Below are 229,948 nucleotides of genomic sequence, written 5' to 3' on the forward strand. Positions count from 1 at the left end.
GGCGGCCAGGTCGTGCTCGCCGGCGAGATCATCGTCCGCCAGCGCGGCACCCACTTCCACCCCGGCGTCAACGTCGGCCGCGGCGGCGACGACACCCTGTTCGCCCTCGCCCCCGGCTCGGTCCAGTTCGGAGCCAAGGGCGGCCGCAAGGTCGTCAACATCGTCGCGGCCGAGACGGCCACCGTCTAGTCGACGACGTCACGCAGCATCCGCCTCGGGGCGGTCGGGCACACGCCCGGCCGCCCCGAGGCTTTTCCGTGGCCGGTGTACCCCTCGTTCAGGAGGCACGGCGTGCGTGCGCGTAGACGGGACGGATGAAGGCACTCACCTACCAGTCCGTCACCAACGTCTCGGTCGAGGACGTCCCCGACCCCACGATCGTCGACCCCACCGACGCGGTCATCAAGGTCACCTCGGCGGCGATCTGCGGCAGCGACCTCCACCTCTACGACGCGCTCGGCGCGTTCCTCGACAAGGGCGACGTGCTCGGACACGAGACCATGGGCGTCGTCACCCAGGTCGGTTCCGAGGTCAGCCGCATCAAGGTCGGCGACCGCGTCGTCGTCCCGTTCGTCATCTCCTGCGGCCACTGCTTCATGTGCGACCGGGGGCTCTTCTCGCAGTGCGAGACCACGCAGGTCACCGAGTACGACTCGGGCGCCACCCTCTACGGCTTCAGCAAGCTCTACGGCCAGGTGCCCGGCGGGCAGGCCGAGCAGCTTCGCATCGCCCGCGCCGACGCCAACCTCGTCACGGTCGGCGCCGACCTGCCGGACGAGCGCTACCTCTTCCTCAGCGACATCCTGCCCACGGCGTGGCAGGGCGTCGAGTACGCACAGGTGCCCGAGGGCGGCACCCTCGTCGTGCTGGGACTCGGTCCCGTCGGCCAGTTCGCCTCGCGCATCGGGAAGTACCGCGGCTACCGCGTCATCGGCATCGACCCCGTGCCCGAGCGTCGCGCCATGGCCGAGCGCCACGGCATCGAGACCCTCGACCTCACGAAGGACGTCGCCGACGTCGTCAAGGGCATGACCGACGACCGCGGACCCGACTCGGTCCTGGACGCCGTCGGCATGGAGGCCCACGAGCACGCCGGCATCGGCCTCGTGCAGAAGTTCGCCGCGGCCCTGCCCGACTCGATCGGTCAGGCCGTCATGCAGAAGGCCGGCATCGACAGCCTCGGTGCCATGCACCTCGCCTTCGAGATCGTCCGTCGCGGCGGCACCGTCTCGCTGAGCGGCGTGTACGGCGGCACGGCCGACCCGACGCCGTTCCTGACGCTGTTCGACAAGCAGATCACCCTCAAGATGGGCCAGTGCAACGTCCAGAAGTGGATGGACACCCTCATGCCCCTCGTCGAGGACCCCTCCGACCCGCTCGGCACCGAGGACCTCGTCACCCACCCGGTGCCCCTCTCCGAAGCGGCCGCCATGTACGACGTCTTCAAGAACAAGGAGGACGGCTGCATCAAGGTCGTCCTCAAGCCCTGACGCCTCGACACGTCAGCGGCCTCGACGACGCGACCCCCGCCTCCTGGGGGTCGCGTCGTCCCGTGAGCTGAACTACCTTCGTCCACCGTGGCGGCGGCCGTTCGTCGACCGTTCACCGAAACGCGCACGCACGTTCACCACCTTCATGGCATCCGGGTGATGGACTGGTGACGAATCAACAACGAGGGTCTCGCCCCGAGCCCCCGTCGGCGACATCGAATGAGAGAACCATGGATCTCCGGACGGCCGAACACCCCAGGCCGAACCACTTCATCCTGCACCTCAGCGACACGCACCTCGTCGGCGGCGACCGCGACCTCTACGGCGCGGTCGACAGCGAGGCCCGACTGCGTCAGATCATGGACGAGATCGAGGCGTCCGCCGGTCGGCCCGAGGCCATCGTCTTCACCGGCGACCTGGCCGACAAGGGTGAGCCCGACGCCTATCGCAAGCTGCGCGCGCTCATCGAGCCCGTCGCCGAACGCCTGGGCGCCCAGGTCATCTGGGCCATGGGCAACCACGACGAGCGGGGCGCCTTCCGCTCGGAACTCTTCGGGCAGCTGCCCTCGCAGCGGCCGGTCGACCTCGTCTACGACGTGAACGGCCTGCGGGTCATCACGCTCGACACCAGCGTCCCCGGGCACCACTTCGGCCGCCTGTCGGGCGACCAGCTCGACTGGCTGGCCGAGGAGCTCTCGACCGACGCGCCCGACGGCACCATCATCGCCATGCACCACCCCCCGGTGCCGAGCGTGCAAGACCTGTCGACACTCGTCGAGCTGCGCGACCAGGCCGCGCTGGCCGAGGTGGTCGAGGGCAGCGACGTCCGGTCCATCATCGCCGGGCACCTGCACTACTCGACCAACGCCACCTTCGCGGGCGTGCCCGTCTCGGTCGCCTCGGCCACCTGCTACACGCAGGACCTCAACGTCGCCGGCGGCGGCACCCGCGGCCGGGACGGCGCGCAGGCGTTCAACCTGGTGCACGTCTACGAGGGCACCGTGGTGCACTCGGTGGTGCCCATCGGCACCTACGAGACCGTGGGCGAGCACGTGCCGGCCGACGTCGTGGCCGAACGGCTCGCGGTCGCCGGGGTCCGCATCGCCCCGGCCGCGCCCCGACACCGGGCGACCGACACGGCCCCCGTGCCCGTCGTCCCGCGCGACCTCGCGCTGACCGGGCCGATCGACACGCTCTGACGCGACGGGTCAGCCGCCCCCGGTGGCACGGGCCTCGGCGGCCATCGTCGCCCGCAGCCGCCGGAGGTACGAGTCGCGCAGCACGTGACGGAGGCGCGGGGGCAGGTTCGGAACGATCGTCGCCGTCAGTCGCATGACCCCGTCGTACCGCCGCTGCGTGGCTGCGGTCCAGGTCAGGCCGAAGTCGTCGCGGAGTCGAGGGGGCAGTGACCCCGCCGTGACGAGCCGGGCGAGCGGCATGACGAGCCGCAGCCACCACGGGCCCGTCGTCGGGTGCAGCAGCTCGTGCGCGACCCGACGGGTGACGTCGTCGACCACGAGGCCCTCGACGGCCTCGTCCCAGTAGCGACGGAACGCCGCGAGGTCGGCTGGCCACAGCTCGCGGGGCATCTGCAGCGAGGTGCCGACGAGGGCGTAGTCCTGGTACACCGCCTCGGCGTGTGCCGGGTCGAGCGGCCCGTGCACCCGCTCGAACAGCTGCACGGCGGAGTCGTAGAGCGTCGCCGCCACCCAGAGCTGCAACCCGGGGTCGAAGGCGTCGTACCGCACGGACGAGGTCCCGCCGTCGTGCACCGGCCGGTGCGCCCGGCCCACCACGCGTCGGACCTGCGCGACCTCGGCCGGGGTGCCGAAGACGATGGCGTACAGGTACGTCATCGTGCCGTGCAGGCGCGAGAGCGGTCGTTCGACGAAGTCGCTGTGCTCGGCCACGCCGTGGCCGACCCCGGGGTTCGCGAGCTGCAGCAGGATGGCCCGACCGCCACCCGCGAGCAGCACCGCCTCGCCCGCCATGTCGGAGATGCGACGCACGTCCGAGCCGTGAAGGGTCCAGGGCAGTCGCATCCGGTCAGCCTACGGCCGCCCCTCGGTAGGGTGCTGACATGGCCACCCCGGAGTTCGTCCTCTCACTGCGCGAGAAGATCGGCACGGCGCCCCTGTGGCTGGCCGGCGTGACGGCGGTGGTGGTCCGTGGCGACGAGGTCCTGCTCGTCCGGCGGGCCGACACGGGGGCCTGGACCCCCGTGACCGGCATCGTCGACCCGGGTGAGCACCCGTCCGACGCCGCCGTCCGCGAGACCCTCGAAGAGGCGGACCTGCGGGTCACCGCGGAGCGCCTCGCGTCGATCGGGGTGACCCGCGAGGTCGTCTACGCGAACGGCGACCGGGCGCAGTACCTCGACCACACCTTCGTCATGAGCTACGTCTCGGGCGAGCCCTCCCCCGCCGACGGTGAGAACACCGAGGCCCGGTGGTTCGCCCTCGACGACCTGCCGCCGATGGACGACGACATGCTCGGGCGTCTCGACGCCGCCCTCTCGGACGAACGGGCCGCCCGCTTCGGCACCCCGACCCGCTGACGCGAGGGCTCAGTCCGAGCCCTCGACGCCCCGCGTCGACGGACCGGCCGCCTCGTCCGTGCGTCCGGCCTGGGCGGCCTCGGCTCCGAGGGAACGGCGATCCTGTTCGGCGTTCTCGAGGGCGACGCGCTGCATCTCGTCCTTCTCCCACGGGGCCGCGAACGGGTAGTACCGCTCGAGGAAGTCGGTGACCGTCGCCATGCGTTCGTCGTCGGTCACCTCGGGGAAGCTGCCGTCGTTGAGGCAGAAGAAGTCGAACGACCGTTTCTTGAGCACCTCGGACAGCGAGGCCAGGCCCGAGACCATCGTCGTGTCGACGTAGCTGACCTTCGCGTTCTCCTGCACGATCGCCCGACCGGTCATCAACGCGTAGTAGTGGTACAGCGAGTTGGTGACCGAGATGTTCTCCTTCGCCCGGAAGGGGCTGCCCGCCGTCGCGGCGAACTCGTCGGCGAACTCGTGCTCCATCTCGAACAGCACGCTGCGGCGCAGCGGGGCGGCGGTGTGCTCGAGGTGCCGGGTGGTGACGCGACCGAACCGCTGCTGCAGCAGGCGTCGGTTGACGCGGGCGGCGTTCTCGAAGCCGCTCCGCTCGATGTTGTTGTGCCCGAGCCCGATGCGGGTGTCGGCCTCGATGAACTTCGTCACCGACCCGGGTGAGAAGAACATGCTCGGGGCGACGGGGCGTCCGAAGAACATGTCGTCGTTCGAGTACAGGAAGTGCTCGCTGAGGCCCTCGATGTGGTGCAGTTGCGCCTCGACGGCCTGCGAGTTGTGCGTCGGCAGCATCGAGAGGTCGCTGAAGAACTCCTCGCTGCGCACGACGCGCACGCGCGGGTGGTCTCCCAACCACTCGGGCACGGGCGAGTCGGTGGCGATGTAGATGTTGCGCACCCACGGGGCGAACATGTAGACCGACCGCAGGGCGTACTTGAGCTCGTCGATCTGGCGGAACCGGGCTGCCGAGTCGTCGCCCTCGCCGACGACGTGGCGCTTGGCCTGTGCCGCCCGGGCACGCTGGTACTCGACCGAGTTGCCGTCGACCCACGAGAACACGATGTCGATGTCGAAGGTGATGTCGGTGGCGTGGTCGTCGAACATGTGCTCGAGGGTCGGCCACTCGATGCCGTAGCGCTCGACCGTCTCTTCGACGGCCTCGTCACGGGGCAGGGTCGTCCGCATGAGGGCGTTCTCGGTCGGGGCCAGGATCTCGTCGTCGGTGATGATCCAGAACTCGACCTGGACGGCGGTGCCGGCGCCGTACCGCAGGCGACCGATGGGTTCGACGCGCGGTCGGTAGACGCGGAACACCCGCTCGTTCTCGAGCTCGAGGCCTCCCTCGACGACGAGCGAGGCCTGGCCCTTGCGCGGCTTGGCGTAGAAGGGCTCGGTCGCCGAGGCCGCGACCATGGCCGCGGTGAAGCGCTCACGGTGCACCGCGTCGACGGCGATCACCGGTCGGACGTCGTTGCCCCGGACCAGCAGGAAGGGCACCTGGGCCGCGTCGAGCACGCGCCGGATGTACAGGAGGTCCTCGATCATCGACTGCTGGGGCGTGAGGTGACCGTTGAGCAGGGTGAACTGGCCCTTGCGGACGACGACGTCCTCTCGGTCGAGACCGCCGGCTCGGTGTCGAGGGGTCAGCAGAGGGCTCTCGGACGTGCCGACCATCTCCGACGTACCGGGCATCTCGGGGGCCATGCAGACTCAACCTTCCGTGCGGGCCTCGGGCGGGCAGGCGCACCTTCGGCATTTTACGGGGTCGCGACGACCCCCGCGGGCACGAGCCCCCCGGGGCTCAGCGACGACCGCGAGCGGGCGCCCCCCGTGACGTCGTCGCACCCTCGGTCGGCACCTTGACGAGCACCCCGACGGCGATCATCACCGCGGCCGCGACGAACTGCAGCCCCTGCCAGAGCTCGGCCTGGACGGGCACGACGAACACCGGGTTCCAGAGCACGGCCACGGCGGCGAGCAGCGGCAGCGCCCACCAGGCCCGGCCGCGGTAGGCGAAGACGAGCACGATCAGGGCGAAGATCGACACGACGTACCGGAAGACCGTGAACACGTCGGAGTCGAGCAGTGCGGTGCCCGCCAGCAGGGCGACCGAGGCGAGCAGGCCGGGCGCCAGGGCCGGGCGGGTGAACGCGGGGGCGGTGGGGGTGGGCACCGCCTACTCGATGTCGTACGCGACGTCGAGGACGCTGATCGGCCGGCTCATCGGCGGCTCGTCGCGGAGCCGCTCGAGGGCGGGACGCAACTCGGCGAGCCACGCCTCGTAGCCGGCCTCGGTCAGGTGGACGTGGTCGGCCGCGAACTCGGGCCGGAGCGCGTCGCCCGACTCGTCCGACAGGGCCGGCCACAGGTCGAGCCACTGCGCCCGCACCGTCGACGAGAACTGCCGCAGGTGCCGGTTGGCGTCCTTGAGGCGGGGAGCGAACTCGGCGCCCCGCGGGGCGATCGACTGCAGCAGCAGCCGGGTGCCCGGCAACTCGCGTCGCATGGCGACCATGAGGTTCTCGATGCCGCGGACGACCTGTTCGACCGACCGGCGGGCGGTGAAGTCGTTGGTGCCGATCATCAGCACCACCGAGTCCGGGTTCGCGTCCACGACGTCGTGGAGCCTCTCCGTCAGGCCGGCGACCGTGTCGCCGCCCACGCCCAGGTTGACGACCTGTTCGTCGGGCAGCCAGGCCGCCCAGTCGCCGCTCTCGGTCAAGCTGTCGCCGACGAACGCGACGGTCTCTCGGTGTGTCATCACGACCTCCTGGTGGTCTGCTGAAGTGCGTCCATCGTGCCATCACCCGCTGGGAAGCGGCGAACCGGCGCGCGAGGGCTCACTGCCGGAAGCGCCGCGGGCGCTTGGACCACACGCGGTCCAGGGCCCGTCGGACCCGCGGCAGCAGCACGACGAACGACGACACGACCACGAGCACGCCCAAGAGCACGCCGAGCCAGAGCGGCACCGGCGACATGGCCGCGTCGCCCGCCGGGTAGAGCGGCGACGGCGCCGCCGACAGGACGAGGAGGCGCGGGTCGCTCATGCCGCGGCCGTCGCGTCGGTCGTCGACGCGGCCGCGGCACCGTCCGCGCGTCGGTCGGCGGCCCGAGCGGCCCCGGCCCGGGCGGCCTCGCGCTCGGCCGTCGCCGTGATGCGTCGCAGCATGCCCGAGAAGATGACGCCGTGGAACGGCAGGATGGCGAACCAGTAGAGCCGGCCGCCGAGCCCGTGGGGGAAGAAGACGGCGCGCTGGCGGTAGTGCGAGCCGCCCCCGGGACGCGGGTCGACCGTGAGTTCGAGCCACGCGCCTCCCGGCACCTTCATCTCGGCCCGCAGCCGCAGCAGGTGACCCCGTTCGAGCTTCTCGACGCGCCACCAGTCGAGCGCGTCGCCGACGCGGAGGCTCGTCGCGCTCCGGCGGCCGCGGCGCAGGCCGACTCCCCCGACGAGCCGGTCCATCCAGCCGCGGGCCGACCAGGCCAACGGGAACGAGTACCAGCCGTTCTCCCCGCCGATGCCCTCGAGGACCTTCCAGAGCTCGGTGGGGGGCGCGTCCGTGTCGGTCCGGCGGTCGTCGGTGTAGACGGTATGGCCGGACCAGTCGGGGTCGCTCGGCAGCAGGTCGCTCGGGGCGCCCGAGACCGAGGAGTCCTGCCAGCTCGTCTCGACGTCGCCGTCGTGCTCCTTCTGCAGGGCGAGGCGCACGGCGCGCCGGTACGGCAGCAGACCCTCGGCGGGCGGCGGCACGACGGCGTCGATGTCGTGCTCGTGGACGACGCAGTCGTACTGAAGCGACGCGATGATCGGCACGGCGAGGGCTCGGGGCACCGGCGTGACGAGGTTGACCCACTGCGAGGCCAGCCACGGCGTGAAGACGGGCAGCGAGGCGATCGGGCGCTGCTTGAGGCCGGCCTCGAGGGCGTACCCGTTCATCATCTGGCCGTAGCGCAGCACGTCGGGCCCGCCGATGTCGAAGGTGCGGTTGACGTCGTCGGGCACGTCGGCGGCGCCCAGCAGGTAGTGCAGCACGTCGCGCACCGCGATGGGCTGGATGAAGTTGCGCACCCACTTCGGCGCCGGCATGTAGGGCAGCACGTCGGTGAGGTGCCGGACCATCTCGAACGAGGCGCTGCCCGAGCCGATCACCACGCCGGCCTGCAGCGCCACCGTCGGCACGCCGCTCGCGAGCAGCACGTCGCCGACGTCCTTGCGCGACTGCAGGTGCTTCGACAGCTCTCCCTCGGGGTGCAACCCGCCGAGGTACACGATGCGGCGCACCCCGGCCTCGCGCGCGGCGTCGGCGACGGTGTGGGCCGCGTCGGCCTCGGCGCGCCCGAAGTCGCCCTTGCCGCCCATCGCGTGGGCCAGGTAGTAGACGACGTCGACGCCCGCCATCGCGGGACGCACCGTCGCGGGGTCGGTCAGGTCGCCCTGGACGACCTCGACGTCGCCCGACCACGGCACGTCGCGCAGCTTCTCGGGCGACCGCACCAGCACCCGGACGTCCGCACCGGCGGCGACCAGGCGTGGGGTGAGCCGACCGCCGATGTACCCGGTGGCCCCGGTCACGAGCACACGCCGTGAGGCCACGGCGTGGTCGGTGTCGCTCGTGACGGGCGTGCTCGGCGAGGGGTCGTCGGGAGTGTTCGCTGACATGGGCCCAAGCTACGCTGGACCCCATCATGACTACCCAGCAGCTCCCCACCGTGTCCGCCGTCGCCGGCATGATCGACCACGCGATCCTCAAGCCCGAACTCACGCGGGCCGAGGTCGACGCCGCCCTCGACGACGCCGCCGCCAACCACGTCTTCAGCGTGTGCGTCCGTCCTTCCGACGTCGCGCACTCCGTCGAGCGACTCGAGGGCACCGGCGTCCTCGTCGGCACCGTCATCGGGTTCCCCCACGGCACGACCTCGACCGCCGCGAAGGCCGCCGAGTCGCGTCAGGCGATCGCCGACGGGGCCGCCGAGCTCGACATGGTCGTCAACATCGGTTGGCTGCGCAGCGGCATGACCGACGAGGTCGAGGCCGACGTGCGCGGCGTCGTCGAGGCGGCGGGCGACACGCTCGTCAAGGTCATCCTCGAGACGGCCCACCTCGACGACGAGCAGATCGTGGCCGGCTCGAAGGCCGCCGAACGAGCCGGCGCCGCCTTCGTCAAGACCTCGACCGGCTTCGCCGGCGGCGGGGCCACGCTCCCCCACCTCCGCCTCATGCGCGACGCCGTGTCCGACCGGGTCCAGGTCAAGGCGTCCGGTGGCGTCCGCGGCCTCGACACGGTGCTCGAGATGCTCGACCTCGGCGTCACGCGCTTCGGCACGAGTGCCAGCGGCACGATCCTCGCCGACCTGGCGCACCGCCTCGAGACGGGCCGGGCCTCGGGCGCGGGCGACGACGCGACGTCGTACTGACGACCCCGGGAGGCGCGGCGTGCGTCGGTGACGCGTCGCGCGCCTCCTCGGGGCGGTCCGGTCGAGGCGGTCCGGTCGGGGCGATCGCGTCGGCACCGTCCACTCGACGCGGTCGACCGGGCACCCCCTCGACGCTCAGGCGGTCGGCAGTCCCAAGATCTCGCGCGTACGGACGACGTCGGCCCTGATGTGCTCGATCAGTGCGTCGAGCCCGTCGAAACGGACGTTGCCCCGCACCCAGTCGACGAAGTCGACGGTCACCTCTCGGCCGTAGAGGTCGATCGAGACATCGAGCAGGTGCGCCTCGACCTGCTTGGCCGGCACCCCCTCGAAGGTCGGGTTGTTGCCGACCGACACGGCAGCCGGGTACCGCGTGTCGCCCACCAGCACCCAGGCGGCGTAGACGCCGTCGGCCGGGACGAAGCCCTCGCTGTGCGGAGCCAGGTTCGCCGTCGGGAAGCCCAGCTCGCGGCCGCGCTGCTCGCCGTGCACCACGACGCCGCGCACCGACGGCTCGCGGCCGAGCAGCACCCCGGCCTCGCGGACGTCGCCGGCGTCCATGAGCTCGCGGATCCAGGTCGAGGACGCCCGGCGACCCCCGCTCGGCCGCACGTCGTCGATCGAGACGACCCGGAAGCCCCGCGAGGCCCCGAGCTCGCGCAGGGTGTCGACGGTGCCGCTGCCGCGCACCCCGAACCGGAAGTCGTCGCCGACGAACACGACGCGCGCGTGCAACGCACCGACCAGGATGCGGTCGACGAAGTCGTCGGGGCTCAGGGCTCGCAGCTCGGCGTCGAAGGTGAGCATCAGGGTTGCGGCCACGCCCGCCGCGTCGAGCAGATCGCGTTTCTGCCGGTTGCTCACCAGGGCGGCCGGCACCGAGTCGGGTCGCAGGACCGCGAGCGGGTGTCGGTCGAAGGTGACGACGGTCGAGACGAGCCCCTCGTCGCGGGCCACCCCCTCGAGCATGTCGATGACGGCACGGTGCCCGACGTGCACGCCGTCGAACTTGCCGATGGTGACGGCGCTCGGCCCGAAGTCGGCCGGCACGTCACCGACCCGGTCGTAGAACTGCACGGGCCCTACCTCGTCGTGCCCGCGTCGGTCGCGGACGAGGCGCCACCCGCGGCCACGTCGCCGTCGCCCACCACGTCGCCGCCGGCCGCGCCGCCGCGGCCGGACGCCGTGAGTCGCCCCTGTCGGCGCAGCCACAGGATGCCCAGGACGGGCAGCACGAGCGGGACGAAGCCGTAGCCGCGGCCGAAGAACGACCAGACCGTGTCGTGCGGGAACAGCTCGGGGTCGAGCACGGTCACGAGCCCGATGATGAGGACGCCCGCCAGCTCGAAGCTGATGGTCGCCCAGGCCACCGCGTACCAGCCCTGACCGCGGCCGATCAGCGCGACGGTGGCGACGATGTAGACGACGGCCGACAGCGCGCTCAACGTGTAGGCCAGGGGCGCCTCGCCGAACTGCGTCGAGATCTGGAAGACCGATCGACCGGTGGCGGCGAGGGCGAGGAGGGCGTACACGGCGATGAGGACCCGGCCGAGGCCGACCGCGCGCGTTGACTTCTGAGTGACCATCCCGTCAAGGATAGGACTCCGGCGGGCCCGCTGCCGACCGGGTGGGTCAGAGGCCCTGGACGGTCCAGATCTGGAACATCCGGTAGACCATCACGGCGACGGCGAACGACGACGTCGCCAGCACGAGGTTGCTCCAGCGCGTGCGGTCGACGAGCGCCCAGACGGTGGCGAGCGGCGGCAGCAGGATGGCCGAGACGAGGTAGATGTAGAACTCGACGAGGTTGCCCGTGGGGGCGTTGCCGACGAAGGGTGCCACGACGGCGACGACGAGCTGGGCGAGCAGCAGCACGAGGACGACGGCCCCCGTGCCGACGGTGATGTCGTCGGGCTGACGCTTCATGAAGCAGGCGACCACGCAGACGAGGCCGGCCACGACGGCCACGACGACCTGCACCCAGGTGAACCACTCGATCATGCCTGCACCTCGTCTGTCGGGAAGTTCACGATGGGCTTGGCGGCGCCGCCGCGGACCGAGACGAGCCCGGCGAGCAGCCCCGACGGGGTCACGGCGGCGACGGGCCCCGGGGTGTCGGCCAGGTCGACGGCGACCCGCTTGCCGTGCCCCAGGTCGACGGCCTCGGCGGCGGACATCGTCCACACCGGGAACAGCGACGCGGCCACGTCGACCGGCGGCAGCAGGGCCGGGGCGACGTCGATGCCCTCGAGGACGGAGGCGCGGGTCACGTCGAACGGCCCCACCCGCGTCCGCCGCAGCGCGGTGAGGTGCCCGCCGACGCCGAGGTCGGCGCCGAGGTCTCGGGCGAGCGCACGGACGTAGGTGCCCGACGAGCACGAGACGCGCACGTCGAGGTCGCGGACGGTGACGCCGTCGACGACGGCGTCACGTCGGTCGAGGACGGTGAAGTCGGAGACGGTGACGTCACGGGCCTTCAGTTCGACCTCGACCCCGGCCCGGGCGAGGTCGTAGGCCCGACGGCCGTCGACCTTGATGGCGCTGACCGTGGTCGGCACCTGGCTGATCGGACCGGTGAGCCGCCGGACGCCCGCGTCGACCGCCTCGTCGGCGACCCCGGCCGCCGAGGTGGTCGCGACGACCTCGCCGTCGCTGTCGTCGCTGGTGGTCGACACGCCCAGCCGGATGGTCGCGTCGTAGCCCTTGTCGAGGCCGACGAGGAAGGTCAGGAGGCGCGTCGACGAGTTCAGGCCGAGCACGAGCAGCCCCGTGGCGAGCGGGTCGAGGGTGCCGGCGTGGCCGACCTTGCGCGTGCCGGCGGCCTTGCGCACCCGCGAGACGACGTCGTGGCTGGTGATGCCCTGCGGCTTGTCGACGAGGAGGATGCCGCTGTTCACCCGACGACGTTAGCGCAGCCGGACCGCGACGCCGCCGGGGACGCGCTCAGCACGCATCGTCGAAGCGGCGGCGGGGGTGGTCGGGGTCGGAGTTGTCGACGACGGCCGAGGCCCTGGCCCGGGCGTCGAGACGGGAGTCGTCGGCGGTCACCCAGACGCGGTAGTGCCAGAGCCCGGCGAGGCCGGGACGTGCCAGGTCGGTGCCGTCGACGAGCAGGACGGCGTCGGCCGGGCCGGTGACCCAGGCCGGTTCGACGGCGCGGTCGGCGTCGGCGTCCCAGGCCCGCTCGACCCAGCCCGTGCTGCCGCCGAGCCGGAACGGCTCGACCAGCACGCGGCGGAACAGGCTCTCGTCGAGGACGGGGGCCGAGTCGCGAGGCGCCCCCTCGGCCCGCTTCTCGAAGCCGTCGAGCGAGGCGCGGAAGGCGGCGTGGCCCTGTTCGCCGAAGGCCTCGAGGAGGTCGTCGGCGAGACCGGCCGCACCCGCGCCTCCGTCGCTGTCGATCGCGACGAGCACGCGACCGCGACCGTAGTTGTGGACGATCTCGGTCGCGAGTTCGCGCAACGTGTCTTTCTTGGCGGGGGCCCATCGGGTGGTCATGCCGCCACCGTACGCCCGGCCCCCGACACCGCGCCGAAGACGTCGGGGACGCGCCGTAGGCTCGTACGGTGAGCATCTCCCCTGCCGTGAACGCCTGGTTCCGCGAGAACGGTCGAGACCTGCCGTGGCGACGTCCCGGCTTCACGGCCTGGGGCACCCTCGTCAGCGAGATCATGCTGCAGCAGACGCCGGTGGCCCGCGTCGTCCCGCGCCTCGAACGGTGGCTCGAGCGCTGGCCCACGCCGGGCGACCTCGCGGCGTCTCCGGCGTCGGAGGCGGTGCGGGCCTGGGAACGCCTCGGCTACCCGCGCCGCGCCCTCGCCCTGCACGCCGCGGCCGTGGCCATCACCGAGCGGCACGGCGGCGTCGTCCCCGAGGACGTCCCGTCGCTCCTGGCCCTGCCCGGCATCGGCGACTACACCTCCCGAGCCGTCGCCGTCTTCGCCTACGGCCACCGCCACCCGGTCGTCGACACCAACGTCCGTCGCGTCCTCGCGCGCGCCGTCGAGGGCCTCGCCGAACCGTGGGCGCCCAAGGCGTCCCGCGACCTGCCCCTCATGGAGTCCCAGCTGCCGGACGACGACGAGGAGGCGCGGGTCACCAACGCGGGCGTCATGGAGTTGGGTGCGCTCGTCTGCACGGCGCGGTCGCCTCGGTGCGAGGCCTGCCCGCTGGTCGCGCAGTGTGCGTGGGTGCTGGCCGGCCGTCCCGAGCACACCGGCCCGCGCCTCCGGACCCAGGCCCGGTTCGAGGGCTCGGACCGTCAGGTGCGGGGCCTCGTCCTGGCCGAGCTGCGGGCCAGCGACGTGCCCGTCACGGCGGCCGAGGTCGACCGCGTCTGGCCGGACGACGAGCAACGCACGAGAGCCCTCGCCGGACTGATCCGGGACGGTCTGGTCACCGGGTCACCCGACGAGGGCTATCGACTGCCCGACTGACGCGGGCCGTGCGTCGCTGCGGCGGTGTCCGCTAGCGGGTCGAGCCGTCGGGCTCGGTCGAGTCGCCCGCGGCCGGGGCGCCGAGTTCGTCGTCCAGGGCGAGGTCGTCGTCGAGGTCGTCGTCCTCGTCGTCGAGGTCGTCGTCCGCGTCGAGGTCGCGGGGCTTGACGTACGGGTCGGCGTCGCCCGCGTACTCCGCCGACGAGGCCATGGTCTGGCTCTCGTGGTCGCGCTGACGGGCCTCCTGCAGCAGGCGGTCGATCGACGCGGCGTTCTCGGGGAGCGCGTCGAGGATGAACTCGAGGCTCGGGGTGAGTCGGGCCGTGATGTTCTTGCCGACCTCGCTGCGCAGCATCCCGGTGGCCGACTTGAGGGCCGCCCCGGTGTCGCGACGCTCGTCGTCGGTGCCGTAGACCGTGTAGAAGATCGAGGCGTGCTGCAGGTCGCCGGTCACCTTGACGTCGGTGATCGTCACGAACCCGAGACGGGGGTCCTTGATGCCGCGTTCGAGACGCCGTGCGACGATCTCGTGGATGCGGTCGGCCATCTTGCGGGCGCGTTGCGCGTCAACCATTGTTCACTCCTGTTCGTGCCGCTCGCCGTCGTGACGAGAGGGGTGAGGCCCCGCCCCGACCGTAGTCGGAGCGGGGCCTCGTGTGCTGCGATGACGCCGGGGTCAGCCCCGCGGCTTCTCGACCATCTCGATGGTCTCGATCTCGTCGCCGATCTGGATGTCGTTGAACTTGCCGAGGCCGATGCCGGCCTCGAAGTCCGTCCGCACCTCGGTGACGTCGTCCTTGAAGCGACGCAGCGAGTCGATCGCCAGGTTGTCGCCGACCACGACGCCGTCACGGATGACCCGGGCACGCGCGTTGCGCGTGATCGTGCCGGACCGGACGATGACACCGGCGATGTTGCCGACCTTCGACGAGCGGAAGATCTCGCGGATCTCGGCGACACCGGACTGCTTCTCCTCGAACTCGGGCTTGAGCATGCCCGTGAGCGAGTTCTCGATGTCTTCGAGGGCCGCGTAGATGACCGAGTAGAAGCGGATGTCGACACCCTCACGAGCCGCGCGTTCGCGCGCCTTCGTGTCAGGACGGACGTTGAACCCGATGATGATCGCGTTGTCGACCGTCGCCAGGTTGACGTCGCTCTCGGTGACCGCACCCACGCCGCGGTGGATGATGCGCAGCTGCACGCTGTCGTCCACCTCGATCTTGAGCAACGACTCCTCGAGGGCCTCGACGGCACCCGAGACGTCACCCTTGATGATGAGGTTGAGCGCCTCGACCTTGCCCTCTTCGAGTGCACGGGTGAAGTCCTCGAGCGAGATGCGCTTGCGGGCCTTGGCCAGCGAGGCGTTGCGCTCGACGGCTTCGCGCTTCTCGGCGATCTGTCGTGCCGTGCGGTCCTCCTCGGTGACGAGGAAGGTGTCGCCGGCCCGGGGGACGCTCGACAGGCCCTGCACGAGCACGGGACGGCTCGGGTAGGCCTCGTCGACCGAGTCGCCGTTCTCGTCGACCATCGCCCGCACGCGGCCGTAGGCCGTCCCGGCGACGATGGCGTCACCGACACGCAGCGTTCCCGACTGGATCAGCACCGTGGCGACGGCACCGCGACCCTTGTCGAGGCGGGCCTCGATGGCGACGCCACGAGCGCTCTTGTCGGGGTTCGCCCGGAGGTCGAGCCCGGCGTCGGCCGTGAGCAGCACGGCTTCGAGCAACGCGTCGATGTTCTTGTTGTCACGAGCCGACACGTCGACGAACATGACGTCTCCGCCGTACTCCTCGGCGACGAGGCCGTACTCGGTGAGCTGCTGACGCACCTTGGCCGGGTTCGCACCCTCTTTGTCGATCTTGTTGACCGCGACCACGATCGGCACGTTCGCCGCCTGGGCGTGGTTCAACGCCTCGACCGTCTGCGGCATGATGCCGTCGTCGGCCGCGACGACGAGGATGGCGATGTCGGTCACCTGGGCACCACGGGCACGCATGGCGGTGAACGCCTCGTGACCGGGGGTGTCGATGAACGTGATGGCGCGCTCGACGCCCTCGTGCGGGGCCCACACCTGGTAGGCACCGATGTGCTGCGTGATGCCACCGGCCTCGCCGGCGACCACGTTGGCGTTGCGGATCGCGTCGAGTAGTCGCGTCTTTCCGTGGTCGACGTGGCCCATGACCGTGACGACCGGGGGACGGATCTGCAGGACGGACTCGTCCTCGTCCTCGAGCTCCTGCTCGAGGTCGATGTCGAAGCCCTCGAGCAGCTCTTTGTCCTCGTCCTCGGGCGAGACGACCTGGATCTTGTAGCCGAGCTCCTCACCGAGGACCTCGAAGGTGGCCTCGTCGAGCGACTCGGTCGCCGTGGCCATCTCACCGAGGTGGAAGAGCACGGTCACCAGGTTGCCGGGGCTGGCGTCGATCTTGTCGGCGAAGTCGCTGATGGACGCACCGCGACGCAGGCGGACGACCGTGTTGCCGTCGCCGCGGGGGACGCTGACGCCACCCAGCGACGGGGCCGACCGCATCTCGAACTCGGCCCTCTTCGTCCGCTTCGACTTGCGTGCCTTGCTCTTGCCGCCACCGCGACCGAACGCACCGGCGGTACCACCGCCGGGACCACGGCCACGACCGCCACCACCGGAGGGGCGGGGGCCGCTGAAACCGGGACGGAAGCCGCCGGCCGCGCCGGGAGCACCGCCGCCGGGACGCTGGAAGCCACCACCGGCACCACCGGGACGACCGGCACCGCCACCGGCGGGACGCTGCCCGAAGCCGTTGGGGCGGGGACCGGCACCGACGCCGGGACGCGGCGCGCCCGGACGGGGAGCACCGGGACGAGGGGCCTGCGGACGCGGGCCCGCGGCGCCGCCGGGGCGGGGCATGCTGCTGGCCGCACCCGAACCACCGGGACGGGGCGCGCTCGGGCGACCCATGCCCTGGTTGCTGGCGAACGGGTTGTTGCCGGGGCGCGGGGCACCGGGACGAGGGCCGCCGGGCTTGGGTCCGGCGGCTCCGGGCTTGACGGCGTCGGCGGCCGGAGCCGTCGCGCCCTCCGCCGCGGCTGCGGCCGCGGCGGCGCGCTGCGCCTCGGCCTGGGCCTGGCGCTCGGCGACCGTCAGGGGGGCGACGGGAGCGGGCGTCGCGTCGACGTCGGGTTGGGCGTCGGCCACGGGGGCCGGGACCGGCTCGGCCACGGGGGGCTTGGGGGCGGCGGGACGCGGGCCGCCGGGCTTGGGTGCCGAGGTCGCGGGCTTCGAGGCCGCGCCGGCCGACGGGGCGGCGGCGGTGGGCGTCGAGGGCTTCGCCGCGCCGGCGAAGGCCTGACGCAGCTTGCGGGCGACGGGAGGCTCGACGCTGGACGACGGTCCCTTGACGAACTCGCCCATCTCTTTGAGCTTCTCTAGTGCGGTCTTGCTGTCGATCCCCAGCTCGCTGGCGATCTCGTGTACGCGTGGTTTAGCCACAGTTCTCCTGTCTCGGGCCCTTCCCGAGACGGGAAGAGCCTTCAGTTCTGGACGGGTCTCATTTCGAGCCGCTCATTGGTGGTTGCTCATCAGTTGTCCATGTGCCGTTCAGCCTGTTCTGTCGTGGCGATGGGTCGTGCCGGGGCGATCCGCGTGAGGTAGGCGCGGAGCTCGTCGGCGTCGGGTTCGGAGTCGAGGCGGAGTGCACGGCGGAAAGCCCTGCGCTTCAGTGCCGACTCGAACGCGTCGATCGACGGCGTCAACCACGCGCCCCGCCCGGGAAGGGTCGCGGTCGGGTCGACCACGAGACGTCCGTTCTGGGCGACGATCCGCACGAGTGCGGATCGAGGAGCGCGCGCTCGAGTACCGATGCACGTTCTAACGGGTTCCACCTTACCCCCTCGGGTCGTCGGACGGGAGACGCCGAGCGTGAACGGCGCGGTGCGCCGCCCGCCCCCGTGACCGTGGCGACCCGGCGTGCGGGTCGACGTCCGCCTAGTCGTCTTCGAGGATGCTGTCGGGCTGGATGTCGATGCGGGCGCCCGTGAGCTTCGCGGCGAGGCGGGCGTTCTGGCCCTCCTTGCCGATCGCGAGCGAGAGCTGGTAGTCGGGCACGAGGGCCCGGACGGCCTTGGTCGACGCGTCGATGACGAACGCCGACGAGACCTTAGCCGGCGACAGGGCACTCGCCACGAAGGTCGGCAGGTCGCTCGAGTAGTCGACGATGTCGATCTTCTCGTCGTTCAGCTCGGTGGTGACGGCACGGACGCGCTGACCCATCTCGCCGATGCACGCGCCCTTGGCGTTGACGCCGGGCTCGGTCGCGCGGACGGCCATCTTGGTTCGGTGGCCGGCCTCACGGGCCAGCGAGACGATCTCGACGACGCCGCTGGCGATCTCGGGCACCTCGAGCGCGAACAGCTTGCGCACGAGCGAGGGGTGGGTCCGCGACACGGTGATCTGCGGCCCCTTCGTGCCCTTGCTGACGCCGGTGACGTACACGCGGATGCGCGAACCGTGGGCGTACTTCTCGCCCGGCACCTGCTCTTCGGGGGGCAGGATCGCCTCGACCGTGCCGAGGTCGACGTGGATCATGCGGGGGTTGGGACCCTGCTGGATGACGCCGGCGACGATGTCGCCCTCTCGGCCCTTGAACTGGCCGAGCACCTTGTCGTCGCCGATGTCACGGAGGCGCTGGTTGATGACCTGCTTGGCGGCGAAGGCCGCGATGCGACCGAAGTCGCTCGGGCTGTCGACGGACTCGCCCACGACCTCGCCCTCGTCGTCACGCTCGATGGCGTAGACGGAGACGTGACCGGTCTTGCGGTCGAGTTCGACGCGAGCAGCCGGGATGCGGCTCTCGGGCTGGTTCGTGTGCTTGAGGTAGGCCGTGAGGATGGCCTGCTCGATGATGCGCACGAGTTCGTCGAAGGGGATTTCACGCTCGCGCTCCATGAGACGCAGCACGCTCAGGTCGATGTCCACTGAGGGCCTCCACTATTCAGATCTGCAGGCTGCACGCACGATGGCGCGCGCAGCATCCCTCTACGGTACCCGAGAGCGGGGTGCCCGGCGGACCGTCCGCGGGGTCGGTGCCGCGCCTCCTGCGGTGTCGACGAGGTCGGGCCGAGGAGGCGCGGCACCGGCGGTCAGGACTCCCGCGGAGCCGTGAGGGTCGCGACGGCCTCGGCGACCGGCACGGGCGTACGTTCACCCGTGCGGCGGTCCCAGAGCTCGACGACGCCCTCGCCGGCCGACCGGCCGACGACGACGATCCGCGGCACGCCGAGGAGCTCGGCGTCGCCGAACTTCACGCCCGGCGAGACCTTGGGGCGGTCGTCGTAGAGCACGTCGAGACGGTGGGCCTCGAGGTCGGCCGTCAGCTTCTCGGCGACCTCGTAGACGACGGGGTCCTTGCCGGTGGCGACGACGTGGACGTCGAAGGGGGCGACGTTGGCGGGCCAGACCAGGCCCTTGTCGTCGTTGTTCGCCTCGGCGATGACCGCCAGGATGCGCGTGACCCCGATGCCGTACGAGCCCATCGTCACCGTGACCTGCTTGCCGTTCTCGTCGAGCACCTTGAGGCCGAGGGCCTCGGCGTACTTGCGGCCGAGCTGGAAGACGTGGCCGATCTCCATGCCGCGGGCCGTCTCGATCGGACCGGACCCGTCGGGCGCGGGGTCGCCCTCGCGGACCTGGGCGGCCTCGATCGTGCCGTCGGCGGTGAAGTCCCGACCCATGACGAGGTCGGCCACGTGGACGCCCTGCTCGTTCGCCCCGGTGACCCAGGCCGAGCCCTCGACCACGCGGGGGTCGACGAAGTAGCGGATGCCCGAGTCGGACTCGCCGCCGAGCACCTGCGGGCCGAGGTAGCCGCGCACGAGCACGGGGTTCTTCGCGAAGTCCGCGTCGCCGGCGGCCTCGACCTCGGCCGGGGCGAAGGCGACCTCGAGGCGCTTCATGTCGACCTCACGGTCGCCGGGCAGTCCCACGACCACGAGCTCGCGGGTGCCGTCGAGGTGGGTGAGCGCCACGACGACGTTCTTCAACGTGTCGGCGGCCGTCCACGGAGCGCCTTCTCGGGGCTCGTGCGCCTGGAGCTGCGCGACCAACGAGTCGATGGTCGGGGTGTCGGCGGGCGCGAGGCGGCGCGAGGGGGCGAGGCCCTCGAGCGGGACGGCCTCGGGCACGATCGTCGTGAAGGCCTCGACGTTGGCCGTGTAGCCGCCGGCCGACCGGACGAAGGTGTCCTCGCCGATGGCGGTGGGGTGCAGGAACTCCTCGCTGCGCGAGCCGCCCATGGCCCCGGCGTCGGCCTTGACGATGACGTACTCGAGACCGAGGCGCGTGAAGATGCGCTCGTAGGCGTCGCGCTGCTTCTGGTAGCTCTCGTCGAGGCCGGCGTCGGAGGCGTCGAACGAGTAGGCGTCCTTCATGGTGAACTCGCGACCGCGCAACAGGCCGGCCCGGGGGCGGGCCTCGTCGCGGTACTTGTCCTGGATCTGGAAGAGCGTCAGGGGCAGGTCCTTGTACGACGAGTAGAGGTCCTTCACCAGCAGCGTGAACGCCTCCTCGTGCGTGGGGGCCAGCAGGTAGTCGGCGTCCTTGCGGTCCTTCAGGCGGAACATGCCGTCGCCGTACTCCGTCCAGCGACCGGTGGCCTCGTACGGCTCACGCGGGAGCAACGCGGGGAAGTGCACCTCTTGAGCGCCCGCAGCCTGCATCTCGTCGCGGATGACGGCCTCGATCTTGGCCTTGACGCGCAGGCCGAGCGGCAGCCAGGCGAAGACGCCCGGCGCCTGGCGACGGATGTACCCGGCACGGACGAGCAGCCGGTGGCTGGTCACCTCGGCGTCGGAGGGGTCTTCTCGGAGGGTGCGGACGAAGAGCTGGGAGAGACGTGTGGACACCCGTCCAGCTTAGGGGCGCGCCCGGCTCACCACGGCTTGCCGTCGTAGTCGCCGGGGTTCTGTTCGTAGTACCGGTCGCGATCGGTGTCCTGCTGCTGTTGCCGCTGGCTCTGCTCACCCTGCTGCTGCAGCTGGTCGAGCGGGTCGTCTGACGGGGCCTGCCCCTCGCCCTCGCCGGGCTGGTCTCCCCCGGCACCGGGGTCGCTGCCGTCGCCGCCCGGCTGCTGCTCGTCACCCTGACCGCCCTGGGCCTGCTCCCCCTTCTCGTCGAGCCGCTGCTGGGCGTCGTCGAGCGGTTGGGAGGTGTCGGGCTGCTGGTGGTCCTCCGGGGGCTGGAAGCAACCCTCCGGCGCCTCGTCGACGGTCTTCCGACCGAGGTCGTATAAGGCCTCGGCGTCGGCGTACCGCAGCTCGAGCAGCGCCGCGTCGCCCTGGGCCTCGATCGTGAGCACGAGGTTCACCCTGATGACGCACGAGATCGTCGCGTCGTCGGGGGCCAGGTCGAGGGCCGTGACGAACTCGCCACGAGCGACGTCGAGCACGCCGATCTGCGCGTAGGCCGTGCCGCGGTCGAAGTGGTGCACCCACGGCTCGATGACGTTGGCCACACCCAACGGCTCGGAGAGGGACGCACTGCGCTCGAACTCGCGGTCGCCGTAGGACCACTGCGTCAGGGCGGCGAAGGCGGGCAGGCTGAGCAGCTTCACCGCCACGAGCAGGACGACCACGACGACGGGAGCCGACCCGAGCAGCAGACGACGACGGAGGCGCCTCCGGTACTGCTCGACGTCGGGCCCGGCCTCGGCTTCGTGAGCCCGGCGGACCTCGTCGACGGGCGGGGGGACGAGGGTGTCGGTCACGGACGCACCCCTCTCTCGGGTCGGCGGTCGCCGACGACCGGTGCCGAGGCACGCCGGCGCTCGGGGCGTGGCGGACGGGGCGGCCGGACCTCGCCCAGCGCCCGGGTGACCAGGGCGACGTCCAGCAGCAGCAGCAGGAACGCCGGGATCGCCGCGATCCAGTAGAGGTCGGTCAGGCTGTCCGCCCGGCCCTCGTCGGAGGCGACGGCGCCGTCGCGGGCGTCCGCGACCGCCGCGTCGACGGACGTGCCCGCCGTGCGGTGGACGTACGGCACGCCCAGTTGGTCCGCGATGCGCCGCAGGGCGTCCTCGTCGATGACCGAGATCGCGTCGGGGTCGCCCGGCTGCGTGCGGTCCTGGATGTACTCCTTCGTCGAGTACTCGTCGCCGTAGCCGTCGAACACGCGCATCCTGCCCCCCTGCTCGGTGCCGTAGCCGAAGACCGCCCCACCGTCGACGTCGCCGGCCGATGCCGCGAAGCTCTCGGGCTCGGTGCCGCTGGTCTGCTCACCGTCGCCGAAGTAGTAGACGACGTTCGCCCGCTCGGGCGCACTCTGCCGGGCCTCGGTCAGCCGCTCGGCGAGCAGGTCGTTCGCCTCGCTGATCGAGCTGCCGCTCGAGTAGTAGGTGACCTCTTGGTTCATGGCGTCCGCGGCGGCCACCACGGCCGAGGCGTCGTCGGTCAACGGCGTCCTCAGCACGGCCGTGCTGTCGAACGAGAGCAACGAGAACCGGGCACCGGCCAGCTGCGAGGCGATCTCGGCGATGTCCGACCGGACGCCGTCGAGACGCCGCCGGCCGTCGCCCCAGTCCTCGGCCGCGATGCTCGAGGTGGTGTCGACGACGAAGAAGACGTTGAGCTGCGCGACGGACGCCTGGGCCGAACCGCCGGGCAGGCTCGGCCGGACGGCCACCACCAGCAGCAGGGCCACGATCACCAGGCGCCGCACCCACGTGAGCAGGGCACGTCGGCGTCGTCGTTCGGCGACCACGCGCCATCCGGTGAAGCCCAGCAGCGCGACCGCGGCCACGATCAGCAGCCACCAGGGCAGGACGGGCTGGAACACCACCGCCCGGGCGATCACAGCCGCACCCGCCAGAGCAGGACGAGCCCACCCATCGCCAGGACGAGCGCCGCGATCGCGAGCGCCTGCGGGTGGTCGGTCACCACGAGCCGACGGGCCCCGGTGAACAACCCTGCCTCGCGGGCGTCGATCTCGTCGACGATCTGGGGCACGGTCGTCGAGTCGTCGAGGGCGTAGTAGCCGCCGTCGGTCGACTCGGCCGCCGTCCGGAGCTCGGCGGCGACCTGGTCGGCCACGGCGTCGGTGCCGTGGTCGGCGGGGTTGACGGCGTACACCCTGACGTCGCGCTCGGCCGCGAGGTCGGACGCCTCGGTGAGGGTCAGCAGGGCCTTGCCGTTGACGTAGTTGTCGGTGGCGAGCACGACCGACTTGGGCCGCGTTCCGCCGTCGTCGCCGAAGCCGAGCACGCACGAGGCCAGACCGTCGCCGATCAGGGACGCCCCGTCCCCGCGGTCCGTGCCCGTCCAGTACCGGGTGCCGTTCTCGCCCATCGTGTCGAACGAGTCGCGGTACTGCTCGAGCTGTGCGCGGACGAAGTCGTAGTCGTCGGTGAGCGGGAACGCCTGGACCGCCGAACTGTCGAAGAGGTAGAGGCCGATCCGTTCGCCGTCGAGTCCCTGGGCGAGTGACGAGAACGTGTCGACGATCTGCGAGTCCACCTCGGTCATGGAGCCCGAGACGTCGAGGCAGAGCATGATGTCGCGCTTGTACGACTGCGGCTCGACGACGTCGGTGCTCGACACGCGGGCCGCGAGCAGCACGCTGATGCCCGTCAGGGCCACCATCGCGACGAGCACGACGGCCAGGGCCGCGCGGTAGCGGCGCACGACCCGGCGGTAGGCGGGCAGCGCCGTCAGTCGCTCGCCGTGCGCGACCGGGACGCCGAGCCGACGGAGGCGCGCGCGGTCCCGACGCCTCCACCTCACGTAGAGCCAGGCCGCGAGGGCCACGACCACCAGTGCGACCGGCGGCAGCCACCAGAAGATCAGCCCCATGACGACACCAGGTCTCTCGCGGTGGCGACGGCACGAGCCGGGTCACCGGGCTCCCCGAGCCGGAAGGCCGGCGGGTAGTACTGCTCCACGGCACCCGCGAGCCGGGGCAGGTTCGACTCACGGAGGTCGGCCAGGGTCATCACGTGCGTGTCGACGCCGTTCGTCTCGTGGGCGAAGAACCGCAGCAGCAGGCTCAGCCGGGAGTGCACCCCCCGGTCGTTCAGCCGACCGGAGGCCGCCGCGGTCTCGACCTCGTCGATCAGGGCGAGGTACTTGGCCTTCGTGTCGGCGAGGGGCGCCGGTCGCGACGCCGCCAGGGGCGCGCGCCGGGCGGGTGGCAACCGCCGGGCCGAGAAACGGAACACGAAGACGTACCACGCGGCCATCAGGGCCAGCCCGACGAGGCCCAGGACGAGCCAGAGCACCCAGAGCGGGTACTGGTAGGGCCCGAAGAAGTCGTCAGCGCCCGACACGGCGGTGCTTCTCGATCAGGGCGAACAGGCCCGGCACGACCTCGGCCTGGCTGCCGAGTCGATGACTGCTGATGCCGAGGGCCTGCAGCTCGCGCTCGGTGTCGCCGACGCGGCGGACGGACGAGTCGTCGAACTCGCGTCGGAGTTCGGCGTTCTCGCGGAGGTACGCGGGCAGGCCGGACGTCTCGCGGACGTCGAACACCTCGCCGGCGTGACCGGCTCGCGTCATGAGGTCGGCGTCGCCGATGGTCAGCCAGACGACCTCGTGCTGGGCCCGCAGTCGACGCAGCAAGCGCCTGACGTGCTCGTCGACGGCCACGTCGTCGGTGACGATCAGCAGCATCGACCGCCGACGGACGCCGCGCGTCACCCACTCGAGGACCGACGGCAGGTCGCTCGTCGGGGCGTCGAGGTCGATCCGTCGGTCGACCTGGCGCAACAGGGTCTCGAGGTGGGCCTCGGTCGCACCGGCGGGGTGGGCACGCGTGCCGGACGAGTCGCCCGCCACCAACGACACGACGTCGCCGTGCTTCGCGGCGACGTAGGCCAGCGCCCCGGCCGCCATGAGTGCGATGTCCTTCTTCGACTCGCCGCTCGTGGCCGTCGCCGCCATGTTCCGTCCGGTGTCCATCACGAGCACGAGGTTCTGCCGCCGGCTGGCGATGTAGCGCTTGACCAGGGGCTCGCCGTGGCGAGCCGTGGCCTTCCAGTCGATGTCCTTGACCTCGTCGCCGGGCACGTAGGCCCGGAGGTCGTCGAAGTCGTGACTGCGACCGTGGTGAACCGAGGCGTAGCCGCCCTCGAGCAGGTCGATGGTGCGTCGATGGGCGAAGAGGCCCATCTTCGTCCGCACGCGCAACAGCAGGCTGGCCACCGGCGTCAGGGAGTCTGGACGGCGCCGAAGACGGCGTCGATGATCGTCTCGGGTGCGACCTCGTCGGCGGTCGCCTCGTAGTTGAGGATCAAGCGGTGCCGCAGCACGGAGTGCCGCAGGTGCTTGACGTCTTCGGGGATGACGTAGTCGCGACCGTGCAGCAGGGCGAGGGCACGCGCCGCCTGCATGAAGGCGATGCTGGCCCGGGGGCTGGCGCCGAAGTCGACGTAGTCGGCGAGGGTCGCGGGGATGTACTGCTGCGGGTGCCGCGTGACGTAGATGAGCTGGACGATGTAGTTGACGATCGACGCGTCGACGTAGACGCGCTTGGCCAGGTCTTGAAGGTACACGACGTCGCCCAGGCCGACGCCCGTCGACGGCGCGGCGGCCTCGTCGTAGACGCCGCTCTCGATGCGGCGGATGATCTCGGCCTCTTCGGCCGGCGACGGGTAGTCGAGGATCTCTTTCAGCAGGAAGCGGTCGAGCTGCGCCTCGGGCAGTTGGTAGGTGCCCTCTTGCTCGATCGGGTTCTGCGTCGCGAGCACGAGGAAGGGTGAGGGGAGCTGGTAGACCGTGCCCCCGATCGTGGTCTGCCGCTCTTGCATCGCCTCGAGCATGGCGCTCTGCGTCTTGGCGCTCGACCGGTTGATCTCGTCGAGCAGGACGAAGTTCGAGTGGACCGGACCGAGCTGGGTCACGAAGGTCGACTTCTGGGCGTCGTAGATCTGGGTGCCCGTGATGTCGCTCGGCAACAGGTCGGGAGTGCACTGGATGCGCCGGAAGCTCGCGTCGATCGACTGCGCGATGGTCTGGGCGGCCGTCGTCTTCGCCAACCCGGGGACGCTCTCGAGCAGGACGTGCCCGCCCGTGATCAACGCGACCAGCAGGGTGTCGCGGAGGGCGGTCTGACCCACCACCTTGCGCGCGAAGGCCTGCGAGACCGACCCGACGATCTGCCGGGCCCGCTCGAGCTCGGCGGGCGTCACGGGGGCCGGAGCCGGCGGCGGGGTCTGGCTGGCGGTGGCGGTGTCGGTCACCCGCCCCACTGTAAACCAGTCCCCCGACAGCGCCGGCTCGGGCGCCCCCGACGCCGTCAGCGCCGCAACGCCCGCCGGGCGAGCCAGTTGCCGAGGAACTGCACGAGCTGCACCAGCACGATGATGAGCAGCACGGCCGCCCAGGTCACGACCGGGTCGAACTGCCGGTAACCGTAGAGCAGGGCGAAGTTGCCGAGGCCGCCGCCACCGATGTAGCCGGCCACCGCCGACATGTCGACCAGCGCGACGAAGATGAAGGTGTAGCCGAGCACGAGCGGGCCGAGCGCCTCGGGCAGCAGCACGGTGCCGACGATGCGAGCCGGGCCGGCACCGGCGGCTCGTGCGGCCTCGATGACGCCCGGCTGGACGGTCAGCAGGTTCTGCTCGACGATGCGCGAGATCGCGAACGACGCCGCGAGCGACAGGGTGAAGATGATCGCGGGATTGCCGCTGCCCGAGCCGATCACGAACCTCGCCAGCGGCTGGGCCGCGGCCAGGAAGATGATGAAGGGGATGGGTCGGAACACGTTGACGACGACGTTGAGCACGCCGTAGACGGCCCGGTTCGCGAACAGCGCGCCGCCCCGCGTCAGGTAGAGCGCCAGGCCGAGCACCAGCCCGCCGATGCCGCCGAAGAACAGTGTCAGGGCGACGATGTACACGGTCTCGACGGCCGCCTGCCAGAGCATCGGCTGCAGTTCGATCAGGGATTCCATGTCAGCGTCCCTCCGTCGTGGTCGTGGCGGTCGTCGTGGACCGGGTCGAGGCCGGGCTCGACCGGGGCAACTCGGTCGCGGTGGCGCCGAGCTCGGCGACGGCGGCCCGCACGGCCGCGGCGTCGCCCGTGACGGCGAGGGTCAGGGTGCCGAAGGTGCGCCCCTGGATGTCGTTGACTCCCCCGAAGACGATCTCGAACGACAGGCCGTGACGGGCCAGCAAGGCGAAGACGTCGCGCTGGTCGACGCCGCCCTCGGCGATGCGCACCGACACGAGCGTGCCCTCGTGCCGGGCCCGGAGCGCCTCCAGCTCGTCACCGTGGGGCGTGCCCGCGATGACCGTCGAGACGAACCGCTTCGTCGACGCCTGCTGCGGGTCGGAGAAGACCTCGAAGGTGGGGCCGGTCTCGACGACCCGACCGGTGTCCATGACCGCCACCCGGTCGGCGATCGACTTGATGACGTCCATCTCGTGGGTGATCACGACGATCGTGATGCCGAGCTCGGCGTTGACGCGCTTGAGCAGGGCCAGCACCTCGCTCGTCGTCTCGGGGTCGAGTGCGCTCGTGGCCTCGTCCGCGAGCAGGATGCGCGGGTTCGTGGCGAGGGCACGGGCGATGCCGACGCGCTGCTTCTGGCCGCCCGACAGCTGGTCGGGACGCGCGTGCGCCTTGTCGCCTAGGCCGACGAAGTGCAGCAGGTCGCTGATCCGTCGCTGGTGCTCGGCCTTCGGCACCCCGGCCGCCTTCAACGGGAACTCGACGTTGCCCCAGACGGTCTTCGACGAGAACAGGTTGAACTGCTGGAAGATCATGCCGATGCCGGCCCGCACGCCGCGCAGTTCGCGCTCGCGCAGCCCCGTGATCTCACGGCCGTCGATCTCGATGCGGCCGCTCGTCGTGGGCTCGAGGGCGTTGACGAGACGGACCAGGGTGCTCTTGCCGGCACCCGAGTAGCCGATGATGCCGAAGATCTCGCCCTCGGCGATCTCGAGGCTCACGCCGTCGACCGCGGTCAGCGGGGCGGCGCCCTTCTCTCGGGGCGGGTACGTCTTGACGACGTCGGTCAGGGTGATGGCGGGCACGCGTTCTCCTCGGCACGGGCGGAGGCCCGGACCACGTGCGTCGTCCTGCGCGCGGTCCGGGCCGGGGTGGGCGACCTGGTGGGTCAGCCGTTCTGTTCGACGAGCTTCTCGGTCTCGGTCAACGACTCCTCGAGGTCGCTCACGGGGATCTTCGTGATGATCGCCGTGCCGCCCGAGTTGTCGACGACGCCGTCGGTGACGGCCTTGGTGTCCTGGTAGATCCGGACGAGCTTCGCGTAGGTGGGGTCGTCCTTGTCCTCGGCGCGGGCGGCGAAGACGTTGGCGTAGGGCACCGAGGACGGGTCGTTCGGGTCGTCCTGGGCGATGACGTCGTCGGTGGACAGGCCGGCCTTGGTCGCGAAGTCGTTGTTGATGATGGCGCCGGCGTAGTCGGGCAGCGACGTGGCGGCGAGGTCGGCGCTCACCGTGGCGACCTCGACCTTCGACTTCGACTCGTCGACGTCGTTGACGCCCGAGAAGATCGTGCCGCCGTCCTTCAGCGAGACCAGGCCGTTCGACTGCAGGACGAGCAGGGCGCGGGCCAGGTTGCTCGAGTCGTCGGGGATGGCGATCGTGTCGCCCTGCCGGAAGTCGCTCAGCTTCGTGTACTTCGACGAGTACAGCGGCAGCGGGTAGATGGCCGTCGACCCGATCGGCACGATGTCGTTGCCCGAGGCCACGTCGTACTGCGCGAGGTAGACGATGTGCTGGAACTGGTTCAGGTCGATCTCGCCGTCGGCGAGGGCGGGGTTCGGCTGCTCGTAGTCCGAGTAGTCGACCAGGTCGACGGTGATGCCCTCGTCGGCCGCGGCCTGGACGAAGTCGGCCCAGTACGGGTCGCTCGCTCCGACGACGCCGATGCGGACGGTCTCGTCGTCGCCTCCGCCGCGGGTGACGCCGATGGCGATGCCGACGGCGGCGAGCACGACGACGACCGCGACGATGACGGCGATCAGTCGACCGGGGCCCTTCTTGGGGGCGTCGATCAGGGGAGCACTGCTGGTCATGGGTTCCTCTCGGGGCGCTGCGGGGGCACCGCTCGGTGGTGGGCCGAGGCTGTCGCGGTGCGTCGTCCATGCTGGCCGACGCCCCGGGCCGCGTCACATCGGCGCGTCACACGACGACACACGCCTCGACCGGCCCGGGGCACGGACGGGACCACGCGCAGGAGGCGCGGTGCGAGGGGTCTCGCACCGCGCCTCCTGAAGGGGTCGCGTCGCCGGCGTGGCGAGCCGGGTCAGACGGTGACGACCTCGGGCGAGCCGAGCTCGCCGGGGGGCATCTCGGCCGCGAGGCGGTTGGCCTCGTCGATGAGGGTCTGGACGATCTCGGACTCGGGCACGGTCTTGATGACCTCGCCCTTGACGAAGATCTGACCCTTGCCGTTGCCCGAGGCGACGCCGAGGTCGGCCTCGCGTGCCTCGCCGGGGCCGTTGACGACGCAGCCCATGACGGCGACGCGCAGCGGGACGGTCATGCCCTCGAGGCCGTCGGTGACGTCGTTCGCCAGCTTGTAGACGTCGACCTGGGCGCGTCCGCAGCTGGGGCAGCTGACGATCTCGAGCTTGCGCTCACGCAGGTTGAGCGACTGCAGGATCTGCAGGCCCACCTTGACCTCTTGGGCCGGAGGCGCGCTGAGGCTGACCCGGATCGTGTCGCCGATGCCCTCGCTCAGCAGGATGCCGAACGCCGTCGCCGACTTGATCGTGCCCTGGAACTCGGGACCGGCCTCGGTGACGCCGAGGTGCAGAGGCCAGTCGCCGCGCTCGGCGAGCTGACGGTAGGCCTTCACCATGACGATCGGGTCGTTGTGCTTGACCGAGATCTTGAAGTCGTGGAAGTCGTGCTCCTCGAAGAGCGAGGCCTCCCACACGGCGGACTCGACGAGCGCCTCGGGCGTGGCCTTGCCGTACTTCTGCAGGATGCTCGGCTCGAGCGAACCGGCGTTGACGCCGATGCGGATCGACACGCCCGCCGCCTTCGCCGCCGCGGCGATCTTGCCGACCTGGTCGTCGAACTTGCGGATGTTGCCCGGGTTCACCCGGACCGCCGCGCAGCCGGCGTCGATCGCCTGGTACACGTAGTTCGGCTGGAAGTGGATGTCGGCGATGACCGGGATCTGGCTCTTCTTCGCGATGATCGGAAGGGCCTCGGCGTCGTCACGGCTCGGCACGGCGACGCGCACGATGTCGCAGCCGCTGGCCGTGAGCTCGGCGATCTGCTGGAGGGTCGCGTTGATGTTGGGCGTCGGGGTCGTGGTCATCGACTGGACGCTGACGGGGGCGCCGCCACCCACGAGCACCTTGCCGACCTTGATCTGCCGCGTCTTGCGGCGCGGGGCGAGGACTTCGGGGACCTTCGGCATTCCGAGATTGACTGCTGGCACGGGTGCCATCGTAAACCTCGGCGCTGGACGGCGGGTGACCGACCGTCGACGCGCGGCCGACGGAAGGTGGCCGGCCGCCGACGGGCGGCCGACGGAAGGTGGCCCGCCGTCGACGGGCGGCCGCCGACGGGTGGCGGCGGCGGCTTCAGCCGAAGATGTCGATCGGGTTGACGATGTCCGCGTACGTGAGCAACACGGTCATGCCGCCCAGCAGGATGACGACGGCGAAGGTCACCGGGATGGCCTTGGCGGTGTCGACGGGCCCCGGGTCGGGTCGACGGAACAGCTTCGCGAAGCCGCGGCGGACGGCCTCGATCAACGCGCCGGCCACGTGGCCGCCGTCGAGCGGCATGAGGGGCACGAGGTTGAAGACGAAGAGCGCCACGTTGAGGCTCGCCAGCAGGCCGACGAGCGTGCTGATGCGGTCGACCACGGGGATGGTGTCGAGGCTCGCGATCTCGCCCGCCATGCGGCCGACGCCCACGACGCTGACCGGCCCGTTCGGGTCGCGCTCGGCACCACCGAAGGCCGCCTGCGCCACCCCGACGAGACGTTGCGGCAGGCTGACGATGACCCCGGCCACGTGGGCGACGTTGTCGCCGACGGCCGGCAGCACGGCCGTGACCGGCTGACGCACCTTCTCGTAGGCGAAGCCGATGCCGACGAAGCCGACCTCCTGCGTCTGCGAGCTGCCGTCGGGGTTCGTCGCGACGGCCCCGCTCGAGGTCGTCACGTACCGCTCGGACAGCGCCGGGGTCACCTGCAACGTGCGCTCCGTGCCGTCGCGGTCGACCACCACGTCGAGGGTCTCGCCGGGCGACCGCTGCAGGATGCCCGTGATCTGGTCGCCGTCGGTGACGGTCGTCCCGTCGATCGAGACGATCCGGTCGCCGTTCATCATGCCCGCGGCGTAGGCGGGAGCCTCGGCCGCGTCCGACGGGCAGCTCGTCTCGGTCGACCCGGCGGGCAGCACGCAGGTGCTGACGCTGCCGACGGTCGTGCTCGCCTGCTGCACCCCGAACCCGCAGAGCAGCACGGCGAACAGGGCGATCGCGATGAGCAGGTTCATGAACGGCCCGCCGAGCATGATGATCACCCGCTTGTGGACCGGCAGTCGGTAGAACGTCCGCGACTCGTCGCCCTCGTCCACCGTCTCGGCGCTGGCCGTGCGCGCGTCCTGCACGAGGGTGTTGAAGAAGCCGGTGCTCGACTGGCGCGCGCCTCCCCCGGTCTTGCCCGGAGGGAACATCCCCGACATCGAGATGTAGCCACCGAGCGGCAGCGCCTTGACCCCGTACTCGGTCTCGCCCTTCTTGCGCGAGAAGACGGTCGGCCCGAAGCCGATCATGTACTGGCCGACCTTCACGCCGAACTTCTTCGCCGGCACGAGGTGACCCACCTCGTGCAGGGCGATCGACACGGCCAATCCGACGACCAGGACCAGGACGCCGAGCACGAAGAGGAGGATCGTCTGCACCGGGCAAGGGTAGCCGCCCCTGGCCGGGCGTCCACCGCGCCGACGCCATGACGACGCTGGGAGCCCCGAACTGGGGCGGCGGCTCAGCGGGCCAGCAGCGAGTCCGCCTCGGCCCGTGCCCAGCGTTCGGCGTCGAGCACGCCCTCGAGGCTGCTCTCGCCCGGTGCGTGCCGGTCGACGACGGCGTCGACCACGTCGAGGATGTCGAGGTAGCCCACCCGGCCGGCGTGGAACGCCAGGACGGCCTGCTCGTTCGCCGCGTTGAAGACGGCCGGGTACGTGCCGCCGGCCCGCCCGACCTGCTTCGCGAGCCGGACGGCCGGGAACGCTTCGTCGTCGAGCGGCTCGAAGGTCCACGAGGAGGCGCGGGTCCAGTCGAGCGGGGCCCCCACGCCCTCGACGCGGTCCGGCCAGGCGAGCCCGAGCGAGATCGGCAGCCGCATGTCGGGCGGCGAGGCCTGCGCGATGGTCGAGCCGTCGACGAACTCGACCATCGAGTGGACGATCGACTGCGGGTGGACCGTGACGTCGATGTGGTCGTAGTCGACGTCGAAGAGGAGGTGCGCCTCGATGACCTCGAGCCCCTTGTTGACGAGGGTCGACGAGTTCGTCGTGACCACGAGGCCCATGTCCCAGGTCGGGTGCGCCAGGGCCTCACGCGGTGTGACGTCGGCGAGGGAGTCGCGGGTGCGGCCACGGAACGGACCACCCGACGCGGTCAGGACGAGTCGGCGCACCTCACGCGTGGTGCCCGACCGGAGGGCCTGGGCTATCGCGGAGTGCTCGGAGTCGACGGGCACGATCTGCCCGGGAGCGGCCCGCCGCTTCACGAGGTCGCCGCCCACGATGAGGCTCTCCTTGTTGGCCAGGGCGAGCGAGGCACCCGAGTCGAGGGCGGCGAGCGTCGGGGCCAGCCCGACCGACCCGGTGATGCCGTTCAGCACCACGTCGGCCCGGACGTCTCGCACGAGCTGGACCGACTCGTCCGTGCCGAGGGCGGTGTGCTCGACGCCGAACTCCGCCGCCTGCGCGGCCAGCCCGTCGCGGTCGGAACCGGCCGAGAGGCCGACGACCTCGAACAGGTCGGGGTGTGCCCGGACGACGTCGAGGGCCTGCACCCCGATCGAACCGGTGGAGCCGAGGATGGTGATGCGACGCATGTGGTCAGCCTAGGGCGACGGCGGTCGACCGGGCCGCGGTCAGGCCACGGCGAGGATGTCGATGACGAAGACCAGGGTGTCGCCGCCGCCGATGCCGGCCGACGGCTGGCCGGCGTCGCCGTACCCTTCGCTCGGCGGGATGATCACGACGACCTGCGAGCCCACCGTCTGACCGATCATGGCCTTCGCGAAGCCAGGCACGACCTGGTCCGTCGAGAACGGCGTGGGCGTGCCCTTGCCCCAGCTCTCGTCGAAGACCTCGCCCGTGGTCCAGTTGACGCCCTGGTACTGCACGGTCACGTTTGCCGGGTCGGGCACGACGGCGCCGTCGCCCTTCTTCAACACCTCGATCCGGAGGTCGGACGGCGGGTCGGTGCCGGCCGGGATCGTGACGGTCGGCTGACCGTCGTCGGCGAGCTCGACGGTCGGGAACCCGTCCGTCGGTGGCTGCGCCTCGCCGGTCGCCTTCGTCGGCACGATCGAGACGACGTCGGCCACGATCACGACGGGCGACGGCGCGGCGTCCTGCTCGGTGGCGGTGGCGGTCGTCATGTCGGCGGCCGAGGCGACGGTCACCGTGCGGCTGCCCGAGGCGACACAGGCGATCGCGTCGACGATGCCCGGCACGTAGTAGTCGGTGCTGACCGTCAGCTGCGTCGGCTGCTGCCCCTCGTCGAACCCGGCCGACGTCACCTCGGCCCCGGTCGCGGCGTCGTAGACCGCGATGCGGACGTTCGCGACCGAGCCCTGCTCGGCGACCTCTCCGCTGCCCTCGACGAGCGTGGTCCGCTGCGTCGAGGTGACCTCGAGCGGGGAGTCGAAGCTCACCTCGGGCTTGGAACCGACGTCGCCGGTGACGTCGACCGCATCGGACGACGCACCGGGATCGGGTGCCCGGCAGTCGCCGGACGCTCCGCTCGCCGAGGGCGCCGGCTCGTCGGGACCGCTGGTGGTGCAGCCGCCCAGCACGAGCGCGAGGACCGGCACGGCCACGAGGGCGACCCACCGACCCCGGCGGACGGATGCCGAGGGCACGGGAGGCGCGGTGCGCGTCATCGGGGGACGGTCTCGTCGGTCGACGTCGGCGGCCGGCTCAGGAGACGGCGAGGATGTCGATGACGAAGACGAGCGTGTCGGTGCCCGAGATGCCCGCCTGCGGGGCGCCGGACTCGCCGTAGCCGTCGGCCGGCGGGATGACCACGAGGGTCTGCGACCCGACGGTCTGGCCGACCATGCCGTCGGCGAAGCCCGTGATGACCTGGTCGGTCGAGAACGTCGCGGGCGCCCCGCGCGACCAGCTCTCGTCGAAGATCTCGCCGGTGTTCCAGATGACGCCCTGGTACTGGACGGTGACGGTGTCACCGGCCTGGACCGTCGCGCCGTCACCCTTGATGAGCGTCTCGACGCCCAGCTCGGTCGGTGCGTCGGCGTCGGGCACGGTCACCGTGGGACGGCCGTCGGCGTCGAGTTCGACGGTCGGGAACCCGGCCTGCGGGGCCTGGGGTTCGCCGCTCGCGCGCAGGGGGACGTCGGAGGTCGCCGACGCCGAGCTGCTCGGCGTCGAGGCGTCGGTCGAGCCGCCCGCGTCGCCGGCACAGGCGGCCAGGGACAGGAGGAGGGCGGGGACGGCCAGGAGGGCGAGGGAGCGGCGCATGGTGGTCTCTCGGTCGGGGTGGAGGGGGTCGTGCCGCAGGTGGCGGCGCGGCGGACGTGCCGTGCCATTGTGCCTCACGCCCGGTCGGCTTCTCTGGACGCCGCCACCACGGTGGGCTCGTGCCCGACGGGGAAGGCCACGGACGCCGCGATGAAGCACTTCTTGCTCGCCTCGGCGTGCAGCTCGAGGGCGCGCTCGACCATGCCCTCGTCGGCGACCGTCACGACGGGCCGGAGGGTCACGGACGTGAAGCGCCCGCCGCCGTCGTGCGTCTGGGTCATCCGTCCCACGGCCGCGTCCTCGTAGGCGACGACGACCACGCCGGCCGTGGCCGCGACGTGCAGGTAGCTGAGGAGGTGGCACTGTGCCAGCGCGGCCAGGAGCAGCTCTTCCGGGTTCCACCGGTCGGCGTCCCCGTGGAAGGTGCGGTCGGCCGAGGCCAGGACGTCGTGCCGCTTGCCCGTCGCGACGATGGTGGCGTCGCGTCCGTACGAGCGGTACGAGGTCGTGCCCTCGCCGCGGTCGCCCGTCCAGCGGACGTCGACGGAGTAGTCGTGGTCGAGCATGCTGCCTCCTCCTCGGGCCCGGGTGGGGGCGACGTGGTCGCCGGTCGGGCCTCGGTACACTCCCCATCATGACCGACCCCCGCCCCGCCACGACCACCCGTCACCCCCTCACCGCCTCGGGCAGCGTCGAGCTGGCCGTGCTCGAGCGCTCGGGCTGGGACGAGAGCCGACACCTCGGCGCGGGCGTCGTCGTGGACGCCGACGGTCGCGAGCTGAGGCGGGTCGGTGACGCCGACGCCACGATCTACCCGCGCTCGTGCCTCAAGCCGCTCCAGGCGCTCACGGTGCTGCGTTCGGGTGTCTCCCTCGACGGCCCCCAGGCCGTGCTCGCCACGGCGAGTCACGCCGGCACGCCGGCGCACCTCGAGGTCGTCGAGGCGCTGCTCGCCCGGTCCGGCAGCACCGAGGCCGACCTGCTCTGCCCGCCCGACTGGCCGGGTGACCGGGCCAGCGCGCGCCGGGCGACCGAGAAGCGACGCCTCGCCATGAACTGCTCGGGCAAGCACGCCTCGTTCCTGCTGGCCTGTGCCGAGAACGGGTGGGACCCGTCGAGCTACGTGGCGACCGACCACCCCCTGCAGGCCGCCGTCCGCGACACGGTCGCCGAGCTGACCGGCGAGACCGTGGACCACTCCGGGGTCGACGGGTGCGGTGCCCCGGTCATCGCGACCACGGTGGCCGGTCTCGCTCGGGCGGTGGCGCGGATGACGGGGTCGGTCCACGCGACGGGTTCCGAGCGTGACGACCACGCCGCGCACCTGGTCGAGGCCGTCCTCGGCGACGCCTGGGCGATCGACGGCCCGGGCCGGGCCAACACCGTGACCATCGACGAGCTGGGCGTCCTGGCGAAGCTCGGGGCCGAGGGCGTCATGGTGATGGGCACGACGGACGGCGTGGCCGTGGCGGTCAAGGTGCTCGACGGGAACGTGAGGGCCGGCACCCTGGTCGCCCTGCGCCTCCTGGTCGACGAGGGTGCCGTCGACGCGGCCGCGGCCGACCGCGTCGTCGAGCGCACGCTCGAGAAGGTCACCGGCGGCGACGGCCTCGTCGGTCGCATCCGTCTCGGCGGAGGTCTCGACCGCTAGACGCGACGTGCTCACGCGTCGAGCACCGACACGAACGCGACGCGGAGGCTCTGCCGGCAGGGCCGGCCGCCGGTGGAGGTGACCAGGGCCTCGCCGTCCGCCCCCACCAGCAGGACGGTGTCGGCCGATGCGGGCTCGTCCGTGGCGGGCCCGGCCGAGAGCGTCCGTGGTCCGACCAGGACGCACTCGACGGCCGCGGCGGCATCGGCGGGTGGTGCCCCCGCGGCTCGCAGCTGCCGGCGCAGACCCGACGCGACGGCCTCGGCCACGACGGGCGGACCGACGACCCGGACGGTCGTCGCGAGGGGCACGCACAGCGGTGCCTCGTCGAGGGTGGCGGCCTCGTCACGCAGCCGCTCGAGGCGGGCCACGACCGGATCGTCCGGATCGAGGTGGTCCTCGGGGCGTCCCACGAGCACGAGCCCGCTGGAGGCGCGACCCACCCCGAGCACCAGGGCCCGGGGCGCCCGCCGCGCGACGTCGTCCGACCGGACCCGTTCGGCCGTCGGATACCACGCGGCCAGCTCCCGCGACCGCGCCGCCCGCAGGCGTGCGACGGTCTCGTCGACCTCGTCCAGCGCGGCCTCGAACCGCCTCCGCTCGCGACGGGTCGTCAGCGTCGAACCGACGAGTCGGTCGGCCGCCCATCCCGAGACCACGGCGAGAGCCGTCGCCGCCGTCACGGCCGTCGTGCCCGCGGGCCCCGCCCCGAGGACGAGGCCGCAGACGGCGGCGGCGAGGGCGGCCGCCGTGACGCTGGCGACGGGGGCGGCGGTGGGGCGGGGACGCACCGGCGGGGGCGGCAAGCGGACGGGCGCGGGACCGACCGGCGACCTCGTCGCCTCGGGGGTTCTCGTCGCCGCAGGAGTTGTCATGGCCTCAGTGGACCGCGCCCGCGACGGCCCGTGACACGACACGCACGCCCCCTGGGGACGGCGGCCGTCTCGGACGGGACGGGGACGAGGCGTCGCTCAGACCACGACGAAGAACTGCTCGCCGATCTCGACCCTCGTGCCACGCGTCACCCGGACGCGCACACCGGGATCGGCGCGGCGCGGTGGCAGGTCTCGGGGCCGAACCACCGTGCCGTTGCCGGACCACCGGTCGCTGATCCACAGGGCGCCGGCCTCTTGACCGAACTCGAGGTGGGTCTTCGACACGGACTTCCCCGGATCGACGATGCGGACCAGTTGGTCGAACCGCTCACCCGGCTGAGGCGCCGGAGCGCGACCGACGAGCCCGGTGCCACCGATCGTGATGCTCTCGCCCGTGCTGAACTGCAGCACGAACTCGGACCCCAAGGGGCCGCGACGGACGATGCGCGTCTCGTCGACGTCGTCGTCGGTGGGCAGGTCGACGGGGGGACGACGAGGCCGCCACGACGGAGCGGACGACGACGTCGGAGCCGGCGGGAGGTCGGCGACGGCCGGTCGCGGCGTCACGGCGGGACGCTCGGCCCGGAATCCCGGGACGTGGTCGATCGGCTCGGGGGCGTGGCGAGCCGCGGGACGGTGGTGGGCACCACCCTGGCCGTCCGGAGCGCCCGGGGCCGGGTCACCCGTCGGAGGATCGGCGGAGGTCCGCCGATCGGCGGCCGCATGGTCGTCGTGGCGTTCGTCGGGGGCAGGCGTCGACGAGCGCGAACCCGTTCCGGGTTCGGAGACCGGGTCCGAGCCCGCGTCGTCGGCCGGGGCGGGACGGCGACGCTGGTCGGCGTCCTCGGCCGGACGCCACTCGGGAGGGAGAGGGGCGATCGGGCCGGTGAACGAGAGGGCGACCGACTGGACCACGGCCCCGCACTCGCCGCAGAAGATGTCGTCCTCGCCGATCGAGGCCCCGCACTGCGTGCAGCGTTCCGGCACGAACGCCGAACCCGGCTCGACGAGCGGTGCGGGCTCGACGAGGGGTGTCGGCGAGACGAGGGGGGCGGGTGCAGGACGGACGGCCTCGCCGGGCTCTGCGAGCTCGGCGGCATCGCCGGGCTCTGCACGCCCCACGGGTTCCGTGGGCTCTGCGCGCTCGGGGGCCGGGGCTGCCGGCGAGGTCGAACGGACGCGGGCGTCGAGGGCCGCGACCGGCGCGGTGTCACCGTCCTGCGGCGCGTCGATCGTCTGGTGCACGAGGCGAGGAGGCGCGGCTGCGGGGACGTCGGCCCCTTCGTCGGCGCGGGCGGCATCGTGAGCGACGCCGCCGGCGTCGGACGGGTCGCCCTCGCCGCGCTCGTGAGCCGCGACAGCCGCCGCGTCGGTCGACGTGCCGGTCGGGTCGTCGGACGGGGTCTCGCTCACGTTCTCGTCGTCGACCCGGTCGACGGACGCCCCGGGCTCGGCCTGTCCCGGGGCGGCGTCGCGGTCCTCGGCCGTCTCGCGCACGGGGTGGTCGTCGGACGCGACGGGGGTCAGCGACGCCGTCCAGAGCGGGGCCGAGGCGGGCCGCGGCCCGTTCTCGGAGTGTCGGGACGGTGACCGGAGGGGCGCACCGGCCTCGCTCGCCCGAGGAGCCGGAGGGCTCGACGGACGTGAGGTGGCCGTCGGCTCGACCCGCACCTCCTCGGCGAGGACCGAGGCGTCCGGAGTCGCCGGGGGCGTCCGCGCGACGACGGGATCGCCGACGGGCCACGCCGGGGGGTCGGGCACGGACGCAGGCCGGACGGCGGTGGGTGTGACGGCAGCGACCTCGTCGACCTCGTCGACCTCGACGCCGTCGGCCTCACCGGTGGCAGGCACCGGCGCGGCCGGCATCGGGCCGTCGGGCCGGGAGACCGGGGTGTCGGGTCCTGGGGTCGGGGGCACGGGGGCCGGTTCGGCCTGCCGATCGCGCACCCACCAGGGTGGTTCCGCCCCGTCGCCGCGACGAGGACGGGACGTCGCCCGCGACGGTTGGGGGACGTCGGCCGCGCTCGTCGCGTCGACCTGCTCGGCAGCCGCCTCGGCACGCCGACGGGCGGCGGCGAGGTCCGAGCTCGAGACCGCCCGACCGCACTCACCGCAGAACATCGCCCCGACGGGCAGGGGGCTGGCACAGGTGGGGCAGTACATCAGTTGTTCCTCTGGCGCTCGGGACGTGTGCGCCCATGGTAACCACGCAGCGATCGGAGCGAGACCGCCGCCGCGAACCGCTGGCGCCTGGTGAGCCCCACGCCGAGGGCCCGTCGCATCTCGGCGACGGCGGTCCAGACCCGATCGGCGTCGGCCTCGGCCGGTGCGTTCGGCGAGAACACGGCCCGGTCGGCGACCCTCGCGAGCACGGCCGGACGCGACCCTCCGACCACGGCGGCGACCTCGCTCCGCGTCGCCGAGGGCGGGGTGCGGATGCCGTGGTCGACGACGGCGTCCTGGAACTCGTGCCACCCACCGCTGATGCGGGCCGAGGGGCTCTGAGCGGTCCGGCGTCGCCGGCGCCTTCGGGCCTTGAGGGCGACGACGGTGACGAACGGGGCCGCGAGCAGTCCGGCGACGAGGGCGCTCCACCCGGCGACGCGGGCGATGAGCAGGACCGTCGCCAGCCAGGCCGGAGGGGTCTCGGGGTCGTCCTGCTCGGACTGGGGCGGGGTCTGGTCGTCCCGCACCTGCGGGTCTCGGGGTGGAGGCTGGACGACGGACTCGGGACGCGAGATCTGCGTGGGGTCCTGGACCTGGTCTTCGGGGATCGGCCGTTCGGCCGGGTTCGGGTCGAGGGTCACCCAACCGTACTGGGCGGTGTCGACCTCGATCCAGGCGGTGATGCTCGACCCGGTGACGTAGACGGGCCCACCCTCGACGGTGTCGCCGGCGTCGGCCCCGCCCTCGGCTGCGGTGGGCGCGAAGCCCATGACGACCCGAGCCGGGAAACCCAGCTGGTCGGCCATGAGGGCCGCCGCGGTCGCGTACTGTTCGGCGTCGCCGATCATGACGGGGTCGGTGAAGAGCTGCGCGATGCGGTCCGCCCCGTGCCCCGAACGACTGACGGGCTCGTCGGCCGAGACCCCGTGGCTCACGTAACCGTCCTCACGCAGCGCGGTCAGCGCGGCCTGCAGCCGCTCCCCCGGCTCTTGCAGGCCGGCGACGTCGTCTTCCAGCGACGACGCCAGTTCGTCCGGCACGTCGCGGGGCGTCGGCACCGTGGCCGTGCCCGGGGTGAGGCCGTCGAGCTCGTCGTCCCCCGGCTGGCGGGGCACGACGGCGTCCAAGCGGTACGAGTCGCCCTGCCGCAGTCCGCCGAGGACGACGGCCGAGCCGGTGACGTCGTTGTAGAAGAACCCGTCGCGTCGGGCGTCCGCCGTCGGTCCGTCGAACGTCACGGACTCGAGCTGCCCGACGGTGGGCACCCACAGGTCGTCGTAAGCCCCGACCGTGACCTCGACCGTGCTCCGCTCGCCCTCGACGGCCGACTGGTCGACGGCGGACGGGACGCGGGTGAAGAAGCCCGAGGCGCTGTCGACCTCGCCGCTGCCGACGCTGTAGACGACGCCGTCGTAGGTGTCGAGGGTGGCGAGGCGGAGACGCTCTCCGTCGCGCAGGCCGGTGACCCTGAGCAGCGTCCCGTCGACGGCGGGTTCTTGCTCGTAGGCCCGGAAGCCGCTCAGGGGGCTGACCCGGTCCCGGGGGTCGAACGGTTGCTCGACGACCGTGCGCGCGACCGTGCGAGACGTCGCCGGCGGCGCAGCCGAGACGGCGAGAGTCCCGCCGGCCCCCGCGACGGCCAACGTCGCGAGGGTCCCGACGACCGCCCGGACGACGACGGGGCGGTGGCCGGCCGGCGTGCCGGGGACACGGGCCGTCAGGGCGTCCAGGGCCAGGCGCCGTCGGCGGAGGCGCCACCAGACCACCCACGCGACCACCGTCACGAGCACGGCGAGACCCGTCACGCGGGGCCACCAGGCCTCGGCGGGGCCGAGCACGATCCCCGCGATCCAGACGACCACGGGGACGACGGCCGCGAGTTCACCGCGTCGGCTGCGGAGCGCCACCGACAGCCCGACGACGGTGCCGACCAGCACCAGCACGAGGACCGGTACGAGCAGGGCCTCGTAGCTGCCCACCGGCAACGCGATGGTGACCAGGCGCTTCCAGCCGAGGGCCGTCGCCGAGACGAGCGTGAGCAGTCCCCTGCCCGTGGGAAGCACTCCGGCCAGCGCCTGGGACGGCACGGCGAGGGGGACGCCCAGCACGAGGTACGCCACGAGCGTGGCCACGAGGACCCAGACGCTGGACAGCCTGAGGACGGCCGCGCCGAGGGCGATCGCGGCACCGACGACGAAGGCGACGAGCGTGAGGACGACGAAGGCGACGCTGCCGTAGACCGGCCAGAAGGTGGCGGTCGCGCTGCCGGTCGAGAGGGCGGACAACCCCACGGCGGTGGCCACGAACGGAGCCCGGAGGCGGGTCGGGCGGGTGCGGGCTCGGACGCGCGGAACGGGCGTCGCCGCAGCCGCGGCGGCCGCCGGACCGCGGCCGACGTCGTCGGGGCTCATGCGCCGGCCGTCCGGGCGAGCGACTTCTGGAGGTCCTCGAGGTAGCCGATGGTGAGCACCGTCAGGTCGGCGATGCGCCTCATGCCGGGCACCGTCTCGGGGTCGCACACGATCGCGACGGCCTCGACGCCCATCGGGAACTTCGTGGCCGCAGCGCGCATCTCGGTCACCGTCGTCGTCGACCCGACCACCAGGAAGGCCACCGAGATGCCCCCGATGCGGTCGCCGGCCACGCGGGCCACGTCCGTGATCGCGAGAGCCGACTCGGCCGTCGTCACGACGGCGAGCTCGTCGAGCAGCCTGTTGCGCGTGAGTGTGCTCAGGGTGCGGATCTCGAGGTTCTTGCGCTTGGCGAACTCGGGGGTCGTCTCACCCACGACGACGCTGACCTCGCGGGCGTCACGGATGGCCCGGGCTCCCAACGACCCCGCGACGCTCACCGCCAGCTCGAACTCGTCGTCGTTCGCGAAGTCCCCGCCCGCCAGGCTCAACGCGATGACGAGGTGGCTGCGGCGGCTCTCCTCGAACTGGCGGACCATGTAGGTGCCGGTCTTGGCGGTCGACCTCCAGTGGATGTTCCGACGCTCGTCGCCCGGCTGGTACTCGCGGAGGGCGTGGAAGGAGATGTCGCTCGGCGACAGGTCGCGCGTCGGGTTGCCCTCGAGGTCTCGGATGAGACCGGTGCTGGTGCTGGGAATGCCGATGGTGCGGGGGTGGACGAAGACCTCGGTCACGCCCGTCCATTCGATCTCCCGACGGGCGAGGCCCACCGGGTCGCCCCGGACCGTGCTCACGGGCCCGACGGCGACGACGCCCCGACGCGTCGTCGGCAGGTCGAACGATTCCGAGACCTCGTCACCGGCCCGGAGGCTCGGCAGGTCGATCTCGGCGAGCCCCGGGCCGACCGGCACCTCGACGGCCACGCCGAGGATGCGGCGTCCACCGGCGTTGCGGACCCGCACGCCGCCCGAGGCCGGGACGCCGACGGCCACCCGCTCGTGCGGGATCTCGAGCGTGATGCGGACCGCGTTGCGGCCGATCAGCGCGAGCCCGGCGACGACGAGCAGGACGACCATCGCGTAGCCGACCACCACGAACTCGGTCCAGCCGAGCAGGTAGCCGAGGAGCAGGGCGACGGGTGCGGCGGCCAGTGCCGTCCAGCCGAACGGCGTGACCACCGAGGAGGCGCTGGTGAAGGCACGACGCACGCTGCGGCGGGCACCCCGGGTCGCCCTCACCACGAGGACGAGCACGTCGGCCCCGACACCCGTGCGGTCGCCCACGATGCGGGTCCGCGCGTTCGTCAGGCCCTGCGTGCCGGTCGAGAACGCCGAGTCGAACCGGTGCTCGACGCCACGCGAGCCTCCTCGTGGTCGCGTGCGACCCGTCCTCCCGGCGTCCGTGGTCGCACCCGGCGCGGACCGGGTGGCCGGGCCGGCACCCCGGGGATGCTCGCTCACACGGCTACCCGTTCGGCGGGCGGCGCCGTCTCGATCAACAGCTGACTGACGACGCTGGAAGGGGTGACGCCGTCGAACTCGGCTTCGGGGTCGAGAACGAGACGGTGTGCGAGCACGGGTTCGGCCAGGGACTTCACGTCGTCGGGGATGACGTAGTGTCGCCCGAGCGACGCGGCGTAGGTCTTCGCCGTGCGGACGAGGGCCAGGGCCCCGCGGACGCTCACGCCGAGTCGGACCTCCTGGGCGGTCCTCGTCCCGTCGACGAGTCGGGCGACGTAGTCGCTGATGGTCGGCTCGACGTGCACCGTCCGTGCCAGCTGGGCCATCTCGGTGATGACCCCCGCCTGGACGATCGGGTTGAGGCTGCCCTCGTGGACCCGCGTGGCGGAACCCTCGAGGATGCGCACCGTCGCCGCGTGGTCGGGGTAGCCGATCGACGTCTTCATGATGAAACGGTCGAGCTGAGCCTCGGGCAGACGGTAGGTGCCGGCCTGCTCGACCGGGTTCTGCGTCGCGATGACCATGAACGGCGAACCCACGGGGTGGCTGACGCCGTCGACGGTCACCCTGCCCTCTTCCATGACCTCGAGCAGGGCCGACTGCGTCTTGGGGCTGGCACGGTTGATCTCGTCGGCGAGCACGATGTTGGAGAAGATCGGGCCCCGGTGGAACTCGAACTCGCCGGCTTTCTGGTCGTAGATGCTCACGCCCGTGATGTCACCGGGCAGCAGGTCGGGCGTGAACTGGACCCGGTTGCTCGTGCCCTGGACGCTCTGGGCGATCGCCCGGGCGAGCGAGGTCTTGCCCGTCCCCGGGAAGTCCTCGAGCAGGAGGTGCCCCTCGCTCAGCAGCGCCGTGAACGACAGGCGGACGACGAAGGTCTTGCCCAGCAGCACCTGGTCGACGTTCGCCACCAGGCGTCCGAAGATGTCGGAGAACCAGGTGGCCTGCTCGGGGGTCATGCTCATCGTGTGCTGTCTCTCTCGTGGTGGAGGGTCACGTCGTCAGCCACAGCTTGCCGTGACCCAGTCGGACGCCGTCTGAGGATCGCCGGTCTCGGGGACGACCGTCACCCTGACGCGCGCCCCCGCCGCGTCGGCGGGGACGGCCCTCTGGTCCTCCGGATCGGCGTCGACCCAGTTGGCGATGCCGAGCACCAGGGGCACGTTGTACTGGATCTGGAAGGTCGTCGAGGTGGTCCCACCGCTGTTCCGGGGGTCGCTCGTGGCGAGGCGTCCCCCGGGCTGACACGAGTCGATGGTTCCGACGGTCTGGAGCGGCGTCACCCGCTGACTCGCGTCGGAGGTCAGGTTCGAGCACGACGACGCCCGGCAGGCCCGGAGGACGACGGACGCGTTGCGACCGTAGACCGACGAGTCGGCCAGCGAGGTCACGAACCCGTCGGCCGACGGGGTGACCCAGTCCTTGTCCGCGAACCTCGCTTGGTAGAAGACGCCCTGGGCGTCTCCGTCGACGCCGAGGTCCGTGACCCTCACGTCGAACTGGTCCCGACCGTTGTTCTCGACGCTGATCGTCCCGCGTGCCTTGCCCGGCAGACTGGCGACCGAGGTCGCCGACGCCGAACAGAACACGGTGTTGTCCGCGTGCACGAAGTAGGTGTAGCGCTTGCCGTTCTCCGCCGTCTTGTCGTCCGTCGGGCTCGAGGCCGACGAGGCGATCCTCGTCCGTGAGGTCGAGCAGTCGGTGCCCGTGGCCGTTCCCTCGGTCCGCCAGAGCGAATAGCTCACCGGGGCGGAACCGGCTGCGGACGCCGCGGACCACGAGACCCTGATCGTGCCGTCGGACTGGACGACCGCGCTCGGCGACGTCTGTCCGGGCGGACCGAAGGCCGAGGCCTGGGCGACGTCGCTCCGTGCCCAGTCGGCGTCGCTGCTGACCTGCGCCGAGTTCCGGGCGAACACCCGGAAGGTGTACTGCTGCCCCGGTGTCAGGCCGCCGACGACCGTGGACGCGGACACGGTGTCGCGTCGTGCGGGCGCGTTCTCACCGGTCATCTCGATCGTGTAGCCGATGACGGCGGTGCCGGGGCTCGGCTTCGGCACGGTGTTCCACGAGAGCTGGAGCTCACCCGCGTTGGCGGTCGGCACGGCCTTGACGCCGGTCGGTGCCGCCGGGACGTAGTCCGCGCTGTACGGTTCGCTCGAGGCGCTGGCGGCCGACTCGCCGATGCCGTTGACGGCGGTCACCGAGAAGCGGAAGGTCTGCTCGGGGTCGAGGTCGGTGAGGGTGCAGACCGTCGCCAGGCCGCAGTCCTTCGTGTACGAGCCGCCGGCGGACCCCGTGCCGGTCAGACGGTAACCCGTCAGGGGCGAGTTGTTGGCGGCGGGTGCCGTGTAGCTCAGCGTGAGCTGACCACCGGTGAACGTGCCCGTCCGCACGGGTGCGTTCGGCGCGTTCGGGACGTCCTGCACGCTGATCGTCACCGTGCCCCAGACGTACCGGTCGGGGTCGTTGGTCACGTCGGCGACCTGGTACTGCAGGCTCGTGTCGCCGGGGGCTGCCGAGGCGGCGACCGACACGGCGAGGCTGCGGTTGTCGCCGCTGGGGGTGATCGACACCCCTGACGGCACGGACCCGCCGTTCAGGCCGCGGATGGCCACGACCCGCAACGCCTGCCCGGGGAACGGGTTGGTCGCCTGGTCGTTCTGCAGGACGTCGACCGTGGTCGACGCCCCGCGTCGGACGACGGCCCGATCGGCGGCCGGCTGGGCGAGGGGCCGCGTCGACCCCACCACGGACAGCGTGACGGTGCCACCACGCCCCGGGTTGAGTGCATCGCTGACGGCGACGGGGAGTGTCCTGCTCGTCCCCCTGACCGTGCCCGCGTCGGCCGACACCGTGAGCTGTGAACCCGACAGATCGAAGCCGAAGCCCGCCAGGCCGCCCTGATCGACGGAGTAGCGCAGCTCGTCGACGTCGTCGGGGTACGGATAGGTGGTGAGGCGCGCGAGGTCGAGCGTCCGGGACTGCCCGGGTTCGAGATCGACCGAGACGCCGTTGAAGACCGGTGGCTGGTTCTCGCGCGAGGTGACGGTGATCGGCAGGACGAGCGACGCGGTCCGGCCGTCAGGGTCGTCCGCGGACCGGCCGTCGGTGACCTGGAACGAGATGGAGGCCGTGCCGGAGAACAGGTCGGCCGAGGTGAAGCGGAGGGTCGTGTCGTCGACGACGAGGTCGTCTCCGTTCGAGTTGGTCGCGCGGACCGTCCCGGGGTCGGTGAGGCGCACGCCGTTGGTCCCGGCCGAGATGACGTAGCGGTTCAGGTCGATGGTGACGGCCTTCTCGCTCTCGACCGAGAGGGGGCGGACCGTCCGGTCGATCTGGGGCAGGGCGTCGTCGAATCCGGGCACCACGATGAAGGCGTAGGCCCTGATGCCGGGGTCGTCCTTCCGTGAGACGGAGAACGGGATGATCTGGCTGGAGTCCGTGATGCGGACGGTGACCCTCGAGTTCGGAGTCACCTCCGCGGTCGTCCCGAAGCCCGGCTCGAGGCCGAGATCGAGTCGCGACGTGCTGCCGTCCGAGAAGAAGACGTTGGTGAGGGGGTTCACGGTGACGGTCTGACGGCCGGCGATGTCGCTCAGGCCGAGCACGGTGTCGTCGGCAAGCGGGTAGTTGAGCGGCGCGTCCGGGTCGACCGTGACCGTGACGAAGGTGGAGCTCTGCCCGCCTTGTTGGTTCGACACGGTGTAGACGAGGCCGTAGGTCCCCGGCGACTCGGGGGGCGTCACCGACACCATCGTCCCCGACACCACCTCGGCCACGATGCCCTCGCCGTTGGGCTCGACGGCATCGACCGACAACGCGCCGCCGTCGGGATCGGAGTCGTTGTCGAGCACGCGGACGGTGATGGAACCCCCGGGACGCATGGTCACGGCGTCGGCCACGGCGATCGGGTCGCGCGAACCGTCGGCGCGGGTCGAGATGCCCACCCGGACCGTTCCCGTCGCCCGGGCGCCCAGACCGTCGACCACGGTGTAGGTGAACGAGTCCGTGCCCGCCGAACTGGCGTTCGCCTGGTACTCGACGTAGTCGGTCCCGACCGTCGAGACGCTTCCCTTCTCGGGGTTCGTCCCGACCCCGAGCAGTTGCACCGAGTCGCCGTCGGGATCGACGCCGTCGAGGGGGATGCCGACGCGGACGGTCTCACCGGCGACGACACGTGCCGTCACGGCCTGCGGCGCGGGGGCCGCGTTGCTCCCGGCGTCGACCTCCCTGACCGCGATGGCGACCTGGGCCGACGCCCGCTGCCCGTCCGGACCCTCGACGGTGTACGTCGCGGTCACGTTGCCCGGGCTCGACGGAGCGAGGTAGCGCAGACGGTTGCCCGACGCGAACAGCAGGCCGCTGCCCGCGGGCACGTCGGTCTCGAGCCGAGGCACCAGGGCCAGTTCGTCCCCGTCTGGCTGCTCGTCGTTGGCGAGCACGTCGATGTCGATGGAGTCACCCACCCGGACGGTCACCTGGTCGTCGGTCGCGATCGGAGGTTGCGTGATCGCCCGCCGCGGGATCTCGACGACCGTCACGGTGCCGACCGCCGAGGCGAGGCCGTTGCTGACGGTGTAACCGAACGTGACCGGGCCGTCCTCGAGGGGAGCCGTGAGCGTCACGCGCGCGTAACGCTGGTCGAGCGTCTCGACCTTCACGCCGGACGAGGCGGGGACGACGTCGGTCGCCGTGAGCATGAGCACGTTGTTGGCGGGATCGCGATCCGTCGCGACGACGTCGAGGGTCTGCGTGCCGAGGGTCTCGACGAAGACGGTCTTCGGCGTGGTGATCGGTGGCGTGCCCGCGTCCGGAGGTGACTGCACGTCGACGCGCACCGTGCCCGTCGCGGTCTGGTCACCGTCCGTCACCGTGTACTCGAGGAGGTGGGTGCCGGGTGCGTCGCTCGCGAAGCGGAACGTGCCCTGTTCGTAGTTGGGTGTGATGCTCACGTCGGCTTTGGCCGGCACGCTGTTCAGCTTGATCGTCCCGGTGCCACCACGAGCGTACGTGAGGGGCCGCACGGTGAGCTGTTGGCCCGCGTAGGCCTGCTGGGAGAAGGGAAGGGCCTCGAGGGGCACCTGCCCGGGCCCCATGATGGTGACCGCGAGCGAACCCCGCCCTTCGTCCCGACCGTCGGAGACGGTCAGCGGCACGTCGACGGCCGCCTCGCCCGCGCCGGAGTCCTGGTAGACGACGTCTCCGGACGGCTTGTACGACACGCCCGCCGTTCCGCCCGCCGAGGTGAGGTAGAAGGCGTCACCGTCGGGGTCGACCCAGTCGCCCAGCACCGACGACGTGACGCGTCCGGACGACGACACCGAGGCCGTCGTCTGACGCACCTGCTGGGGTGCCGAGTTCTCTGCGGGCTGACGGACGGTGACGGTCACGGTGGCGGTCGCCTGACCGCCCCGGCCGTCGGAGATCGTGTAGTCGAACGAGAACGTGCCCGAGGCGGTGTCGGGAAGCGTCAGCAGCACCTGCTGACGGTCGTTGACCAGGTCGATCCGGCCCACCGACCCGGCGAGCGTCTCGGCCTGCTCGACGACGAGCGGGTCGCCGTTCGGGTCGTAGTCGTTCAGCAGGACGGGCAGGGTGCTCGCACGTCCCGGCCGGGCTCCGAAGGCGTCGTCGACGGCGATCGGGGCCTTCTGGTCGGGGTCGAGCTCGGGAGGTCGCTCGTCGTCGTTCTCTTGTTGCTCTTCTCGATCGCGGTCTTCTTGGAAGAGGTCGGACCAGTTGTCGATCAACTGGCCGGATCGCTGCACGGCCCAGGACCGGCCGGTCGCCGGGTCGTTCAGCACGACGCGGCGCTCGTTGACGTCGAAGACCAGGTCCGCCCCTCCGGGCACCTCGTCGAGGGCGAGGACTCCCCCGCGCGTCGACGCGCAATCGCTCCAGGCCGAGCCGCCGGCCCAGGCGGCGTAGCGGCAGTCGTCGACGACGACGGGCCGCGTGGGCTTGCCGTCTCGGCCGTCGACCACCTCGGTGACGCGGTCGCCGTCGAAGGAGACGGACAGCAGCCCCGTGGACGTCGCCACCATCACGCCGTCCCCCGTGTCGGACCCGGCCTGCAGGGCGAGTCCGCCCGAGACGCGGTCGGAGAGGTCGACCCGACGGCCGTCGACCACGAGGGCGCCGGTCACGGTGTCGAGGACCGCCCAGTGGTCGCCCACGGAGGCGACCTGCTGACCGGACGACGAGGCGGCCGGCACGTCGTGGGTCTCGGCGACGTCGGGCGACACCGTCCCGTCGAAGACCGACACCTCGCCGGTGTCGGTCGAGTAGGCGGCCACCGTGCCCCGGGGCGTGACGCTGGTGACCAGGCCCTTGCCGAGGCTCAGGTCGGGGTCGACCTCGTTGCTGAAGGACGGCAGTTCGGCGACGGGCTGGCTCCACACCTCGCCCGTCCCCTGCGACACGACCAGTGCCCGGTCGCCGGCGATCGACACCTCGGGCGACTCGGGCGGCAACGGGACGCTCTCGGCGATCTCGGCCGTCGCGGTGTCGACGATGCCGACCGTGGCGTTGCCGCGGTCGACGAGCAGGACGTCCTGGCCCCGCTGGGCGACGGAGATGTCGGCCCCGCTGCTGCGGACCGCCGAGTTCAGCTGGAGCACGTCGGTGTTCGCCCGCCCGATCGCCGCGCGATCGCCGCTGGCCACCCACACGGTGCCGTCGGACAGGTCGAGCCGCTGCGCCTCGTAGCCGGAACTGGCCACGGCGACCGTGGTCACGAGGGTGGCGACCACGATGACGCCGACGCCGGTCGCGACCGCCGACCGCCGACGCGAGGCCCAGTCGAGCAGACGCCCCATCAGCCCTGGCCCGCCGTCGCGCAGTTCTCGTTGCTGGCCGGCCCGGTCGACCCGCCGCGACTGACGGTGACGGTGATGCAGACCTCGTCACCAGGATCGGCCGGCGTGGCGACGAAACGGTCGGCGGACTGCTGGCTCGTCTGCCCACCGGTCGAGATCACGTAGGTGTCGCCCGCTCGGAGGCCGGGGTCGCTCCAGCTGAACACGACGGACGCACCATCGCTCGACGACGCGACGTCGGACACCCGGGGGATCTCGGTCGACGTCGACCGGACCAGCACGAGGGTCGCCGTGGCGGCCAGGCCGATGCCCACGACCGCCGCCGCGACGAGGGACCAGACGACCACGAGCATGGTGCGGTTGCGTGCCGGCCGGGTGCCGGTGCTGCGGGGCACCGCGCGGCTCTGCTGCAGCGAGACGCCCTGCTGCGCCTGGACCTGGGCCTCGGTGGCGCGACGTCGGCGACGTCGGCGCGACGCCTGGACGGGCTTGACCCCCCGGAGGCGCGTCTTGTCCTCGAGGTCGGCGACGGTGGCGAGGGCCCAGTCGTCGACGGCCACCTCGATGGGCGTCTGGGCGACGCCGAGCTCGCTCTCGACCTGCTGGAGTTCGCGCACGAACTCGAGCACGCTGGCCTGACGCTGCTCGGGCCGCCGGGACATGGACCGTGCGAGCAGACGCTCGAGCGTCGGAGGGACGTCGGTCCGGCCCGTCGGCACGAGCTTCGCCTTGTCGATGCGGCCGATGAGGTCGGACGCGCCGTTCTTGTCGCCGCCCAGCACCTCGAAGGGGCTCCGCCCCGCCAGCAACGAGTAGACGGTCGCACCGAGCGACCACACCTCGGACTCGATCGTGCCGTTCGTCTCGTCGAGCAGCACCTCGGGTGCGGACCACGGGATCGACATGCCGACGACCTCTTGCGGTTCGCTCTCGCTGAGGGAGGCGGCGATGCCGAAGTCGGACAGGACCGGATGGCCGTAGGCCGTCATCAGGATGTTGGAGGGCTTGAGGTCGCGGTGCAGCACGCCTTGACGGTGCGCGGTCTCGACCGCGCTGCCGATCTTGACGCCGATGCGCAGCACGTCGGCGACGGGGATGCGGTCGCGGCGGTACCGCTCGCTGAGGGACGACGAGCAGAGCTCCATCACGAGGTACGGGCGCCCGTCGGCCGAGACGCTCGCCTGGAACACCGTGAGGATCGACGGATGCGCGCTCAGCTGGGCCATGAGGTTGGCCTCGGCCTGGAACATCTGTCGGACCTGGTCGTTCACGACCTCGCTCAACATGACCTTGACGGCGACCTGACGGCGGGGCATGTTCTGCTCGTACAGGAAGACGTCGGCGAAACCACCCGACCCGAGGACGCGGACGTGCGAGAAACCCGGCAGCACGGGCGGCGCGGACGGCAGTCGTCGTGCCACGTCGCCTCCTCGGGGATCGGTGCGGGGTCGGCTCGGCAGAGCCGGTCGGCGTCGGTCCGACCGCAGTCATTCTAAGCGGCGGCCGCCGACGCCCGAGAGGCCTGCCCACCCGCCTGTGGACGGGCCCTGTCCCCCCACTTCGGGGGACGAGGCGTCCGGACGGGCCCGAACGGCTACTCGGCGACCGGCGTCGACCTGCCGCGGACGTCGACGACGACGGCCGTCACGTTGTCGCGGCCTCCCGCCTCGACGGCGGCCTCGACGAGGGCCGTCGCGGCCGGTTCGGCCCCCTCGACACTCGCCAGGAGGTCGGCGATCCGAGCTGCCGACAGCTCTTTCGTCAGGCCGTCGGAGCAGACCAGGAGGCGCAGGCCCGGTCGAGCGGGCAGGCGCCAGTAGTCGGGCCGGGGGTCGACGTCGAAGCCGACGGCCCGGGTGATGACGTTGCTGTCGGGGTGCTTCTCGGCGTCGTCCGCGTGCAGGAGCCCGGCGTCGACCATCTCTTGGACGACCGAGTGGTCCACCGTCACCTGCCGCAGTCGACCGTCCTCGAACAGGTAGACCCGCGAGTCGCCCACGTTGAAGACCGTGAACTCGACGCCACCGTCGTCGCCGTCACGCGAGAGGAACGCCCCGGTCGCCGTCGTCCCGACCCCGAGCTCGGTGTCGGCTGCCGCCACGGCGATGTCCTCGGTGGCGACCCTCAGCGCCGCCTCGACGTCGTCGGTGGTGGCGAAGGGTCGTGACCGGATCTCGCTCATGCGGCGGACGACGGCGTCGCTCGCGACGTCGCCCGCGCTGTGCCCGCCCATCCCGTCCGCGACCACGAAGAGGGGCGACTCGGCCAGGTAGCTGTCCTCGTTGTGGGCGCGACGACGACCGACGTCGGTCACCCCCGCCCAGTCGAGGGTCAGCCCGACGTCGTCGAGTCCGAGGGCATGGGCGGTCGTGGGTCGGCCGAGCTCTGTCACAGGAGGGGTTCTTTCGTCGGGATGAGGCGCTGGGGAGGCAGGATCTCGAGAAGGTTCCCGTCACCTACGTCCACTATCGTGCCTGCACGCGCCACGAGCGACTCGCCTTGCCGCAGACTCACGGGAACGCGTCCCGGCTCGGTCACCCGCGTGCCGTTGGTCGAGCGCAGGTCGGTGACGACCACGGTCTCGCCCTGCTGGCGCACCTCGACGTGCGAGCCCGACACCTCGTGGGTCGCCGACGGCACGACCAGCAGACGGGGGGCGACGCCGTCGACCACGCGGGGCGCGGTCGGACTGCGACCCACCACGACGGGCACGTCGAGGAGCACCTCGTGCCCGGCGACGCGCAGTCCGTGGAGGCGCGGTGCCGGTCGGCCGGACCCACGGGGACCCTGCCCCGTCGCCGGCGTCGACCGGCCCCGAGCCCGCAGGACCGTGTCGTCGTCGTCGGCCACGGCGGGCGGCGTTCGGGGGCGGACGACGACCGTGTCCTCGACCCCGTGGAGGTCGTGCCACGGATCGGACGGTCGTTCGGTGGACATGCGGCTCCTCTCACCGGCGTCCGGCGAGGACGCCGACCGACACGACGACCACGCTACCGCCCGTCCCCGGCACGGCGACGACGGGACGAGGCTCGTCCGACGTGTCCTCCCCAGGCACGCGACCCCGCGCCTCCGTCCACATCCTCGGAGCGCACCGGCATCGGGTGCAGCCCCACGCCCTAGCGTGACGCCATGACCGACCTCGTCCTCGTGCCTCCGCTGCCACCCGGCCCGGCGGCCGACGACGAGCCACCGGGGCTCGTCCGGCTCGACTCCCCCGTCGGGCGCATCGAGATCGTCAGCCGTCACTTCGCGGTCGAGGCCCTGGCCGTCGAGCAGCACGGTGAACTGCCCCACGACCACCTGCCCGAGCGACCCGACAGCCTGCTCGACGCCGCCCGACGACAGGTGGACGGCTACTTCGACGGCGTCCGCACCCGTTTCGACCTGCCGTTGCGTCTCGTCGGGTCGACCTTCCAGCGCTCCGTCTGGTCGGCGTTGCTCGAGGTCGAATGGGGCTCGTCCACGACCTACGGGCGGCTGGGGGGCACCTTCGGCAACCCTCGGGCCGGGCGCGCCGTCGGCGGGGCGGTGGCCGCCAACCCGATGCCCCTGCTCGTGCCGTGCCACCGCGTCCTCGGCAGGACGGGCGGGGTCACCGGCTACACCGTCGGCGCAGGTGCCGAGACGAAGAAGTGGCTGCTCCGCCACGAAGGCATCGCCTTCCGTGACGGCCCCGTCCCCCTCGACTGACGGCTGCCCGTCGAGCACGTGTCGGTGACCGGTCCGCCGGGGACGACGTCAGGCGGCGTCGAGGACCGACTCGGCCACGAGCACGGTCTCGAGCCCCGGCTCGATGACGAAACCGCGTCCCCGGGCCCAGTCCGCCAGGTCGTGCACGTCCGCGAGGTCGGGCCGGTCCGTCAAGAGGGCCCGGACGAACAACCCCTTCGACTTCTTGTTGAAGTGGTTCAGGGCGCGACGCCGGTCGCCGGCGTCCGACACGACCCGGACGTACGTCGATCCGTCACCCGCGGGCCCGAGGCCGACGTAGCCCTCGGATCGGAGATCGACGACGGGCTCGTCCAGGCCCGCGAGGACGCCGGACACCGGCGCGCGCCACACCTTCTTCAGGGTCGTCCCGCCGACCTTCGAGTCGTGCGACAGACGGTAGGCGGGGATCTCGTCGGCAGCGCGCACCAACCCGAACAGGGCCGAGTGCACCACGACGTGCCGCTGCGCCCACCGCCACGATGCGGCGTCGAGGCTCGACACGTCGAGCGGGTCGAAGAGCACGCCGGTGTAGCGCGCCAGCGCCGGCATCGTCGGCGACGACGACACGACCCGGTTGCGCTCGATCTCGTGGGCCTGCGTCGGGCCGAGCCTCAACGCCCGGGCCGCAGCCACGTCGTCACGCGTCATCTCGTGGAGAAGGGACAAGGAGGCGCGGCGCGGCGCCTCGAGGGCCCCGAACGACAGTCCCGTCACGTCCAGTCGTGAACCAGCGCTGCCCCCGTCGAGTTTGGTCTCGGACGGGGGCAGCAGGAACAGCATGGATCGAGGTGGAGCGGACGGACCGACGTCAGTTCAGCTGCGCGTTGCGCGCGACGACCGTGACGGTGTCGTTCTCGACGGACAGGAACCCGTCGTCGGCGGTGGCCTCGACGGTGCTGCCGTCGGACAACCGGACCCTGACCTGGCCCGAGGCCAGGATCGCCAGGATCGGCTCGTGGCCGGGGAGGATTCCGATCTCACCCTCGGCGGTGCGAGCGACGATCGACGACGCCTCGCCCGACCACACCTCGTGGTCGGCCGAGACGACGCTGACAGTGAGAGCAGCCACGATCAGCCGTTCTCCTTCTGGATCTGAGCCCACTTCTCTTCGACGTCCGAGATCGAGCCGACGTTGAAGAACGCCTGCGTGGCGACGTGGTCGAACTCACCGTCGGCGATCGCCGTGAACGACTCGATGGTGTCCTTCAGGGGGACGGTCGAGCCCTCGACACCGGTGAACTTCTTCGCCATGTAGGTGTTCTGCGACAGGAACTGCTGGATGCGGCGTGCACGCGACACCGTGATCTTGTCTTCCTCGGACAGCTCGTCGACACCGAGGATGGCGATGATCTCCTGCAGCTCTTTGTTCTTCTGCAGGATCGCCTTGACCCGGATGGCGGTGTCGTAGTGCGCCTGGCCCAGGTAGCGGGGGTCGAGGATGCGGCTCGTCGACGTCAGCGGGTCGATCGCCGGGTACAGACCCTGCGACGCGATCTCACGCGACAGCTCGGTGGTCGCGTCGAGGTGCGCGAACGTCGTGGCCGGCGCCGGGTCGGTGTAGTCGTCGGCCGGAACGTAGATCGCCTGCAGCGAGGTGATCGAGTGACCACGCGTCGACGTGATGCGCTCCTGGAGCACGCCCATCTCGTCGGCGAGGTTGGGCTGGTAGCCCACGGCGGACGGCATGCGGCCGAGCAACGTCGAGACCTCGGAACCGGCCTGCGTGAAGCGGAAGATGTTGTCGATGAAGAGCAACACGTCCTGCTTCTGCACGTCGCGGAAGTACTCGGCCATGGTGAGAGCCGAGAGCGCGACGCGGAGACGGGTTCCCGGCGGCTCGTCCATCTGGCCGAAGACCAAGGCGGTCTTGTCGAAGACGCCCGCCTCGTCCATCTCGGCGATGAGGTCGTTGCCCTCACGGGTGCGCTCACCGACACCGGCGAACACCGAGACACCACCGTGGTCCTGCGCGACACGCTGGATCATCTCTTGGATGAGCACCGTCTTGCCGACGCCGGCACCACCGAACAGGCCGATCTTGCCACCCTGCACGTAGGGCGTGAGCAGGTCGATGGACTTGATGCCGGTCTCGAAGAGCTGCGTCTTCGACTCGAGCTGGTCGAACTGCGGCGGCTTGCGGTGGATCGGCCAGCGCTCGGTGATCTCGACCGTCTCGTCACCCTCGAGGTTGAGGATCTCACCCGTGACGCTGAAGACCTTGCCCTTGGTCACGTCGCCGACGGGCACCGAGATGGGTGCGCCGGTGTCGATGACCTCCTGCCCGCGGACGATGCCGTCGGTGGGCTTGAGGGCGATGGCACGGACGAGGTCGTCACCGAGGTGCTGGGCGACCTCGAGCGTGATCTGCGTGGTGGTGTCACCGATGGTGATCTTGGTGGTCAGCGCGTTGTAGACGCCGGGGATGGCATCGTGCGGGAACTCGATGTCGACGACGGGGCCCGTGACCCGGGCGATGCGCCCGACGCCGGGAGCCGACTCGGTCGCGACCGGTGCGGTTGCGGTGTCAGTCATGGCTTCTCTCTCTTCGGATGATGATGCTGTGGTGCAGAGCTCTACTTGGCCGACCCGAGGGCGTCTGCGCCGCCCACGATCTCGGAGATCTGCTGCGTGATCTCGGCCTGACGCGCGTTGTTCGCGAGGCGGGTGAAGTCGCGGATGAGGGTGTCGGCGTTGTCGCTGGCAGCCTTCATGGCCTTCTGTCGAGCGGCGTGCTCTGAAGCGGCCGACTGCAGCATGGCGTTGAAGATGCGGCTCTCGATGTAGACCGGGAGCAGGGCGTCCAGCACCTCGGTCGGGTCGGGCTCGAAGTCGTACAGCGGGAGGACCTCGTCCTCGCCGGGCTCCTCGATGCCCTCGACGACTTCAAGGGGCAGCAGCCGGACGACCTCGGGAACCTGGCTGACCATGTTCACGAAGCGGTTGTAGACGATGTGGATCTCGTCCACGCCACCCTCGGCCGCCTCGGTGAGGAACTTCGACACCACCGCGTCGCCGATCTCCTTCGCCGTGGCGAACTCGGGCTGGTCGGTGTTGCCCGTCCAGACCTGCTCGGCGTCACGTCGACGGAAGGCGAAGTACCCCTGGGCCTTGCGACCCACCAGGTAGTAGACGACCTCTTTGCCCTGGCTGCGCAGCAGCTGTGCCAGCTGCTCGCTCTCTTTCAGCGTGTTCGAGCTGAACGCACCGTTCAGACCGCGGTCGGACGTGAACACGACGATCGCGGCTCGCTCGACCGTCTCGGGCTCGGTGGTCAGCACGTGGTCGACGTCCGAGAACGTCGCCACGGCCGACACCGCCCGGGTGATGGCCCGCGAGTACGGCCCGGAAGCCTTCATCCGGGCCTGCGCCTTCTGGATGCGCGAGGCCGAGATGAGCTCCATCGCGCGAGTGACCTTCTTGGTCGTCTGCGCAGAGCGGATCCTCTGCCGGTAGACCCGGAGTTGGGCTCCCATTACTCTCCTGTTGTCTCGTCAGTCGTGAACGTCGGACGGGCGCGTCAGCGCTTCGTCTTGACGATCTTCTCCTGGTTGACGTCGTCGGCGTCGGTGGCCTGGAACTCTTCGCGTCCGACCGAGGCGAGCGGCTTGCCCTCACCGGTCTGGAACTCCTGCTTGAACGAGTCGATGCCGCTCTCGAGGGCCGCGACGATCTCGTCGGTCAGGACGTTCTTCTCCCGCAGGTCGGACAGCACCGAGGTGTTGCGACCCATGTAGTCGAGCAGCTCGCGCTCGAAGCGCAGGATGTCGGGAACGGGGACCTCGTCGAGCTTGCCGTTCGTGCCGGCCCAGATCGAGACGACCTGGTCCTCGACGGGGTACGGCGAGTACTGCGGCTGCTTGAGCAGCTCGGTGAGGCGGGCACCACGGGCGAGCTGACGGCGGCTCGCCGCGTCGAGGTCGGACGCGAACATCGCGAAGGCCTCGAGCGAGCGGTACTGGGCGAGCTCGAGCTTGAGCGTGCCGGAGACCTTCTTGATCGACTTCACCTGGGCGTCGCCACCGACTCGCGACACCGAGATGCCGACGTCGACCGCGGGACGCTGGTTGGCGTTGAACAGGTCGGACTGCAGGAAGATCTGGCCGTCGGTGATCGAAATGACGTTGGTCGGGATGTACGCCGAGACGTCGTTGGCCTTGGTCTCGATGATGGGCAGACCCGTCATCGAGCCGGCACCGAGCTCGTCGGACAGCTTCGCGCAACGCTCCAGCAGACGCGAGTGCAGGTAGAAGACGTCACCCGGGTACGCCTCGCGTCCCGGCGGGCGGCGGAGCAGCAGCGACACGGCACGGTAGGCCTCGGCCTGCTTCGACAGGTCGTCGAAGATGATCAGGACGTGCTTGCCGCTGTACATCCAGTGCTGGCCGATGGCCGAACCGGTGTAGGGAGCGAGGTACTTGAAGCCGGCGGGGTCGGATGCCGGAGCCGCGACGATCGTCGTGTACTCCATGGCGCCGGCCTCTTCGAGGGCACCCTTCACCGAGGCGATGGTCGAACCCTTCTGACCGATGGCGACGTAGATGCAGCGGACCTGCTTGTTCTCGTCGCCGGACTCCCAGTTGGCCTTCTGGTTGATGATCGTGTCGATCGCGATCGCCGTCTTGCCGGTCTGGCGGTCGCCGATGATGAGCTGACGCTGGCCACGGCCGACGGGGATCATGGCGTCGATGGCCTTGATGCCGGTCTGCATCGGCTCGTGGACCGACTTGCGCTGCATGACGCCGGGAGCCTGGAGCTCGAGGGCGCGACGCCCCTCGGTGGCGATGTCGCCGAGGCCGTCGATGGGAGCGCCCAGCGGGTCGACGACGCGACCCAGGTAGCCGTCTCCGACCGGGACGGACAGGACCTCACCCGTGCGGGTGACCTCCATGCCCTCTTCGATCCCGGAGAACTCGCCGAGCACGATGGCGCCGATCTCGTCCTCGTCGAGGTTCTGGGCCAGGCCCTGCGTGCCGTCCGCGAAGCGGATGAGCTCGTTCGCCATGACGCCGGGGAGTCCCTCGACGTGGGCGATGCCGTCGGCTGCGTCCGTGACGTGGCCGACCTCGGTGGTCGAGGCCTTCGAGGGCTCGTACGACGAGACGAAGTCCTTCAGCGCGTCGCGAATCTCATCCGGGCTGATCTTGATGTCTGCCATTGTGATTCCTATTCGTAGCGAGGCTTCGGGAGGCCTCGAGTCTGTGTGTGAGAGCGTGACTAGCCGGCGAGCTGCAGGCGGAGCAGGCTGAGCTTGGTCGCGACGGTGCCGTCGATGACCTCGTCGCCCACCTGGACGCGGAGACCGCCCACGACGGCGGGGTCGACGACCTGGTTGATGCGCAGGCTACGCCCGAACTGCTTGGCCAAGCCCTGTTGCAAGCGCGTGACGTGGGCGTCGTCGAGGACGACGGCGCTCGTGACGGTGGCGACGAGCTGGTCCGACTGGTCGGCGACGACGTCGGCCGCGTGACGCAGCAGTTCTCCGATGCGACGACCGCGGGGTTGGCGGACCAGGTGCATGACGATCACCACGGTCTGCCGACTGGCCTTGCCTCCGAGCAGCCGCTCGACGAGCGCCGCCTTGGCGGCGGGGTCGCCGAGCTTGGAACCGATGGCCAGTTCGAGCTGCGCGTCGGTGCGGACGGCGGCGTCGAAGGCGAAGAGCTCGTTCTCGATGCTGCTGTCGGCCGGGACCGTCGAGGCGATCGCACGGAAGGCGACCTCTTCGATGCCGGCGAGCAGGTCGTCGGACGACGACCAGCGGCTGCCGACGACGGACACGAGCAGAGCACGCGTCGAATCGGAGAACGACCCGAAGAGCCGGTCGAGCAACTGCTTCTTCGTGACGACGTCGACGGCGGGGTCGGCGAGGTACGACTGCAGCTGGACGGAACCCCCGACGACCCGACCGGCGTCGAGCAGCTGCTCGCCCGTCGTCAAGTCGACCGACCCGCCGAGGTCGGACAGGACCGCCCGCGCCGAGCCGAGTGCTTCTCGGGACATGGAACCCATCGTCAGTTGCCCGCCTTAGCGTTCTCGTCCGCCTCGAGGTCGGCCAGGAACCGGTCGACCACGGCCGACGCCTTGGCGTCGTCGCTGAGCGACTCGCCGATGACGCCGGAGGCGAGGTCGATGGCCAGCGAACCGACCTCGGACCGCAGGGACGCGACGGCGGCCTGACGCTCGGCCTCGATCTGGGCGTGGGCGGAGGCGGTGATGCGGTCGGCATCGGCCTGCGCCTGCTGCTTCAGCTCGGCGATGATCTCGTTGCCCTCGGCTCGCGCAGCCTCACGGATGCGAGCGGCCTCGGCACGGGCGTCGGCCAGCTGCTTCTTGTATTCGTCGAGGGCCTTGGCCGCTTCGGCCTGGGCGGCCTCGGCGTGCTTGATGCCGCCTTCGATGCGCTCGGCACGCTCGTCGAGGATCTTGCGGAACCTGGGGATCGCGAAGAGCCCGAAGAACGCAGCGATGACCACGAAGACGACCAAGGACCAGAGGATGTCGTAACCAGCGGGGAAGAAGATGGCGGCGCCTTCGGGCGCACCACCCTCGGCCGCGAGGATCGTCTCGATCATCGGTGTGTCGTCCTAACTGATCAGGAGAAGATGAAGCCGGCGGCGAGGCCGATGAAGCCCAGCAGCTCGGTGAACGCGATGCCGAGGAACATCGTGACCTGCAGGCGGCCGGCCAGCTCGGGCTGACGTGCCATGGCCTCGACGGTCTTGCCCGCGACGATGCCGATACCGATGCCGGGGCCGATCGCAGCGAGGCCGTAGCCGACGGTCGCGATGTTGCCGTTGATCTCAGCGAGGATCGTGGTGGTGTCCACTTGTGTTTCCTTCCGGTTGGGCGATGCTCGTCGGATGACGTGCGTCGTCTGTATTTAGTGTTCTTTCGCCGCGGCCTGTTGGATGTAGACCGAGGCGAGGAGCGTGAAGACGTAGGCCTGCAGCACGGCGACGGCCATCTCGACGATGGTCATCACGAAGCCGCCGATGAGGGTGAGGGCGCCGAAGGCCACGAAGCCCCCGCTCATGCTGAAGAAGAAGAAGTGCGTCGCCGCGAAGCAGAGCACCAGCAGGAGGTGGCCGACCATCATGTTCAACAGCAGTCGGAGCGCCAACGAGATCGGGCGGACGATGAAGATGTTGATGAACTCGATGGGCGTCAGCAGGATGTACATGACCCACGGCACACCGGGCGGGAAGAGCGCGTTGCGCAGGAAGGTCGCCCCGCCGGCTTCACGGAAGCCCGCGTAGATGAACATGACGTACGCGACGACCGCCAACAGCAGCGGCATGGCGATGACCGAGGTGCCGGCGATGTTGAGGCCGGGGATGATGCCCGTGATGTTCATGGCGAAGATGCCGAAGAACATGGCGGCCAGCAGGGGCAGGTACTTCCGACCGAGCTTCTCGCCGAGGATCTCCTCGACGATCTGGATGCGGACGAAGTCGAGGCCCAGTTCGGCGATGCTCTGCCCGCGGGACGGGATGAGCCGCCCCTTGCGCAGGGCCAGCCAGAACAGCAGCAACATGACGGCGATCGCGAAGAGGCGGACCAGCATGATGCGGTTCAGCTCGAAGGGCGTGCCCTCGAAGAAGATGGCGGGAGGGAAGAACTCGTCAAGAGTCGGGGCGTGGAATCCCCCGTCCCCGTGGCCGGCTTCGGCAGCGGAGAGCAGGTTCACAGCGTTCGCTATCAGCGCTATCTCCTGTGTCGGGGCGAGCACCCTGAAGTGTCGCGACGATTGGTGGGGTTTGTCATCCGTGCACGCTGGAGACGCGGCCGGGGAACGTCGTCAACCCTATCAAGGTAATGCTTGCTTCCACGAATCGGTCGAGCTATTTTCACCGTCTGCACGCATCGTCGGTCACTCGCTGGGGGCGGGGGGCAACGACGCGTCGCTCACGTACGACAGGCGGCCTCGGACGACCACGAGCGCGTCGACCGCGAGGGTGCCGACGATCGACACCACGAGGGCGAGGAAGAGCACGACGTCGTCGACGAAGGGCTGGTCGCGCAGCACCACGAGCAGCGCGATGAAGATCACCAGCTTGAGCAGCCAGGCGCCCATCACGATGCCGAAGAAGGCCCCGAGCGTGAACCGGATGGCGACGAGCATGCTCGCGGCCGTGATGGCGGCGAAGAGGATCGCCAGCCCCACGCCCACGAGGGCGCTCCAGAGGCCGTCGGTGCCGGCGAACAGGTAGCCGAGCCCGCCGCCGACCACGGCGATGACGAGGGCGAGCAGGCCCGTGTACTTGAGGATCTGCGTGAAGATCGAGCTGGCGTTCATGGGTGGTCCTTCGGGTTCGTCAGTTCGGGCACCACGGCCTGGGCGGCGGTGTCGGTGTCGTGTGGGTCGAGTGCGTCGGCGGCGGCGTCGAGCGGATCGAAGCGGTCGGACGCGGTCGTCGACAGTTCTCCGGTGCGGGTGGTCTGGACGGCGATCTCGACCTTCTTGCGGCGACTCAGGGGGGAGAGGGTCGCCGCGGTGCAGGCGACGAGGCCGACGCCGAGGAACACGGCCACGAGGTAGGTCGGCTTGACGAAGAGGAACATCAGGCCGCCCACGGCGGCGACGAGCGTCCAGGCGTAGAAGATCAGGACGGCCTGGAAGTGCGAGTGGCCCATGTCGAGCAACCGGTGGTGGAGGTGCTTGCGATCGGCCGTGAAGGGCGACTTGCCGGCGCTGACGCGCCGCAGGACGGCCAGGCCGAAGTCGAGCAGCGGGACGATCAGGATCGCGAAGGGCAGCACGATCGGGATGAAGGCCGGGAGGAGCGCCGTCCGCGAGATGCCCGCCGGGTCGATCTGACCGGTCACCGAGATCGCGCTCGTGGCCATGACGAGGCCGGTCAGGAGGGCGCCGGCGTCGCCCATGAAGAGTTTGGCGGGGTGCCAGTTCAGGGGCAGGAAGCCCAGGCACGCCCCGATCAGCACGGCCGACAACAGCGCCGCGAGGTTGAAGTACTCGGTCTGGCCGATGGTGATCGAGATGACGAAGCTGTAGACGAAGAACACGCCGTTGGCGATGATGGCGACCCCGGCCACGAGACCGTCGAGACCGTCGATGAAGTTGACCGCGTTCATCACGAGGACGATGGTGAGGACCGTCAGCACGAGCGACATGTAGGGCGATCCGATGGCGAGGCTGCCGCCGATCGGCAGGGAGACCAGCTGCACGCCCTGCCAGGCCAGCACCCCGGCCGCGATGATCTGCCCGGCCAGCTTGGTCATCCAGTCGAGGTCGAAGAGGTCGTCGACGACGCCGATCACCACGATGATGGTCGCCGCGCCGATGATGGCGAGGGGCGGCCCGGCGTCGGCGAACACCAGGCGGAAGTAGTCGACGCCCGAGATCAGCGGGAAGACGAACCACGCCGCGAGCAAGGCGACGACGATGCCCGCCCACATCGCGATGCCGCCGAGACGGGGCGTGGGGGTCTGGTGGACGTCACGCTCGCGGATCTTCGGGTAGAGGCGGTACTTGAGCCCCACCCGCCAGACGACCACGGAGAGCACGAAGCTGACCGCTGCCGAGATCGCCAGCGCGAGGAGGTAGTACCTCACGCGAGGGCGTCGGCCCCGACGACGCGGATGATGTCGGCGTCGGCGAGGACGCCGTGCCGCACGATGCGGAGCACGCCGTCCGCGCCCGCCGTCGCGTCGACGATGGTCGAGCCCGTGTTGGCCCCGGCCATGTGCTCGTACGACGTGCCCGCGGGGCCGTCGTCGAGGTAGACCGACACCGAGTCGCCGAGCATGCGTCGGGCGTCGCCCGCCGACTCGGCGGCCGGCTTGCCGGTGAGGTTGGCGCTCGACACCGCGAGGGGGCCCGTCTCTTCGAGCAACTCGAGTGCGATGCGGTGGCTCGGCACGCGGAGGGCGACGGTGCCCCGGGTCTCACCGAGATCCCAGCTGAGCGACGCCTGGGCCCGGAAGATCACCGTGAGCGGCCCGGGCCAGAACTCGTCGAGCAGCGGACGGACCACCTCGGGCACGCGGTCGGTGAGCGCGGCGAGGGTCTCTTGACCCTTGATCAGCACCGGGGGCGGCGACTGGCGCCCGCGGCCCTTGGCGTCGAGCAGGCGCTGGACGGCGGTCGGGTCGAAAGCGTCCGCGGCCACGCCGTAGACGGTGTCGGTGGGCAGCACCACGAGCTCACCCCGCCCGATGGCACCGCGCGCCATGCGCATGCCGGCGAGCAGTTCGGAGTCGACGGAGCAGTCGTGAAAAGTGGCCATGACCTGACGATGATAGTGCGACGGACCGGGAGAACCCGCTCAGCGCACCGCCGTGGTCGCCCGGTCGCGACCGGCCAGGTCGGGATGCGTGGCCGGGGACCGCCAGCCGTCGGCCGTCAGGAGGTCGCGGATCGCGCCTCCTTGTCGCTCGCCGTGCTCGATGACGAGGGCTCCCCCGGGCCGCAGCAGGCGCTTCGCCGTCAGCGACAACGCGCGCACCAGGTCGAGGCCGTCCTCACCGCCGTACAGGGCCAGGGCCGGGTCGTGCAGGCGCACCTCGGGGTCGCGCGGGACCATGCCCGTGGGCACGTAGGGCGGGTTCGAGACGACCACCGACACGAGGCCGTCGAGCTCGGGCAGCGCGTCGGCGAGGTCGCCCTCGACCAGCCGCACGTTGTCGACCCCCACGGCCGCGATGTTCCGGCGGGTCCAGACGGCCGCCTCGGGAGACAGCTCGACCGCGACGACGGACGCCGTCGGCACCTCGGAGGCCAGGGACAGCGCGAGGGCACCGCTGCCCGTGCCGAGGTCGACCGCCACCGGCGACGCCTCGGGCACCGCCCGCAGGGCGTCGACGGCCAGCTGGGCGACGCCCTCGGTCTCGGGTCGGGGAACGAAGACCCCCGGCCCGACGAACAACTCGAGACGGCGGAAGGACGCCCGCCCCGTGATGTGCTGCAGCGGTTCTCGGGAGGCGCGGCGCGCGACCGCCGCGACCAGCGCCTCCTGCTCGTCGGCCGTCAGTGCCGCCGAGGTGACGGCCCGCGCCCGGACCACGCCCCGGTCGAGGCCGGTGACGTGGCCGACGAGCAGTTCGGCGTCGACCTCGGGCGAGGGCACGCCGGCGTCGGCGAGGACGGTCGACGCGACCCGGAGGGCGGCGTCGACCGTCGTCACGCCCCCGAGGGCCGCGGCGATGGCGTCGCTCACGACGAGGTGTCGCCGATCTCGGCCAGACGCGCCTCTTCGTCGGCCTGGATGCACGAGTCGACCACCGGGTCGAGCGCGCCGTCCATCACGGCGTCGAGGTTGTAGGCCTTGTAGCCGGTGCGGTGGTCGGCGATGCGGTTCTCGGGGAAGTTGTAGGTGCGGATGCGTTCCGACCGGTCCATGCCCCGGATCTGGCTCTTGCGGGCGTCCGACGCGATGGCCGCCTGCTCTTCCTGCTGGCGGGCCAGGATGCGCGCGCGCAGGACCCGCATGCCGGCCTCGCGGTTCTGCAGCTGGCTCTTCTCGTTCTGCATGGCCACCACGATGCCGGTGGGCAGGTGGGTGATGCGGACGGCGGAGTCGGTCGTGTTGACCGACTGACCGCCGGGGCCGCTCGACCGGTACACGTCGATCTTGAGGTCGTTCTGGTTGATGTCGACCTCTTCGGGCTCGTCGACCTCGGGGAACACGAGCACGCCCGTGGTCGAGGTGTGGATGCGTCCCTGCGACTCGGTCGCCGGCACCCGCTGGACCCGGTGCACGCCGCCCTCGTACTTGAGGTGCGCCCAGACGCCCTGCGAGGGGTCGGAGGCGTTCGACTTGATGGCGACCTGCACGTTCTTGTACCCGCCGAGGTCGGAGTCGTCGCTCGCGATCATCTCGGACTTCCAGCCCTTCGACTCGGCGTAGTGCAGGTACATGCGCAGCAGGTCCGCCGCGAACAGGGCGCTCTCGGCTCCCCCCTCGCCGCCCTTGATCTCCATGATGACGTCGCGCCCGTCGTCGGGGTCGCGAGGGATCAGGAGGCGCCTCAGGCGTTCCTGGGACTCGTCGAGCGCCTGCTCGAGGGCGGGCACCTCGTCGGCGAACGCCTCGTCCTCCTTCGCGAGCTCGCGGGCGGCCTCGAGGTCCTCACCCGCCTGCTGCCACGCCGAGTGCGCAGCCACGATGCGGCTGAGCTCGGCGTAGCGGCGGTTGATCTTCTTGGCGCGCGCGGCGTCGGCGTGGACGGCGGGGTCGCTGAGCTGCGTCTGCAGGTCGTCGTGCTCCGACAGCAGCACGGCCACCGACTCGAACACGCTCAGTGCTCCTTGTGGCCCGAGTCGTGTCCGTTCGAGGCGGGGACCGACTTCTGGACCTGGACCAGGAACTCGACGTTCGACTGCGTCTCGCGCAGGTTGCGCAGGACGATCTCGAGCGCCTGCTGCTGGTCGAGCCCGGCCAGGGCCCGACGCAGGCGCCAGGTGATCTTGACCTCGTCGGGGCTGAGCAGCATCTCTTCGCGACGGGTGCCCGAGGCGTTGACGTCGACGGCGGGGAAGATGCGCTTGTCGGCCAGGTGGCGCGACAGGCGGAGCTCCATGTTGCCGGTGCCCTTGAACTCCTCGAAGATGACCTCGTCCATCTTGGAACCGGTCTCGACCAGGGCGGTGGCGAGGATGGTCAGCGAGCCGCCGTTCTCGATGTTGCGCGCGGCCCCGAAGAAGCGCTTGGGCGGGTACAGGGCCGACGAGTCGACGCCGCCCGAGAGGACGCGTCCCGACGCGGGGGCGGCCAGGTTGTACGCACGGCCGAGGCGCGTGATCGAGTCGAGCAGCACGACGACGTCGTGACCCAGCTCGACCAGGCGCTTCGCCCGCTCGATGGCGAGCTCGGCGACCGTCGTGTGGTCCTCGGCGGGGCGGTCGAAGGTCGAGGCGATGACCTCGCCCTTGACGGTGCGCTGCATGTCGGTGACCTCTTCGGGTCGCTCGTCGACGAGCACGACCATGAGGTGCACCTCGGGGTTGTTCACCGCGATGGCGTTCGCGATCGACTGCAGCACGAGGGTCTTGCCGGCCTTCGGCGGCGAGACGATGAGGCCGCGCTGGCCCTTGCCGATCGGCGACACGAGGTCGATGATGCGGGTCGAGAGCTTCTGGGGCTCGGTCTCGAGTCGGAGGCGCTCCTGCGGGTAGAGCGGGGTCAGCTTGCTGAACTCGACGCGCTTGGCGGCCTCGTCGACGGGCTGGCCGTTGATCGAGTCGATCTTGACGATGGCGTTGTACTTCTGACGCCCCTGGCCCTGGTCGCCCTCGCGCGGCTGGCGGATGGCGCCGACGACGGCGTCGCCCTTGCGCAGGTGGTACTTCTTGACCTGGCCGAGCGAGACGTAGACGTCGCTCGCCCCGGGCAGGTAGCCCGTGGTGCGGACGAACGCGTAGTTCTCGAGCACGTCGAGGATGCCGGCGACGGGGATGAGCACGTCGTCCTCGCCGATCTCGGGCTCGAGGTCGTCGTTCTGGGCGCCGCGGCCACGCTTGCGGTCGCGCTGACGGCCACGACCCTGACGGCCGCCCTCGTCGGCCTGGCCGCCGGACTGCGGCCCCGTGCCGGGCTGCTCGCCGCGGGCGGCGTCGTTCTTCTCGCCGGCGGCACGCTGGGCCTGCTGTTCGGCCTTCTGGTCGGCACGCTGCTGGCCGTTCTGCTGGCCACCGTTCTGCTGCGCGGCGTTCTGCGACGCGTCGGCCTTCTGGCCGCCGTTCTGCTGGCCGCCGTTCTGCTGGCCGCCGTTCTGCTCGGACTGGCCCTGCTGCGATCCGCCCTTGCCGCGGTTGCGGTTGCGGCTGCGACGACCGCCACCCTGCTGACCGCCGTTCTGCTGGTCGGCGGCCTGCTGGTCGCCCTGACCCTGGTCGCCGCGACCCTGCTGGTCGGCGCTGCCCTCGTCGTCGGACGTCGAGCCGCCGGCCTCGGTCGTGGCGCCCTCGGTCGAAGCACCCTCGGGTTCGGCGGCGGCGGTCGCGTCGGCGGCCTGACCCTCGACGGACGCACCGGGGCGGGTCGCGTCGGCGGCGACGGACGCGTCGGAGGCGCGGCGTGAGCCCCGACGGCGCGACGGACGCTCGACAGGGGCGTCCTGCTCGGCGGCGGGCACCTCGGCGGCCGCCTCGGACGCGGCGGGAGCGTCGACGACGGCGGCCTCGGTGGCGGGCACCTCGACGAGGGGGGCGACGCCGGTCTCGCCGGCGTTGACGTGGTCGCCGGCGCCGCGGGACTCGGGGGCCCCGGCGGCGGACGTGGCGCGACGCGAGCCGCGACGGGCGCGGGTCGGTGCCTCGGCGGGCTCGGTCGCCTCGACGGCGGGGGCCTCGGTGCCCTCGGCGACGGCGGTCTCGACGGAGGCCGGGACGCCGGCGTCGACGACACCGTCGAGCGTCGGCTGGGGGGCGACCTCGACGGCGGCCCCCTCGCCCTGCTTCGCCGCGATGGCGGCCACGAGGTCGCCCTTGCGCAGCTTCGAGATGCCGCTGATGCCGAGCGACGAGGCCAGGGCCTGCAGCTGGGGCAGGCGCATGGCGGTGAGTTCGGGCGTGGACGGCGCAGCGGCGCCGTTCTGGACGTCAGTCACGAGTGATGGGTTCCTTTCGCTCCCCCGCGTTGATCGGCGGGGCAGAGCTGGTCACACCTCGCGGCCTCGGGCCTGCACGGGGCGGGTTCGCCCCTAGGGGCTGCCCTGTGCGGGCTCTGCACGGGATGAGCAGGAGGCCGGGGAGGTGCGGTGCGCGCCGACCAGATCGGCAGACGAACACTGCTAGATGTGCACTACGGGATGTGCGACCCGGGGACTCGAAGACTTGTGACCCCACGCGGTTGCCCCCACGAGTGACGGTGGAGACGTTGCTAGATGCCCAGGAAATCTGAGTTTTCTACCGGGTGCGGCACCACTGTAGCACCTTTGAGATCGACGGCCAGCATCAACGGGCGCCACGCCGAGACGGCGTGTTCACGGACCAGGTCGGCGGCGAAGAGACGCTGCGCGGGGTCGCTGCCGAGCACCAGCAGCGAGGGCCCGGCACCCGAGACGACCGCGGCGAGACCGGCGTCGCGGAGCATGCGGATCAGCGCGTCGGTCTCGGGCATGGCGCTCGCCCGGTAGCTCTGGTGCAGGCGGTCCTCGGTGGCGGCGAGCAGCAGTTCGGGGCTCTGCACGAGCGCCGCGACGAGCAGGGCCGAACGGGAGACGTTGAAGGTGGCGTCCTCGTGCGGCACCGACGCCGGTTGCAGGCTGCGGGCCAGCTTCGTCGACAACGTCGACTCGGGCACGAACACGACGGGCGAGACCCCGCGGTGGACGAGCAGGCGCTTGTGCGACGGACCGTGCGAGTTCATCCAGGCGATCGTGAGGCCGCCGAACAGCGCGGGTGCGACGTTGTCGGGGTGCCCCTCCATCTCGGTCGCCAGCGCCAGCAACGCCGTCGAGTCGAGTTCGACGGTGCCCTCGAGCAGCCCCTTGGCGGCCATGATCCCCGAGACGATCGCCGCGGCGCTCGACCCGAGGCCCCGGCCGTGCGGGATGGCGTTCCGGGCGCGGAGGTGCAACCCCGGCAGCGGGACGTCGACCGACGCGAAGGCGGTCGCGATCGCGCGGACGACGAGGTTCGAGGCGTCGGTCGGCACCTGGCCGGCCCCGACGCCCGACACGTCGATGCGGACGCCCGGCTCACGCGTCGCGGTGACCTCGAGCTCGTCGTACAGCGACAGCGCGAGGCCGAGCGTGTCGAAGCCGGGGCCCAGGTTCGCCGAGGTCGCGGGGACCTTGACCAGCACCGACCGTCCGACGACCTCGGAGGTCATGCAGAGGCCGGGACGAGACCGAGCACCTCGGCCACCCGGGTGGTGTCGCTGGCGACGACGGTCGGCTGGACGTCGCTGCCGTCGGATCGACGGAGGGCCCACTGCGGGTCTTTCAGGCCGTGGCCCGTGACGGTCAGCACGACCGTGGCGCCGGCGGGGACCACGCCGGCGTCGGCGCGCTCGAGCAGCCCGGCGACGCTGATGGCCGACGCGGGCTCGACGAAGACGCCGACCTCGGCCGAGAGGATCTTCTGGGCCGCGAGGATGGCCTCGTCGGTGATCGCCCCGAACCAGCCGTCCGTCAGGTCTCGTGCCTCGAGGGCGAGCTGCCACGAGGCCGGGTTGCCGATGCGGATTGCACTGGCGATGGTCTCGGGGGCCTTGACGACCTCGCCGGCGACGATGGGGGCCGAACCGGCGGCCTGGAACCCGAACATGCGCGGCAGCTTGGTGGCCCGACCGATCTCGAGGTCTTCGCGGTAGCCCCGCGTGTAGGCCGTGTAGTTGCCGGCGTTGCCGACGGGGATGAAGTGGAAGTCGGGGGCGTCGCCGAGCACGTCGACGACCTCGAACGCTCCGGTCTTCTGGCCCTCGATGCGGTCGTTGTTGACCGAGTTGACGAGGTGCACCGGGTAGTTCGCGGCGAGGTCACGCGCGATGTCGAGGCAGTCGTCGAAGTTGCCCTGGATCTGCAGCAGCTGCCCGTCGTGGGCCACGGCCTGGCTGAGCTTGCCCATGGCGATCTTGCCCTCGGGCACGAGCACGGCGGCCGTGATGCCCGCGTGCGCCGCGTAGGCGGCGGCCGACGCCGACGTGTTGCCCGTCGAGGCACAGATGACGGCCTTGGCGCCGTGCTCGACGGCCTTCGAGATGGCCATCGTCATGCCGCGGTCCTTGAACGACCCGGTCGGGTTCATGCCCTCGTACTTGACGTACACCTTCGCGCCCGTGCGGTTCGACAGCGCCGGAGCCGGGATGAGCGGCGTGCCGCCCTCGCCGAGCGTGACGATCGGGGTGGCGTCGGTGACGTCGAGACGGTCGGCGTATTCGCGCAGGACACCCTGCCACTGGTGGGCCATCAGGCTCCTTCGACTCTCAGCACGCTCGTGACGGAGTTCACGACCGTGGCGTTCTTCAGGGCGGCCACCGTGGCCGCGAGGTCGGACTCGCGCGCCCGGTGGGTGCCGATGATCAGCGTAGCGGTGGCCACGCCGTCGCCCTCGACCGTGACGCCCGGCGTCGCACCGGAGGTCTGCTCGACGTTGTGGACGCTGACGCCGTGCTCGCTGAGCACGCCGGCGACCTCGGCGAGGACGCCCGGCTGGTCGGCGACGTCGAGGGTGATCTGGTAGCGGGTCGAGACGCGTCCGATCGGGAACACCGGCAGGTTGGCGTGGGTGGACTCGGCCACGCCGGGGCCGCCGATGACGTGCCGGCGGGCGGCCGAGACGAGGTCGCCCAGCACGGCCGACGCGGTCTCGACTCCCCCGGCACCGGCGCCGTAGAACATGAGGTCGCCTGCCGACTCGGCCTCGACGAAGACCGCGTTCTTCGCCCCGTGCACGGCCGCCAGCGGGTGGCTGAGCGGCACGAGTGCGGGGTAGACGCGGGCGCTGACCCCCTCGACGCCCTCGTCGTCGACGAGTCGCTCGCAGATCGCGAGGATCTTGACGACGTAACCCGCCTTGCGGGCGGCGACGACCTGGTCGTGCGTGACGGAGGTGATGCCCTCGCGGTGGACCGCGGCCAGGGGCACGGCCGTGTGGAACGCGAGGCTGGCCAGGATCGCGGCCTTCTGCGCGGCGTCGTAGCCCTCGATGTCGGCGGTGGGGTCGGCTTCGGCGTACCCGAGCGCGGTGGCCGTCGCCAGGGCGTCCTCGAGGGTCGAGCCGTCGGTGTCCATGCGGTCGAGGATGAAGTTGGTCGTGCCGTTGACGATGCCCATGATGCGCTGGACGCGGTCGCCGGCGAGGCTGTCGCGCAGCGGACGGATGATCGGGATCGCCCCGGCGACGGCGGCCTCGTAGTAGACCTGCGCGCCCACCTGCTCGGCGGCGTCGAAGAGCTCGATGCCGTGGCTCGCGAGCAGGGCCTTGTTGCCCGTGATGACGTCGGCCCCCGAGTTGAGCGCCTGCAGGACGTAGCTGCGGGCCGGTTCGAGCCCCCCGATCAGCTCGACGACGATGTCGGCGCCGACGATGAGCGATTCGACGTCGGTCGTGAAGAGCTCGCGGGGCAGGTCGACGTCCCGCGGCGCGTCGACGTCACGGACGCCGATGCCGACGAGCTCGAGCCCGGCGCCCGCGCGACCGGCGAAGTCGTCGCCCTGCTCGAGCAGCAACCGCGCCACCTGGGACCCCACCGAGCCGGCGCCCAGCAGGGCGACCCTCACGTTGCGGTATTCGATCATGTCAGTCCGTTCTCGGGTGCGTCGTCGTCGGGGTGCGGGGTCGTCGGGGTGCCGGGCCGCGCGAGGTCAGGAGGCGCCGGGCGCCTGGTCGAGGCCGGCGTCGCGGGCCAGCAGGTCGGCCTCGCTCTCGCCCCGCACGATCACGCGGGCCCGGCCGTCGCGCACCGCGACGACGGGCGGACGCCCGACGTGGTTGTAGTTGCTGGCCAGGCTGTGGCAGTAGGCGCCCGTGGCGGGCACCGCGAGCAGGTCGCCGGGGGCGACGTCCCCGGGCAGGTAGTCGGCGAGCACGACGAGGTCGCCGCTCTCGCAGTGCTTGCCGGCCACCCGGACGAGCGCGGGCGACGCCGAGGAGGCACGGTTCGCGATGCGCACGGAGTAGTCCGCCGAGTAGAGGGCCGTCCGGGCGTTGTCGCTCATGCCGCCGTCGACGCTGACGTAGCGCCGCACGGCGCTGCCCTCGTCGGACGAGACCGTCACGTCCTTGATCGTGCCGACCTCGTAGAGGGTCGTCCCGGCGGGGCCGACGACGACGCGCCCGGGCTCGACCGCGAGCAGGGGGACGTCGACCTCGAGGCGGGCGCACTCGGCCTGGACGATGTCGGCCAGGGCCACGGCGAGCTCGTCGAGCGGGCGGGCGTCGTCGGCGCTCGTGTAGGCGATGCCGAACCCGCCGCCGAGGTTGAGCTCGGGGACCGGACCGGTGGCGAGCAGTTCGGCGTGCACGGCGAGCAGGCGACGGGCGGCCTCGGCGAAGCCGTCGGAGCCGAAGATCTGCGAACCGATGTGCGAGTGCAGGCCGACGAACTCCAACGAGGCGTGCTCGCGGATCGACCGGACGATGTCGGGCGTCTCGGTCAGCGGGACGCCGAACTTCTGGTCCTCGCGGGCGGTCGCGAGGTACTCGTGGGTCGAGGCGTGCACGCCCGAGTTCACCCGGAGGCGGACCCGCTGGACGCGTCCGTGCCGTTCGGCGGCGGCGGCCACGCGGCCGGCCTCGGCGGCGTTGTCGAGCACGATCGTGCCGATGCCGGCCTCGACGGTGCGGTCGATCTCGGCGAGCGACTTGTTGTTGCCGTGGAACCCCATGCGGGCGGGGTCGACGCCCGCGGCCCGGGCCACGGCGAACTCGCCCCCGGTGCAGATGTCGACGGCCATCCCGGCCTCGGCCACCCACCGCGCCACCTCGGCCGACAGGAACGCCTTGGCCGCGTAGTACACCGTCGCCGTCGTGCCGATGCGGGCCGCCTCGCGCTCGAACGAGCGGACGGCCTCGACGGCGCGCGTGCGGGCGTCGTCCTCGTCGACGACGTAGAGCGGGGTGCCGAACGTGGCGACGAGCTCGGACGCCGGGACGCCGCCCAGCACGAGCTCGCCCTCGGGCGAGCGCCGGGCCGTGGCCGACCACACGACCGGATCGAGGGCGTTGGCGTCGGTCGGCTCGACGAGCCAGGCGGGTGCCAGGGGGTTCGGGGACACGCGGACCTCGGGTGATCGGGGGACGGGGAACGACATCAGAGCCTACCGACCGTCGACGACCGTGACGGCCACGGCCCGGGGTCGCGGGCGCCGGGCACCGTCAGGAGCAGGAGCCCTTGCTGCCGATGCCGCTCGACGAGATCGGCAGGCCCGGCGAGGTCACCTCGAGGGTCGCCGCCGACGGGGTGACGGCGACGCCCGTGAGGGTCGTGCCCTGCGGGAGGTACTGCGCGGCGCAGACGTCGAACGCGTAGCCGCCGACGAAGGGTGCGAGGTCGAGCGAGAGGGAGGTGTCGCGCAGGGAGGCGGAGACCGGCGTCAGGGAGATGACCCGCCCCTCCTGGGTGATCGCCGGCGTCGCGACGACGTCCACCGGGACGACGGTGCCGATGACCGGGATGGTGAAGTCGCGGGCGTACGTGACCTGACCGTCGCCGAACGAGATCGCGCCGCCGGTCTCCTGCACGGCCGCGAGCCCGTTGACGGTCGCGGCGTCGGCGGTCACCGTGCCCGTGATCGCCCCGGTGCTGCCCGACAGGTCGGTCGGCACGTCCCGCACGTCGAAGTCGTACGAGAGGCCGTCGGACGAACCGGCCGACGAGATCGTGGCCTGGTCGATGCTGCCCTGGACGAGTTGCCAGAGCATCGAGAAGCCGCCGATCTGCACGTCGACGGGGCCCGCCGCGTCGCCGAGCTGCTGCGAGATCTGCTTCTCGGCCTGGTCCTCGGCGACCGTCCGGACCACGAGGTCGGCGACGACGGCGAGCACGCCCAGGACCACCACGATGCCGAGCAGCACGAAGACGAAGATGCCGAAGCCACGACCCCGGCGTCGGGCGACGGGCTTGGCCTCGAAGAAGTCGGAGTCGATGTCGCTCATCGCGCCATCTTGTCAGCCGGCGCCCGACGACCGCGCGCGCCGCGCCTCCTGCGGTCGAGACCGGGGAGGCGCGGGGCCGGGGGTCACATGCGGCCGGGTGCCGAGACGCCCAGCAGACCGAGCCCGTTGCGGATGACCTGACCGGCTGCGTCGTTCAGCCACAGGCGCGTGCGGTGCAGGTCGGTGACCTCGTCGTCGCCGAGGGGCGTCACGCGGCAGCTGTCGTACCAGCGGTGGTAGGTGCCGGCCAGCTCTTCGACGTACCGGGCGACGCGGTGCGGCTCGCGCAGCTCGGCGGCCTGGACGACGACGCGCGGCAGCTCGGACAGCGCCCCCAGCAGCGCGCTCTCGGTCTCGTGGGTCAGGAGCGACGCGTCGAAGGCGTCTCGGGTGACCCCCGCGGCCTCGGCGTTGCGGGCCACGGCGCGGGTGCGGGCGTGGGCGTACTGCACGTAGAAGACGGGGTTGTCGTTGCTGCGCTTGGTGAGCAGGTCGAGGTCGATGTCGATCGAGCTGTTGACCGGGCTGCGGACGAGCGAGTACCGACCGGCGTCGACGCCGACCGCGTCGACGAGGTCCTCCATCGTGACGACGGTGCCCGCGCGCTTGGACATGCGCATCGGTTCGCCGTCGCGCAGCAGGTTGACCATCTGGCCGATGAGGATCTCGAGGTTGACGCCGGGCTCGTCGCCGAACGCCGCGCACATCGCCATCATGCGGCCGACGTAGCCGTGGTGGTCGGCGCCGAGCATGATCAGGTTGCGCTCGAAGCCCCGCTCGCGCTTGTCGAGGTAGTACGCCAGGTCGCCGGCGATGTAGGCCGCCTCGCCGTCGCTCTTGACGATGACCCGGTCGCGGTCGTCGCCGAACTCGGTCGTGCGCAGCCAGGTCGCGCCCTCGGCCTCGTAGACGTGCCCGAGCTCGCGCAGGCGCGCCACGGCACGCTCGACGGCCTTCGACTCGTGCAACGAGTTCTCGTGGAAGTACACGTCGAAGTCGACGCCGAAGTCGTGCAGCGACGCCTTGATGTCGGTGAACATGAAGTCGACGCCGACCGACCGGAACGTCTCTTGCGCCTCGTCACGGGGCAGCTCGCGCACGTCGCCGTCGACGGTGGCCACGACGCGGGCGGCGATCTCGGCGATGTACTGACCGCCGTAGCCGTCCTCGGGGGTGGGTTCACCCAGCGCGCTGGCGAGCAGGCTGCGGGCGAAGCGGTCGATCTGCCCACCGTGGTCGTTGAAGTAGTACTCGCGGGTCACGAGGGCGCCCTGGGCCTGGAACACGCGGGCCAGGCTGTCGCCGACGGCCGCCCAGCGGACGCCGCCGAGGTGGATCGGGCCGGTCGGGTTGGCCGAGACGAACTCGAGGTCGATGGTGACGCCGCGGTAGTAGTCGCCGCGACCGTAGGCCTCGCCCTGCTCGACGATCGACCGGGCCAGCAGGCCGGCCGCGGCCGCGTCGACGCGGATGTTGATGAAGCCGGGACCCGCCACGTCGACGTCCGCGACGCCGTCGACCTCGGCCAGCTCGGCCGCGATCTCGGTGGCGAGCTCGCGGGGGTTCGTCCCCACGCGCTTGGCGAACTTCATGGCCACGTTCGAGGCCCAGTCGCCGTGGTCGCGGTTCTTCGGCCGCTCGAGGGCCACGTCGCCCTCGGTCACCGCCACGTCGACGGTGCCTCGGCGCTCGAGGACGCCCTGGACGACGGCGAGCAAGGACGTGGAGAGTTCGGCGGGAGTCACGAGGGACGATCCTACCGGCAGCGGCGAGGCCCCCGACGAGCGAGGCGTCGACGATGATGGAGGCATGCGTCACGCCCCGAGCCGCCCCTCCGCCGCCCTGCGCACCCTCGTCCTGACGGGCACCCTCGCCCTGTCCCTGAGCGCGTGCACGGGCCCGTCGCCGACCGGGCCGGACGCGTCGCCGACCCCACGCGCGGCGTCGTCGGCCACCCCCGAGGCGACGGCGACCGCGGCACCCGCCCCCGACCTCGTGAGCAGGCCCCTCACCGTCGACTGCGGCGACCTGATCGGCGCCGACGGCCTCTCGTCGTACTACCCGTCGCTCGCCCTCGTCCCGGCGGACGACGCCGCCGGCGACGAGAGCCGCGACGGCGAGGCCCTCGAGATCGTGGCCGAGGCCGACGGCACGATCTGCACCTGGCAGGACGCGGACGGTGCGACGATCACGGTCGGGGTCGCCCGCTTCGACGGCGAGAGCCTCGACGAACTGGCCAACGAGCTCGTCGCGACGAGCAACTCGGTGCCGACCTACGGCGTCGAGGGTTACTTCGACACGCCCGGAGGGGTGGGCACGGCCGAGGCGTTCTCGTCCCCGGCGTTCGTCGTGGCCCGCTCGACGACGTTCCTCGAACCGGGTGACGCCGAGCCGGTCGTCTCGGCCGTGGTGAACGTGCTGCAGACGATCGACTGACGTGCCCGGCCGAGGCCGGCCGGTGCCCGGGTGCGATCGACCGGACGAACCCGCCCGAGGCCACGGCGAGCGGCCGGGCGGCCTCGCCCGGTCGTGTCCTCGGGCGGGAGGCGCGCTCGGGTGAGGGGCGTGGCCTAGGCGACCAGCGCCTCCCGGTCCGTCCGCGAGGCCCCGGCCCCGGCGAGGCGACCGGCCAGGACGGACGCGGCCAACGACGCCAGCAGCGCCTCGAGCTGCCCGGCCGGCGCACCCTTGTCTTCGGGGTGCCACTGCACGCCGACGATCGGTGCGGAGACGTGCTCGACGGCCTCGACGGTGCCGTCGACGGCCCGACCGACGACGCGGAGCCCGTCACCGAGGCGCCCGACCGCCTGGTGGTGCGCGCTCTGCCCGACGGGCTCGGCACCCAGGGCGCGGGCGAGGCGGCTGCCGGACTCGAGCGAGACGGCGTGCGGGTGCATGAGGCGGTCGACGGGGGCCTCGGGCGTCCGGTGCAGGCCCTCGTGGTCGTCGAGGTGCTGCACGAGGTCGCCGCCGAGGGCGACGTTGATCACCTGGTGGCCACGGCAGACGCCGAGCACCGGGGTGCGGCGGGCGACGGCCCTCCGCACGAGCGCCAGCTGCGCCTCGTCGGCCACCGGGTCGTGACGACCCTCACCCGGGTAGCCGGTGGAGCCGCCGTAGACCCGGGGTGAGAGGTCTTCGCCGCCGAGCACGACGATCGCGTCGGCGTCGTCGGTCGCCCGCAGCAGCTCGACGGTGCCGAGGTCGCCCGCCGCGAGACGGCTGGCCCGCCAGCCCGCGGCCTCGGCGGTCGCCTGCACCCGCGCGTTCATGTCGTCGACGTACGCGTGGTACTCGGCGGCGTGCGGCCGGTGCCGGGTGACCTCGACCACGGCGAGGCGCATCGAGGCGACGGCGGGGTCGCTCGGGCGGTTCGTCGGGGCGGCGTGCGAGGTCATGCCCCCATGCTGCCGACGCGGCCCGCGGAGGGCCAGGCGTGTGTCGCCGCGTTACGCCCACCGCGCGAGCCGCCGCGTCGGCACCGGGCGGTCGTCAGGGCCACAAGGAGGCGCGGGTCCAGCCGTCGCCGTCGCGGTCGTACCGCAGGCGCACCTGGTCGCGCCCCGTGGTGGCCTGCCAGAACTCGACCGACGTGGGGTCGACCCGCCAGGCCGTCCAGTCGTCCGGGACGAGGGTGTCGTCGGCCTCGATCGCGGCCTTCGCCTCGGCCAGTCGCGACCGGGTGGCGGCCTCGTCGGTGATCGGGCTGCTCTGCGGCTGGGTCATGGCGACGGCCCGCGAGTCGGGGTGGCGAGCGGTGAAGTCCTTCTCGCTGACCTCGCGCGGGCCGGCGGACGCCCGGCCGAGCACGCGGACCTGGCGACCCTGCTCGCGCCAGTACAGGGTGAGCGCGACCCGCGGGTTCTCGGTGATCTGCCGACCCTTCGGGCTGATCGACGACGTCGCGAACCAGAGGGCCCCGTCGTCGACGTCCTTGAGCAACAGCGTCCGGGCGGTGACGTCACCGTCGGACGACGAGGTCGAGAGCACCATCGCGTGCGGTTGGGCGACGTCCTGCTCGACGGCCTCGACGAGCCAGGCGACGAACTGGTCGACGGCGTCGTCGGCCACGTCGTCGACGTCGAAGGTGGGCAGCTCGGGGTGGAAGACCTTGGCCGAGCGGAGGCGCTCGCGCAGCGTCGGGCCCGCGGGGTCGGTGCGGTCGGAACGGGTGCCGGTGTCGGCCTGGTCGGTGCGGTTGTCGTCGGTCACCCGTCCACGATGCACCCCACGAGGCCCGGGCGTCCCGCACGGTGCCGATTCGCTGCTAGCCTTGACGACGTTCCCGGGCCCCCATAGCTCAGGGGATAGAGCACTGCCCTCCGGAGGCAGGGGCGAAGGTTCGAATCCTTCTGGGGGCACCACAGTCATCGTCGGCACCGTGGGCCTTCCTCGCGAGCGCGGCTTCCTCCGAATCGCGGGTCTCTCCCTGGACCACGGCTCGGCCTTCGGTGCCCGATCGCACGACCGGCGAGGTCACGCCGTCGACGTGGCGGCCTCGTCCGCGGCGGCGAGCACCCGGTCGTCACGCCGGGTCTCGTAGAGCGTGACGGCCGCCAGGAAGACGACGAGGAACATCGGCGCCCCGACGGCGAGCAGCGGGGTACCGGCGGCCGTACCGAGGGTGGCGATCATCAGGAACAACCCGGCGACGGGGAGCAACGCCGCTCGGTTCGCACGTCGTTTGAGCGTGATCAAGGCCCGGACGAGGTCGGCCCTCTCGGGTTCGATCGGGTCGCGGCCCATGATCTGTCGGTTCAGCGAGCGCCGCTCGGCCGGGCCGAGGGCCGCCGTCGGGGTGCCCGTGGTCCTCCAGACGAAGAACGGGGAGAGCGCTCGCGACGAGCGGGCACGGAGCCACCCGACGAGTACCACGACCACCGAGGTGACGCCGAGGCCGATCGTGAGGACCACGGACCCTCCCTCGTCGGTGCTCGCGACCCAGATGGCGAGGGCCGAGGCCGAGACGGCGACTGCGACCCCTGCCGCCTGCATCGACGGGCCCCGGAAACGCTGCCCGTGCTCGGTGACGTCGCGCACGCGACGGGTGACGTCGGCCCAGTCGGGTCGTCCGGGGGCCGGTGCTCGGTCGCCGTGCGACGGTTCGTGGGTCATGGTGCCGACGGTAGCGACCCGGCTCGACTCGTGCCCGGGGTCAGTCGGCCTGCTGGCGGCGGGCGCGGTCGGCGTCGTCGCGCTCGAGCTCGCGCCGCAGGACGCGTTCGGGCACCGCGACGTGCTCGGCGGCCTCGCGCAGGCTCGCTCCCCCGGCGCGCAACTGACGGGCCGCGTCGAGGCGACGTCTCGAGACCGGGGGCTTCGGGGTCTGCGCCACCCGCGCCTCCTGGCGTCTGCGGGTCTCGGCGCGGTGCGGCTCGCCGCCGACCTGCTCGTCGAACCGGGCCAGGGCCGCCGTCACCCGGAAGAAGAAGCGCCCGTAGGCGTTGAGCTCGTCGATCTGCTCGTCGATCGATCGGAAGGCCACGCCCAGGGCGTCGAGGGTGGCCATCACCCCGACCAGCTCGGCGACAGAACGACCGATGCGGTCGACGGCCGTCACGACGAACACGTCCCCCTCGCGCAGGCTGCCGATGGCCTTCGCGAACTCGGGCCGCGACTGTCTCGTGCCGGTGGCGTGGTCGACGAACACCCGGTCGCACCCCCGGGCGCGCAGGCGCTCCGCCTGCCCCTCGGACGACGGGTCGTCACGCGAGACGCGGGCGTACCCGACGACGGTCACGATGGGCCTCCTGGCGAGGGCGGACAGAGAGATGAGGCCCCGCCGACGGCGAGGCCTCGTGTTGACGCCCTAGGGCACCCGTCGACGAACGGTCGTCGTCAACTGTAGGTCAGCGCGATCACCGCGACGTCGAGCGTGCGGTACGACCCCTCGCGACGGACGGCCGTGCGCACGCGACCCCGCAGGACCTCGAACGACCCGTCGCTCTCGTGCACGAACCCGATCACCCCGGCGGTCGGCGTCGACACGCGGTGGAACCCGTCGCCCAGCGGGACGACCTCGGCTCGGGACGTACGCTCCAAGACAGCACCCATGATGTCTCCTCACTCCTTGCATCGTTCTCCGGCCCATCACTTCGGCCGTGGGTGCAGCGTACCCCGCAGGTGGGGTACAAGCCCTGGACCGGTCATCAGGCTCGGGCACTCGTTCGCCCTGCGGACAGACGGCGGGGCGACGACGGCCGTCAGGCGGCCGGCGCCTCGGGCAGGGGGCCCCGACGACGACGACGACCGGCCGCGACCGTGACGCCGACGCTCGCGGCCGTGACGCAGGCGAGCGCCACGACCTCACGCGGACCGAGGGCCTCGCCGAGCACGACCAGGCCGGCGAGCGCCGCCACGGCCGGCCCGAGGCTCGAGAGCACCCCGAACACCCGGGTCGGCAGGCGCCGCAACGCCACCGACTCGAGCGCGTACGGGATCGCCGAGGTCAGGGCCGCCACCACCAGGAAGACCACGAGGAGGCGCGGGTCGGCCCGGACGGCGACCGTCGCGTCGTGCGCCCCGAACGGCACGACGACGAGGGCCGCGACGAGCATGGCCGTCGCGAGGCCACCCATCGGGTCGCGTCCCCGCCCGAGCGCGGCGTTGGCGAGGATGTAGCAGGCCCAGAACGCACCCGCGCCGAGGGCGAGCAGCACCCCGACGAACGGGATCGCCCCCGTCGAGTCGGAGCCGAGCAGGACGACCCCGGCGAGGGCGAGCAGGGCCCACGCCGCGTCCCACCACCGCCGGGTCTGCACGAGGGCGACGACGAGCGGGCCGAGGAACTCGAGGGTGACCGCGACCCCCAGGGGCACGACGTCGATCGCGAGGTAGATGAGGGAGTTCATGCCCGCGAGGGCGAGGCCGAGCACGACGACGCCGAGCCACGTGCGGCGCGGCCAGCGCCACGGGCGGGGGCGGAAGACCACGAGCAGCAGGGCGGCGCCGAACGCCAGGCGCAACGCGGCCGCGCCGGTCGGCCCCAGGGCCTCGAAGTGCGTCTTGGCGAGGGCGGCCCCGAACTGCACCGAGACGATCGCCGCGACGGCGAGCAGGGGGGCCGGCACACGGCCGAGGGGGCTGGGGTTCACGGGGCTCCGGGTTCGTCACGGGGTGCACGGCGGCACAGTACGATCGTGGCATGAGCGACGCCTTCTCCGTCATCGCGCCGGTGGTGGAGCTCTTCGGCTGGTTCGGTTTCGTGGTCGGCAGCCCCTTCCTCGTGGCCGGCTGGGTGCTGCGTCACCGTGCCACCCGCCTCGAGAGCACCGTCGGCGTGGTCATCCCCCCGCCCGAGTGGGCCCGGGCGGCCACGGCCCGCTGGATGGACGTCGACGGGCAGCTGCACGAGACGCAGTTCGGCGACGTCCCGCTCACCACCCCGCTCGAGACCGAGCTCACCGTGCACTACGACCCGGACCGCCCGCACCGGGCCCGCGTCCACCCGCCCCACGACGACGGCCGGGCTCCCCGCACGGTGGGGGCCGTGCTCTACGCCGTCGGGGCCGTCTGTGCCGTGGCGTCGGTGGCACTCCTCTTCCTGTCATGACCCGCGCGCCCTCGACGAGGTCCGCGGCCCCGCGACCCGGGCGTCCTGACGGGGGCCGTCGATAGACTCCCCCGCAACGAGCGAGGGGAGCGTCGTGAGCACGAGCGCAACGACCGGCCGACGATCGACCAGCCGTGCCGTGGTCGCCGTCACCACGGCGGTCCTGACCTGGCTCTGCGCCCTCTCCTTCGGAGCGGCCCCGGCCCAGGCCGTCGAACCGGTGCAGCTCTCAGGTGCCTACGTGGTCGACCAGGCGGACGTGCTCTCGAGCGCGGACGAGCGCCGGGTGACCGAGGCGCTCGACTCGCTCTCGACCGACACGGGGGTCAACCTCTTCGTCGTCTACGTCGACTCGTTCACGTCGCCGTCCGACCGCACGGCCTGGGGTGAGGCGACCGCCTCGCTGAACCAGTTCGGCCCGAACGACGTACTGCTGTCGGTGGCGGTCGACGACCGGCTCTACGACCTCTCGACCGACACCTCGGTCGTCTCGGAGTCCGACCGGCAGGCGCTGCAGACCGACGTGGTCGTCCCCCAGCTGCGTGACGGCGACTGGGCCGGTGCCGCCGTCGCCCTGGCGGACGGCATCCGCAGCGACGAGGCCGGGCCCGACCTCGGGTGGGTGCCCTGGGCCCTGCTGGTGCTGGTCCTCGTCGCGGCGGCGGTCGCCGTCGCGTTCGTGGTCCGTCGTGCCCGACGCCGCCGGCGCGAGCTCGACGCCCGAGAGGCCGACCAGCACGAACTCGACCAGCGTGCCGCCCGCGTGCTGGTCGCCCTGGACGACGAGCTGACCGCCGGCGCCCACGAGGTGGGCTTCGCCGCCGCGCAGTTCGGGGACGAGGCCGCCCGGCCCTTCGCCGAAGCGCTCGACGCGGCCCGGGTGCACGCCCGTGAGGCGTTCGAGCTGCAGCAGAGGTTGGACGACTCCGTGCCCGACTCCCCCGAGCAGCGCCGCGAGTGGACCACGCGAATAATCGAGCTGTGCGAGGCGGCCGACGCCTCGCTCGCCGAGCAGTCCGCCGCGTTCGACGAGCTCCGCGAGGCCGAGACCCGGGCGCCGCACGACGTCGAGGCCCTGCCGGGCGAGATCGCGACGCGACGAGGGCGCCTCGCGACGGCCCGCACCGTCATCGACGAGCTCACCTCGATCTACTCGGCACGGGCCGTGGCGTCGATCGACCAGAACGACGACCAGGCCGACCGTCTGCTCGAGTTCGCCGACGAACGCCGGACCACGGCCGCGACGGCCCTCACGACGTCGTCGCCCTCCGAAGCCGTCGTGGCGATCCGCGAGGCACGTCAGGCGTTGGCCCAGGTCGACCAGCTGCTCACGGCGATCGACGGGGCGGGCGAGTCGCTGCGGACGGCGAGCAGCACGATCTCGGCCATGACCCTCGACCTGCGGCGCGACATCGCCACGGCCGAGGGGTTGCCCGACGGCTCCGCTCCGCAGGGCGTCGACGTCGCGGGCTCCGTGTCCGCCGCGCGCGCCTCCGTGGCCCTGGCCGAGACGACCACCGACGACCCGCTCGCCGTCGTCGCGTCGCTCGGCGCCGCCAACGAGCGCATCGACCGGGTCCTGGCCGAGGTGCTCGAAGAGGCCGAGAAGCGACGGCGGGCGCAGGCCGCCCTCGACCAGGCCCTGCTGACCGCCCGCAGCCAGATCAGCGCCACCCGCGACTTCATCGAGACGCGTCGGGGCGGCATCGGTCCGCAGCCCCGGACGCGGCTGTCCGAGGCGGAACGCCACCTGGCCACGGCCGTGTCGCTGGCCACCTCCGACCGTGACGTCGCCCTGTTCGAGGCCCACCAGGCCGTCCAGCTCTCGCAGGCGGCCGCGGCCGGTGCCGAGGCCGAGGTCTCGTCGTACCAGCAGGCCGGTCCCTTCGGCGGGGCGACCCGGGGCTCGGCCGGCGCCGACCTGGGGGGCGTGGTCACCGGCATGCTGCTCGGCGGGCTCTTCAGCGGCGGCGGGGGCGGCTTCGGCGGCGGAGGCGGCTTCGGCGGCGGAGGCGGCTTCGGAGGGGGAGGCGGCTTCGGCGGAGGCGGGGGTGGCGGTTTCGGCGGAGGCGGCGGCGGGGGCGGCGGCGGTCGCAGTTCCGGCGGCGGCCGCTTCTGATCCCGCACGGCCCGCCCGCCACGACCCTCGGTCTCGAACCGGCACACCTCTCGACCCGCAGCACGACCGGCACCACCCTCCGGCACCACCTCTCGAAAGGACGCACCATGGCAAAGCAGTCGATCTTCGGACGCATCGCCCAGCTCACCCGCGCGAACATCAACAGCCTGCTCGACCAGGCCGAGGACCCGAGCAAGATGCTCGACCAGATGGTCCGCGACTACACCAACAGCATCGCCGAGGCGGAAGAAGCCGTCGCCACGACGATCGGCAACCTGCGCCTGCTCGAGCAGGACCACGCCGAGGACGTCGCCGCCGCCGCGGACTGGGAGCGCAAGGCCCTCGCGGCGAGCAACAAGGCCGACGAGCTCCGGTCGTCGGGCAACACCGTCGATGCCGACAAGTTCGACGCCCTCGCCCGGGTGGCCCTGGGCAAGCAGCTGACGAGCGAGAAGGAGGCCAAGACGGCCGAACCGCAGATCGCCTCGCAGACCGAGGTCGTCGAGAAGCTGAAGACCGGGCTGAGCGGCATGCGGTCCAAGCTCGACCAGCTCGCCGCGAAGCGAGACGAACTGAACGCCCGCTCGAAGACCGTCGAGGCCCAGACCAAGGTCGCCGACGCCGTCCAGAGCATCGACATCATGGACCCCACCAGCGAGATCAGCCGGTTCGAGGACAAGGTCCGCCGCGAGGAGGCCAAGATGCTCGGCCGCCAAGAGTTGGCCGCCTCGAGCCTCGACGCGCAGTTCGAGAGCCTCGACGACCTCGGCGAGCAGACCGAGGTCGACGCCCGCCTCGCCGCGCTCAAGCTGGGTGCGCTCGACAAGTGAGCCAGCCGCCGCCCCGCACGCCTGTCCCGGTGGCGACGCCGCCGGTGCAGGCGCGCCGGGCGGCGCCCCGCCTGGTGGGCGTGGACGTCGCTCGCGGCCTCGCCGTGATCGGCATGTTCGCCGCCCACCTGTGGCCTCGGCTCGAGCTCGACGAGAGGGTCTTCGACGGGCGCTCGGCGATCCTGTTCGCCACCCTCGCCGGGGTCTCGCTGGGGCTGATGTCGGGCGGCACCCGACCCACGCCTCCGGGTCGACGTGGCCGGGTGGTCGGCGGGATCGCCATCCGGGCCGGCCTGCTCGTCGTGCTGGGCCTCGCCCTGCAGGCCTGGAACCCCTACCTGCTCGTGATCCTGCCGTACTACGGCGTGATGTTCGTCCTGGCCCTGTCGGTGCTCTTCGCGTCCCGTGCGGTGCTGCTCGGCGTGGCGGCGCTGCTGACCGTCCTGGCCCCGTGGCTGGCCTCGACCGTCCCCGTCGACGCGTACGGCGACACGGAGCTGTCCGGCGTCGGGGGGCTCGCGACCCAGGCCCTGCTCGTCGGCGCCTACCCCGCCCTCGTCTGGACGCCCTTCCTGCTCGTCGGCCTCGCCGCCGCGCGGTCGGACCTGACCCGCACGCGCACCCAGGTCACGTTGCTCGTCGCCGGCACGCTGGCCGCGGTCGTGGGGTACTCGGCCCGCTTCGTGCCCGGCGCCTCCTCGATCCCCTGGTTCGACCCCGCCGACCACGAGGGCATGCCGGCCGAGATCGTCGGCTCGGGTGGCGTCGCCGCCGCCGTCCTCGGCCTGCTGCTGCTCGCGACGTCGACCCGCCGGGCCGGGCCGACGGACGGCGAGCGGACCGGAGGCGCGGCAGCCGTCGTCCGCGTCGTCCTGCGGCCGCTCGCCGCCACCGGCGCGCAACCGCTCACGGTCTACACGGCGCACGTGCTGCTCACCGCTCCGCTCTTCACGGTCTACCGGCTGTCCGACCCGGGCGCGGGCTACGGACTGCCCCTCGGCAACCTGGTCGCCGCCGTCGTCGTCACGCTCGCCTACGCCACCCTCTGGCAACGCTTCGTCGGCCGTGGCCCCCTCGAGCGCGCGGTCGGTGCGCTGAGTCGCCCCTGGGCCTGGAGCGCGGGCACCCGCCCGTGACAGACTGACGCCCGTGAGGTTCGTCGTGGTTCCACAGTGGCAGGGTTCACCGTCGTCGAGGGCCATGCGGCTCGCCGAGGGGGCGTACGCGATCCTCGGCGACCTGCCGTCGACCGCGACGACCGTCGTCGAGGTGCCGGTCGGGGCGGGCGACTCGCTCGGCACCCGGGTGCACCGGCTCTCGTCGGTCCTGACCATCGCCGAGTCCGTCGCACGGGAGCTGCGCACCGACGACTCCCCCGCGATCGTCGTCGGCGGCGACTGCGGCGTCGAGTTCGCGGCCGTCCGCCACGCGGTCACCCCCCGTACCGCCGTCGTCTGGTTCGACGCGCACCCCGACCTCAACAGCCCGCGCAGCAGCGAGAGCGGTGCGTTCAGCGGCATGGTGCTGCGGGCCCTGATCGGTGACGCCACCGAAGACCTGCCCACCATCGGGCCCGGGCCGACTCCCGAGCCGCTCGACCCGGCCCGCGTGGTGCTCGCGGGTGCCCGCAGCTACGACGACGCGGAGGACCGGTACATCGAGAGCCGGCACGTCCGCGCGGTCTCGTCCCTCGACTTCGACCCCGCCGAGGTCGTCGCCGCCGTCGAGGACTCGGGTGCGACCGAGGTCTACCTGCACGTCGACCTCGACGTGCTCGACCCCGGAGCGATCGAGGGCCTGCTCGACCCCCAGCCGTTCGGCCTCGAGCCCGGCGTGCTGATCGAGACGATCACGGCACTCAAGGAGCGCTTCACGCTCGTGGGCGCCGGCCTGTGCTCGTTCGCCCCGGTCGACGCGGCCGCCGCGTCGGACGACATGGGCACCATCCTCCGCGTCCTCGGGGCGCTCTCGCGAGCGACGCCCGCGCGATGAACGCCCTGGCCCCGGGTGACGACCGCCCTCGCGTCACCGTCGAGCGTGACGGTCACGTGCTGCTGATCGGCCTCGACCGCCCCGAGAAGCGCAACGCCGCCGACCTGCGCATGCTGCGCGAACTGGCCGCGGCGTACGGCGAACTCGACCGCGATCCGCAGCTGCGGGTCGGCCTGCTCTTCGCGCACGGTGACCACTTCACGGCCGGCCTCGACCTCGGCGACGTCGTGCCCGCCGTGACCGACGAGGGTCTCGACGTCGTGCCCGAGGGCGGACTCGACCCGTGGCAGGTGCACGGTCGTCAGCTGACCAAGCCCGTGGTGATGGCGGTGCAGGGCACCTGTCTGACCCTGGGCGTCGAGCTCGCGCTGGCGAGCGACGTCGTCGTGGCGAGCCGTGACGCCCGCTTCGGCCAGATCGAGGTCAGCCGGGCCATCCTGCCCTTCGGCGGGGCGACCATCCGCCTGCCCCGGCGGGTCGGGTGGGGCGACGCGATGCGCTACCTGTTGACCGGCGACCTCCTCGACGCCGAGGAGGCACGGCGCATCGGGCTCGTGCAGGACCTGGTGGACGACGGGGCGGCCTACGGGCACGCCCTCGGGCTCGCACGCAAGATCGCCGCCCAGGCTCCCCTTGCCGTCCAGGCGACCCTGGCCGCCGCCCGCCTCGCCGTCCGCGAGGGCGATGCCGCGGCCGAGGCCCGGCTCCAACCCGAACTCGTGCGCCTCCTGGCCTCGGACGACGCCCGGATCGGCTTCGAGGCCTTCGTGTCGCGGACCGCCGCCGAGTTCACGGGACGCTGACCGCGCCTCCCGGCCGGGACCACGAAAGGGCCCGCCCACCCCGAGGGGTGGACGGGCCCGAGAACGAGGCGGATCGGCCTACTTGAAGACGTCCTTGACGTCTTCGCCGACCTTCTTGGCGGAGGCACCGGCCTGGTCCTTCTGACCTTCGGCCTTCAGCTCGTCGTCGCCCTTGCGGTCGCCGAGAGCCTCTTTCGCCTTGCCGGCGATGTCCTGAGCGGCGTTCTTGATCTTGTCGTCGAGTCCCATGTGTGCCTCCTCGTAGGTTGACGCGCTCCGCCGCAAGGATCGCGGTGGTGCGCTGATGTGGGGGACGTTACCCGCGCCTCCTCGTTCGTGCCCATGGCGTCCAGAGAACTCCCAGCGTCGGCTCATCGAACGGCTCTGTCCCCCGCGGCGACCCGCCTGGGAACCCGGCACCCCGGGCGACTAACGTCGGGCCCATGACGACTTATGACCTCATCGTGATCGGAGCCGGCGCGGTCGGCGAGAACGTGGCGGACTACGCCACCCGCAACGGCCTCAAGGTGGGCCTCGTCGAAGCCGAGCTCGTCGGTGGCGAGTGCTCGTACTGGGCGTGCATGCCCTCCAAGGCGCTGCTGCGCTCGAGTGCCGTCGTGCGGGCGGCCAAGTCGCTCGACGGGGCCAAGCAGGCCGTGACCGGTGACGTCGACGTCGCCGCCGTCCTCCGTCGCCGCGACTCGTTCACCAGCAACTGGGACGACTCGGGTCAGGCCGACTGGGTCGAGGGCGCCGGCATCGACCTCATCCGCGGGCACGCGACCATCACGGGCGTGAAAGAGGTGACGGTGAACGGCGAGGTGCACCAGGCGAAGTACGCCGTCGCGGCGGTGACGGGGTCTTCGGCGCTGCTGCCCGACATCCCCGGCCTCGCCGAGTCCAGGCCCTGGACCAGCCGTGAGGCCACGAGCGTGAAGGTGATGCCGCAGAGCGTCGTCATCGTCGGCGGCGGCGTCGTCGCGGCCGAGATGGCCACGGCCTACCAGCAGCTCGGCTCGGCCGTCACCCTGATCGCCCGCAGCGGTCTGCTCGGCGGACAGGAGCCCTTCGCCGGCGAGCTCGTCGCCGACTCGCTGCGCGGACTCGGCGTCGACGTCCGCCTCGGCGTCTCGCCCTCGAACGTGCTGCGCACCGAGCACGACACGGTCGAGGCCACCCTCGACGACGACTCGACGGTGATCGCCGACGAGATCATCGTCGCGACCGGCCGCGTGCCCCGCACGACCGACCTCGGGCTCGAGAACGTCGGACTCACGCCGGGCGAGTGGCTCGACGTCGACGACACCATGCTCGTCAAGGGCACCGACTGGCTCTACGGAGTCGGGGACGTCAACCACCGCGCCCTGCTGACCCACCAGGGCAAGTACCAGGCCCGTGCCGCCGGCGAGGTCATCGCCGCGCGTGCATTCGGCAAGCCCGTCCAGGCCGAGCCCTGGGGCGCGCACGTCGCCACGGCCGACGACGCCGCCGTGCCGCAGGTCACCTTCACCGACCCCGAGGTGGCGAGCGTCGGCCTCACCGCCGACGCCGCAGGCAAGCGCGGCATCGACGTGAAGGTCGTCGACTACGACCTCGCGGCCGTCGCCGGCTCGGCGATCCACTCGGACGAGTACCGAGGTCAGGCCCGCCTGGTCGTCGACGAGTCCCGCAAGGTGATCGTCGGCGCCACCTTCGTGGGCCCCGACGTGAGCGACCTGTTGCACGCCGCGACGATCGCGGTCGTCGGCGAGGTGCCGATCGACCGCCTCTGGCACGCCGTCCCCTCGTACCCGACGGTCAGCGAGGTCTGGCTGCGGCTGCTGGACGCGTACGGCCGTCCGTGATCAACCCGCTGGTCGACTCCCCGATCTCGAGGCTCGGCTGCGCCTGGGCGACGGCCGTGGGCCTCGCGGTCGGGGTGCCGCTCAGCGTCGGCCGGGTCCGCGTGGTCGGCGACCTGATCGTCTGCCGGGGCCTGCCCCGGTGGGCGTTCAAGCGCGGCGGCACCTGCGTCGGCCGGGTGTACCTCACCCGCGACAACGACGGACCACGCGTCCTCGAACACGAGGCCGTGCACGTCCGCCAGTGGCAGAAGTACGGCATGCTGATGCCCGTACTGTACTTCTTGGCCGGCAGCGACCCGCTGTCGAACAGGTTCGAGATCGAGGCCGGCCTCGAGAAGGGCGGATATCGATGACCCGCACCGTGATCATCACCGGGGCGAGCAGCGGCATCGGCCGCGAGGCAGCCCGCGAGCTCGCGAAGGGCGGCGCCGACGTCGCCGTCGTGGGGCGGAACCCCGACCGCACGCGGGCCGTGGCGGACGAGGTGGGCGGGACGGCCTTCCTGGTCGACTACGACCGCCTCGACGACGTCCGGTCGCTCGCCGACCGGTTGCTCGACCGCTACCCGACGATCGACGCCCTCGCGAACAACGCCGGAGGCCTCGTCAGCGAACGCGGCGTGACGGCCGACGGTTTCGAACGCACCCTGCAGTCGAACCACCTCGCGCCGTTCCTGCTGACCCGGTTGCTCCTGCCGCGCCTGCTCGAGAGCGGCGGCCGCGTCGTCTCGACGGCGAGCACGGCGAACCTGATGGGCCACGTGCGACTCGACGACCTCAACTGGTCGAAGCGCCGGTGGGCGGGCGGCTGGCGTCAGTACGGCACGACCAAGATCGAGACCGTGCTGTTCGTCCGCGAACTGGCGAAACGCACCGGGCTCGAGGCGTTCTCGTTCCACCCGGGCATCGTCGTCACCGGCTTCGGCTCGGACTCACGCACAATGCGCGTCGCCAACGTCCTGACCAACGGCAACTACGGCATCTCGGCCTCGGCCGGCGCCGTGCCGCTGATCCAGCTCGCGGGGCCGACGACGATCGCGGTCGAGAGCGGCACGTACTTCGACCAGCTGAAGCCCCACGGCCGACTGCACCGCCAGGCCACCGATCCGCTGCTCGCCGAGGCACTCTGGGAGCGCACCTCCGAACTCGTGGGACTGCCCGCCGAGGTCTAGTCCGAGCCGCGGGCGCGACCCGACGGGACGGGCAGGGCCCGACGACCAGGGCAGGAGGCGCGACCGACGAGGCCGCGCCTCCTGCGTCGTCGAGGCCCGTGGGTCAGGACTCGGACCTGCCGACGCGCCAGTACCCCATGAAGGCGACCTGGCGGCGGTCGATGCCGACCTCGCTCACCAGGAAGCGCCTCAGGGTCTTGATCGCCCCCGCCTCGCCCGCGAACCAGGCGTAGAGGTCGGCGCTGACGGCCGCACCGTGCGGGTCGTCGCCGTGGGGGACGTCCCAGAGGACGTCGTGGTCGACGTCGACCTCGCTCACCTCGACGCCGTGGTGCCAGGCGGTGACGTAGCGTGCCGTCCAGCGGCGGACCGCGACGACGAGGGCCTCGCCGTGGCCCGAGGTCGCCTCGCGACGCGGCAGCCAGTGCACGTCGACCCCGGGAGGCGCGACCAGGTCGAGCTCGTCGGCCGCGGTCGGGATCTCGATGAAGACGCACCCCCGCGCGTCGGAGGGCAGCGCCTCGACGATGGAGCAGATGGCCGGCGCCGCGGTCTCGTCGCCCGCCAGGAGGAGGGTGCGCGCGTCGCCCGGCGACCACTCGACCCCGCTGCCCGTGACGCCGCTCGTGGCGTCGGGGCCGACGAGCATCAGTTCGTCGCCGACCCGTGCCCGCCCGGCCCAGGCCGACGCGGGCCCGGTGTCGCCGTGGCAGACGAAGTCGACGTCGACCTCACGCTGCGCCGGGCGCGCGGCCCGGGCCGTGTAGGTGCGGAAGACGTTCTGCCGCTCGGCCGGCAGGGCACGCCACGACGAGTACCAGTCGTCGGTCGGGAAGTCGTCGTACCCGGTCGTCTCGAGGGGCAGGACGACCTTGATGCGCTGGTCGAGCCCGTCGACGCCGAAGTCGCCGAGGTCGTCGCCCGTGAAGGTGATCCGGACGAACGACGGCGCCAGGCGACGGACGGCCGCCACGCGGACGCGGTAGGGGCGGTGGGCCGGCTTCGCCGGGCGCTCGACGGTGGCGGTGGACGCGGTCGTCATGGACGTCGCCGCTCAGGCCGCGGCGGGGGTGCCGACGTGGAAGAGCTGGCGCAGGTCGTGCCGGAGGTCGTAGGCGAAGGCCGGAGGGCCGCCGAGCCAGACGACGTGCTCGCCGGTCGCGACGGTCTCGGGCTCGACGTACATCTCACCGAGCCAGGCACGGACGGCCCGCTCGAGGGCCTGGCCCGGAGCGCAGGACGTGCCCGTGCCGGGGACGCCGGAACGACGGTCGCGGGCGAGCCAGGTGACGGTGACGCGACCCGGCGAGGCGAGCGGCACGACGTCGTCGGCGCTGTCGACCTCGATGAACACCTGACCCCGGGCACAGATCGGCAGGACGGAGAGCATCTCTCGCAGCACGGGGATCGACGAGGCGTCCGCGGCGAAGAGGACGCGCAGGGCGTCGTGCGGCAGGGGCGGGTTCTGGTCTACGAGGAGCATGTCCCCTTCAATATAGGTAAGGCTTGCCTCATCCGCCACACGGGTCTCTCGACGGACAGCGACTTCCCCGGCGTGGTGGTAGGTTCTGTCGGGTCCGGCGTCCGTCAGCGACGCCCGGAACGAGGGGCCGTGCCGTGTCCGACAGCAACACGGTGGCGGATCGCGTGGACCGGTTCAGCAGCGACCGGGACTCCCCCGCCGAACGACCGAGGGGCCCTCCCGCGCCTCCGGTCCCCCGTCGCCGTGGACGAACCGCCACGGCCGTCCCCGGAAGGCCCCACCAGGTGCGCACCCTCCCCCTCTCCGCCGCCGTCGCCGCGCTGTTGCTCCTCGCGACGGGCTGCTCGTCCGCCTCGTCCCCCGACGGGTCGGGCACACCCGACGCCGACGCCACCGTCACGGTCGGACTCGTGCTCGAGCCGAGCGACCTCGACATCCGCAGCACGGCGGGCATCGCGCTCGACCAGGTGCTGATCGACAACGTCTACCAGGGTCTCGTCGGCCGCACGCAGGACAACGAGATCCGCGACGTGCTCGCCGAGAGCCACACGATCAGCGACGACGGCCTCACCTACACGTTCACGCTGCACGACGGCGTGACCTTCCACGACGGAGCCGCCCTGACGGCTGACGACGTCGTGTGGTCGCTGTCGCAGGTGAAAGACGACGCCTCCCTCGCGAACCACGCCGACCTCGCCGCCGTCTCGACGATCACGGCCCCCTCGGCCGACACGGTCGTGCTGACGCTCTCGCGGCCCGACTCGTCTCTGCTGTTCGACCTCACGGGGAGGGCCGGTCTCGTGCTGCAGCAGTCGGCGACGAACGACCTGTCGACCACGGCGAACGGCACGGGTCCGTTCGAGCTGACGAGCTGGCGCCAGGGCGACAACCTGCAGCTCGGGCGTTTCGCCGACTACTGGGGCACCCCGGCGAAGGTCGCCGGAGTCACCTTCCGGTACGTGACCGACCCGTCCGCGGCGATCAACGCCTCGATCTCGGGCGACGTCGACGTGCAGACCGCGGTCGACGCGACCCTCGCCGGCCAGCTCGACGGCGTCGACGGCATCACCGTCGAGAAGGGCAAGACGACCGACAAGTACACGCTCGCCTTCAACAACGCCGTCGCACCGTTCACCGACGCGAAGGTGCGCAAGGCCCTGCGGCTCGCGATCGACAACGACGCGCTGATCGCCGCCGTCGGCGGTTCGGCCGTCGACCAGGGCGGTCCGATCCCCGAGCTCGACCCCGGCTACCAGGACCTCACGAACGTCGACGCGTACGACCCCGACGAGGCGAAGGCCCTGCTCGCCGAGGCCGGCCACGACGGTGACCTGTCGCTGACCCTCGAGTACCCCAACGTCTACCCGACCGCGATCGGTGACGTGCTGACGACGCAGCTCAAGGCCGTCGGCGTCACGTTGTCGGTGCAGCAGGTCGACTTCAGCACCTGGCTCGACGACGTGTACTCGAACGGGGACTTCGAGCTCAGCATGGTGAACCACGCCGAGACCCACGACTTCTCGAACTGGGCGAACCCGGACTACTACTGGAACTACGACAGTGCTCCCGTGCAGCAGCTCTACGCCGAGTCGATCGCCGCGACCGACCCCACGGTGGCCGACGAGAAGCTCGCCGAAGCCGCGAAGATCGTGTCGGAGGACGCTCCTGCCGAGTGGCTCTACACGGCGACGACGTTGACGGCTATCCACGACGGCGTCACCGGGTTCCCGACGAGTTCGACCACGACGCGCCTCGACCTGGCCGACCTGGCCAAGGCGGAGTGACCCGCTTCGTCGCCGGCCGCCTGCTCCTCTTCGTCGGGGGGCTGGCCGTCGCGAGCGTGCTCATCTTCGCGACGCTGCGGTTGCTGCCGGGCGACGTCGCCCAGGCGATCGCCGGCACGACCGGGTCGCCCGGGCAGGTCGCGGCCCTGCGTCAGCAGCTCGGCCTCGACCGGCCCGTCGTCGTGCAGTACCTCGACTGGGCGGGGGGCCTCCTGCGCCTCGACCTCGGCGAGTCGCTCGTGACCGGCACCCCCGTCGTCGACGAGGTGCTCGACAAGCTCGCCGTCACCCTGCCGCTCGCCGGGCTCTCGCTGGTCTTCGGGTTGCTGATCGGCATCCCGCTCGGGGTGACCAGCGCACTCCGCCGGGGCCGCGCCTCCGGGGTGGTCCTCGGCACCGGGGCCCAGCTGCTCGCGGCCGTGCCGGTCGTCTGGGCGGGCATGCTGTTGATCGGCGTCTTCGCGGTGACGCTGCGGCTGCTGCCCACGCAGGGGTTCCCGGCCGACGGCTGGAGCGACCCCGGCCGGGCCCTGCGCTCGCTCGTCCTGCCGGCGCTCACGATCGGCATCGTCGAGGGTGCCGTCCTGCTGCGGTTCACCCGGTCGGCGGCCCTCGGCGCCCTCGACCAGGACTACGTGCGGACGGCCGCGGCGAACGGCATGACGCGGTCCCGCGCCCTCGTGCGACACGGACTGCCGAACGTCCTGCTCAGCGTGGTGTCGATCCTCGGCCTGCAGGTGGCGGGCCTCGTGGTCTCGGCCGTCATCGTCGAACAGCTGTTCACGCTGCCGGGCCTCGGTCGCATGCTGGTCACCGACGTCGGCCGCCGCGACCTGACGAAGGTGCAGGGTGAGCTGATGACGCTCACCACGCTCGTGCTGGCCATCGGCCTGGTGATCGACGTGGTGCACCGCCGGCTCGACCCGCGCCTCCGGGAGGACGACCGATGAGGCGCGGCGCGTTCGTCCGCGACCTGCTGGGTCGACCGCAGGGTGCCTTCGGCGTCGGCTGGCTCGCCGTGGTGGTCGCGTGCGCGGTCGTCAGCCGGTTCTGGACGCCCCTCGACCCCTTCGACACCGACCCTTACTCGGCCTGGCTGACGCCGTCACCCGCGCACCCGTTCGGCACCGACTCGGTGGGACGCGACATCTTCAGCTACGTGTTCGCCGCCACCGGCACGACGGTCGTCGTCGCCGTCGCCTCGGGGGTCGTCGCGACCGTCGTCGGCGTCGGCCTCGCGGCCCTCGGCTCGTTGACGGCCCGCTGGGTGCGCGAGTCCGTCGCCGTCCTGATCGACGTGCTCGTGGCGTTCCCGACCCTGTTGATCGCCATGGCCCTCGCCGCCGCGTTCGGCGGGTCGCTGACGGTCGTCGTCGTCGCGGTCGGCATCGGCTACGGGGTCTCGATCGCCCGGGTCAGCCGGTCGGAGATCCGTCGGGTGGCACGGACCGACTACGTGCTGGCGGCCCGGGCGAACGGCCTCGGCACCGGGGCCGTGCTGCGGCGGCACCTGCTGCCGAACGTCGCCCCCGTGTTCGTCGTCCAGCTTTCGTTGTCGATGGCGACGAGCGTGCTCGCCGAGGCGGGACTGTCGTTCCTCGGCTACGGCGCCCCCGCCGACACCGCGTCGTGGGGCCGGCTGCTCAGCGACCTGCAGAAGTTCATCGGCATCCACCCGGGCTCGGTGGTGTGGCCCGGTCTCGCCATCACCCTCACGGTGCTGGCGCTCAACCTGCTGGGCGACGCCGTGCGCGACGCGTCCGACCCCCGTCTCCGGTCGGGCCGTGCGGGGCGTGGCGCCGCGGCCGGCCCGACCGGGCGGCCCACCGGTCCGACCGGTCCGGTGACGCCCGCAGCGCCCTCGCGACCCGTCGCCCCGGAGGTGGTCTCGTGAGCCTCGTGATCGACGACCTCACCGTCACCATCGGCGACCGTCGCGTCGTCGACGGCGTCTCGCTCCACGTGCCCGACGGTGCCCGGGTGGGGATGATCGGCGAATCGGGTTCGGGCAAGTCGCTCACGACCCTGGCCGTGCTCGGCCTGCTTCCCGACGGTGCCCGGGCCACGGGCAGCATCCGGCTCGACGGGCGCGAACTGCTCGGCGCCTCCGAGCGAGAGCTCGCGGGCCTGCGGGGCCGCGTCGTCGGCACGGTCTTCCAGGACCCCGGCACGACCCTCGACCCGGTCGTCACCGTCGGCCGGCAGATCGCCGAACCCCTGCGGCTGCACACCCGGATCGGTCGGCGCGACGCCCGCGCCCGGGCGGTGGCCGCGGCCGCCGAGGTCGGCCTGCCCGAGCCCGAGAGCGTCGTCGACCTCTACCCGCACCAGCTCTCGGGCGGTCAACGCCAACGCGTCGGCATCGCCATGGCCCTGATCAACCGGCCTGGACTCGTGCTCGCCGACGAACCGACGACGGCCCTCGACGTCACGACGCAGGCCGAGGTGCTCGCGCTCTTCCAGCGCCTGGTCGACGAACGGCGGACGTCGCTGCTCTTCGTCACGCACGACCTCGCCGTCCTCTCACGGATCACCGACCACGCCGCCGTCCTGTCTCACGGCCGCGTCGTCGAGAGCGGCCCCGTCGAGCAGCTGCTGCACCGCCCCGAGCACGAGGTCACCCGCGGACTCGTCGAGGCGACGCGGGCGACGACCTGGAGGGCCTCGTGAGCGACCGGACGACCGACACCGCGCCTCCTCTGCTCGTGGCGCGCGGACTCACCCGCACCTTCACCCTGCCGCGACGGTCGCCGTTCCAGCCGGGTCCGGTCCGGCACGCCCTGGTCGACGCCGACCTCGAGGTCGCGGCCGGTGAGAGCGTCGCGTTGATCGGCGAGTCGGGGTCGGGCAAGTCGACCCTCGTGCGCCTGCTGCTCGCCCTCGACCGGGCCACGTCCGGCACGGTCGCGTTCGACGGCCGCACGGTCGCACCCGACCGCGCCTCGCGACTGCGCTGGCTGCGACGTCAGACGGGCATCGTGCTGCAGGACCCCTACAGCTCGCTCGACCCGCGCATGCGCGTCGGCGACACGATCGCCGAGCCCCTGCGCGCCCTCGGCGTCGAGGGCGACCACGACCGCCTCGTGGCCGAGATGCTCGAACGGGTCGGCCTCGACGCCGGAGACGCCGAGGCGTGGCCGCACGAGTTCAGCGGCGGGCAACGGCAACGCATCGCCCTCGCGCGGGCACTCGTGCACCGCCCGCGACTGCTGATCGGCGACGAGCCGATGAGCGCCCTCGACGTCACCGTGCGCGCGCAGGTCCTCGACCTGTTGCGAGAGCTCCGCGACGAACGGGGGCTCGCCCTGCTGCTCGTGTCGCACGACATCGGGCTCGTGCAGCACCTCGCCGACCGGGTCGCCGTGCTGCGCGACGGCCGCATCGTCGAGCAGGGCGCGACCGACGACGTCCTGCGACGGCCGCGGCACGACTACACGCGCACGCTCGTGGACTCGGTGCCGACGCTGGACTAGGCCCCTCGGCTCACCACGTCGGCGGGTGGCGGCGCTGCCACCGCAGGCGCCGCTCGAGCTGCGCGCCGATCGCGAGCAGCACGTCCTCGCGGCCCGGCCTCCCGATCAGCTGCACGCCCGCGGGCACGCCGTCGACCTCGGCCACCGGCAGGCTGATCGCGGGCAGCCCGGCCACGTTGACGAACGACGTGAACGGCGAGTACAGGCACTGCTGCTCGAAGTTCCGCTCGGCGTCCTCGGCGTCGTACCAGCCGATCGGGCGCGGCAGCATCGCCAGCGTCGGCGTCAGCACCGCGTCGAACGGGGCGAAGCGCTCGATCACGCTGCGCTCGAAGGCGGCGAGACCGACGAGCGCCGCCGACAGCTCGCGAGCCGTCACGCGCCGCCCCTGCTCGACGAGCCACCGGGTGATCGGTTCGAGCATCGCGAGCTCGGCCTCGGTCTCGGCCGGGATGCCCGCCGCGCCCGCCTGCCAGATCGTGCGGAACAGCGCCGGGTAGTCCGACGGCGGCAGGCTCGTCTCGTCGACGCCGTGGCCCATCGAGGCGAGCAGGTCGGCGGTCTCGCCGAGGACACCGAGGAGGCGCGGGTCGACCCGGACGTCGAACGCGTCGTCCCACGGGCTGGTCGTCATCACCGCGACCTGGTACCGCCCCTCGCCCCGGACGGCGGTGCCGAGGTAGGCCCCGTCGGGCGACGGCGGGGCCCAGAGGGCCTGGTGGTGGCGCGGTGGGTGCCCGTCGGGCGACACCATCGCGTCGAGCAGCAGGGCGGCGTCGGCGACCGACCGGGCCAGGGCCCCGCCGACCGGAAGCCCGGCGAGGCTCGTGAGCCCCGACTGCGCCGGCACCCGACCCCGGGAGGGCTTCAGGCCGACGAGGCCGGTGGCGGCGGCCGGGATGCGGATGCTGCCCCCGCCGTCCGATCCGGGGGCGAACGGCAGCAGACCCGCGGCGACGGCCGCCGCGGCCCCGCCGCTCGAGCCGCCGGAACCGGTCCCGGGCGCCCAGGGGTTCCGCGTGGGCGGACCGACGAGCGTCTCGGTGTAGGCGGTCAGCCCGAACTCGGGGGTCGCCGTCTTGCCCAGGCTGACGGCCCCGGCCTGGTCGAGGGCCTCGGTGACCTCGGACGACGTCGTGGGCACCCGACCCCTGCTCAGGCGCGACCCCGACCAGGTCGGCACGCCCGCGCGGTCGCTGAGGTCCTTGTCGGCCAGGGGCAGCCCCCACAGCGCGGCGACCGACGGACCGGCCGCGGCGAGGTCGTCGGCCCGCTCGAGTGCGGCGTCGGCGGTCACGGTGACGAAGGCCCCGAGGTCGCCGTCGAGCCGCGCGATGCGCTCGAGGTAGTGGGCGGTCAGTTCGCGGGGCGAGACCTCGCCGCGACGCAGCCAGTCCCACTGCTCGTGGGCGCTCAGGTGGTGGAGTTCGAACACCCGTCGAGCCTAGGCCGCGGACCGGCACGCCCGGCACGTTTTCTGGTACATTTGTCCCATTCGTGCTCCCCCGGCCGCAGGTCGCCGCCGGGACCGTCGCGCGTCTCGACAGGACTCCGTCATGGGTTACCTCTTCCTCGCGCTCGCCATCGTCGGCGAGGTCTTCGCCACGAGCTTCCTCAAGGTCACCAGCGGCCCCGACGCCAAGTGGTGGCAGTACGCCGCGGTCGTCGTCGGCTACGTCTTCGCGTTCGCCATGCTCTCGCAGTCGCTCGGCAAGGGCGTCCCGCTCGGCATCGCCTACGCGATCTGGGCAGGCATCGGCGTCGTGCTCGTCGCCCTCATCAGCTGGATCTTCTTCAAGGAGCCCCTGACGCTCGTCCAGCTCGGCGGCATCGTGCTCGTCATCGGGGGCGTCACCATGCTCGAGCTCGGCGGCCGCCACGAGGCCGCGGCCTGACCCGGTGGGCGACCCGACCTCGGGCGACGGCCAGCCCCCCGACGACACGGCCGCCGACGGCCCGACCCTCACCCCCAAGGGCGAGGCGAGGAGGCGCGCGCTGCTCGACGGCGTCCTGACCGTCCTCGAGGCGGGCGGCCCCTCGGCCGTGACGCACCGGGCGGTCGCCCGGGCGGCCGGCGTCCCGGTCTCGGCGGCCACGTACTACTTCGCCGGCCGGGACGACCTGCTGCGCGCGGCGCTACGGCACGCGACCACCGACTGGGCCCGGTCGTTCGACCGCCTCGAGCGCGCCTCCCTGCGTGACCTGGCCGAGACCCTCGTCCGGTACGCCGTCACCGAACGGGGGGCGGCGCGGGCGCAGTACGAACTGCTCTTCACCGCGATGCGTGACGAGTCGCTGCGCGAGGACGCCGAGCTCTGGTACTCGTCACTCGAGCACGTGCTGTCGCGGGCGGGCGTGCCGCCGGACCGGGTCGACGTCGCGGCCCTGGCTGTCGACGGGTTGATCGTCCGCATGCTGTGGCGGGGCGAACCGGGCACCGCCGCCGCGACCGAACGGGTGCTGCGACAGGTCGTCGGACCGCTGTCCTGAGCCGTCGGCCTCCGACGCGCGGCCGGTTCAGCCCCTGCGACGCTTCTTGAGCGACTTCTGCATCGTGATCGTGCCGAGCGAGCGGCCGAACTTGAAGCCGACCCGCCCCATGCGCCCGACCTCGGTGAAGCCGAGACGGGCGTGCAGGCCGATGGACGCCTCGGCGTTCTTGTCGGCGATGACGGCGATCATCTCGCGGATGCCGGCGTCGCGGCACGCCTCGACGAGGGCCTCGAGCAGGGCCCGGCCGAGTCCCTTGCCGGTCGACGCGGCTCGCAGGTAGATCGAGCTCTCGACGGTGTAGCGGTAGGCGGCCTTGCCACCCCAGGGCGTCGCGACCGCGTAGCCGAGGGCCTCGCCGGACGGGTTGACCGCGACGAGGAACGGCATGCCGAGCTTCGTCACGAAGGCGAACTTGCGTCGCCATTCGGCGAGGGTCATCGCGTCCTCGTCGAAGGTCACCGACGAGTTGGCCACGTAGTGGTTGTAGATCTCTCGCACGTAGGGCAGGTCGGCCGGCGTGGCCGGGCGGATCACGAACGAGAAGCCCGGTTCGACCGGAGCCGGGGGCCGCAGGGCTCGGGGAAGCCGCCGTCGGGGCTGGTATTCCTCTTCGAGCACGGGCCCACTCTGCCACGCCGGGGGCGGCCCGGCTCAGGACGCGGGCGGCAGGGTCCAGTCGACGGGCTCGCCGCCCTGCGCGACGAGCAGCTCGTTCGCCCGGCTGAACGGCCGCGAGCCGAAGAAGCCCCGTGACGCCGACAGCGGGCTCGGGTGCGGCGACTCGATCGCCGGGACGTCGCCGAGCAGCGGCTTGAGCGCCGACGCGTCACGCCCCCAGAGGATCGCCACGAGCGGCCCGCCCCGCGCGGCGAGCACCTCGATCGCCCGTTGCGTGACGGGCTCCCAGCCCTTGCCACGGTGCGACGCCGTCTCGCCCGGACGCACGGTGAGGACGCGGTTCAGCAACAGCACGCCGTGGCGCGACCACGAGGTCAGGTCGCCGTGCTCGACCACGGGCACGCCCAGGTCGTCGTGCAACTCGCGGTAGATGTTCGCCAGGCTGCGTGGCACGGGACGGACGTGCGGGTCGACCGCGAAGGACAGCCCGATCGGGTGACCCGGCGTGGGGTAGGGGTCTTGACCGACGATCAGGACGCGCACCTCGTCGAGCGGCTGGCGGAAGGCCCGCAGCACGTTCTCGCCCGCGGGCAGGTAGCCGCGCCCGGCGCGCACCTCGCCCCGCAGGTACTCCCCCATGTCGGCGATGCGGTCGGCCACGGGCTCGAGGGCGGTCGCCCACGACGGGTCGATCTGCTCGGAGAGCGGCCGACGGTGGACGTGCGTCTCGTCGCGAACCGGCTCACGACCGTGCTCGTCGCCCCGGCCGGCACCGCCCGCGTCGGTCACTCGACCCCGAGCGTGCCGACGGAGACGCCGACGATCTCGCCGTCGTCGTCGAGCTGCGGTTCGACCCGCCAGACGCTGCCCGTGCCGAGCACCGCGAGGGCGCCCTCGCCGACCACGAGGGCGGTGTTCTCGTCGATCGCGACGCCGCCGCGGACGAGCCCCGCCTCGGTGGCGGCGATCAGGCGGGTCAGGGTGCCCCACTGGGCGGCGTGCACGTCGATCGCGAGGTCGACGAGCCCGAGGCCGTCGGCGAGGGTGACCTCGTCGAGGTCCTCGGCGGCGTCCTCCGGGCAGACCGGCACGTCGCCGATCAGCCACCCGCCCAGCAGCGCACGGTCGGCGGCGATCATCGCCCCCGCCGAGAACCCGAGGTAGGGCAGCCCGTCGGCGACCAGCAGGCGCACCTGGTCGATCAAGGGGGCGACGGCGTCGAGGTAGGCGGGCGTGAGCCCGCCCGCGACGAGCAGGCCGTCGACGTCGCTGAGCACGCGGGTGTCGAACTCGTCGCCCGCGGTGACGATCGTGGTGAGCGCCTCACAGCGTCCGCCGGCTGCCAGCATGGCGGGGTACCCCTCACGGAACTCGGCGGACGGCGAGTCGTCGGCGACGACGATCAGCACGGCGATGCGGGGCACGCTGCGACCGACGGCGGCGCCCCGGACGGCGGCCTCGGCCACGAAGAGGTCGTACAGCTCGGTGTCGTCGGGCGACCAGCCGCCGCCCACGAGGTGGATGCTCACGCGCCCGCCCCCGAGCCGACCTCACGCGTCACGGGCGGCAGGGCGCTCCACGGGAAGGTGATCCACTGGTCGGTGCGCTTCCAGACGAAGTCGGGCTCGAGCACGGTGCGGGGCTTGCTGTACAGGCACACGGTGCGCACCTCGACGGCGACCTCGGCGAGCAGGTCGCGCACGAGCACGAGCGTGCGCCCCGAGTCGGAGACGTCGTCGACGACGAGCACCTTCTTGCCCTCGAGCGACGGGGCGTCGAGGGTGGGCGGCAGCAGCACGGGCTCGGGCAACCGCTCGTCGACCCCGGTGTAGAACTCGACGTTGATCGAACCGCACATCTTGGTGTCGAGCGCGTAGGCGACCGCACCCGCGAGCACGAGCCCACCCCGGGCGACGGCCACGATGACGTCGGGTGCGAAGCCCGCCTGGACGACGTCGGAGGCCAGGTGGCGGGCGGCCTCGCCGAACTCGAGCCACCCCAGAACCTCTCGCTCGGGAGCCTCGACCTCGGGTCGTGCGGGGGCGGCCTGGCTGTCGTCGGGTGGGGTGACCATGCCGACAACCGTAACGCGCGCAGGCCCCCGCGCGTCACGCGGGGACCCAGGCACCCCCGGGCGGCGCGAAGACGGTGTCGACGCCGTCGGACCACAGCAGCGAGTCGGGTTCGCGGTCGGTGACGCCCGGCAGGCCGCTGTCGGCCACCAGCTCGTCGTCGAGGTCGACCAGTTCGGCGCGGCGCAGCGACCACGTCTCGTGCCGGTTCGGCCAGTACCGCGTGCGTCCGCCGCGGGCGACGTGCATGCCCCAGCGGGCGGTGAGGAACTCGGCGAGCGGGTCGCCGGACACCACCTCGTCGGTGGGCCGGACGGCCAGTCGCGACGACGGGTTCACCCCGGGCCCGAGCCGGGTGCTGCGATACGTGACGACGCCGTCCGCCCGCGTGCGCTCCATCGACGCCCACCGGTACGGCAGGCCGAGGCCGGCGTTGGCCGCGAGCACCGAGACGAGCCGCTGGGCCTCGAGGGTGCGGAAGACGACGCCGCGCCTCCCGAGGGCGTCGACCGAGTACAGCCGCACGTTGGTCTCGAGGAAGTCGCCGGCCCAGGGCACGGCAGGCAGCGGACCGAAGGCACTGCCGGTCAGTTCGAACGGGATCAACCCCACCCAGGTCGAGCCGTCGAACACGTCGGGTCGGGTGCCGGGCGGCAGCAGCGGCGCGACGCGCTCGGGTTCGACCCGCCAGTGCGCGAAGGCGAGGCCGCCCCAGTGCTGCCGGATGAACGCGGGGCGGAGCAACGGAGGCGCGGTGGCGGTGACCGGTTCGGGCTCGGCCCCCTGCGTGGTCGGGTGCATGACGGCCACGCTACGGACGCCGCCCGTGAGCGGGCCGGGTCTGTCGGCGGGGTCGGTCGGCGGGGTCGCCCTCCGTCGGTCGCCGACGACCTACCGGTCGCGCGGGCCTCGTTCGTCGGGGCGGGCCTGGTCGAGGACGGTCTGGTCGAGCAGGGCCGCCAGCCGATCGAGGTCTCGTCGCACGGCGTCCGCGTCGGCCCGGTAGTCCGCCTCCGACGTGCCGTCGCGGCGGAAGAGGGTGAAGACGACCTCACTGCCCCGGTCGTTCGGGACGACGCGGAGGGGGTTGTGGACCACCGTCCCGTCGGGCAGCGTCACGTCGTGATCGAGCACGCCCTGCTCGACCGGTCCGGTGAAGGCGACCTCGACGACGCCCAGGGGCGACTCCGTGAACCAGCGGTCGCCCTCCGAGCGGATGCCGGCACCGAGGCCGGCCGCCCACAGCGGGAGGTTCCGCGGGTCCCCCGCGACGCGCGACACGACCGCGACGTCGTGGTCGAGCGGACGGGAGAGATGGACGACGGGCCAGGTCATGGCGGCAAGCTAGCAGGCGAGCTCCCGCGCCGGGCGACGCGGACGGAGGGCGGTCGTCGTAGGGTCGGGGTCGTGCCCGCCACCCTCCCGCCGTCAGCCACCGCCCTCACCGACGAGGACCACGCGCTCGTCGAGGCCGCCCGGTCGACCATCGACGCCGTCACCGACGCCGGCCCGGACGAGGACGGCGTGCACACCATGGGCGCGGCCGTCCGCGCGGCCGACGGCCGGATCTTCACCGGGGTCAACGTCTTCCACTTCACGGGCGGGCCCTGCGCCGAGCTCGTGGCCCTCGGCGCCGCACGGGCAGGCGGCGCCACCGACCTGACGCACGTGGTCGCCGTGGGCAACCACGGCCGGGGCGTCACGAGCCCGTGCGGGCGTGACCGTCAGGTGCTCGCCGACCTCCACCCCCACGTCCGCGTGATCCTGCGCGGCCCTGACGATCTCGTCAGCGTGACGGCGGACGAACTGCTCCCGTTCGCCTACGACCACGGCGCCGAGCAGGTCTGATCGTCGTGTCCGTCGGAGGAAGGGGTCGGACGAGACCGGTGCACGTCGTGCTCGCCGGCGCGTGCGTGGCCGGGCTGCTCACCGGATGCGGCCCGAGCGCCGGAGGCACCACCTCGGCCTCCTGCGCGATCAAGGAGGTCGACCTCGACGGTTCCGACCTCCGGCCGGGTGGCGAGGTCCGACTGAGCGTCGACTGGATGACCTCGAGGTGCGAGGACACCGGCGGCATCGCGCGACCGGCCAGAAACGTCGACGTGACCGTCACCACGGCGGGCGACCGCGAGCCACGCCTGCTCGGGACGGTCGACGAGGCCGCCGGCCCACGCTTCACCGTCGCCGGCTCGTTCCCCCTGCCCGACGACCTGCCGATCGGTGAGGCCACGCTGGCCGTCACGTCGACGTCGGGCGAGGGGACGGTCGCCGAGACGCCGATCGTGCTGACCGCGGGCTAGGCCCGCGCGACCCGCCGGCGACGGGCCGCCCGGCGCCGGCCATCAGTGACGGACCGTCGCCGATCGAAGCGGCTCGAGGTGGTCGACCGGCACGCCGATGCGGGCTCCGCGCAGCAGGCCCGACACGCGACCGGCGACCAGGCCCACGGCGGCGACGGCGAGCAGCGAGGCCCCCGGACGTCGACCGAGCAGCGAACGCCACGCGGCCGCGGTCAGCCGACCGGGCGTGACGCGGCGGGCCGTGCCCGTGTCGGCGTCCCGACCGACCGAGCGTCGGAGGGCGGACTGGGCGACGCCGCGGTCGGACGCCGCGCCGGCGACCGACCGCCACCGCGTCTCGCCCGCGGCGACCGTGCGCGAGACCCGGGCCGACGAGGTCGAGACGACCCGCGCCTCCGGCTCGTCGGCGGCGAGGCGCAGGCAGAGCTCGGCGAACTCGGCGCCGCGGGGAGTCGTCCGGCGTGCGTCGGCGCCGCTGGCCAGGCCGCCGACCTGCAACAGGTCCCACCGTCGGAACGCCACGCTCGGACCCGAGACGTCCTCGAGGCCGACGGGGCCGTCGGGACGCGCACGCGGCGTGCAATCCACCGCCCAGAGGAGGGCGTCCGGCAGGCCCGACGCGGCCGTGCCGGGCCAGGTGGGCTCGGTCCGCCCGACGACGGCGATGACGTCGACCTCGTCGAACGGGGCGGCCATGGCCTGCGCCCAGCCCGCGTGGGCCGAGGAGTCCGCACCGAGGAACGCGACGACGTCGCCGCGCGCGGACTCGATGCCGGTGTCGCGACTGCCGGCGAGACCGGGCGTGCGGGTGTTGTCGACGACGACGAGGTCGTCGTAGCGGTGGCGCAGGTCGTCGCGCAGCCTCGGCGCGCGGTCGACCACGACGAGGACCTCGTGCACGTCCCCGTCGCGGAGGACGGAGTCGAGGGCGGCCAGCAGGCCGTCGAACGGGGTGGTCTCGTCGGCGCAGACGACGACGCTGATGCGGGGGGCGGGGCGGTTCACGCGGTGCCTCCCCGGGGGGTGCGGCGGGCGGACGGGAGGACGGCGGGCTCGGGTAAGCGGACGCAGAGGGTCACGGGGTTCCTCGGGGTTCGTCGACGGTCGCCGGTCGCACCGTGGACGGTGCGTTCGGGTGGCGACCCTCGTCGGAGGGTGCGTTCGGGTGACGGGGCCGGGAGGGTGGTCCGGCGACGTCTGCCGGTGGCCGATTCGGGCGACCACGGCCGAGGCACGCCCCGGATTCGGGTTCGGGACGTCCTGACGGGGACAACGCTACGCGGGGCGTCCTGAGAACACGAGGCGAACGGGGGTCCCCCGTTCGAGGGGGACCCGTCCGGGTGACGCACGGGTGGCGTCGCCCGGCCGGGCACACCCCCCGGGGTGAGGCCCGCCGTCCGGTGCGGTTCGGCGCCCCGACGGCCCCCGGAGGGCAGGAGGCGCGGGTGCCGTCGACCGCGTCCGTCCGGCCTCCGGCCCGCTCGCCCCGGCCCCGAACCACCCGTCGGTGACCCGGGGGCCGTGTCGCGCGGCCGTCGCGCACCCGGCCCCCCACCCGGTCGGGACCCCGCCCCACGCCGGTAGTCTCGGGGCCTCACCCCGAGCACGAGAGGACGTCGACGAGTGCCCCACGGCCCAGGATCACGGCGCCGAGCCGAACGCACGGCACTCGAGCGTGCGGTGGACGAGGGCGTGCTCATCGTGCGCGCCGCCCTGGTCGTCTCCGTCACCAACCAGATCATCCGGCGTGCGCTGCAGGAGCACCTGCCCTTCGACGAGGGCGTCGCCACCCGGGTCACCCGTGACGAGATCGACCGCCTGGCGGCCGAGCAGACGGCCGCCGCCGTCCGCGTCCGCAAGCTCCGTCGGATGACCGGCCGCTCGTACGGCCAGTCCCGCCACCAGTTCGACTACCGGCAGGAGGACGCCGGCGCGCTCAAGCTGCGCGAGGCCGCCTCGAAGGGCGTGGCCCGAGAACTCGCCGCGCGGCGGGACGACGACGCGTTCGTCGGCGGGGTCGTGGCGGACGCCCGGTCCCGCGCGTGGGACGACGTCGGGCAGACCGTCGTCGACCGGCTCGGCTGGGCCGCCCGGCCCGCCGACGACTACGACGACGGCCGAGCCGACCGGCTGCGCGACCTCGTGGAAGGCGACCTGGCCGCCCTCCGCGACGCGCACCCGCGCCCCGGACGCTCCTGACGCCCGGCCCGGTCAGTCCTTCCGGACGCGCAGCCCGCCCTTGGCGACCTTGTACGTCGCGGCCTGCGCCACCGGCTTGATGGTCACCAGGTCGAGGTTGACGTGGGCCGGCAGTTCGACCGAGTGCACGATCGACTCGGCGACGTCGCCGGCCGTCAGGGGCGCCTCGACGTCCCGGTAGACGGCGTCGGCGCGGTCCTGGTCGCCGCCGAAGCGCACGAGCGAGAACTCCTCGGTGTGCACCATGCCCGGTGCGATCTCGATCACCCGGATCGGTTCGCCGGCGAGCTCGAGCCGCAGCACGGCCACGAGGGCGTGCTCGGCGAACTTCGAGGCGTTGTAGCCGCCGCCGTTCTCGTACGCGACGTGACCGGCGATCGAGGTGACCGTGACCACGTCGGCGCCCCGCGCCTCCTCGGCTCCCCGGCGCAGCGACGGCAGCAGCGCGGTGATCGCGCGCTTCGTGCCGAGGACGTTGATGTCGAACATGCGCTGCCAGTCGTCGATCGAGCCGTGCTCGACGCTGTCGAGGCCGAACGCGCCGCCGGCGTTGTTGACGAGCGCGTGCAGCGGACCGGTGCCCTCGACGTGGGCCCGCAGGGCGGCCACGTCGTCGTCGCTCGTGAGGTCGGCCCGGAACCAGGTCGCCCCCGTCTCGTCGGCGAGCGCACGGAGGCGCTCCTCGCGTCGGGCCACCGCCAGCACGTCCCAGCCGCGCGAGCGGAACAACCGCACCGTCGACGCTCCGATGCCCGAGCTGGCCCCCGTCACCACGACCCTTCCCACCATGTGCGCCTCCCGGTGCCTCGTCCGTCGGCGCCCGCCGTGGACGCACCGGTCCCACGCTAGCCGTCCGGTTACGTCGCGTGTCCGGCATCGTGGACGGTCGGGGGCGGGGTCCGTACCGTGGCTGTCATCGCAGGCCCCGACGACCCCGTCGGCCCACACGACACGACCCGACCGCAGGAGCAGACCATGACCGACGCCCAGCCCGCCTGGAAGTTCGAGACCCGGCAGATCCATGCCGGCGCCCAGCCCGACCCCACGACCCACGCCAGGGCCACGCCGATCTACAAGACGACCTCGTACGTCTTCCGCGACGCCCAGCACGCGCAGGACCTCTTCGCCCTCGCCGAGAACGGCAACATCTACTCGCGCATCATGAACCCCACCCACGACGTCGTGGAGAAGCGCATCGCCGCGCTCGAGGGCGGGACGGGTGCCCTGCTGGTGTCGTCGGGGCAGGCCGCGTCCACCTTCGCCGTGCTCAACATCGCCGAGGCCGGCGACCACATCGTGTCGTCGTCGTCCATCTACGGCGGCACGTACAACCTGTTCAAGTACACGCTGGCGAAGCTCGGCATCGAGACGACCTTCGTCGAGAACCAGGACGACGCCGACGAATGGCGCCGTGCCGTCCGCCCGAACACCAAGCTGTTCTTCGCCGAGACGATCGGCAACCCCAAGATCAACATCCTCGACATCGAGAAGGTGTCGGGCGTCGGGCACGACGAGGGCGTGCCCCTGATCGTCGACAACACGATCGCGACGCCCTACCTGATCCGGCCGCTCGAGCACGGGGCGGACGTCGTCGTGCACTCGGCGACGAAGTTCCTCGGCGGGCACGGCACGGTCATCGGCGGGTTCATCGTCGACGGCGGCACGTTCCCGTGGTCGGCCGACGCGGACCGCTTCCCCGGGTTGACCCGACCCGACCCGTCGTACCACGGGGCGGTCTACACGCAGGCGGTCGGCGACGAGCTCGCCTACGTCGTCAAGGCGCGCGTCCAGCTGCTGCGCGACCTCGGGGCGTCGAACAGCCCCGACACGGCCTTCTCGCTGATCCAGGGCATCGAGACGCTCAGCCTGCGCATCGAGCGACACGTCCAGAACGCCCAGGAGGTCGCGGAGTGGCTGGACGCCCGCGACGACGTCGCCGCCGTGTACTACGCAGGCCTGCCGACCAGCCCGTGGTACGCCGCGGCGAACAAGTACGCGCCCCGCGGCGTCGGGGCCGTCCTCTCGTTCGAGCTGAAGGGCGGGGTCGACGCCGGTCGGGCCCTCGTCGACGCCCTGCGGCTGTTCAGCCACCTGGCCAACATCGGCGACGTTCGCAGCCTGGTGATCCACCCCGCCTCGACGACGCACTCGCAGCTCACCCCCGAGCAGCAGCTGACGACCGGCGTCACGCCGGGCCTCGTGCGGCTCTCGGTCGGCCTCGAGAACGTCGACGACCTCAAGGCCGACCTCGACGCCGGGTTCGCCGCGGCTCGGGCGGTCACCCGCGAGTCGTTGCGCAGCAGCTAGGCCGTCGCCCCGAGGCGACCACCCGAGGAGGCGCGGTGCGCGTAACAAACGCGCCGCGCCTCCTCGCGTCCCCCAGGATGGACAGCACATGGACTGGCAGAGCACACCCGAGGACACCGTCCCGTCGAGCGTCATCAGCGAACGCACGCGCCTGGCCGTGCTGGGCCGCCCTCCGGTCACCGGAGCCTGGCGCGACGGCGACGACCCGGGCGGACGCCGGTTCGAGACGCTCGACGACCTGGTGCTCGAGAGCGGCGTCACGCTGCCCCGGCCCCGGCTCGCGTTCGAGACCTGGGGCGAGCTCGCCGCAGACGGCGGCAACGCCGTCCTCGTGTCGCACGCCCTCACCGGCGACAGCCACGTCGTCGGCGAGGCCGGCCCCGGGCACCCGACGGCCGGCTGGTGGAACGGCGTCGTCGGCCCCGGGCTCGCCGTCGACACCGACCGGTGGTTCGTCGTGGCGCCGAACGTGCTCGGCGGCTGCCAGGGCAGCACCGGGCCCTCGTCGTTCGCCCCGGACGCCGTCGAGTGGGGGTCGAGGTTCCCGCACCTGACGATCCGCGACCAGGTCGCCGCCCAGGCCGCCCTCGCCGACCGGCTCGGCATCGACCGCTGGGCGGCGGTCGTCGGCGGGTCGATGGGGGGCATGCACGCCCTCGAGTGGGCCGTCACGCACCCGTCGCGCGTCGAGCGCCTCGCCGTGCTGGCCGCACCGCCCGTCGTGAGCGCCGACCAGATCGCGCTGAACACGGTCCAGCACGAGGCCATCCGCATGGACTCCGCGTACGACGGCGGCGACTACTACGACGCGGTCGACGGGCCCTACCGGGGCCTGGCCCTCGCCCGACGCATGGCCCTGCTGAACTACCGTTCGCCCGACGAGCTCAACGCCCGCTTCGGACGCAGCTGGCAGAGCGAGATCTCACCGCTCGGCGGGCCCGGGCGGTTCCAGGTCGAGAGCTACCTCGACTTCCACGGCAACAAGTTCACGCGGCGCTTCGACGCCGGCAGCTACGCGACCCTGCTGGGCGCCATGAACTCGCACGACGTCGGACGCGACCGGGGCGGGGTCGCCGCCGCCCTGAACCGGGTCACGGCGCGTTCGCTCGTGCTCGGCGTCGACAGCGACCGGCTCTTCCCGGTGTCCGACCAGCGGGTCGTCGCGCGGCACCTCGCGAACGCCCTCGACGGCGACGACGTGGCGGTCGTGGGGAGTCCCTACGGGCACGACGGATTCCTCATCGAGACCGCCGCCGTGGGCGCTCAGCTCCGCCGACTGCTCGACTGACCTCCCTTCGGCGGACACCCCGGGGTACAGTTCGCGACCGGGACCGGATCGTTACCGGACCAATCCGCCCGTCGGGCCCTGCACGACCCCCTGAGAGGGTTCTGGGTGTGAAAACATGAGGGGTCGCCAGCCACCCGGCAGCCGCGACGCCCCCGTCGGAAGCCACTCACGAATCATGGACATCTTCGCCCAAGAGCGCGATCGTCTGCTCAGCAGCACGACCCGCACCCTGGGGCTCGCCTGCGCGGCGGTCTCGATCGTGGCGCTCGTGATCCCGGGGGTCACCGACCCGCTCCACCTGGCGGCCATCGCTCCGCTCGCCGCCCTGCTCATCGTGGCGCTGCTGTTCGTCACCGGGCCGCGCGCCCGCGTCTGGGTCCCCGTCGGCCTGGCGGCCGGCATCGCCGCCACCGTGGTCGCCCTGCTGCCGGCCGGCAGTCCCGACGACGGGCCGCTCGCCACGGCGATCATCCCGTTGGCCGGCGGGGCGACCGCCGCCTTCAGCCTCATGCTCTCGTCGAGCCGTCCGCGACTCACGACGGCCGTCGTCGCGTTCGTCGTCGAGATCACGCTCGTCGCGCTCGCGACGGGGTCGCTCTTCACCTTCCCGGTGGCGGCGGTGCTGCTCGGCTGGGTGTCGTGCTTCGTGACGGGCCTCTGGCTCGGCCGCGCGGTGCCCCTCGCCGCCCGGCGCATCTACAGCATCGGCAACGCCCACCGGGCCGAGCGCCAGGCCAGCGAGACCGAGGCGCAACGCCGTCAGGGCGCCCGGCTGCTGCACGACACCGTGCTGGCGACCCTGACGCTGCTCGCCCACTCGGGGTTCGGCGTCACGGCGCAGGCACTCCAGGACCAGGCGGCCGAGGACGCCCGCCTGCTGCGGCACCTCCGCCTCGGCGGCACGCCCCAGCCCCAGGCGTCGGGTGACTACAGCCTCGAGACGGTCGAGGAGTCGCCCCTCGGGCAGACCCTCGAGTCCGTCAAGCAACGCTTCGGTCGCATGGGCCTCGAGGTCAGCTGGCACGGCACCGGGCAGGTCCTGCTGCCGACCCACGTCCTCGACGCGTTCCTGCTCGCCCTGGCCGAGTGCCTCGAGAACGTCCGGCGTCACGCGGGCGTCACCGAGGCGCACGTGACGATCATCCACGACGACTCGATGGTGCGGGCCATGGTCACCGACGCCGGGGTGGGCTTCGACCTGGCCGGCATCAGCGAAGAGCGCCTGGGCTTCAAAGAATCGGTCGTCGGCCGCCTGCACGAGGTGGGCGGCAGCGCCCGGCTCTTCTCCTCGCCCGGCTCGGGCACGACCGTCGTCCTGGAGGCACCCCGATGAGCGTCGACGAGAACACCTTCGGCATCGTCCGCGGCCGCCGTGCGGCACGAGGCCTGCCGATCAGCTCGACCGGTGCGCGGTCGCTGCGCCAGGCGCGGGCCGCCGGCGCCACCCTCGGCACGGGCTACCTCGGCGTCGGGGCGGCCGTGGTCGCGGCCCTCCAGGCCGTCTACGGCCTCACGTTCTTCCTCAGCCACCTGTCCGCCTATCCCGACGTCACGCCCGCGCTCGTCTCGTGGCTGCTGTACGTCGCCACGTTCATCGGCACGGCCGCCCTCGTGACCGTCCGGGGCGAGCGGCTGACGACGGGCGTCTTCGCCGTCATCGGCGTCGTGCTGGCCGTCGTCGTCGCCCTCGACTTCGTCGCCGTCTGGCCCCTGCACGACGTCGGCGCCTACGCCACGTCGAGCGTCGCCGTGGGCTTCGGCCTGCTGCCGATCGTCACCCTGAGGCCCGTGCGCGAGGTCGTCGTCGCCACCGCCCTGCTGTTCGTGGCCTTCGTCGTCATGGTCGCGGCGTCGACGCCCGTCACGAGCGACTCGGGGCCCCAGCAGATCGCCGTCGTGGCCCTCACGGTCCTGCCGAGCGCCATCGCCACCTTCGCGGTGCACCGGTTCCGGCGCATGGTGCAGGTCGAGCTCGACCGGGTCCTCGTCCAGAGCAACGTGTCGCAGCCCCGCTTCGCCGTCGGCATGCTCGCGAGCGACGAACTGGCCCGGCTCGACCTGGCCGCCGAGAAGCTGCTCGACGGGGTCGCCAACGGCGACGTCCCGTTGCCGCTCTCCCCCAAGGTCGCCTCGCAGGCGGCCTCGCTCGCCACCGAGCTGCGGCTGCACCTCATCGAGGGCCGACGCGAGACCTGGCTGCACCACGCGGTCACCGAGTCCGAGTACCTCGGGCGCTCGGTCACGCTGGTGGACCCCTCGTCGCTGGCCGGCCTGTTGGCACCGCCGCAGCGCGACGGCCTGCTGCAGGGCGTCTGGCTGCTGCTCGGCGACTCGAAGAGCCGGGCACCGGGCACGACCATCCAGCTGACCCTCGGGCCGGTGACGGCCGCCTCGCAGTCGTTCGCCGGTCGGAGCGTCTGCGTGCCGGTCGTCGTCTCGACGACGGGCATCCGGCGCAACCGCGTCACGCCGGCCACCTGGAACGCCCTCGAACGCGCCGGCGAGTACACCGTGTCGACGCACGAGTCGAGCGTCAAGATCTCGGTCGCCTGCATCGTCGACAACCCCGCCGAGACCTGAGCCGACCAGCCCCCGCGTGGTCTCCCCCGATCACCGCCCCCGCCCGTAGCATGTTCACCACACCGTCCTGAAAGAAGGTCCCGACGTGTCAGACCACGACGACCGCATCCGCCTCGCCCTCGTAGACGACCACAAGATGCTGCTGGGCGCCCTCAGCGAGTGGATCCGCGGTGCCGCGAGCGACATCTCGATGGTGGCCGCCGTCGCGTCCTGGCCCGAGCTGCTCACGCACCCCGAGTTCCCGGTCGACGTCGTCCTGCTCGACCTCGACCTGAAGGACAGCATCCCGATCTCGCTCAAGATCAACACGCTCAAGACCACCGGCGTCAAGACGGTCCTCATGAGCACCTACTCCGAGCCCAACGTCGTCCGCGAGGCCCTCGCGGCCGGTGCCCTCGGCTACCTCGTCAAGAGCGAGGACGCCGAGATGATCGTCGAGGCGATCCGCTCGGCCGCCAAGGGCGAGTCGTACATCTCGGCCGAGCTCGACCTGGCGCTCAACGCGGCCGAGGTCGGCGGGGTGCCGAAGCTCAGTGCGCAGGAGCGCCGCGTGATGGCGCTCTACGGCGGTGGCGAGCCGGTCAAGGCCGTCGCGTACCAGCTCGGCATCAGCGAAGAGACCGCGAAGAGCTACCTCAAGCGCATCCGCGAGAAGTACCGGGTCGCCGGCTACGACGTGGGCACCAAGGTCGCCCTGCGGAAGCGCGCCATCCAGGACGGCATCCTGCTGCAGACCGACACGCCGGCCCAGACCAGCTTCTGACCCGCGGCGCGAACCACGCGCGACGGCCCGACTCCCCCGGGAGCCGGGCCGTCCGTCGTCCGCCCCGCCCGCGCACGCGGCCGGCCGGCGCCTGCACCTGCGCCCACGCCGCCATGCCGCCACGCACCCGGGAGGCGCGAGGGGCGCCCCGAGGACGTCCTACGCCGACACCGACTCGCGCTCGGCAGCCGTGGCCCGAGCCGTGCCGCGCTTGTCGTCGACGCGCTGCATGCCGAAGCTGATCATCGTCAGGACGACGCCGGCGAGGGCGAGCACGACGCCGACCCAGCCCGGGGCGGAGAAGCCGAGGCCGGCCGCGATGACGGCACCGCCGAGGTACGCGCCGAAGCTGTTGCCGAGGTTCATCGCCGAGTGGTTGAGCGCGGCGCCGATGACCTGGCTCTCGCCCGCGACCTCCATGAGGCGGGACTGCACCGACGGGCCGACGCTCGACCCGACGAGGCCGACGAAGAACGTGCTGACGAAGATGCCCACGATCGAGCTCGAGGTGAGCGCGTACGCCGAGAGCGCGGCGATCAGCCCGACGAAGCCGAGGTACATGGCGAGCTTGAGCGAGCGGTCGGCCAGCCAGCCGCCGAGCAGGTTGCCGATCGTCATGCCGACGCCGACCGTGACGAGCACCCAGGGCACGACGCCCTCGGCCACGCCCGCACCCTCGGTGACGGCGTTGGCGATGTAGCTGTAGACCGCGAAGAACCCGCCGAAGCCGATGGCGCCGATGCCCATGACGAGCCAGACCTGTGGCTGCTTGAAGGCCCGCAGCTCGCGCTTCATCGAGGCGCTCGCGTCGCCGTCCTGGTGCGGGACGGCGAGGGCGACGGCGGCGAAGGTGAGCGCGAAGATCAGGGCGACGGCGAGGTAGGCGACGCGCCAGCCGGCCTGCTGGCCGAGCCAGGTGATCGAGGGCACGCCGACGACGTTCGCGATCGTCAGCCCGCTGAGCACGAGCGCGACGCCCTTGCCCCGGTTGCCGGGCCCCATGATCGACGCGGCGACGATCGACGCGATGCCGAAGTAGGCGCCGTGCGGCAGGCCCGCGGCGAAGCGGGCGGCCAGCACCCAGCCGAACGACGGCAGCAGGGCCGAGGCGACGGTGCCGACGGTGAAGGCCGCGAGCAGGGCCAGCAGCAGTTTCTTCTTCGGGAAGTGCGACGACATCGCGGCGATCGTGGGTGCCCCGACGACGACGCCGAGGGCGTAGGCGCTGATCAGCCAGCCGGCCTGGGCGATGCCCGCGTCGGCCGAGCGGGCGTAGAGGCCGGGCAGCAGGTCGCCGGCCATGTTCGGCAGCAGGCCCATGGCGACGAACTCGGTCGAGCCGATGCCGAACCCGCCGAGGGCGAGGGCGATCAGGGCGGCCGTGCGACGACGGCGGGAGAGGTGGGTCACGTGGGAGCCTTGCGTTGGGGTCGATCGAGGGGGATGTTCGACCTGGACTCGCCGTTGAGAGGTTCGTGACAGTGGGTGCTGCCGATCACATCGTATCGATTCGACCGCCCGCCCCGCAACGACCGGGCGGCAGCCGCGCCCTCGTCAGCCCTTGACGGAAGTCGCCGTCCGCGCCCCGACGTTGCCCGACGAGTCGACCGACCAGGCGATCAGCGTGTACTGCCGACCCGAGGTGAGGGCGGGCAGGGTCGCCGACGTCGCCCCCGTCGAGGTCACCGGCAGTCCGCTCGTCGGGAGGGCGCCGACGCCGGCTCCCGGCACGAGTCGGACGACGGTGCCGACGGCGTCCGCCGAGGTCGAGGCCCGCCAGGTGGCCGTGCGGGTGCTCGACGCCGTGGCGATCGCCAGCGACGTGACCGCGGCCGGTGCCGTCTTGTCCGACCGGTCGCGCCAGCTGAGCGAACCGGTCATGGTGCCCGGGGTGAAGGTGCAACGCAGGGTCCACGACAGGCGGGCCGAGGTCACGGCGCCCGTGGAGTCCACCGCGAAGGACGAGACCGTCAGACGCCCCGTGTACGACCCGCAGCCGCGACCGGAGCCGGAGACCGAGAGGCCGTACTTCGCGGTCGACCCCTCGGCCGGACCGGTTGCCTCACTCGTGTCGAAGGTGCCGACCTGCAGGGGCCCGCCACCGTAGCGGACCACCTCGACGCGGGTCGTGTCGGCGCCCGAGTCGAGCCCGTAGGGGCGCGTCGGGACGAAGGCGTAACCGTCGGACGAGCTGCGGCCCACGACGGTGGCGAACGAGCCGTCCGGGAACGCGTGGGTCGTGCCGCCCGAGACGTAGTCGTCACCCCGGTACGTGATGCCGGTCGTGCCGAGCGGAGCGGAACCCGCGAGCGAGATCCGCCGGGTGACCCCACCCGTGGCGATCGACACCACCCCGGCGCGCGGACCCGCCTTGGTGGGCGTGAAACCGATGGTGAACGTGCACTTCGCGCCCGCGGCCAGGGTCGTCCGGCTGCACGTGTCGGCCGTGATCGGGAAGTCCCCCGACGTCCCCGACGTCACGGCGGCGGCACCCATCGTGACGGGCGCCGAACCCGTGTTGACGATGGTCTCCGTCGTGGTCACGGGCACCGATCCGACCGGGGTGTCCGGGTACTGGATCGTCGTGGCGGTGGGCACCGCTCCCGTGTCGCCCGGCTGACCGAAGCGCAGCTGACCGAAGAAGGCGTACGAGGGCGTCGCCGTCCCGTTCCGGAAGACGACGTCAAAGCGCGTCAGCGCGCCTGCAGCGTCCGCGGCGAGGTCCAGGACCTCGACGTCCCCGATGAACGACTGGCTGACGCTTCCGACCACGAGTTCGGCACGGGCGAGGGAGGGGTCCTGTGAACGGGAGTCGACACCGTACCGTCCGACCGTGAGGGACTTGCCCTGAGGGGGCTCGACGGTGATCCGGATGCCGTCACCCGCGCCCGACTTGCTCTCGGGGCCGACCACGGTGATGCCGCGGCTCAGCGTCGCGACGCCGATCGTCACGGACCGTCCGACGGCCGCGTGCTGACGACCGGCGGGGTAGCCGGGATCGTTGGTGCTCGAGACGCTGAGCACCGCCGTGCTCGTCGCGGCCGACGCCGGCGTCGACGCCGACGCGAGAGGGGTGACGGTCGCCGCGAGGACGGCCAGGGCCGTCACCCCGAGCAGGGTGAGAGAGGGACGTTTCACGGGGGCTCCTTCGCCGGGAGGCGCGATCGAGAGGCGCCCTGCAGTCATCGTGCCCGCGCGGTCGCCCCCCGGACGGGTGGATCCCCCGTCACCCGCGGGCGGGAGCGACGACGGTCCGCAGCCCGGCCTCGCGGCCGGCCACGCACGCCGGTCGCCGGCCTCAGGCGTCGTCGAGAGCGGCCTCGAGCCGCTCGACCTTGCCGGTCAGCTCGCCGGTGCGCCCCGGCCGGATGTCGGCCTTGAGCACGAGCGACACGCGCGACCCGTAGGCGCCGACCGCCTCGGTGGCCGCCTTCACGACGGCCATCACCTCGTCCCACTCGCCCTCGATCTCGGTGAACATCGACGAGGTGTGGTTCGGCAGCCCGGAGGCCCGGACGACGGCGACCGCGGCGGCGACCGCCGAGTGGACCGAGTCGGGCTCGGAACCGGCGGACGGTCCGCCCTCGGGGGCGGCACCACCGGGCGAGACGGAGAACGCGACGATCATGCGTCCATCCTCGCGCCGTCCGGCCGGACACGCCAGAGCGTGACCGCGGCCCAGGCCAGCAGGCCCAGCTCGAGCACGGCCCGGACGGTGACCACGGTGACGAGATCGGGTCGGGCGGCGAGCAGGGCGTCGTACTCGAGCGGGTAGACGATCTGCGTCAGTCCGGCCACGACCACGGCCAGCACCGCGGGCACGACGAACCTCGGCCCGCCCGAACGCGCGAGCACCAGCCCGACGACGACGGGCACGGCGAGCCAGGCGACGAACTGCGGCGACCCGACCTTGTTGGTCACGATGAGCGCCACCACGACGGCCGTCGACAAGGGGCCGAGGAGGCGCGTGGCCGTCACCCCGCGGCGCACCGCCCGCAGGCCCAGCAGGACGACGCCGAGCACCACAGCGGCCATGACGACGCTCATCGCCTTCGCGGCGAACCCGACCCCGTCGCCGGCGATCTGGTAGGTGAGGATCTGCCGGTCGTAGTAGACGAAGGTGCCGGGGACGCCCGCGGCGGCACGCCAGAGCCAGAGCACCGCCGCGGGCGACTCGACCTGCAGTCCGCGACCGGCCTGCTGCCCGACGAAGCCGACCACGTTCCACCCGCTGCCGAGCACGAGCGAGATGGACGCCACGACCGCGGTCGTCACCGCGGCGGCCACGACGACCTCGACCCGACGACGCACGGCGAGGACGGCGACCACCACGAGGGCGGCGGGCCAGACCTTGACCCAGGCCGCGATCGTGAGCAGGGCGGAAGCCAGCGAGGGCCGGGTCGAGACGAGGAGCAGTCCCACCAGCGCGATGGGGACCGTGACGGCGTCGATGCGGCCGAGGGCGATCGGCCCGAGGGCGACGAGGAACGCCAGCCACCACCAGGCCGCGACCGCCGACCCGGGCCGCCGCCGGGCGACCAGCACGGCGAAGGCACCGGCGTTCAGCAGCGACACCAGCACGAGCCAGACGGCCCCGTAGCCCGCGTCGCCGCCGAGCCGGGCGACCAGCATCGGCACGGCGGCGAGCAGCGGGTAGACCCAGGGACGGTCGACTCCCACCCAGTCGCCACCCCCGACGCCCTGTTGCATCCAGGTGCGGTAGACGACGTCGACGTCACCCAGGGTGCGGTTGCCGCCGACGAGGTTCAGCCGGACGAGCCACGCGTGGACGAGCACGAAGGCGATGCCGATCACGACGGGTGACGCCGCGAGCGACCTCACCCGGTCGACGACCGCGGTCCGACCGTCGGCCACGGGCCGGGAACTCGACCGGCGGACGTCGGGGTCGGCCGACACCCCGACGCCGGCCGGCGGACGGGGCGCGGAGGTCGGCATGCCCACAGGCTAGCCGTCGGCCCCGACACCGGGCGTCATGCGTCGGACGACGTCGGCCGTCGCCGCTACGATCCCTCTCATGCGCAGACCCGCCTCCCTCCGACTCGTCGCGACCGCCGCCGCCCTCGTGCTGGCCGGTTCGCTCGCCGCCTGCTCGTCCGACGGGGGCTCGGGCACCACGGGGTCGTCCGTCGGCCCGGTCTCCGAGGGCAAGCTCACCGTCGCCACCGGTGAGCCCGCGTACAGCCCCTGGGTCGAAGACGACGACCCGTCGTCCGGCAAGGGCTACGAGGCCGCCGTCGCCTACGCGGTCGCCGACGAGCTCGGCTACGACGCCTCCGACGTGGTGTGGGTGCGCACGACCTTCGACGAGGCCATCGCGCCGGGCCCCAAGACGTTCGACCTGAACCTCCAGCAGTTCTCCATCACCGACCAGCGGAAGAAGGCCGTCGACTTCTCGCCCGCCTACTACGAGACGCGCCAGGCGGTCGTGACCCTGCCCGGCACCGCGGCGGCCGATGCGACGTCGATCGCCGACCTCGAGGGTCTCGACATCGGCGCCCAGAGCGGCACGACGAGCTTCACCGCCGCCGAGACCGCGATCGACCCGGACGGCGGCGTGCAGGCCTACAACTCGAACGACGACGCGAAGGCCGCCCTCGAGGCCGGCCAGGTCGACGCCATCGTGCTCGACGTCCCCACCGCCACCTACTTCGTCGAGGGCGGCGTCGTGCTCGGTCAGCTGCCCGCGGCCGACGGGGCGAGCGACCAGCTCGGCATCGTCCTGCCGCTCGGCAGCTCGTTGACCGCCGACGTCACGACGGCCGTCGACGACCTCACGGCCGACGGCACGCTCGCCGAGCTGCAGAAGCAGTGGCTGGCCGACTACGACGTGAAAGAGCTGTCGTAACCCCTCGCACGGTCGCGGCCGCCCCCGGGGCGGTCAGCGACCTCGAACTGGGCCGGCGGGCGTTCCGGCGTCGGCAGTCGACGCGGTCGGTCGTGGTCGCCGCCGTCAGCACGATCGCGTTCGCCGCGCTCGCGTGGTGGGCGATCACGAGCACACCCGGCTGGTCCCGGGTGCAGTTCAGCTTCCTCGACGGCGCCACGTTCGCCTCGGCGTGGCCCAGGGTGGTCGAGGGCCTCTGGCTCAACGTCCGCGTGCTGGTCGTCGCCGCGATCGGCGTGGCCGTCGTCAGCACCGTCCTGTCGGCGGCGCGCACCCTGCGCGGGCCCGTGTTCTTCCCGGTGCGGGCCCTCGTCCGCGGCTACACCGACCTGTTCCGGGGCATGCCGTTGATCATCGTCCTGTACCTGGTCGGGTTCGGCGTGCCGGGGCTCGGCCTGGGCATCCCCCGGCTGCCCGCCGAGTTCTGGGGCACGATCGCGTTGATCCTCACCTACTCGGCCTACGTCTCCGAGGTCATCCGCGCCGGCATCGAGGCGGTCCACCCCTCACAACGCCTGGCCGCGCGCTCCCTCGGCCTGAGCCACGCCAAGACCCTGCGTCTCGTGGTGTTCCCCCAGGCGCTCCGCAAGGTCACGCCCGCCCTGATGAACGACTTCGTCTCGATGCAGAAGGACGTCGGTCTCATCTCGGTGCTCGGCGCCGTCGACGCGGTCCGCGCCGCGCAGATCGAGACGGCCACGGCGGCGAACTTCACGCCCTACGTCCTCGCCGGGCTGCTCTTCGTGCTGTTGGCCCTGCCGACCATCTGGCTGACCGACTGGCTGTCGGCGCGCCTCCGTCGTCGCGAACAGGCGGGCAGCGTCGTATGAACGTCTCCGACCCCACCGCAGGAGGCGCGGTGCCCGTCGCCCCCGACGCCGGCCTCCCCGAGACGGTGCTGCGCCTCGAGGGCGTCCGCAAGTCGTTCGGCGACGCCGTGGTGCTCGACGGCATCGACCTCGACGTCGCCCGGGACGAGGTCGTCGCCCTGATCGGTGCCAGCGGCTCGGGCAAGTCGACGCTGCTGCGCACCGTGAACCTACTCGAGCAGATCGACGACGGCCGCATCGTGCTCGCCGGGGACGACATCAGCGACCCCCGGGTGCTCGTCGACGCGGTCCGGGCCCGCATCGGCGTGGTGTTCCAGCACTTCAACCTCTTCCCCCACCTGACGGTGCTCGACAACGTCGCCCTGGCCAGCCGCCACGTGCTGCGCCAGCCGAGGGCCGCGGCGAACGAGCGCGCCCTCGAGGTGCTCACCCGGGTGGGACTCGGCGACAAGGCCGACGCCTACCCCGACCGCCTGTCAGGCGGGCAGCAGCAGCGCGTCGCGATCGCCCGCGCCCTCGCGCCCCGTCCGGCCGTGCTGCTGCTCGACGAGATCACGAGCGCCCTCGACCCCGAGCTGGTCGGCGAGGTGCTCGACCTCGTGCGCACCCTGAAGGACGTGGGCACGACGATCCTCATGGCGACCCACGAGATGGCGTTCGCCCGCGACGTCGCCGACCGCGTCGTGTTCCTCGACCGGGGTCGGATCGCCGAGCAGGGCCCGCCCGCCCAGCTCTTCACGGCGCCCCGCGAGGCCCGCACCCGCGAGTTCCTCACCCGCTTCACCGCTCCCTGAGGCGCGGACGCGGCACAGCGCAGCGATGCGGCGTCGCAGCGACGCGGCGAGGCGGCGAGGCGGCATCTCGTCGACCCGGGGACGCAACGACGCTCACCGTCCTCACCCGCGCCTCCCAGGCCTTTGCGAGGGTGACACGTCACCATCGAGGCAGCCCCGTGGACTCGCCGCGCGTCACGCCGACCCCTCCGAAGGACGACCATCATGAAGAAGAAGACCACCATCGGGCTCGGCGTCGCCGCCGCCGTCGTCGTGCTGGGCGTCACCGCCGCCTTCGCCGGGCCGGTCCTCTACCGAGACCTCGTCGTGGGCGAGCCCGAGGCCGCGCCCACGGCCGCCCTCACCCCCGGGTCGAGCACCCTCGACGCGAGCCAGCTCACCGGCGACTGGAGCATCGGCGACGGCAGCACGGCCGGCTACCGCGTCGACGAGGTGCTGAACGGGACCGACGTGACCGTGGTCGGCAGCACCGACCAGGTCTCGGGCACCATCACCGTCGACGGCACGAGCATCTCGGCCGCGACCATCGACGTCGACGTGGCCTCGATCGCGACCGACAGCGGCAACCGCGACGACTACTTCCGCGGCACGGCCATGCAGGTGAACCGGTTCCCCACCGCCACCTTCACGCTGACCCAGCCGATCGAGGCGGCCGTGCCGTCCGACGGCGAGGTGGCGAGCGTCGACGCCACGGGCGAGCTCACGATGCACGGCGTCACGCAGACCGTCACCGTCCCCCTCCAGGCGGCGCTCTCGGGCGACGGCGTGCAGGTGAGCGGCTCGATCCCGGTCACGTTCTCGGACTACGGCGTCGAGGCGCCCGACCTCGGCTTCGTCAGCGTCGAGGACCAGGGCACGGTCGAGTTCCTCGTGGCGGCGACCCCCGCCTCCTGACCCGCTCCGAGCCCGTCCGACGAGGCGTCAGCCCCGGCGCAGCAGGTCGGCGATCGTGGCGGGCAGCGCGTCGACCAGGCCGAGCACGGTGAACGGTCCGCCGGCGCCCGCCCGTGACGCCGCGAGGCCGTGGACGACCGAGGCCGTCGCAGCCAGGCGGGCCAGCGCCTCCTCGTCCGCGGCGATCTCGTCGTGGTGGGTGGCGACCAGCGCACCCAGCACCCCGCCGAGCGCGTCGCCGGCACCGGCCGTCGCGAGCCACGACGGGGCGCTGGCGGCGACCAGGCGGGTGCCGCCGGGGGACGCGACGTACGTGCGGTGCCCCTTGACGAGCACCGTGCACCCCCACTCCCCCGCGGCACGTTCGGCGGCGTCGGCCGGGTCGGCCGCGACGTCCTCGACCTCGCGTCCCGAGGCCTTCGCGAGTTCGCGGAAGTGCGGCGTCAGCACGACGGGCCCGGTCGCCCGCTCGCGCAGCGACAAGGCGCCCGCGTCGAGCACGAGCGGCAACCCCGAGGAGGCGCCGGTCGCGAAGCCGTCCCGCGTCTCGTCGTCGAGGTGGTCGGGGTCCACCCCCGAGCCGAGCAGCCACGCCTGCACGCGACCGGGACTCGTGACGGCCTCGGGCCGACGGTGCAGGACGAAGTCGGAGGCGCGCGAGGGCCCCAGGTAGCGCAGCATCCCGACGCCGGTGTGCAACGCGGCCTCGACGCCGAGCACGGCGGCGCCCGGGTACGAGCTCGAGCCGGTGACGACGCCGAGCACGCCCCGGCTGTACTTGTCGTCGTCGACGGCGGGCACGGCGATGCCCCCGGCGGCGTCGGACGGGGTCCATTCGGTGAAGAGTGCGTCGGAGGTCACGCCCCGACCGTAGTCGCACCCACCGGAAGACGACGGTCCCGGTCGGCCGGGAACACGATCGACCCCGAGCCGGTTGGCTCGGACGCATCATTCCCCATCGAAAGGCGATCCCCTCCTCGTGACGAACGCAGCACAGACGACGCCCGCCCCCACGACCACCTCCGCCGACTCCGGGGCCTCCGTCGGGCTCTTCGACCCGATCACCCTGCGCGGCACGAGCTTCCGCAACCGGCTCTGGGTCGCACCCATGTGCCAGTACTCGGCCGAGCTCGAGGACGGCGTCCCCACCGACTGGCACCTCGTCCACCTGGGCTCGCTCGCCCGAGGAGGCGCCGGTGCCGTCATCGCCGAGGCCACGTCGGTCACGCCAGAGGGCCGCATCTCGCCGCAGGACCTGGGCCTCTGGAACGACGCGCAGGTCGAGGCGTTCCGCCCGATCACCGCCTTCGTCCGCTCGCAGGGCGCGGTGCCCGGAGTCCAGCTGGCGCACGCGGGGCGCAAGGCGTCGACCTTCCGCCCGTGGAGCGAGACGCAGGGCACCGTGCCGGACGACCAGGGCGGCTGGACCACCGTCGCCCCCTCGGCCGTCGCGTTCGAGGGCTACGACGAGCCGGTGGCCCTGACCACCGAGGCGGTCGGCGGCCTGGTCGAGGCGTTCCGCGTCGCGGCACGTCGCTCGGTCGACGCCGGCTTCGAGCTGATCGAGCTGCACGCGGCCCACGGCTACCTGCTGCACCAGTTCCTCTCGCCGCTCAGCAACCTGCGCGACGACCGGTACGGCGGGTCGCTCGAGAACCGTGCGCGGTTCCTGCTCGAGGTCGTGGCGGCCGTCCGTGCCGAGGTCGGCGACGAGTACCCGCTGCTCGTCCGCTTCTCGGCGACCGACTGGGCCGACGGCGGCTGGGACGAGGACGACACCGCGACGGTCGCTGCCTGGGCGCGCGACGCCGGAGCCGACCTGTTCGACATCTCGACCGGCGGCCTCGTCGCCGGCGTGAGCATCCCGGTGGGCCTCGGCTACCAGGTGCGCTTCGCCGAGCACGTCCGCAACCGGGGCCGCGTCGAGACCGGCGCCGTCGGGCTCATCGTCGGGGCCGAGCAGGCGAACGAGGTCGTGGCCAGCGGCCGCGCCGACGTCGTCCTCATGGCGCGCGAGTTCCTCCGCGACCCGCACTTCCCGCTGCGCGCCGCGGCCGAGCTCGGCGTCGAGCTCGACTACACGCCGTCGCAGTACCTGCGGGCGCCGTTCCGCGTGCGCTGAGCCGCCCCGGGCCGTACCGGTCCCTCACGACGCGACCCGCGCCTCCTCACCCTCTCGGGGTCGGGAGGCGCGGGTCGCGTCGTCCGTCGGGTCTCGCTCAGCGACGCCGGGTCGCGTCCTGCACCTCGCCGATGAGCTCTTCGAGGATGTCCTCGAGGAAGAGCACGCCGCGCGTGGCCCCGGACTCGTCGAACGAGCGCGCCACGTGCACGCCGCTGCGACGCATGGTCGCCAGGGCGTCCTCGAGTTCGGTGCCCTGGAAGATCGAGATCAGCTGGCGGATGCGCTTCGGCGGGACCGGGTCGGCGAACTCGTCCTCGTCGAGGTCGATGACGTCCTTGAGGTGCAGGTAGCCCGTGGGGTCGCCGTCGTCGTCGACCAGCACGTACCGCGAGAAGCCGCGCTGCGCGACGGCCCGCTCGACGTCGTGCGGGGTGGTGTCCTCGGGCAGCGTGACGAGTTCGGCCATGGGGACGGCCGTCTGCGCGACGGTCTTCTCGGTGAACTCGAACGCCGCGCGCACCGTCCCCGTCGCGTCGGTCAGCATGCCCTCGCGCTGGGACTGCGCCACGATCGTCGCGACCTCGTCGACCGTGTAGGCGCTCGTCGCCTCGTCCTTGGGCTCGACCCGGAAGGCCCGCAGCACGGCGTTGGCCGAGTGGTTGAGGGCCAGGACGACCACGTGCAGCACCCGGGCGATCGCGACGAGCGGCGGCGCCAGCAGCAGGGCCGCCCGGTCCGGCAACGAGAACGAGATGTTCTTCGGCACCATCTCGCCGAAGACGACGTGCAGGAACGACACCAGCACGAGGGTGATGACGAAGCCGACCACGCCGACCAGTTCGGGGCTGAGCCCGGTCCAGCCGAGGGGGCCCTCGAGCAGGTGGTGGATCGACGGCTCGGACACGTTGAGGATCAGCAGCGAGCAGATCGTGATGCCGAGCTGCGTCGTCGCGAGCATCATCGTCGCGTGCTCCATGGCCCACAGCGTGGTCTTCGCCGCGCGGCTGCCGGCCTCGGCCTTCGGTTCGATCTGAGAGCGGCGGGCCGAGATGACGGCGAACTCGGCGGCGACGAAGAACGCGTTGCCCGCCAGCAGCACGACCAGCCAGACGATGCCCCACCAGTCGCTGCTCATCGGGTCACCTCCTTCGTGCGGACGGCACGCCGGTCGTCCTCGACGCCGGTGCGCACCGTCGAGGGCAGGACCTTCGGGTCACGGCGGCCGGACCGGTCGCGCTCGTCGCGTCCGTCTCGACGCCCGGGCTCGACCGTGGGGGCCTCGGCCACCTCGTCGGGCGTGGGCGTGAAGCGGATGCGGTCGATGCGGCGCCCGTCGAGCCGCTCGACGCGGAAGGCGCCGTCGTCGGTCTCGACCACGTCGCCGACCTTCGGCAGACGCCCGAGCTCGCTCATCAGCCATCCGCCGACGGTCTCGTAGGGGCCGTCCTCCGGCACCTTGACCGAGGCCCGCTCGAGCAGCTCGTCGGGGCGCAGCAAGCCGGGGAAGGTCAGCCAGTTGCGCGACCGCACGACGTCGACCCGACTGCGGTCGTGCTCGTCGCTGACCTCGCCGACCAGCTCTTCGATGAGGTCCTCGAGCGTGACGACGCCGGCCGTGCCGCCGTACTCGTCGACCACGACGGCCATCTGGTAACCCCGGCCCCGGACCTCGCCGAGCAGGTTGTCGAGCGTCATGGTCTCCGGAACGCGCACAGCGTCGGTCAGCAACGCGGAGACGGGCACGTCGGCCCGCTTCTCGCGGGGCACCGAGACCGCCTGCTTGACGTGGACGAGGCCCACGACGTCGTCGATCCCGTCGTCCGTCACCGGGAACCGCGAGTACCCGGTGCGGCGGGCCAGCTCGAGGACCGTCTCGGCCGAGTCGCCGCGCGACACGGTCGACAGTCGGGGCCTGGGCGTCATGACGTCGGACGCCGTGTGGTCGCTGAAGACGAGCGTCCGGGCGAGCAGGGTGGCCGTGTCGCGGTCGAGGCTGCCCTCGGTCGCCGACCGGCGCACGAGCGACGAGAGCTCTTCGGCCGTGCGGGCGCCCGACAGCTCCTCCTTCGGCTCGATGCCCATGGCCCGGAGCACCGCGTTGGCGGTGTTGTTGAGCAGGGCGACCGCGGGCTTGAAGACCGTGGTGAAGAGCACCTGGAACGGGATCACCAGCTTGGCGGTCTTCAGCGGCAGCGCCAGCGCGAAGTTCTTGGGCACGAGCTCGCCGACGATCATCGACAGCAGGGTGGCCACGACGATCGACACGATCGGTGCCCCGACGCCGACGACGCCCTCGGGCACGCCGACCGCCGTCAGCGGCGGTGAGATGAGCCGCGAGATCGCGGGCTCCATCGTGTAGCCCGTCAACAGGGTGGTCAACGTGATGCCGAGCTGGGCGCTCGACAGGTGCGTCGACGTGATGCGGAGCGCACCGATGGTGGGCGCGAGCCCCTTCTCACCCCGCGACTGCCGGGCCTCGAGGTCGGACCGGTCGAGGTTGACCAGCGAGAACTCGCTGGCTACGAAGAGCCCGGTGCCGACGGTGAGCAGCAGGCCGAACGCGAGCAGCAGCCACTCGTTCACGAGCTGCACCCGCCCCGGTCGACGGTCGTGGTGCCCGTGGTGAGGAGGCGCGGCGAGCGATGGTGCGAGGGCGCGGTCGTCTGAGACGGAGGGTCATCCATAGACGGGTGATCTTACGGCACGTGCACCGTTCTCGTCGGGCGGCTTCGCCCGACGGCGGCGTGCGGCCCGGATCGTCCGGCCCGGAGGGCCGTCACCAGCTGACCGGCAGCGCCTTGCCCTCTTCGTAGCCCGCCGCCGACTGCACGCCGACCAGGGCCCGCTCGGCGAACTCGGCGACGGTCGTCGCCCCGGCGTAGGTGAACGAGCTGCGGACGCCCGACGTGATCATGTCGAGCAGGTCCTCCACGCCCGGCCGCAGCGGGTCGAGGTAGATCTTCGACGACGAGATGCCCTCGGCGAAGAGGGTCTTGCGGGCGAGCTCGTACGGGTCGAGACGTTCGAAGCGACCGCGGACGGCTTTCGTCGAGGCCATGCCCCAGCTCTCCTTGTAGAGGCCGCGCTCGTCGCTCGCGAGCTCGCCGGGGGCCTCGATGGTGCCGGCGAACCACGAGCCGATCATCACCGACGACGCCCCGGCCGCGAGCGCGAGGGCCACGTCGCGGGGGTAGCGCACGCCGCCGTCGGCCCAGACGTGGGCGCCGAGGGCTCGCGCCGTGGCGGCCGTCTCGAGCACCGCCGAGAACTGGGGGCGACCCACGGCGGTCATCATGCGGGTGGTGCACATCGCACCCGGCCCGACGCCGACCTTGACGATGGAGGCCCCGGCGGCGACGAGGTGCCGGACGGCCTCTTCGGTGACGACGTTGCCCGCGACGATCGGCAGGCCGAGGTCGAGGCTCGAGACCGTCTGCACGGCGCGGATCATGCCGTCCTGGTCTCCGTGCGCGGTGTCGATGACGAGCACGTCGACGCCGGCCGCGGCGAGGGCCTTCGCCTTGCCGGCCACGTCGCCGTTGATGCCGACGGCCGCCGCGATGCGCAACCGGCCGTCCCCGTCGACGGCGGGCCGGTAGATCGTCGACCGCAGGGCGCTCTTGCGGCTGACCGTGCCGACGACCCGGCCGTGACGCAGCACGGGGGCGAAGTGGATGTCGGCGGCCACCATGCGGTCGAACGCGTCGCGCGGATCGTCGACGTCGTCGGCGTCGAGCGAGGTGAGGGCCCCGTGCAGCAGGTCGCCCAGCACGGCGTCGCGCGGGGCGGTGGCGAGGCGCGAGGTGGCGATGCAGCCGAGGTAGGCCCCGGTGCCGTCGTGCAGGACGATGCCGTGGCCCTCGACGGCGGGGACCACCGAGAGCGCCTGCTCCACGGTCTGCCCCGCGTCGAGCGAGTACGGCGTGTCGTAGTCCACGGGCTGGGCCTTGACCCAGCGGATCGCGGCGTCGAGGTCTTGCAGGTGCATGTCCTGCGGCAGGACGCCGAGGCCGCCCCGCCGGGCCAGGGTGGCCGCGAGGCGGGGCCCCGTGACCGAGTTCATGTTGGCCGAGACGATCGGGATCGTGGCCCCGGTGCCGTCACCCGGCGCGAGGGACACGTCGAGCCGGCTGGTGATCGACGACCGGCTCGGGACGAGGAACACGTCGGAGTAGGTCAGATCGTGCGTGGGGGTCGTCTCGTAGAACCGCATGGGTCCACGGTAATCCCTGTGAGTCGTCCCGCCGCCGTCCGGCCGTTTGCGCTTAAGCTGGGCCAGGTGGGCGTCGCCGCCCACGCACTGATCAACAATCAACGGAGAGTGGGCGATCGGCTGTGTCAAGCCACGTGACCGGTACAACTGACGACGGCGCTGCGGCGGAGTTCGGGGCCAACGAATGGCTCGTCGACGAGCTCTACGAGCAGTGGGTGGTCGACAAGCACTCGGTCGACGAGTCGTGGTGGCCGATCCTCGAGGCCTACACGCCGGCCGAGGGCGGGGCCGCTCCGACGTCGCCGGCCGCACCGTCCGTCGAGACCGCACCCGCGCCTCCTGCGCCCGCCGACGCTCCCGCCGCCCCGGCGGCGGCGTCCGCACCCAGCGGCCAGAAGTCCGCCGCCCGCACGACCTCGGTCGAGCCGTCGGCCAAGCCGATCCCGGCCCAGGTGCCCGACAAGGCGAAGGCCAAGCCCGCGACGCCCGGCGAGCAGCCCACGCCCGAGGCCGAGGCCGTCGTCGCACCGCTGCGGGGCATGGCCAAGTCGCTCGCGACGAACATGGACGCCAGCCTGAGCGTGCCCACCGCCACGAGCGTGCGCACGATCCCGGCGAAGCTCATGATCGACAACCGCATCGTCATCAACAACCACCTCAAGCGCGCCCGCGGCGGCAAGGTCTCGTTCACCCACCTCATCGGGTGGGCGTTGGTCCAGGCCCTGAAGGAGTTCCCCAGCCAGAACGTCTTCTACGACGAGGTCGACGGCAAGCCGTCGATCGTCACGCCCGCGCACGTCAACCTCGGCCTGGCCATCGACATCCCCAAGCCCGACGGCACCCGGGCCCTGCTCGTGCCCGGCATCAAGAAGGCCGAGGAGATGCACTTCGGCGAGTTCCTGACGGCCTACGAGGACATCGTCAAGCGGGCCCGCGACAACAAGCTCGCCGCCGCCGACTTCCAGGGCAACACGATCTCGCTGACCAACCCGGGCGGCATCGGCACCGTGCACAGCGTGCCGCGACTCATGAAGGGTGCAGGTGCGATCATCGGCGCCGGCGCGCTCGACTACCCGGCGGAGTTCCAGGGGTCGGCGTCGAAGACGCTCGTCGAGCTCGGCATCGGCAAGACCATCACCCTCACCAGCACCTACGACCACCGGGTCATCCAGGGCGCCGGCTCGGGCGAGTTCCTCAAGAAGGTGCACGAGCTGCTGATCGGGCAGCGCGGCTTCTACGAGGACATCTTCGCCGCGTTGCGCATCCCGTACGAGCCGATCCACTGGAACGCCGACATCAACGTCAACCTGGCCGAGCGCGTCAGCAAGACGGCCCGCGTCCAAGAGCTGATCAACAGCTACCGCGTGCGCGGCCACCTGATGGCCGACATCGACCCGCTCGAGTACCGCCAGCGCACGCACCCCGACCTGGCGATCGAGAGCCACGGCCTCACCTTCTGGGACCTCGACCGCGAGTTCGTCACCGGCGGCCTCGGCGGCCGGACGCACGCCCTGCTGCGCGACATCCTCGGCATCCTGCGCGACTCGTACTGCCGCACCATCGGCGTCGAGTACATGCACATCCAGGACCCCGCCCAGCGCACCTGGATCCAGGACCACCTCGAGGTGCCGTACACGAAGCCGTCGCACGACGAGCAGATGCGCATCCTCGCGAAGCTCAACGAGGCCGAGGCCTTCGAGACCTTCCTGCAGACCAAGTACGTCGGGCAGAAGCGCTTCAGCCTCGAGGGGGGCGAGTCGACGATCTCGCTGCTCGACACCGTCATGCAGCACGCCGCCCGCGAGGGCCTCGACGAGGTCGCGATCGGCATGGCCCACCGCGGCCGCCTGAACGTGCTGACGAACATCGCCGGCAAGACGTACGGCCAGATCTTCCGCGAGTTCGAAGGCACCCAGGACCCCAAGACCGTGCAGGGCTCGGGCGACGTCAAGTACCACCTCGGCACCGAGGGCGAGTTCACGAGCGCCGTGGGCGAGACGATCCCCGTCTACCTCGCCGCGAACCCCTCGCACCTCGAGGCCGGCGACGGCGTGCTCGAGGGCATCGTGCGCGCCAAGCAGGACCGAGGTGCCGCGGGCGTGTTCGGCACGCTGCCGATCCTGATCCACGGCGACGCGGCCATGGCCGGTCAGGGCGTGGTCGTCGAGACCCTGCAGATGTCGCAGCTGCGCGGCTACCGCGTCGGCGGCACGATCCACATCGTCATCAACAACCAGGTCGGGTTCACGACGCCGCCGTCCGAGTCGCGCACCTCGGTCTACTCGACCGACGTGGCCAAGACGATCCAGGCACCGATCTTCCACGTGAACGGCGACGACCCCGAGGCCGTGGCCCGCGTCGCCGAGCTCGCCTTCGCCTACCGTCAGCAGTTCAAGCGCGACATCGTCATCGACCTCGTCTGCTACCGCCGTCGCGGTCACAACGAGGGCGACGACCCGTCGATGACCCAGCCGCTGATGTACAACCTCATCGAGCAGAAGCGCTCGGTGCGCACGCTCTACACCGAGGCCCTCGTCGGTCGCGGCGACATCACGCAAGACGAGTACGACGGTGCCCACCGCGACTTCCAGGACCGCCTCGAGCGTGCCTTCGCCGAGACGCACGCGGCCCAGACGGGGTCGATCCCCGTCGTCACGAGCGACGACGGGGACGTCGCCGACCTCGAGCGACCCGTCGCCCAGCAGGACGACGCGCGCGGCGAGCCCGAGAGCACCGGCGTCCCGCTCGAACTCGTGCACGACATCGGCGACGCCCACGACAACCCGCCGGCCGAGTTCTCGGTGCACCCGAAGCTGCAGCAGCTGCTCAAGAAGCGCGTCGACATGAGTCGCAACGGGGGCATCGACTGGGCCTTCGCCGAGCTGCTCGCGTTCGGATCGCTGCTCACCGAGGGCACGCCCGTCCGGCTCGCGGGGCAGGACAGCCGGCGTGGCACCTTCGTCCAGCGGCACTCGGTGCTCCACGACCGTGAGAACGGCCAGGAGTGGCTGCCCCTGCAGAACATCGCCGACAACCAGGCGAAGCTCTGGATCTACGACTCGCTGCTCAGCGAGTACGCCGCCATGGCCTTCGAGTACGGCTACTCGGTCGAGCGGGCCGACGCGCTCGTGCTGTGGGAGGCCCAGTTCGGCGACTTCAGCAACGGCGCCCAGACGGTCATCGACGAGTTCATCTCGTCGGCCGAGCAGAAATGGGGCCAGCGGTCGAGCGTCGTGCTGCTGCTGCCCCACGGCTACGAGGGCCAGGGCCCCGACCACTCGTCCGCACGCATGGAACGCTTCCTGCAGCTCTGCGCGGAAGACAACATGACGATCGCCCGACCGTCCACGCCGGCGTCGTACTTCCACCTGCTGCGGCGCCAGGCCTACGCCCGGCCCCGCCGTCCGCTCGTGGTCTTCACCCCGAAGGCCATGCTGCGGCTGCGCGGTGCGACCAGCGGCGTCGACGCGTTCACGTCGGGTCGCTTCGAGCCGGTGCTCGACTGCACCCGGGTCACCGAGCCCGGGTCGACGAAGCGCGTCGTGCTGCACAGCGGCAAGATCCACTACGACCTGGCCACCGAGCTCGACAAGCGGGGCGTGCAGAACGACGTCGCGCTGGTCCGCCTCGAGCAGCTCTACCCGCTGCCGCTCGAGCGCATCACGGAGGTGCTCGACCGCTACCCCTCGGCCGAGCTCGTCTGGGCCCAGGAAGAACCAGAGAACCAGGGCGCCTGGCCGTTCGTGGTGCTCGAGCTGCAGAAGCACCTCGACCGGCAGATCCGCGTCGCGTCGCGTCCCGCGTCGGCGTCGCCGGCCGCCGGGTCGAACAAGGCCAGCGCCGTCCAGCAGGCGGCCCTGATCGCCGAGGCGCTCGACTTCTAGACGCTCGCCTCCGCTCGCGACCGTGGCCGCGCCTCCTCCAGGAGGCGCGGCCACGGTCGTCTGCCCCGCCTCGCGTCCCTGCTCCCCGCGCCCCGCGCCCACCCGGACCCGACTCGGGTTCCGGCAACTCCGGAGTTCTGCAGCCTCAGTTGCGCCTACGCTCCGCGAGTGAGCCGATCTCCTGAGTTGCCCAGCTCGACCGAGCACGTCAGCTCGCATCCGCACTCCCCCTGAGTCGGCTTCCCCGGGCCCGCCCTCGCCCCGAGCCCCTCGCCCCGGCCCCGGGCCCTTCGCCCCGAGCCCCTCGCCCCGGCCCCGACCAAGGTCGGCAACTCAGGAGTCCTGCCGCATCTCGGGCACCTGCGCGCCGCGAGCGCGCCGATCTCCTGAGTCGCCGACCACGACCGCCCGCGTCGGGCAACCCGACCTGACGTCCGCGAACGGCCCGGCGGGCTCGCGCGTCAGAGGCACACGGCGGTCGCGACGACGTCGGCGAGTCAGGAGAACGACCGACTCGAATCGTCGCGGGGAGCCTCAGGCGGGCGGATGTCCTGAGTCGCCGACGAGCGAGCGGGGCACCGCGGCCTTCGTCGCGAGCCGGCACAGGCCCCGCCCGAGGCCCTTGAGGGGGCGGATGTCCTGAGTTGCCGACCAGTTAGGTGGGCAGCGCGACCGCGCGGGCTCACCGCGCAGGCACAGCGCGCAGGCTCACCGCGCAGCCTCACCAAGCGGGCTAACCGCGCAGCCTCATTAAGCGGGCTAACTGCGCAGGCTCACCGCGCGGGCTCACTGGCGCGGGCCAGGCCGAACCGATGCCGAGCAGGTGTCACGCCGTTCGACGAACCGACCGACGCGCACACGATGCGGCAGGAGCCGCCTCGCGGGGGCGGTCAGATCAGCTTCGAATAGCGGACGCCGGCCTCGTGGTAGCCGCGCTTGCGGTAGAAGCGGTTCGCCGAGTCGGTCGCAGCGGCCGAGACGGCGTTGAGGACGCGCGCACGGTGGCCGCGCGCCCAGGCCTCGACGTGACCCAGGAGGTGCGACCCGACTCCGTCACGACGGGCACGGTCCGAGACCACCAGCAGCAAGAGCTCGGCCGTGGGCGCGTCGTCGTTGTAGGCCCAGCGCAGGTGCGCCCCGGCCACGGCGGTGATGCGCTCGTCGGCGTCGCGGACGACCCAGGTCTCGTAGCCGGACTCCGACGTCAGACGGTCGAGTCGGGCCGAGAGGACGTCGGAGTCGAGCGAGTAGCCGAGCAGGCCGATCAACGACACCAGGTCGTCGAGGTCGCTGGCGGTCGGGATGCCGAGGGGCTGCACCGGAGCGGTCATGCCCCGACGCTAGCGCAGCAGCAGCCCGAGGGGCGCACCGACCCGACCAGGTCGGCTTGTCACGGAGATGAGTGTCACGACCGGCGTCGCCGACGGTCGGTGGCACCACGCCGTCGGCAGTTTCCGTCCGGGGGCCCTCGACCTGTACCTCGACGGAGAGAAGCAGGCCGGCCGGAGCGACGCCACGACCCTGCAGTCCTACGTGGGGTCGTGGCGGGTCAGCCGCGAGTCGCTCGACGGCTGGCCGTTCCAGCCCGCGTCGTTCCGCTTCGTGGGCGACCTCGACACGGCCCGCGTCTACGCCACGGCCCTCGATGCAGCAAAGGTGCGCGAGCACTTCGCCGCCGGACGCTGACGTGACGACGCCCGCCGCGCCTCCTCGATCGAGGGGTCGCGGCGGGCGTCGTGCGTCACCCAGGGTCTCATCGAGGAGGCGCGGCGCCGGTCACCGACGCCACGACCGTCTCAGCGGTGTGCGGACTGCAGCTCGCGCAACCGGGCGAGCACGGTGGCGCGCAGGTCTTCGGGCGCGGTCTCACGGCAGGCGCGCTGGACGGCCTCGGTCAGCACGACGCCGACCTTGTGCTCGCCCTCGCAGTCGACGCAGTTCGCCATGTGCTCGCGGATGTCGGCCGCGTCCTCGCGACACAGTTCGTCGTGCAGGTACTCTTCGAGCTCTGCCTTGGCCTTGGTGCAACCACAGTCGGTCATTTCTTTCCGCCCTTCGACGAGCCGACGGGCACGGCGATGCCGCGATCGCGTGCGTAGTCGGCGAGGAGTTCACGGAGCAGGCGACGGCCACGGTGGAGGCGGCTCATCACGGTGCCCACGGGGGTCTTCATGATGTCGGCGATCTCTTGGTACGAGAAGCCTTCGACGTCCGCGAAGTAGACGGCCATGCGGAAGTCCTCGGGGACCTTCTGCAGGGCGTCCTTCACGGCGCTGTCGGGCAGGTGGTCGATCGCCTCGGCCTCGGCCGAGCGCGTCGAGCCGGAGGCGCGGGTCGCCGACTCGGCGCCGCCCATCTGCCAGTCCTCGAGCTCGTCGATCGTGCCCTGGTAAGGGTCGCGCTGCTTCTTGCGGTACGTGTTGATGAACGTGTTGGTCTGGATGCGGTAGAGCCAGGCCTTGAGGTTGGTGCCCTGCTGGAACTGCGCGAAAGCCGCGTACGCCTTGACGAAGGTCTCTTGCACGAGGTCGGACGCGTCGGCCGGGTTGCGCGTCATGCGCATGGCCGCGGCGTAGAGCTGGTCCATGAACGGCAGGGCCTGCTCTTCGAACATCGCGCGCTTCTCGACGTCGGCGTCGACGGCCTCGAGGGCTGCGTCGACGTCGGCCTCGGTCGGTTCGACGTCGGTCGTGGTCGGTGTGGGCTCGTGGCCCTCGGGGGTGCTCATCAGGGCCGATTCTAGTTCGGCGACGGTGATTTCCCTCGGTGCAAGTGCGACAGGCACAGGTCCTCCAGGTTCTCGCTGCATTACTGTGGTGAACCGATGCAGGTGTACAGGTATTCCGGGCCCGAGTTCTCTCCCTACGGCGACGGCAAGGTTCCCGAGGTCGACGAGGGGCGCTGGGTCGCGCCCACCGCCTCCGGCCCCCTGTGCGCCTCCACGGCCCTGCCGGGCTCGAAGTCGCTGACGAACCGCGAGCTGGTGCTCTCGGCGCTGGCCTCGTCGCCGTCGACGCTGCGCCTCCCGCTGCACTCGCGCGACACGGCTCTCATGGTCGAGGCGCTGCGGGCGCTCGGCACGACCGTCACCGAGACGCCGGCCGACTCCCCCTTCGGCCCCGACCTCGTCGTCACCCCCGGCGAGCTGCAGGGCGGCGCGACCGTCGACTGCGGGCTCGCCGGTACCGTCATGCGTTTCCTGCCCCCGGTCGCGGCCCTGGCGCTCGGCCCGGTCACGTTCGACGGCGACGCCAGCGCCCGCAAGCGTCCGATGCGTACGACGATCGAGGCCCTCCGGGCGTTGGGCGTCGAGGTGAACGACGACGGACGGGACTCCCTGCCCTTCAGCCTCTACGGCACGGGCGAGGTCGACGGCGGCGACGTCGAGATCGACGCGTCGGCCTCGAGCCAGTTCGTCTCGGGCCTGCTGCTCTCGGCCCCGCGGTTCGAGCGCGGGCTGACGCTCACCCACAGCGGCGACCGCCTGCCGAGCCTGCCCCACATCGAGATGACGATCGACGCCCTCGCCCGGCGCGGTGTCGAGGTCGAGTCGCCGTCGACCGGCGTCTGGGTCGTGCCGCCGACGCCGATCCAGGGCCGCGAGGTCGTCATCGAGCCCGACCTGTCGAACGCGGCGCCGTTCCTCGTGGCGGCCCTCGTCGCCGGCGGCACGGTGTCGATCGCGCACTGGCCCGCCGAGACGACCCAGGTCGGGGCCGACCTGATCGACCTGCTGCCCCTCTGGGGTGCGACCGTCACGCTCGACGGCGACACCCTGACCGTCGACGGCGGGGTCGGCCTGATCGGCGGGGGCTCGCTGCCCGGCGTCGACGTCGACCTGTCGCGTGGGGGCGAGCTCGCACCCGCCCTCGTCGCGCTGGCCGCCCTCGCCTCGGGCCCCAGCACGATCACCGGCATCGGCCACCTCCGCGGGCACGAGACCGACCGGCTCGCGGCCCTCGCCGCCGAGATCAACGCCCTGGGAGGCGCGGTGACCGAACTCGAGGACGGCCTGCGCCTCGAGCCGTCCCCGCTGCACGCCGGCCAGTGGCGCACCTACGAGGACCACCGGATGGCCACGGCCGCCGCGATCATCGGGCTCGCGGTCGAGGGCGTCGAGCTCGACGACGTGCGCGTCGTCGCGAAGACGCTGCCGCAGTTCGTCGAGCTGTGGGACGAGATGCTCGGCCGGGCCGTGCACGAGAGCCCCGCCGACATCGACCTGCTCGGGTTCCTCTAGGCATCCGGGCCCATGACGACGAGCGGGTGCGGGGCACGATGAGCTGGTGGACCGACGGCGACGAGGCCGACGACGAGGGCGACTACGCCCAGTACGACGAGAGCTCGGTGCGGGTGCGCCCGAACCCGAAGGGCAACAAGCCGCGCACGAAGCAACGGCCGGCCTACGCGAACGCGGAAGAGGGCGTCGTCTGGACGGTCGACCGTGGCCGGTACGGCGTGCTGATGGACGCCGGCACCCCTGACGAGCGCGAGATCACGACGGCCCGGGCCCGCGAGTTGGGCAAGAAGAGCGTCGTCACGGGCGACCGCGTGGGCGTCGTCGGCGACACGAGCGGCTCCGAGGGTTCGCTCGCCCGCATCGTCAAGGTGCACGAGCGCTCGACCCTGCTGCGCCGCAGCGCCGACGACAGCGACGCGGTCGAGCGGGTCATCGTCGCCAACGCCGACCAGATGCTGATCGTCGTGGCGGCCGCCGACCCCGAGCCCCGACCGCGCCTGGTCGACCGCTACATGGTGGCGGCGTTCGACGCCGGGGTCGAGCCGATCCTCTGCATCACGAAGACCGACCTCGCCGACCCGGCGCCGTTCGCGGCGCACTTCTCGTGCTTCGACCTGCGCATCGTCACCACGACGTCGACCTCGTTCGACGAGGTCGCGCCGGGCGGGCGGGTCTCGCCCGCGCTCGACGAGCTGCGCGGGGTCCTCGACGGCCACGTGACCGTCACCGTCGGGCACTCGGGCGTCGGCAAGTCGACGCTCGTCAACGCCCTGACCGGGTCGCGGCGCGAGGTGGGCGTGGTCAACGCCGTGACCGGACGCGGGCGGCACACCTCGTCGTCGACCGTCTCGTTCAAGGTGCCCACCGGCGGCTGGATCGTCGACACCCCGGGCGTCCGTTCGTTCGGCCTCGGGCACGTCGACCCCGAGAACATCCTCAAGTCGTTCGCGGCACACGCGATCCCCGCCGAGGGCGAGCCGGCCGACGGCATCCCGCTCGCCGAGGCCCACGACTGGGAGATCGTCGACCGCATCGAGGCCGGCGAGCTCGGCGACGTCGGCCGCGAGCGGCTCGAGTCGTTGCAGTCGTTGCTCGCGTCCAAGGGCGGCGTGAGCGGACGCGACCTGGCGGCCGCCGCCGACGACGCGCGCAGCGACGAGCGCGGCTAGCGCGCTGCTGCGTCGCGCCGCCCCCGGCCGCTCCGTGCCGTGGCCGGCCGTGCGGCATCGCGCCGTGTTTCGTGCAGCACACCGGGACTAGTCGCGGCGCCGTGCACGAAACGCGGTGCGATGACGTTCGGTGGGCCCGCCCCTGCCGGGAGATGCGGGTCCGTGCCGTGCGCGGCTCCGCGGCGCCGAATGCGTCGCACCGCAGTTCGTGCGGCACACCGGGACTAGTCGCGGTGCCGTGCACGAAACGCGGCGCGGTGGGTCAGGAGGCGCGGGCCGGGCTCGCGGGCGGGCCGCGGACGGGCAGAGCGGGCGGGCAGGGCGGACGGGCAGGGCAGACGGGGCAGGGCGGACGGGCAGGGCGGGCGGGCAGGGCGGGCTGGGCAGGGCGGGCTGGGTACGCTGACGGGGTGACCGATGCTGCCGAGCCGACCCGCGCCTCCTCGTCCGAATCCGAATCCGAATCCGACCCGACGACGACGGGCGTCCGCACCCCGGCGGCCGACCCGACGACGACGGGCGCCCGCACCGCGGCGGCCGACCCGGCGGGGGCGGCGGCCTTGGCCGACGACCTGGCGCTCGCGCTCGAGCTGGCCGACCTGGCCGACGCGATCAGCACCGAGCGCTACCGCTCGGCCGACCTGCACGTGTCGCTAAAGCCCGATCGCTCGCACGTGACCGACGCCGACCAGGCCGTCGAGCGGGCGATCCGTGAGCGGGTCGCCGCCGCCCGTCCCGACGACACCTTCTACGGCGAGGAGTACGGCCACGACGCCCCGTCGCACCGCCAGTGGGTCGTCGACCCGATCGACGGCACCGCGAACTTCCTGCGCGGGGTGCCGGTCTGGGCGGCGCTGATCTCGCTCGTCGTCGACGGGGTGCCCGTGGTCGGCGTGGTGAGCGCCCCGGCGCTGGGGCGACGCTGGTGGGCGACCCAGGGCGGCGGGGCGTTCTCGACCGAGCACGAGGGGCCGCTGCGCGTCTCGGGCGTGCGCGACCTGGCCGACGCCTCGCTGAGCTTCAACGGGCTGGACTACTGGATCGACGCCGGGCGCCTGCCGCAGCTGCTCGACCTGACGAGCAAGGTGTGGCGGACCCGCGCCTACGGCGACTTCTGGTCGTACATGCTCGTCGCCGAGGGCGCGGTCGACGTCGCGGGCGAGTTCGACCTGCAGCCGTACGACATGGCGGCCGTGGCGGTCGTCGTCGAGGAGGCCGGCGGTCGCTTCACGAGCGCCGACGGCCGGCCGGGCCCGTGGCACGGCACGGCGATGGCGACGAACGGTCTGCTGCACGAGACCGTCCTCGGGATCGTGGCCGCGCCTCCTGCCTGAACCGACGTCGAGCTCACGCCGCCACGACGTACACGAGCCGCCACCCAAAAACGTGGCGGCTCGTGTACTTCGTGGCGGGATGACGGCGGTCGAGGTTCATCCCTGCGACGGAGGGCAGCTCAGCCCTGCGCTCATGTTCACGCAACGTCCGGACGGCTTGACTGGTCGCACGACGTCACCGGCCCCGCCAGGGGCACCGAGCAGCTCGGGCAGGGACGTCAGGGGCTCCGCCGCCCGTGTCCCTGTCACGGGCGGCGGGCCTCGGCAACAGCCCCCACCGACCGCCCCACCCGCCGACCGAGAGGCCCTCCATGTTCGTCACGCCCGCCGCCACCGTCTCCGCCACGACCAGCACGGCCACCGGGTCGGTCGACCCCGCCTCGATCACGCTGCCCGGCACCCGCCAGGTCGACGTCACGAGCTACGTCGTCGAGGCGTTCGCCCGCCTCTGACGCACCGGTCGCCGCACACCCGGGAGGCGCGGCCCACCTGCGCGGGCCCCTCGCCTACGACGCCTCGGCCGCCTGGCCCACGCGCCCCTTCTTGCGGGCACGCAGGTCCATCAGCCCGAGCACGAGCGCCACGGCCACGAGGGCGATCGTGACGAAGAAGCCGTTGCGGTAGGCCTCGTGGTAGACGCCGAGGTCCGACCCGGCGGCTCCCCCGGCTCCGGCGATGACCGAGTAGAACGTCGAGACCGCCGCCGCCGTGCCGATGGCCGTGCCGGCGCGCTGCCCGACCTGCCCCATCGAGCCGGCGACGCCGCCCATCTCGACGGGTACCTCGGCGAGGGTCAGCGTCTGGTTCGGCGAGATGACGAAGCCACCTCCGGTGCCGGCGATCAGCATGCCGACGCCCATGGCGTACGGCGTGATCTCGCGGGGCGTGAGCACGGCGGCGAGCAGCAGGGCGACGAAGCCCACCGCGACCAGGACGAGACCGAGCACGACCAGGCTACGGCCGAGGCGGTCGACGAGGCGTCCGCCGTAGAACGCGGCGACGGCGCTGGTCAGCGCGAAGGGGATGGTCACCATGCCGGCGTAGACGGGTTCGAGGCCGAGCCCCTGCTGCAGGTAGAGCGTCGTCAGCAGGAACGTCGCGGGCAGGGCACAGAAGTACACCGTGGCGATCAGCGTGCCGTTGCGGTACGAGGCCAGCGAGAACAGGCTGAAGTGCACGACCGGCGACTTGCCCTTCGCCTTGTAGCGCTGCTCCCACCACACGAACGCGGCGCCGAACCCGACGAAGCCGATCAAGAACAGCCATCGCAGAGGGTCGTCGCCCTGCCCGGTGGTGAGCACGAACGGCAGCATGAGCGTGAAGATCGTCAGCCCGAGCAGCACGATGCCGAACAGGTCGAGCTCGTTGTGGCCGTTCGAGGCCGTCCGGGTCTTCGGCAGCAGCTTGAGCGCGAAGAAGATGGCGATCAGGCCGAGCGGGATGTTCATCCAGAACAGCAGGCGCCAACCGTCCTCCGGGCCGCCGATCGCGATCAGCAGACCGCCGAGGGTCGGGCCGAAGGCGGTGCTGACGCCGATGATGGCGCCGAAGAAGCCGAACGCCCGACCGCGTTCCTTGCCCTGGAAGAGCTGCTGGATCAGCCCGAGCACCTGCGGCATCTGGATGCCGGCGGCGACGCCCTGCAGGATGCGCGCCGCGACGAGCAGCTCGATGGTCGGGGCGAGGGCGCAGAGCAGGCTGGCGACCGTGAACGAGGTCAGGCCGATGACGAACATCATGCGGCGCGACTTGAGGTCGCCGAGTCGCCCGGACGGCACGAGCGACAGGCCGAACGCGAGAGCGTAGCCGGCGACGATCAGCTGCAGGGCGGTGGGCCCGGCGCCGAGCGAGGCCTCGATGCTGGGCAGCCCGACGTTCACCTTCGACAGGTCGAGGATCGTCAGGGCGGCGACGCCGACGCAGACGGCGAAGGCGCGCCACTTCTGGCGGTCCTCCTCCGAGCGGGCGGCGGACGTGGGGCGCGGCGAGTCGGCGCCTCCCGGGGCAGGGGTGTCGGATGTCTTCGTCATGGGATCGTTCCGTCATACACCGTGCACGGCCTGCAACGACGCGAGTGGCTGCGTAACGGGGGCGGCCCGGGCGGGCCGACCCGCGCCTCCAGGGCCCTTCGGTCGAGGAGACCGGGAGCCGAGGAGGCGCGGGTGGCGACGACCGTCAGGCCGCCTTGATGAGGCCGTTCGGGTTGAGGACGTACTTCGTGGCGGCGCCCTTGTCGAACTCGGCGTAGCCGCGCGGGGCGTCCTCGAGGCCGATCGCCTGGGCGTGGACGTTCTTCGCGATGCTCGTGCGGTCGTGGAGGATGGCCATCATGAGCTGCCGGTTGTACTTCATCACCGGGCACTGACCGGTGGTGAACGACAGCGACTTGGCCCAGCCGGTGCCGAGGCTGAGCGACAGCGAGCCCTTCTGGGCGGCCTCGTCGACTCCGCCCGGGTCACCCGTGACGTAGAGCCCCGGGATGCCGAGGGCACCACCGGCCGCGGTGACGTCCATCAGCGAGTTCAGGACGGTGGCGGGGGCCTCCTCGCCCGATCCGCCGCCGTGGCCCTTCGCCTCGAAGCCGACGGCGTCGATGCCGCAGTCGACGAGCGGTTCGCCGAGGATCTGGTCGATCTGCTCGGCGGGGCCGCCCTTGGTCAGGTCGACGGTCTCGCAGCCGAAGCTGCGGGCCTGGGCGAGGCGGTCGGCGTTCATGTCGCCGACGATGACGACGCTCGCGCCGAGCAGCAGGGCACCCGTGGCGGCGGCGAGGCCGACCGGCCCGGCCCCGGCGACGTAGACGGTCGAGCCGACCTCGACGCCGGCGGTGACGGCGCCGTGGAAGCCCGTCGGGAAGATGTCGGAGAGCATCGCCAGGTCGAGGATCTTCTCCATCGCCTGGTCGCGGTCGGGGAACTTCAGCAGGTTCCAGTCGGCGTAGGGCACGAGCACGTACTCGGCCTGGCCGCCGACCCAGCCGCCCATGTCGACGTAGCCGTAGGCGCTGCCGGGGCGGTCGGGGTTGACGTTGAGGCAAATGCCGGTCTTGCGCTCCTTGCAGTTGCGGCAGCGGCCACAGGCGATGTTGAACGGCACCGAGACGATGTCGCCGACCTTGATGAACTCGACGTCGGGGCCGACCTCGACGACCTCGCCGGTGATCTCGTGGCCGAGCACGAGGTCGGTCGGGGCGGTGGTGCGACCACGGACCATGTGCTGGTCCGACCCGCAGATGTTCGTGGCGACCGTGCGCAGGATGGCGCCGTGGTTGACCTTGCGGCCGACGTTCGCCGGGTTGACGCCCGGGCCGTCCTTCAACTCGAAGGTCGGGTACTCGGTGTCGATGACCTCGACCTGGCCGGGGCCCTTGTAGGCGACCGCGTGATTCGTTGCCATGGTGATCCTCCTTGATCACGTGCGAGCACGGGACGTGCCCGATCTCTCGCAGGCTATTGCGGGCCTCGATGCCGACGCATCGAATCTCAGGCAGCACTCAGGGTCGAGGAGAGGCGACACTTGTCGCTGAACGGCTGCATCCACCCCCCTTCGGGGGTCACTTCGCCGTGGGGCACGAGATGTGTACCCCGCCTGGGCATCCGGTGTGTGAGTATGGTCCCGGCGCAGAGCCGTGAGGAACCATCAGGGTGCCGAGAGGCAGGGTCCGCACGGTGACCGCCCGAGCTCCTGCCACGGTGCTCGAGCCGATCAGGACAGGACCTCAGCCACGTGGAACTCCGTGACTACATCCGCATTCTCCGCAAGGGGTGGATCTTCATCGCCGCCCTCACGCTCGCCGGCGTCGCCGCCGGGGCGCTCGCCTCGATCCTGGCCACGCCGACCTACGTGTCGTCGACCCGGCTCTTCGTCTCGGTGCAGGCGCAGGACTCGTCGACCACGGGTGACGCGGTGCAGGGCAGCAGTGCGGCGCAGCAGAAGGTGCGGTCGTACGTCGACGTCGTGACGAGCGACGCCGTGCTCGACCCGGTCATCGACCAGCTCGGCCTCGACACGACGGCCGCCGAACTCGCGACCGAGATCACGGCCGAGTCGCCGCTCAACACCGTGCTGATCAACATCACCGTGACCGACACCGACGCGCAGCGGGCGGCCGACGTCGCCAACGCGGTGGGCGCCTCCTTGACGGACGTGGTCGTCAACGACCTCGAGACGCCGACCGGTGGAGGCGCGAGCCTGGTCAAGATCGCCACGATCGTCCCCGGGTCGGTCGCCTCGGCACCCGCCACCCCGCGCACCGCGCTGAACCTCGGCCTCGGCCTGCTGATCGGCCTGGCACTCGGCGTCGGCGCAGCCGTGCTGCGGAGCACCCTCGACACGCGCATCCACGGGTCGCACGACGTCGAGCTCGTCACCGACGCGCCCATCGTCGGCGGCATCAGCTTCGACCCCGGCGCGAAGAAGCACCCGCTGATCGTCCACGTCGACCCGCGCAACCCGCGCTCGGAGTCGTTCCGCACCCTGCGCACCAACCTGCAGTTCGTCAACGTCGAGTCGCAGAGCCGCTGCTTCGTCGTCACGTCGTCGCTGCCCGGCGAGGGCAAGACCACGACGACGGCCAACCTCGCGGTGGCCCTCGCCGAGACGGGAGCCACGGTGGCCGTCGTCGACGGCGACCTGCGCCTGCCCCGGCTCGCCGACACGCTCGGCCTCGAGGGCGTCGTCGGCCTGACCGACGTGCTGATCGGTCGCGCCGACCTGCAGGACGTCCTGCAGCCGTGGGGCCGCGGCACCATGTACGTGCTGCCGGCCGGCCGCGTCCCCCCGAACCCGAGCGAGCTGCTGGGGTCGAAGGCGATGACGGCGCTGATCGAGTCGCTGACGACGTCGTTCGACTACGTGCTGATCGACGCGCCCCCGTTGCTGCCGGTCACCGACGCGGCCATCCTCAGCAAGCTGACCGGCGGGGCGATCGTGGTGTCGGCCGCGGGTCGCACGACGCGGAACGAGCTGCAGTCGGCGTTGCGCAACCTCGAGCACATCGGCAGCAAGGTGCACGGCATCGTGCTGACGATGCTGCCGACCAAGGGCCCGGACGCCTACGGCTACGGCAACTACAGCGCCTACTACGGCATGGAGCAGGACGCCCCCGAGGCGGGCGTCGGCGACCTGCCCGTGGCGCCGAAGACGAGCTCGCGTTCCGGGAAGTAGGCCGGCGATGTCCTTCGCGATGCCCCGCCCCACGTCGACCAGCTTCTCGCTGCTGACCGTCTGCACGGGCAACATCTGCCGGTCGCCGCTGACCGAGCTCTACCTGCGGCGCGGCCTCACGTCGCTCGAGGACGTGTCGGTGTCGAGCGCGGGCACCATGGCGGTCGACGACGACGTGATGCCCGACCAGGCCAGGGCCCTCGCGCGGTCGCTCGACCTCGACCCCGACGGGCACCGCGCGCGGTTCCTGTTCGAGCGCGACGTGCGTGACGCCGACCTCGTCGTCGCCCTCGCCCGCGAGCACCGTCGCGCCGTCGTCTCGATGCACCCGCGGGCCAGCCGCTACACGTTCACGTTGCGCGAGGCCGCTCGCCTGGCCCGGGACGTGACCGACGGACAGCTGGCGGACGCCCTGCCCCCGGATGCGTCGACCGTCGCCGACCGGTTGCGGGCCACCGTCGCCCTGCTGGCCTCGCGCCGGGGCTCGGTCGAGGCCCCGGACGACCCGACGGACGACGACGTCGTCGACCCGTACCGTCGCTCGGACGAGACGTTCGCCGAGTCCGGGCGCCAGCTGGTGCCGGCGGTCGACGTGCTCGTCGACCTGCTGACCCGGGCCGCCGCCCTCGACGGGGGTGGCCGCTGATGCCCGACGCCCGCCGCAAGCGCGGATTCCGGGCCTCGGCCCGTCGCCGGTTGGCCGTCGTGGGCATCGGGGCCTTCGTGCTCGTCGACCTCGGGTTGGTCGCGCTCGCGCTGACCCGCGAACCGTCCGGCCTGGCTGCCGACGCCGAACCCGCCGTCACGTCGACGCCCCTGCCCGTCGAGACCACGGCCGCGCCGGAACCGACCGAGATGCCGACGCCCGTGGCCGAGGCCGTCACCCCGACGCGACTGCTGTCGGCGGTCGATGCCGTCACCGCATGGCGTGCCGAGTCCGGCACGTGCACACCCGGCACGGCAGGCCCAACCCCCACGCTCGAACTGACGACGTCGGCCGGGGCCACCTGGTCGCCGCTGTCGGTGTCCACGAGCGGCGAACCGGCAGCGATCGACCGGGTGCAGGCCACGGACGCGGCCTCGGCCTTCGTCGTCGGCCCGGCCGGCATGACCTGCGCCACGGCGTTCGCGCAGACCTTCTCGGGCGGGGCCGAGTTCCGGGACTACCCCGAGCGACTGGCCGCCTCGTGGTTCGTCGCGCGGTCCACTCCGGGCACCGTGCACTCCCCCGCGGGTGACCGCCCTGCTCCGTGCACGGCGGTCGTCGACCTCGCGGTCGTCAGCGACACCGAAGCCGGCGTGCTGTGCAGCGACCGCCGGTTCTTCCGCACGCTCGACGGCGCCGGCACCTGGGACGCGGGCACCCCTGTCGTTGGAGCCGTCGCGATCACGGCAGACGACGGTGAGTACCTCGTCGCCGCGCTCGGGGCGGCCGACTGCGAGGGGACAGCTCTCGCAGCGCCGTCCGCCACGCCGGGCACCGTCGCGACCCGCGTGGGCTGCGCTCCCGTGTCATCCGAGACGCCGGGTTCGGTCGCCCTCTCCGGTGGCGGCGGCTCGGTCTGGTTGTGGGCCGGAGACGACGTGCTCGTGTCGTCCGACGGCGGGGTGACCTGGTGATCGACCGGCTCATGGCCTCACCGGCCCGGCGCACCGGCCTGCAGGTCGTGCTCGACGCCCTGGTCTGGATCGTCGCGATCGTCTTCGCCGTGTCGCTGCGCTACGACTTCTCGTACGAGGCGGTCGCGTGGAGCGCGGTCGTCGGCGTGGCCGCCGTGACTGTCGTGCTCGGCGCAGCCCTGGGTTACGCGACCGGTCTCTACCGACGCCGGTTCGTGCCGGGCAGCTTCGCCGAGGTGCGCACCATCATGCGGGTCGTGGTCGTGACCGGGATCGCCGTGGGCGTCCCGGTGCTGGTGGTCGGCACCGAGATCATGCTGGCACGCAGCACGATGTTGATCGCCCTGCCGGTCGCCTTCGTCTTCATGGGAGCGCTGCGGTACGTTGCGAGGCTCTACGTCGAAGGTCGCCGTCGGCCGGGCGAGGGAGCCCAGCCGACGCTCATCTTTGGCGCGGGTCGTCTCGCGAACCACCTCATCCGCCGCATGCTGACGGACCCCGACTCGCCGTACCTCCCCGTGGGCCTGATCGACGACGACCCTTCGCGGGCGGGGTTGCGCATCGAGGGGGTCCGCGTCCTGGGCACGCGTCACGACCTCGTCGCCGCGGCCGAACGCAGTGGGGCGAAGGCCATCATCGTCGGCATCGCCAAGGCCGATGCCCCGCTGTTGCAGGACGTCACCGACCGAGCGGCGGAAGCAGGCCTGCGGGTCATGGTGCTGCCGCTGCTCGACGAGATCCTCGAGGGCAAGTCACGACTCGGAGACGTTCGCGACATCGCGATCGAGGACATCATCGGCCGGCACCCCGTCGACACGCAGGTCGAATCGATCGCGGGCTACTTGGCGGGCAAGCGCGTGCTCGTCACCGGCGCCGGCGGCTCGATCGGCAGCGAGCTGTGCCGTCAGATCGCCAAGTTCGGCCCGTCCGAGTTGATCATGCTCGACCGTGACGAGACCGGCCTGCAGCAGTCGCAGCTGTCGATCTCGGGCAACGGCCTGCTCGACACGAAAGAGGTCGTGCTGGCCGACATCAGGGACCCGGAGGCGCTGCGAGCAATCTTCGCGGAGCGTCGTCCCGAGGTGGTCTTCCATGCGGCGGCGCTGAAGCACCTGCCGATGCTCGAGCAGTACCCGGACGAGGCGTGGAAGACGAACGTGCTGGGCACTCAGAACGTGCTGGACGCGAGCAAGGCCGTCGGGGTGACGACGTTCGTCAACATCTCGACCGACAAGGCCGCGAACCCGACGAGCGTGCTGGGGCACTCCAAGAGGCTCGCCGAGCGGTTGACCGCGTGGGCCGCGGACGAGACCGGCGCCCGCTACCTGTCGGTGCGGTTCGGCAACGTGCTCGGCAGCCGTGGGTCGATGCTGCCCGTGTTCACGTCGCTGATCGAGGCCGGCGGCCCGCTGACCATCACGCACCCCGACGTGACCCGGTTCTTCATGACGATCCCCGAGGCGTGCCACCTCGTGGTGCAGGCGGGCGGCATCGGTTCGCCCAGCGAGGTGCTCATCCTCGACATGGGCGAGCCCGTGCGCATCCTCGACATCGCCGAACGCATGATCGCCATGTCGGGCCGGGACATCGGCATCGTCTACACGGGCCTGCGCGAGGGCGAGAAGATGCACGAGGAGCTCGTCGGAGACGGCGAGAGCGACAACCGGCCCGTGCATCCGAAGATCTCGCACACCACCGTGCCTGCGCTGCACCCGTCGCAACTCGACGGCGTGCACGCCGATTCGGGCCCGTGGACCGCGGAGCTCGCCCTCGACCCGAAACAGGAAGTCCCCGAGTGACCGAACGGATCTACATGAGCTCGCCCGACGTGGGCGAGCTGGAGGAGCAGGCCGTCCTCAACGCCATGCGTGGCGGGTGGATCGCCCCGCTCGGTCCCGACGTCGACGGCTTCGAGCGCGACGTCGCCGCGCGCGTGGGAGTCGACCATGGTGTCGCACTCAGCTCGGGTACCGCAGCGCTGCACGTCGCCCTGGTCGCCTGGGGTGTCGGGCCGGGCGACGTGGTGCCGACGTCCACGATGACCTTCGCGGCGACGGCGAACGCCATCGCCTACACGGGTGCGACGCCCTACTTCGTCGACTGCGACCCGGAGACCGGCAACATGGACCCCGGCCTCCTCGGTGAGGTCCTCGCCGAACTGCAGGCCGAGGGCGCTCGTGTCCCCGTCGTCGTGCCCGTCGACCTCCTGGGTAAAGCCGTGGACTACACGAGCATCCTCGAGCTCGCGGACGAGCACGGATCACGTGTCCTGTCCGACGCGGCAGAATCCCTCGGTGCGACCCACGTCGGACGTGCGGCGGGGTCGTTCGGTGACGCATCGGTGGTGTCGTTCAACGGCAACAAGATCATGACGACCTCCGGCGGGGGAATGTTGCTCACCGACGACGGGGACCTCGCGACACGAGTGCGCTACCTGTCGACCCAGGCTCGGCAGCCCGTCACCCACTACGAGCACACCGAGATCGGGTACAACTACCGTCTCAGCAACCTGCTCGCGGCACTGGGCCGAGCCCAGCTCTCCCGGCTGGACGACATGATCGCTCGCCGACGTGACGTTCGCGACCGCTACCGCGCGTTCTTCGCCGACGTCGACGGCATCGAGCTGTTCGGCGCCACCGGTGACGAGGGTGACAACTGCTGGTTGACATCGATCCTCGTCGACGAGACCACGACCGGTTACAGCACGACCGAGATATCGCGGGTCCTCGCCGAAGATCAGATCGAATCACGGCCACTGTGGAAGCCCATGCACCTCCAACCCGTCTTCGAGGGTGCCCGACAGCGGACCACGGGCGCGTCCGAGAACTTGTTCCGGAGGGGGCTCACCCTTCCGAGCGGTTCGGCGCTCACCGAGGCCGAGATCGATCGAGTCCTCGCTGCGCTCTCGATCGTCACAGGAGAGGCCAGCGGGCGTGCCTGAGTCCGCGTCCTTCGAAGTCCTCGACCGGCGCGAACCCGACCAACTCGCGGCTTGGATGAGAGTCTGGGCCGCGAGTGACGACGCGGACCCGTTCGCCCACCCCACGCACGTCGATCTCTTCACCGGCGAGGGCGATGCGGCACACTCCGCCGTGCTCACCTGGGACGGCGGTTCCATCCTGCTGCCCTTCGTCCTCCGTACCATCGACGGCACCAGGCATCACGACGTGACGTCGGCCTATGGCTACGGCGGCCCGTTCTCGAGTGGTGACGTCACGCTGGACCGCTGGCGCGAACTCTGGGCCGGATTCGCAGCCTGGTGCACCGGTCAGGGCGTCGTGTCCGAGTTCCTCCGGTTCAGCACGTCCCCGGACCCGCACGACATCGCCTACCCCGGGCAGTTGCACCATCGGTCGACCGTGATCGTCCGCTCGCTCGACCTCGAGCCCGAGGCCCTCTGGATGGACGTCGAGCACAAGGTGCGGAAGAGCGTCAACAAGGCCCGTCGATCGGGAGTCACGATCAGCGTCGACACCGAGGGAGGACGCCTCGAGGAGTTCCTCGCCGTCTACGAGGCCACGATGGAGCGTCGCGGTGCGCACGAGCGCTACCTCTTCGGACGACGCTTCTTCGAACGCATCCGCGACGAGATGCGCGGTTCGTTCGCGTTCTTCCATGCCGACGTCGACGGCGTCATGGTCTCGACCGAACTCGTGCTGGCGGGCCGACGCACGTTGTACTCATACCTCGGGGGCACGGACGACTCCGCATTCGCCCTCCGTCCGAACGACCTGTTGAAGCACGGCGTCATGACGTGGGGCGCTGAGACCGACAGAACCGCCTTCGTGCTCGGGGGCGGCGCCTCCCCCGGTGACGGCATCGAACGCTACAAGCTGTCGTTCGCTCCCGCGGGTGCTCGCCCGTTCTCCACGGGCGAGAGCATCGTCGACGCCGGGACGTACGCCGCGCTGTCCGGCGACGTCGACCCCGAGGAGCCGTATTTCCCCGCCTACCGGAGGCCACGGCCGTGAAGATCCTCATCATCTCCCAGTGGTACGACCCCGAACCGACCTTCAAGGGCCAGCTCTTCGCGGAGGAACTCGTTCGGCGTGGTCATGACGTCCAGGTGCTGACGGGATTCCCGAACTACCCGACCGGCACGCTCTACCCCGGCTGGACGATGCGCGTCCACCAGCGTGAGGTCGTGCGCGGCGTGCGCATCCTGCGGGTGCCGCTCTTCCCGAGCCACGACTCGTCGGCCCGCAACCGCGTGCTGAACTACGCGTCGTTCGCGCTCAGCGCCGCCGTGGGTGCGTTGTTCCTACCCCGGCCCGACGTGGCCTACGTCTACCACCCACCGGCCACGGCGGCACTGCCTGCTCTCGTGCTCGCCCTCGTGAAGGACGTCCCCTTCGTCTACGACGTGCAGGACCTCTGGCCCGACTCCCTCGAGGCGACCGGCATGGTGTCCGACCATCGCGTGCTCCGAGCAGTCGCCTGGGGCATGCGCCGCCTGTACGCCGCGGCGACACGCGTCGTCGTCCTCTCCCCCGGCATGCGCACCCTGCTCGGCAGGCGTGGCACCCCCGAGGGCAAGACCGACGTGATCTACAACTGGGCGTACGAGAGCGACCTCGGGACCGACCGGGACTCGACCGGTGTGGCCGTCTCGGCCCGACCGGCGGAACTGCCCCATGCCTTCAACGTCACGTTCGCCGGCAACCTCGGCAGCGCGCAGGGGCTGGATGTCGTGCTCGACGCCGCCGAGATCCTCCGCGACGACCCCGGCGTCGCCTTCGTCATCGTCGGCACGGGCCTGGAGGAGGCGCGGCTGAAGCAGTCCGCCGTCGATCGCGGCCTCGAGGGCGTCACCTTCCTCCCGCGTCGACCGGTCACCGAGATCGGACCGATCCTCGACGCCTCCGATGCCCTCCTCGTGCACCTCGTCGACGAGCCGCTCTTCCAGGTGACCATCCCGTCAAAGACCCAGGCCTATCTCTTGACAGGGCGTCCGGTGCTGATGGGCGTCGCTGGTGACGCCTCCGAGCTCGTCGAGAAGGCGGGCGCGGGCCTGACGTTCCCGCCCGGCGACGCAGGAGCCTTGGCCGACCGCGTGCGTCGGCTTCGCACGATGTCCCCGGAGGCGAGGGCGGAGTTCGGCACCCGGGGCCGCCTCTTCTACGACGAGACGTTGTCGCTCCGCTCGGGCGCTGCGGCGTTCGAGCGCACCTTCGAGCGTGCCCGTCCCTTGCGCCCTTGGCGCCTCGCCGTGAAGCGTGGGGCCGACGCAGCCGGCAGCGCCGCGGCCCTGGCCGTACTCGCGCTTCCCATCGCCGGTCTGGCCGTCGCAGCCTCCCGGGCGCTGGGTACACCCGTGCTGTTCCGCCAGGAGCGCCCCGGGCGTCACGGTGAACCCTTCGAGATGGTCAAGTTCCGGACGATGAACGACGCACGGGGCCCAGACGGCGACCTGTTGCCCGACGGCGAGCGCCTCACCCGGTTCGGCAGCTTCCTGCGCTCGACGAGCCTCGACGAGCTGCCCAGCCTCGTCAACGTATTGCGTGGTGACATGTCGTTCGTCGGGCCGCGCCCGCTGCTGATGCGTTACACGCGCTGGTTCACCGCCGCAGAGAGACATCGCCTCGACGTCCGTCCCGGAGTCACCGGCCTGGCGCAGGTCAGCGGCCGTAACACGACCCCATGGGACGACCGCCTCGCCCTCGACGTGGACTACGTCCGCGGGCTGTCCCTGCGACGCGACCTGCGCCTCCTCGTCGCCACGCTCGCCCGGGTGACGCGGCGTTCCGGCGTGGTCGTCGACGCTGAATCGATCATGCAGAACCTGGACGACGAACGCCGCGATCGTGAGGCTCGCTCGTGAGTGTCGAGGTCCGGCCTGCCGTGCTCGCCGACGTTCCCCTGCTCGCCGACCTGACCGCACGGTCGTTCGATGAGTCGCTGCACCCCTACCTCACGGTCGCGCAGGCGGGGGCGGCTCGATTCCTGGCGTTGGTCGTCACGCATCCGCACCTCCACCCCGGGCGCGAGTTGCTCGTCGCCGTCTCCGAGGAGGCGGTGGTCGGCTACGCAGACCTCCGCACCTCCCCCGAGGGCGACGCGTTCCTCAGCTACCTCTGCGTCGTCGAGGAGGCCCGCGGGCGCGGCGTCGCGACGGCCTTGCTCGACGTCTTCAGGGCCGAGCGTGCTCCCCGCAGCCTGGCCCTCGACGTCTTCACCTCGAACGGGCCCGCGAATGCTCTCTACGACCGGCTGGGTTTCGGCCACGGGCCGTTGAGCACCTGGGTCACCCGTCCTCTGCCCGCCGCAGCGAGCGTCCCCGCACCCGTCGAGGCATTCGCCAGCCAGCACGCGACCCAGGAGGCCTACGGCTTCTCGCAGTTCCGGACGGGCGACCTGCCCGTCGCGGGTCGGATGCGGGCTCCGTCGACCTTCGGGCGGATCGGCGAGACCGTGCTGAAGTGCTTCGCTCCCTCCGATTTCGACGACGACGACGTCCTCGCCGCTCTCCGGGCGTCGTTCCCCACCACGACGGAGGCGTTCGTCATCGTCGCCGACGACAGTCGCCCGGCATCTCCCCACGGCGTCGTCGTCACGAGTGAACGACGCACCCTCGACACCCGGCAGGACGCCACAGGAACCAGGAGGCACGGCCGTGCAGCGTGACATCACCAAGAAGGCCCTCGAGCGCAGCACCTACGAGCGGCCGGCGTTCTTCTACTCGTCGGCCCGCGAGGGGATGCTCGACCTGCTGAGGAACGTCCTGCAACCGGGCCGTGCCGTGGCCCTCCCGGCCTTCATCGGCTGGTCGCCGAACGAAGGCAGCGGCGTCTTCGACCCCGTCGAGGAGTCCGGTGTCGGGCGCCGCTTCTACGACCTGAACAGCGATCTCACCGTCGACCTCGCCTCGCTCGAGCAGACCTTGGCCGCGGGCGACGTCGGCGTGCTCGTGGTCATCCACTACTTCGGCCGTACCGACCCCGCGTGGCAAGAGATCCGCCGCCTCGCCACGGAACACGATGTGTTCCTCGTCGAGGATCTGGCGCACGGTTGGTTCTCCGCCCTCGGGAGAGGGGCCTCGGGCACTTACGGTGAGGCGCAGCTCTACTCACTGCACAAGATGTTGCCGTTGGCGGACGGTGGCATGGTCACCTACCGCTCACCCGGGCTGGTGCGCGACCAGACCTCCACCGACCATGCCCTGCCGGGCCGCTTGCTCAGCTACGACACCGAGGCCATCTCAGCCCATCGCCGCGACCTCTTCGAGCGCACCGGTGCCGCCCTGGCCGAGCTCGCCCGGGTCGACGACCGCTTCGCGTTGATGTGGCCGGACATGGGCGACGACGTCCCGCAGACCCTGCCGGTGCGCATCACCGGCGCCGACCGGAACCACGTCTACCGCTACATGAACGAGCACGGCGTCGGCATGGTCAGCCTGTACCACACGCTGATCCCCCAACTCCCGGCGGGCTTCGACGAGGTCCGGGCGATCTCGCGTCAGATCATCAACTTCCCCGTCCACCAGGACGTCGACCCCGACCGTGTGGACGGGATCGTCGCCCTCTTCCGCGAGGCGCTGGACGCCGCCGCGACCGTCGATTCCTCCCCTTCGTCCGACGCCACCGCAGAGAGGCACGCATGAGCACCACCGACACGAACGACTACGAGGGTCGCACCGTCCTCATCACGGGCGGCACCGGCTCGTTCGGGCGGACGGTCGCGCAGAAGCTGCTGGCCTCGGGTGTCGCGCAGGTCCGCATCCTCAGCCGTGACGAGGCCAAGCAGGACCAGATGCGGCACGACCTGGGTGACGGACGCGCCCGCTTCTACGTCGGCGACGTGCGCGACTACCTCAGCGTCGAGCGGGCGGCGCGAGACGTCGACTACGTCTTCCACGCGGCGGCCCTCAAGCAGGTACCCTCGTGCGAGTTCTTCCCGATCGAGGCCGTCAAGACGAACGTCCTCGGCAGTGAGAACGTCGTTCGCGCGAGCGAGGAGGCGGGCGTGTCATCCCTCGTCTGTCTCAGCACCGACAAGGCCGTCTACCCGGTCAACGCCATGGGCATGAGCAAGGCGATGATGGAGAAGGTGGCGCAGTCCCACGGGCTGAACAATCCGAACGCCGTCACCACCGTGTCGTGCGTGCGCTACGGCAACGTCATGTACTCACGGGGTTCGGTCATCCCTCTCTTCATCTCGCAACTGAAGGCCGGCAAGGACCTCACCGTGACCGACCCCGCCATGACCAGGTTCATGATGTCGCTGCCGTCGTCGGTCGACCTCGTCGAGCACGCATTCCGCAACGCCCGTCAGGGCGACCTGTTCATCAGGAAGGCCGCGGCCTGCACGATGGGCGACCTCGCCCAGGCGGTGATCAACGTGTTCCGCAGCGACCGACGGGTCACCGTGATCGGCACCCGCCACGCCGAGAAGGTGTCCGAGGCACTGGCGAACCGCGAAGAGCTCTCCCGGGCCGAGGACATGGGCGATTACTTCCGCATCTCCGCCGACAAACGTGATCTCAACTACAGCGCCTTCTTCGAGGAGGGCGACCCGCAGCAGGTCGAGTTCACCGATTACGACTCCCACACCGTCGACCGGATGACCGTGGCCGAGGTCGAGCAGATGCTCTTGTCGCTACCCGAGGTGCGTTCGGAGCTCGCCTTGGCCGGCATCGGGGCGCCGGAACGGTCCGCATGAAGATCGCGATGACCGGGGCCGGAGGCTTCGTGGGCTGGCACACCCGGGCGTATCTCCACTCGATCGGCGGGCACGACGTGCACCCGTTCGCGGTCGGCTCGGCCTTCGACGCCAGCGCGGCCGACGTGGCCGTGTCGGGATCGGACCGGCTGCTGCTGATCGCCGGAGTGAACCGGGGTAGCGACCACGAAGTCCGGGACGGGAACCTGCTCTTCGCCGAGCAGGCCGCAGTGGCCCTCCGAGCCGCCGAGGCCCCACCCCGCCTCGTCGTGTTCGCGAGCTCGACCCAGGTCGGCAACGGCTCGGTGTACGGGCAGGCCAAGCACGAGGCGTCGGAGGTCGTACGGGTTGCTTCCGAAGCCGTCGGAGCACGCTTCGTCGACCTGCGGCTGCCCAACCTGTTCGGTGAGCACGGGCGCCCCTTCTACAACTCGGTCACGGCGACGTTCTGCCACCTGCTGAGTCGGGGTGAGACGCCGTCGGTCGAGATCGACAACACGCTGAGCCTGCTGCACGTTCAGCACGCGGTAGAGGCTCTGGTGGAGGGCAGCCCGAGCAGCGTCCTCGAGCCGCACGTCACGGTGTCGTCCGTCTCGTCGCTCCTCTCGACCCTCTCGACCTTTGCCGAGGCCTATGGGCGGGGCGACGTACCCGCCTTGAGGAGCGACTTCGAGCGGGACCTGTTCAACACCTACCGGTCGTTCGCCTTCGAGGTGTCGACGCACCTCGACCTGCGGCAGAACGCCGACGATCGGGGCAGCTTCACCGAGGTGATCAGGTCGCACGGCGGCTCGGGCCAGACGTCCTTCTCGACGACGGTGCCGGGTGTCACACGAGGTCAGCACTACCATCGGCGCAAGATGGAGCGCTTCACGGTGCTCGCCGGCTCGGCCGACATCCGCCTTCGCCGCCTGTTCTCGGACGACGTCGTGACGGTCTCGGTCGACGGTGATCGACCGTGTTCCGTCGACATGCCGACCTTCTGGGCACACTCGATCACCAACACCGGCGACGACGTGCTCTACACGATGTTCTGGTCGAACGAGATCTTCGACCCCGCAGCCCCCGACACCATCCCGGAGACCGTATGACCACCCCCGCCCCTCGTCTCAAGGTCGTGACCGTCGTCGGGACGCGCCCCGAGATCATCCGCCTCTCGGCCGTGATCAAGCGCCTGGACGAACACGTCGACCACGTGCTGGTGCACACCGGCCAGAACTACGACTACGAGCTCAACGAGGTGTTCTTCGAAGACCTCGGGCTGCGTCGGCCCGATCACTTCCTCGAAGCCGACACGTCCTCGCTCGGAGCCGTGCTGGGCAGCATCCTCGTGTCGATCGAGAAGGTGCTCGTCGACGAGCGACCCGACGCCTTCCTGGTGCTCGGTGACACGAACAGCAGCATCTCTGCGGTCATCGCCAAGCGCTTGAAGATCCCGGTCTTCCACATGGAGGCCGGCAACCGTTCATTCGACGAGAACGTGCCCGAAGAGACCAACCGACGGCTGGTAGACCACGTGGCCGACTACAACCTCGTCTACACCGAGCACGCCCGCCGTAACCTGCTGGCCGAGGGGCTGCACCCGTCGCGCATCCGCCTCACCGGTTCGCCGATGAAGGAGGTGCTGGCCCAGAACGCGGACGGTGTCGCCGCGAGCACCGTCCTCACGGACGAGGAGCTGGAGTCGGGCGGCTACTTCTTGGTCAGCCTGCACCGCGAGGAGAACGTCGACCACGCCGGCCGTCTCGAGTCGATCCTGCGCGGTCTGAACGACGTCGGACAGCAGTACGACCTGCCGGTGCTGGTGTCCACGCATCCGCGGACGCGCAACCGGCTGGAGGCGCTCGACCGCTCGTTCGATCGACTGCGGTTTCACAAGCCTTTCGGCTTCCACGACTACCTGGCCCTGCAGAAATCGGCTCGGCTCGTCCTGTCGGACAGCGGCACGATCGCCGAGGAGTCGTCGCTCCTCGGCTTCCCGGCCGTCACCCTTCGCGATGCCATCGAGCGCCCCGAGGCCGAGGACACCGGCAGCATCGTGCTGACCGGGACGTCTTCCGCGGGTATGTCTCGCGCGGTGAGCTACGTCCTTGACACCCCGTCTGTCGCCCCCGTGCCTGTCGACTACGAGATAGCCAACACATCGCATCGAACGGTTTCGGCGATCCTGTCGCTAGCACTCAGCTTTAACGAGCGCACGGGCATCCGCAGGTAGTGGACGTCGACCTCTCAGTCAAAGCCAAACCCCGCCGACATGACTACTCGTGCGACGCTAGCTTCGGATAAGCGGCGCTGCCAGCACCAAGTCGAAGACATGGGGCTTAGCCTGTTGCGCTTTCCACCGGTCGTATGCGTCGGCGGCCAGACCGCGCCTACGTCTACGCTCTTCAGGGTCAGCCATGACGTATTCGTCCAAGGCCCGCCGCCAGGATTCGGTGGTCCGCTCTGGGACAACGACGCCACCGCCTTCGGCGAGGGTCCTAGACCACGGCGTGGTGTCGGAACAGATGATTGGGCAGCCCACGGACAGGGCCTCCGCGATCACGTGGCCGAAATTTTCGCCGGCCGTTGGCATGACCAGTGCATCAAAGCCAGACATCGTGCTGCGAACGTCTTCGTGAGGTAGCGAGTCGTGGAATCGTACGGAGACTTGCTTGGGTAGTTTCCCGACCATCCTCAGGCACCGTTCAAGGTAGGCGCTGTCCTCCGCTGGCCCGAACACGTCAAGATCCACTGCGCCCGGCGCCTCTGACAACGCATCCATCACGAGGTGAAGCCCCTTGTGCTCGACGATCCGGCCGACGCTTATCAGCGACAGCGGGCCGGGTGAGAGCTCGTCGTTATCGTGTAGACCTGCACGGTCGCTTACCACCGGAAGCAGCGTGTCGTTCTCGCGGACGAGAACCTGCGCTGCCGAACCCCACACGCGCTCGATGTCTGCCTTCTCCGCCGGCGAGGACGCGTGCCACAAGACACCGCGGTGCAGCCCGAGGCGCCGGTAGAGGGTCAAAAAAAGTTGCTTTTTACGCGATTTCGAAGCAATTGCGGCAATGCCGAATTCACCCCGCGGCGCGACGAGAAGGCGTTTAGACCGGAGATAACCGATCTTGCGCAAGAGTTGCGGGACGATCGACAAGTGGAAGTCGAAAAAGGAATTCACGTAGACCAACTCGGGACGATGAGCACGGGCCGACGCCATCGCAGACATCAGACTCCTTAGCTTTTCGACTGAGGCGTAGCGCACGCTGATCCCGTCTCGCTGGCTCCAAGTGTCCACGTCGACCGCTAATTGCGCATGGTCACCCTGATCGGTGTCCCTCGTCACGACCCTGACGTCATAGCCGGGCGGTGAGGTCAGAACCAGGGCCTCCAGGGTCCGGATGGGACCTCCCCCGCGGAACGCCGGGGGGTAGCGGGTGGCGAAGACGACCACGGTTGCTGCCTGCTGGGGGGAGGCTGGATCTGAGGTCATGAACTATTCGTCTCCTGTTCGTGCCGAGTAAAGCCTTGGGTCGTCGGGGGTAAGTGCGCCTTCCCGGGTGTCATCCAAGGACACCCAGGTCGCGAAGTGCGAGAAAGCTCATGTGAAGAGGTCACGCGTCGACCACCACTGACAAGCGACGATCTGATCGCTGCATTCTGCCGAGAGAGATCAAGAGGATGGCGAGGGTTACCGACTCGCCTATGCCGAGAGCGACCGCCGCGCCGAGTAGCCCGACGGACGACACAGCGGGCAGCATGAGGGCCGCACCAAGGACGAGTCCCGTGATCTGTGCTACCGCGGCGGCGCCAGGTAGCCCCCTTGCCCGAATGAGAGCCCCCGCGACCTGCGAGACCGAACGCGCCACCATCACCGCGGCCAGCGCCCAGACGACAGGTACAGAGGCCGTGAAAGCTGAGCCGAAGAAGAAGGGGACTGCGAGGGGGGCCGACGCACATAAGGCCGCGGAGACGAGGAGACTGACGGCGCACACGTGCACGATGGTCTTGGTCTCGACGGTGCGTCTCTCTCGCCAACCAAGTTCGCGTTTCGAGGCACGCGGGAATACGACGTTGGCAATGGCGGCGGAGAAAGGGGCGACGAGCAGCGCAACCGTCGAACCAACTGCATAGAACCCGACTTCGGGAGAGCTGACGAGTCGAGACAACGCGATCTTGTCGTATTGCGCCGCCAGTACCGTGGGCACGGCCGCCGCGGAGTACCGCATGCCGTACACACCCTGTGACACATGATCAGGACTGTCACCGGCGGACTGCCTGGCTAAATTGACGTCAACTTCGACTGAACGTGCTGGGCTCAGTCCGTCAGTCTCAGTCGATAGTTTCAGGCTAAGCAAACCGAGAACGATGAACTGCAAGGATGTGCTCGCTACGAGCGCAATAGCGACTCCCCGGACGGAGACGTCGCCGAGCACAAGCATCATCGCAACGCCAACGGCATAGAAGAGGGGCTGCGCAACGCGCACCACGTTCCACCGGCGGATGTCCCGGGCTTGCATGGCGAACAATCTGGCCGCGAAGAGACTGTTGATGATGATGCCGAGCGAGGCGAGTCGATAGGCGTCCTCGACCTCGCGGACGCCGCCTGCAAGCTGAGGCGCCGCGATGATGCCCGCCGCAGCTACCAGAAGACCCCCAACCAGCATGAATCGCCTAGCCCGACGGACTACCTCACGTCGCCGATGCGGATCACGAGCCACGAAGAACGTCACTGCTCCGCTTTGCCCGATTTCGGCGACGACTAGAGCGACGGTGAAAAAGGCCATGACGACGGCCCAAGCCCCGCGTCCCTCAGGGCCCAACCCGCGAGCAGTGAGAACACCTGACACCGTACCGAGCCCGACGGACGCCAAGTTGGCGATCGTCACCTGAAGGACCGGGTTGCGCAGGGCACCGAAAACGTTCTTCCCTGAAAACATGCGTCAACTTTCTCGGTACCGGTGTCCCCACCGGGCACGTACGATCAGAGCACCTCCGCCGATGGGACAGCCCGAGTGTTGCGGGTGTCAAGCACGAGGGATTCACTGGCGTTCAGCGGTGAGAGGTCGACGTCGGGATGGGCCGTCACGACGATCACGAGGTCGACGTCTTCGAGGGAAGTAGCGTCGAGCGTCACACGCTTGACTCCTTTCGGCCAGCGATGCTGCTCGACGTGGTCGTCCACAGCCACCAGGTGGGCGCCGAGTCCGAGTAGAAGCTCGATCATCGCCATCGACGGTGCCTCACGGACATCTCCTGTGCCGGGCTTGTAGGCCAACCCGACGAGCATGATGCTCGTGCCACGGACCGGCTTGCTCACTCCGTTGAGCATCGCCATCGCTCGCTCCACAACGTAATTGGGCATGTGGTCGTTCACGTCATTGGCCAGCTCGACGAATCGGAACGGGCGACCAAGCTGTTTGCGTACCTGCCAGGACAGGTAGCTCGGATCGACGGGCAGACAATGTCCGCCGACACCGGGACCGGGTGTGAACTTCATGAACCCGAAAGGCTTTGTTGCTGCGGCTTCGATCGACTCCCAGACGTCGACCCCTAGCTGATTGGCGAACATCGCCAACTCGTTCACAAGAGCGATGTTGACATGCCGGAACGTGTTCTCAAGCAACTTCGTGAGCTCCGCCTCTTTCGTCCCAGAGACAGGCACAGTCGTTCGCACGAGCTGGTCGTAGAAGCCCTGCACAGCCACAAGAGACGCGGGGTCTATTCCCGCCACGACCTTTGGCGTTTCGACGAACCCCCACGTCGCATTTCCAGGGTCGATGCGTTCGGGACTGTAGCCGACCAAAAAATCGGCTCCCGCTCTAAGGCCAGAGCCTGCCTCGAGTATCGGCACAAGAAGCTCTTCTGTTGTGCCTGGGTAGGTCGTCGATTCGAGGATGACCGTTGCTCCCGGTCGTATATGAGGCGCCAGGGACGCAGCTGACTGCTCGATGAAAGTCAGGTCAGGCAGCGACTCCCGGAGCGGCGTCGGGACGGTAATGACGGCAACATCAAAATTTGCCACATCGTCGTAGCTCATCGTGGCGAGATACCGGCCGCTCTCAAGGGCCGCGCGCAGAGTCTCGTCCGTGATGTCGTCGACATAGGACGACCCGTTTCGCAGCAGACTCGTCCGATTCTCATCGAGATCGATGCCAACCACGTCATGGCCGACATCGACTGCACGCATAGCCACAGGGAGGCCAACGTACCCTTGGCCTACGACGATGGTTTTCATGAGGATTCCCGTCTCATTGTTGAAGCATGGCGTCGACAAGTTGCCGAACATCCCGAGGTCTTTCGTTCTGAATCAGGAGGAGATCCTGCCGGTGGCGTTGGCAAAGTTGAGCTATGGCTCATACTCGGCCGTGATCGGTCCGGTGCCGAGAGCGAGGGTCACGCCCCTCAATCCCTGCCCTCCCGCTCCCGGCCCCAGGCAGCGTCACCGCCTCGTTGGAACGATTCCATCCGAGGGCCAAGAAAGCGACAAGTAGGCATATGAGCCGGGGGCCTGTACGCGAAACGTATGTGAAGGCCCCACCCCAGATCAGGTCAGTCAGCGATGCGGCCAAGATGAGCAAGGCTGCGATCTTTAGCAAGTCCAAGCGGGACATTCCAGGGATGGTTCCGGCGCGCTGCGCGATGTTGTCGAGCCATCGAACGAGTAAACCCAAGATGCCTACCATCAGCACGAGACCCGGGAATCCAAAGGCAAAAATCCACTCTCCATGAAAGAGTGCAGCCTCGGAATGCCCACGCCCGATTAGATCGGGTCGAAAGAAGTCGGCCAATTCCGCGCCGAAGCCTACTGGCTTGGTCGGCCAAATCTGCCGGGGAACGAGCGCAACCGCGGCAGCGAAGAACGTATGGAGCCCCGTATGGGTTATCTGATCAGCGGCTTCCAGGTGCATCAATTCGGCGAAGCGCACAAACGGGCCAATGGCGGATTCAAGCCCAGTTACGTTGGCACTTTGATTTGGGTTTAATGAGCCGGAGAACTTGACGCGAGCGGCGGCCAAGTACAGAAGTACCGGCGGAAACGAGATGAGTAGAGCGAGTTTTACTGAGCGCCCCCTCCAACGGTGCGCCGCAGTTGCTGCTATTACTATACCCAAAGCGCCAATCTGGAGCCGGCCGAAGCCTGCAAAAACAAACTCCATATAAATGATAAATGACACTGCTATTAGACCGTATGCGGCAAGCTTGACTCGACGGGGCCTGCGGAGCGACGCAACAGACAACAGAGTTATACCTGCGAAGGCAGCTCCATCGTCGAATCCGTACTGACTTAGAGGAGTCCGGACGAGGATGACACCGGCAATGACAAGGCCCAGCCCCGCCCATATGCCCCAGGTGGTGATCCCTGTTCGCTCAATCGGGACGACTGCGTCGTTGCGGAGGGGGCGAGGCTGCCAGAACAGGAAGTACAACAAAAGTTGTGACCAGTAAGCAACATTCACTGCTGCGATATAGTTAACAGGACCGTGAATGATCGGGTCGTCGAAGTAGAGGTAGATCGCCGGGAAAAAGATGAACAAGCCGCTGGCGATCATGTAGATTCCGGGAGCTGAGATGCGTTGCCCGCCGTCTCGCCAATATGAACTGACCCCATGCGCAAGGCCGGCGACGCCGACGAAAAGCTGTGCCGGTTTACTTTCCAAACCCTCTAGGGGGAGGTTTGCAAGCGCACCCACGACGATCCACGCCACGAATGAACGCGAAATACGGTAGGACACAGGCCGCCGGAGATTCATTGTCGTCATGGGAGGGCAGACGAGGTATCCGTCGCTGAGAGTCCGCGTATATTTTTCTCTCCAAGGACGGAAAGCCGAAGTCTCATCAGCTTCACTGTGTGGCCGGTACGTTGTTGAGGGAATCGTTGACTAAGCCCGCCCTGACGGCGTCGAGGCCGGGTTGGTCGACGTTGACGATCGACTGGCCGCCGACCGAGCCGGTGCCGGCCGTCGGCACGGTGAAGAAGTGCATCGCCGATGCGTCGATCGATCGCAGGCTGACGCCGAGGGAGGCAATCGTTCCGATGTCGAATTCTTTGTCGACGGTGAGGTAAGGCGACATGGCCGTGACGAATGCCGACACCTTGCCCGGGTCGGTCAAGGTCGACCTACTCAGGATTGTGTTGGCCAGGCCCTTGACGAACGCCTGCTGGTTCTTCACCCGCGTGAAGTCGGCATCGGCAAACGCATAGCGCTCTCGAACGAAGGCCAGTGCCGCATCGCCCTCAAGCTTGTTGAGGCCAGCAACGTACGAGAACCCGGCCTTGGTCGAGAACGCCTGCGGCGAGAACACGTCCACCCCGCCCAGCGCCGTCGTCATGCCCTTGAAGCCCTCGAAGTCGATAATGGCAACGTGGTCGATGCGGACGCCGAGCAGCTGCTCGACGGTCTGGACGGTCAGGGGCGAGCCGCCGTAGGCGAAGGCCGCGTTGATCTTGTTCGAGCCGTGGTCGGGGATCGGCACGTAGAGGTCGCGCATGATCGACATGACGTAGACGTTCTCGCGGTCGGCGTCGACGTGCACCAGCATCATCGAATCGGTCCGCTGGTCCGAGGCCGAGGCGTCGTCGATCGTCGTCGCGTCGGCCCGCGAGTCCGAACCCATCAGCAAGATGTTCATCGCCCCGTCGGACGCCGGCGCCGGACGCGTCGACTCCTCAGGGAAGGCCTGGTCGATCTTGGTCGCGTTGTCGTCGAACGAACTCGCGAGCCGCGCGGCGTAGACACCCCCGACGACACCGACCACCACCAGCACACCGACCAGCACCGACGCCAACGTGATCAACACCACGACCGGCTTCGACAGACGACGCCCACGCTTCTTGCCGGGGGTCGGCTCGCCACGCTGCCCGTCGTCGTCCGAGGTCAGAGTGAAGATGTCGCTCATGCGGCTCGCTCCCCTAGCACTTGGTCACGGATCTCGGCCAAAGCTCACCCGACTATAACAACGGGCCGTAGATTCCTCGGCTCCCACACCCGCCCCGAACGGGGGCCACGTCCGGCATCACCAGCTCGCTCGCCGTCGGCAGCGTTCGGCCCCCGACGAGCTCGTGGCCCACCCCCCGAACGGGTCGATAGCAGATCTACGGCCGGACGCCACCCGTGAAAGGGTGACAGGGGGGTGTCTCGGCAATCACCCGACGTTTTGTGGACCGAACGGTGTTGATCTCTCAGGTTCTGGATAGGTTCAGAGGGTGCTGCCCTCCGGGCCCGCACGGCATGTCTCACCCGGCGCTGGGCCGTGGGCGGACAAGCGATGACGCTTGCACCACCGAACAAGAAAGCACTCACCACGTGATCACCAAGTTTTCCTGGCGCCGTGCGGTGGCCGTTCCGGCCGTCCTCACGCTCGCCCTCGGAGGGGCCCTCCTCTCCAGCACCGCGGCGCAGGCCGCCCCGGGCAACCTCGTCATCACGAGCCCGACGGACGGCGGCCCGACCACCTCGCGCACCGTCGTCGTCACCGGCTCCGTGACGCCCGGTGCCATCGTCACCTTCTCGACCTCTGATGGCGGTACGGAACTGACGCGCACCACGTCAGACCGCAACACGGGCGCCTTCACCGCGACCCTGCCGACCTACCCGGACGACGCCGTTCGCGAACAGAGCGTCTTCGTCGACGGCCTCGTCAGCTTCAGCGGTTTCGACGAGCCCAAGACGCTGTCGTTCGTGCTGCCGATCGCCAAGTACCTCACGCTCGCGAGCCCCGTCCAGGGCTCGACGACCGACTCGCGTACCGTGACCTTCACGGGCACGGCCACCGAGGGCTCGACCGTCACGGTCTCCAACGCCTCGGGTGAGCTCGGTCGTCAGAACCTCGGCAACGCGTCGACGTACTCCATCACGGTTCCTTACGACGACGCGGCGACCCAGGCTCAGACCGTCACCGTCGGTGGCATCCTCGGCGGCAGCGGCTTCGTACCGATCACGCGCGACTTCACGATCCCGGCCCTCCCGGCCGCGACCAAGACCGTCACGGTGGAATCGCCCCTCCAGGGCTCCACGACCGACTCGCGCTCGGTCACCTTCACTGGTACCGCTCCCGTGGGCTCGACGGTCACCATCACCGGTGCCGACGGCGAGCTCGGCCGCGCCAACCTCGGCAACGCCAGCACCTACTCGATCACCGTCGAGTACGCGGCCGACGCTCCCGTCGACCAGACCGTGACCGTCGGCGGCTTCGTCGGTGGCAGCGGCTTCGACAACACCGTCGTGCGTTCGTTCGTCCTGCCCGCCGCCGTGGTCGTCCCCCCGACCACGCCCGACGCCACGCTGGACGCCCCCGTCATCACCTCGCCCACCGAGGGCCAGGTCGTCGTCGGTGACCAGGTCACCTTCACCGGTACCGGAACCCCCGGTTCGAACATCCTGCTCGCCGTCGTGCCGACGGACCAGGTCGCCGAGCTCGAGGCCGCCGAGGGCACCGACACGATGGCCGCCGCGGCCGCCGAGCCGGCCGACCCGACCGACCCGACCGACCCGATCGTCGTGGACGCCGACGGCAACTGGACCGTCACCCTCGCCCTGACGCCGGACGACTACACGGCCGCCGCCGTCGCGTTCCTGCTCGACGAGAACGGCGCCCCCGTGCTCGACGCCGCCGGCCAGCCGGTCATCTCGGACCCCTCGGCCGACGTCGCCTTCAGCCTCGTCGCCGCGGTCGTCCCGGCCGGCACCCCCGCCACCCCGATCGCCACCGGCACCACCGGCCTGGCGTACACGGGTAGCGAAGGCACCGAGGCCGCCATCGGCATCGGCGCCGCCGTCCTGCTGCTCGGCGCGACCCTGATGGTCCTGGCTCGCCGCCGTGCGAAGCTCGCGACCACCGACGTGGCCGCCGAGTAACACCCGCACCACGACGACGGCCCCCGTCGCTGCCTCGGCAGCCACGGGGGCCGTCCCGCGTCCGACGCGACCCGCCCCGCACGCACGAGAGCCCCCACCTGATCAGGCGGGGGCTCTCGGTGTTCGCGAGTCGTGTGACGACGGCCGGTGGTGGAGATGGGGGGAATTGAACCCCCGTCCATCGCTGAGATTGCACGCATTCTACGGGCGTAGCCAGATGAGGCGTTCTGCTCGGCTCCGACCTTTGCTACTGGCTTCTAGGTCGACGAGCCCAGCCCGAGTGCAAGTCCCGTGTGACCCCCAGGCGCAGTCACACAGCGAGCCCTCTAGATGACGTCAGGATCTGGTTAGAAGGCGGTCACCAGACTGACGGACTCCATGTGGCTCTACTGCTTACGCAGCGAGAGCGAAGTCAGTGCGCTTGTTATTGGCACTTATTGTTTTCCAGAGATCGTTTACGAGATAACCCTGGATCCTCGGCCCGCTTCTCGTTCGCACACAGGCGATGTCGAAACCGATCATCCCCATGAGGGGGCCGTCGTCACACGCTCTTGAATTACCAACGCACAGTTTCGTGCGGCCCATCAGTCTACGTCGTCCGACGCGTCCGCGCCACCACGGCTCGACCCGGCACCGGGCCGACCCGACGGCGTGTCACTCGCCGAGGTGCTTGCGGGCCGACATCGCGGCCTGGGCTTCGCGGGTCGCCGTGCGCTCGCGCAGCGTCTGTCGCTTGTCGTACTCGCGCTTGCCCTTGGCGAGGGCGATCTCGACCTTGGCGCGACCGTCGCTGAAGTAGATCTTCAGCGGGACGACCGTGAAGCCGCCCTCTTTCGTCTTCTGCCCGATCTTGTCGATCTCGTGGCGGTGCAGCAGCAGCTTGCGCTTGCGTCGGGGCGCGTGGTTGTTCCAGGTGCCCTCGGTGTACTCGGGGATGTGCACCGCGTCGAGCCAGGCCTCGCCGGCGTCGACGAAGGCGTACCCGTCGACCAACGACGCCCGCCCCTGTCGCAGCGACTTGACCTCGGTGCCGCTCAACACGATGCCCGCCTCGTAGGTGGTGTCGATCGTGTAGTCGTGGCGCGCGCGGCGGTTCGTGGCCACGACCTTCTCACCGCGTTCCTTCGCCACGCTGGGCCTCCTGGTCGTTCGGGTGGGGTGCTGCCGACAGGCAGCCGTTCAGTATACAGGCAGAGCCGAGGAGGCGCGCTGCCCGTCGGACGGACACCGCGCCTCCTCGGCTCTGCCGCGGCCCTAGACCTTGAGGTAGCGCCTGATGGCGACGTTGGCGCTGAGGGCCGCGAGCAGGATGCCCACGACGATGACGATCGGCACGACGAGCGCCGCGTCACGCAGTCCGATGAACGGCGTGCCCTGGAAGTTCACCGCCAGGTAGCCCTTGACGAAGAAGTTCACGATGGCCACGATCGCCGCACCGGCCAGCAGCGAGCCCACGAGGGCCGCGATCACCCCCTCGAGGATGAACGGCGTCTGGATGAAGCGGTTCGACGCACCGACCAGGCGCATGATGCCGAGCTCGCGCCGTCGACTGAAGGCACTGAGGCGGATGGTCGTCGCGATCAGCAGCACGGCCGCGATCAGCATCAGCGAGGCGATGCCGATGGCCGTGTAGCTCGCCGCGTTCAGCACCGCGAAGATCGGGTCGAGGTAGCCGCGTTGGTCGACCACGCTCTGGACGCCGGCGAGGCTCGACAGGCTCTCGGTGAGGACGTCGGACTGCGTCGGGTCCTTCAGGTTCACCCAGAAGGTCTCGTTGAGGTACGCGGGCTGCACGAACTCGGTGGCCGGGCTGTCGGCGAACTGCTGCTTGAAGCGGTCGTAGGCCTGGGTCTGGTCCTCGAAGTAGAACTTGTCGACGTACGGCGTGAGCACGTCGCTCTCGAGTTGCGCCTCGACGCCGTCCTTCTGGTCCTGCGTCGCCATCGCCCCGGTGCAGTTGCCGGTCGTGTCGGTGTCGGTGCAGAGGTAGACGGCGACCTGGGCCTTGTCGTACCAGTAGCCCTTCATCTGCGTGATCTGCATCTGCAGCAGGGCCGCCGTGCCGACGAAGGTCAACGAGATGAACGTGACCAGCACGACCGAGACGACCATCGAGGCGTTGCGGCGCAGGCCGCTGCCGACCTCGCTCATGACGAGTCCGAGCCTCATGCGTCGGCCCCCCTCGTGCTCAGGTCTTCGACCCCGATGGCCTGGATGGGCACCGCCTGGGTCTGGTAGCCGCCGTGTCGCTCGTCGCGGAGGATGTTGCCGGCGCTGAGCTCGATGACGCGACGCTGCATCTGGTCGACGATGCCCGCGTCGTGCGTGGCCATGATGACCGTCGTGCCACCGGCGTTGATGCGCTCGAGCAGGGTCATGATGCCCGCGCTCGTCGAGGGGTCGAGGTTTCCGGTCGGCTCGTCGGCGAGCAGGATGGCGGGCTTGTTGACGATGGCCCGCGCGATCGCGACGCGCTGCTGCTCACCACCCGACAGCTCGTGCGGCAGGCGGTGCTGCTTGCCGACCAGGCCGACCATCTTGAGGACGTCGGGCACGGCCTCCTGGATGAACCCCTTGCTCTTGCCGATCACCTGCAGGCTGAACGCGACGTTGTCGAAGACGTTCTTCTGCGGCAGGAGGCGGAAGTCCTGGAACACCACGCCGAGGTTGCGCCGGAAGTACGGCACCTTGCGGCTCGAGAGCGTGCCGAGGCGCTGCCCGAGCACGTGGATCTGCCCCTGCGACGGCTTCTCTTCCTTCAGCACGAGCCGCAGGAAGCTCGACTTGCCGGAGCCGCTGGCCCCGACGAGGAACACGAACTCGCCCTTGAGGATCTCGAGGGTGACGGCGTTCAGCGCGGGCCGGGGATTGCCGACGTAGACCTTGGTGACTTCATCAAACCGAATCATGACGGGGATCACCCTAAGCGCGGGTCACGACGATCGGCGCAACGACTCGCTGCGGTGCTAGTCCTGGTCGTCGCGCTTGCGCCAGCGGATGCCGGCCGAGATGAAACCGTCGAGATCGCCGTCGAAGACGTTCGAGGGGTTGTTCACCTCGTGCTCGCTGCGGAGGTCTTTCACCATCTGGTACGGCGCCAGCACGTAGCTGCGGATCTGGTCGCCCCAGCTGGCCGTGATGTTGCCCGCGAGCTCTTTCTTCTTCGCGTTCTCGGCCTCTTTCTGCAGCAGCAGCAGGCGCGACTGCAGCACCCGCATGGCGGCGGCGCGGTTCTGGATCTGGCTCTTCTCGTTCTGCATCGACACGACGGTGCCGGTCGGGATGTGCGTGAGGCGGACGGCCGAGTCGGTCGTGTTGACGCTCTGACCGCCGGGGCCCGACGAGCGGAACACGTCGACCCGGATGTCGTTTTCGGGGATGTCGATCGACTCGGTCTCTTCCATCAGCGGGATGACCTCGACCGCCGCGAAGCTGGTCTGACGCTTGCCGGCGGCTCCGAACGGGCTCATGCGCACCAGGCGGTGCGTGCCGGCCTCGACGCTCAGGGTGCCGAACGCGTAGGGCGCGTCGATCTCGAAGGTGGCGCTCTTGATGCCCGCCTCCTCGGCGTAGCTGGTGTCCATCACCGTCGCGGACATGCCGTGCTTCTCGGCGTAGCGCAGGTACATGCGCAGCAGCATCTCGGCGAAGTCGGCGGCGTCGACCCCACCGGCCCCGGCGCGGATCGTGATGACGGCGGGACGCGGGTCGTACTCGCCGTCGAGCAGCGTCTGCACCTCGAGGGTGTCCATCATCTTCTGCAGCGCCTTCAGCTCGGCCTGGGCCTCGTCGGCGCTCTCTTGGTCGTCGCCGTCGTTGGCCATCTCGACGAGCACCTCGAGGTCGTCGAGCCGCTGCTCGGTCGTCTCGAGCTTCTCGAGCTCGGACTGCCGGTGGCTCAGGGCGCTGGTGACCTTCTGCGCGTTCTCGGTGTCGTCCCACAGGTCGGGTGCCGAGGCCTGCTCGCTCAGCTCGGCGATCTCGGCCACGAGCCGCTCTTGCCCGATCACCGCACGGATGTCTTCGAACGTGGCCCGGAGGGCGGCAATCTGCTCAGAGAAATCCAGTGCGATCATGGTGCCCGAGCTTACCCGGCGCGGGTGGGGGCGACGTGCGGGGCGGGTCGGGCGCGGGCGCCCCGCCCGGTGCCGGTCGGCCGACGCTCACCGACGGGCGACGCCCGCTTCGCGCAGGGCCACGTCGGCGAGGCGCCGCACGACGTCGGGCTCACCCGTGCGCCACGCCGCGACGGGGTCGGGCGACACGGCGAGCGCCGCCTTCGGGTCGCGGCCGGTGAGGGCCCGCAACGCGAGCAGGTCGTCGCCGCCCGGCAGGGCGAGCAGCGACCGCGTCGAGGAGGCGCGACGCACGAACGCGATCCGCCCGCGCAGCCAGACCCACAGCACCACGAGGCTCGGCACACCGGCCACGACGAGGCCGGCGACCAGCGCGGCACGGGCCACTCCCTCTTGCTGCTGGCGTCCGGCGTCGGCCAGGGACTGCCCGGCACCGCTCGCTCCGTCGAAGGGCGCGCGGGCGGCGTCGCCGAGCAGGGGCACCCCGGCCAGGGCGCGCGACGCGTCCTGCATCGTCCCTTGGAAGCCGGCCCCCGCCTCCTCGAGTCGCCGGCCGAGCTCGGCGAACGTGCCGATGAAGCCCGCGATGCCCACCCCGAGCACGACGAAGGCGACGACGAGGGCGATCGCCACCACGTCGCCGGTCACCTGGCGGGCACGGACGGCGGGCGACGACGAGTAGAGCTGCATGGTCACAGTGTGCCCGCCCGTCGCGGGTGGGCATCGAGCGCTGGTGGGAGAGCCGGGCGTCAGCGAGCGCCGAGCGCGGGTGCGCGGTCGGCGTAGCCGGCCCGGCCGGCTCGGGCGACGGCGTCGGGCAGCGCGGCCAGCAAGGCGTCGACGTCGGCCTCGGTCGAGGTGTGTCCGACGGTCATGCGCAGCGCGCCGCGGGCCGCCTCGGGCGACAGCCCCATGCCGAGCAGCACGTGCGACGGTTCGGGGATGCCCGCCTGGCACGCCGACCCCGTCGACACGCTGACCCCGGCGGCGTCGAGCAAGAACAGCAAGGAGTCCCCCTCGCAGCCCTCGAAGGTGAAGTGGGCGTTGCCCGGCAGCCGGTCGACGGGGTCGCCCCGCAGCACCGCCCCGGGCACCGACCCCAGCACGCCGGCGACCAGCCGGTCGCGCAGCGGCTCGTAGCGAGGGTGCGGTTGCTCGGCCGCGACGGCGAAGGCCACGGCGGCCGGGGCGTCCTGCGTGCCCGAGCGCACCTGCCGCTGCTGCCCGCCGCCGTGGATGAGCGGCACGACCGTCGCCGACCGCGACAGCACGAGGGCTCCGATGCCGATGGGCCCGCCGATCTTGTGCGCGCTGACGCTGAGCGCCGCGAGCCCGGACGACGCGAAGTCGATCGGCACCTGGCCGTACGCCGCCACGGCGTCGGAGTGCACGGGCACGCCGTGGGCCGCGGCGAGCGCGACGACCTCGTCGACCGGCTGCAGGGTGCCGACCTCGTTGTTGGCCCAGAGCAGGCTGACGAGGGCGACGTCGTCGTGCTCGTCGAGGGCCGCGGCGAGCGCGTCGACGCGCAGGCGGCCCCGCTCGTCGAGCGGCAGCCAGGTGACGACGGCGCCCTCGTACCGTTCGAGCCACTCGACGGTGTCGACGGTCGCGTGGTGCTCGCCGGCCGGGACGAGGAGGCGCGGGCGCGGGCGGTCGGATTGCCTCGCCCACCAGAGTCCCTTGATCGCGAGGTTGACCGCCTCGGTGCCGCCCGAGGTGAAGACGACCTCGATGGGGTCGCAGCCGAGGGTCGCGGCGACGCGTTCGCGTGCCTCTTCGAGGACCCGCTTGGCGTTCTGCCCGGCCGAGTGGATCGACGACGGGTTGCCGACGGTGCCGAGCGCCTCGGCGTAGGCGGCGATGGCCGCCGGGTGCATCGGGGTGGTGGCCGCGTGGTCGAGGTAGACGCTCATGGAAGGGTCCTCAGGCTGGGGTGGGGCGGGTGCGCCGGTGACGTCAGGTGATTTCGGGGCCGACACGCGCCTCCTCTACTGTAAGTGCCGTGACCGACCTCGACCCCCTGCGCGACCTCGGCGTCCGCACCGGCCCCGACGGGCCGACGCTGCGGGTCTGGTCGTCGGCCGTGACGAGGGTCGACCTGGTGATCGACGACGCACCCCACGACCGCGTCGTGCCGATGGTGCACGACGAGCACGACGTCTGGAGCGCCACCGACGGGGCGCTCACCCCCGGCCGCCGGTACTGGCTCCGGGCCGACGGCCCGTCGGGCCCGGGCACCGCGTTCGACCCGTCGCTCGAGCTGCTCGACCCGTACTCGCGGGGGCTCGGCCGCACCGGTCGCGGCACCTGGCGCTCGGCGGTCGTCGACGAGGCGTTCGACTGGGGCGGGGTCGAGAAGCCGCGCACCCCGCTCGACCGGGTCGTGGTCTACGAGGCCCACGTCAGGGGCCTCACCCGGCTGGCACCGTTCGTCCCCGAAGAGCTGCGGGGCAGCTACGCGGGCCTCGCCGCCGAGTCGACCATCGCCTACCTCAAGGGGCTCGGCGTCACGGCCGTCCAGCTGCTGCCGGTGCACCAGCACGTCGACGAGCAGCGCCTCGTCGCGCAGGGCATCGAGAACTACTGGGGCTACAACACCCTCAATTACTTCGCACCGCACGCCGCCTACGCGAGCCGTGACGCCCAGCTCGCCGGGGCGTCGGCGATCGTGCGCGAGTTCAAGGGCATGGTCCGCCTGCTGCACGAGGCCGGCATCGAGGTCTACCTCGACGTCGTCTACAACCACACCGCCGAAGAGGGCGAGGTCGGCGGCCCGGTGACGAGCCTCCGCGGTCTCGACGGGGCGGCCTACTACCGCCACGACGCCGAGGGCCGGCCCGTCGACGTGACCGGGTGCGGCAACTCGCTCGACACCAGCACGCCCGCCGCGTCGCGGCTCGTCCTCGACTCGCTGCGCTACTGGGCGAACGAGGTGCAGATCGACGGGTTCCGGTTCGACCTGGCGGCCACCCTCGGGCGCGGTGCCGACCACGTCTTCGACCCCGAGCACCCGCTGCTCTCGGCGATCGTCACCGACCCGGCCCTCGAGGGCGTGAAGATGATCGCCGAACCGTGGGACGTCGGTCTCGGCGGCTGGCAGACCGGCGCCTTCCCCGAGGGCTGGATCGAGTGGAACGACCGGTTCCGCAACCGGGCCCGCGACTTCTGGCTCACCGACATCGCCGCCGCGCGGTCGCAGGGCACTCCCCCGTCGGGGCTCGGCAGCTTCGCGTCGAAGCTCAGCGGGTCGAGCAACGTCTACGCGCACGAGCGCGGACCGCTGTCGGGCGTCAACTTCGTGACCGCGCACGACGGGTTCACGCTGCTCGATCTCGTCTCGTACGACGGCAAGCACAACCTCAGCAACGGCGAGGGCAACCGCGACGGCACCGACGACAACCGCTCGTTCAACCACGGCGTCGAGGGCGACAGCGTCAACCCGTGGATCTCGGACGCCCGACGCCGCTCGATGCGCAACCTCCTCGCCACCCTGTTCGTCTCGGCCGGCATCCCGATGCTGACGGCCGGCGACGAACGCGGGCGCACCCAGCACGGCAACAACAACGCGTACTGCACCGACAGCGAGCTCACCTGGGTCGACTGGACCGACGAACCCTGGCACCGCGACCTGCACGACGACGTCGCGACGCTCGCCCGGCTGCGCGCCGAGAACCCCGCGCTGCGCCCGTCGCGCTTCGGCATCGACGGTGCCTGCACGCTGAGCGCCAACGAGATGACGTGGCACTCGGCCTCGGGCCGCGAGATGCGGCCCGACGAGTGGAACGACCCCGGCGTCCGCACCCTGCAGTACCTGGCCGTCTCGACGCCCGAGCACGAGGCGCCGAACACGGTGCTCGTCGTGGTGCACGGTGCCGAGACGACCGTCACGGTGACGCTCCCCCGGCACGAGGGCGTCACGACGTACGACGCCCTGTGGTCGAGCGACGACCGCAGCCTGCCCCACGAGACGGCCCCCGGCGACGAGCTGCTCGTCTCGGGGCCCACCGTCGTGCTGTTCCGTGCCGTGACCCTCGACGCCGACACGACCGACGAGGCCGCGGCGACCGGCGGGGCGGACGAGGCCGGCGCGTGACGAAACCCACCGCAGGAGGCGGGCGCGGCCCGTCGACGCCGGCCAGCGTCGCGCTCACCGCGGCCGGCATCCCCTTCACCCCGCACACCTACGAGCACCACGACACGGCGACGAACTTCGGAGAGGAGGCGGCCGCCGAGCTCGGCCTGTCGGAAGAACGCGTGTTCAAGACCCTCGTGGCCGACGCCGACGGCGCCCTCGTCGTGGGCGTCGTCCCCGTCTCGGGTCGACTCGACCTCAAGGCCCTGGCCGCGGCCGTCGGGGCGAAGAAGGCCTCGCTCGCCGACCCCGCCCTGGTCGAACGCCGCACGGGCTACGTCGTCGGCGGCATCAGCCCGCTCGGCCAGAAAACCGCCGCGACGACCGTGGTCGACGCGAGCGCCGCCTCCTTCCCGTCGATCTTCGTCAGCGGCGGGAGGCGGGGGTTCGACATCGAGATCGCCCCCGACGACCTCGTGCGCGCCACCGGCGGCAGCTACGGGGCGATCCGCCGCGACTGACGGGCACCGCGCCTCCCGACGTCAGTCGTCGGAGCCCGTGCCGCCACGACGTGAACACCGCGCCACGTCTCTGCGTGGTGCGGTGTCCACATCGTGGCGGCAGGGGAAACGGACGAGAGCGGGCTAGGGTCGGGCGCATGTCCGGCAGTCCGGCCCGGATCGAGGGCACGCTCACCTCGTGGGACGACGACCGCGGGTTCGGGTTCCTCACACCGGCCTCGGGGCGCGGCCGCGCGTTCGTGCACATCACGGCGTTCAGCCGCGGATCGGCCCGGCCGCGCGTGGGCGACGCGTATTCGTACGAGGTCGACCGGCACGGCGACCGAGGCCAGGCGGCGGTCCGCGTCGCGCCGGTCGGGGGCCGGTGGTCGGCACCGCGGGCCCGGGCACCGCGCCCGACCCGGAGCGGTCGGGTCGCCCTCGTCGTGGGGCTCGTGCTCGTCGTGGCGGTCGCGGTCGCCGTGGGCGCGTCCGCCGCTACCGGTGCCCGGGCGACGGTCGTCGGCGACGCCCTGCCCTGGCTGATCGGCGGGGCCCTCGCGCTCAGCGCCGCGACGGCCCTGGTCTACGCCGTCGACAAGTCCGCCGCCCGTCACGGACGACGTCGCGTGCCGGAACGCGTCCTGCTGTTGCTCGGGCTGGTCGGCGGCTGGCCCGGTGCCCTCGTCGCGCAGCACCTGCTGCGCCACAAGACGAGCAAGCGGCCGTTCCAGGTCGCCTTCTGGGCCACGGTGGCCGTCGACGTGCTGGTCGTCGCCGCCGCCCTCGCCCTCGTCCGTTGACCTCGGAGTCCCGGCGCCGCGAGACCCCGGGTTCTCGCCGAGACCCTCGTGCGCGCGGGAGGGTCTCGGCGAGTCCCGGGGGTTCCGGCCGCCGGCCGCTCAGACCAGCTGCTTCTCGCGGGCGAAGTGGCAGGCGGCCGTGTGGTCGGCGCCGTCGCGGCCGTGCGGCAGCATGGTCGGCACCTCGTCCTCGCACCGGGAGCGCTGGGCCTCGGGCAGCATCGCGTACAACGGGCACCGGCTGCGGAACCGGCAGCCCGTCTGCTTCACGGTCGGCGTCGGCGGGTCGCCCGGCAGCACGATGTGCTCGCGGGCGCGCTCCTTGGCCGGGTCGGGCACCGGCACCGCCGAGAGCAGCGCCTGCGTGTAGGGGTGCAGCGGGTGCTCGAACACCTCGTCGACCGGGCCCGTCTCGACCGTGCGGCCGAGGTACATCACCGTGACCCGGTCGGCCACGTGTCGGATGACCGAGAGGTCGTGCGACACGAACAGGTACGACAGGTCGAGCTCCGCCTTGAGCTCGGCGAGCAGGTTGAGCACGCCCGCCTGGATCGACACGTCGAGCGCCGACACCGGTTCGTCGAGCACGATCAGCTTCGGGTCGGCGGCCAGCGCCCGAGCGATCGAGATGCGCTGCCGCTGCCCGCCCGAGAACTCGTGCGGGTACCGGGTCGCCGCGGCCGCCTCGAGGCCGACGAGCCGCATCAGCTCGGGCACGCGGCGCGACACCTCGTCGCGGGGTCGCCCGATCGCCAGCAACGGTTCGGCGATGATGTCGCTGACCGGCTGCCGGGGGTCGAGGCTCGCCATGGGGTCCTGGAAGACCATCGAGACGGCGCCGCGCAACCGCTTGACCGTCGACCCGTCGAGCTTGCGGTCGAGCGCCGTGCCGAGCAGTTCGATCGTGCCGGCCTCGGGCACCCGCAGGTCCATGATCTCGTGCAGGGTCGTGCTCTTGCCCGATCCCGACTCGCCCACGAGCCCGAGCGTCTCGCCCTCGCGCACGTCGAGGTCGACGCCGTCGACGGCCCAGACGCTGCCGACCCGGCGCTTGAACACCGAGCCCTTGGTCAGGGGGAAGGTCTTGACCAGTCCGTCGACGTGCAGCACGCGGTCCCGAGAGGCTCGGGGCACCGCCGCCAGGGCCGAGGTCGGGGCGGGCGGCAGGTCGTAGACGTCCTCCGGGTCGGTGCCCTCGCCGACGAGCCGGTCGGCGTGCAGGCACGCGGCGCGGTGGCCCGCCTCGACCGCGGGGGCCTGGACGAGGGCCGGCTCGTCGACCCGGCACTCGGCGGTCACCAGCGGGCAACGCGCCGCGAACGGGCAGCCGGGAGCGAGCGACAGCAGCGACGGCGGCGTGCCCGGGATCGGCACGAGCGGCTGGTCCGAGCGCTGGTCGAGCCGGGGCAACGCCCCGATCAGGCCGACCGTGTAGGGCATGCGGGGGTGGGCGAACAGGTCGTCCGCGGTGGCGGTCTCGACGACGCGCCCCGCGTACATCACGGCGATGCGGTCGGCGAAGCCGGCGATGACGCCGAGGTCGTGACTGACGAAGACCAGGGCGGCCCCGGTCTCGCGCTGGGCCGTCCGCAGCACCGAGATGACCTGGGCCTGGATCGTGACGTCGAGGGCCGTGGTCGGCTCGTCCGCCAGGATGACGTCGGGGTCGTTGGCGATCGCCATGGCGATCATCGCCCGCTGCCGCATGCCGCCCGAGAACTCGTGCGGGAACGAGTCGACCCGGCGCTCGGGCTCGGGGATGCCGACGAGGCCCAGCAGCTCGATCGCCCGGTCGCGGGCCTGCGCCTTCGAGCCACCCCGGTGGATGAGCACCGTCTCGGCGATCTGCTGGCCCACCGTGTACACCGGCGTGAAGGCCGACAGGGGGTCCTGGAAGACCATCGCGATGCGCCTGCCCCGGATGGCCGACATCGCCTTGTCACCGCGACCGAGCAGCTCGTCGCCGTCGAGCCTGATCGACCCCGTGACCTTGGCGGTGGAGGGCAGCAGACCGAGCACGGCCAGGCTCGTGACCGACTTGCCCGAGCCCGACTCGCCCACGATGCCGAGCACCTCGCCGCGACGCAGGGTCAGGTCGACGCCGCGCACGGCGCGCACGTCGCCGTCGGGGGTCGGGAAGGTCACGGTCAGGTCGCGCACCTCGAGCACCGGATCCGAGGAGGCGCGGGTGCGGTCGACCGGTTCGGTGAGCGTCATGCGCGCTCCCCCTTCTCGTCGTTCGTGCGGGGCGGGGCGGACGTCGGGCGGGCGTCGGACGCCGGGGAGGTGCGGGTCGGCGCCGGTGAGCCGACGTCGGCCCCGGGGGCGGGGCTCGCGGCCTCGGAGACGCCGCCGGTCCGACCGAGGGGCGCCGCGCCTCCCGAGCTCTCGGCCGTCCGGCCGCGCGTGCGGCGGCGCCGGCCGGTGCGACCGGCCGTCGAGGTCGGGTCGAGCGCGTCGCGGAGACCGTCGCCGAGGAGGTTGCTCGCGAGGGCGAAGACGATGAGGGCGCCGGCCGCGAAGAAGAACAACCAGGGCTTGGTCGTGGCCGCGCTCTGGTTCTGGGCGATGAGCGTGCCGAGCGACACGTCGGGCGGTTGCACGCCGAACCCGAAGTACGACAGCCCCGACTCGGTCAGCACGGCGGCGCCGATCGCGATCGTGGCGTCGATGACGAGGAACGAGGCGACGTTCGGCAGGATGTGCCGCACGATGATCGTGAAGTGGCCGATGCCCATGTAGCGCGCCGCCCGGATGAACTCCCGCTCCTTGATGCTGAGGGTCAACGAGCGCACGACGCGGGCCGTGATCATCCAGCCGAACAGCGCGAGCAGGGCGACGAGGATGAGCCAGCCGTACTGCTTCAGGCGCGGCGAGAGGATCGCGATGATCAAGAACGACGGCAGCACGAGCAGCAGGTCGACGAAGACCATGACGGCCCGGTCGACCCAGCCGCCGAAGTAGCCGGCCATCGCGCCGAGCATGCCGGCGATGACGGTCGAGAACAGGGCGACGAGCAGGCCGATCAGCAACGACTTCTGCAGGCCCCTGGCGGTCTGGGCGAAGACGTCCTGGCCGATGTTGTTCGTGCCGAACCAGTGGGCACCGCTCGGCGGGGACGACAGGGCCGTGTAGTCGATGTAGTTGTAGGCGTACGGGGACACGAGCGGACCGACGAAGGCGAACACGAACAGCAGCACGATCACCACGAGGCCGACGGTGGCGCCGCGGTTGGCGAACAGGCGGCGGAAGGTCAGCACGAGGCGGTTCGGCGTCGTCGCCACCGCCTCCTCGCGCGACTCGGGCGCGACGGCGTCGGACGGCCCCTCGAGCAGGTCGGGTGTGAACCGGGTCATGGGGCGGCCCTACTTCTGCGCTCGGACGCGCGGGTCGAGCACCGCGTTCAGCACGTCCGACACGAAGCCGGCGAGCAGCACGACGATGGCGCTGTAGAGGGTGTACGCGACGACGATGTTGATGTCGTTGGTCTGGACGGCGTCGATGAACCAGGCGCCGAGGCCGTTCCAGGCGAAGATCTTCTCGGTGAACGTGGCGCCGGTCAGCACCCCGAGGAACGCGAAGGCGAACAGCGTCGTCATCGGGATGAGGGCGGTCCGCAACCCGTGCTTGAAGATGGCCGGCCTGCGGCGCAGCCCCTTGGCCCGGGCGGTGCGGATGTAGTCGGCCTGCAGCACGTCGAGCATCGTGGCCCTCTGGTAGCGGCTGTAGACCGCGATGAGCCCGATGCCGATCGAGATGGTCGGCAGCAGCAGGTGGGCGATGCGGTCCCAGGCGATCGTGCCGAAGCCGCCCGTCAGGTTGGGCGTCGCCTCGCCGGTGAAGGTGATCACCTGGTAGCCGAGCACGTCGTTGAGCTTCGTCGCTCCGATCTTCAGCAGCACCGCCGTGAGGAACACCGGCGTCGAGATCAGGACGAACGCGAGCACCGACGAGACCCGGTCCGAGAACGCGTACTGCCGGATCGCGTTCCACGTCCCGACGACGACGGCCAGCACGATGCCGAGCACCGACCCGACCAGCAGGAGGCGCAGGCTGACCCCCAGCCGCGGCCCGAACTCCTGCGTGACCGGCTTGTCCTGGATCGTCTGGCCGAGGTCGCCCGTGACGGCACCGCCGAGCCAGTGGACGTACCGCTCGCCGAGCGGGTCCTTGTCGTTGACCCCGATCGAGCTGAGCTTCGCGTCGACGACCTCGGACGACGGACGCGGGTTGCGGTCGGCGTAGACGGAGCGCGGGTTGAGGGTCGCCGAGGCGAGGAAGTAGGTGAGCGACGTCGCGATGAAGACCAGGGCGACGTAGTACACCAGCCGGCGGGCGAGGAAACGAGCCATGGCAGTTCACACTAGACGTACCCCGAGCCCCGACCAGCTGGCCAGGTTTCGAGCATGTAACGAATTCACATGAAAGTTTGCGTGGATTCAGGGCGTCCGTACATTTGTGCACACGCTGTCAGATGTCGCGACGCGTCGCGCCTCGTGCCATCACGAGCCGCGACACGATGTCCTGCGATTCTGATCAGCATTTTTCACCACGATTCGGTTCGGAGTGCCATGAAGATCACGAAGAAGGCCGGCCTCGCGGCCGGCCTCGTCAGCATCGCCCTCGTCGTCACGGCGTGCAGCGGTGGCGGGGGGAACGACGGCGACGGTGCCGCGAAGAACGGCCAGCTGTCCCCCGACGGCGACATCAACGCCACCGCGGCGGCCGACGTCCAGCAGGGCGGCACGCTGACGCTGCCGCTCAGCCAGCTGCCCTCGCAGTGGAACTACGCACAGCTCGACGGCGCCCTCGGCGACGCGTCCCTCGTCGAGAGCGCCGTGCTGCCGCAGCCCTTCCGCATCGACGAGAAGGGCGTGCCCCAGATCGACGAGGACCTCGTCACGAGCGCCGAGGCGACGAGCGACGACCCGCTCGTCGTGACCTACGACATCAACCCCGACGCGGTGTGGAACGACGGCACCCCGATCACGGTCGCCGACTTCCAGGCCTGGAAGACCGCCCTCGACGGCTCGAACCCGGCCTACCAGGTCGGCAGCACGCTCGGCCCCGACCGCATGGCCTCGGTCGAGGCGGGCTCGAGCGACAAGCAGGTCGTCGTGACCTACTCCGAGCCGTTCTCGGACTGGAAGAGCATGTTCGCCCCGCTCTACCCGGCGAGCCTCTACAACGACCCGAACGCGTTCAACACGGCCTACGTCGACGCGCTGCCCGCGTCCGCCGGGCCGTACAAGGTCGACAAGATCGACACGACGGCCCAGACGGTCACCATCGTCCCGAACGAGATGTGGTGGGGCGACGCCCCCAAGCTCGACTCGATCGTCTTCCGCGCCCTCGACAGCGACGCCGACGTCGACGCCTACCTGAACGGCGAGATCGACTACGTCACCGGCAACTCGTCCGAGCGGTACGACCGCCTGAAGGACGCCAAGGACACCGACATCCGGGCGGCACCGTCCGCCCGGTACACCCACGTCGACTTCAGCACCAAGGGCATCCTGGCCGACGAGAAGATCCGCCAGGCGATCCAGCACGCGGTCGACCGCGAGGCCCTCGGGAAGGTCATCACGGGCACGCTGCCCTACGAGCTGACCACGCTGAACAACCACCTCTTCCTCAGCACCGACGGCGCCTACCAGGACAACGCGAAGGAGACCGGCGACTACGACGTCGACGAGGCCAAGAAGATCCTCGCCGACGACGGGTGGGAGCTGAACGGCGACGTGCTCGAGAAGGACGGCCAGAAGCTCGAGATCGCCGTGACGATCCCCTCGGGCACGCCGATCTCGCAGCAGCTGTCCGAGGTCATGCAGAGCCAGCTCGCCGCCGTCGGCATCACGCTGACGATCAACGCGGTGGCCGTCGACGCCTTCTTCGAGGACAACGTCACGCCCGGCAACTACGACATGACGATCTTCGTCTGGCAGGGCACCGGCTACCAGGCGTCCAGCGTCAGCATCTACAACTCCGACGAGCAGGGCCAGAACTACGGTCGCGTCTCGAGCCCCGAGATCGACGAGCTGTTGAGCGAGGCCGTGGGCGAGGGCGACCCCGAGAAGGCCGCCGACCTCTACAACCAGGCCGACGAGAAGATCTGGGAGATCGGGCACTCGATGCCGATCATCCAGGCACCGTTCATCTCGTTCCAGAGCCCGAAGCTCGCGAACTACGGCGCCCGCGCCGGAGCGAGCGACGTCGACTGGACGATCGTCGGCTTCACGAAGTAGACCGCGCCACCCCGGGGCCCGTCCGGCCTCCCGCTCAGCGGGGGGCCGGGCGGGCCCTCCGCGTCCGACGGCGGTGCGCCTCGAGCATCCCGGTCGCCAGGGCGTAGCCCGCGTAGCCGAGCAACGCCACCGCCAGCAGCGGCACGATCCACGACCGGGCGTCGCCGTTCACGACCTGGTTGACGAAACCGAGCCAGGGCACGGAGTACCACAGGGTGCCCCGCACCTGCTCGGGCAGCACGAGGGCGGCGTCGGGTTCGGAGTTCGCGTCGCCCTTCGTGACCAACGCCGTCCCGCCGTCCGAGGACGACACGATCTCGGTCACCCGGTGGCTGACCACCTCGGGCCGTCCGCTCTCGATCTGGTAGGTCACGACGTCTCCGATGCGGATCTCGTCGACCGGCGTCGGCTTCACGACGATCAGGGTGCCCGGGGGCAGCCGCGGCTCCATCGAACCGGTCAGCACGGTGAGCGGCGTGGCCCCGGCGACCTTCGGCACGACGATCAGCACCACCGCGAGCCCGAGCACGACGGCGAGCAGACCCGCGCTGAGACCGAGGCCGAGGGCGTGCCGCAGGCCCCGCGGCCGCACGGCGGCCCGTCGGCCGGTCACGGCTGCTCCCCCGCGTCGTGGTCGACGCCCGCCCGACGTCGCCCGACCGCCACGAAGGCGCCCGACAGCACGGCGATCGCCGCGATCAGCAGCGGCAGCCCGCTGCCCCGCAGGGGTCGGGGCACGAAGTCGTCCGGCACCCCGAGGGCGTGCACGGGCAGGTCCGTGCCGTCGCGAGGGCCGGCGTCAGCGTCGGCGGGCTCGCCCGACCCGACCGCGCCGCCCGATCGGCGCGCGCCGTCGACGGAGGTCGCCGCCCCGTCGGCCTCGTCAGCCGAGGAGGCGCGGCCCGCCACCGCCTCGACGGTCGCGCTCGAGACGCGGTCGCCCCCCGCGCCTCCTGCGCTCGCGTCGTCGCCGGGGTCCGCGGTCCCGGCCGCCGAGCAGCCCGCGGGCCGGGCGCCCCCGGCGAGACCGGTGAGGGTGACGAGGACGCCGAAGTCGAGCGTCTGACCGCCCGTGCCGGCCCCCGCCGACTCGTCGAGTGCGACCGACACGGTGACCGGTGCCTCCTGCCCGGCGGCGAGCCGGAGCGGGGCCAGGACGAGGGTGCACCCGTCGTCGGCCAGCGTGACGGGTGGCAGGTCGCCGAGGTCGAGGTCGGAGTGCGAGCTGACCGCCACCCGCTCGGCGAACGCGGCCGACGAGGTGGTGACGTCGACGAGCCGGGCGGCGAGCGTCGCCGGCCCGGTCGAGACGTTCTTCACCCAGAAGGTGCCGGTCGTGTCGGCTCCCGGCACGAGCAGCAGGTCGTCGCCGAACAGGGCGGAGTCGAGCCGACCCTGCCAGTGCCGACCGTCGTCGCTCACCATCAGGCGGGGTGCGTCCGGAGCGACCGCCGTGACCCCGGACGCCGAGGACGCCAGGGCACCGCCGACCGCCGTGACGAGGGCCACGCCGGCGACCGTGGCGACGGCCGCCCGACCACGCGTCACGGACACTGGATGTTCCTCGTGCCGTACTGGTCGTAGACCACGGCGAGCCTGCCGACGGCCATCAGGTCGGTCGGCTGGCCGTCGACCACGACGCGGATGTCGACGCTGATCGTGCCGTCGCCGAAGGGGTCCTTCGGCAGGTTGTCGCGGGTGAAGGCGAAGTGCGGGTAGTCGCCCGTCTGCTCGGTGTTCGAGACGCGGGTGCTGCCGACGTAGGTCGCGTAGCGGGTCGCGGTCTCGCGCGACGACGGGTCGAAGTCGAGCCAGGCGTAGGCCTCGCCGTCCGGTCGGCAGACCGCGGTCTGGACCGGGGCGATCGTGTTGTTCTGCACGATGCGGCGGTCCAACGGACTCGCCGTCCACGACCCGGCGGCGAGCGAGACCGTGAGCGTCGGGTTGATCCGTCCGGTCGGCGAGGACGTCGCGATGGAGGTCCGCAGGCACCAGACGACGGACGCCTTGCTCGCGAGCGTCCCGGTGAGGTTCGGCACGGCGGCCCAGGTGCCCTCGACGCGGTCGGGTCCCACGGAGGCCGAGGCGGTGCAGGCCGAGGCGGCGGTCACGGGCCAGGCCACGAGCGCGATCGACCGGGCGAGCTCGGTCGAGCTGCCCGAGCTGAGGACGCCGCTGGTCGAGTAGGTGGCCGCGACCGTGCCCGAGTTCGTGAAGGTCCACGGTGCGGTCAGCGACCTCGTCGAGCCGGCGTAGTCGGCCTGCAGGCCGTCCACCGTCCCGGCCGAGAGGGAGACGGCGCCGGTCCTGACCTGCTCGGTGAGGGTCGCGGACGCCGTCCAGAGCGCCGCCGCCGCGCCTCCGGAGGCCAGGACGACGCCCACGACCACGCCGACGACGACGGCGGCCGTCAGCCGACGGGCCGAGGCGCGCACCCGACGGCCCGTCACGGCGCCACCTGCGTGCCCGACAGGACGAGCCCGATCGACGAGGTCTGGTTCTGCAGGGCCGCGGGGGCGTCCGAGTCGAGGGTGACGACCACGCACCCCGTGACGGTGATCCCCGCCGGCAACGTGAAGTAGCCGCTGCCGGTGTCGAAGGCCGAGGGGCGGGCCGAGTAGCCGCCCACGCCGGTGGTGCAGTCCGCCGCCTTCGCCACGGCCGCGAGCCGCACCGTCAGTTCGCCGACGAGCGACGACGTCGAGGCGGTGGTGGTGCCGGCGGCGACCCGCATCGCGAGGGCCACCGACCCCGTGTTGGTCGCGGTGAACGTGCCGGCGGTCGACCCGCCGGGGCCGAGCACGGTCGTGTCGAGGGCCTTGACGTCGCCGACGGACAGACCGGCCGTGCCCGAGGCGATCGTGACGGACGTGGGAGCCACCGAACCGTTCCAGAGCGCGTAGGTGCCCCCGGTCGCCACGAGGGCGACGGCGACGGCCCCGGCCACGACCGCCGTCCAGGCCCACAGCGACCGCAGCGGACGGCGAGGCGAGGAGGCGCGCTCGGCCGAGCGGTGACGCGCGCGTCCCCTGGGTGACGGTCTCGACATCGGCTCACCCCCTGATGGTCGGTCGTGCTGGCGGTCGGTCGTGCGGTGGTCCTGCCCGGCGGCCGACCGGCCCGGACGAGGAGGTGGCGACCGGACCGCGTCGGGTGCGGTCCGGTCGCCGATCGGTGCAGCGGGGTGCGGGGCCGACGGGCGGCCCGCAGCCGCTAGGCGATGGCGCGCTGCTTCAGCGTGAAGGTCAGCTTGCTCAGGTCGAGGGTGCCGCCCTGGCTGGCGGCGTCGGTGACGGTCGAGGGCAGCTCGACGACGAACGTGACGACGGCCGAGGTGCTGCCGGCCGCGACGGGTGCGACGACGTAGCTGCCGGGGGTGCTGCCCGCGGTGACGCCAGAGGGGAGCGTCGAGCTGCCGGCGGCGGTCGAGACGGTGAGCGCGTTCGTCACGTACGGCTTGAGGCTGCCGGTGACCGACGTCGCGTCGTAGGTGAGGTCGGCGCGCAGGTCGGTGCCCGACGCGGCGATGGTGATCGGCTGCGTGAACTGCAGCTTGCTGCCGGGGACCACCTTGTAGGCCGCCACCTGGGCGGTCGTGAGGGCGGCGTTGCGGCCGTTCGTGACGTCCGTCCAGCTGCCGGCCGACGACGGGGTGAGCGAGAGGGTGCCCGAGGCCACGCTCGCGGCGTTCACCTCGGTGCTGGCGTTCCAGAGGGCGAAGGTGCCGGCACCGCCGAGGAGGAGGGCGATGCCGGCGGCACCGGCGACGGCACCCGTGACGAGCTTGTTCATGGTCGGTCCTGTTCCGCGCGCCGGGGCGCGCTCGAGCACCGCCGTGCACCGTCGGTCGGGTCGACGTCGGGTGTGCACGGCGCTGCGGGGCTGTCGGCTCCGGGTCGGGCAGCCGATCGGTGTCGTCGGGCGCCGGGCTCTCGCCGGGTTCGGGTCCGACGGGCGGGCAGGCCGCGACGACACGATCGACACTACGCGGTCCCCCGAAGTGCGGACAGAATTTTGATGCATCCGCATGCACCCAGTTGGGGGGACAAAACGGACGAGGGTGTCTGTCGGTGACAGGGGGGACGCCGCCCCGTACCCCGATCCGGCCGTCGGGCAGCCCGTTCGGTCGCCGACCGCCCGGGGACGACCCGGCCCGGCACCGGCCGGGCCAGACCGGGTACGGTCGACAGCGTGGCGACAGCATACGAACCCAGAGTCGGGCGGATCCCCATTACGGGACTCACCCCGACGACCCCCGACCGCGCGTTCCCGACGAAGGCCTTCTCCGGCGAGGTGGTCACCTTCGGGGCGACCGTCTTCCGCGAGGGTCACGACCTGATCGGAGCGGACCTCGTCACGACCGATCCCGAGGGGGTCGAGTCCCGGCACCGCATGGTCGCGGGCATCCCCGGCACCGACCGGTGGACCGCCCAGGTCCAACTCGAGGCCGAGGGCGACTGGACCTGGCAGGTCGAGGCCTACACCGACGACTGGGCCACGTGGTTGCACGCCGCCGAGATCAAGGTGCCCGCCGGCCTCGACGTCGAGGTCACGTTCGCGATCGGCAGCCGCCTGCTGACCGACGCCGTGCCCGACCACCCCGACACGACCCTCATCCGCGACGCGGCCAAGGCACTCGCGAACGTCGCCCTCTCCCCCGCCGCGCGCCTCCGGGTCGCCACCGACCCACGCCTCGCCGCGGTCCTGCAGGTGACTCCCCTCGCCAGCCTGGTCACGCGCAGCGCCCCCGAAGCCCTGCGCGTCGAGCGCAGCCGCGCCGGCCTCGGCAGCTGGTACGAGTTCTTCCCGCGCAGCGAGGGTGCCCGCAAGCAGCCCGACGGCTCGTGGAAGAGCGGCACGTTCCGCACCGCCGCCCGCCGCCTGCCCTCGATCGCCCGCATGGGCTTCGACGTGGTGTACATCCCGCCGGTGCACCCCATCGGCACGACGTTCCGCAAGGGGCCGAACAACACGTTGACCGCCGGGCCAGAAGACCCCGGGTCGCCGTACGCCATCGGCTCGCCCGACGGCGGGCACGACGCCGTCCACCCCGACCTCGGCACGGTCGCCGACTTCCGGTGGTTCGTCGACGCCGCCAAGAACGCCGGCCTCGAGCTCGCCCTCGACCTGGCCCTGCAGTGCTCGCCCGACCACCCCTGGGTCACCGAGCACCCCGAGTGGTTCACGACGCTGCCCGACGGCACCATCGCCTACGCCGAGAACCCCCCGAAGAAGTACCAGGACATCTACCCCCTGAACTTCGACAACGACTACGAGGGCGTCAGCCGCGAGGTGCTGCGCATCGTGCGGCACTGGATCGAGCTCGGCGTGACGATCTTCCGCGTGGACAACCCCCACACGAAGCCCGTGCGCTTCTGGGAGTGGCTGCTGCACGAGATCCGCCGGACGAACCCCGAGGTGGTCTTCCTCTCGGAGGCGTTCACCAAGCCGGCCATGATGCAGGCGCTCGCCCAGGTCGGGTTCCACCAGTCGTACACGTACTTCACCTGGCGCAACGAGAAGTGGGAGCTCGAGGAGTACCTCCACGAGCTGTCGAAGGAGACGAGCGCCTGGCTGCGCCCGAACCTCTTCGTCAACACCCACGACATCCTCACGCCCTACCTCCAGTTCGGCGGTCCGGCGGCCTACAAGATCCGCGCCGCCATCGCCGCGACGGCCTCGCCGACCTGGGGCGTCTACTCGGGGTACGAGCTCTTCGAGGACGTCGCCCGGCCCGGCAGCGAAGAGAACATCGACAACGAGAAGTACGAGTACAAGCCCCGCGACTGGGCCGCCGCCGAAGAGGCCGGGGCGTCGCTGGCGCCGTACCTGACGCAGCTCAACCGCATCCGCGCCTCCCACCCGGCCCTGCGCCAGCTGCGCAACCTCGAGATCCACTCGAGCGACGACGAGTCCATCCTCGTCTTCTCGAAGTACCTGTCGAGGGCCCACACCCGCAGCGGACGCGCCGACGGCATCATCGTCGTCGCCAACGTCGACCCGCACTCGGCGCGCGAGACCACCGTCCACCTCGACGTCACGAAGTTCGGCCTGCAGCCCGGTGGCACCTACACCGTGCGCGACCTCGTCACCGGTCAGTCGTGGACCTGGGGCGACGACAACTACGTCCGCCTGGACGCGTTCGTCGAACCGGTGCACATCCTCTCCGTCGACCTCAACCGAGCCCCGTAGGAGCGACCCGATGACCACCACTCCCCCGACCGAGCCCGACACGACCCCGGCGGTCGAGCCCGACACGACCTCGACCGTCGAGCCCGACACGACCCCGACGGTCGAGTCCGCGGCCCCGACCGGACCCGACACGACCTTCGCCCTGGGCGACGACGAGGTCCTCGCCGCCGCGATCGGCACGCACGGCCACCCGCACGCCGTCCTCGGCGCGCACCGCCGTGGCGGTCGGACCGCCGTCCGCGTCGTCCGACCGTTGGCCGACACGGTCACGGTGACCGGCGCCTCCGGGGCGTCGTTCGCCCTCGAGCACGTGGCGCACGGCCTCTGGCAGGGCGTCACGAGCGAGCCCCTCGACGCGTACACGGTCGAGGCGACCTACCAGGGAGGCGCGGCGTGGGTCTCCGACGACCCCTACCGCTTCGCGCCCACCGTCACCGAGTTCGACCTCTACCTCTTCGGCGAGGGCCGCCACGAGCAGCTCTGGAAGATGCTCGGCAGCCACGTGCGCGAGCACGAGGGCGTCACCGGCACGTCGTTCGCCGTCTGGGCGCCGCACGCCCGGGCCGTCCGCGTGAAGGGCGACCTCAACGGCTGGAACGGCGAACGGCACGCCCTGCGCCGCCTCGACGGCAACGGCGTGTGGGAGATCTTCGTGCCCGGCGTCACCGACGGCATCTACAAGTACGAGATCCTCACCTCCGACGACGTCTGGGTCGAGCGGGCCGACCCGATGGCCCGCACCTCCGAGGTGCCGCCGCTCACCGGCTCGGTCGTCACGAAGGCCGCCCACGCCTGGTCCGACGAGGCCTGGATGACCTCCCGCGCCGAGAACGACGTCCACGCCGGACCGATGAGCGTCTACGAGCTGCACGTCGGCTCGTGGCGCCCCGGGCTCGGCTACCGCGAGCTCGCCGACCAGCTGATCGAGTACGTCGGCGAGCTGGGGTTCACGCACGTCGAGTTCATGCCGCTCGCCGAGCACCCGTTCGGTGGCTCGTGGGGTTACCAGGTCACCGGCTACTACGCCGTCACCAGCCGTTTCGGCAGCCCCGACGACCTGAGGTACCTGATCGACCGGCTGCACCAGGCCGGCATCGGCGTCATCATGGACTGGGTGCCCGGGCACTTCCCGAAGGACGAGTGGGCCCTCGCGAAGTTCGACGGGCACGCCGTCTACGAGCACTCCGACCCGCGTCGCGGCGAACAGCCCGACTGGGGCACGCTGGTGTTCAACTTCGGCGACTCGCAGGTGCGCAACTTCCTGGTGGCTAACGCCCTGTACTGGCTCGAGGAGTTCCACATCGACGGGCTGCGCGTCGACGCCGTCGCCTCGATGCTGTACCTCGACTACAGCCGCAACGAGGGCGAGTGGCTGCCCAACGAACACGGCGGACGCGAGAACCTCGAGGCGATCAGCTTCTTGCAGGAGGCCAACGCGACGGCCTACAAGCGCCACCCGGGCATCGTCATGATCGCCGAGGAGAGCACCAGCTGGCCGGGCGTCACCCGCCCGACCAGCGAGGGCGGCCTCGGCTTCGGCCTGAAGTGGAACATGGGCTGGATGCACGACACCCTCGACTACGTCGAGAAGGACCCGCTCTACCGCGCGTACCACCACGGCGAGATCACGTTCTCGTTCGTCTACGCGTTCAGCGAGAACTTCATGCTGCCGATCAGCCACGACGAGGTCGTGCACGGCAAGGGATCGCTGCTGAACAAGATGCCGGGCGACCAGTGGCAGAAGCTCGCGAACCTGCGGGCCTACCTCGCCTACATGTGGGGACACCCCGGCAAACAGCTGCTGTTCATGGGCAGCGAGTTCGGTCAGCCCGGCGAGTGGAGCGAAGAGCGCGGGCTCGACTGGTGGATCCTCGACCAGCCCGTGCACCAGGGGCTGCACGGCCTCGTCGCACGCCTCAACGAGGTCTACCGTGACGAACCGGCGCTCTGGGCCCACGACTTCGACACGGAGGGGTTCGAGTGGATCGAGGGCGGCGCCGCCGAGCACAGCGTCGTGGCGTTCCTCCGCAAGTCGGGTTCGGGTGACTCGGTCGCCGTCCTGGCGAACTTCTCGGGCCAGCCCGTGCGCATGCGCTTCGGCCTGCCCGAGGCGGGTCGGTGGGACGAGATCCTCAACACCGACGCCGAGGTCTACGGCGGTTCGGGCGTGGGCAACTTCGGCAGCGTGACCGCCACCGACGAGCCGTGGGCGGGTCGCCCCGCGGCGGCCGACGTGCAGCTGCCCCCGCTCGGCGTCGTCTGGCTCAAGCTGAGCCGCTGAGCCGACCCGGCGGCACACGACGACGGAACCCCCGCCACCCTCTCGGGCTGCGGGGGTTCCGTCGTCGTCAGGAGGCGCGGGTCAGTACAGCAGCATCGCCAACCGCCGCCGGGCGGTCGCCACCCGAGGGTCGTCCACCCCGACGATCTCGAAGTACTCGAGGAGGCGGGCCCTGGCCGTGTCGCGCCCCTGCGGGTCGAGCGACGGGAAGACGGTCAGCACCCGGTCGAACGCGTCGTCGATGTGTCCGCCGCTGAGGTCGAGGTCGGCGACGTCGAGCTGGGCGTCGAGGTCGGTCGGCGCCGAGGCGGCCGCCGCCCGCACGTCGGCGAGGGAGGCACCCTGCAGGCGCTCGAGCAACGACACCTGCGCGAGGCCGGCGACCGCCAGCTGGTCGCGCGGGTCTTGGGCGATCGCCGTCTTGTAGGCGGTGATCGCCGCGGCGTAGTCGCCCCGGTCGATCGCGTCGTAGGCGTCCTGGTGGTGCGGCGGCAACGGCTCGGGCTTGGGCTCGACGTCGTCGGCCTCGCCGACCGGGGCGCCGTCGACGACGGCGGTGCCCGTGACGCCGTTCTGGGCCGCGAGCTCGAGCACCTGCTCGAAGACGTCGCGGACCTGGGCCTCGGGCAACGCGCCGACGAAGAGCTGCACGGGACGGCCCCCGATCACGGCGGCGACCGCCGGGATCGACTGCGCCTGGAAGGCCTGGGTCAGCTGCGGGTTGGCGTCGACGTCGACCTTGACGAGCAGCAGGCGACCGGCGTACTCGCCCACCAGCTTGTCGAGCACCGGCGAGAGCTGCTTGCACGGGCCGCACCACTCGGCCCAGAGGTCGACGATCACCGGGACGGTGTTGCTGATCTCGAGCACCTGCGTGAAGGTGGCGTCGGTCGCGTCGAGCACGAGACCCGGCACCGCGACCTGACCGGCGGCCGGGGCCGGGACGCCACCCGCGCCTCCTGCGGTCGAGGCCTCGGCTGGGGCGCCGGAGGGCGCGGCCGGTGCCGGCGGGCGGTTGACGAGCGACGACAGGTCGACGGCGCCTCGGAGGCCGGCGGGGACGGGTGGGAGGTTGGTCATGGCAGCTCCTTGGCAGAGATGAGGGCCTGGCTGAAGCCGAGCAGGACGATCGGGTCGTCGCTGCCCACGGGCGGGACGGAGAACAGCAGCTCGACGCCGTAGGTGGCCTCGATGCCCTTCGAGGACTCGTCGAGGCCGAGCAGGGTCTTGACCGTGCCCTCGGGGTTGACCTTGGCACCGGTGGCCGTCGGCTTGACGGTCTCGATCTCGTTCAGGGCCACCGAGACGATCGCGCCGGCGTCGTTCGTGGCGAACGCGACCGGCGTCTCGTCGTCGGGCTGAGAGGTGTAGTCGATCGACGCGGTGGTGGGCAGGGCCGCCCGCTTGGCGTCCTTGTAGGCCTTGCCGATCTTCTCGCGCAGGGTGTCGCCGTCGCCCTGGAACTGCGCGGCGTACTGGCTCTCGTCACCGTTGCGCAGGATGTCGCCGTACGCCTCGGCGAGCTGGTCGGGCTGCAGCGCGAGCAGCTTGACGTCGGGCGACAGCCGCGCGGCGCCGATCGAGGCGGGCGCCACGGTGAGCGGGGTCTGCGTCTGCAGGCTGACGGCGTACTCGACCTTGTACGGGTCGCGGGCCGTGGCCTGCTCGAGGGTCAACGCGACGGGTGCGACGCTCGCGTCGGCGTCCTGGACGACGACGAAGGCCGACCGGGGCCACGAGTCGGCCTGTTGCGGCAGCGTCAGCGTGACGGTGCCGGACGGGATGGCCAGCGGCGCGGCGGCTGCCGCGTCCTTCGAGCGGATCACGTAGTTGGCCTGACGCTGCTCGAGGGCGGGGCCCGTGAAGCGGGTGGCGGCGAGGTCGCCGTTCAGCGAGGCGTCGGCCTCGGTGGCCGTCGCCGAGATGCGCTCGACGATGCGCTTCGCCTGGGCCACGCTGATGACCGGCGGTTGCAGGGCCGTGCCCTGGTCGCCGCTGCCCGTGCCGTCCGACGACGTGGGCGTCGGGGTCGGGGTGGACGAGTCGGAGCCCGCGGCGGGCGCCTGCTGCGGCCAGTAGTCCGCCGTGCACGCCGACAGGGCCAGGGACGACACGAGCACGATCGGTGCGACGACGACGAGGCGTCGGATGCTGCGGGCGCGGCCCCGCACGGGTGCGATCGTCTCGGAACCCTGCGCGTCGAGGGCCTTGACGGCCTTGCGACCCGCCCGACGCGACAGCCGGGGCCGCTTGCCGTCGCCCGACCGACGACGCGGACCGCGGGTGCGACGGTGGTGGAGGATCGCCCAGACGTAGAGTCCGATGCCGATCAGCAGCACGACGAGCCCGCCGACGATCAGCGGGCCCGCGAGGGGCGTCGCGGTCGAGAGCGGCCAGGTGACGCGGATGTCGGAGGGCGCGGGCTGCGTGCCGTCCGAGACGACGACGAGGGAGACGTCGTCGGGGGCGTCGAGCGAGAACGTGAGGTCGGAGCCCGAGAACTGGTCGAACCAGAGGTCGGAGTCGGTCGGGTCGGGGACGTCGGTGCTGTCACCCGTGACCGTCCGGCTGACGAGGCCGCCCGTGGCCTGGTCGTACCCGACCTCGTTGTACGTGGCGTCGCCGACCCAGCCCAGCACGTCGGACGTGCGGCCGTAGGCCGCGAAGGCCGTGTCGCCGCCCGAGACCGACACCGTCTGGCGCCCGTCGTGGCCGTGCAGCGCCGAGGCCGGGACGACCGTGACGGTCGCGTCGGAGTCGGAGGTGTCGACCTGGGACGACACGCTCGGCGGGGGTGCGAAGACGGTGCGCTGGGCGAAGCCCAACGCGACCATCACCGCCGCCAGGACGACGACGACGACTGCCACGATGAAACGCACGTTTCTCTCCCTCCGAGCCACCATCCCGGTCGGGGCGCCAGGAACCGTCGTGGTCGACGACGGGCCTCGCACGAGCCTGGCCAGGGGGCCGGGCGCGGCAGCAGAATTTAAGACGGCTCAGCGTATCCGACGAGGCTGAGAAGCGCCTGCCCCGCGGGCCGACGTCCGTCGAGGGGCTCGCACTAGCATCGTCACTCGGACCGAGCACCGGTCCGACCCCTGCATCGAAGGAGACACCGTGGCCGCTGACGAAGCCGATTTCGGCATCGAACTCCGGGGCTACCGCAAGGACGAGGTCGACCGCGTCCTCGGCGACCTGCGTCGCGAGCTCATCAAGGCCAACGCCGACCGGGCCGACCGGGCGAGCGAGGTCGCGTTCCTGCAGCAACGCGTCGACGAGATCCGGGCCGAGCTCGAGGAGGCCGGCACGCCCACCTACTCGGGCCTCGGCAGCAAGCTCGAGCAGACCCTGCGCCTGGCCGAACAGCAGTCCACGCTGCTGATCAGCCAGGCCGACATCGACGCCGAGGCCCTCCGCTCGTCGTCCACGGCCGAGGCGAAGCGCGTGGTCGACGACGCGACCGAGCGGGCGACGGCCCTGCTGGACGACGCGAGGGGTCGTGCCGCGGCACAGGTCGCCGAGTCGACCGCCGACGCTGACCGTCTCGTCGCCCGCGCCAAGGCCGAGGCCCGCGACCTGCTGCAGGAGGCCCAGCGCGACGCCATCTCGATCCGGGGGTCCGCCGCCACCGAGGCGGCGCAGAACGTGTCGACCGCCCGACGCGAGGCGGCCGCCCTCCGGGCCGAGGTCGAGCACGAGGTCGCCGAGCAGCGGGCCGCCGTCGCGAGGGACCTCGCCGGAGCCCGCGACGAGGCCGAGACCCTCGCCGCCGACACGCGTGAGGCCCGGGCGGTGTTCGAGGGCGACTCCGAACGACAGCGGCTCGACCTCGATCGCGAGGGCGTCACCGTCCGGGCCGAGCTCGCCCGCCTCGACGAGACGACCCGCGCCGACCTCGACGCCGAGGTGGTCGCACGTCGCGACGACCTCGACCGCGAGATCGCCGCCGCCCGGGCCGACCTCGCCGACGACGTCGCCACGCAACGGGCCGAGCTCGAACGCGACGTCGCCGCCGCTCGCGCCGAGCTGGCGCACGAGGTGTCCGAGACCCGGGCCCTGCTCGCGCGGGACGTCGACGCCACCCGTGCCGACCTCACCGACGAGGTCGAGTCGACCCGCGTCGAGCTCGAGCGGGAGATCACCACCGGTCGGGACCGTCTCGCCGCCGAGGTCGCCCGGGTCCGGGCCGAGCTAGAGAAAGAGGTGGGCGACGCCCGGACCGAGCTCGACCGCGAGACCCGGCGTCGCCGTGACGACCTCGACCTGGCCGAGACGACGTCGCGCGAACGCATCGAACGCGTCACGATCGAGACCGACGAGCGCCTCACGCGCGAGAGCGACGCCCAGGCCGATCGCCTGGCCCGCGAGGACGCCGACCGTCGGGCCGAGCTCGCGGCCGAGCTCGACCGGGTCCGAGCCGAGGTGGCGGCCGAGACCGCCGAGGTCCGGGCGACGCTGGCGGACGAGACCGAGGCCCAGCGCGCACGCCTGGTCGCCGACGACGTCCGGGTGCGGGCCGGGCTCGAGGCCGATCGCGAGCGCGCGACGGCCGACCTGCGCCGCGACCTCGAACGGGCTCGCGCCGATCTCGAGGTCGAGTTGCTCTCGCGCCGCGACGAGGCCGAGGCCGAGCTGACCCGACGCCACCGCGAGGCCGTCGCCGAGACCCAGGACCTGCTCGACGCGGCCGCCGGGCAGCTGGCCGACGCGACCCGCCGAGCCGCGGAGGTCCGGCGCGAGGCCGACGAGCTCGAACGCGGTGCGAGCGAGCACGCCCGCACGACGCGGTCGGAGGCCGACGCGACGGCCCACGAGGTGCTGACGAACGCCGACGAGCGGGCGCGATCGCTCGTCGCCGACGCCCAGCAGCGGGCCGACGACCTCCTCGGCGACGCCGAAGAACGCCTCGCCGACATCACCCGCGAGCGGGACGCGGTCGCCGACTACTTCGAGAACCTGCGTGGCATGATCGGACAAGTCGGCGGCGGTACGACAGAGTAGGACGACAGGCCGTGCCGGGCGACCGGTGCGGCTGCGGCCACGATCGGCCCGTGCCGTCGACAGGAGCCCGCCCGTGAAGATCCACAACCCGTTCCGCATCGGGCTGCTCGCCGGTCTCGGCGTGCTCGTCGCGCTCGTGATCGGTGGGGCCGTCGGGCAGCTGTCGACGATCCTGACCTACGTCGGTGCGGCGCTCTTCATCTCGCTGGGCCTCGATCCGATCGTCTCGTGGCTCGAGAAGCGACGCGTGCCCCGTGGCATCGCCATCGTCATCGTCCTCGTGGCGGTCGTCGGCGCCTTCGTCGGGGTCGTCTTCGCCATCGTCCCCGTCATCGTGCAGCAGACGACGAGCCTGATCCAGGCGCTGACCTCGTACCTGCAGAGCGTCACCACGCAGCAGTTCGTCGACAACCTGCAAGAACTCGTGCCGCAGAACGTCTTCGACGTGCAGAACGCCCTCGACTCGATCGTCGACTTCCTCACCAACCCCGACAACGTCGTCACCATCGGCGGCGGCGTGCTCGCGGTCGGCGTGGCCATCGGCAACGGCCTGTTCGGCACCGTCGTCGTGGTGATCCTGACGATCTACTTCACCTCGTCGATCAACAGCGTCAAGCGCGCGCTCTACCAGCTCGTACCCGCGTCGAAGAGGGCGACCTTCGTCGACATCTCCGAGCAGATCAGCCAGTCGGTCGGTCGGTACGTCATCGGCCAGTTCACCCTCGCCGCCACCAACGGCATCCTCAGCTTCGTGTTCCTCACCATCATCGGCGCCCAGCAGCCGGCGGTGTTCGCGTTCATCGCCTTCCTCGGCTCGATCATCCCGCTGGTCGGCACGATCAGCGGTTCGGCGATCATCGTCCTGGCGCAGATCGCCCTGCTGCCGCAGTCACCCGCCACCTGGGTCACGGCAGCCGTGTACTACCTCGTCTACATGCAGGTCGAGGCCTACCTGCTGAGCCCGCGCATCATGCGTCGCGCGGTGCGCGTCCCCGGGGTCATCGTCGTCATCGCCGCCCTGGTCGGGGGCACCCTGCTGGGCGTCCTCGGGGCCCTGATCGCCATCCCCGTCGCCGCGTCGGTGTTGCTGATCATCCGCGAGGTCTACGTGCCCCGGCAGAACCAGCTCTGAGGGCCGAGACCGCCACCGACGCCGGTGCGGAGCCGCTCGGAAGCGGGACGGACACGCGTCGCCGCGGCGCCTCGGCGCCGACGCCCGCGTCAGCGACTCAGGAGGCGCGGGGCGGCCAGGTGGACGGCAGGGGCAGCGCCGCGGGGGCGACGTGACGGACGACCTCGGTCAGCACGCGGCTCGTCTGCTTCTCGCCGACCCACAGGTGCTTCCCGCCCTCGACGGCGACGACCTCGGCCTCGGGCACGAGGGCGAAACGGCGACGCGCCTCGTCGGGACGCAGGTAGTCGTCGAACTCGGGCACGACGGCGACGACGGGTCGGCCCGCACCGTGCCAGGCCTCGAGTTCGGCGTCCGTGGTGCGGTGCAGCGGCGGGGACAGCAGGACCACACCCGCCACGTCGACCTCGAGACCGTGTTTCAGGGCGACCTCGGTGCCGAACGACCACCCCACGAGCCAGGGCGTGGGCAGGCCGCGGTCACGCACGAAGGCGACGGCGGCCGCGAGGTCCGCCGCCTCCGCCACGCCCTCGCCGAACTCGCCCTCCGAGCGTCCGCGAGGCGACGACACCCCCCGGAAGTTGAACCGCAGCACGGCGAGGTCGGCCAGCGCGGGCAGGCGTGCGGCGGCCTTGCGGATGACGTGCGAGTCCATGAAGCCGCCCGCCGTCGGCAGCGGATGGAGGGCGACGATCGTGCCGACCGGTTCGCGGTCGGCGGGCAGGCTGAGCTCGCCCACCAGCGTGAGACCGTCTCCGGTGCGGAGCTCGACGTCTTCGCGCCGCGCGGGGAGCAGGACTCCCCCGCGGATGTCGACGACGGGGGTGTCGGGGCTCGTCACGAGATCCTCCAGCAGTGGGTGTGCCAATGGCGGCGGGCCGCCAGGTCGTCTTCCGCCCCGAAGAGCCCGTCGGCCCGCCAGGCCACCACGTGCGGGGTGGCCGGAGCGATGCCCAGCGAGCACCCGGGGCAGACGTAGTCCTTGACCGCCGACGTCGCCGAGACCGACTGGACGTTGAACGAGCGACCGTGCTTCGTCTCGACCGTCAGGCCACCGAAGGACGCGCGGGTGACGTCGTACGCCTCGTCGGCCTCACGCCGGTCGCGCGAGCGACGGGAGCGGTTGCTGCGGGGCATGACGACCAGCGTAGCAACGGCCTCGGGGTCGAGGACGTCAACAGCAGCGGGCCCGGTGGATCAGTACCAGTTGTTCGCGACCGAGTGGCCCCAGGCGCCGCACGGCGTGCCGTACCGACCACCGATGTAGTTGAGGCCCCAGGTGATCTGCGTCGCGGGGTTGGTCTGCCAGTCGGCTCCGACCGACGCCATCTTGCTGCCGGGCAGGGCCTGCGGGATGCCGTACGCGCCGCTGGACCGGTTCGACGCGTAGACGTTCCAGCTGGACTCCTTCTGCCACAGCGACACGAGGCAGTCGTACTGGTCGGAACCCCACCCACGCGAGGCGACGATCTCGGCCGCGATCGCCTTGGCGCTGCCCGGGTCGGGCGTGCCGGCGACGGGCGCTGCGGACGACTTCTTGGCCGTGCCGGAGGACGAGCCGGACGTCGTCGCGGGGGCCGCGGTCTCTTCGACCACGACGGGGGGCGGCGGCGGGACGTACTCGGTGACTCCGTAGGCGTCACGGTCGGCGACCGTGACAGCGGCGTCCGCCACCGTGAGGGTCTGGCCGGGTGCGGTCAGCACCGCTGCGGCACCCGGGGCGCTCGTGGCGGCCTCGGCCCCGGCCAGCGGGTTGACGAGAGAGGCCGAGACGAAGGCGAAGGAGGCGCAGAAGCCGATGAGGGGCAGGACGAGACGGCGAGGTGCGCCGGCACGACGAGGTGCTGCGGTGGACCCTCGACCGGGACCCGTGAACGCGACGGCACCGGGAACCGGTCGGCGGACCACGCTCTGCGACGCCGGGATGCGGACCCGACGTCGGGTCGAGGGTCGTTCGACGGCCGCGGGGTGCTCTCGTCGAGAGGGACCGGGTGTCGGATTCGCTGCGTGCCTGCCCATGAGTCCGATAAGCGTAACCGAAAGGAGGCGTCGGGACCAGGGTCGACAGGTCCGCGTGTCGGCGGCGGCGGGGCGGCCCCACGGGGGTCGATCGCCCTCCGGGTCAGCGGACGGCGAGCATGACGTCGACGACCGTGTCGAGCAGCAGGTCGACCTGGCTCTCGCGGTACCCCCCGCGTCGGGGCCGGAAGACCGACGAGCGCACGTCGTCGATGCTGAGCGGGCGCCCGTCGGTGAAGTAGCCGTGCAGGCGGCGGGCCAGCCGGTCCACGTCGCGGGGGTGGTAGCCGGTCGTCAGGATGCCGACGCGGTCGAAGCGGTGCCCCTCGGGACGCTCGAGGCGCGCGACGACGTCCGCCGCCCCCGAGCGAGCGTCCGAGAACCACGTCGATTCGCGTCCGGACGACACCGCGCGTTCGCGCTCCCGACTCGCGAAGGCGTCCTCGAGCCGTTCGAGGGCGGCGTCGACGTGGGCCGTCGAGTAGCCGCCCTTCGTCAGCCCGAAGGCGGTGCGACGGATGCGGGCCGAGTCGATGCCGGCGTTCGCGTCGCCGGCGTAGGCCTTGCGCGCCTCGGCCAGGAACGAGTCGACCTCGTCGACGACGTAGCCCCGCTTGCCCTTGGGAACGATGGGGAATGTGCTGCTCACGGCCACCATCATGCCGCATGGCCCGATGTCGACCAGCGGGACGCGCGGCCCTGCCGACTTCGACCGGTCGCGGCTAGGCGAAGAGCAGGTAGAGCCCGTACGCTGCCGCGGCGGACGGCAGCGTGCTGTCGAGCCGGTCGAGGAACCCCCCGTGGCCCGGAAGCCAGGTGCTGATGTCCTTGATGCCCAGGTCGCGCTTGATCAGCGACTCGGACAGGTCTCCGATGGTCGCGGTGACGATGATGACGCCGCCGAAGACGAACCCGAACCACCACGGCTCGTCGAGGAGGAAGACCGAGAGCAGCACGGCCGCGACGAGGCTGGCGGCCACCGAGCCGGCGAACCCCTCCCAGGTCTTCTTCGGGCTGATGCGAGGAGCCATCGGGTGCTTGCCGAAGTTGAGGCCGGTCGCGTAGGCGCCCGTGTCGACGGCGATCACGACGATCAGGGCCGACAGCGTCCACCACTGCCCGTCGGGGCGAGCCGCCATGAGCACCATGAAGCTTCCGAGGAAGGCGCAGTAGATCTGGACGAAGGCCCCCGCCCCGAGATCGCGGCCGAGCGAGGAGGCGCTGCTGCGGTGGGACGGACGCGCCAACTCGACGAGGCGCCACGCCGACACGACGACGATGCCGCCGAGCAGCGCCAGCCAGTGGCCGGCCGCGCCGCCGTAGAAGGCGGCGGGGACGACCGCCACGCCCGCGAGCACGCTCGGCAGACGCGGGACGTCACGACCGGCGAACCGCAGGGCACTGGCGAGTTCGAAGCACAAGGACCCGATCAGGGCCGCGGCGACGATCATGAAGAACGCCTTGACGAAGATCAGGCTGAGCAGCACGGCGGCCCCGAGCAGCACGCCCACCGCGATGGCCGCCGGCAGGTTGCGCCCGGTGCGTGCCGTGAGCTTCTCGTTGCGGGAGTCGAGACGGGCCTTGCCGGCCCTCAGCTGGGACTCGATGTCGTGCCGCGCGGCCTGCGCACGGGCGTCGAAGTCGGCCCGGCGACTGCCGAGGGTGCTCTTCTGAGCCGGTGACGATTCGTCGGAGCCGGCGCCGTCGGGTCGATCTCTCATCAGACCTCGAGCAGCTCCGCTTCTTTCTTCTTGAGGGCGTCGTCGATCGAGTCGATGTAACCCTTGGTGATCGACTCGAGCTCTTTCTCGGCCCGGGCGACCTCGTCGTCGCCGACCTCGGTCTTCTGGGCGTCGAGCGCCTCTTTCGACTTGCGGCGGACGTTGCGCACCTGCACCTTGGCGTCCTCGCCCTTGCTGCGCACGATCTTCACGAACTCCTTGCGGCGCTCCTGCGTCAGCTCGGGGATCGTGACGCGGACGATGGTGCCGTCGTTCGTCGGGTTGGCCCCCAGGTTCGGGAAGGTCGCGATGGCCTTCTCGATCTCTTTCAGGGCCGTCTTGTCGTACGGGGTGACGATCATGGTGCGGGCCTCGGGCACCTGCAGGGAGGCCAGCTGTGCCAGGGGCGTCGGTGTGCCGTAGTAGTCGACCGGGATCTTCTGGAAGAGAGCCGGGTTGATCCGGCCGGTGCGCACCGTGCCGAAATCGTTCTTCGCGGCGTCGAGCGCCTTGTCCATCTTCTCGCGCGTCTCGGTGAGTACGTCGTTGATCGCCACTGGTGCTCCTTGTTCGGTTCGCGGTCGAGCTTAGTCGTCTAGTTGCTGACGATCGTGCCGATGCGTTCGCCACGGATGGCGCGGGCGATGTTGCCCTCGCCTTCCATGCCGAACACGTGCATGGGCATGCCGTTGTCCATGCAGAGGCTGAAGGCGGTCGAGTCGACGACCTTGAGCCCCTGCATCAGGGCCTCTTGGTAGGTGAGGCGGTCGAGCTTGACGGCCGAGGGGTCGTGGCGGGGGTCCGCCGAGTAGACGCCGTCGACGCCGTTCTTGGCCACCAGCACCTCGGTCGCCCCGATCTCGAGGGCACGCTGGGCCGAGACGGTGTCGGTCGAGAAGTAGGGCAGGCCGGCTCCGGCACCGAAGATGACGACGCGCCCCTTCTCGAGGTGTCGCTCCGCCCGCCGGGGGATGTACGGCTCGGCGACCTGGGTCATGGCGATGGCGGACTGGACGCGCGTGGCGGCACCAGCCTGCTCGAGGAAGTCCTGCAGGGCGAGGGCGTTCATGACGGTGCCCAGCATGCCCATGTAGTCGGCACGACCACGGTCCATGCCGCGTTGGCTGAGCTCGGCGCCTCGGAAGAAGTTGCCGCCGCCCACCACGATGGCGATCTCGACGTCGCTCGCCGCGTCGGCGATCTCGCGGGCGATCGCGCCGACCACGTCGGGGTTCACGCCGAGCTGGCCGCCGCCGAAGGCCTCGCCCGAGAGCTTCAGCAGGACGCGTCGGCGTCCGGTGGTTTCCGATGTCATGCGAGTCTCCGTCTCGTCGTGGCCGTAGCCAGGTTAGCGAGTTCGGGCTGGTCGCCGTCCGTCGCCGGTGGTGCGCCCGACGTCGACACGTCGGCCGGGCATGGCAACGGGGTCCGAGACACGTTCGTCTCGGACCCCGTCACGGTGCGTGCTAGGCGCCGACCTTGATGCGGGCGAAGCCCGTGATCGACAGCCCGGCCTCGTCGACGACCTTGGCGACCGACAACTTGTTGTCCTTCGCATAGGCCTGGTCGAGCAGGGCGATCTCCTTGAAGAAGCCGGTGAGGCGACCCTCGATGATCTTGGGCAGGGCCGCTTCCGGCTTGCCCTCGTTCTTCGCGGTCTCTTCGACGATGGCGCGCTCCTTGTCGACCTGCTCGGCGGGCACGTCGTCGCGCGACAGGTACGTCGGTGCGGCGAAGGCGATGTGCTGGGCGATCGAGCGGGCGGTCTCGGCGTCGTCACCGGTGTACCCCACGACCACGCCGACCTGCGGGGGCAGGTCCTTCGAGGTCTTGTGCAGGTAGATGGCGAACTGCTCGCCCTCGATGCGCGAGACGGTGCGCAGTTCGACCTTCTCGCCCATGAGCGCGGCCTCGTCGTTGACGAAGGCCTCGACGGTCTGGCCGCCGATCGCGGCGGCGTTGCCCTCGGTGGCGCTGGAGGCGCCGGCCGCGTGCACGGCCTCGAGGACCTGGTCGGCCAGGGCGACGAACTTCTCGTTCTTCGCCACGAAATCGGTCTCGCTGGCGAGCTCGATCAGGGTGGCGTAGCCCGAGCCGGGCTTGGCGGCGACGAGACCGGCGGTGGTCTGACGGCCCTCGCGCTTGGCGACGCCCTTCAGTCCCTTGACCCGCAGGATCTCGACGGCCTTCTCGATGTCGCCGTCGGCTTCTTCGAGGGCGTTCTTGCTGTCGACCATGCCCGCGCCGAGGCGGTCACGGAGGATCTTGACGTCAGCGATGGTGTAGTTGGCCATGTGTCTGACTTCCTTTCGTGGAGTCGGAAGGTGAAGAGGGGGCTACTTCGAGTCGGCGTCGGCCGGCTCGGCGGCGGTCGCCTCGGTGGCCTCGGCGACCGGCTCGCCCAGGGGCTTCGCGGCGACCTGTGCGTCGGCGTCGTTCTCTTCGACGGGGACCTCGGCGGCGGGCGCCTCGGCAGCGGCGTCGGCGGCCTTGGCCTCGCCCTGCGCGAGCAGCTCGGCCTCCCATTCGGCCATGGGCTCGACGGGCTGGTCGGCGTCCTCGGGCTTCTGGTGACGCTGCACCAGGCCCTCGGCGGCGGCGTCGGCCACGATGCGGGTCAGCAGGCCGACCGAGCGGATCGCGTCGTCGTTGCCCGGGATCGGGAAGTTGATCTCGTCGGGGTCGCAGTTCGTGTCGAGGATGCCGATGACCGGGATGCCGAGCTTCTTGGCCTCGTCGATGGCGAGGTGCTCTTTCTTGGTGTCGACGACCCAGAGGGCGGACGGCGTCTTGGTCAGGTTGCGGATGCCGCCGAGCGTCTTGTGCAGCTTGTCGAGCTCGCGCTTCTTGATCAGCAGTTCTTTCTTGGTGAAGCCCTGCGTGGTGTCGTCGAAGTCGATGTCCTCGAGCTCCTTCATGCGGGCGAGGCGCTTCGAGACCGTCTGGAAGTTGGTCAGGAGGCCACCGAGCCAGCGCTGGTTCACGAAGGGCTGGCCCACGCGGTTGGCCTGCTCGGCGATGGAGCCCTGGGCCTGCTTCTTGGTGCCGACGAAGAGGATGGTGCCGCCGTGGGCGACGGTCTCCTTGACGAAGTCGTACGCCTTGTCGATGTACCCGAGCGACTGCTGCAGGTCGATGATGTGGATGCCCGAGCGCTCGGCGAGGATGAAGCGCTTCACCTTCGGGTTCCAGCGGCGGGTCTGGTGTCCGAAGTGGACGCCGCTGTCGAGCAGCTGGCGGATGGTGACGACGGCCATGGTCGTTCTCCTTGTTTCCGGGCACACCCGCGGGTGTGCCTGCTTGTCGGTTGTCGGGCGACCGGTCGGTCGCCGCTGCCTGGTGCCCGGGCACACGTCCGCCGACCGCACCGTGGGGCACGTTCGGACCGAATGGACGCGGAGGCCGGGAGCGGCGCGAGACGACGGGGTCGTCTCGACGTCGGTGCGTCCGAGGACGCACAGGGCACGCGAAGTCAGCCTGCTGAGCAGACTGCAACGCTCATGTTAGCACCACCGACACGCCCGAGGAGGCGGTGGTCGCCACCCGAGGACGGCGACCACCCGGCACCCGCACCTCGGCTAGGGGCGGCGTCGACCGAGGCCGAGCAGCCCGCGCTTCGGGGCCCGCGCCTCCTCGAGTCCGTAGTGGTCGCCGAAGTCGTCACGCAGCTGCGTGCGCTGGGCGCGCAGGAAGCGTCGGTGTTCGGAGTCGAAGGCCCGGAAGGTCGCCACGCAGATGCCGATCATGACGACGCTGAACGGCAACGCCGTGATGATGGCCGCCGTCTTCAGGGCGTCGAGCCCGCCCGTGACGAGCAACGCGATGGCCACGAGGGCCGTGACGACCGCCCAGAAGATGCGGACCCACGGCCTCGGTTCGGTGTCGCCGCCGGTCGAGATCATGCCGAGCACGAGGGAGCCCGAGTCGGACGACGTGATGAAGAAGAGCCCGATCAGCAGGATGGCGCCGAACACGGCGATCGAGCCGCCGGGCAGCCCCTGCAGCATCTCGAACAGCGCACCCTCGGTGTCGACCGAGCCGTCGGCCGCCACCAGTCCCCCGGAGCCGAAGACCTCGCGGTAGAGCGCGGCACCGCCCATGACGCTGAACCAGAGGAAGGTCAGCAGGGTGGGGACGACCAGGACGCCGACGACGAACTCGCGGACCGTCCGACCCTTCGAGATGCGGGCGATGAAGATGCCGACGAACGGGGCCCACGACATCCACCACCCCCAGTAGAAGGTCGTCCAGGCGCCCTGCCAGGCCTCGCCCTCGGCGCCGGAGAAGGCGCTGACGGTGAAGGTGAGCCCGACGACGTTCTGCAGGTAGTTGCCGAGCGACTGGACGAAGTCGCGCAGCAGGAACAGCGACGGTCCGCTGACCAGCACGAAGACGAGCAGCAGGGCGGCCAGCACGATGTTGGTGTTCGAGAGCCACTTCATGCCCTTGGTGACGCCGCTGACCAGGGAGAAGATGGTGACGCCGGTGATGCCGGCGATCAGGACCACCTGGACGAGCAGGGTGGGTTCGGCGATGCCCGCGGCCGAGAGGCCGGCCGAGATCTGCAGGACGCCCAGTCCGAGCGACGTCGCGACGCCGAACAGCGTGCCGACGACCGAGACGACGTCGATGACGTTGCCCCAGAGGCCGTGGACGTGCTTGCCGAGCAGCGGCTCGAGCGCGTACCGGATCGAGACCGGACGCCCGCGCCGGTGGATCGCGTACGCCATGCCGAGCCCGACGACGATGTAGATGGCCCAGGCGTGCACGCCCCAGTGCAGGTACGTCTGGCTGAGGGCCTGGCCGGCGAGCTGGTTGGCGTCGCCGGTGACCCCGGGCCGCGGGCTCGCGTAGTGGCTGAGCGGCTCGGCCACCCCGTAGAAGACAAGGCCGATGCCCATGCCGGCGGCGAAGAGCATGGACAGCCACGACAGCCGGGAGAACTCGGGTTCGTCGTCGTCCTTGCCGAGCTTGATGTCGCCGTAGCGGCTGACGCCCATCCAGAGCGCGAAGACCACGAAGACGGCGGCGAGCAGGACGTAGTACCAACCGAAGGCCCCGACGATGCCGCTCTGGATCGACCCGAAGAGGCTCTCGGCCACGGCCGGGAAGGCCATGGCGAACGCGACGAACCCCAGGATGACGGCCGCCGCGGGCCAGAAGACCCACGGGGCGAAGGCCCTCCTGCGGGGCGTGACCGGCGCCTCCCGGGTCTGGTCGGGGGCGGCGCTCGTGGCGTCGCCGGGTGTCTCGTCGGCGTGCGCGACCGGTGTCGCGTCGTCGGCGTGGCTCATCGGAAGTCCTCTCGGAAAGCGAACGCCCCGCCCAGGATCTGGACGGGGCGTTCAACGATCATGCCAGGCTCAGGCCTTCGCGGCCCGACCCGAGCCGGCCTCGACGGCCGAGACGCCCATCTCTTCGAGCGACCGCCCCTTGGTCTCTGGGATCTTCGCCAGGACGAAGAAGAACGAGACGAGGGCGAAGAACGCGAAGATGCCGTACGACAACGACAGGCTCAGGGCGGCGAGGCTCGGGAACGACACCGTGACGACGAAGTTCGCGATCCAGTTCGCCATGCTGCCCACGCCGAGGGCGGTGGCGCGGATGCTGTTCGGGAACATCTCGCCGAGCAGCACCCACATGAGCGGTCCCCACGTCGCACCGAACGAGACGACGAACAGGTTGGCCGCGACGAGCGCGACCGGGCCCCAGGCACCGGGCAGCGACGGGTCGCCGCTCGCCGTGGTGGTCGCCTGGCTGAAGGCGAGGGCGGTCACGGCGAGGCTGACGAACATGCCGACCGAACCGGCCAGCAGCATGGGCCGACGTCCGACCTTGTCGACCAGGCCGATCGCGACGAAGGTCACGGCGACGTTGACCACCGCGGTGATCGTCGAGATGAGGAAGGAGTCCTCTTCCTGGAAGCCGACGGCCTGCCAGAGGGTGGTCGAGTAGTAGAAGATCACGTTGATGCCGACGAACTGCTGCAGCACGGCGAGGATGATGCCGACCCAGACGATGGGCTGCAGGCCGAAGCGGCTGCCCCGGATGGACGACTTCTTCTCGAGTTCGGCCTCGGTGCGGATCGAGTCGGTGATCTCTTTCAGGCTCGTGTCGACGGTCTCGGCGGGGACGATCGACTGCAGGACCTTCTTGGCCTCGTCCTCGCGGCCGTCACCGGCCAGGTAGCGGGGTGACTCGGGCAGGCGCCAGGCGAGGACCCCGTAGACGACAGAGGGCACGATGCCGACCAGGAACATCCAGCGCCACGCCGCGAGACCGAAGAGCGACGGCTCGGACGCGCCACCCGCCGTGGTCGCGAAGAGCTGGTCGGACAGCAGGGCGGCGAAGATGCCGAGCGTGATGGCGAGCTGCTGGAACGACGCCAGGCGACCACGGATCGCCTTCGGCGACACCTCGCTGATGTAGGCAGGGGCGATGACCGACGCGATGCCGATGCCCAGGCCGCCGACGACGCGCCAGAGCACGAGGTCCCAGACGGCGAAGGCCGCGGCCGCCCCGATCGAACTGATCAGGAACAGACCGGCACCGATGATCATCACCTTGATGCGGCCCATCTTGTCGGCCAGTCGGCCGGCCACGTAGGCGCCGATCGCGCAACCGATCAGGGCCGAGGCGACCGCGAAGCCCGACGCGAACTCGGTCAGGCCGAACTCGTCGGTGATCGACTGGACGGCCCCGTTGATGACCGACGAGTCGAAGCCGAACAAGAACCCGCCGATGGCCGCCGCCACGGCCAGCGCGGTCACCCGCCTGTTCAAGCTCTTCGTCGTTGCAGTGGTGTTCGACACCTGTACTCCTTCACGGCTCGAGGAGCAGGGCTCGTGGCCACGACTCCCCCACAAACGGCGTGCACGGGGTGTTCTTGCACGGATGAACCTTACGCCTCGCCGAGAAAGCTTGCGCATCCGGCATCGTGCCGGTATGCGTGCTCAGCTTCGGACGTCGCCCCGCTCGTCGGCCCTCGCCGGCGTCGTGACCGTCGTCGCCTGCCTCCTCGTGGCGCTGCCCTCGTCGTCGGCGACGGCGGCGGCAGCCGGCTCGGGGGCGTCCGCCGCGCGAGGCGCGGTGTGGTCGTGGCCCGTCGCCGCGCCACACCCGGTGGTCAGACCCTTCGTCGGCCCGCCGCACCCGTGGTCGCCCGGCCACCGCGGCATCGACGTCGAGGCGACACCGGGCGCGGTCGTCCTGGCGCCCGACGACGGTGTGGTGCACTTCGCCGGTGTCGTCGTCGACCGCCCCGTCCTGTCGATCGAGCACGCCGACGGGGTGCTCAGCAGCGTCGAGCCCGTCACCGCCGTCGTCGTGACGGGCGACGTCGTCACCCGGGGGCAGACCGTGGGGGTGCTCGACCCGGGGCACTGCGCCGACCAGGGCTGCCTGCACCTCGGAGCCCGCGTCGACGGCGAGTACGTCTCACCGCTGTTGTTCTTGGGAGGCGTCGAGCCGTCGGTGCTGCTGCCGACCCGGCCCGGGTGATCTCGGCGGGGCGTCAGGCGCGCGGGTGCGCCGAGCGGTAGCTGTCGCGGAGGCGGTCGGTCGACACGTGCGTGTAGATCTGGGTCGTCCCGAGGCTCGCATGCCCGAGCAGCTCTTGGACGGCCCGGAGGTCGGCTCCCCCGTCGAGCAGGTGGGTGGCCGCCGTGTGCCTGAGGGCGTGCGGCCCGGCCGGTCCGCCACCGGGCAGGTCGGCCAGCAGTCCGGCCACGAGGCGGTAGACCGCCCGGGTGCCGAGACGACCGCCGGTCGCACCGACGAAGAACGCGGCACCGGTCTCGGCCGTGACCAGGGTCGGACGGGCCAGGTCGAGGTACCGGCCCAGGGCGTCCGCCGCGGGCACCCCGAACGGCACGACCCGCTGCTTGGCCCCCTTGCCGGTCACCCGGACGGTCAGCCGCTCGAGGTCGACGTCGGCCAGGTCGGTGCCGACGACCTCGGACACGCGCAGGCCCGCCCCGTAGAGCAGCTCGACGACGGCGAGGTCTCGACGCGCGCCCGGGTCGTCGGTGTCGGCGCGCAGGGCGAGCGAGGCCAGCAGGCCGTCGACCTGTGCGCGGGTGAGCACCCGGGGCAGGCGGCTCTCGGCTTTCGGCGCACGCAGCCGGGCCCCCACGTCGACCGGCGTCCGGTCGGTCTCGTCGAGCCACCGGGTGAACGCCCGGACGCTCGCCGACCGCCGGGCGAGGGTAGCCCGGGCGAGGCCGGCCTGCGTGCCCTGCCAGAGCCAGTCGCGCAGCAGGTCGAGGTCGAGGTCGGCCACCTCACCGGGCCGACCGAGGCGGTTCTCCGCGAAGACGACGAGCGAGTCGAGGTCGGCGCCGTACGACCGCACCGTGTGGTCGCTGAGCCCGCGGCCGTCGTGCAGGTGGTCCGCGAACCGCTCGACCTCGCCCAGGAGGCGCGTCACGGCAGCGCCCGCCCCTCGCGTCTCGACCCCGGCTCGTGCATGCGGCCAGGCTAGCCATCTCGCCGCCCCCTCACCCGTCGCCACCCCGACCCGTGCCGCCGGGCCGCGCCGGAGAGGTCGAGCTCGGCGAGCACGTCGCGGACGGTCTCGAGCGACAGTCCGCTCGCGACGGCCAGCTCGTCGGTCTCGCGGGTCGCCGTCGTGCTGAGCGCGTCGAGCACCCGCATCGTCTCGGGATCGAGCCGACGCCCCTGGTACGACGCGGCGACCAGGTCGGTCGACGCCCCGGCGAGTTCGAGCACGTCGTCGACGCTCGTCACGCAATCGGCCAGGCCGGAGCGGATGAGGGCGTGGCAGCCCACGGACGACGGCGAGGTCACCGGGCCGGGCACGGCTCCGACCGGGCGACCGAGCGACTGGGCGTGGGCGGCCGTGTTCAGCGACCCCGAACGCCCGCCGGCCTCGACGACGACCGTCGCAGCCGTCATGGCCGCGATCAGCCTGTTGCGTTGCAGGAACCGCCAGCGTGACGGCTTGCCGCCGCAGGGGGCCTCGGAGATCATGAGGCCCGTCTCGATGATGCGTCTCAGCAGGCCGTCGTGACCGGCCGGGTAGAGGTGGTCGACTCCCCCGGCCATGACCGCCACCGTCGTCGCCGACGCGGCCAGAGCCGCCCTGTGGGCGGCCCCGTCCACGCCGTAGGCGGCACCCGAGACGACCGCGAGGCCGCGGTCGGCCACGCCGTCGGCGAGCTCGGCCGACACTTGCTCGCCGTAGCTCGTCGCCGCCCGCGAGCCGACGATCGCGATGCTCGACGCCGGTGCCGGGACGGACGCCGGGCCTCGTGCCCAGAGGGCCACGGGCGCGTGATCGCCGAGCTCGTCGAGGGCCGTGGGCCAGAGAGCGACACCCGGCACGAGGAGCCTCGACCCGAGGGCCGTCGCCGTCCGGAACGACCGCAGGATCACCGGCGTCTCGAGCCGAGGCCGCCACCTCTCGAGGGCCCGGGCGAGATCGAGGCGCCCGACGTCGTCACGGGTGGCGCCCGCGTCGAGCAACCGGCCCGCGAGGAGTCCCGGCCGGGGGTCGTCGTGCCCGACGGCCGCCTCGAGCACGGCCCGGAGCCCGACCGCGGGGCCCAGCACGGACCGGACGACGCCGCCCACCGCGTCGCCCGGCTCGACGACTCCCGTCCACGCACCGAGGGCGAAGGCGCGCACGACCTCACCGTCGGTGAGGTCACCCGCGTCGGGCAGCACCGGCAGGACGAGGTCGGCCAGTTCGCCGGGGGTCGCCCGGAGCAGGGCGCTCACAGCGACTGCCGCATGCTCAGTGCCCTGACCACGTGTCGCCGGACGGGCACGGGGTCGTCGTCGAGGTCGGCGAGGGTCCACGCGACCCGCAGCACGCGGTCGTAGCCGCGCATGGTCAGGGCACCGGTCTCGAGGGCCCGGTCTATCGGCTGGGAGTCGGCCGGGGGCAGGCGGTTCGCAGGGTCGCGGAGCCACGTGCCCGGCATCTCGGAGGACGAGCGCCACGGCGTCGCGGCGAGCCGCTGCGAGGCACGTCGCCGCGCCCGTTCGACCCGCACCCGCGCCTGCTCGGTCGCCGTCGGGACGACGTCCGCCGAGGCCCGGAACTGTGACGAGCTGATCCGCGCGACCCTCAACTGGAGGTCGATCCGGTCGACGAGCGGCCCGGAGAGCTTGCCGAGGTATCGACGGCGCTGGTGCGGAGAACAGCTGCAGTCGGAGTCGCGCGAGCCGTACTGCCCGCAGGGGCACGGGTTGGCCGCCGCCACGAGTTGGAACCTCGCCGGGAAACGGGCCACCGACCGAGACCGGTGGACCACGGTCTCGCCCGATTCGAGAGGCTGGCGGAGGCAGTCGAGGACCGTCTGCTGGAACTCGGGCGCCTCGTCGAGGAAGAGCACGCCCCGGGTGGCCCTCGATGCGGCACCGGGCCGGATGACCCCGCTGCCACCGCCGACCAGGGCCGCCGCGCTGCACGTGTGGTGGGGCGCCTCGAACGGCGGCCGCAGGTCGAGGTCGCCCGTGACGGCGACCCCGGCCAACGAGCGGATCGACGCCACCTCGAGGGCCGAGTCGGCGTCGAGGTCGGGCAGCAGACCCGGCAGGCGGGCCGCGAGCATGCTCTTGCCCGCTCCGGGCGGGCCCACCATGAGGAGGTGGTGGCCGCCGGCCGCGGCGACGACGAGCGCCTCGACGGCGTCGACGTTGCCGATGACGTCGGCGAGGTCGCGTTCGGCGGGCACCGGCGGTTCGGACCGCGATCTCGTGATGACCTCGACCGGTTCGGACTCGAGACCCGCGCCGTGCCAGATCGCGGCCTCACGGAGGCTCGGCACGGCCACCACGCGGATGCCGGGGACGAGCGACGCCTCGTCGGCGTTGTCGGTCGGCACCATGACCGTGCTCGCCCCGGCCCGACGCGCACCCAGCACGGCGGGCAGGACGCCGTCGACCGGCCGGAGCCGGCCGTCGAGACCGAGCTCGCCGAGGTGGACGACCCGCTCGACGGATGCCGCGGGCACGAGTTCGGCCGCCGCCAGTGCGGCGATGGCGATGCCCAGGTCGAACGACGACCCCTGCTTCGGCAACGAGGCCGGCGACAGGTTGACCGTCAGCTTGCGGGCCGGCAACGCGCACCCCGAGTTGGTCGCGGCCGACCGGACCCGGTCGCGCGCCTCGCCGAGGGAGGTGTCGGGCAAGCCGATGATGACGAAGGCCGGCAGCCCGGCCCCCATGTCGGCCTCGATCTCGACGAGGGCACCGTCGACGCCGAGCAGGGCGACGGCCCGCGTCCGCGCGACGCTCACGCGCCGACCCCGCGGACGTGGTCGATGCGCTCGTGCCCGGCGCACTGCTCGACCGTGATGCCGACGACGTCGATGCGGAGACCGCGCGGGACGGCCGACGGATGCGCCTGGCACCAGGCCACGGCCAGTCGCCGCAGTCGGGCCAGCTTGGTCGGCGTCACCGCCTCGAGGGCGTGGCCGAAGCCGGTGCCCGTCCGCGTCTTCACCTCGACGACGACCAACTCGTCGCCGTCCAGGGCGACCACGTCGATCTCGCCTTCGCGACAGCGCCAGTTGCGCTCCACGACGCGCATGCCCTGCGCCTCGACGTACTCGGCCGCGACGTCTTCGCCGCGCCGACCCAATTCGTCCTTCTTCGCCATGTGGACCTCCTGTCAGGAGGCTGGCGGACACCCACCGGACACGGGGCGGCCCGACCGACCACTGGGGAGCGAGGGCCTGGAGCGACGACTGGGGACGAGGCGTCGCGCCGACGCGCCCGGCCGCCGACGCGACGTCAGGGCGTCACTCGTCGAGCGCGAGTTCTTTCGGCAGTTCGAGGTCGCGGCTGGTCAGCTCTTCGACGTTCACGTCCTTGAAGGTGAGCACGCGGACGGACTTCACGAAACGGTCGGAGCGGTAGACGTCCCAGACCCAGACGTCGGTCATCGACAGTTCGAAGTAGAAGTCGTGCTCGGTGTCGCGCCGCACCAGGTCGACCTCGTTGGCCAGGTAGAAGCGCCGCTCGGTCTCGACCACGTAGCGGAACTGCGACACCACGTCGCGGTACTCGCGGTACAGCGCGAGCTCGACCTCGCGGTCGTAGTCTTCGAAATCGTCCTCGTCCATCGGGGGTTCATCTTACGCGGCCCCGGGCGAGCGGGACGCCGGGTGGTCGTCTGCCCCGGGGTGGCTCAGTGCAACCAGGTGAGCCGGTGCAGCGGCGACGGGCCGAGTTCGGACAGGGCCCCGTAGTGCGCCGACGAGCCGTAGCCCTTGTTGCCGGACCAGCCGTAGCCGGGGTGCACGCCGTCGGCCTCGATCATCAGCCGGTCACGCTCGACCTTGGCGATGACCGACGCCGCCGCGACCGAGGCGCAGTCGCGGTCGGCCTTCACCCGGGTCGTGATGCGGGGCGGGGTGCTCAACTGCGGCGACAGGTAGTCGTGGTTGCCGTCGAGGACGACGACGGACTGCATGATGCCGACGCCGGCGTGGTGCAGGGCGGTCAGGGCACGCTTGCCGGCCAGCCCCAGGGCGACCACGATGCCGAGCCGGTCGACCTCGTGCGCCTCGGCGAAGCCCACCGCGTGGTGGGACACCCACGACGTCGCGAGCGGGTAGAGCGCCTCACGGCGTTTCTCGGACAGCAGCTTCGAGTCGCGCAGCCCCGGGGGGACGTCCAGGCACTCGACGTGCACCGCCCCGAGCCCCACCGCCACGGGGCCGGCGATGGCACCCCGACCGACCTCGTCGCAGCCGATCACCCAGGTGGCCCCGGACGCGTGCAGCTCGCGCTCGAACTCGAGCGTCGGGTCGACGACGGGCGTCATCCGCCCTCTCGCTCGGTCCCGCGGAAGACCTCGGGGTAGTCGCCGAGCCACGTCCAGCGGTCGCTGGGCCAGCTGATGACGAAGGCGCGCCCGACGACGTCGCTCATGGGCACGAACCCCTTGCTCGGGGTCGAACCGTTGTAGCGGCTGTCCTTCGAGTTGTAGCGGTTGTCGCCCATGACCCACAGCGAGTCGGGCGGCACGGTCACCGAGAAGTCGATCGCCGAGGCACGGGTCTCGCCCGGGGGGTAGTTGACGTACGGCTCGTCGAGCGGCACGCCGTTCACCGACATCTGCCCGAAGTCGTTGCAGCACTCGACGGTGTCACCCGGCAGGCCGATGACCCGCTTGATCAGGTGGTCGTTGCTGTCTTGCGCGCCGAGCCCCACCTGCGTGAGGAACCACGAGACGCCGTCGGACACCGGGTTGCCCGTGGTGGTGCTGATGGGCGCCGTGCCGTCGAGCCAACCACCGGGATCGGTGAAGACGACGACGTCGCCCCGCTTGACGTCGACCACGTCGGGCACGAGCTCGTTGACGATGATGCGGTCGTTGATCTGCAGGGTCTGTTCCATCGAACCCGAGGGGATGTAGAACGACCGGATCAAGAACGTCTTGATCAAGAACGAGATCAGGAGCGCCGCCAAGAAGATGACGAGGACGTCGCGCACGAACGTGCCGATGCCCCGCTTCCTGCCGTCGTCGCGTCGAGGACGCAGGGCGCGCCTCACTGTGTCATTCGTCATTTAACCACCCGAGCTCCCAGCCATCTTAGACGGCGGGGAGCTCGGAGGATGTCGCGGGAGGGCGTGACTAGTTGTCGCGCTTCTCCTTGATCTTGGCCTTCTTGCCACGCAGTTCGCGCAGGTAGTAGAGCTTGGCGCGACGCACGGCGCCACGGCTGACGACCTCGATGTGGTCGATGACCGGGGAGTGCACGGGGAAGGTGCGCTCGACGCCGACCTGGAAGCTCACCTTGCGGACCGTGAAGGTCTCGCGGATGCCCTCGTTCTGCTTGCCGATGACGACACCCTGGAAGACCTGGACGCGCGAGCGCGTGCCTTCGATGATGTTGACGTGCACCTTGACGGTGTCGCCGGCGCGGAAGTCGGGGACGTCCGTGCGGAGGTTGGCGGAGTCAACCGCGTCGAGGATGTGCATTGTCGTTCGCTCTCTGCAACCGCCACAGGTCGACTGCGTGTCTGGGGCGCGTCACGCGCCCGTCATGATGAAGAAGGTGTGCTCTGGATCGGCAGACTCCCCTGTGGCAGAGTCGTGCGCAGGCACAAGCGTCAATTGTGCCACAGCGCGGGCACCCCTGTCAGCCCCGCGGCGTGATGGTGATGACGGGGGCGTCGTGATCGTGGCGGGGCACACGCCCGGCGGCGGCCCCGGTGCCCGACGCGGCCCTCTCGAGGTCGGCGAGCGACGAGGCCATGCGGGCCCGCGCCTCCCGGGCGAACTGCCACAGGGCGCAGGCGAACAGACCGACGCCCGCCGCGATCGTCACGACGGCGCACAGCGCGAACAGTGCGGTCGACAGGTCGAGCGACGAGGCCCCGCCGGCGACCTGCGTGAACGCCGAGGCGGAGGTGGAGCCAGCAGAACCGTCGACGATGAAGAACCCGAGGCCGAGCTGCCCGAGCCACGAGAGCGTGAGCAACCCGGCGTCGGGCCACGACACCGCCCGTGACCGGCGCACGCTGCGACGCCCGACGACGACACCCGTCGCGATCGCCTGCCCGACGAAGAGCAGGGGCACGAGCAGCAGTTGCCCGACGAACTGCAATCCCAGCGGCACGCCGAAGAAGGCCCGGCCGAGCAGGACCCAGAGAGGCAACGCGAACACGGCGACCCAGAGAAGGCGGTAGAAGACCCTGCGCATCGTCATGCGTCCGAGGCTACGAGACGATCGTGGGGAACGGCTGCACGATCGGATCGCGGTGGTCGAGCCGGACGGATGGGTCGTTCAGTCGAGCAGGTCGGGACGCACGCGACGCGTGCGCTCGAGCTGCTGCTCGCGACGCCAGGCCGCGATGGCCCCGTGGTTGCCGCTGAGCAGCACCGGAGGCACGTCGAGGCCCCGCCAGGAGGCCGGCTTGGTGTAGCTCGGGTACTCGAGGAGCCCGTCTTCGTGGCTCTCTTCGGTGAGGCTCTCAGGATTGCCCACGACGCCGGGGACGAGCCGCCCGATCGCCTCGATCATCGCCGTGACCGCGACCTCGCCACCGTTCAGGACGTAGTCGCCGAGACTGATCTCGCGGACCGTGGCCCGGGTCGCGGCGTGCTCGACCACGCGCTGGTCGATGCCCTCGTAGCGACCGCAGGTGAAGACCAGGTGCGGTGCGAACGCGAGCTCGCGGGCCGTGGCCTGCGTGAAGGGCGTGCCGGCCGGCGACGGGACGATCATGACCGTGTCGTCGGGTGTCGAGGTGTCACCGAAGACGTGGTCGAGCGCCTCGCCCCAGGGCTCGGGACGCATGACCATGCCGGCACCGCCCCCGTAGGGCGTGTCGTCCACGGTGCGGTGCCGGTCGTGCGTGAAGTCGCGCAAGTCGTGGACCTCGACCTCGAGCAGCTTCTGCTGCCGGGCCTTGCCGAGCAACGAGATGTCGAGCACCCCGAAGAACTCGGGGAAGATCGACACGATGTCGATGCGCACGCGTCAGCGCTCGTCGTCGGGCGAGGAGCCGGCCTCGGGGGCGGATGCGCCGTCGGCTGCGCGCCCGTCGGGCCCCGACTCGTCGGAATCGTCGGCGAGCTCTTCGAACAGGCCCTGCGGCGGGGTCACGACGACCACGCCGGCCTCGACGTCGACCTTCGGCACGATGGCCGAGACGAACGGGACGAGCACCTCGCCCGTCTCGGTGTCGACGGCCAGCAGGTCTTGCGCCGGCAGGTGGTCGACGCGAGCGACCGTGCCGACGACGACACCGTCACGCTCGACGCGGAGACCCACCAACTGGTGGTCGTACCAGGCGTCGTCCTCGTGTGGCAGCTCGTCGGTGTCCTGGTCGACCCAGAGGATCGCCTTGACGAGCGACTCGGCGGCCGTCCGGTCGTCGACGCCCTCGAAGAAGCCCACCGGGTGGCTGTTGTACCAGCGCAACTCGGTGAGCGTGAGGGTCTTGTCGTGCCAGGCGCTCTCGGCGGGCACCTGCAACCGGAACACCGCGCCCGGCACGAACCGCTGCTCGGGGGTGTCGGTGAAGAGCTCGAGCTTGAGGGCGCCCTTGAGGCCGTGGGCCTTGGTGAGTCGCCCCACCCGGAGTTCGGTCTTGCGGTCGGACGGCACGGCTCTAGAGGTCGCCGTCGACGACGTCGACCCGGACGCGCTTGCCGTCGGCCAGCGCGGTGACCAGGGTGCGGAGGGCCTTGGCCGTACGACCGGCACGGCCGATCACGCGACCGAGGTCGTCAGCGTGGACGTGCACCTCGAGGACGTCGCCACGAGGAGAGTTCTTCTCCACGACCTGCACCTCGTCCGGGTGATCGACGATCCCCCGGACGAGGTGTTCGAGTGCAGGTGCGAGCACCGACTACGCCTCGGTGGTCTCGGCGTCGTCGCTGGACTCGGCAGGAGCCTCGGCCTTGGCCGCGGGCTTCTCGGTCTTGGGGACGAGGACCGGCTTCTTCTTCTCGTCGGCGACGAAGGCCTCTTTCGGGGCCTTGGTCTTGACGGTGCTGACGGCGTCGGCGTCGCCCTTGAACTTGCCCCAGTCGCCCGTGAGCTTCAGCAGCGCGGCGACCTGCTCGGTCGGCTGGGCGCCGACGCCGAGCCAGTACTGCGCACGCTCGGACTCGACCTCGATGAGCGAGGGCTCTTCGGTCGGGTGGTACTTGCCGATCTCTTCGATGACGCGACCGTCGCGCTTGGTGCGCGAGTCGGCGACGACGATGCGGTAGTAGGGGGCGCGGATCTTGCCCATGCGCTTGAGACGGATCTTGACAGCCACAATTCTCCTGTGTGATGTGATGTGGGCGAGTTGCCAGCCGTGAGCGTGGGGGCACACTCGGCTCGAAAGCTCTGATGGGAGTCGAACGTCGTCTGATTAGAGGGTCGGACGACAGAAGACTCGACCTCCCATTGTTGCAGACGATCGGCCATCTGAACGAATTGCGTGCCCTCGTGTCCGACAGCGCACCTGTCGACGGTCACCTCGTGCCGCCCCGGTCGCCGACCGGCGGCGCGGACGGCCCGGGCCGGCACCCGGCTGGCAGGATGGACCAGCCCTGACGCCCACGGGAAGGCCACGCGGATGCGCATCGATTTCACGACCTCAGAGCGGTCGACCCTCGGCGTCGAGTGGGAGCTCGCCCTCGTCGACCACGAGACGGGCGACCTCGCACCTCATGCCCCGGCGATCCTCGCCGACCTGGCCCACCTCAACGAGGGCGGACCCGAGCGGTTGACCACCGAACTGCTCACCAACACCGTCGAGGTCGTCACGGGCGTGCACCACCGCGTGTCCGACGCCGTCGACGACCTGAGGGGCACCATCGACCAGGTGCGCGGCCCGGCCTCGGTGCTCGGCGCCGACCTGATCTGCGCCGGGACGCACCCCTACAGCCGCTACGCCGACCAGGAGGTCACGCCGGGCAAGGAGCGCTACGCGACGCTGATCGACCGCACCCGCTGGTGGGGGCGGCAGATGATGATCTGGGGCGTGCACGTCCACGTCGGGATCGACGACCGCGCGAAGGTGCTGCCCGTGCTGAACGGCATGCTGACCTACCTGCCGCACTTCCAGGCGCTGACGGCGTCGAGCCCGTTCTGGGTGGGCGAGGAGACCGGGTACGCCTCGAACCGGGCCCTCATGTTCCAGCAGTTGCCGACGGCGGGCCTGCCTCCGCAGTTCGACACGTGGGCCGAGTACGAGGCCCTGGTCGCCGACCTCACCCACACCGGCGTCATCGACGACCACAGCGAGCTGCGCTGGGACCTCCGTCCGTCACCGAAATGGGGGACCCTCGAGACGCGCGTCTTCGACGGCATCGCCACCACCGAGGAGCTCGCGTCCGTGACGGCCCTCGTCCAGTGCCTGGTCGACGACATGTCCGAGCGGCTCGACCGCGGCGAGACGCTGCCGAGCATGCAGCCGTGGTTCGTCCGCGAGAACAAGTGGCGGGCCGCACGGTACGGCATGGACGCCATCGTCATCCAGAACGCGGCGGGCGACGAGCGGCTCGTGACGGACGACCTGCGCGAGCTCGTCACGACGCTCGAGCCGGCCGCGGAGCGCCTCGGCTGCCTCGACGAGCTGCACTCGCTCGCCACCATCACCGACCGTGGCGCGAGCTACCAGCGTCAACTCGCCGTGGCCGCGACACACGGGGGCGAGCTGCGCCCGGTGGTCGCGTCGTTGGTCCGCGAGTTCGACGAGGGGCTGTCGGCCGCCGAGTGAACCGGGCCGCCCCGCCACGGGGCGTCCGGGCGGGGCGGCACACGACGACGCCCGCCCCGCATCGTGCGGGGCGGGCGTCGTCGACGTCAGGAGGCGCGGGTCGGCTCAGCCGCGTCCGAGCATCTTCTGCAGCGACGCGAGGTCTTCGGGCGAGGGCGCCCCACCGCCGGCGGCACCCGCGCCGCCGCCCAGGCCGAACCCGGAACCGCCCGGGGCCGACGACGTCGGCTTGGCTCCCGTGGCGAGGGCCGCGTTCTGTGCCGCGCGCTTGGCCGGGTTGCCGGCCTTCGAGCCCTTCTTCTTGGGCTGTGCCTTCTTGCCTGCGTAGGAGGCGCCGGGGATCGGGCCCATGCCGGGCACCTGGGGCACGCCACCCTTGGCGACGGTCTTCATCATCTTCGACGCCTGCTCGAAGCGCTGGACGAGCTGGTTCACGTCGGTGACGGTCATGCCCGAACCGCGGGCGATGCGCAGGCGACGTGAACCGTTGAGCAGCTTGGGCATCGCCCGCTCCTGCCTGGTCATCGACTGGATGATCGCCTCGGTGCGGACGATCTCGCGTTCGTCGAAGTTGTCGAGCTGCTCGCGCATGCCCTTGGCGCCCGGCAGCATGCCGAGCATGCCCTTGATCGAGCCCATCTTGCGCAACTGCTGCATCTGCGTGAGGAAGTCGTCGAGGGTGAACGAGTCGGTCGCGATCTTCTGCGCGACCGCCATCGCCTCTTCTTCGTCGAAGGCCTGCTGGGCCTGCTCGATGAGGGAGAGGATGTCACCGAGGTCGAGGATGCGACTCGCCATGCGGTCGGGGTGGAACGGCTCGAAGTCGTCGAGCGACTCGCCCGTCGAGGCGAACATGATGGGGCGGCCGGTGACCGACGCGACGCTGAGCGCCGCACCACCGCGGGCGTCGCCGTCGAGCTTCGAGAGCACGACGCCGGTGAAGTCCACGCCGTCCTGGAACGCCTTCGCGGTCGCGACGGCGTCCTGACCGATCATGGCGTCGATGACGAAGAGCACCTCGTCGGGGTCGACCGCCTTGCGGATGTTCGCCGCCTGCTTCATGAGCTCGGCGTCGACGCCGAGACGACCGGCCGTGTCGACGATGACCGTGTCGTACTGCTTGTCACGGGCGTACTTGATCGCCTGCTTGGCGACCTTGACCGGGTCGCCGACGCCGTTGCCCGGCTCAGGCGCGAAGACGTGCGCCCCGGCCTGCTCGCCGACGACCTGCAGCTGCGTGACGGCGTTGGGCCGCTGGAGGTCGGCCGCGACCAGCATCGGCGTGTGCCCGTCCTTCGCGAGCCACTTGGCCAGCTTGCCCGCGAGGGTCGTCTTGCCGGCACCCTGGAGGCCGGCGAGCATGATGACGGTCGGGGGGTTCTTGGCGAACTCGAGCCGACGCTGCCGACCGCCGAGGATCTGCACCAGTTCTTCGTTGACGATCTGGACGACCTGCTGCGCCGGGTTGAGCGCCTTGCTGACCTCGTCGCCCAGGGCGCGGTCGCGCACCGTGTTCGTGAACGCCTTGACGACGTCGAACGCGACGTCCGCGTCGAGCAGGGCGCGACGGATCTCGCGCACGGTGCCGTCGACGTCGGCGGGGCTCAGCTTGCCCTTGTTGCGGAGGTTCTTGAACGTTTCCGCGAGGCGGTCGGAGAGGGTTCCAAAAGTGGCCATGGTGCGCCCATCTTAACCGACCCCCGGCCTCCTGCGCTGCCGAGCCGCGCCTCCTCGCCGTGGCTTTGTTGTACCGAGTGCATCAATGAGGTTACCCTCGGGGCATGACCACGACCCGACGCCTGGGCGTCACGGGCCCACCGCTCGAGTACGGCGAAGGCTGGCGCCTGCAACGCGAGCTCCACGCCGAGGTCGTGGCCGGTCGACTCGACTCGGCCCTCGTCCTCTGTCAGCACCCGTCGGTCTACACGGCCGGCACGCGCACGCGACCGGAGGACCTGCCCCGCGACGGCTCCCCCGTCGTCCCGGTCGACCGCGGCGGACGCATCACCTGGCACGGCCCCGGCCAGTTGGTGGCGTACCCGATCGTGCGCCTGCCCGAGCCGCTCGACGTCGTCGCGCACGTCCGGGCGCTCGAGTCCTGCCTGATCGACGTGTGCGCGGGCGTGGGCGTGCCGGCGGTCCGCGTCGCCGGGCGCAGCGGCGCCTGGGTGCGGGGCCCGCTCGCGGACGAGAAGGTCGGCGCGGTCGGCGTGCGGGTCGCCGAGGGGGTCACGATGCACGGCGTCGCCCTCACCTGCGACGCCGACCTCGCGGCCTTCGACCAGATCGTGCCCTGCGGCATCACCGACGCCGGCGTGACGAGCCTCAGCCGCGCCTCCGGGAGGCACGTGGCCGTCACCGACGTCGCGGACGCCCTCGAGACCGCCCTGACCGCCTACCTGACCAGCATCGAGACCGCCGGTCGCACGCCGGCCCGACCCGACCCCGTGGGAGCCCACCGATGACGACGACCGCACCCGAGGGCCGACGCCTGCTGCGCGTCGAGGCCCGCAACGCCGAGACCCCGATCGAGAAGAAGCCGACCTGGATCAAGACGACCGCACGGCAGGGCCCCGAGTACCGCGCCCTGACCGACCTCGTCGTCGACAAGAAGCTGCACACCGTGTGCCAGGAGGCCGGCTGCCCGAACATCTTCGAGTGCTGGGAGGACCGCGAGGCCACCTTCTTGATCGGCGGCTCGCAGTGCACCCGCCGGTGCGACTTCTGCCAGATCGACACCGGCCGGCCGAGCCCGGTCGACCGTCGCGAGCCGCTCTCGGTCGCCGAGTCGGTGCGTGAGATGGGGCTTCGCTACGCCACTGTCACGGGCGTCGCACGCGACGACCTCGACGACGGAGGCGCGTGGCTGTACGCCGAGACCATCCGCCGCATCCACGAGCTCAACCCGGGCACCGGCGTCGAGATCCTCGTGCCCGACTTCAACGGCGACCCCGAGAGACTGGGGCAGGTGTTCGCCGCCCGCCCCGAGGTGTTCGCCCACAACGTCGAGACCGTGCCGCGCATCTTCAAGCGCATCCGCCCCGCGTTCACCTTCGAGCGGTCGCTCGACGTCATCACGCAGGGGCACGACGCCGGCCTCGTGACGAAGTCGAACCTCATCCTCGGCATGGGCGAGGAGCGCGACGAGGTGATCGACGCCCTCGAACGCCTCCGGGAGGCGCACACCGACATCGTCACGCTGACCCAGTACCTGCGCCCCAGCCCCCGGCACCTGCCGGTCGCACGGTGGGTGCACCCCGACGAGTTCGTCGACTTCCGCGAGATCGCCGAGGACATGGGCTTCAGCGGCGTGCTCGCCGGGCCGCTCGTCCGATCGTCGTACCGGGCGGGCCGGCTGTGGGCACGGGCGACCGAGGCGCGCGGCGGCGTCGTGCCCGAGGCGTTGCGACACCTGCTCGAGGCGGGAGCCGGGCGCCAGGCCGTGTGACACGACCCCGGTCGAGATCGCAGGAGGCGCGAGTCACCCGACCCGCGCCTCCTACGACCTCGACCGGGCTCGCTACGCGATCAGGTTCTGGACGAACACGTGCGGCGTGAAACCGGTGAGGTCGCCGATGCCCTCGCCTTGCCCGACGAGCTTGATCGGGATGCCGGTCTGCTCTTGCACGGCGAGGACGAACCCGCCACGGGCCGATCCGTCGAGCTTCGTGAGGACGAGGCCGGTGACCCCCGCGTGCTCGATGAAGGCCTGGGCCTGGGCCAGGCCGTTCTGGCCGGTGGTCGCGTCGAGCACGAGCAGCACCTCGGCGATCTCGGTCTGCTTCTCGATGACGCGCTTGATCTTGCCGAGCTCGTCCATCAGGCCCGACTTGGTCTGCAGGCGCCCGGCCGTGTCGATCAGGACGATCTCGATGCCCTCGCGCATGGCGAGCTCGACCGTCTGGAACGCCACCGACGCGGGGTCCTGCCCCTGCTGCTGCGGGCGGACGATGCGCGCCCCGGCACGGTCGGCCCAGGTCGCGACCTGCTCGACGGCCGCCGCGCGGAAGGTGTCGGCCGCCCCCACGACCACCGAGCGGTCGTAGTTGCGCAGGAACTTCGCGAACTTGCCGATCGTCGTCGTCTTGCCGACGCCGTTGACGCCGACCATCAGGACCACGGCGGGACGGGCGCTGAGCTTGAGCGTCGAGTCGAGCTTCGACAGGCGCTCCTCGAGGGTCTCGCGCAGCATGCGCTTGAGGTCGGCCGGGTCGGTGGTCGAGTAGCGCTGCACCTTCGCCTGCAGGTCGTCGATGATCTGCTCGGTGACGTCGGGGCCGAAGTCGGCGCCGATCAGGGCCGCCTCGAGGTCGTCCCACGTCGTCTCGTCGATCGTCTTCTTGGCGAACATGCCACGGAGGGCACCGGAGAGGGACCAGGGGGAAGCCATGCGCGCCAGCTTATTCGGCCCCGCGCGAGACCGCGGACGTGCAGAGGCTGTAAGCTCGCCGGGTTGAAGGGGAGTACTCCCGCGCGGTGGCGTCGTCAATACGGAAGAGACCGATCTCGACCCGGTGCACCGGTTCGCAGCCGTCCTGATCAGGACGCGACGCGAGTGGAGGAGACCTTCGGTACCCGCTGCGTACTGGAGGTACACACATGGACGTCCATTTCCTGACCTGGGCGATAACCATCGCCGGCATCATCGGCCTGCTGTTCTTCGACTTCTTCAGCCACGTGCGCACGCCCCACGAGCCGACGATCCGCGAGTCGGCGATCTGGTCGTGCGTCTACATCGGCATCGCCATCCTGTTCGGCGTCGGCGTCGGCGTCTTCTCGAACTGGACCTTCGGCGGTGAGTACTTCGCCGGCTACATCACCGAGAAGGCCCTCTCGGTCGACAACCTGTTCGTCTTCCTGATCATCATGACCAGCTTCGCGGTGCCCCGCATCTACCAGCAGAAGGTGTTGCTGGTCGGCATCGCCATCGCCCTGCTGTCGCGTGGTCTCTTCATCGCCGCGGGCGTCGTCATCATCGAGAACTTCTCATGGGTCTTCTACCTGTTCGGCATCCTGCTGTTCTGGCTCGCCTACAGCCAGGTCAAGGGCGGCCACGGCGACGACGAGAAGGACGAGGCCGACAGCAAGCTCATCCGCGCCCTGCGCCGCGTCATCCCGACCTCGACGGACTACGACGGCCAGAAGCTGACGACGAAGGTCGACGGCAAGCGCCTCTTCACCCCGCTCTTCCTCGTCATGGTCGCCATCGGCCTGACCGACGTCCTCTTCGCCCTCGACTCGATCCCGGCGATCTTCGGCCTCACGCAAGAGGCGTACATCGTGTTCACGGCCAACGCGTTCTCGCTGCTCGGCCTGCGCCAGCTCTACTTCTTGATCTCGGGCCTGCTCGAGCGCCTCGTCTACCTGGCCCAGGGCCTCGCGGTCATCCTCGCCTTCATCGGCGTCAAGCTGCTGTTCCACGCCCTGCACGTCAACGAGGTGCCGTTCATCAACGGCGGTGAGCCGATCACCTGGATCCCCGAGATCCCGATCTGGTTCTCGCTCGGCTTCATCGTGCTGGTGATCGCCGTCGCGACCGTCGCCAGCCTCGCCAAGACGCGCCGCGACGCGCGGGCGAAGGCCGGCGTCACGGAGACCACCGACCGCGACCACTGACCACCCCACGGGCGGCCCCGCCCCGGGCCGCCCGTCGTCATCCCGCCCTCCACTCCCCCGCGGCACGCCCGCGACCGCACCACTGAACGGAACACCTCGATGCGCCTCGAACTCATCCGCCACGGCCAGACCGACTGGAACCGCGCCGACAAGCTGCAGGGCTCGTCCGACATTCCCCTCAACGACACGGGGCGCGGTCAGGCCCTCGAGGCGGCACGCCTGCTGGCCGGCGTCGAGTGGAGCGCCATCGTCTCGTCACCGCTCGGCCGGGCCCGCGAGACCGCAGAGATCATCGCGGGTGAGCTCGGCATCGAGCTGGGTGACGCCTACGACGAACTGATCGAGCGCGACTACGCCTCGCACGAGGGTCGCACCCCCGAGTCACCCATCCCCGACGAGCCCAACGCCGACTACCCCGACATCGAGCCCCGCGAGTCGGTCGCCGCCCGCGGCATCGGCGCGCTCGAGATGATCCGCGACACCCGACTGCCCCTCGACGGGGACGACGCCCACATCGTCGTCGTCTGCCACGGCACGATCATCCGCTTCACCCTCTCCGAGATCCTCGGCCGCGAGGTTCCGCACATCGAGAACGCCGCCGCGAACACCGTCGAATGGGACGGCAGCTCCTGGCGCGTGCTGAGCATCAACGGCGGGGTCGTCGACACGCCGATCGACTGACCCCACGGTGCCCCACGGGGCCCGGCGACGACGGAGGAGGCGCGGCCACGCAGGTCGCGCCTCCTTCGTCCGTACCGGGTCGGGCGGGCGGCCGGCGGGCCGGGCGGGGCCGGTCGGGCCGAGGCAGGGCCGGTCAGGCCGGGGCCGGGGCGGCGGTGCCGCGCTCGGCGACGACGCGCTGGCCGACGACGGCGCTGACGCCGTCCTGCCGCATCGAGACGCCGTAGAGGGCGTCGGCGATCTCCATCGTGCGTTTCTGGTGCGTGATGACGATGAGCTGGCTGGACTCGCGGAGGTCCTGGAAGATCGTCAGCAGGCGGCCGAGGTTCGCGTCGTCGAGCGCCGCCTCGACCTCGTCCATGATGTAGAACGGGCTCGGCCGGGCCTTGAAGATCGCGATGAGCAACGCGACGGCGGCCAGCGACCGCTCGCCGCCCGAGAGCAGCGAGAGCCGTTCGATCTTCTTGCCGGCCGGCCTCACGGTCACCTCGATGCCGGTCGCGAGCAGGTCGTCGGGGTCGGTCAGGTGCAACGAGCCGCTGCCGCCCGGGAAGAGGATCGGGAACACCCGGTCGAAGGCGGCCTGCGTGTCCGCGAAGGCACTGGCGAAGACGGTCTGCATCTTGTCGTCGATCTCGTCGATGATCGTCAGGAGGTCCCTCCGGGTGCTCGTCAGGTCGGTCAGCTGCTCGGTGAGGAAGAGGTGTCGCTGTTCGAGCGCCGCGAACTCTTCCAGGGCGAGCGGGTTGACCCGGCCGAGCTGCGCGAGCTTCTTCTCGGCCACGGCCAGGCGACGCTGCTGAGCCGTCCGGTCGAAGGGCACGCCCCGGGGAGGCGCGGCATCCGCCCCCGGGACGCGTGCGTCGTCGGGGTCGTCCCCCGCCTCGCCCGCACGGTCGGCGGGCTCCCCCGCCCCGTCCGCGTCGCCGGCCGCGTCGACGTCGACCAGGTCGACCTCGTCGTCGACGAACGGCCGGGCCACGACGTCGTCGTCGCTCGGCACGGGGACGTGCGGACCGTACTCGGCCACGAGGACGTCCTCGTCGAGACCGAGCTCGGAGCCTGCCCGCTCGAGCAGCCCGGACAGGTGCAACCTCGTCTCGTAGATCTCCATCTCGAGGCCGTGCACGCTCTCGGTCACGGTGCCGAGCCGGTCGCGCAGCTCGCGCTCGTCCCGACGCAGCGCCTGCAGCTCGGCGTTCTGCTCGGCCCGGGCGGCCTCGGCCTCGGCGAGCACCGCCCGGGCCTCGGCCACCGACCGCGCCACCGCGTCGAGGACGGGCGGCAGCGCCTCGAGCACCGACGACGTGGCGGCCATCTGCCGCTGCCGTTCGACCACCTGCCGGGCCTGGCGTTCGGCGGCCGCCCGTTGGTCGTCGAGCTGACGCTGGAGGGCCTCGGCACGGGCGATCTCGGCCCGGACCCGTTCGCGCACGGTCTCGAGGGCGATGCGGCGCTCGGTCTCGACCGCCCGCGCGGCCTCGACCTCGGCCAGCAGGCCGTCCCGCGCCGACGCGTCGAGCAGCGGGCGAGGACGGGCGGCGTGCTCGTCGTGGGCCGCCTCAGCCGCGTCGACGCCTCGGACCGCCGCGTCGACGGCTTCGGACGACGCATCGAGCGCGGTCGAGAGACGGTCGACCTCGGCCTCGGCCGCCTCGACCCGGGCACGGAGGCGACCGAGCTGCTGCCCGTGGGCGGTGACCCGCGCCTCCTCGTCGCGGGCGGCGGCCGCCGCCTCCTTCGCGCGGGCACGCGTCGCGGCGAGTCGACCGCGGACGTCGGCGAGTTCGGGGGCGAGCCGCTCGATCTCAGTGGCGACCCCGGTCAGGCGCTCGGCGGCCGCGTCGCGCTCGGCGACGAGCTCGAGACGCGATCGTCCGGCACCGGACCCGCCCCGCAGCACGTAGTCGGTCAGCACCTCGCCGACGCGCGTGATGACGGTGACCGGCACGGGGTGGCCGGCGAGGGCGCGCCAGGCCGAGCGGGCGACCGCGAGGTCGTCGGCCACGACGGTGGCGGCCAACAGGCCGAGCACCCCGGGAGGCGCGGTGACGACGGTCGTGGCGGCGACGGCTCCAGTCGGGAGCTCGACGTCGAGCGTCGCCAGGGGGCGCTCGGGCTCGGCCACGACGACCTCGACCCGCCCGAGCCGGGCCTCGGTGGCGTGCGCGACGGCGCCGGCCGCGGCCTCGACGTCGTCGGCCAGCACCGAGTCGACGATGCTGCCGAGCGCCGCGGCGATCGCGGCCTCGTAGCCGGGCCGCACCTGGACGTGCTCGGCGACCAGGCCACGGATGCCCGGACGGCCCGCGGACGCGAGCGCGGCCGTGGCGTCGTCCTGGTCGAGGGCCAGCGACAGCGCGCTGCGTCGGGCCGCGAGGGCGTCGCGCTCGCGCTCGGCGACGTGCAACCGGTCGCGCAGCTCGTCGACGCTGGCTGAGAGGGCCGTCACCTCGGCCTCTGCCTCGGCCTGGACGGCCGCGTGGTCGACCCCGTCGCCCTCGACGCGCGGCGACCGCCGCTCGAGCTCGGCGTACTCGACGCGTCCGGCGTCGCGACGCGCCTCGGCGGCCTCGAGCGCGGCACGCTGCCGCAGCTGCTCACCGCGCACGGCCGCGAGCCCCGAGCGCGCGGTGTCGAGCGCCCCCCGCAGCCTCGTCGCGTCGAGGTCGTGCTGCGAGACGAGGACGGCTTGCGCCTGGATCTCGACGTCGAGGGCGTCGAGCGAGGCACGGGCCGTCGCCAGCTCGGCGCCCGCCGCACCGACCGCGGACTCGGCCTGGGAGACGTCCCCGCGCAGACGCTCGGCCTCGTCGCGCGCGTCGGCGACCATGCCCGAGCTCACGGTCGTCGCCACCGCGGGCTGCTCCGCCTGCTGGGCGAGCAGCTGCAGTCGCTGCTGGGCCAGGCTCGACAGGCTGCGGAGGCGTTCGTGCACCGACTCGAGCCCGAAGGCCACCCGGCGGGCCTCGTCGACGGCGTCGCCGACCATGGCCTGCTCGAGTCGCTGCTCGCGCTGCTTGGCCTGGTCGAGCCGTTCGTGCAGGACGTCGCGTTCGCTCTTGCGCTCGGACTCGGTGCTCGTCCGAGCGGTCAGCGAGGTACGCAGGGCGACGACCTCGTCGGCCAGCAGGCGGGCCCGGGCGTCGCGGACGACCGCGGCGATGGTCTGCGCCTCGCGGGCGATCTCGGCCTGACGACCGAGGGGCTTGAGCTGGCGACGGATCTCGCCCGCGAGGTCGCTCAGGCGCGTGAGGTTGGTCTGCATCGCGTCGAGCTTGCGGAGGGTCTTCTCCTTGCGACGCCGGTGCTTGAGGATGCCCGCGGCCTCTTCGACGAAACCCCGGCGGTCCTCCGGGGTGGCGTGCAGCACCGCGTCGAGCTGCCCCTGGCCCACGATCACGTGCATCTCGCGGCCGAGACCGGAGTCGCTGAGCAGCTCTTGCACGTCGAGCAGACGACAGCCCTCGCCGTTGATGGCGTACTCGCTGCCCCCGTTGCGGAAGAGCGTGCGGCTGATCGTCACCTCGGCGTAGTCGATCGGCAGGGCCCCGTCGGAGTTGTCGATCGTGAGGACGACCTGCGCGCGGCCGAGCGGGCCGCGCGTCGAGGTGCCGGCGAAGATGACGTCCTCCATCTTGCCGCCGCGCAGGTTCTTCGCCCCCTGCTCGCCCATCACCCACGCCAGGGCGTCGACCACGTTGCTCTTGCCCGAGCCGTTGGGGCCCACCACGCAGGTGACGCCCGGCTCGAAGGCGAACGTGGTCGCCGAGGCGAACGACTTGAAGCCCTTGAGCGTGAGGCTCTTCAGGTGCATGCGCCGCGCCTCCTCGGGACTCGTGACGGGTGGTGACCCGCGCTCAAGGATACGGGCGGGTGGCCCGTCGACCGGGGAGGCGGGCGGCACCGACGGCACCGCGGGTCAGCTCGTGCGGACCCTCTGACAGCGGGGGCAGAAGTGGCTGGACCGGTTCATGAAGGCCTCGCGCACGATCGGGGTGCCGCATCGCGGGCACGGGCGCCCCTGCTGCCCGTAGGCGGCGAGGCTGTGGCTGAAGTAGCCCGACTGGCCGTTCACGTTGACGTACTGGGCGTCGAAGCTCGTGCCCCCTTCGCCGAGCGCCTTGAGCAGCACGACCCGGATCTCGGCCAGCAACACCCGCGCCCGGGCCGTCGAGAACGTCTCGGTCGGCTGCTCGGGGTGGACGCGTGCGGCCCAGAGGCTCTCGTCGGCGTAGATGTTGCCCACGCCGCTGAGCAGGCCCTGGTCGAGCAGTGCCCGCTTGACGCCGGTGCGACGGGCCAGCAGCCGCGTGAGCACCCGGGGCTCGTCGAAGGCCGGGTCGAGGGGGTCGCGTGCGATGTGCGACACCTGCTGCGGGACGCGGCGCACCCAGGCGGCCGGGTCGTCGTCGGTCCCGGCGACGTCGGGTTCGGGCGTCGCGCGCCCTGGGGCCCGACTGTCGGACACGGCCTCGGCGTCGGCCTCGGAGCCCAGGAGGCGCGCGCCGGCGAACCCCGCAGCCCGCCCGTCGAGGGTGGGCACCGTCTCGTCGAGGGCCATCGAGCCGAAGATGCGCTGGTCGACGAAGGCGAGGCGCACGGCCCCGTGGGACGGGCTCTCGACGTCGAGGCGGATGCGCATCAGGCGGTCGGGGTCGGCGTCGCGACTGCGGAGCAGCACCTGCCCGCTCATGCCGAGGTGCGCCACGAGCGCCAGAGGATGCTCGTGCGGCTCGGCCGGCTCGAACGGGAACCAGAGGAACTTGCCCCGTCGGACGGCGGAGTCGATCGTGCCGCCGACGAGCCGGTCGACGAAGTCGTCGCTCGGGCCCCGATGCCGTTTGAGCGACCGCTGGTCGAGCACGTCGACGGCTGACACCACGGCGCCGGCCACGACCGGGTGGAGCCCGGCACGGACGACCTCGACCTCGGGGAGTTCGGGCACGGTCAGTCGGAGGTCGCGGCGGCCCGGCGGGCGGCGGCCACCCCGGCGGCCGAGGCGTTCAGCGTCGTCCAGGCCTCGAGGGCCGCGGCCATCTCGGCCTGCTTCTTGCTGCTGCCCGACCCCTCGGCGACGCCCTGCTCGTCACCCAGGGCGACGACGGCGTGGAACCGCTTGTCGTGGTCGGGCCCGCTGTCGGTCACCGAGTACGACGGCATGCCGCGCCCGAGGGCGGCGGCGAGCTCTTGCAGGCTGGTCTTGGGGTCCATCGCGGCGCCGAAGCGGTCGGGGTCGACGAGCAGCGGCGCGACGAGCCGCAGCACCAACGCGGTCGCGGCCTCGCCCCCGGCCTCGAGGTACGTCGCACCGATGATCGCCTCGACGGTGTCGGCGAGGATCGAGTGCTTGTCGCGTCCGCCCGTCAGCTCTTCGCCGCGGCCGAGCCGGAGGTGCGGGCCGAGCCCCACGATGCGGGCCACCTCGGCCAGGGCCACGGTGCTCACCAGGCTCGCCCGACGCTTGGCGAGGTCACCCTCGTCGAGGTCGGGGTTCTCGGTGAACAGCATGACCGTGACGGCCTGCCCGAGGATCGAGTCGCCGAGGAACTCGAGGCGCTCGTTGTTGCCCACGCCGCCGTGCTCGTACGAGTACGACCGGTGGGTGAGAGCCTGGTCGATGAGGTCGTCGCTCAGCTCGATCTGCAGTCGGGACAAGAGAACAGCCCGGTCGGCACCAGGGCTCGACTCGGGCTGACTCATGCGCTCACCGCGGGGGTGGACGGGTTCACGTCGGTGATCAGACGTCGGCGACCTTGCGGCCCTTGTACTCCATGTACAGGGCGGTGCCGGCGCTGTCCTCGACGACCTTGGCACGGTGCGGG

Annotated in this window: 214 protein-coding genes, 1 tRNA gene and 1 other RNA gene (1 of these 216 cut by a window edge); 72 read left to right on the plus strand and 144 right to left on the minus strand. The window is 71.4% G+C overall.

All coding sequences use genetic code 11. The features are described 5' to 3' along the window. The 3 genes from ABID81_RS00005 to ABID81_RS00015 all read left to right on the plus strand — a co-directional run. Positions 1 to 189: 50S ribosomal protein L27 (locus ABID81_RS00005; protein WP_354592812.1), on the plus strand; the 189-nt coding region annotated here is incomplete at its 5' end. 125 nt (positions 190 to 314) lie between these two features. Further along, entirely contained in the window at positions 315 to 1,490 is a 1,176-nt protein-coding gene (locus ABID81_RS00010; RefSeq protein WP_354592813.1) for an alcohol dehydrogenase catalytic domain-containing protein, read from the plus strand. A gap of 230 nt (positions 1,491 to 1,720) precedes the next feature. After that, positions 1,721 to 2,689 carry a phosphodiesterase gene (locus tag ABID81_RS00015; RefSeq protein ID WP_354592814.1) on the plus strand — a complete coding sequence of 323 codons (969 nt, stop codon included), beginning with the start codon at positions 1,721 to 1,723 and terminating at the stop codon, positions 2,687 to 2,689. Positions 2,690 to 2,698: 9 nt separating this feature from the next. On the opposite strand, the gene ABID81_RS00020 is transcribed toward ABID81_RS00015, so the two are convergent. Beyond that, entirely contained in the window at positions 2,699 to 3,532 is an 834-nt protein-coding gene (locus ABID81_RS00020) for an oxygenase MpaB family protein (protein ID WP_354592815.1), read from the minus strand. Between the two features lie 38 nt (positions 3,533 to 3,570). Here ABID81_RS00020 and ABID81_RS00025 point away from each other — a divergent pair, with 38 nt between their 5' ends. Beyond that, positions 3,571 to 4,047, plus strand: a complete 477-nt coding sequence (locus ABID81_RS00025; RefSeq protein WP_354592816.1) for an NUDIX hydrolase — start codon at positions 3,571 to 3,573, stop codon at positions 4,045 to 4,047. A 9-nt stretch (positions 4,048 to 4,056) separates the two neighbouring features. Here ABID81_RS00025 and ABID81_RS00030 read toward each other — a convergent pair whose 3' ends face one another. The 5 genes from ABID81_RS00030 to ABID81_RS00050 all read right to left on the minus strand — a co-directional run bounded on the left by ABID81_RS00030 (position 4,057) and on the right by ABID81_RS00050 (position 8,704). After that, entirely contained in the window at positions 4,057 to 5,718 is a 1,662-nt protein-coding gene (locus ABID81_RS00030; RefSeq protein WP_354593301.1) for a stealth family protein, read from the minus strand. A gap of 127 nt (positions 5,719 to 5,845) precedes the next feature. Then, positions 5,846 to 6,217, minus strand: coding sequence for a DUF6804 family protein (locus tag ABID81_RS00035; RefSeq protein WP_354592817.1), 372 nt, complete (start codon positions 6,215 to 6,217; stop codon positions 5,846 to 5,848). Between the two features lie 3 nt (positions 6,218 to 6,220). Beyond that, positions 6,221 to 6,805, minus strand: a complete 585-nt coding sequence (locus ABID81_RS00040; protein WP_354592818.1) for a GDSL-type esterase/lipase family protein — start codon at positions 6,803 to 6,805, stop codon at positions 6,221 to 6,223. 79 nt (positions 6,806 to 6,884) lie between these two features. Continuing rightward, on the minus strand, positions 6,885 to 7,091 hold the full coding sequence (locus tag ABID81_RS00045; protein WP_354592819.1) for a hypothetical protein: 207 nt from the start codon (positions 7,089 to 7,091) through the stop codon (positions 6,885 to 6,887). Further along, complete coding sequence (locus ABID81_RS00050; protein ID WP_354592820.1) at positions 7,088 to 8,704, minus strand: SDR family oxidoreductase; 1,617 nt, start codon at positions 8,702 to 8,704, stop codon at positions 7,088 to 7,090. The genes ABID81_RS00045 and ABID81_RS00050 overlap by 4 nt, the downstream gene beginning before the upstream one ends. Before the next feature lie 26 nt (positions 8,705 to 8,730). On the opposite strand from ABID81_RS00050, the gene deoC reads away from it, so the two are divergent. Beyond that, positions 8,731 to 9,459, plus strand: a complete 729-nt coding sequence (gene deoC, locus ABID81_RS00055; protein WP_354592821.1) for a deoxyribose-phosphate aldolase — start codon at positions 8,731 to 8,733, stop codon at positions 9,457 to 9,459. A gap of 135 nt (positions 9,460 to 9,594) precedes the next feature. On the opposite strand, the gene ABID81_RS00060 is transcribed toward deoC, so the two are convergent. The 5 genes from ABID81_RS00060 to ABID81_RS00080 are packed head-to-tail and all read right to left on the minus strand — an operon-like array spanning position 9,595 to position 12,957. After that, complete coding sequence (locus ABID81_RS00060) at positions 9,595 to 10,536, minus strand: bifunctional riboflavin kinase/FAD synthetase (RefSeq protein ID WP_354592822.1); 942 nt, start codon at positions 10,534 to 10,536, stop codon at positions 9,595 to 9,597. Between the two features lie 5 nt (positions 10,537 to 10,541). Beyond that, a complete protein-coding gene (locus ABID81_RS00065; protein WP_354592823.1) occupies positions 10,542 to 11,045 on the minus strand; it encodes a hypothetical protein in 504 nt (167 codons plus the stop codon). 46 nt (positions 11,046 to 11,091) lie between these two features. After that, the gene (locus ABID81_RS00070; RefSeq protein ID WP_354592824.1) at positions 11,092 to 11,460 is read right to left on the minus strand and encodes a hypothetical protein; all 369 of its coding nucleotides are present in this window, start codon (positions 11,458 to 11,460) and stop codon (positions 11,092 to 11,094) included. Next, the gene (gene truB / locus ABID81_RS00075; RefSeq protein WP_354592825.1) at positions 11,457 to 12,356 is read right to left on the minus strand and encodes a tRNA pseudouridine(55) synthase TruB; all 900 of its coding nucleotides are present in this window, start codon (positions 12,354 to 12,356) and stop codon (positions 11,457 to 11,459) included. The genes ABID81_RS00070 and truB overlap by 4 nt, the downstream gene beginning before the upstream one ends. Positions 12,357 to 12,402: 46 nt before the next feature. Continuing rightward, positions 12,403 to 12,957: a nucleoside/nucleotide kinase family protein gene (locus ABID81_RS00080; protein WP_354592826.1), complete on the minus strand. Its 555-nt coding sequence runs from the start codon at positions 12,955 to 12,957 to the stop codon at positions 12,403 to 12,405. A gap of 68 nt (positions 12,958 to 13,025) precedes the next feature. Here ABID81_RS00080 and ABID81_RS00085 point away from each other — a divergent pair, with 68 nt between their 5' ends. Further along, complete coding sequence (locus ABID81_RS00085) at positions 13,026 to 13,895, plus strand: iron-sulfur binding domain-containing protein (protein ID WP_354592827.1); 870 nt, start codon at positions 13,026 to 13,028, stop codon at positions 13,893 to 13,895. A gap of 31 nt (positions 13,896 to 13,926) precedes the next feature. Here the strand turns inward: ABID81_RS00085 and rbfA are convergent, their stop codons facing one another. From rbfA to ABID81_RS00185, 20 genes are all read right to left on the minus strand, one after another. Then, positions 13,927 to 14,469: a 30S ribosome-binding factor RbfA gene (gene rbfA / locus ABID81_RS00090; RefSeq protein WP_354592828.1), complete on the minus strand. Its 543-nt coding sequence runs from the start codon at positions 14,467 to 14,469 to the stop codon at positions 13,927 to 13,929. A 102-nt stretch (positions 14,470 to 14,571) separates the two neighbouring features. Beyond that, positions 14,572 to 17,364, minus strand: a complete 2,793-nt coding sequence (gene infB, locus ABID81_RS00095; protein WP_354592829.1) for a translation initiation factor IF-2 — start codon at positions 17,362 to 17,364, stop codon at positions 14,572 to 14,574. A gap of 89 nt (positions 17,365 to 17,453) precedes the next feature. Next, a complete protein-coding gene (locus tag ABID81_RS00100) occupies positions 17,454 to 17,756 on the minus strand; it encodes a YlxR family protein (RefSeq protein WP_354592830.1) in 303 nt (100 codons plus the stop codon). Between the two features lie 103 nt (positions 17,757 to 17,859). After that, entirely contained in the window at positions 17,860 to 18,849 is a 990-nt protein-coding gene (gene nusA / locus ABID81_RS00105) for a transcription termination factor NusA (RefSeq protein ID WP_354592831.1), read from the minus strand. Between the two features lie 164 nt (positions 18,850 to 19,013). Beyond that, on the minus strand, positions 19,014 to 20,774 hold the full coding sequence (locus ABID81_RS00110; protein ID WP_354592832.1) for a proline--tRNA ligase: 1,761 nt from the start codon (positions 20,772 to 20,774) through the stop codon (positions 19,014 to 19,016). 26 nt (positions 20,775 to 20,800) lie between these two features. Further along, a complete protein-coding gene (locus ABID81_RS00115) occupies positions 20,801 to 21,634 on the minus strand; it encodes a hypothetical protein (protein WP_354592833.1) in 834 nt (277 codons plus the stop codon). Then, positions 21,631 to 22,719 (minus strand): VWA domain-containing protein, encoded by a 1,089-nt coding sequence (locus tag ABID81_RS00120; protein WP_354592834.1) that lies wholly within the window; start codon positions 22,717 to 22,719, stop codon positions 21,631 to 21,633. The genes ABID81_RS00115 and ABID81_RS00120 overlap by 4 nt, the downstream gene beginning before the upstream one ends. Then, a complete protein-coding gene (locus ABID81_RS00125; RefSeq protein ID WP_354592835.1) occupies positions 22,716 to 23,714 on the minus strand; it encodes a vWA domain-containing protein in 999 nt (332 codons plus the stop codon). Before ABID81_RS00125 ends, ABID81_RS00120 begins: the two co-directional genes overlap by 4 nt. Then, positions 23,705 to 24,187 (minus strand): hypothetical protein, encoded by a 483-nt coding sequence (locus ABID81_RS00130; protein WP_354592836.1) that lies wholly within the window; start codon positions 24,185 to 24,187, stop codon positions 23,705 to 23,707. Before ABID81_RS00130 ends, ABID81_RS00125 begins: the two co-directional genes overlap by 10 nt. Next, positions 24,174 to 25,061: a DUF58 domain-containing protein gene (locus tag ABID81_RS00135; protein WP_354592837.1), complete on the minus strand. Its 888-nt coding sequence runs from the start codon at positions 25,059 to 25,061 to the stop codon at positions 24,174 to 24,176. Before ABID81_RS00135 ends, ABID81_RS00130 begins: the two co-directional genes overlap by 14 nt. A 5-nt stretch (positions 25,062 to 25,066) precedes the next feature. Beyond that, entirely contained in the window at positions 25,067 to 26,098 is a 1,032-nt protein-coding gene (locus ABID81_RS00140) for an AAA family ATPase (RefSeq protein ID WP_354592838.1), read from the minus strand. Between the two features lie 56 nt (positions 26,099 to 26,154). Then, entirely contained in the window at positions 26,155 to 26,814 is a 660-nt protein-coding gene (locus tag ABID81_RS00145) for a methionine ABC transporter permease (protein ID WP_354592839.1), read from the minus strand. Position 26,815: 1 nt separating this feature from the next. After that, positions 26,816 to 27,898, minus strand: a complete 1,083-nt coding sequence (locus ABID81_RS00150; protein ID WP_354592840.1) for a methionine ABC transporter ATP-binding protein — start codon at positions 27,896 to 27,898, stop codon at positions 26,816 to 26,818. Between the two features lie 83 nt (positions 27,899 to 27,981). Then, complete coding sequence (locus ABID81_RS00155; RefSeq protein ID WP_354592841.1) at positions 27,982 to 28,905, minus strand: MetQ/NlpA family ABC transporter substrate-binding protein; 924 nt, start codon at positions 28,903 to 28,905, stop codon at positions 27,982 to 27,984. A gap of 230 nt (positions 28,906 to 29,135) precedes the next feature. Further along, on the minus strand, positions 29,136 to 30,284 hold the full coding sequence (gene ispG, locus ABID81_RS00160; RefSeq protein ID WP_354592842.1) for a flavodoxin-dependent (E)-4-hydroxy-3-methylbut-2-enyl-diphosphate synthase: 1,149 nt from the start codon (positions 30,282 to 30,284) through the stop codon (positions 29,136 to 29,138). A 145-nt stretch (positions 30,285 to 30,429) separates the two neighbouring features. Further along, positions 30,430 to 31,761 carry a M50 family metallopeptidase gene (locus ABID81_RS00165; protein ID WP_354592843.1) on the minus strand — a complete coding sequence of 444 codons (1,332 nt, stop codon included), beginning with the start codon at positions 31,759 to 31,761 and terminating at the stop codon, positions 30,430 to 30,432. Between the two features lie 83 nt (positions 31,762 to 31,844). Next, entirely contained in the window at positions 31,845 to 32,921 is a 1,077-nt protein-coding gene (gene dxr, locus ABID81_RS00170) for a 1-deoxy-D-xylulose-5-phosphate reductoisomerase (RefSeq protein WP_354592844.1), read from the minus strand. 39 nt (positions 32,922 to 32,960) lie between these two features. Beyond that, complete coding sequence (locus ABID81_RS00175) at positions 32,961 to 33,977, minus strand: FKBP-type peptidyl-prolyl cis-trans isomerase (RefSeq protein WP_354592845.1); 1,017 nt, start codon at positions 33,975 to 33,977, stop codon at positions 32,961 to 32,963. Between the two features lie 37 nt (positions 33,978 to 34,014). Beyond that, entirely contained in the window at positions 34,015 to 34,575 is a 561-nt protein-coding gene (locus tag ABID81_RS00180; protein ID WP_354592846.1) for an FKBP-type peptidyl-prolyl cis-trans isomerase, read from the minus strand. A gap of 74 nt (positions 34,576 to 34,649) precedes the next feature. Next, a complete protein-coding gene (locus ABID81_RS00185; RefSeq protein ID WP_354592847.1) occupies positions 34,650 to 35,141 on the minus strand; it encodes an OsmC family protein in 492 nt (163 codons plus the stop codon). 68 nt (positions 35,142 to 35,209) lie between these two features. Here ABID81_RS00185 and ABID81_RS00190 point away from each other — a divergent pair, with 68 nt between their 5' ends. After that, positions 35,210 to 36,226, plus strand: a complete 1,017-nt coding sequence (locus tag ABID81_RS00190; RefSeq protein WP_354592848.1) for an asparaginase — start codon at positions 35,210 to 35,212, stop codon at positions 36,224 to 36,226. 11 nt (positions 36,227 to 36,237) lie between these two features. Here the strand turns inward: ABID81_RS00190 and ABID81_RS00195 are convergent, their stop codons facing one another. From ABID81_RS00195 to ABID81_RS00235, 9 genes are all read right to left on the minus strand, one after another. Next, positions 36,238 to 37,017: a hypothetical protein gene (locus ABID81_RS00195; RefSeq protein ID WP_354592849.1), complete on the minus strand. Its 780-nt coding sequence runs from the start codon at positions 37,015 to 37,017 to the stop codon at positions 36,238 to 36,240. Positions 37,018 to 37,197: 180 nt separating this feature from the next. Then, positions 37,198 to 39,264 (minus strand): zinc-ribbon domain-containing protein, encoded by a 2,067-nt coding sequence (locus ABID81_RS00200; RefSeq protein WP_354592850.1) that lies wholly within the window; start codon positions 39,262 to 39,264, stop codon positions 37,198 to 37,200. After that, positions 39,264 to 41,678: a transglutaminase TgpA family protein gene (locus tag ABID81_RS00205; protein ID WP_354592851.1), complete on the minus strand. Its 2,415-nt coding sequence runs from the start codon at positions 41,676 to 41,678 to the stop codon at positions 39,264 to 39,266. Before ABID81_RS00205 ends, ABID81_RS00200 begins: the two co-directional genes overlap by 1 nt. After that, the gene (locus tag ABID81_RS00210; RefSeq protein ID WP_354592852.1) at positions 41,675 to 43,138 is read right to left on the minus strand and encodes a DUF58 domain-containing protein; all 1,464 of its coding nucleotides are present in this window, start codon (positions 43,136 to 43,138) and stop codon (positions 41,675 to 41,677) included. The genes ABID81_RS00205 and ABID81_RS00210 overlap by 4 nt, the downstream gene beginning before the upstream one ends. After that, positions 43,135 to 44,106, minus strand: a complete 972-nt coding sequence (locus ABID81_RS00215) for an AAA family ATPase (protein ID WP_354592853.1) — start codon at positions 44,104 to 44,106, stop codon at positions 43,135 to 43,137. The genes ABID81_RS00210 and ABID81_RS00215 overlap by 4 nt, the downstream gene beginning before the upstream one ends. A gap of 36 nt (positions 44,107 to 44,142) precedes the next feature. Continuing rightward, positions 44,143 to 49,962, minus strand: coding sequence for an Ig-like domain-containing protein (locus tag ABID81_RS00220; RefSeq protein ID WP_354592854.1), 5,820 nt, complete (start codon positions 49,960 to 49,962; stop codon positions 44,143 to 44,145). Then, positions 49,962 to 51,383: a serine/threonine-protein kinase gene (locus ABID81_RS00225; protein WP_354592855.1), complete on the minus strand. Its 1,422-nt coding sequence runs from the start codon at positions 51,381 to 51,383 to the stop codon at positions 49,962 to 49,964. Before ABID81_RS00225 ends, ABID81_RS00220 begins: the two co-directional genes overlap by 1 nt. Before the next feature lie 173 nt (positions 51,384 to 51,556). Beyond that, positions 51,557 to 52,354, minus strand: a complete 798-nt coding sequence (locus ABID81_RS00230; RefSeq protein ID WP_354592856.1) for a PP2C family protein-serine/threonine phosphatase — start codon at positions 52,352 to 52,354, stop codon at positions 51,557 to 51,559. After that, on the minus strand, positions 52,351 to 52,899 hold the full coding sequence (locus ABID81_RS00235; protein ID WP_354592857.1) for an FHA domain-containing protein: 549 nt from the start codon (positions 52,897 to 52,899) through the stop codon (positions 52,351 to 52,353). The genes ABID81_RS00230 and ABID81_RS00235 overlap by 4 nt, the downstream gene beginning before the upstream one ends. 192 nt (positions 52,900 to 53,091) lie before the next feature. Between ABID81_RS00235 and ABID81_RS00240 the strand changes: the two genes are divergently transcribed. Further along, on the plus strand, positions 53,092 to 53,652 hold the full coding sequence (locus tag ABID81_RS00240; protein WP_354592858.1) for a methylated-DNA--[protein]-cysteine S-methyltransferase: 561 nt from the start codon (positions 53,092 to 53,094) through the stop codon (positions 53,650 to 53,652). A 48-nt stretch (positions 53,653 to 53,700) separates the two neighbouring features. Here ABID81_RS00240 and ABID81_RS00245 read toward each other — a convergent pair whose 3' ends face one another. The 21 genes from ABID81_RS00245 to argS all read right to left on the minus strand — a co-directional run bounded on the left by ABID81_RS00245 (position 53,701) and on the right by argS (position 75,981). Then, the gene (locus tag ABID81_RS00245) at positions 53,701 to 54,453 is read right to left on the minus strand and encodes a YaaA family protein (RefSeq protein WP_354592859.1); all 753 of its coding nucleotides are present in this window, start codon (positions 54,451 to 54,453) and stop codon (positions 53,701 to 53,703) included. A gap of 28 nt (positions 54,454 to 54,481) precedes the next feature. Then, complete coding sequence (locus ABID81_RS00250; RefSeq protein WP_056256999.1) at positions 54,482 to 54,742, minus strand: F0F1 ATP synthase subunit epsilon; 261 nt, start codon at positions 54,740 to 54,742, stop codon at positions 54,482 to 54,484. A 2-nt stretch (positions 54,743 to 54,744) separates the two neighbouring features. Next, entirely contained in the window at positions 54,745 to 56,205 is a 1,461-nt protein-coding gene (gene atpD / locus ABID81_RS00255) for a F0F1 ATP synthase subunit beta (RefSeq protein WP_354592860.1), read from the minus strand. Positions 56,206 to 56,246: 41 nt separating this feature from the next. Beyond that, a complete protein-coding gene (locus ABID81_RS00260; protein ID WP_043594511.1) occupies positions 56,247 to 57,146 on the minus strand; it encodes a F0F1 ATP synthase subunit gamma in 900 nt (299 codons plus the stop codon). A 44-nt stretch (positions 57,147 to 57,190) separates the two neighbouring features. Then, positions 57,191 to 58,828, minus strand: a complete 1,638-nt coding sequence (atpA, locus tag ABID81_RS00265) for a F0F1 ATP synthase subunit alpha (RefSeq protein ID WP_354592861.1) — start codon at positions 58,826 to 58,828, stop codon at positions 57,191 to 57,193. Between the two features lie 59 nt (positions 58,829 to 58,887). Next, positions 58,888 to 59,682 (minus strand): F0F1 ATP synthase subunit delta, encoded by a 795-nt coding sequence (locus tag ABID81_RS00270; RefSeq protein ID WP_354592862.1) that lies wholly within the window; start codon positions 59,680 to 59,682, stop codon positions 58,888 to 58,890. A gap of 2 nt (positions 59,683 to 59,684) precedes the next feature. Next, entirely contained in the window at positions 59,685 to 60,245 is a 561-nt protein-coding gene (locus ABID81_RS00275) for a F0F1 ATP synthase subunit B (RefSeq protein WP_354592863.1), read from the minus strand. A gap of 20 nt (positions 60,246 to 60,265) precedes the next feature. Further along, positions 60,266 to 60,499: an ATP synthase F0 subunit C gene (atpE, locus tag ABID81_RS00280; protein WP_043594505.1), complete on the minus strand. Its 234-nt coding sequence runs from the start codon at positions 60,497 to 60,499 to the stop codon at positions 60,266 to 60,268. Positions 60,500 to 60,553: 54 nt separating this feature from the next. Continuing rightward, positions 60,554 to 61,360: a F0F1 ATP synthase subunit A gene (gene atpB, locus ABID81_RS00285; RefSeq protein WP_354592864.1), complete on the minus strand. Its 807-nt coding sequence runs from the start codon at positions 61,358 to 61,360 to the stop codon at positions 60,554 to 60,556. 183 nt (positions 61,361 to 61,543) lie between these two features. After that, positions 61,544 to 61,969 carry a Cg1360 family ATP-synthase-associated protein gene (locus ABID81_RS00290; protein ID WP_354592865.1) on the minus strand — a complete coding sequence of 142 codons (426 nt, stop codon included), beginning with the start codon at positions 61,967 to 61,969 and terminating at the stop codon, positions 61,544 to 61,546. Then, complete coding sequence (locus ABID81_RS00295) at positions 61,966 to 63,246, minus strand: MraY family glycosyltransferase (protein WP_354592866.1); 1,281 nt, start codon at positions 63,244 to 63,246, stop codon at positions 61,966 to 61,968. Before ABID81_RS00295 ends, ABID81_RS00290 begins: the two co-directional genes overlap by 4 nt. Further along, the gene (locus ABID81_RS00300) at positions 63,243 to 63,920 is read right to left on the minus strand and encodes an L-threonylcarbamoyladenylate synthase (RefSeq protein WP_354592867.1); all 678 of its coding nucleotides are present in this window, start codon (positions 63,918 to 63,920) and stop codon (positions 63,243 to 63,245) included. The genes ABID81_RS00295 and ABID81_RS00300 overlap by 4 nt, the downstream gene beginning before the upstream one ends. Positions 63,921 to 63,959: 39 nt before the next feature. Continuing rightward, complete coding sequence (prmC, locus tag ABID81_RS00305; RefSeq protein ID WP_502915164.1) at positions 63,960 to 64,850, minus strand: peptide chain release factor N(5)-glutamine methyltransferase; 891 nt, start codon at positions 64,848 to 64,850, stop codon at positions 63,960 to 63,962. Further along, the gene (prfA, locus tag ABID81_RS00310; protein ID WP_354592868.1) at positions 64,847 to 65,929 is read right to left on the minus strand and encodes a peptide chain release factor 1; all 1,083 of its coding nucleotides are present in this window, start codon (positions 65,927 to 65,929) and stop codon (positions 64,847 to 64,849) included. The genes prmC and prfA overlap by 4 nt, the downstream gene beginning before the upstream one ends. A 2-nt stretch (positions 65,930 to 65,931) precedes the next feature. Continuing rightward, a complete protein-coding gene (gene rho, locus ABID81_RS00315; RefSeq protein ID WP_354593303.1) occupies positions 65,932 to 68,187 on the minus strand; it encodes a transcription termination factor Rho in 2,256 nt (751 codons plus the stop codon). Between the two features lie 326 nt (positions 68,188 to 68,513). Then, a complete protein-coding gene (gene thrB / locus ABID81_RS00320; RefSeq protein WP_354592869.1) occupies positions 68,514 to 69,467 on the minus strand; it encodes a homoserine kinase in 954 nt (317 codons plus the stop codon). Then, entirely contained in the window at positions 69,464 to 70,546 is a 1,083-nt protein-coding gene (gene thrC, locus ABID81_RS00325) for a threonine synthase (RefSeq protein WP_354592870.1), read from the minus strand. Before thrC ends, thrB begins: the two co-directional genes overlap by 4 nt. Beyond that, positions 70,546 to 71,877: a homoserine dehydrogenase gene (locus ABID81_RS00330; protein WP_354592871.1), complete on the minus strand. Its 1,332-nt coding sequence runs from the start codon at positions 71,875 to 71,877 to the stop codon at positions 70,546 to 70,548. The genes thrC and ABID81_RS00330 overlap by 1 nt, the downstream gene beginning before the upstream one ends. A 66-nt stretch (positions 71,878 to 71,943) precedes the next feature. Further along, entirely contained in the window at positions 71,944 to 73,356 is a 1,413-nt protein-coding gene (lysA, locus tag ABID81_RS00335) for a diaminopimelate decarboxylase (protein WP_354592872.1), read from the minus strand. A 100-nt stretch (positions 73,357 to 73,456) separates the two neighbouring features. Beyond that, positions 73,457 to 74,236: an LmeA family phospholipid-binding protein gene (locus ABID81_RS00340; RefSeq protein WP_354592873.1), complete on the minus strand. Its 780-nt coding sequence runs from the start codon at positions 74,234 to 74,236 to the stop codon at positions 73,457 to 73,459. An 83-nt stretch (positions 74,237 to 74,319) separates the two neighbouring features. Next, positions 74,320 to 75,981 (minus strand): arginine--tRNA ligase, encoded by a 1,662-nt coding sequence (argS, locus tag ABID81_RS00345; protein WP_354592874.1) that lies wholly within the window; start codon positions 75,979 to 75,981, stop codon positions 74,320 to 74,322. A 64-nt stretch (positions 75,982 to 76,045) separates the two neighbouring features. Between argS and ABID81_RS00350 the strand changes: the two genes are divergently transcribed. Then, positions 76,046 to 76,672 carry a hypothetical protein gene (locus ABID81_RS00350; protein ID WP_354592875.1) on the plus strand — a complete coding sequence of 209 codons (627 nt, stop codon included), beginning with the start codon at positions 76,046 to 76,048 and terminating at the stop codon, positions 76,670 to 76,672. A gap of 134 nt (positions 76,673 to 76,806) precedes the next feature. On the opposite strand, the gene ABID81_RS00355 is transcribed toward ABID81_RS00350, so the two are convergent. Then, entirely contained in the window at positions 76,807 to 77,634 is an 828-nt protein-coding gene (locus ABID81_RS00355) for a gamma-glutamyl-gamma-aminobutyrate hydrolase family protein (protein WP_354592876.1), read from the minus strand. A gap of 94 nt (positions 77,635 to 77,728) precedes the next feature. Further along, the gene (locus ABID81_RS00360) at positions 77,729 to 78,448 is read right to left on the minus strand and encodes a pyridoxine/pyridoxamine 5'-phosphate oxidase (RefSeq protein ID WP_354592877.1); all 720 of its coding nucleotides are present in this window, start codon (positions 78,446 to 78,448) and stop codon (positions 77,729 to 77,731) included. Positions 78,449 to 78,525: 77 nt separating this feature from the next. Between ABID81_RS00360 and ABID81_RS00365 the strand changes: the two genes are divergently transcribed. After that, positions 78,526 to 78,600: transfer RNA gene (locus ABID81_RS00365), tRNA-Arg, on the plus strand. Positions 78,601 to 78,712: 112 nt separating this feature from the next. On the opposite strand, the gene ABID81_RS00370 is transcribed toward ABID81_RS00365, so the two are convergent. The 4 genes from ABID81_RS00370 to ABID81_RS00385 form a co-directional block, all read right to left on the minus strand. Next, a complete protein-coding gene (locus tag ABID81_RS00370; protein WP_354592878.1) occupies positions 78,713 to 79,351 on the minus strand; it encodes a hypothetical protein in 639 nt (212 codons plus the stop codon). Between the two features lie 40 nt (positions 79,352 to 79,391). Next, a complete protein-coding gene (locus tag ABID81_RS00375) occupies positions 79,392 to 79,976 on the minus strand; it encodes a recombinase family protein (protein WP_354592879.1) in 585 nt (194 codons plus the stop codon). Between the two features lie 98 nt (positions 79,977 to 80,074). Further along, positions 80,075 to 80,290 carry a hypothetical protein gene (locus tag ABID81_RS00380; RefSeq protein ID WP_157490025.1) on the minus strand — a complete coding sequence of 72 codons (216 nt, stop codon included), beginning with the start codon at positions 80,288 to 80,290 and terminating at the stop codon, positions 80,075 to 80,077. Between the two features lie 149 nt (positions 80,291 to 80,439). Beyond that, positions 80,440 to 81,330 (minus strand): EamA family transporter, encoded by an 891-nt coding sequence (locus ABID81_RS00385; RefSeq protein ID WP_354592880.1) that lies wholly within the window; start codon positions 81,328 to 81,330, stop codon positions 80,440 to 80,442. A gap of 50 nt (positions 81,331 to 81,380) precedes the next feature. On the opposite strand from ABID81_RS00385, the gene ABID81_RS00390 reads away from it, so the two are divergent. The 6 genes from ABID81_RS00390 (at position 81,381) to ABID81_RS00415 (ending at position 87,532) form a co-directional block, all read left to right on the plus strand. After that, complete coding sequence (locus ABID81_RS00390; RefSeq protein WP_354592881.1) at positions 81,381 to 81,788, plus strand: hypothetical protein; 408 nt, start codon at positions 81,381 to 81,383, stop codon at positions 81,786 to 81,788. 94 nt (positions 81,789 to 81,882) lie between these two features. After that, positions 81,883 to 83,907: a TPM domain-containing protein gene (locus ABID81_RS00395; RefSeq protein ID WP_354592882.1), complete on the plus strand. Its 2,025-nt coding sequence runs from the start codon at positions 81,883 to 81,885 to the stop codon at positions 83,905 to 83,907. A 107-nt stretch (positions 83,908 to 84,014) separates the two neighbouring features. Then, positions 84,015 to 84,737 carry a PspA/IM30 family protein gene (locus ABID81_RS00400; protein ID WP_354592883.1) on the plus strand — a complete coding sequence of 241 codons (723 nt, stop codon included), beginning with the start codon at positions 84,015 to 84,017 and terminating at the stop codon, positions 84,735 to 84,737. Positions 84,738 to 84,817: 80 nt separating this feature from the next. Next, positions 84,818 to 85,873, plus strand: coding sequence for a DUF418 domain-containing protein (locus tag ABID81_RS00405; protein ID WP_354592884.1), 1,056 nt, complete (start codon positions 84,818 to 84,820; stop codon positions 85,871 to 85,873). A 13-nt stretch (positions 85,874 to 85,886) separates the two neighbouring features. Then, positions 85,887 to 86,729, plus strand: coding sequence for an arginase family protein (locus ABID81_RS00410; protein WP_354592885.1), 843 nt, complete (start codon positions 85,887 to 85,889; stop codon positions 86,727 to 86,729). After that, positions 86,726 to 87,532 (plus strand): crotonase/enoyl-CoA hydratase family protein, encoded by an 807-nt coding sequence (locus ABID81_RS00415; RefSeq protein ID WP_354592886.1) that lies wholly within the window; start codon positions 86,726 to 86,728, stop codon positions 87,530 to 87,532. Before ABID81_RS00410 ends, ABID81_RS00415 begins: the two co-directional genes overlap by 4 nt. Positions 87,533 to 87,610: 78 nt before the next feature. On the opposite strand, the gene ABID81_RS00420 is transcribed toward ABID81_RS00415, so the two are convergent. Then, on the minus strand, positions 87,611 to 87,781 hold the full coding sequence (locus tag ABID81_RS00420; protein ID WP_043595102.1) for a CsbD family protein: 171 nt from the start codon (positions 87,779 to 87,781) through the stop codon (positions 87,611 to 87,613). 194 nt (positions 87,782 to 87,975) lie between these two features. On the opposite strand from ABID81_RS00420, the gene ABID81_RS00425 reads away from it, so the two are divergent. From ABID81_RS00425 to ABID81_RS00435, 3 genes are read left to right on the plus strand one after another with little or no spacing between them, the layout of a single operon-like run. Next, complete coding sequence (locus ABID81_RS00425; protein ID WP_354592887.1) at positions 87,976 to 89,376, plus strand: dihydrolipoyl dehydrogenase family protein; 1,401 nt, start codon at positions 87,976 to 87,978, stop codon at positions 89,374 to 89,376. Continuing rightward, the gene (locus ABID81_RS00430; protein WP_354592888.1) at positions 89,373 to 89,729 is read left to right on the plus strand and encodes a Fe-S oxidoreductase; all 357 of its coding nucleotides are present in this window, start codon (positions 89,373 to 89,375) and stop codon (positions 89,727 to 89,729) included. The genes ABID81_RS00425 and ABID81_RS00430 overlap by 4 nt, the downstream gene beginning before the upstream one ends. Beyond that, positions 89,726 to 90,547 carry an SDR family NAD(P)-dependent oxidoreductase gene (locus tag ABID81_RS00435; protein ID WP_354592889.1) on the plus strand — a complete coding sequence of 274 codons (822 nt, stop codon included), beginning with the start codon at positions 89,726 to 89,728 and terminating at the stop codon, positions 90,545 to 90,547. The genes ABID81_RS00430 and ABID81_RS00435 overlap by 4 nt, the downstream gene beginning before the upstream one ends. 103 nt (positions 90,548 to 90,650) lie before the next feature. Here ABID81_RS00435 and ABID81_RS00440 read toward each other — a convergent pair whose 3' ends face one another. Together ABID81_RS00440 and ABID81_RS00445 are read right to left on the minus strand one after the other, a co-directional pair. After that, positions 90,651 to 91,589, minus strand: a complete 939-nt coding sequence (locus ABID81_RS00440) for a siderophore-interacting protein (protein WP_354592890.1) — start codon at positions 91,587 to 91,589, stop codon at positions 90,651 to 90,653. A 12-nt stretch (positions 91,590 to 91,601) separates the two neighbouring features. Beyond that, positions 91,602 to 92,030, minus strand: a complete 429-nt coding sequence (locus tag ABID81_RS00445) for an SIP domain-containing protein (RefSeq protein ID WP_354592891.1) — start codon at positions 92,028 to 92,030, stop codon at positions 91,602 to 91,604. 284 nt (positions 92,031 to 92,314) lie between these two features. Between ABID81_RS00445 and ABID81_RS00450 the strand changes: the two genes are divergently transcribed. From ABID81_RS00450 to ABID81_RS00470, 5 genes are read left to right on the plus strand one after another with little or no spacing between them, the layout of a single operon-like run. Further along, on the plus strand, positions 92,315 to 93,814 hold the full coding sequence (locus tag ABID81_RS00450) for an ABC transporter substrate-binding protein (protein ID WP_354592892.1): 1,500 nt from the start codon (positions 92,315 to 92,317) through the stop codon (positions 93,812 to 93,814). Further along, complete coding sequence (locus ABID81_RS00455) at positions 93,811 to 94,764, plus strand: ABC transporter permease (protein WP_354592893.1); 954 nt, start codon at positions 93,811 to 93,813, stop codon at positions 94,762 to 94,764. The genes ABID81_RS00450 and ABID81_RS00455 overlap by 4 nt, the downstream gene beginning before the upstream one ends. Further along, on the plus strand, positions 94,761 to 95,708 hold the full coding sequence (locus ABID81_RS00460) for an ABC transporter permease (protein WP_354592894.1): 948 nt from the start codon (positions 94,761 to 94,763) through the stop codon (positions 95,706 to 95,708). Before ABID81_RS00455 ends, ABID81_RS00460 begins: the two co-directional genes overlap by 4 nt. Continuing rightward, complete coding sequence (locus ABID81_RS00465) at positions 95,705 to 96,484, plus strand: ABC transporter ATP-binding protein (RefSeq protein WP_354592895.1); 780 nt, start codon at positions 95,705 to 95,707, stop codon at positions 96,482 to 96,484. The genes ABID81_RS00460 and ABID81_RS00465 overlap by 4 nt, the downstream gene beginning before the upstream one ends. Further along, positions 96,481 to 97,287, plus strand: a complete 807-nt coding sequence (locus ABID81_RS00470; protein ID WP_354592896.1) for an ABC transporter ATP-binding protein — start codon at positions 96,481 to 96,483, stop codon at positions 97,285 to 97,287. Before ABID81_RS00465 ends, ABID81_RS00470 begins: the two co-directional genes overlap by 4 nt. 10 nt (positions 97,288 to 97,297) lie before the next feature. Here the strand turns inward: ABID81_RS00470 and ABID81_RS00475 are convergent, their stop codons facing one another. Beyond that, the gene (locus ABID81_RS00475; protein WP_354592897.1) at positions 97,298 to 98,722 is read right to left on the minus strand and encodes an amidase; all 1,425 of its coding nucleotides are present in this window, start codon (positions 98,720 to 98,722) and stop codon (positions 97,298 to 97,300) included. 121 nt (positions 98,723 to 98,843) lie between these two features. Between ABID81_RS00475 and ABID81_RS00480 the strand changes: the two genes are divergently transcribed. Both ABID81_RS00480 and ABID81_RS00485 read left to right on the plus strand, forming a co-directional pair. Continuing rightward, positions 98,844 to 99,182, plus strand: a complete 339-nt coding sequence (locus ABID81_RS00480; protein ID WP_354592898.1) for a DMT family transporter — start codon at positions 98,844 to 98,846, stop codon at positions 99,180 to 99,182. Positions 99,183 to 99,186: 4 nt separating this feature from the next. Then, on the plus strand, positions 99,187 to 99,777 hold the full coding sequence (locus tag ABID81_RS00485; RefSeq protein ID WP_354592899.1) for a TetR/AcrR family transcriptional regulator: 591 nt from the start codon (positions 99,187 to 99,189) through the stop codon (positions 99,775 to 99,777). Positions 99,778 to 99,804: 27 nt separating this feature from the next. Here the strand turns inward: ABID81_RS00485 and ABID81_RS00490 are convergent, their stop codons facing one another. The 6 genes from ABID81_RS00490 to ABID81_RS00515 form a co-directional block, all read right to left on the minus strand. Further along, on the minus strand, positions 99,805 to 100,398 hold the full coding sequence (locus ABID81_RS00490) for a GNAT family N-acetyltransferase (RefSeq protein WP_354592900.1): 594 nt from the start codon (positions 100,396 to 100,398) through the stop codon (positions 99,805 to 99,807). Between the two features lie 33 nt (positions 100,399 to 100,431). Next, positions 100,432 to 101,187 (minus strand): uracil-DNA glycosylase, encoded by a 756-nt coding sequence (locus tag ABID81_RS00495; RefSeq protein ID WP_354592901.1) that lies wholly within the window; start codon positions 101,185 to 101,187, stop codon positions 100,432 to 100,434. Then, the gene (locus ABID81_RS00500) at positions 101,184 to 101,927 is read right to left on the minus strand and encodes a Type 1 glutamine amidotransferase-like domain-containing protein (protein WP_354592902.1); all 744 of its coding nucleotides are present in this window, start codon (positions 101,925 to 101,927) and stop codon (positions 101,184 to 101,186) included. Before ABID81_RS00500 ends, ABID81_RS00495 begins: the two co-directional genes overlap by 4 nt. Further along, complete coding sequence (locus tag ABID81_RS00505) at positions 101,924 to 102,472, minus strand: phosphoribosyltransferase (RefSeq protein ID WP_354592903.1); 549 nt, start codon at positions 102,470 to 102,472, stop codon at positions 101,924 to 101,926. Before ABID81_RS00505 ends, ABID81_RS00500 begins: the two co-directional genes overlap by 4 nt. A gap of 34 nt (positions 102,473 to 102,506) precedes the next feature. Then, a complete protein-coding gene (locus tag ABID81_RS00510) occupies positions 102,507 to 103,271 on the minus strand; it encodes a YqjF family protein (RefSeq protein ID WP_354592904.1) in 765 nt (254 codons plus the stop codon). Between the two features lie 90 nt (positions 103,272 to 103,361). Further along, positions 103,362 to 103,805, minus strand: a complete 444-nt coding sequence (locus ABID81_RS00515) for an SRPBCC family protein (protein WP_354592905.1) — start codon at positions 103,803 to 103,805, stop codon at positions 103,362 to 103,364. Positions 103,806 to 103,877: 72 nt separating this feature from the next. Between ABID81_RS00515 and ABID81_RS00520 the strand changes: the two genes are divergently transcribed. Beyond that, positions 103,878 to 104,318, plus strand: coding sequence for a cytidine deaminase family protein (locus ABID81_RS00520; RefSeq protein ID WP_354592906.1), 441 nt, complete (start codon positions 103,878 to 103,880; stop codon positions 104,316 to 104,318). Between the two features lie 38 nt (positions 104,319 to 104,356). Continuing rightward, the gene (locus ABID81_RS00525) at positions 104,357 to 104,770 is read left to right on the plus strand and encodes a hypothetical protein (RefSeq protein ID WP_354592907.1); all 414 of its coding nucleotides are present in this window, start codon (positions 104,357 to 104,359) and stop codon (positions 104,768 to 104,770) included. 42 nt (positions 104,771 to 104,812) lie between these two features. Here ABID81_RS00525 and ABID81_RS00530 read toward each other — a convergent pair whose 3' ends face one another. Continuing rightward, positions 104,813 to 105,775 carry a glycosyltransferase family 2 protein gene (locus ABID81_RS00530; RefSeq protein WP_354592908.1) on the minus strand — a complete coding sequence of 321 codons (963 nt, stop codon included), beginning with the start codon at positions 105,773 to 105,775 and terminating at the stop codon, positions 104,813 to 104,815. 687 nt (positions 105,776 to 106,462) lie between these two features. Between ABID81_RS00530 and ABID81_RS00535 the strand changes: the two genes are divergently transcribed. Next, the gene (locus ABID81_RS00535) at positions 106,463 to 106,969 is read left to right on the plus strand and encodes a hypothetical protein (RefSeq protein WP_354592909.1); all 507 of its coding nucleotides are present in this window, start codon (positions 106,463 to 106,465) and stop codon (positions 106,967 to 106,969) included. 12 nt (positions 106,970 to 106,981) lie between these two features. On the opposite strand, the gene ABID81_RS00540 is transcribed toward ABID81_RS00535, so the two are convergent. Further along, positions 106,982 to 107,758, minus strand: a complete 777-nt coding sequence (locus tag ABID81_RS00540; protein ID WP_354592910.1) for an SDR family oxidoreductase — start codon at positions 107,756 to 107,758, stop codon at positions 106,982 to 106,984. Between the two features lie 186 nt (positions 107,759 to 107,944). On the opposite strand from ABID81_RS00540, the gene ABID81_RS00545 reads away from it, so the two are divergent. The 5 genes from ABID81_RS00545 to ABID81_RS00565 all read left to right on the plus strand — a co-directional run bounded on the left by ABID81_RS00545 (position 107,945) and on the right by ABID81_RS00565 (position 113,907). Continuing rightward, positions 107,945 to 109,276, plus strand: a complete 1,332-nt coding sequence (locus tag ABID81_RS00545) for a bifunctional o-acetylhomoserine/o-acetylserine sulfhydrylase (RefSeq protein WP_354592911.1) — start codon at positions 107,945 to 107,947, stop codon at positions 109,274 to 109,276. A gap of 88 nt (positions 109,277 to 109,364) precedes the next feature. After that, complete coding sequence (metX, locus tag ABID81_RS00550; RefSeq protein WP_354592912.1) at positions 109,365 to 110,564, plus strand: homoserine O-acetyltransferase MetX; 1,200 nt, start codon at positions 109,365 to 109,367, stop codon at positions 110,562 to 110,564. 175 nt (positions 110,565 to 110,739) lie between these two features. Next, entirely contained in the window at positions 110,740 to 111,897 is a 1,158-nt protein-coding gene (locus ABID81_RS00555) for a sensor histidine kinase (RefSeq protein WP_354592913.1), read from the plus strand. Beyond that, positions 111,894 to 113,144: a hypothetical protein gene (locus tag ABID81_RS00560; RefSeq protein WP_354592914.1), complete on the plus strand. Its 1,251-nt coding sequence runs from the start codon at positions 111,894 to 111,896 to the stop codon at positions 113,142 to 113,144. Before ABID81_RS00555 ends, ABID81_RS00560 begins: the two co-directional genes overlap by 4 nt. A gap of 85 nt (positions 113,145 to 113,229) precedes the next feature. Further along, a complete protein-coding gene (locus ABID81_RS00565) occupies positions 113,230 to 113,907 on the plus strand; it encodes a response regulator (RefSeq protein WP_354592915.1) in 678 nt (225 codons plus the stop codon). Between the two features lie 159 nt (positions 113,908 to 114,066). Here the strand turns inward: ABID81_RS00565 and ABID81_RS00570 are convergent, their stop codons facing one another. The 4 genes from ABID81_RS00570 to ABID81_RS00585 all read right to left on the minus strand — a co-directional run bounded on the left by ABID81_RS00570 (position 114,067) and on the right by ABID81_RS00585 (position 118,863). Next, the gene (locus tag ABID81_RS00570) at positions 114,067 to 115,317 is read right to left on the minus strand and encodes an MFS transporter (protein ID WP_354592916.1); all 1,251 of its coding nucleotides are present in this window, start codon (positions 115,315 to 115,317) and stop codon (positions 114,067 to 114,069) included. A gap of 144 nt (positions 115,318 to 115,461) precedes the next feature. Next, on the minus strand, positions 115,462 to 117,045 hold the full coding sequence (locus ABID81_RS00575) for a choice-of-anchor D domain-containing protein (RefSeq protein WP_354592917.1): 1,584 nt from the start codon (positions 117,043 to 117,045) through the stop codon (positions 115,462 to 115,464). 160 nt (positions 117,046 to 117,205) lie between these two features. After that, a complete protein-coding gene (locus ABID81_RS00580) occupies positions 117,206 to 117,535 on the minus strand; it encodes a thiamine-binding protein (protein ID WP_354592918.1) in 330 nt (109 codons plus the stop codon). Next, entirely contained in the window at positions 117,532 to 118,863 is a 1,332-nt protein-coding gene (locus ABID81_RS00585; RefSeq protein WP_354592919.1) for a glycosyltransferase 87 family protein, read from the minus strand. Before ABID81_RS00585 ends, ABID81_RS00580 begins: the two co-directional genes overlap by 4 nt. 79 nt (positions 118,864 to 118,942) lie before the next feature. Between ABID81_RS00585 and ABID81_RS00590 the strand changes: the two genes are divergently transcribed. The 4 genes from ABID81_RS00590 (at position 118,943) to ABID81_RS00605 (ending at position 122,330) form a co-directional block, all read left to right on the plus strand. Further along, on the plus strand, positions 118,943 to 119,773 hold the full coding sequence (locus ABID81_RS00590) for an ABC transporter substrate-binding protein (protein ID WP_354592920.1): 831 nt from the start codon (positions 118,943 to 118,945) through the stop codon (positions 119,771 to 119,773). 92 nt (positions 119,774 to 119,865) lie between these two features. Further along, positions 119,866 to 120,642 carry an amino acid ABC transporter permease gene (locus ABID81_RS00595; protein WP_354592921.1) on the plus strand — a complete coding sequence of 259 codons (777 nt, stop codon included), beginning with the start codon at positions 119,866 to 119,868 and terminating at the stop codon, positions 120,640 to 120,642. Then, positions 120,639 to 121,436 (plus strand): amino acid ABC transporter ATP-binding protein, encoded by a 798-nt coding sequence (locus ABID81_RS00600; RefSeq protein ID WP_354592922.1) that lies wholly within the window; start codon positions 120,639 to 120,641, stop codon positions 121,434 to 121,436. Before ABID81_RS00595 ends, ABID81_RS00600 begins: the two co-directional genes overlap by 4 nt. A gap of 204 nt (positions 121,437 to 121,640) precedes the next feature. After that, positions 121,641 to 122,330, plus strand: coding sequence for a YceI family protein (locus ABID81_RS00605; RefSeq protein ID WP_354592923.1), 690 nt, complete (start codon positions 121,641 to 121,643; stop codon positions 122,328 to 122,330). Positions 122,331 to 122,357: 27 nt separating this feature from the next. Here ABID81_RS00605 and ABID81_RS00610 read toward each other — a convergent pair whose 3' ends face one another. After that, complete coding sequence (locus tag ABID81_RS00610) at positions 122,358 to 123,191, minus strand: ADP-dependent NAD(P)H-hydrate dehydratase (RefSeq protein WP_354592924.1); 834 nt, start codon at positions 123,189 to 123,191, stop codon at positions 122,358 to 122,360. Between the two features lie 199 nt (positions 123,192 to 123,390). Between ABID81_RS00610 and ABID81_RS00615 the strand changes: the two genes are divergently transcribed. Next, positions 123,391 to 124,452 (plus strand): NADH:flavin oxidoreductase/NADH oxidase, encoded by a 1,062-nt coding sequence (locus tag ABID81_RS00615; protein ID WP_354593304.1) that lies wholly within the window; start codon positions 123,391 to 123,393, stop codon positions 124,450 to 124,452. Between the two features lie 97 nt (positions 124,453 to 124,549). On the opposite strand, the gene ABID81_RS00620 is transcribed toward ABID81_RS00615, so the two are convergent. The 3 genes from ABID81_RS00620 to guaB1 all read right to left on the minus strand — a co-directional run bounded on the left by ABID81_RS00620 (position 124,550) and on the right by guaB1 (position 128,668). Then, the gene (locus tag ABID81_RS00620) at positions 124,550 to 125,590 is read right to left on the minus strand and encodes a hemolysin family protein (RefSeq protein WP_354592925.1); all 1,041 of its coding nucleotides are present in this window, start codon (positions 125,588 to 125,590) and stop codon (positions 124,550 to 124,552) included. Next, positions 125,587 to 127,038: a hemolysin family protein gene (locus ABID81_RS00625; protein WP_354593305.1), complete on the minus strand. Its 1,452-nt coding sequence runs from the start codon at positions 127,036 to 127,038 to the stop codon at positions 125,587 to 125,589. Before ABID81_RS00625 ends, ABID81_RS00620 begins: the two co-directional genes overlap by 4 nt. A 193-nt stretch (positions 127,039 to 127,231) precedes the next feature. Then, positions 127,232 to 128,668: a GMP reductase gene (gene guaB1, locus ABID81_RS00630; RefSeq protein ID WP_354592926.1), complete on the minus strand. Its 1,437-nt coding sequence runs from the start codon at positions 128,666 to 128,668 to the stop codon at positions 127,232 to 127,234. A gap of 122 nt (positions 128,669 to 128,790) precedes the next feature. Between guaB1 and ABID81_RS00635 the strand changes: the two genes are divergently transcribed. Continuing rightward, entirely contained in the window at positions 128,791 to 132,552 is a 3,762-nt protein-coding gene (locus ABID81_RS00635) for a multifunctional oxoglutarate decarboxylase/oxoglutarate dehydrogenase thiamine pyrophosphate-binding subunit/dihydrolipoyllysine-residue succinyltransferase subunit (RefSeq protein ID WP_354592927.1), read from the plus strand. Between the two features lie 890 nt (positions 132,553 to 133,442). Here the strand turns inward: ABID81_RS00635 and ABID81_RS00640 are convergent. Next, on the minus strand, positions 133,443 to 133,883 hold the full coding sequence (locus tag ABID81_RS00640; protein ID WP_354592928.1) for a GNAT family N-acetyltransferase: 441 nt from the start codon (positions 133,881 to 133,883) through the stop codon (positions 133,443 to 133,445). A 67-nt stretch (positions 133,884 to 133,950) separates the two neighbouring features. Here ABID81_RS00640 and ABID81_RS00645 point away from each other — a divergent pair, with 67 nt between their 5' ends. Next, positions 133,951 to 134,238 (plus strand): LamG-like jellyroll fold domain-containing protein, encoded by a 288-nt coding sequence (locus tag ABID81_RS00645; RefSeq protein ID WP_354592929.1) that lies wholly within the window; start codon positions 133,951 to 133,953, stop codon positions 134,236 to 134,238. Positions 134,239 to 134,348: 110 nt separating this feature from the next. Here the strand turns inward: ABID81_RS00645 and ABID81_RS00650 are convergent, their stop codons facing one another. Both ABID81_RS00650 and ABID81_RS00655 read right to left on the minus strand, forming a co-directional pair. Then, positions 134,349 to 134,594 carry a zf-HC2 domain-containing protein gene (locus ABID81_RS00650; protein WP_056257171.1) on the minus strand — a complete coding sequence of 82 codons (246 nt, stop codon included), beginning with the start codon at positions 134,592 to 134,594 and terminating at the stop codon, positions 134,349 to 134,351. Next, on the minus strand, positions 134,591 to 135,280 hold the full coding sequence (locus ABID81_RS00655; RefSeq protein ID WP_354592930.1) for a sigma-70 family RNA polymerase sigma factor: 690 nt from the start codon (positions 135,278 to 135,280) through the stop codon (positions 134,591 to 134,593). The genes ABID81_RS00650 and ABID81_RS00655 overlap by 4 nt, the downstream gene beginning before the upstream one ends. A 96-nt stretch (positions 135,281 to 135,376) precedes the next feature. On the opposite strand from ABID81_RS00655, the gene aroA reads away from it, so the two are divergent. The 4 genes from aroA to ABID81_RS00675 all read left to right on the plus strand — a co-directional run bounded on the left by aroA (position 135,377) and on the right by ABID81_RS00675 (position 139,747). After that, positions 135,377 to 136,792 (plus strand): 3-phosphoshikimate 1-carboxyvinyltransferase, encoded by a 1,416-nt coding sequence (gene aroA, locus ABID81_RS00660; RefSeq protein WP_354592931.1) that lies wholly within the window; start codon positions 135,377 to 135,379, stop codon positions 136,790 to 136,792. Between the two features lie 38 nt (positions 136,793 to 136,830). Beyond that, complete coding sequence (gene rsgA / locus ABID81_RS00665; protein WP_354592932.1) at positions 136,831 to 137,961, plus strand: ribosome small subunit-dependent GTPase A; 1,131 nt, start codon at positions 136,831 to 136,833, stop codon at positions 137,959 to 137,961. Between the two features lie 560 nt (positions 137,962 to 138,521). After that, on the plus strand, positions 138,522 to 139,295 hold the full coding sequence (locus tag ABID81_RS00670; protein ID WP_354593306.1) for an inositol monophosphatase family protein: 774 nt from the start codon (positions 138,522 to 138,524) through the stop codon (positions 139,293 to 139,295). Positions 139,296 to 139,606: 311 nt separating this feature from the next. Next, complete coding sequence (locus tag ABID81_RS00675; protein WP_354592933.1) at positions 139,607 to 139,747, plus strand: hypothetical protein; 141 nt, start codon at positions 139,607 to 139,609, stop codon at positions 139,745 to 139,747. A 54-nt stretch (positions 139,748 to 139,801) separates the two neighbouring features. Here ABID81_RS00675 and ABID81_RS00680 read toward each other — a convergent pair whose 3' ends face one another. Then, a complete protein-coding gene (locus ABID81_RS00680; RefSeq protein WP_354592934.1) occupies positions 139,802 to 141,325 on the minus strand; it encodes an MFS transporter in 1,524 nt (507 codons plus the stop codon). 145 nt (positions 141,326 to 141,470) lie between these two features. Beyond that, complete coding sequence (gene fdhA / locus ABID81_RS00685; RefSeq protein ID WP_354592935.1) at positions 141,471 to 142,691, minus strand: formaldehyde dehydrogenase, glutathione-independent; 1,221 nt, start codon at positions 142,689 to 142,691, stop codon at positions 141,471 to 141,473. Between the two features lie 330 nt (positions 142,692 to 143,021). Between fdhA and ABID81_RS00690 the strand changes: the two genes are divergently transcribed. Genes ABID81_RS00690 through wecB form a run of 12 tightly spaced genes read left to right on the plus strand, consistent with a single transcriptional unit; the run spans position 143,022 to position 156,954 of the window. Continuing rightward, positions 143,022 to 144,461 (plus strand): tyrosine-protein kinase domain-containing protein, encoded by a 1,440-nt coding sequence (locus tag ABID81_RS00690; protein ID WP_354592936.1) that lies wholly within the window; start codon positions 143,022 to 143,024, stop codon positions 144,459 to 144,461. A gap of 7 nt (positions 144,462 to 144,468) precedes the next feature. Next, a complete protein-coding gene (locus ABID81_RS00695) occupies positions 144,469 to 145,107 on the plus strand; it encodes an arsenate reductase/protein-tyrosine-phosphatase family protein (protein ID WP_354592937.1) in 639 nt (212 codons plus the stop codon). Further along, on the plus strand, positions 145,107 to 146,081 hold the full coding sequence (locus ABID81_RS00700; protein WP_354592938.1) for a hypothetical protein: 975 nt from the start codon (positions 145,107 to 145,109) through the stop codon (positions 146,079 to 146,081). Before ABID81_RS00695 ends, ABID81_RS00700 begins: the two co-directional genes overlap by 1 nt. 11 nt (positions 146,082 to 146,092) lie before the next feature. Then, positions 146,093 to 147,880, plus strand: coding sequence for a polysaccharide biosynthesis protein (locus ABID81_RS00705; RefSeq protein ID WP_354592939.1), 1,788 nt, complete (start codon positions 146,093 to 146,095; stop codon positions 147,878 to 147,880). Next, positions 147,877 to 149,022: a DegT/DnrJ/EryC1/StrS family aminotransferase gene (locus ABID81_RS00710; protein ID WP_354592940.1), complete on the plus strand. Its 1,146-nt coding sequence runs from the start codon at positions 147,877 to 147,879 to the stop codon at positions 149,020 to 149,022. Before ABID81_RS00705 ends, ABID81_RS00710 begins: the two co-directional genes overlap by 4 nt. Then, a complete protein-coding gene (locus tag ABID81_RS00715) occupies positions 149,015 to 150,052 on the plus strand; it encodes a GNAT family N-acetyltransferase (protein ID WP_354592941.1) in 1,038 nt (345 codons plus the stop codon). The genes ABID81_RS00710 and ABID81_RS00715 overlap by 8 nt, the downstream gene beginning before the upstream one ends. Then, complete coding sequence (locus ABID81_RS00720) at positions 150,049 to 151,902, plus strand: sugar transferase (RefSeq protein ID WP_354592942.1); 1,854 nt, start codon at positions 150,049 to 150,051, stop codon at positions 151,900 to 151,902. Before ABID81_RS00715 ends, ABID81_RS00720 begins: the two co-directional genes overlap by 4 nt. Then, positions 151,899 to 152,705 carry a GNAT family N-acetyltransferase gene (locus ABID81_RS00725; RefSeq protein ID WP_354592943.1) on the plus strand — a complete coding sequence of 269 codons (807 nt, stop codon included), beginning with the start codon at positions 151,899 to 151,901 and terminating at the stop codon, positions 152,703 to 152,705. The genes ABID81_RS00720 and ABID81_RS00725 overlap by 4 nt, the downstream gene beginning before the upstream one ends. After that, the gene (locus tag ABID81_RS00730; RefSeq protein ID WP_354592944.1) at positions 152,695 to 153,681 is read left to right on the plus strand and encodes a DegT/DnrJ/EryC1/StrS family aminotransferase; all 987 of its coding nucleotides are present in this window, start codon (positions 152,695 to 152,697) and stop codon (positions 153,679 to 153,681) included. Before ABID81_RS00725 ends, ABID81_RS00730 begins: the two co-directional genes overlap by 11 nt. Then, complete coding sequence (locus tag ABID81_RS00735) at positions 153,678 to 154,739, plus strand: SDR family NAD(P)-dependent oxidoreductase (RefSeq protein ID WP_354592945.1); 1,062 nt, start codon at positions 153,678 to 153,680, stop codon at positions 154,737 to 154,739. The genes ABID81_RS00730 and ABID81_RS00735 overlap by 4 nt, the downstream gene beginning before the upstream one ends. Beyond that, positions 154,736 to 155,830: a polysaccharide biosynthesis C-terminal domain-containing protein gene (locus ABID81_RS00740; protein WP_354592946.1), complete on the plus strand. Its 1,095-nt coding sequence runs from the start codon at positions 154,736 to 154,738 to the stop codon at positions 155,828 to 155,830. The genes ABID81_RS00735 and ABID81_RS00740 overlap by 4 nt, the downstream gene beginning before the upstream one ends. Beyond that, positions 155,827 to 156,954: a non-hydrolyzing UDP-N-acetylglucosamine 2-epimerase gene (gene wecB / locus ABID81_RS00745; protein ID WP_354592947.1), complete on the plus strand. Its 1,128-nt coding sequence runs from the start codon at positions 155,827 to 155,829 to the stop codon at positions 156,952 to 156,954. The genes ABID81_RS00740 and wecB overlap by 4 nt, the downstream gene beginning before the upstream one ends. Positions 156,955 to 157,011: 57 nt before the next feature. Here the strand turns inward: wecB and ABID81_RS00750 are convergent, their stop codons facing one another. The 5 genes from ABID81_RS00750 to ABID81_RS00770 form a co-directional block, all read right to left on the minus strand. Continuing rightward, on the minus strand, positions 157,012 to 158,211 hold the full coding sequence (locus tag ABID81_RS00750; RefSeq protein ID WP_354592948.1) for a glycosyltransferase family 4 protein: 1,200 nt from the start codon (positions 158,209 to 158,211) through the stop codon (positions 157,012 to 157,014). Between the two features lie 121 nt (positions 158,212 to 158,332). Further along, entirely contained in the window at positions 158,333 to 159,658 is a 1,326-nt protein-coding gene (locus ABID81_RS00755; protein WP_354592949.1) for an oligosaccharide flippase family protein, read from the minus strand. A gap of 44 nt (positions 159,659 to 159,702) precedes the next feature. Beyond that, positions 159,703 to 161,007, minus strand: coding sequence for a nucleotide sugar dehydrogenase (locus ABID81_RS00760; protein ID WP_354592950.1), 1,305 nt, complete (start codon positions 161,005 to 161,007; stop codon positions 159,703 to 159,705). Between the two features lie 67 nt (positions 161,008 to 161,074). After that, complete coding sequence (locus ABID81_RS00765; protein WP_354592951.1) at positions 161,075 to 162,481, minus strand: hypothetical protein; 1,407 nt, start codon at positions 162,479 to 162,481, stop codon at positions 161,075 to 161,077. Positions 162,482 to 162,563: 82 nt separating this feature from the next. Further along, positions 162,564 to 163,523, minus strand: coding sequence for an LCP family protein (locus ABID81_RS00770; protein ID WP_354592952.1), 960 nt, complete (start codon positions 163,521 to 163,523; stop codon positions 162,564 to 162,566). Between the two features lie 503 nt (positions 163,524 to 164,026). Between ABID81_RS00770 and ABID81_RS00775 the strand changes: the two genes are divergently transcribed. Continuing rightward, positions 164,027 to 165,577 (plus strand): hypothetical protein, encoded by a 1,551-nt coding sequence (locus ABID81_RS00775; RefSeq protein ID WP_354592953.1) that lies wholly within the window; start codon positions 164,027 to 164,029, stop codon positions 165,575 to 165,577. A 148-nt stretch (positions 165,578 to 165,725) separates the two neighbouring features. Here ABID81_RS00775 and ssrA read toward each other — a convergent pair. The 7 genes from ssrA to ABID81_RS00810 all read right to left on the minus strand — a co-directional run bounded on the left by ssrA (position 165,726) and on the right by ABID81_RS00810 (position 171,569). Beyond that, positions 165,726 to 166,103: a transfer-messenger RNA gene (ssrA, locus tag ABID81_RS00780) on the minus strand. Between the two features lie 128 nt (positions 166,104 to 166,231). Beyond that, positions 166,232 to 166,708, minus strand: a complete 477-nt coding sequence (gene smpB, locus ABID81_RS00785) for an SsrA-binding protein SmpB (RefSeq protein WP_056257192.1) — start codon at positions 166,706 to 166,708, stop codon at positions 166,232 to 166,234. Between the two features lie 123 nt (positions 166,709 to 166,831). Then, entirely contained in the window at positions 166,832 to 167,746 is a 915-nt protein-coding gene (gene ftsX / locus ABID81_RS00790; RefSeq protein WP_354592954.1) for a permease-like cell division protein FtsX, read from the minus strand. Further along, entirely contained in the window at positions 167,743 to 168,486 is a 744-nt protein-coding gene (ftsE, locus tag ABID81_RS00795) for a cell division ATP-binding protein FtsE (protein ID WP_043593759.1), read from the minus strand. The genes ftsX and ftsE overlap by 4 nt, the downstream gene beginning before the upstream one ends. 57 nt (positions 168,487 to 168,543) lie before the next feature. Then, complete coding sequence (gene prfB, locus ABID81_RS00800) at positions 168,544 to 169,653, minus strand: peptide chain release factor 2 (RefSeq protein WP_354592955.1); 1,110 nt, start codon at positions 169,651 to 169,653, stop codon at positions 168,544 to 168,546. 87 nt (positions 169,654 to 169,740) lie between these two features. Next, entirely contained in the window at positions 169,741 to 170,343 is a 603-nt protein-coding gene (locus ABID81_RS00805; protein WP_354592956.1) for a hypothetical protein, read from the minus strand. A gap of 59 nt (positions 170,344 to 170,402) precedes the next feature. Continuing rightward, positions 170,403 to 171,569 carry a cysteine desulfurase family protein gene (locus ABID81_RS00810; RefSeq protein WP_354592957.1) on the minus strand — a complete coding sequence of 389 codons (1,167 nt, stop codon included), beginning with the start codon at positions 171,567 to 171,569 and terminating at the stop codon, positions 170,403 to 170,405. Positions 171,570 to 171,658: 89 nt separating this feature from the next. Here ABID81_RS00810 and glgX point away from each other — a divergent pair, with 89 nt between their 5' ends. The 3 genes from glgX to ABID81_RS00825 all read left to right on the plus strand — a co-directional run bounded on the left by glgX (position 171,659) and on the right by ABID81_RS00825 (position 175,031). After that, a complete protein-coding gene (gene glgX, locus ABID81_RS00815; RefSeq protein ID WP_354592958.1) occupies positions 171,659 to 173,749 on the plus strand; it encodes a glycogen debranching protein GlgX in 2,091 nt (696 codons plus the stop codon). Then, on the plus strand, positions 173,746 to 174,249 hold the full coding sequence (gene ybaK / locus ABID81_RS00820) for a Cys-tRNA(Pro) deacylase (RefSeq protein WP_354592959.1): 504 nt from the start codon (positions 173,746 to 173,748) through the stop codon (positions 174,247 to 174,249). Before glgX ends, ybaK begins: the two co-directional genes overlap by 4 nt. 137 nt (positions 174,250 to 174,386) lie before the next feature. Next, positions 174,387 to 175,031, plus strand: a complete 645-nt coding sequence (locus tag ABID81_RS00825) for a DUF1294 domain-containing protein (protein WP_354592960.1) — start codon at positions 174,387 to 174,389, stop codon at positions 175,029 to 175,031. Between the two features lie 99 nt (positions 175,032 to 175,130). Here ABID81_RS00825 and ABID81_RS00830 read toward each other — a convergent pair whose 3' ends face one another. Genes ABID81_RS00830 through ABID81_RS00840 form a run of 3 tightly spaced genes read right to left on the minus strand, consistent with a single transcriptional unit; the run spans position 175,131 to position 179,383 of the window. Next, a complete protein-coding gene (locus tag ABID81_RS00830; protein ID WP_354592961.1) occupies positions 175,131 to 177,248 on the minus strand; it encodes an ABC transporter ATP-binding protein in 2,118 nt (705 codons plus the stop codon). Further along, on the minus strand, positions 177,245 to 178,387 hold the full coding sequence (locus tag ABID81_RS00835; RefSeq protein WP_354592962.1) for an ABC transporter permease: 1,143 nt from the start codon (positions 178,385 to 178,387) through the stop codon (positions 177,245 to 177,247). Before ABID81_RS00835 ends, ABID81_RS00830 begins: the two co-directional genes overlap by 4 nt. A 9-nt stretch (positions 178,388 to 178,396) precedes the next feature. After that, complete coding sequence (locus ABID81_RS00840) at positions 178,397 to 179,383, minus strand: ABC transporter permease (protein WP_354592963.1); 987 nt, start codon at positions 179,381 to 179,383, stop codon at positions 178,397 to 178,399. Positions 179,384 to 179,602: 219 nt separating this feature from the next. Here ABID81_RS00840 and ABID81_RS00845 point away from each other — a divergent pair, with 219 nt between their 5' ends. Beyond that, positions 179,603 to 181,276, plus strand: coding sequence for an ABC transporter family substrate-binding protein (locus ABID81_RS00845; RefSeq protein WP_354592964.1), 1,674 nt, complete (start codon positions 179,603 to 179,605; stop codon positions 181,274 to 181,276). Positions 181,277 to 181,310: 34 nt separating this feature from the next. Here ABID81_RS00845 and ABID81_RS00850 read toward each other — a convergent pair whose 3' ends face one another. The 5 genes from ABID81_RS00850 to ABID81_RS00870 all read right to left on the minus strand — a co-directional run bounded on the left by ABID81_RS00850 (position 181,311) and on the right by ABID81_RS00870 (position 185,068). Further along, positions 181,311 to 181,889: a signal peptidase I gene (locus ABID81_RS00850; RefSeq protein ID WP_354592965.1), complete on the minus strand. Its 579-nt coding sequence runs from the start codon at positions 181,887 to 181,889 to the stop codon at positions 181,311 to 181,313. Further along, a complete protein-coding gene (locus tag ABID81_RS00855) occupies positions 181,886 to 182,830 on the minus strand; it encodes a hypothetical protein (protein ID WP_354592966.1) in 945 nt (314 codons plus the stop codon). Before ABID81_RS00855 ends, ABID81_RS00850 begins: the two co-directional genes overlap by 4 nt. Continuing rightward, positions 182,821 to 183,726, minus strand: a complete 906-nt coding sequence (locus ABID81_RS00860) for a hypothetical protein (protein ID WP_354592967.1) — start codon at positions 183,724 to 183,726, stop codon at positions 182,821 to 182,823. The genes ABID81_RS00855 and ABID81_RS00860 overlap by 10 nt, the downstream gene beginning before the upstream one ends. Continuing rightward, positions 183,723 to 184,325, minus strand: coding sequence for a TasA family protein (locus ABID81_RS00865; RefSeq protein WP_354592968.1), 603 nt, complete (start codon positions 184,323 to 184,325; stop codon positions 183,723 to 183,725). The genes ABID81_RS00860 and ABID81_RS00865 overlap by 4 nt, the downstream gene beginning before the upstream one ends. 164 nt (positions 184,326 to 184,489) lie before the next feature. After that, positions 184,490 to 185,068, minus strand: coding sequence for an alternate-type signal peptide domain-containing protein (locus ABID81_RS00870; RefSeq protein WP_354592969.1), 579 nt, complete (start codon positions 185,066 to 185,068; stop codon positions 184,490 to 184,492). Positions 185,069 to 185,467: 399 nt separating this feature from the next. Here ABID81_RS00870 and ABID81_RS00875 point away from each other — a divergent pair, with 399 nt between their 5' ends. Continuing rightward, positions 185,468 to 187,468 (plus strand): alpha-1,4-glucan--maltose-1-phosphate maltosyltransferase, encoded by a 2,001-nt coding sequence (locus ABID81_RS00875; protein ID WP_488627441.1) that lies wholly within the window; start codon positions 185,468 to 185,470, stop codon positions 187,466 to 187,468. Positions 187,469 to 187,478: 10 nt separating this feature from the next. Beyond that, positions 187,479 to 189,749: a 1,4-alpha-glucan branching protein GlgB gene (glgB, locus tag ABID81_RS00880; protein WP_354592970.1), complete on the plus strand. Its 2,271-nt coding sequence runs from the start codon at positions 187,479 to 187,481 to the stop codon at positions 189,747 to 189,749. Positions 189,750 to 189,830: 81 nt separating this feature from the next. Here glgB and ABID81_RS00885 read toward each other — a convergent pair whose 3' ends face one another. Both ABID81_RS00885 and ABID81_RS00890 read right to left on the minus strand, forming a co-directional pair. Continuing rightward, entirely contained in the window at positions 189,831 to 190,829 is a 999-nt protein-coding gene (locus ABID81_RS00885; protein ID WP_354592971.1) for a tetratricopeptide repeat protein, read from the minus strand. Continuing rightward, positions 190,826 to 192,628 (minus strand): DUF8094 domain-containing protein, encoded by a 1,803-nt coding sequence (locus ABID81_RS00890; protein ID WP_354592972.1) that lies wholly within the window; start codon positions 192,626 to 192,628, stop codon positions 190,826 to 190,828. The genes ABID81_RS00885 and ABID81_RS00890 overlap by 4 nt, the downstream gene beginning before the upstream one ends. 238 nt (positions 192,629 to 192,866) lie before the next feature. Here ABID81_RS00890 and ABID81_RS00895 point away from each other — a divergent pair, with 238 nt between their 5' ends. Both ABID81_RS00895 and ABID81_RS00900 read left to right on the plus strand, forming a co-directional pair. Next, on the plus strand, positions 192,867 to 194,750 hold the full coding sequence (locus ABID81_RS00895; protein ID WP_354592973.1) for a coiled-coil domain-containing protein: 1,884 nt from the start codon (positions 192,867 to 192,869) through the stop codon (positions 194,748 to 194,750). Positions 194,751 to 194,823: 73 nt separating this feature from the next. Next, a complete protein-coding gene (locus ABID81_RS00900) occupies positions 194,824 to 195,882 on the plus strand; it encodes an AI-2E family transporter (RefSeq protein WP_354592974.1) in 1,059 nt (352 codons plus the stop codon). 97 nt (positions 195,883 to 195,979) lie between these two features. On the opposite strand, the gene ABID81_RS00905 is transcribed toward ABID81_RS00900, so the two are convergent. The 11 genes from ABID81_RS00905 to ABID81_RS00955 form a co-directional block, all read right to left on the minus strand. Then, positions 195,980 to 196,723, minus strand: a complete 744-nt coding sequence (locus tag ABID81_RS00905) for an alpha/beta hydrolase (RefSeq protein ID WP_354592975.1) — start codon at positions 196,721 to 196,723, stop codon at positions 195,980 to 195,982. Further along, on the minus strand, positions 196,720 to 197,019 hold the full coding sequence (locus ABID81_RS00910; protein WP_354592976.1) for an Rv1322 family protein: 300 nt from the start codon (positions 197,017 to 197,019) through the stop codon (positions 196,720 to 196,722). The genes ABID81_RS00905 and ABID81_RS00910 overlap by 4 nt, the downstream gene beginning before the upstream one ends. A gap of 60 nt (positions 197,020 to 197,079) precedes the next feature. Then, positions 197,080 to 197,790 (minus strand): aggregation-promoting factor C-terminal-like domain-containing protein, encoded by a 711-nt coding sequence (locus ABID81_RS00915; protein ID WP_354592977.1) that lies wholly within the window; start codon positions 197,788 to 197,790, stop codon positions 197,080 to 197,082. A gap of 214 nt (positions 197,791 to 198,004) precedes the next feature. Continuing rightward, on the minus strand, positions 198,005 to 198,559 hold the full coding sequence (locus ABID81_RS00920) for a DivIVA domain-containing protein (protein WP_354593308.1): 555 nt from the start codon (positions 198,557 to 198,559) through the stop codon (positions 198,005 to 198,007). Between the two features lie 64 nt (positions 198,560 to 198,623). After that, a complete protein-coding gene (locus ABID81_RS00925) occupies positions 198,624 to 199,622 on the minus strand; it encodes a phosphatidate cytidylyltransferase (protein WP_354592978.1) in 999 nt (332 codons plus the stop codon). Continuing rightward, positions 199,622 to 200,140 (minus strand): ribosome recycling factor, encoded by a 519-nt coding sequence (frr, locus tag ABID81_RS00930; protein WP_217270968.1) that lies wholly within the window; start codon positions 200,138 to 200,140, stop codon positions 199,622 to 199,624. Before frr ends, ABID81_RS00925 begins: the two co-directional genes overlap by 1 nt. Positions 200,141 to 200,217: 77 nt before the next feature. Then, complete coding sequence (gene pyrH, locus ABID81_RS00935) at positions 200,218 to 200,937, minus strand: UMP kinase (RefSeq protein WP_354592979.1); 720 nt, start codon at positions 200,935 to 200,937, stop codon at positions 200,218 to 200,220. A 151-nt stretch (positions 200,938 to 201,088) separates the two neighbouring features. Then, positions 201,089 to 201,916, minus strand: coding sequence for a translation elongation factor Ts (tsf, locus tag ABID81_RS00940; RefSeq protein WP_354592980.1), 828 nt, complete (start codon positions 201,914 to 201,916; stop codon positions 201,089 to 201,091). A 42-nt stretch (positions 201,917 to 201,958) separates the two neighbouring features. Then, the gene (rpsB, locus tag ABID81_RS00945) at positions 201,959 to 202,879 is read right to left on the minus strand and encodes a 30S ribosomal protein S2 (protein ID WP_354592981.1); all 921 of its coding nucleotides are present in this window, start codon (positions 202,877 to 202,879) and stop codon (positions 201,959 to 201,961) included. 321 nt (positions 202,880 to 203,200) lie between these two features. Next, positions 203,201 to 204,916: a BCCT family transporter gene (locus ABID81_RS00950; RefSeq protein ID WP_502915165.1), complete on the minus strand. Its 1,716-nt coding sequence runs from the start codon at positions 204,914 to 204,916 to the stop codon at positions 203,201 to 203,203. 69 nt (positions 204,917 to 204,985) lie between these two features. Next, complete coding sequence (locus ABID81_RS00955; protein ID WP_354592982.1) at positions 204,986 to 206,434, minus strand: sugar porter family MFS transporter; 1,449 nt, start codon at positions 206,432 to 206,434, stop codon at positions 204,986 to 204,988. Positions 206,435 to 206,567: 133 nt separating this feature from the next. Between ABID81_RS00955 and ABID81_RS00960 the strand changes: the two genes are divergently transcribed. After that, entirely contained in the window at positions 206,568 to 207,122 is a 555-nt protein-coding gene (locus ABID81_RS00960; RefSeq protein ID WP_354592983.1) for a murein hydrolase activator EnvC family protein, read from the plus strand. A gap of 13 nt (positions 207,123 to 207,135) precedes the next feature. Here the strand turns inward: ABID81_RS00960 and ABID81_RS00965 are convergent, their stop codons facing one another. The 13 genes from ABID81_RS00965 to rpsP all read right to left on the minus strand — a co-directional run bounded on the left by ABID81_RS00965 (position 207,136) and on the right by rpsP (position 216,377). After that, the gene (locus tag ABID81_RS00965; RefSeq protein WP_354592984.1) at positions 207,136 to 208,050 is read right to left on the minus strand and encodes a tyrosine recombinase XerC; all 915 of its coding nucleotides are present in this window, start codon (positions 208,048 to 208,050) and stop codon (positions 207,136 to 207,138) included. 50 nt (positions 208,051 to 208,100) lie between these two features. Further along, a complete protein-coding gene (dprA, locus tag ABID81_RS00970) occupies positions 208,101 to 209,363 on the minus strand; it encodes a DNA-processing protein DprA (RefSeq protein WP_354592985.1) in 1,263 nt (420 codons plus the stop codon). Beyond that, positions 209,360 to 210,889 carry a YifB family Mg chelatase-like AAA ATPase gene (locus tag ABID81_RS00975; protein WP_354592986.1) on the minus strand — a complete coding sequence of 510 codons (1,530 nt, stop codon included), beginning with the start codon at positions 210,887 to 210,889 and terminating at the stop codon, positions 209,360 to 209,362. The genes dprA and ABID81_RS00975 overlap by 4 nt, the downstream gene beginning before the upstream one ends. Beyond that, on the minus strand, positions 210,886 to 211,251 hold the full coding sequence (locus ABID81_RS00980) for a YraN family protein (protein ID WP_354592987.1): 366 nt from the start codon (positions 211,249 to 211,251) through the stop codon (positions 210,886 to 210,888). The genes ABID81_RS00975 and ABID81_RS00980 overlap by 4 nt, the downstream gene beginning before the upstream one ends. Before the next feature lie 142 nt (positions 211,252 to 211,393). Beyond that, positions 211,394 to 211,717: a DUF2469 domain-containing protein gene (locus tag ABID81_RS00985; RefSeq protein ID WP_056046179.1), complete on the minus strand. Its 324-nt coding sequence runs from the start codon at positions 211,715 to 211,717 to the stop codon at positions 211,394 to 211,396. A gap of 65 nt (positions 211,718 to 211,782) precedes the next feature. Then, on the minus strand, positions 211,783 to 212,421 hold the full coding sequence (rnhB, locus tag ABID81_RS00990; RefSeq protein WP_194594171.1) for a ribonuclease HII: 639 nt from the start codon (positions 212,419 to 212,421) through the stop codon (positions 211,783 to 211,785). Further along, entirely contained in the window at positions 212,418 to 213,167 is a 750-nt protein-coding gene (lepB, locus tag ABID81_RS00995) for a signal peptidase I (protein WP_354592988.1), read from the minus strand. Before lepB ends, rnhB begins: the two co-directional genes overlap by 4 nt. Positions 213,168 to 213,234: 67 nt before the next feature. Continuing rightward, the gene (gene rplS, locus ABID81_RS01000; RefSeq protein WP_054145615.1) at positions 213,235 to 213,582 is read right to left on the minus strand and encodes a 50S ribosomal protein L19; all 348 of its coding nucleotides are present in this window, start codon (positions 213,580 to 213,582) and stop codon (positions 213,235 to 213,237) included. A 160-nt stretch (positions 213,583 to 213,742) separates the two neighbouring features. After that, a complete protein-coding gene (locus ABID81_RS01005; protein ID WP_354592989.1) occupies positions 213,743 to 214,312 on the minus strand; it encodes a hypothetical protein in 570 nt (189 codons plus the stop codon). A gap of 78 nt (positions 214,313 to 214,390) precedes the next feature. Further along, complete coding sequence (gene trmD, locus ABID81_RS01010) at positions 214,391 to 215,083, minus strand: tRNA (guanosine(37)-N1)-methyltransferase TrmD (RefSeq protein WP_354592990.1); 693 nt, start codon at positions 215,081 to 215,083, stop codon at positions 214,391 to 214,393. Between the two features lie 3 nt (positions 215,084 to 215,086). After that, positions 215,087 to 215,716 carry a ribosome maturation factor RimM gene (gene rimM / locus ABID81_RS01015; RefSeq protein ID WP_354592991.1) on the minus strand — a complete coding sequence of 210 codons (630 nt, stop codon included), beginning with the start codon at positions 215,714 to 215,716 and terminating at the stop codon, positions 215,087 to 215,089. Between the two features lie 4 nt (positions 215,717 to 215,720). After that, positions 215,721 to 215,957, minus strand: coding sequence for an RNA-binding protein (locus ABID81_RS01020; protein WP_055971873.1), 237 nt, complete (start codon positions 215,955 to 215,957; stop codon positions 215,721 to 215,723). A gap of 3 nt (positions 215,958 to 215,960) precedes the next feature. Next, positions 215,961 to 216,377, minus strand: a complete 417-nt coding sequence (gene rpsP, locus ABID81_RS01025) for a 30S ribosomal protein S16 (protein ID WP_354592992.1) — start codon at positions 216,375 to 216,377, stop codon at positions 215,961 to 215,963. 303 nt (positions 216,378 to 216,680) lie between these two features. Between rpsP and ABID81_RS01030 the strand changes: the two genes are divergently transcribed. Next, positions 216,681 to 217,826 (plus strand): glutamate--cysteine ligase, encoded by a 1,146-nt coding sequence (locus ABID81_RS01030; protein WP_354592993.1) that lies wholly within the window; start codon positions 216,681 to 216,683, stop codon positions 217,824 to 217,826. A 105-nt stretch (positions 217,827 to 217,931) separates the two neighbouring features. Here ABID81_RS01030 and ffh read toward each other — a convergent pair whose 3' ends face one another. Next, on the minus strand, positions 217,932 to 219,503 hold the full coding sequence (ffh, locus tag ABID81_RS01035) for a signal recognition particle protein (protein ID WP_354592994.1): 1,572 nt from the start codon (positions 219,501 to 219,503) through the stop codon (positions 217,932 to 217,934). 104 nt (positions 219,504 to 219,607) lie between these two features. On the opposite strand from ffh, the gene lipB reads away from it, so the two are divergent. After that, the gene (lipB, locus tag ABID81_RS01040) at positions 219,608 to 220,291 is read left to right on the plus strand and encodes a lipoyl(octanoyl) transferase LipB (RefSeq protein WP_354592995.1); all 684 of its coding nucleotides are present in this window, start codon (positions 219,608 to 219,610) and stop codon (positions 220,289 to 220,291) included. Beyond that, positions 220,288 to 221,274, plus strand: coding sequence for a lipoyl synthase (lipA, locus tag ABID81_RS01045; protein WP_354592996.1), 987 nt, complete (start codon positions 220,288 to 220,290; stop codon positions 221,272 to 221,274). Before lipB ends, lipA begins: the two co-directional genes overlap by 4 nt. 72 nt (positions 221,275 to 221,346) lie before the next feature. On the opposite strand, the gene ftsY is transcribed toward lipA, so the two are convergent. Next, positions 221,347 to 222,216, minus strand: coding sequence for a signal recognition particle-docking protein FtsY (gene ftsY, locus ABID81_RS01050; protein WP_354592997.1), 870 nt, complete (start codon positions 222,214 to 222,216; stop codon positions 221,347 to 221,349). Between the two features lie 209 nt (positions 222,217 to 222,425). Between ftsY and ABID81_RS01055 the strand changes: the two genes are divergently transcribed. Both ABID81_RS01055 and ABID81_RS01060 read left to right on the plus strand, forming a co-directional pair. After that, on the plus strand, positions 222,426 to 223,442 hold the full coding sequence (locus ABID81_RS01055; RefSeq protein WP_354592998.1) for a TerC family protein: 1,017 nt from the start codon (positions 222,426 to 222,428) through the stop codon (positions 223,440 to 223,442). Between the two features lie 99 nt (positions 223,443 to 223,541). Beyond that, entirely contained in the window at positions 223,542 to 224,123 is a 582-nt protein-coding gene (locus ABID81_RS01060) for a histidine phosphatase family protein (RefSeq protein ID WP_354592999.1), read from the plus strand. 133 nt (positions 224,124 to 224,256) lie between these two features. Here the strand turns inward: ABID81_RS01060 and smc are convergent, their stop codons facing one another. The 4 genes from smc to rpmF all read right to left on the minus strand — a co-directional run. Then, entirely contained in the window at positions 224,257 to 227,940 is a 3,684-nt protein-coding gene (gene smc, locus ABID81_RS01065; RefSeq protein WP_354593000.1) for a chromosome segregation protein SMC, read from the minus strand. A 105-nt stretch (positions 227,941 to 228,045) separates the two neighbouring features. Then, positions 228,046 to 229,071 carry a DNA-formamidopyrimidine glycosylase family protein gene (locus tag ABID81_RS01070; RefSeq protein WP_354593001.1) on the minus strand — a complete coding sequence of 342 codons (1,026 nt, stop codon included), beginning with the start codon at positions 229,069 to 229,071 and terminating at the stop codon, positions 228,046 to 228,048. Between the two features lie 2 nt (positions 229,072 to 229,073). After that, positions 229,074 to 229,826, minus strand: coding sequence for a ribonuclease III (gene rnc, locus ABID81_RS01075; protein WP_354593002.1), 753 nt, complete (start codon positions 229,824 to 229,826; stop codon positions 229,074 to 229,076). Between the two features lie 37 nt (positions 229,827 to 229,863). Further along, positions 229,864 to 229,948 carry the end of a 50S ribosomal protein L32 gene (rpmF, locus tag ABID81_RS01080; RefSeq protein WP_043593937.1) on the minus strand. It continues 119 nt past the right edge of the window, so only the last 85 of its 204 coding nucleotides appear in the window; its start codon lies beyond the right edge, outside the window — the gene reads right to left on this strand; it ends in the stop codon at positions 229,864 to 229,866.

This window comes from Frigoribacterium sp. PvP054, from assembly GCF_040547465.1.
Taxonomy (GTDB): Bacteria; Actinomycetota; Actinomycetes; order Actinomycetales; family Microbacteriaceae; genus Frigoribacterium.

Coding starts and splice junctions, on each gene's coding strand:
- ABID81_RS00010 (WP_354592813.1), top strand. CDS start 315: ATGAAGGCACTCACCTACCAGTCCGTCACCAACGTCTCGGTCGAGGAC.
- ABID81_RS00015 (WP_354592814.1), top strand. CDS start 1,721: ATGGATCTCCGGACGGCCGAACACCCCAGGCCGAACCACTTCATCCTG.
- ABID81_RS00020 (WP_354592815.1), bottom strand. CDS start 3,532: ATGCGACTGCCCTGGACCCTTCACGGCTCGGACGTGCGTCGCATCTCC.
- ABID81_RS00025 (WP_354592816.1), top strand. CDS start 3,571: ATGGCCACCCCGGAGTTCGTCCTCTCACTGCGCGAGAAGATCGGCACG.
- ABID81_RS00030 (WP_354593301.1), bottom strand. CDS start 5,718: ATGGTCGGCACGTCCGAGAGCCCTCTGCTGACCCCTCGACACCGAGCC.
- ABID81_RS00040 (WP_354592818.1), bottom strand. CDS start 6,805: ATGACACACCGAGAGACCGTCGCGTTCGTCGGCGACAGCTTGACCGAG.
- ABID81_RS00045 (WP_354592819.1), bottom strand. CDS start 7,091: ATGAGCGACCCGCGCCTCCTCGTCCTGTCGGCGGCGCCGTCGCCGCTC.
- ABID81_RS00050 (WP_354592820.1), bottom strand. CDS start 8,704: ATGTCAGCGAACACTCCCGACGACCCCTCGCCGAGCACGCCCGTCACG.
- deoC (WP_354592821.1), top strand. CDS start 8,731: ATGACTACCCAGCAGCTCCCCACCGTGTCCGCCGTCGCCGGCATGATC.
- ABID81_RS00065 (WP_354592823.1), bottom strand. CDS start 11,045: ATGGTCACTCAGAAGTCAACGCGCGCGGTCGGCCTCGGCCGGGTCCTC.
- ABID81_RS00070 (WP_354592824.1), bottom strand. CDS start 11,460: ATGATCGAGTGGTTCACCTGGGTGCAGGTCGTCGTGGCCGTCGTGGCC.
- ABID81_RS00080 (WP_354592826.1), bottom strand. CDS start 12,957: ATGACCACCCGATGGGCCCCCGCCAAGAAAGACACGTTGCGCGAACTC.
- rbfA (WP_354592828.1), bottom strand. CDS start 14,469: ATGGTTGACGCGCAACGCGCCCGCAAGATGGCCGACCGCATCCACGAG.
- ABID81_RS00125 (WP_354592835.1), bottom strand. CDS start 23,714: ATGGGGCTGATCTTCTGGTGGCTGCCGCCGGTCGCACTGGTGGTCGTG.
- ABID81_RS00145 (WP_354592839.1), bottom strand. CDS start 26,814: ATGGAATCCCTGATCGAACTGCAGCCGATGCTCTGGCAGGCGGCCGTC.
- ABID81_RS00155 (WP_354592841.1), bottom strand. CDS start 28,905: ATGACCAGCAGTGCTCCCCTGATCGACGCCCCCAAGAAGGGCCCCGGT.
- dxr (WP_354592844.1), bottom strand. CDS start 32,921: ATGCGTCGCATCACCATCCTCGGCTCCACCGGTTCGATCGGGGTGCAG.
- ABID81_RS00175 (WP_354592845.1), bottom strand. CDS start 33,977: ATGACGCGCACCGCGCCTCCCGTGCCCTCGGCATCCGTCCGCCGGGGT.
- ABID81_RS00180 (WP_354592846.1), bottom strand. CDS start 34,575: ATGCGCCGCTCCCTCGCCCTCCTGGCCGTCCCCGCCCTCCTCCTGTCC.
- ABID81_RS00185 (WP_354592847.1), bottom strand. CDS start 35,141: ATGCTCGACCACGACTACTCCGTCGACGTCCGCTGGACGGGCGACCGC.
- ABID81_RS00190 (WP_354592848.1), top strand. CDS start 35,210: ATGACCGACCCCCGCCCCGCCACGACCACCCGTCACCCCCTCACCGCC.
- ABID81_RS00200 (WP_354592850.1), bottom strand. CDS start 39,264: ATGTACTGCCCCACCTGTGCCAGCCCCCTGCCCGTCGGGGCGATGTTC.
- ABID81_RS00205 (WP_354592851.1), bottom strand. CDS start 41,678: ATGAGCCCCGACGACGTCGGCCGCGGTCCGGCGGCCGCCGCGGCTGCG.
- ABID81_RS00215 (WP_354592853.1), bottom strand. CDS start 44,106: ATGAGCATGACCCCCGAGCAGGCCACCTGGTTCTCCGACATCTTCGGA.
- ABID81_RS00220 (WP_354592854.1), bottom strand. CDS start 49,962: ATGGGGCGTCTGCTCGACTGGGCCTCGCGTCGGCGGTCGGCGGTCGCG.
- ABID81_RS00235 (WP_354592857.1), bottom strand. CDS start 52,899: ATGTCCACCGAACGACCGTCCGATCCGTGGCACGACCTCCACGGGGTC.
- ABID81_RS00240 (WP_354592858.1), top strand. CDS start 53,092: ATGACCGACCTCGTCCTCGTGCCTCCGCTGCCACCCGGCCCGGCGGCC.
- ABID81_RS00245 (WP_354592859.1), bottom strand. CDS start 54,453: ATGCTGTTCCTGCTGCCCCCGTCCGAGACCAAACTCGACGGGGGCAGC.
- atpD (WP_354592860.1), bottom strand. CDS start 56,205: ATGACTGACACCGCAACCGCACCGGTCGCGACCGAGTCGGCTCCCGGC.
- ABID81_RS00260 (WP_043594511.1), bottom strand. CDS start 57,146: ATGGGAGCCCAACTCCGGGTCTACCGGCAGAGGATCCGCTCTGCGCAG.
- atpA (WP_354592861.1), bottom strand. CDS start 58,828: ATGGCAGACATCAAGATCAGCCCGGATGAGATTCGCGACGCGCTGAAG.
- ABID81_RS00270 (WP_354592862.1), bottom strand. CDS start 59,682: ATGGGTTCCATGTCCCGAGAAGCACTCGGCTCGGCGCGGGCGGTCCTG.
- ABID81_RS00275 (WP_354592863.1), bottom strand. CDS start 60,245: ATGATCGAGACGATCCTCGCGGCCGAGGGTGGTGCGCCCGAAGGCGCC.
- ABID81_RS00290 (WP_354592865.1), bottom strand. CDS start 61,969: ATGAACGCCAGCTCGATCTTCACGCAGATCCTCAAGTACACGGGCCTG.
- ABID81_RS00300 (WP_354592867.1), bottom strand. CDS start 63,920: ATGGCCACTTTTCACGACTGCTCCGTCGACTCCGAACTGCTCGCCGGC.
- rho (WP_354593303.1), bottom strand. CDS start 68,187: ATGCGCCTGCCCCAGCTGCAGGCCCTGGCCTCGTCGCTCGGCATCAGC.
- thrB (WP_354592869.1), bottom strand. CDS start 69,467: ATGACCTCCGAGGTCGTCGGACGGTCGGTGCTGGTCAAGGTCCCCGCG.
- thrC (WP_354592870.1), bottom strand. CDS start 70,546: ATGGCCCACCAGTGGCAGGGTGTCCTGCGCGAATACGCCGACCGTCTC.
- ABID81_RS00330 (WP_354592871.1), bottom strand. CDS start 71,877: ATGATCGAATACCGCAACGTGAGGGTCGCCCTGCTGGGCGCCGGCTCG.
- ABID81_RS00340 (WP_354592873.1), bottom strand. CDS start 74,236: ATGAGCGACATCGACTCCGACTTCTTCGAGGCCAAGCCCGTCGCCCGA.
- ABID81_RS00350 (WP_354592875.1), top strand. CDS start 76,046: ATGCGTCACGCCCCGAGCCGCCCCTCCGCCGCCCTGCGCACCCTCGTC.
- ABID81_RS00355 (WP_354592876.1), bottom strand. CDS start 77,634: ATGACCTCGCACGCCGCCCCGACGAACCGCCCGAGCGACCCCGCCGTC.
- ABID81_RS00370 (WP_354592878.1), bottom strand. CDS start 79,351: ATGACCCACGAACCGTCGCACGGCGACCGAGCACCGGCCCCCGGACGA.
- ABID81_RS00380 (WP_157490025.1), bottom strand. CDS start 80,290: ATGGGTGCTGTCTTGGAGCGTACGTCCCGAGCCGAGGTCGTCCCGCTG.
- ABID81_RS00390 (WP_354592881.1), top strand. CDS start 81,381: ATGAGCGACGCCTTCTCCGTCATCGCGCCGGTGGTGGAGCTCTTCGGC.
- ABID81_RS00400 (WP_354592883.1), top strand. CDS start 84,015: ATGGCAAAGCAGTCGATCTTCGGACGCATCGCCCAGCTCACCCGCGCG.
- ABID81_RS00415 (WP_354592886.1), top strand. CDS start 86,726: ATGAACGCCCTGGCCCCGGGTGACGACCGCCCTCGCGTCACCGTCGAG.
- ABID81_RS00420 (WP_043595102.1), bottom strand. CDS start 87,781: ATGGGACTCGACGACAAGATCAAGAACGCCGCTCAGGACATCGCCGGC.
- ABID81_RS00425 (WP_354592887.1), top strand. CDS start 87,976: ATGACGACTTATGACCTCATCGTGATCGGAGCCGGCGCGGTCGGCGAG.
- ABID81_RS00435 (WP_354592889.1), top strand. CDS start 89,726: ATGACCCGCACCGTGATCATCACCGGGGCGAGCAGCGGCATCGGCCGC.
- ABID81_RS00440 (WP_354592890.1), bottom strand. CDS start 91,589: ATGACGACCGCGTCCACCGCCACCGTCGAGCGCCCGGCGAAGCCGGCC.
- ABID81_RS00445 (WP_354592891.1), bottom strand. CDS start 92,030: ATGCTCCTCGTAGACCAGAACCCGCCCCTGCCGCACGACGCCCTGCGC.
- ABID81_RS00460 (WP_354592894.1), top strand. CDS start 94,761: ATGAGGCGCGGCGCGTTCGTCCGCGACCTGCTGGGTCGACCGCAGGGT.
- ABID81_RS00480 (WP_354592898.1), top strand. CDS start 98,844: ATGGGTTACCTCTTCCTCGCGCTCGCCATCGTCGGCGAGGTCTTCGCC.
- ABID81_RS00505 (WP_354592903.1), bottom strand. CDS start 102,472: ATGGTCACCCCACCCGACGACAGCCAGGCCGCCCCCGCACGACCCGAG.
- ABID81_RS00510 (WP_354592904.1), bottom strand. CDS start 103,271: ATGCACCCGACCACGCAGGGGGCCGAGCCCGAACCGGTCACCGCCACC.
- ABID81_RS00515 (WP_354592905.1), bottom strand. CDS start 103,805: ATGACCTGGCCCGTCGTCCATCTCTCCCGTCCGCTCGACCACGACGTC.
- ABID81_RS00540 (WP_354592910.1), bottom strand. CDS start 107,758: ATGGTGGGAAGGGTCGTGGTGACGGGGGCCAGCTCGGGCATCGGAGCG.
- ABID81_RS00545 (WP_354592911.1), top strand. CDS start 107,945: ATGACCGACGCCCAGCCCGCCTGGAAGTTCGAGACCCGGCAGATCCAT.
- metX (WP_354592912.1), top strand. CDS start 109,365: ATGGACTGGCAGAGCACACCCGAGGACACCGTCCCGTCGAGCGTCATC.
- ABID81_RS00555 (WP_354592913.1), top strand. CDS start 110,740: ATGGACATCTTCGCCCAAGAGCGCGATCGTCTGCTCAGCAGCACGACC.
- ABID81_RS00560 (WP_354592914.1), top strand. CDS start 111,894: ATGAGCGTCGACGAGAACACCTTCGGCATCGTCCGCGGCCGCCGTGCG.
- ABID81_RS00580 (WP_354592918.1), bottom strand. CDS start 117,535: ATGATCGTCGCGTTCTCCGTCTCGCCCGGTGGTGCCGCCCCCGAGGGC.
- ABID81_RS00585 (WP_354592919.1), bottom strand. CDS start 118,863: ATGCCGACCTCCGCGCCCCGTCCGCCGGCCGGCGTCGGGGTGTCGGCC.
- ABID81_RS00590 (WP_354592920.1), top strand. CDS start 118,943: ATGCGCAGACCCGCCTCCCTCCGACTCGTCGCGACCGCCGCCGCCCTC.
- ABID81_RS00600 (WP_354592922.1), top strand. CDS start 120,639: ATGAACGTCTCCGACCCCACCGCAGGAGGCGCGGTGCCCGTCGCCCCC.
- ABID81_RS00605 (WP_354592923.1), top strand. CDS start 121,641: ATGAAGAAGAAGACCACCATCGGGCTCGGCGTCGCCGCCGCCGTCGTC.
- ABID81_RS00620 (WP_354592925.1), bottom strand. CDS start 125,590: ATGAGCAGCGACTGGTGGGGCATCGTCTGGCTGGTCGTGCTGCTGGCG.
- guaB1 (WP_354592926.1), bottom strand. CDS start 128,668: ATGCGGTTCTACGAGACGACCCCCACGCACGATCTGACCTACTCCGAC.
- ABID81_RS00640 (WP_354592928.1), bottom strand. CDS start 133,883: ATGACCGCTCCGGTGCAGCCCCTCGGCATCCCGACCGCCAGCGACCTC.
- ABID81_RS00645 (WP_354592929.1), top strand. CDS start 133,951: ATGAGTGTCACGACCGGCGTCGCCGACGGTCGGTGGCACCACGCCGTC.
- ABID81_RS00650 (WP_056257171.1), bottom strand. CDS start 134,594: ATGACCGACTGTGGTTGCACCAAGGCCAAGGCAGAGCTCGAAGAGTAC.
- ABID81_RS00655 (WP_354592930.1), bottom strand. CDS start 135,280: ATGAGCACCCCCGAGGGCCACGAGCCCACACCGACCACGACCGACGTC.
- aroA (WP_354592931.1), top strand. CDS start 135,377: ATGCAGGTGTACAGGTATTCCGGGCCCGAGTTCTCTCCCTACGGCGAC.
- rsgA (WP_354592932.1), top strand. CDS start 136,831: ATGAGCTGGTGGACCGACGGCGACGAGGCCGACGACGAGGGCGACTAC.
- ABID81_RS00675 (WP_354592933.1), top strand. CDS start 139,607: ATGTTCGTCACGCCCGCCGCCACCGTCTCCGCCACGACCAGCACGGCC.
- ABID81_RS00680 (WP_354592934.1), bottom strand. CDS start 141,325: ATGACGAAGACATCCGACACCCCTGCCCCGGGAGGCGCCGACTCGCCG.
- fdhA (WP_354592935.1), bottom strand. CDS start 142,691: ATGGCAACGAATCACGCGGTCGCCTACAAGGGCCCCGGCCAGGTCGAG.
- ABID81_RS00695 (WP_354592937.1), top strand. CDS start 144,469: ATGTCCTTCGCGATGCCCCGCCCCACGTCGACCAGCTTCTCGCTGCTG.
- ABID81_RS00700 (WP_354592938.1), top strand. CDS start 145,107: ATGCCCGACGCCCGCCGCAAGCGCGGATTCCGGGCCTCGGCCCGTCGC.
- ABID81_RS00705 (WP_354592939.1), top strand. CDS start 146,093: ATGGCCTCACCGGCCCGGCGCACCGGCCTGCAGGTCGTGCTCGACGCC.
- ABID81_RS00735 (WP_354592945.1), top strand. CDS start 153,678: ATGAGCACCACCGACACGAACGACTACGAGGGTCGCACCGTCCTCATC.
- ABID81_RS00740 (WP_354592946.1), top strand. CDS start 154,736: ATGAAGATCGCGATGACCGGGGCCGGAGGCTTCGTGGGCTGGCACACC.
- wecB (WP_354592947.1), top strand. CDS start 155,827: ATGACCACCCCCGCCCCTCGTCTCAAGGTCGTGACCGTCGTCGGGACG.
- ABID81_RS00750 (WP_354592948.1), bottom strand. CDS start 158,211: ATGACCTCAGATCCAGCCTCCCCCCAGCAGGCAGCAACCGTGGTCGTC.
- ABID81_RS00755 (WP_354592949.1), bottom strand. CDS start 159,658: ATGTTTTCAGGGAAGAACGTTTTCGGTGCCCTGCGCAACCCGGTCCTT.
- ABID81_RS00760 (WP_354592950.1), bottom strand. CDS start 161,007: ATGTTCGGCAACTTGTCGACGCCATGCTTCAACAATGAGACGGGAATC.
- ABID81_RS00765 (WP_354592951.1), bottom strand. CDS start 162,481: ATGACGACAATGAATCTCCGGCGGCCTGTGTCCTACCGTATTTCGCGT.
- ftsX (WP_354592954.1), bottom strand. CDS start 167,746: ATGAGGCTCGGACTCGTCATGAGCGAGGTCGGCAGCGGCCTGCGCCGC.
- ftsE (WP_043593759.1), bottom strand. CDS start 168,486: ATGATTCGGTTTGATGAAGTCACCAAGGTCTACGTCGGCAATCCCCGG.
- prfB (WP_354592955.1), bottom strand. CDS start 169,653: ATGATCGCACTGGATTTCTCTGAGCAGATTGCCGCCCTCCGGGCCACG.
- ABID81_RS00805 (WP_354592956.1), bottom strand. CDS start 170,343: ATGCAGCTCTACTCGTCGTCGCCCGCCGTCCGTGCCCGCCAGGTGACC.
- ABID81_RS00810 (WP_354592957.1), bottom strand. CDS start 171,569: ATGAGCGTCTACCTCGACCACGCGGCCACCACCCCGATGCACCCGGCG.
- ABID81_RS00825 (WP_354592960.1), top strand. CDS start 174,387: ATGTCCGGCAGTCCGGCCCGGATCGAGGGCACGCTCACCTCGTGGGAC.
- ABID81_RS00830 (WP_354592961.1), bottom strand. CDS start 177,248: ATGACGCTCACCGAACCGGTCGACCGCACCCGCGCCTCCTCGGATCCG.
- ABID81_RS00835 (WP_354592962.1), bottom strand. CDS start 178,387: ATGACCCGGTTCACACCCGACCTGCTCGAGGGGCCGTCCGACGCCGTC.
- ABID81_RS00840 (WP_354592963.1), bottom strand. CDS start 179,383: ATGGCTCGTTTCCTCGCCCGCCGGCTGGTGTACTACGTCGCCCTGGTC.
- ABID81_RS00845 (WP_354592964.1), top strand. CDS start 179,603: ATGAAGATCACGAAGAAGGCCGGCCTCGCGGCCGGCCTCGTCAGCATC.
- ABID81_RS00865 (WP_354592968.1), bottom strand. CDS start 184,325: ATGTCGAGACCGTCACCCAGGGGACGCGCGCGTCACCGCTCGGCCGAG.
- ABID81_RS00870 (WP_354592969.1), bottom strand. CDS start 185,068: ATGAACAAGCTCGTCACGGGTGCCGTCGCCGGTGCCGCCGGCATCGCC.
- glgB (WP_354592970.1), top strand. CDS start 187,479: ATGACCACCACTCCCCCGACCGAGCCCGACACGACCCCGGCGGTCGAG.
- ABID81_RS00885 (WP_354592971.1), bottom strand. CDS start 190,829: ATGACCAACCTCCCACCCGTCCCCGCCGGCCTCCGAGGCGCCGTCGAC.
- ABID81_RS00910 (WP_354592976.1), bottom strand. CDS start 197,019: ATGCCCCGCAGCAACCGCTCCCGTCGCTCGCGCGACCGGCGTGAGGCC.
- ABID81_RS00920 (WP_354593308.1), bottom strand. CDS start 198,559: ATGGTGGCCGTGAGCAGCACATTCCCCATCGTTCCCAAGGGCAAGCGG.
- ABID81_RS00925 (WP_354592978.1), bottom strand. CDS start 199,622: ATGAGAGATCGACCCGACGGCGCCGGCTCCGACGAATCGTCACCGGCT.
- frr (WP_217270968.1), bottom strand. CDS start 200,140: ATGGACAAGGCGCTCGACGCCGCGAAGAACGATTTCGGCACGGTGCGC.
- pyrH (WP_354592979.1), bottom strand. CDS start 200,937: ATGACATCGGAAACCACCGGACGCCGACGCGTCCTGCTGAAGCTCTCG.
- tsf (WP_354592980.1), bottom strand. CDS start 201,916: ATGGCCAACTACACCATCGCTGACGTCAAGATCCTCCGTGACCGCCTC.
- rpsB (WP_354592981.1), bottom strand. CDS start 202,879: ATGGCCGTCGTCACCATCCGCCAGCTGCTCGACAGCGGCGTCCACTTC.
- ABID81_RS00950 (WP_502915165.1), bottom strand. CDS start 204,916: ATGAGCCACGCCGACGACGCGACACCGGTCGCGCACGCCGACGAGACA.
- ABID81_RS00960 (WP_354592983.1), top strand. CDS start 206,568: ATGCGTGCTCAGCTTCGGACGTCGCCCCGCTCGTCGGCCCTCGCCGGC.
- ABID81_RS00980 (WP_354592987.1), bottom strand. CDS start 211,251: ATGGCGAAGAAGGACGAATTGGGTCGGCGCGGCGAAGACGTCGCGGCC.
- ABID81_RS00985 (WP_056046179.1), bottom strand. CDS start 211,717: ATGGACGAGGACGATTTCGAAGACTACGACCGCGAGGTCGAGCTCGCG.
- rnhB (WP_194594171.1), bottom strand. CDS start 212,421: ATGACGCCCGTCGTCGACCCGACGCTCGAGTTCGAGCGCGAGCTGCAC.
- lepB (WP_354592988.1), bottom strand. CDS start 213,167: ATGACGAATGACACAGTGAGGCGCGCCCTGCGTCCTCGACGCGACGAC.
- rplS (WP_054145615.1), bottom strand. CDS start 213,582: ATGCACATCCTCGACGCGGTTGACTCCGCCAACCTCCGCACGGACGTC.
- ABID81_RS01005 (WP_354592989.1), bottom strand. CDS start 214,312: ATGACGATGCGCAGGGTCTTCTACCGCCTTCTCTGGGTCGCCGTGTTC.
- ABID81_RS01030 (WP_354592993.1), top strand. CDS start 216,681: ATGCGCATCGATTTCACGACCTCAGAGCGGTCGACCCTCGGCGTCGAG.
- ffh (WP_354592994.1), bottom strand. CDS start 219,503: ATGGCCACTTTTGGAACCCTCTCCGACCGCCTCGCGGAAACGTTCAAG.
- lipB (WP_354592995.1), top strand. CDS start 219,608: ATGACCACGACCCGACGCCTGGGCGTCACGGGCCCACCGCTCGAGTAC.
- lipA (WP_354592996.1), top strand. CDS start 220,288: ATGACGACGACCGCACCCGAGGGCCGACGCCTGCTGCGCGTCGAGGCC.
- ftsY (WP_354592997.1), bottom strand. CDS start 222,216: ATGGCTTCCCCCTGGTCCCTCTCCGGTGCCCTCCGTGGCATGTTCGCC.
- ABID81_RS01055 (WP_354592998.1), top strand. CDS start 222,426: ATGGACGTCCATTTCCTGACCTGGGCGATAACCATCGCCGGCATCATC.
- ABID81_RS01060 (WP_354592999.1), top strand. CDS start 223,542: ATGCGCCTCGAACTCATCCGCCACGGCCAGACCGACTGGAACCGCGCC.
- smc (WP_354593000.1), bottom strand. CDS start 227,940: ATGCACCTGAAGAGCCTCACGCTCAAGGGCTTCAAGTCGTTCGCCTCG.
- rnc (WP_354593002.1), bottom strand. CDS start 229,826: ATGAGTCAGCCCGAGTCGAGCCCTGGTGCCGACCGGGCTGTTCTCTTG.